The sequence below is a fragment of the Paenarthrobacter aromaticivorans genome (assembly GCF_019038615.1).
Classification (GTDB): Bacteria; Actinomycetota; Actinomycetes; order Actinomycetales; family Micrococcaceae; genus Arthrobacter; species Arthrobacter aromaticivorans.
Window position 1 is genome coordinate 512,220 of sequence record NZ_JAHOPC010000001.1, and the last position, 226,798, is coordinate 739,017.

Below are 226,798 nucleotides of genomic sequence, written 5' to 3' on the forward strand. Positions count from 1 at the left end.
GTGCCCCGGCGATGCCCGTCCTGCTGGCCTTTGTTGCCATCTCTGCCCTGGCCGCGCAACTGATCGCCCACTGGATTCATGGGCCCATCCTGTTGCTGCTGCTGTCCGGCATAGCCCAGCAGTTGCTGTTCTTCGGCTTCGAAGCCTTGGGTGGCTCATTTTCCGGCGTCGGATTCCTTGACCATCTGCACGGGCAGCCCCAGCAACCAGTTGCCGTTCCTGCGGACAGCCAGCCGGGTTCAGGGGAAGTGCATGCTGCTGACCTGATGCTCTACACCCACGCAGCGGCCGCCATTCTCACCCTGTTGGTGGCTGCGGGGGTTTCGAGGCTGGCCCGGCGGGGGCGTCACCAAGGGCAACGTTCCGCAGCTCTTCCGTAGTCGGTCCTCCGCGAGACGGCAGTTAATGGCAATGTTTTGCTCCGACAGTGTCAGCAACTGCCATCTCGCGGGAGTGCCATCCCGCGGCCTTTAAGCGATCATGAAATGAGGCGCATGGACTTTGCCGACCGCAGCAGCACGGCCGCTCCTTTGCGCAGCGGAGGCGCAGCGACATGGCACCAATTACGGAGCCGGCGGACGGATTCCTGACCGACTACTACGAGCACGTCACGGACGACGACGTCCGCAGCTACACGCCCGAAACCTTGTTGGAACGGGCACGCTATCACCGCTCGTTGGCAGAACGCCGCGAACCTGGACAAGCAGTCATCGGGGTCCTCAACGAAACAGATACCAGCTTGGTGGCAATCGTCACCGATGACATGCCCTACCTCCTTCCCTCCGTAACAGCCGAGATCTCTCGTGACACCGCTTCCATCCGGCTTTTGGTGCACCCCACTTTCAGCATCACGCGGGACCCCGCCACCCACCGCCTGATCGATATCCGCAGGGGGCCTCACCGCGCGGGGCTGCCCACTGGCGTCGAACGTTCCGAGGATCATGCGCGGGCGACGGCGGCACCTGGCCTTTCGGCGGACGGGCACGACGACGGGCCACTCACGGAGGCGTGGATAGCGATCGAGATCCCCCGGATTCCGGACAACGCGAGCGCGGAGCTACTGGTGGGCAGGTTGAACAAGGTCTTGGGTGATGTCCGGGCCGCGGCCGAGGACGCCGATGCCATCCACGAGGAACTGGTAAACGAAATCGGTGTGCTGGAGGGGCCAGCCACAAAAGACCCGACGGCGCGTGAAGCGCAGGAGCTGCTGCGGTGGCTGGACGACGGGAACTTTGTGTTTCTGGGATTTCGCGGGCGTCGCGGGCTCGGGCTCCTCCGTGATGGGGCCGGTCCTGCGGCGCCAGACGAAGTTCCCGGCAAGGTGCTCACGCTCACCAAATCCGCGCTTCGTTCAACGGTCCTTCGCCGTGCCTACCTCGATGAGATCAGCATTGCCACAGCGGACGGGAGCGGCACCAGCACCAATGGGTGCACTTTTGTTGGGCTCTTCTCCCCCAGTTCAACAGCCCGCTTGGCGCAGCAGATTCCGGTCATCCGGGACACGGTGGAGGAAGTGCTGCGGGCCTTCGGCTACCCGGCATCGTCGCATCATGCCAAAGAGCTTCTTGCGGTTTTGGAGGCTTATCCGCGGGACGAACTGTTCCACATTGATGCCGAGCAGCTGGCCATCCGTGCGCGCGAGATCCTCCGGCTCCAGGAACGCCACAGCACCCGGCTCTTTCTACGTCCGGACTCCTTCGGCCGGTTCATGACAGCACTGGTTTTCCTCCCCAGGTACAGGTACAGCACGGCCGTCAGGCTCAACATCGAGCGCGAGTTGCGCGAGGCGTTCGGCTCGGACGCCATAGAGTTCGAGCTTCGGTTGGGAGAATCCGCCATGGCCCGGGTGTTCTTCCGGATCCTCTTGCCACAGGAACCCTCGCGGCACCAAGGTGCTCCGGCGGTGGTGGACGCAGCAGCCCTTGAGCAGAGGATCATCGCCGCTACAAGGTCCTGGGCGCAAGGCCTGGACGAGGCCCTCCAAACGAGGTACCCACGGGAGGAATCGGCGAGGTTGTCCAGGCAGTGGGCGACCGCGTTTCCGGCCAGCTACAAGGCCGATTATGAGGTGGAGGACGCAGTTGAGGACATTGCCAGGTTCGAAAGCTTTCCGGGAGTTCCAGCCGAGCCGGGTTCCGCAGGTGAAGCGGATCCCCTCCTCACTGTTTACCAACGTCCCGGCACGGCAGTCCTCAGTGAGGATGCCCGGATCCGGCTTTACTTAACGCGCCCGCAGAGCCTGACTGAGATCCTCCCGTTCTTCCATAACCTGGGCTTGAAGGTCCTGGACCAGCGGCCTTTCGACGTTCAGCGTGCCGACGGGCGGCAGTTCTTCCTGTATGACCTCGGCCTGAAGTATCCGCGAGGGGTTGACCCTGTGGGCACGGGCGATCTGCTGGCCGGTGCGTTCTGTGCCGCGATGCGCGGTGACGCCGAGTCGGACGCTTTGGACGCGTTGGTCATCAAGGAGGGCATCGACTGGCGGCGGGTTGCCATCCTGCGCGCGTATGCCAAGTACCTGCGGCAGCTCGGGAGCACCAACTCCTATGGCTTCATCGCTGACACACTCCGCGGGAACGCCATGGCCACCCATGCCCTGCTTGAATTGTTCGAAGCGAAATTCAATCCTGACCGTTTCGCTCCGGACTTGTTTGATCCGGAACTCCTCAATTCCGGTCACGGGGAGCCGAGCCTGGCCAGGGGCGATCTGTTCGAAGAGGGAAGCAGCGAACTGAGCCACAGGACGCAGGCCGTTCATAGAGCCCGGACGAACCTGATGGAAGCCATCGACGCCGTCCCTGTCCTGGACGCCGACAGGTTGCTGCGTTCCCTGGCAAGCCTGGTAGACGCCACGCTGCGCACGAACTTCTATCTCAACAAGCCCTTCATCAGCTTCAAGCTCAACCCTGCCAGCATCCCGGCTGCCCCTGCACCCCGCCCGAAATTTGAGATCTGGGTCTATTCGCCGCGCGTTGAAGGCGTGCATCTGCGTTTCGGTCCGATAGCCCGCGGTGGCCTTCGGTGGTCGGACAGGCGGGAAGACTTCCGGACGGAAATCCTGGGACTCGTGAAAGCCCAGACGGTCAAGAATGCCGTGATTGTTCCCACCGGAGCAAAGGGCGGGTTCTTCCCCAAACGACTCCCCGACCCCGCAGAGGACCGTGCGGCCTGGCTCGCGGAAGGCCAGGAAAGCTACCGGACATTCATCCGCGGATTGCTGGATATCACGGACAACCTGGTACCGGATCCCGACGGCGGAAGCAGCGGCCGCGTACTCGCGCCGCCCCGGGTGGTGCGGCACGATGGCGACGACTACTACCTCGTTGTGGCCGCCGACAAGGGAACGGCAACCTTCTCGGACATCGCCAATGCCGTTGCCGGAGAGTACGGCTTCTGGTTGGGCGACGCCTTCGCTTCCGGGGGCTCAGTGGGTTATGACCACAAGCAGATGGGGATCACGGCCCGGGGTGCCTGGGAATCCGTGCGGCACCACTTCAGTGAACTCCTGATCGATTGCCGTGTTGAGGATTTCACGGTAGTTGGCATCGGAGACATGAGCGGAGATGTCTTTGGCAACGGCATGCTCCTCTCCCACCACATCAAGCTCGTGGCCGCCTTCGATCACCGGCACATTTTCCTGGACCCTACGCCCGACCCCGAGGTCTCTTACGCCGAGCGGGAACGGCTCTTCAAACTGCCGCGCTCCTCCTGGGCCGATTATGACCGCACCAAACTGAGCGAGGGCGGCGGCGTCTTTGCCCGGACGGAAAAATCCATCCTGCTCACGGAACAAATCCGCCTCGCTTTGGGGTTGGATGAAGGCACTGATGCGAATGGCCAGCTGGCAATGAGCCCTCATGAGCTTCTCCGCGCAGTTCTCACTGCCCCGGTGGACCTCCTGTACAACGGGGGAATCGGCACCTATGTCAAGGCATCCACGGAGTCCCATGCCGATGTGGGAGACAAATCAAACGACGCCATCCGGGTCAATGCCGAGGATCTGCGCGCGCACATCATCGCCGAGGGCGGCAATCTTGGAGTAACGCAGCGCGGCCGGATCGAAGCAGCTTTGGCAGGCGTGCTGGTCAATACCGACGCGATCGATAATTCAGCTGGCGTGGATTGTTCGGACCACGAAGTGAATATCAAGATCTTCCTTGACCGGATGATCTCCGCAGGCAGGATGTCTACGGCAGAAAGAACCGGATTCCTGCACTCACTCCAAGACGAGGTTGGACGGCTCGTCCTCAAAACCAACGATGACCAGAACGTCCTGCTCCTCAATGACAAGCAATTGGCGCTGAAATGGAGTCCCAGCTTTGAACGGACCATGGATTGGCTCGAGTCAGTCACAGATCTGGACAGGGAACTCGAATGCCTTCCCAGCAACGCCGAACTTCAGGCGCGGGTCCTGACCGGCAAGGGACTGACCACGCCGGAACTCGCCGTGTTGGCCGCCTACGCCAAGATCGAACTCGCCCGCGAACTCACAGAGGGCGGTTTGGCCGATGATCCCTGGTTTTCTCAAACCCTTCGAGCCTATTTCCCCAAGCAAGTCTCACAGCGGTTCGGCGAACACCTCTCCACGCATCCCCTGCGCAGGGAGATCGTAGCCACCGTGGTGGCCAACGACATGATCAACATGGGCGGCATAGCCTTCGCCTTCCGCGCGATGGAGGAAACCACGGTTTCTGCCTCCGCAGTTGCCCGCGGGTTCGTGGTGATGCGGAAAATCTGGGACTTTGACGCCGTCACGGGCGCCATCGCCCAATTGCCGCCGAGCACTCCCCGTGAGCATGGGGCCGCCGTTGCCCTGGACATGCGGCGACTGCTGGACCGGTCAGTCCGCTGGTACGTGACCCACGATTTCCGCGACAAGCCCATTGCCGATGCCTTGGCCCGGCTTGAGCAGCCTATGTCCTTGATGCGGGCGAACTTCACGAGCTTCCTTCATGGAATCAACCTTGCCCACTCGCAGAAACGAATAGCCCATACGGACTCGGTGGGCCTGCCCCACGATCTGGGCATAAGGGCCTCCGAACTCTTGGTCAGCTACGGCTTGCTCGACATTTCCGCTATCGCAGAAGAACTTCAAGAGCCAGTGGAGGCAGTGGCTGAGGTGTACTTCGCAGTCTTCGAACGGATCTCGGCCATCCCCCTGTTGGAACACATCACCATGCTCCCGAGGGACACCCACTGGGAGTCGCTGGCACGTGCGGCTTTGCGTGATGACATGTACCTTGTGCTCGCGGACATGACCAAAGCGGTAGTGCGGCATACCCCCCGGATCTCTGGTGCCGTGACTGCCACTACGTCCGATCCAGTGGAGCGAATCATGGACTGGGAACGTGGAAACATCGAACAACTGGCCCGCGTCCAAGAGACCATCAAGGAGGCCATAAGGCCAGGTCCGGTGGACATTGCAGCGCTCTCTGTGGCCGTAAAACTGCTTCGCGCCATGGTGCGGAGATGAGTCGCCGGTCACCAGTACTGCCGGTCATCTTACAAATTTAGCGTCAAACGTCCTATGATTGACGGGTCGCCCTCGCATGCGGCAAGTAATAGGAGGCACCCAAATGACCGCTGCAATGACTGCAGAACGCGAAATTCGCCTGTCCTTTTCCAAGGCAGACGAGATCCACGACGGACTTGAGCGCGCCGTGGATGCTTTGATCAAGAATGCAGCAGCAGATGCCAATTGCGGCATTCTGGTGACCCGGCACGAGCCCGGCACCTACACAGTGGCCCTGGACGAATCCGTTCCCTTCGGTCAGACCCACGAAGTGCTCGCTGCCTGATTGCCACTGCTGGCAGCATCCAGGCCAGCGCACAAAAAACCGGGGCCCGTTCCTCTTCCGCATCTACTACCCGCGGAAAGGGAACGAGCCCCGGTTCTGTTTAAGCTGCACTCACCCAAGGCTGCGCTCACCCAAGTAGGTCGCAATTGTGCGCGTCTTGAGCGGTCTAAACGCGCACTAATGCGACTCAGTTGGGTGGGGTTACGCGCGGCGGAGAGTCACGCCGTCGGACTTCATGAACAGTTCCTTGCCTTCCTCGGTGACGCCGGGCCCCGAGTGTTCAAGCCACACCACATTTCCGCTGCCGGAGACTTCCTCGATCAGCCCGGCGGCGATCACGTGGGCGTACTTGACTACCTCCACGCGCTCGCCAACCTTGAGTTGCCTCCAGTCCGAAACCGTAACTGAGTGTGCGTTTCGTCTGGAGAGGACTGCTCCACGTGCCTTCATTGAACTTCTACCCCTTTGTGGATGTTCGCTGTTGTGTATTGAGTTATGAACGGTTGACCGTCAAGCCCACAACACCGTTGTTGTGGACGTGACGTACACCATAAGTTCTACTACATTTGCCGCGCCCCGGCCCCTGCGTTGCGAACAAAGACCGGGGCGTGACAAATATGCCCATCAAATGAGCGTTTTATTCGACGTCAGGCCAAAATCCCGACGGCGGATTCGGCAGCCGCACGGACCGCACCGGAGCCTACCAGGCGGTCAGCCGCTTCGAGTTCGGGCGACAGGAACCGATCGGTTCCCGGTCCCTGGACCACTTCGCGAAGCACCTCGAGCACAGCTGTACCGGCCGGGCCCGGGGTCAGTTCGCCGTCGGACATCTGCGTGCGCATGTCGATAGCGCGGGCGCTGGTGACCAGCTCCACGGCCAGGACACGGCGGAGATTCTCCACGGCCTTGCGAAGCTTCCGGGCAGCATGCCAACCCATGGACACGTGGTCTTCCTGCATGGCGGAGCTCGGGATGGAGTCCACCGATGCCGGCACGGCCAGGCGCTTGTTGTCCGAAACCAGACCGGCCTGCGTGTACTGGGCGATCATGAGGCCGGAGTCGACGCCGGGGTCCCCTGCGAGGAAGGCCGGGAGACCGTGCGAGCGGGCCGGGTCCAGCATGCGGTCCGTACGGCGCTCGGCGATGGAGCTGAGGTCCGCGACGGCGATCGCAAGGAAGTCCAGGACATAAGCCACGGGCGCACCGTGGAAGTTGCCGTTGGACGTGACGCGGCCGTCCGGCAGGACAACGGGGTTGTCGATCGCGGCGGCCAGTTCGCGGGAAGCGACCAGTGCAGCGTGGTCCACCGTGTCGCGGACAGCGCCGGCAACCTGAGGGGCGCAACGCAGCGAGTAGGCGTCCTGGACCTTGGTGTCGTTGATCCGGTGGGAAGCGACGATGGGCGAGTTGGACAGCACGCGCAGCATGTTGTCCGCGCTGGCAGCCTGCCCGGGGTGCGGACGCAGGGCAGCGTGGAGTTCCGGAAGGAACACCTGGTCGGTGCCAAGCAGGGCCTCGACGCTGAGCGCCGCGGTGACGTCCGCCGTCGCGAGCAACAAACGGATGTCGGCGATGGCCATCAGCAGCATGCCGAGCATGCCTTCGGTGCCGTTGACGAGGGCCAGGCCCTCCTTTTCCGCCAGCGTGACCGGCTCGATGCCGTGCTGTGCGAGCAGCTCAGCGACCGTCTGCTTACCGGGCACACCGTAGAGTTCGCCGTCGGGACCGGTTGCTTCGCCTTCGCCCATCAGCACCAGGGCGCAGTGGGACAGCGGCGCGAGGTCGCCGGAGCAGCCGAGGGAACCGAACTCGCGGACCAGCGGGGTAATGCCTGCATTGAGGACATCCACCATGGTCTGCAGGACCACGGGACGGACACCCGTGCGGCCGGAGGCGAGGGTCTTGGCGCGGAGGAACATAATGCCGCGGACCACTTCGCGTTCCACCGCCGGACCCATGCCCGCTGCGTGGCTGCGGATCAGCGACTTCTGCAGCTGCGTACGGAGGTCATTGGGGATGTGGCGGTTGGCCAACGCCCCGAATCCCGTGGAAATACCGTAGGCGGGGATGTCGCTGGTGGCGAGGCTATCGATGTGTGCGCGGACCTTGGCGACGTTGTCCAGGGCGTCCTGGGAAATGGTCACCTTGGCATCGTGGCGTGCGACGGCGACGACGTCTTCCGGCGTCACACCACTGGAGCCGAGGGTAACGGTGAGGGGTTCGTGGGTTGTAAGAGTCACTTGTGTTGCCTACTTCTCGTTCATGGGGATGCGGACGCCGCGTTCGTTGGCGACTTCGACGGCGCGGTCGTAGCCGGCGTCGACGTGGCGGATGACGCCCATTCCGGGGTCGTTGGTCAGGAGCCGTTCGAGTTTCTCCGCGGCGAGGTCGGTGCCATCGGCGACGGAAACCTGCCCGGCGTGCAGGGACCGGCCGATCCCGACACCGCCGCCGTGGTGGATCGACACCCAGGTAGCGCCTGAGGAGGTGTTGATCAGGGCGTTCAGCAGCGGCCAGTCAGCAATCGCGTCCGACCCGTCGGCCATGGCCTCGGTCTCCCGGTACGGAGACGCCACGGAACCGGAATCCAGGTGGTCACGGCCGATCACGATCGGGGCCTTGACCTTGCCCTCGGCGACGAGCTGGTTGAACAACAGCCCGGCCTTGGCCCGTTCGCCGTACCCGAGCCAGCAAATACGTGCCGGCAGGCCCTCGAACTCCACCCGGTCCGCAGCAGCGTCAAGCCACTTGTGCAGGTGCGTGTTCTCCGGGAACAGTTCCTTGATCGCCGCATCCGTCACGGCGATGTCTTCCGGGTCCCCGGACAGGGCAACCCAACGGAACGGGCCCAGACCCTCGCAGAACAGCGGACGGATATACGCCGGGACAAAGCCGGGGAACTCGAACGCCCGCTCGTACCCGCCCTTGCGTGCCTCATCACGGATCGAGTTGCCGTAATCGAACACCTCGGCACCGGCGTCCTGGAACTCCACCATCGCCTGGACGTGGCGGGCCATGGACGCCTGGGCCTTCTTGGTGAACCCTTCCGGATCCGCCTCAGCCTCCGTGTGCCACTCGGCCACGGTGATGCCCTCCGGCAGGTAGGACAGCGGATCATGCGCGCTGGTCTGGTCGGTGACGACGTCGATCGTCAATTCGCCGGCCTTGTGGCGGCGGAGCAGTTCCGGGAACACCTCCGCGGCGTTGCCGACATAGCCCACGGACCAGCCGCGGCGCTCGGCCTTGGCCTTCTGGACCTTCGCGATCGCAGCATCCAGATCCGTTTCCACCTCGTCAAGGTAGCGCTTGCCCGCGCGGCGCCGCAGACGGGTCTCATCGACGTCGATGATCAGGCAGGCACCGTCGTTCAACGTCACGGCCAGCGGCTGGGCACCGCCCATGCCGCCACAACCACCGGTCAGGGTCAGGGTGCCGGCCAACGGACCTTCGGTGGAGCCTTCCGCGGCGGGTGCCGGATGCCTGCCCTCCGCAGCGAGCTTGTTCCCAACCGCAGCGAACGTCTCATACGTGCCCTGCAGGATGCCCTGCGTGCCGATGTAGATCCAGGACCCTGCAGTCATCTGCCCGTACATCATCAGGCCCTCGGCCTCGAGACGGCGGAACTCAGGCCACGTCGCCCAGTCCCCCACCAGGTTCGAGTTCGCCAACAACACACGCGGAGCCCACTCGTGGGTGCGGAACACACCCACCGGCTTGCCCGACTGCACCAGCAGCGTCTCGTCCTTCTCCATGGTCTCCAGCGTGCGGGTGATCGCATCGAACGCAGCCCAGGAACGCACGGCACGGCCCGTGCCGCCGTAAACCACCAAATCATCCGGGCGCTCAGCGACCTCGGGATCCAGGTTGTTCATCAACATGCGCAACGGCGCCTCGGTCTGCCACGACTTGGCAGTAAGCTCAGTACCCCGCGCGGCCTTAACCGGACGGGCACCAGTAGTGAAATCAGCGGGTGCCATGATGACTCCTTCGTCTTTGGGAAGTGTGTAGTGGAAAGTTCTTCTGCTTCTACTAAAGCCCCTTTGCAAGGCCCCAGGAATGGCTTTTCAGCTGGTGCTGTCCGGGATTACAGACGCACGCCACCCTTCGTCGCTCCTCCGCTCGGGCGTCGTGGTGAAGCCAGGAAACTCCCTCGCATTCGTGCGGGAAGGAGCGCATGCTGGACCCATGGCAACGTTCCGAGTAACTACCCTTGTTGCGGCTCCGCCGGAGCGCGTTTTCGCGACCTGGACCGATCCGGACCGGTTCCCGGAATGGATCGGCGGAGTCACCCGCGTGACCGATCGCACTGGCTCGATAGACCAGGCCGGCAGCCGCTACACGGTGTGGTTCGGACGGATGGCAAGCCCCACAGAGATCCTCGCCGTCGAGCGGCCTTGGCACATCCGCACACGGTTCGGCAACGCGATCCTGAAGGGCGAATCAGACGTGAGGTTTGCTGCCGAGGGAGGCGGTACGCGCATCCATCAGGAGTTCATGACCCGAGGATTCGTTTCAGCGGTCTTCGGGCGGATTTTCTCCACGGGATCCTACCGGGGCAGCTTCCGAGGCGAGCTGGAGACCTTCCGGAGACTCGTCGAGCGCGAAACCACGGAGCCGGGCAGGCTGAAGCCCGGCGAACCCAAGCCGCGTAGCGACTAGGGCGAGATGACTATGCCAACGGCCTAGCCAGCCGGGCGTCCGTGAATGCGTACCGACAATTCGTCGGCAGCCTTGCGGATGCGCGCAGCCAGTACCGGCCATTGCTCAGCCGGCACTTTGTCCTCCAGAAACGTGACAGCGACTGCCGCCGTCGGCCATCCCACGTGGTCAGTCACAGCGGCGGCTATTGAGCCGAATCCAGGCGTGATCTCGCCGTTTTCCGTGGCATAGCCGCGCTGCCGCACCTGGTCCAGATGGGAGGACAAGGCGGAGTACTTCATGATCGGGAACTCCACTTCGTGGCGCGATGTGAAGGCGGCGGCATTCGGGTACAGAGCGCGAACCTGTGACTTCGGCAGCGCGGCCAGGATCGCGCGGCCCGACGCAGTGAGGTGGCTGGGCAGGCGGACTCCGACGTCGGTCACCAGGCTTGGGCGGTTCTTGGCGCGTTCCTCCACAATGTAGAGGACGTCGCGGCCGTGAAGCACGGCCAGGTGCGCGCTTTCGCCGATCACGTCCACGAGCGAGGCAAGCATGGGCCGCCCGAGACGCGACAAGGGCTCCTGCCGCGAATAGGCCGAGCTGAGTTCGAAGGCGCTGATGCCGAGTCCATAGCGCTGTTCTTCGTGCAGGTGCAACACGAAGCCGTTAGCCTCCATGACGCCGAGCAGGTGGTAGACGCTGGAGCGGGGCAAGCCGAGCGCCGTAGCAATGTTCGACGCCGCCATCGGCCCTCTCCGCGAGGCCAGCAGTTTCAGGATGCGCAGCGTATTTTCGGCGGCAGGGACCTTGGACGTGGCCTTGCCTGGTGCCAGTGGCGTGGTTGTCATGGTTCCTCACTGCTCAAGACTGCTGAAGCGGACACCGTCCAGCCTTTCCCAGCCCGCTGTGTCCGGTATCCCGTACTCAAGCGTGCCCTCTTACGCGGGGCAGCGCCAGCCCATTCCCTCCATACGGTGTCTGAAATGCCAGACTTAACTGCTGTCCTTTGTTGTTAGCTCGGACAGGCGCTAGCGGCGGCTGTTCCAGATCAGCGGGGCCCGGCGGATCCAGGCGTTGTTCTCGACGGTGTCGAGGAGGAAGCGAGCCACCTCGGATCGGCTGACGGTGGGGCCGTGCTTGTCCTGCCCGGCTTCTGCGGCGTGGAGTGGGCCCGCAGGGGGCTTGTTGGTCAGGGCGGTGGCGCGGACGAGGGTCCAGTCGACGTCGGAGTCACGGACGAGCCGTTCGACGCCGTTGTGGTCGTCATACCCGTTCTTGATGCTGGACACGTTCACCAAGGTCTTGAAGATCGGGTTCACCACACGCCATGAGTCCCCCACCCCGAGCGCGGAGGTGATCACGATCCGGCGCAGACCGTGGTCTGCCATTACGGTGAGGGTGTCGCGGACTGCGTCAGTCATGAAGGACGGCGGGCTGACGGGCTTGGCCCAAGGGTTGTCCGAGGCGCGCGCGTTGTTGAGTGCGACAACGACGGCGTCGGTTCCCCCGGCCGCGGCGCGAATGTCGTCGATGTTTGCCGGCGTCCCGGGGACGAGCTCAACGCCCGGGAGCGCGGGTATGACATCGGGATTGCGCACGAGTGCGCGGACCCGGACGCCCCGTTGGGAGGCCTGTTCGAGGATGTGCTGGCCGAGGCGGCCGCTGCCGCCGAGCACGAGCAGTCTGGACATGGGTTCCTTTCGATGGTTACCGTGAGTGCGGTAACGGTTTCTTCGTTGGGTATAGGGGTTGGTCATCGTGGCTGAGCGGACGCTCGCGGGGCCTTGCACGGCGTGGCCTCAGGACAGTGCCTTCATTCGTGAGGTGCTCGACCGCATCGGCGATAAGTGGACGGTGCTGGTGATCAGTACGCTGGGTGCCGGGCCGCTGCGCTACTCCGACCTGCAGGCCAGCGTCCCTGGCATCTCGCAGCGGATGCTTACCCTGACCTTGAAGGAGTTGGAGAGGGACGGCTTGCTGACGCGGACCGCCTTCCCTGAGGTCCCGCCACGGGTGGTCTACGAGCTCACCGATCTGGGCAGGTCACTTCACGAGGCGGTCTTGTCATTGGCCGGGTGGGCGGCTGGTCATCACGGCGAGATCGCCGCGCACCGCCGCGCCCATGAAGAAAGCGGTGTTGGCCGCGCCAAGACCAACCAGCTTCTCAGGAAGCACTGACCTGGTCGTCGACCGGGGCGCTCGCCAGCCCGGTGTCTTCAGGCAGATGACACACACCGGTTTCGGGATCGCACCACCCTGCCGGTTCTGAGGCAACGACCTGCAGGGGCAGGGACGGTGTGGTCATCGCGCACCCATGGGCGTAGTCAGTGGGGCCACCTGCTCAAGGATCTGTTCGTAGACCTCCACGGACTGCGCCCCCGGCGCTGCGACTCGCCTGTCGAACACCACGAAGGGGACGCCGCTCAGGCCCAGTTCCTGGCCTTCGCGCCGATCTGAGTGTGCGGCCTCGGCGTAATCCTGGCCCGTGAGTACCTCAAGCACGCGATCGACGGCCAGGCCTACCGTGCCGGCGGCCCGGGTGAGCGCATTGGGGTCGAACGGGTTCAACTCGCCGGCGAAGAAGCGGTCCTGGACGTTGGAGAAGAACTCCAGGCCGCGTCCTTGCTCGTTGGCGTGCTGCAGGATGCGGTGGAAGTCGAACGTGTTGGCGTTCAACCGATCCAGCGAGAAAGCGAGCCCCTCACGCTGGGCGATCCCTTGGATCCTCCGTTCGGCTGACAGCACTGCCTCGGCGTTGCCTCCATGGGACCGGGTGAAGGCGCTCTCGATAGACTCCGGCTCACGCGGCGCGTCCGGGTTTAGCTCGAAGGAGCGCAGCTTGATCTGGAACCGGTCTGCGTCGGGTCGCCGGTCGATCGCCCGCTGCAGCCGGTGCTTGCCGACGTAGCACCATGGGCAGCCCAGATCGGTCCACAGTTCGATCACCACCGGCGCACCACGGCTTTGCGAGCCCCTCGCCCGAATGCTTGTATCGATCCGAAGCAACGACATGAACCTCTCCTTCCGGTATACGAACAATTTGTTCGTAACACCATGATGAATGCGTTGGAGAGGGCTTACAAAAGGCACTTTGCTGTTCGCAGCACCCCCGAGATCCTCCGCCCGCGCAACGCCCCACAACAGCACTGGGCGACGCACTTGGGGGCGGTGATGTCTCCGTTGAAGGGGTCCGGTGCCGAGCGCGAAAGGATGTGGTGCCGGTGTTCAGACGGTGCCAACCTCCCGGCGGCGTAAGGCAAGGAACGCGAACGTCACAAGCGCCGCTCCAATCCCGAGCATCCAAAAGCCGCCGCTCCAATCGGTTCCTGTATTGGTAACTACTGGCGTGTGCGTGAATGGCGAGAGGTCCCTGAGTGACTTGTCGAAGCCCAACATTCCCCCATAGATACCCAGCACGACGCCCAGGGCCAGCAACGCCCAGCCGATTGGAACAGTGGCGCGGGGAACGGTAACAAAAACGGCAGCAGGCGCAGCCAGGTAGAGCAGCGCAGCCGGGATTTGAGCCCCTGCGGTTTCCCATACGTTGCCCACTTCAACGGCTGATTCACCGGAGATCAACAAGGAATACCAAGCACCGAAGGCCGCGAAGACCATAACGAGCACCACCGAGGCCGCACCGAGGCCGAGAAAGCTGCCAAACCAACGAATGCGGCCGAGCGGTTGCGAGAGCACAAGTTCTGCAGTGCCCGCCACTTCTTCCTGCCGCAATCGCAGAACGGCCTGGAGTCCGCAGGCCGCCGCCAGGATGCCACCGATTTCAAATAAGACAGCGATGACCAGCTGCGTCATGGATGTCCCTTGCGCCTCGATCATGGCCCTAAGGATCGCTGTGACCGAGGAATTCGCGATGCTGACCTGCTGGATGGCAGCGCCGAGGGCGCCGGTGAGCAGGCCTGCAATAAACCCGCCAATGCACCAGCTGACAATCGCGCCCTGCTGGAGTCGTAGCGCCAGGGCGAAGGGCCCGCGGAGCGAGGGGCGGGCATCCGTCCGGCCTCGTCGTCCGGCCAGCACGCTCGCGCCTACATCGCGATTGGACATGATGACGGCCGTCAGTGAGACGCAGATGATGCCAAGACCCAGCGGAAGCAGCAGGGGCCACAATCGGTTTCCCGTGTAGGCAAAAGTCTGCTGGCCCCAACCGATGGGCGAAACCCAGCTCGGCCATGCTGCCGTGACAGTGAGGCCGTCCTGACTGACCTCGCCGGTCGCGTCCCCGAAGCCCCGTAGAAGATAGGCGGCGACCACTACCCCTGCCGCCGCTCCGTTTGCCCCACGCGAGGTACTCATGAACTCGGACGCGAGCAATCCCATCGTGAGAAACGCCAATCCAGTGGCTCCGACCGCAAGACCTGCAACCAGCGAACCGGCGGCGTCGAGCCCACCGGCGATAAAGCCGAACGTGACTGCCGCTGCCACGAGTACGTTTCCAACGAGCCCATGAGTCACGGTCGCCGCCAGCGGCATCCAACGGCCCGCGGCCGTGGAGGCTACGAGTTCAGCCCGGCCGGCTTCCTCTTCGGCGCGCGTATGCCGCACTGCCAGGAAGGTGTTCATCAGCCCGGCAAGGACACCCAAGAAGGCGAAGATCTGGAAAAACGTAAATGCATCCAGAGCGGGGCCCCTGACCAGTCCGCGGAGGATCAAAATGGCAGGCGTCGCCGTGGCAACATGCAGGATTTCCGTGCGGGAAGCATCGTCGCCGTACGCCGAAGCCACTGCTGTTGTGGCGAAAAAGGCGAGTGCACCGATGGAAGCAACCCAGCTCAGGAGTTGCCAACGGTCGCGGCGGAGTCGCTGCCAATACAAGTCAAGAAAGCGGCTCATCTCAAGCGCCCGTCCCCGCGGACGGGCGGCTCCGCCCACGGTGAGTACCGCCGTCGGGCTTCGCTTCTTCTGATTGCGGCGGAAGGGCATCGCCATAGTGCCGGAGGAACAACTCTTCCAGCGATGGTGGAGCGACCAGCAGGCCCTGTACGCCCAGACGGCCAAGAATCGGCAGGATCTCGTGGACACGGTCGGAATCGGCGTTGAACTTGATCCGGCCTGCGGCCACGGTGAGGTCGTGGACTTGGGAAAGGCCTTGGAGGGCTTGGACGTCCACCTGGTCCTGCGCGAAAGAGATCCCTGTACGGGTCAGGTGGCGCAGGGAGTCCAGTGTCCCGCCGTCAACGATCCGACCTGCCCGGATAATGCTGACACTATCGGCGAGCTGTTCCACCTCGGAGAGAATGTGGCTGGAAAGAAGGACAGTGGCCCCTTTCTCACTGACGAGCCTCCGGATCTCGCGAGTAAAGACGGCCTCCATGAGTGGATCCAGACCGCTTGTCGGCTCGTCCAGAAGGTAGACCTCACAGTCGGCAACCAGGGCTGCGATAAGCGCGACTTTCTGGCGGTTTCCCTTCGAGTAGGCACGGCCCTTCTTGGTGGGGTCAAAGTCGAAGAGCTGGCACAAACGCTCCTTGTTGCGTCGATACCCAGCGCGATCTGTCCCGCCGTCCCGAAGCCGCGAGAGGAAATCAATGGCTTCTCCGCCTGACAGATTCGGCCAAATGCTGACATCGCCCGGGACGCTGGCAACACGCCGGTGGAGTTCAACGGCGTCGGTCCATGGGTGCAATCCAAGGACTCTTGCAGTGCCCGACGACGCCCGTGCCAGGCCCAGCAGGATGCGCAGCGTGGTGGACTTCCCTGCACCGTTCGGGCCGAGGAAGCCGTGGACTTGCCCCGCCGTGACTTCGAGGTCGAGGCCGTCCAGTGCCTTGACCCGGCCGAAATTCTTATGGAGATCGACGGTCTGGATGACAGGGTCCATGGAGCCGAGGTTACGCAGGATCAGCGGCCCTGTGAAGGAATGGAGCTGGTCCGGCCCGGAGCGAGGCTGTGACTCCTGTCGCACTGTCTGCGATCAAAGACACCAAACCCCCGTGAGGCCAATCACAAGGCGGCCAAAAGTGATCTGCTGGATAGCGATCCCCTCCCAAAGACGAGAAGGTTTTACCATGCAACAAACCACGCTGGCTTCGAAGGACACCGTCCTCCAAGCCGCCGGTACGGCACTCAGCCGTGGCCTCAACGTCCGTCACATCCGCTTTATGGCACTCGGATCCGCGATCGGCACGGGACTGTTTTACGGTTCTGCGTCCGCCATACAGAAAGCCGGCCCGGCAGTCCTCCTGGCCTACATCATCGGCGGCGCAGCCGTCTTCATGGTGATGCGCGCCCTTGGCGAAATGGCCGTCCGACACCCCGTGTCCGGCTCATTCGGCCAGTACGCGAGCAAGTACCTTGGACCGTTCGCCGGCTTCGTTACCGGCTGGACATACGTGTTTGAGATGGCGATTGTCGCCATTGCGGACGTCACAGCCTTCAGCATCTATATGGGCTTCTGGTTCCCACAGGTGGACCGCTGGATCTGGGTCCTCGCGATCATCCTGTTCCTGGGCGCCATGAACCTGTTGAGCGTTAAGGTCTTCGGTGAACTGGAGTTCTGGTTCTCGCTGATCAAGGTGGTGGCCATCATCGCCATGATCGTCGGAGGCGCAGCAATCGTCGTGTTCGGCTTCCAAACGGGCGACGGCGGCGGCGTGGCACCGGGGTTGGGGAACCTGGTTAACCACGGCGGTTTGTTCCCGAATGGCTTCGAAGGGCTCCTGGCCGCGTTCGCCGTCGTGATGTTTGCTTTCGGTGGGATCGAAACAATCGGCATTACCGCTGGCGAAGCCGCCGATCCCAAAAAGGTCATCCCGCAGGCAGTTAATACTGTGCCAGTCCGCGTCCTGCTGTTCTACGTCCTGACCTTGGGCGTGTTGATGAGCATCTTCCCGTGGAATGAAATCGGCAGCAGCGGCAGCCCCTTCGTGCAGATCTTCGACGGCTTGGGCATTCCTGCTGCGCCGCACATCCTCAACGCCGTGGTAATCACTGCAGCCCTTTCCGCTATCAACAGCGACATCTTTGGTGCTGGCCGCATTCTGTTCGGACTTGCCCAGCAGGGTCATGCTCCGAAGAGCTTCGGCAAAATCTCCAGGCATGGCGTCCCTTGGATGACCGTGGTGATGATGGGCGGCATCCTGCTTGTGGGCGTTGTGCTGAACGCTGTGATCCCGGAGGACGTGTTCGTGCTGATCGCCTCGATAGCCACGTTTGCCACAGTGTGGGTGTGGGTGATGATCCTTGCTTCGCATGTTGCCATGAAGCGGGAGATCAAGCGCAAGGGCCTTCCGGCGTCGGAATTCGGTTCACCCCTGTGGCCGGCAGCATCCATTCTCACCATGGCGTTCATGGCCCTGGTGATCGTGATCCTCGGGGTCTTCGAGGACACGCGGGTAGCCCTGTATGTCGGCGGTACCTGGCTGATCCTTCTGTTCGTCGCCTACAAGCTATGGGTTCGCGGTGGTGGCCTGCGTCGTGCAGAGCTCGTGGACGAGACCGCGTCGATCCCCTTGGTGAAGGTTCCGTAGCTCCGCCGTCCAAGTGACAGTTAATGCCAATGTTCACGCAGAACGTTGGCATTAACTGTCACCTCGCGGACCAGCTACCTGGCCGACCACCCGCCGTCCATTGTGTAGCTCGCTCCGGTGACCATACCGGCGTCGTCCGAGGCCATCCAGGCTGCCAACGACGCGACTTCCTCAACCTCCACCAGCCGCTTTACCGCCGACTCCGTCAGCATTACTTTCGCCAGGACCTCTGCCTCGGGGATGCCGTGGAGCCGGGCTTGATCGGCGATCTGTCGCTCCACCAAGGGCGTGCGGACGTATCCGGGGTTGATGCAGTTGGACGTCACTCCGCGCTCACCGCCTTCCAGGGCAGTGACTTTGCTGAGCCCTTCGAGGCCATGCTTCGCCGAGACGTACGCACTCTTGTAGGCCGAAGCCCGGAGCCCGTGAACCGAGGAGATGTTGATGATCCGCCCGAACCCATTGGCGTACATGTGTGGGAGCGCAGCCCGGATGAGGAGGAACGGGGCCTCCAGCATCAGGGTCAGGATCCGCCTGAATTCCGCAGGTTCGAACTCCTCGATCGGCGCTACTTTCTGGATGCCGGCGTTGTTGACCAGGATGTCGCAGTCGAGGCTGAGGGCGGCCAGGGCATCGACGTCCAACAGGTCCACGGTCCACGCCGTGCCGCCCAGCTCGTCTGCGAGTGCCGCAGCTCCGGAGGCATCGACGTCGGCCACTACAACTTTCGCACCGCGGGCGGCGAGCGCGCGGGCGCAGGCTGCCCCGATTCCGCTCGCACCGCCGGTGACCAGTGCTTTGCGCCCGTTCAAGGAGTTGTCCATGGAATCAGCCCTTCGCTGCGGTGCCGGCAGATGAAGTAGCGAGTCCATGCCGCAAAGCGTCGGCTTCGTCCACGTCCTGCAGCGCGATGCCCTTGGTTTCCTTCAGCGAAACGACGGCGACGACCGTGATCGCGCAGGCGATCACCAGGTAGATCGCCGTGGGGAGCCAGGAACCGGTGTCCTTGAGCCACTGCGTCGCCAGCAGCGGAGCGAGTGACCCTGCGAAGATCGACGTAACCTGTGAGCCGAGCGAGACGCCGGAATAGCGCATGCGGGTGGGGAAGAGCTCGGACATGATGGCCGGCTGGCCCGCGTACATGAATGCGTGCAGGCACAGGCCGATGGTCACGGCGAGCACGATCACCGCGGCGTTCTTCGTATCGAACATGGGGAAGGCGAAGAACGGCCATGTGGCGCCGGCGATTGCTCCCACCAGGTACACGGGCTTGCGACCCCAGGCGTCAACAAGACGTCCAACCTGCGGGATGACGAGGAAGTGGATGACGTGCGCAATGAGCAATGCCAGCAACAGCGATGACGTGTCGTACTTGTGGACGCTCTTGAGGTAGACGATCGCGAAGCTGACCACGAGGTAGTACATGATGTTCTCGGCGAAGCGGAGGCCCATGGCCTGCAGGATGCCCTTGGGGTATTTGCGGATGACTTCGCCAACGCCGTAGCTGACGGCCTTCGACTCCTCCACCTGCGCCTTGGCCTCGAGGAAGATGGGTGCCTCGGTGACGTGGGTGCGGATGTAGTAGCCGACGAAGACGATCACTGCGGACAGCCAGAATGCTACCCGCCAGCCCCAGCCGAGGAATGCCTCGCTGCTCAGGGTGGTGGACATGATGAACAGGACCAGCGTGGCCAGGAGGTTGCCCACCGGAACTGCTGCCTGCGGCCAGGATGACCAGAAGCCGCGCGACTTGTTGGGACTGTGTTCAGCTACCAGAAGCACAGCGCCGCCCCACTCGCCTCCGAGCGCGAAGCCCTGGATGAAGCGGAGCGCCACCAGCATGGCCGGCGCCCAATAGCCGATGTTCGCGAAGCCGGGGAGGCAGCCCATGAGGAATGTCGAGACGCCCACGATCACAATGGTCAGCTGGAGCGTGGGCTTGCGGCCCAGTTTGTCACCGATCTGGCCGAAGACGATTCCGCCGAGCGGGCGGGCTACGAAGCCAACCGCGTACGTCAAGAAGGCCTGGATGATGCCGTCCAATTCGTTGCCGGTGCTCGGGAAGAAGTACTTGCCGAAAACCAACGTCGCGGCGGTGGCGTAGAGAAAGAACTCGTACCACTCCACCACTGTGCCCACCATGGACGCAGCGACGATCTTCTTAAGGCCGGAGCCCTTGCCGGATTCGTTCCCGGCCCTTGATGTGGAGCGCTGCTCTACGCTCATATCCATCTCCTCAGTGTCCTCGTTGACCCTTTTGACAGTGCCCTGATGCATGCTGTGATCCACAACACGAAATGCTCCACTGAGTATTACTGCAGATTCATCCCGCCTCAATGACCAAAAGGGCACTAAGTGTGTGCAGAATTGCAGATATGAAGCCTAACCCGGATGATCTCCTCATCCTCCTCGCCGTCTCACGCTCAGGAAAATTCACGACGGCGGCACAAGCCTTGGGCTTGAACCACACCACCGTTTCGCGCAGGATCGCGGCGCTGGAAAAGGCGCTGGGAGGCCGCGTCCTCGCACGGGCTGCCGGTGGCTGGGAAGTCACGGAGTTGGGGGCTGAGGCGGTACTGGTCGCCGAACGCATTGAAACTGCGGTGGGCGCACTGGGACCCAGCGACGGCGCACCCGACCCCATTACCGGCGTCGTACGCATGACCGCGACCGATGGTTTCAGCGCCTACATCGCCGCCCCGGCAGTAGCTCGACTTCGGCGCGACCACCCAGGGCTCAGCGTCGAGATTGTCACCGTGACGCGGCGGGCGCTTCAGCAACGCTCCGGCCTGGACATCGAGGTGGTGGTGGGGACGCCACAGGTCCACCGGGCAGAGGCAATCCGCCTGGGCGAGTACCGGCTGGGAATGTACGCCTCGCGCGCGTACCTCGCGGACAACGGGACACCCGGCAGCATCGAGGAACTGACGCAGCATCAGTTGGTCTACTTCGTGGACTCCATGCTCCAGGTGGACGATCTGGACGCGCCAAGGAGGCTCGTCCCGTCCATGCGCGATGGGCTGAGCTCCACCAACGTGTTCGTGCATGTAGAGGCGACGAGAGCGGGTGCAGGCGTGGGATTCCTGCCTTGCTTCATGGCTGATCGCCACGCAGATTTGGTGCGGCTCCTGCCATCCGACTTCGCGGAGCTCCTCCCCTACTGGATGGTCCTGCGCCCGGACTCGATGCGCCGCCCAGCGGTGGCCGCCGTCGTGCAGGCCCTGCGCGAAGAGACGGAAGATCGGCGCGAGGAGCTATTGGGCTGAAGCCGCCGGCGGATCGTGCCGGACCGGGGTTCCGGCGGCGAAGGCCCGCACTTGGGCGTCGTTCCAGATGTGTGCAGGGACGGCCCCGCCCAGGAGCTTGCGGGCCAGCGTCGGGTCGTCGCCGAATGGCACGTGGCTGCCGGCCATGATCATGTTCCCGTAGCGGCGGCCCTTGAGCATGGCGGGGTCGGCGATGATCATGGTGTGCTCAAAAGTATCGGCGATGGTTGCCGCATCAGCGCGTGCATTCTTCAGGTCCGGGGCGTCACCCGAGTTGACCACGTACAAGCCATCGGGGGCCAGGACGGCGTCGGCGTGGGCGTTGAACTCGCGGGTGGTGAGGGCGCGCGGCGTGAAGGCTCCCGCGAAGACGTCCCTGATGATGAGGTCCCGCGTATCAGGGGTCAGTGATTCGGTCACTTCCCGGGCCTCGCCGACGCGGATCCGCAGCAAGGGCGCCTTTGGGAGTTCGAACCAGCCCCGGACGTAGTCGGCGAGCTTCCCATCGAGCTCCACTACCACTTGCCGCGCATCCGGGTACGCCGCGTTGAAGTATCGCGCCATGGAACAGGCTCCCCCGCCCAGGTGCAGGGCCCGAAGCTTTGGCTTGTCCTCCCGCGGCCATCTCGATTCCACCAGCGCAGCAATCCAGCGCATGTATTCGAAGTCGAGGAACAGCGGGTCAGCGAGGTCAATGTGCGAGCTCAGCACGCCGTTGATCTTCAGGAGCCAGCCGTTGTTGTTGTCAGGATCCGGAAGCAGTTCGCAGTCGCCGGTGTCGATGTAATAGACGCCTGCTACCGGACCGGCAGGCCGGGTGCCTTGAGGCACCTCGATGACTCCCGCCGTCGACCTTCCCGCCCGGCCGGACTTGCTTGCTTTGCTGGATTTACCGGGTTTGGCCACTAAAACCGCCCTGCCTGAGTCATGGCTCCAGCCTAGTGGAGGAGCGCATCATCGCGTTCCATCCGAGCATTTCATAAGGATGCTTACCATTTGGTGTCGTTGGGCCATAAGATCTCTTCATGGAAGCTTTGGGATCGGTTTGGGTGGAGGTGTTTACAGTCGCGTTCGCGTGGTTGACCGTGGTCTGCCTGCTGATTGCCAGGGTGCCCAAACCGCCCAGCATCCTGGAGGAACCCCCCGAGGCCGAACGAACCGGCAACACGGTGCCGGCACCAGGAGCCCGCCAAGGACGGCTACGGCATCTCCTGCCCAAGCCACACGCAGCCAGGCGTCCCAGGCCACGCCACCGTCAGCGGGCAACGCCCAACGCGTGACAGCTGGGCCTTCAGAGAAATTAAAGCCCGACGCCGGGCCGCACCATCCGGTGTTCCGGAAGTGAGTACCACGAGGGGTCGCAAAGCTGCCGCTTGCCGTCGGGCACGAAGCCGTTGCGGCGGTAAAAGGCCTGGGCGCGCGGATTATCATCGAGGACCCACAGGTAGGCCGGACCATCACCCAGGAGCGCGTCCAACAGCGCCTGACCCACGCCGCGGCCATGAATCCGTTGGAGGGTGTAGAGCATAAACAGCTCCAAGTCGCAGGGGCTGTCCTCGTCCCTTCCCGGTCCTGAAGCCGCGATTCCTACCAATTCACCATCGGGATCATGGGCCAGCATCCGCGGATGGCCTGCCGAGATCGACGCCCTATACCGCTCGATCCTGTCCGGCAGGGCAGCTTCCTGCTTCGCGAAGAATTCCGGCGGCAGCAAATGCCCATAACTCTCCCGCCACGCCTGGACATGCATGACGGTCATAGCTTCGGCGTCGTCAACCGTTGCAGGGCGCAGCGTCAAATCCATCGGCTACCGCACCCTGGCGATAGCGAAACCATCCCAGCCCTTACTGCCCACAGTCTGGATTGCGGTGGCATCAAGACGCGGGTCCTGGCCCAGCATTTCCAGGGCCTTGACGATGCCCGGCGCGTTTACCTCGTCCCGTGAAGGCTCCAGGATGGAACCGTCCCAGATGACGTTGTCGATCACGATCACCGTTCCCGGGCGGCCAAGACGGATGGCCCAGTCAAGGTAGTTGGCGTCGTTCTCCTTATCCGCGTCGATGAACACAAAATCGAACGATTCCTCGCCCACCAACGTGGGAAGCGTGTCCAAAGCGGCGCCCACCCTGATGTCCACCTTGTGCCCCACTCCCGCAGCGTCCACATTCGCCCGCGCGACGTCAGCATGCTTTTGGAGGTACTCGCACGTCACCAGCCTGCCGTCGTCGGGAAGTCCCTGGGCCATCCAGATACTGCTGAATCCAGCCAACGTACCAATTTCCAGGACATGCTTGGCTCCGGACAACTGCACGAGCATCTTGAGCAACTTGCCGGCGTTCGGCGCCACTTCGATCTGCGGCATGCCCGCCTCGGCTGCAGATGTCAGGGCGCGCTTGTGGGCCGGATCAGGACGCACGACGACGTCAGTCAGGTAATGCTCGACGTCAATCCAACCGGGTTCAGCCACGTGTTCAATCATGGCCCCCAGTCTTGCACTGGTCACTGACGGGGGAAAGAGCTAGTCCGTGGTGGAGATAGCCTCTTCCAGACGCTCCACCTTGCCGGTCAGCTCACCGCTGTATCCGGGCCGGATGTCCGCTTTGATCACCAAGGAGACGCGGCTGCCGAAGCGGCCCACGGCCTCCGTGGCCCGCTTAACGACGTCAAACACTTCATCCCATTCGCCTTCGATGGTGGTGAACATGGAGTCCGTCTGGTTCGGCAATCCGGACTCCCGGACGATCTTGACCGCGGCGGCAACGGCGTCGTGCACGGAGGCATCGGGGGTGGGTCCGCCGTTGGTGGCGGCTGCGGGCTGGCCTGAAGGGGCGACTGAGAATGCAAGCAACATGAAATCCAGTGTTTCACGTACTGGTTTGTCACATAACGCCCTACTCCAGCGTAACAAGGGGTCAACCGCGGTCCGTTGCTACCCTGACAAGCATGGAACAGCCCTCTGAACGCAAGCCCCTCAGGGCCGACGCTGCACGAAATGTGGACAAAATCATCACCGCAGCACGGCAGTGCTTCCGGGAACACGGCCCCGAAGTTCCCCTGCAGACCATCGCCGCCACGGCAGGAGTTGGTCCGGCTACGCTGTTCCGCAACTTCTCCGATAAAGAACAATTGGTACTTGCGGCACTCTCCCGCCAACTCCGCCAGCACGTGGATCCTGTTGCGGACGCATCCCTCGAAGGCATGGATGCCGCCGAGGGTCTCATCAACATCATCGATGCCGTCATGCGGGTGGCGAGCGAAGACGCCAACCTGCTTGACGCCGTCGCAGGCCGACGCGGACTCCTCATGGGCATTACCGGCGGCCTCATCGGCTCCATGGCCACGCTCCTCGAGCGCGGCCAGGGTCAGGGTTCGCTGCGTCGCGATATCACCATCGAGGACATGGTCCGTCTCGTTGCCATGCTGATCGGTGCCGTGGACACCATGGAACCTGGCTCCGAAGCCTGGAAGCGTCCCGTGGCGCTCATTGAAGACGCCATCCGGACCGAGCGTCCGTCCCGCCCACTCCCGGAACAATCGCCTATCCCAGGCGTGACGTTGACCGAGGACGTCTAACTTCTAGCCCCAGCCGAGCAGCCTCAGCAGTGCCGCTACGGCAGCACCGGAAATAACCACCACCAGGAACGGCGCGCGTAGCCAAAGAGCGACGGCGGCCGCCGCCAGTGCGCCGATTCGGGCGTCCAACACCAGACCTTGTCCGGACGCGAGGGCATTCACCACGGTGAGGGACGCCAACAACCCAATGGTCATAGTGCCTGCGATGTGCATGATCCTGGGGCTCTGCAGCAGCTTGGCCGGGACAAAGTAGCCCACCAGTTTGGTGAGGTAGGCAAGCGCGCAGGCGATGAGTATCCAGAGCCAGAGGTTCACTGGTCTCCCCCGTTCCCGCTGCGGCTGTGTCCATGCCCGTGCTCTCGCTTTTCTGCGTATGGATCTACGTCCGGCTCGAGTCCTTCATCCATCCGTGCGTGGCTGAACCAACCGATCACACCGGCCACCAGAGCAGCCACCAGAATGGGAACTCCGGAAGGAACAAACGGCACGGCGAGGATGGTCGCAAGAGCGCAGGCAGCGGCTATGGCCCAGGGTTCGCGTCCCTTCAGCCTCGGCCACAGCAACGCCAGGAACGCAGCAACCGCGGCGCCGTCCAGGCCCCACTGCTTGGGATCACCCATCGCATCACCGGCCAAGGCGCCGATGGCAGTGAAGATATTCCAAAGAATGAATATTCCGATGCCGGCAGTCCAAAACCCGCGGCGTTGCTCGTCGGGGTCCGACTGTCCGGACGCCGTCGCAGTTGACTCATCGATGGTGACATGGGCTGAGATGTAGCGACGCCATCCACGTGGACGCAGCATTGCATTGATCTGCATGCCATATATGCCGTTACGCAGTCCGAGCAAAGCGCTGGCCGTCATGGCTGCCACGCCGGATCCGCCACCGGCCACTACTCCGATGAACGCGAACTGTGAGCCCCCACTGAACAGCAAGAGGCTCAGCACCATTGTTTGCCAGAAATCGAAGCCTGACGCCACGGAAAGGGCGCCGAAGGACACCCCATAAAGGCCCGTGGCAATGCTCAGCGACAGGGCAATCTTGAAAGCTGGCGAATCCCTGAGTTTCAAGGGAACTGCTGGACCTCCACTCACTTCCGCAGGCTCCAGGACCACAGGATGAGCGGAACCTGAAGCGGCAATCTCAGCGTGTGGACGCGTCGTTGGCTGGGCGTGCCGTCGGGACCGTATGCACGGCGGAGAGCATCAATATGCCCTGCAAGGAATACGGTAAACATGGCTGTAGTGGCGTCCGCAGCCACTTTTCGGGTGGCGGGGATGAGGAGCCCGACGGCGGCAGTCGCCTCGAGCAGGCCGCTGGAAGCGACCCATTCCTCACGGGACATAAGAGCTAGGGGACCATTTGGCTGGCTCCCCGGCTCGTCGCTGCGGCACAAGTATTCAGGCACAACCGGGTAGTAGAACCCAGGTGTGCGGAAATGCTTCATGGCACTGGCCAGGAGAAGTGCGCTCAGACCGATTGCAGAAGTGGTTTGGGTGGCACGGGCTGACCAGCGGAATGACATGAGACCACTCAATCACAAGCGCGGTGGGGCCCAAAGTTCGGTGTTATCTGCTTGGGACCTGAAGCTGGGCCAAGACCTGCGCGGGTTTGTTCGTGGTGATCTCATGGATGCCCAACCCCTGGCAAAGAGCTACGTCGTTCTCCGAGTCCACGGTCCAGACCCTGAACACCCTGCCGGATTCCAACCACCGTTGGACGTTGCTGGCGTGTTCCCGCACGTAGTCGATGCCCGGTCCGGCGATTCCTACCTCACCGAGATCCAAAACGCGTTCGGCGTCCAGCTGCGTTGCCTTCATGACGTTGGCCACCGCACCTGCCGTGATCGGCCCCAGGCCTAGTTCTTGCCGAAGCTCCTGCACCGAGAAATTGTCCACCAATTGGCAAACGTGCTGGGGTGGGACCTTGGTCAACAGGTGCTGGATCGAGTCGGAATCGAAGCTCATGAAGGAAACGTGGATGTTCTCCAGGCGGGACTCCCCGGGCGTCCATCCCTCACTGAGCAGCAGCTCGATAACCCGGTCCTCAAGGTTGAGCTGGTAGGGGCTGGGGTGCTTGAGCTCAATCGCCAAACCAATCTCGCGCCCGGCGCCACGCAGAATGTCCAGGAGTTCCGGCAAGGTAAGGAATTGGTCAGCGATTCCGCCGTACGCGTCGGGTATCCGGGCGCCCTTCCAGGAGGAGAAGTCCAAGGCCCGGAGTTCCTCGAGCGTCTTCTCCGAGACCGGTCCGGTGCCGGTGGAAGTGCGGTCCAGGTTGGCATCATGCAGAAGGACGACGTGCTGGTCCCGGGTCAAGTGAACGTCGCACTCAACGCCGTCAGCTCCGTCCGCAATCGCCTTAAGGTATGCCGCACGTGTGTGTTCCGCGAATGCAGCACTGGCACCGCGGTGTGCATAGACCTTGGGCCGGCGAGGGAGGGAGTCGTCGCTAGTCATGCAGCCACCGTAGCCCACGCGGCTGCACGCACGGGGCTACGCTGGGCTAATGCAGGTGAACTCTGAACAAATCCCAGCCGAAGACGTCACCAACCACGCCCAGCCAGCCCCAGCGACAGCTTCCGGAGCCGCTCAACCGGGGCCCGCCGTCGTCGGCCGTTCTGCCGGAGACGAGGAAAAGGCAGCCGCCCTACGCCGCATGAAACGGCTGGCCCTGGCGCTGTTGATAGGCATGGCCATTGTGTTCATGGTGGCGTTCGCTTTCCAGAAGCAGTACCCGTGGCTTGAGTATGTGAGGGCTGCGGCCGAGGGTGGCATGGTGGGCGCTTTGGCTGACTGGTTCGCGGTCACGGCGCTGTTCAAGTACCCCATGGGCTTGAAGATCCCGCATACAGCCATCATTCCGCGCCGCAAGGACCAGATCGGCGAATCACTGAGTGAGTTCGTGGAGAGCAATTTCCTGTCCCAGGAGGTTGTGCAGGACAAGTTGGCGAGCATTGACGTTGCCCGTAAGGCGGGCCGTTGGCTGTCCGGGCCCGGAGGTGCCGAACGCGTGGCCAAGGAAGGCGGCGCGATGATCCGGGGCGCGTTCACCGTGCTGAATGACGACGACGTGCAGGCGGTCATCGAAGGCATGGTCCGCAAGCACCTGCTCACTCCGCCGTGGGGACCGCCCGTGGGTCGGATGGCCGAACGCATCTTTGCAGATGGCCACCACCACAAGCTGGTGGACCTGCTGGTTGACCGTGCCGCCGATTGGATGGATGCCAACCATGCAACCGTCAACCGGCTGGTTTCGGACCGTTCACCGGTGTGGGTGCCGACGTTCGTGGACGGGCTGGTGAGCGACAAGGTCTACGTAGAGCTCCTGAAGTTCGTACGCGCGGTGCAAAATGACCAGAACCATCAAGTGCGCAAATCGATCGACGCTTACCTGACGGACCTGGCGCAGGACCTGCAGCATGATCCGGCCATGATCGAGCGCGCCGAGACCATCAAGGCCCAGATCCTTGGTGATCCTGAAGTCCGGGAACTGGCCTCGCGCACCTGGGGAACAGTGAAGAATGCGCTGCTCACCGCCGTCGACGATCCGGACAGCGAACTCAGCCAGCGGTTCAAGAGCGCCGTCCGGGACTTCGGTTCGCGGCTGGTCAACGACGACGAACTCGCCGGGAAAATCAACGCGTGGATCGGTGACGCCGCGGGCTACCTCGTGAACACCTACCGATCGGACATTGCCGGCGTCATCTCGGACACGGTTGCCCGATGGGATGCCGAGGAAACGTCCCAGAAAATCGAGCTGCAGGTTGGCAAGGACCTCCAGTACATCCGCATCAACGGAACTGTTGTGGGTGCCTTGGCCGGCCTCGCGATCTTCACCGTGGCGCACCTGCTGTTTGGCTAGGAAAGGCGGCTCACCCCAGCAAATGAACCATCTGTCCAGGACGCGCTTGGCCCAGCAGGTCCAGATCTTCGTCGCGAACAACTGCGATCACGGGGGACTTGCTCGTCGGCGGGTGCCCAGCCAGTGCAATGACGGGAAAGCCCGACGCCGGCAGCAGGACTGAGCCTGACAGCAACGGTTGCGCTTGGGATGCTGGAGTCGTGGCCGGCTCCGCGCTGCCAGCCCGCCGAGCGGCCTCAAGTGGGCGACCCACCAACCGGGCACCTACCCGGTCCGATTCCGGCGAGAGGATCCAAGGTTCGCTGGTCAGCCGAAGCCAGGTACCGGCGTCGTAATTTTGGGCTTCCGGACCGCGCTTTACTCGGGCCACCACCGGACGTTCGGGATCCAAGGCTCGACGCGGGGCGTGGTTCTCGATCGGAATATTGTTGCCGTGGGAGCGCCCGAAAGTCAGTGTGCCGCTGGCGCGAAGGGGTTCCGCTTGGGGTTCGATGCCGCCCTGAACGGCCAGGTAGTACCGGATCCCGAACATCGCCGGCCCAAACTCCAACACCGCCCCGGGGCTGACGCGAATAGCCTTGTTGAAGGGTAGTTCGGAGCCGTTGAGCTTGACCACGCCTTCCGCGCCGGTGACGGACAGAGCCGAGGCCGTGACGAACCGGAGCCGGAGACCACCCAGAAGTATTTCCAAGCCGGCCGCAGAGTCAGGGTTGCCCAGCAGTGCGTTGGCAAGGTGCAGGGAAGCGCGGTCCAGTGCCTGGTCAGGTGCAACGGCCAGGGTCAAGGGGCCCGGGTCAACAGCAACGGCACCCACTTAGAACCTCCTCTTCAAGGTGCGTTCCAGACCAAACTAGGCGAACGCATCAATCTCCACCCCAGCCTCCTCCAAGCCTGCCCGAACGGCCGCGGCCATGTTCACAGCGCCCGGGGTATCACCATGGATGCAGAGGGAATCGGCACTTACCGGGACAACCGTTCCGTCCACGGCCACCACTTCTTTCCGCGTCGCGAGGCGAACAGCCTGGGTAACCACCGCGGCGGGATCGTGCAGCACTGCGCCTTCCTCGGATCGCGGGACCAGCGTGCCGTCCGGAAGGTACGCCCTGTCCACGAATGCTTCCCGGAAGACCGGGTGTCCGGATTCCTCGGCCAGCTTCAGCCACGCCGAGCCCGGCAATCCCAGCACCGGCAGCCCGGGATCGTAGGCGTGGACTGCAGCAACCACGGCCTCAGCTTGGTCGGGATCGTGGACGATCCTGTTGTACAGCGCTCCGTGCGGTTTGACGTAGTCCACTGAAGCCCCCACTGCATGGGCCATCCCGTCCAGGGCGCCGAGTTGGTAGAGGACATCGCCGAACAGTTCGTCGAAGGTCATGTCCAGCGAGCGCCGTCCAAAGCCGGCCAGGTCCCGATACCCCACATGCGCGCCAACGCGGACGTCCAGTTCGAACGCGGCACGGCAGCTGTCCAGCATGGTCAGGGGATCTCCTGCGTGGAAACCGCAGGCCACGTTGGCGCTGCTCACGATGCGGAACATCGAAGCGTCGTCGCCCATGGTCCAGGAGCCGAACGACTCCCCCAGATCAGCGTTGAGGTCCACTGTTACCGCCTTCCAGCGTCAGGTTGTTGTTGGTCTCGTTGGTGGATGCGAGCAGTTCGCCGGGAATCGTATCGGGCAGCGGCCCAAAGGCTTCCTTGGCAGTTGCGATGACGGCGCGGCCCATCATCAGATTGCCGGCACCACCCACCACGGCACCCACGCCAAACGGCAGGGCCCGCCCGAGGAAGGCAGAGCCTTGCCGCTTCAAGAGGTTCTTCAGGAACGCGCGCTGGATGGCATCGCGGATAACGCCGAAACCGCTGCCCGGAATCTTCTTGGTGAGCGTCTTGCCCCAGGCATTGGTCACGCCCTTGCCCCGTCCGAGGGACTGGCCGCTGAGGGCGCCCAGCAGCGATGTGCCTTCCTCGCCGAGCATGATGGCCATGACCATCGTTCTTGCCCGTTCCGGATCCGTCAGCCGGATACCGTGGAGCTCCGCCAGCGTTGATGCATAGAGCGCGGTCGTCTCCAGAAACCCGACCGTGGCAAGGGCGGAGAGACCCAGCGAAGCTGCAGTTCCGATACCGGGTACGACGGCGGTGGCCCCCACGGCAGCTCCCCCGCCGGTGATGGCGGCCAGGTAGTCGCGCTCCAACTTTGCAGCAAGCTGTATCGGTGTTGCTTTTGGATGCCTGCGCTGCATTCTGCGCAGATTTGCCAGGACAAGTGGCCGCTGGATTTCAACGGCGCGCAGCAAGACATTGTGTACGCCCGGCTTGGTGTTGCCTTGGGCGTCGAATACTGCGTTATGGGCTGTCTCTTGGGCGATTTTCACCGCCGGGTTGGGTCGCTTGGGCATCTTCACCTCTGCTTGGCAGTTAGTCGTTTCGCGGAGAACTACTGCGTTCAGCCTATGCCACAGCCAGCTTTGTATGTGCCCGTTAAGAGGCTTGTTCTGCGCGTTTCCGGGCGAGGATTCAGCGCAGAGCGGACCTCTCAAGAGAGCCCACCCGGCGTAGACTTGGGTGCACTCACGGAAGCAGTCCAAGCAAGGACAGGGAGTATCCGTAATGAACGCAAACAACAAGGCAGAACACATCATCCGGCACCACACCGACGCTCCTGCAGAGGGAGAAACGGAAGGCTGGGTTTCGCACGATACGGGCATCCACAGCCAGGATGCTGCCGAGGGTCCCGACTTCGACGACGACGCCCCGGCGTCGGGCGCTTCATAACTCCGCCTCCTCCCGCACTTACCGCTGGTCGCCTTCTGGGGCTGACCGGCCTTTGGGGTGCGCGAATGTGCGTGGCTTCCTGACCTTCATTGAGACAAAAAGGGGTCCAGATCGCCGGAAAAGTGCATTTTTGGCCCGCAAACAAGGTCAGGAAGCCACCGAGCCAACCGCGCGGCTCACTTCGGGGCAGGCCCTGTGGTGTTGCGGATGACCAAGTGCGGTGTCCGTACAAGGTGGGCAGGCGGCGTCGAGCCTTCCAGACGATCGATGGCACGGTCGACGGCGGCCCGCGCCAGGAGCGGGGCGTCCTGGCTGACGGAGGACAACTGGACGTAGCTAAGGCGGGCGAACTGGCTATCGTCGTAACCCAGGACGGACACATCCTCAGGGACCCTGAGCCCAGCGGCCCGGAAGCTTTCCCAGATGCCGAGTGCGCAGCGATCGTTGAAGGCAAGGACGGCGGTGGGCAGGTCCTCCAGAAGCTCTCGACCGGCCCGGAGCCCGTCTTCTTCAGTGGCGCCACCGGGAACCACCCGGGATTCGAGCCCCCGGCCAGCCATCCCTGCCCGGAATGCTTCGCGGCGTTGGGGACTCGAGACAGCGTCCCCACCGTCCACGTGGGCAATTCTCTGATGCCCCAGCGAAGTGAGATATTCCAGCGCGATGCGGATACCGGCGTCGTCATCGCTGCTGACCGAGTCCAGGGAGTCGCCGACGTCGTCGCGGAGCAGGCTGACCACTGGAAGCCTTGCGGCATAACCAGCCAACTCGTCCTCCCCAAGCTCTGGAGAAATCATGATCAGGGCTTCACAGCCCAGATCCAGGAGAGATTCGACCGCACGCGATTCCGGCCGGCCGTTGGCCACTGCGCTCAGCGCGATATCGTAGCCGCGGACAGTTGCTCCGGCGTAAGCGGCGTCGACGATTTCGGCGTGGAACGGGTGAGACGTGGAAAAGCTGACGCCCAGGAGCCTCGTCCGGCTGCTGCGGAGAAGCCGTGCACGGCTATCGGGACGGTAGCCGAGTTCCTTGGCCGCCTGCTGGACTTTAAGCCGCGTGGCTTCAGAGGCTCCAGGAGCGTCCCGCATCACGATGGAAACGAGCGCACGGGAAACCCCGGCCGCTTCAGCCACATCCATCAGTGTGGGACGTTTTCCCATCATGGCCCTCCTTTGCCCGCAGCCAGTCTATAGAACGATCTAAGACGCCCACGGCATAATAGGCTCCTGCCCCAGACGTGCGGCCGGCCGCGACTCAGACGACCGACCGCACTAGCCCGGTTTTCGCAGTGACGGCGCCCCGGGTGGGCCCCAGAACCCACCACATCCATCACTGCCAACTCAGCGTTGTCCGCGGACATGTACCGAAAAGGGCAACGGCACATTACGCGCTACAACGACTTGGGCACTGGATATGTGCTCTGACCTGCGTAAACGTGACGCGGGCTTTTCGAATAATCTTCAACACCCCGAAAGCGTTGCCGTAACGGTGACATTTTTCTTCGCCCCGGCTCACTTAACAGGTGTTGGAACGAGCAACTGACTGATGCGCGGCAGGAGCCACCTATGAACACCCTCAACCAGGTATCGGCATTATCGGCTGCCCTACCGCTTGCCGATGCGCCTGACATCCACCTCCTGTTCATGGCCGGCCTGGTTTTCCTTGCCGGCATTGTTGGCGTTGGCAGCGTCCTGCTGCTCCTGTTGCTGACCCCGCTCATCAGGCTGGCCTTCGGGCGTCATCTTCCTCCTGCACGTGCCCGACGGAACGACGACACCTAGCCGGAGTACAGCAAGACACGGAGCTAGAACGATCTAGACATCAGCGGACCCAGCGTGCGAGCATTGCTTCACTAGATCGTTCTAGAAGTCTGAATCGAGGAACACAATGACGTACCTTCAGCACCCGGTCATCGAGGACCGGCCTGTCCGCATCGCCGTGATCGGCGCCGGATGGATCGGCGCATTCCACGCCGGGTCCATCGCCCGGAGGATCCCGAATGCACGGTTGGAAGCCATCGCTGATCCAGTCCTACCCGCTCTGGAAGCCCTCGCAAGCCGCCTCGGCGTCACCAAAATCAGCACCGATGTTGCCGACGTCCTCGCCGATCCCGACGTGGACGCAGTACTTATCGCTACTCCCCTGAGGTTCCATTCCGAGCTGATCGCCGCTGCCGCCAAAGCCGGGAAGGACGTGTTCTGCGAGAAGCCCGGCGGACGGACTATCGCCGAACTCGACTCCGCCATTGAAGCGGCGGAGAGTGCCGGCGTCGTGCTCCGTTTCGGTTTCAACCGCCGCTACTCCAACGATTTCGCCGCGGCCCGGAAGCTGATCGACGACGGCGTAGTCGGAGTCCCGCAGCTGCTCCGCTCCCTCACTCGCGATCCCGGTACCGAAGAGGGCATCAGCAACCCGGAGAGGATTGCCCCGGGCACCATCTTCCTGGAAACCCTCATTCACGATTTCGACACCCTGAACTGGTTGAATCCGGGCGCGGTCCCCGTGAAAGTCCATGCAGTCGCGGATGCTTTGGTTGCTCCCGAAGCCAAGGCTGGCGGCCTCCTGGACACTGCGGTTGTCACTGTCACTTACAGCAACGGTGCCATCGCTGTAGCAGAAGCCAACTTCAACGCCCTCTACGGTTACGACGTCCGCGGCGAGGTGTTCGGCTCCGCCGGCATGGTCACCGCCGGCAGTCCACAGGCCACCAACGCCACCAGCTACACAGCCGCCGGCATCGGGTCAGACACCACCCGCCTGAACATCGATCTTTTCCACGACGCCTATACGGCAGAGCTGGCCCACTTCGCGGACGATGTCGCCGCACGCCGGGGCAGAGTCAATCAACGCACGACGCCGGCAAACCCGCCCGCCGCTGTCGCTGCTCCCGGGGGCGTGGATGCACGCAACGCCCTGGCGGTTGCCTTGGCCGCTTTCACGTCAGCGCAGACGGGGCTTCCCGTTGATGTTTCCTCGATTGCCGATCTTAGTCCAGCCGAAACGCCTTCAACAGCACAGCTTCAGGCCGCGGGGCAGGGAGCATGAGCTTCCGCTTGGCGGTCTGCGCCGAGATGGTCTACGGCGAGCTGCCATTGATCGATCGCGTGCGCCGCATTCACGATCAAGGTTTTGAGGTGGAGCTTTGGGACACCCGTGGCCGGGACATCGCAGCCCTCGCAGCAACCGGAGCCAGGTTCTCCTCCATGAGTGGCTACTTCGGCGGCAGCGTCATCGATTCCAGTACTGCGCATGAAGTACTGGCCTCTGCCGAAAAGTTGATCCCCACAGCACTTGAGCTGGGCGTCGAACGCATGGTGGTTCACCCAAGCGAACTCGGCGAAGGCGGGCGGGCTGTCCGTCCCGCCCACCGGTCCACCGGCGGGATGTGGTTGACAGGCCTCCGAACTCTGGAACAGCTGGCTGAGCTGGGCCAAAAGCACGGCATCGTGTTTGCCTTGGAAAATCTGAATACGATCCTGGACCACCCCGGCATTCCCTTGGCGCGCGCCAAGGACACACTGGAAATGGTCAGGGCTGTGAACCACCCCAACGTGAAGATGATGCTGGATCTCTACCACGCCCAGATCGGCGAGGGGAACCTTATTGAGCTCGTGCGCTCTGCCCAACCCTTTACGGGCGAGATCCAGGTTGCCGACGTGCCGGGCCGCTTCGAACCAGGGACAGGCGAGATCAACTACCCGGCCATCGCCAAAGCGCTCCGCGACGCCGGGTACACCGGAGTGATCGGCATGGAGGCCAGTGCGATCGGGGGTCAGGGCATCCAAGCGGGCGACGCAGCGTTGTCAGCCTTCCGCGCCGCGTTCTCTCCCAACTGAGTCGCAGCTGAGCGCGTTTAGACGGCTCTAAACGCGCTCTAATGCGACTCAGTTGGGTTGTGCTCCCGCAGCAGCAACACCCCGGCATTGGCGGCGACGATCAGTCCGATGCCCACCCACTGCCCCGCGGCCAGGTCCTGATGCAGGACCACGGCACCGATGACTGCAGCAAACACAGGGTTGATGCTCATGAGCACGCCGAACATGTTCGCGGGGACCCGTCGAAGCGCGATCAGATCGGCCACGTAAGGCAGCACGGATGCGAAGATTCCGGCCGCCACGGCGCAGAGAACAGCCAAGCCGTCCACTGGCTGACTGATGAAAACCACGACGGCGACCGGCAGGAACAGCGTGGCCGACACTCCTGTTGCGGCTGCTGTGCCCTGAATTCCCTGCACTCTTTTACCGACGGTCCGGTTCAGGAGGATGTAGGCGGCCCAACTGCAAGCGGCGATGAGCCCCAAGCCGATCCCGACAAGGTCCATGGATGCTTCGGGCCGGGTGATGGCCAGGACGCCGAATGCAGCGACTACAGCGCAGAGCGCACTGCTCTTTCGTCGCGAGCTGATCAAAGCCACGGCTAGGGGCCCAAGGAACTCAAGGGTGACGGCAAGTCCAAGGCCGATCCGTTGGATAGACCCATACAGGCCAAGATTCATGGTGCCGAACGAAACGGCGAGCAGAAGGACGGGCCACCATTGCCGCCAGCTCAATTCCCTCAACCGGGGCCGGACGATAGGCAAGAGAACGGCCGCCGCCACGAGCTGTCGCACCGCCACCACACCTACGGGTCCCATGACAGGAAAGGCGAATGATGCCGTGGCGGCGCCAAGCTGGTTGGAAAGTGCGCTGGCCAGGAGGGTCGCCGCGCCACCGGCCTTCCGGGACGGCTTCACTCCCACTGCCCTCGTATCGATCATGGGGAAATTCTGCGCTTGGACCGTCTATCCGCTAAATGCATGGACGAGGCTATTTATGCGGTGGGCGTATGAATAAGATGGACGGTATGGACGTCGAGGTGAGGCAACTACGGTGCCTCCTGGCTGTAGTCGAGGAGGGCACCTTCACCGATGCCGCCATTGGCCTGGGAATGTCCCAAGCGGCCGTTTCACGCAACATCTCCGGGCTGGAACAGGTTCTCGGGGTGCGGCTCCTGGAACGGACCACCCGCAGCGTGGGCCTGACTCCCTCCGGTGAGCGCGTCGTAGCCAAGGCACGGCGGGTCCTCTCACTTCTGGGCGATCTCGAAAGGGAGGCCCGGTCCGGTACTGGAAAGATCCGGATCGGCTATGCGTGGTCCGCTTTAGGCGAGCACACCATGGAGTTCCAGCGCCGATGGGCGGTCGCAATCCCGGGCGTGGAACTGCAGCTGCTGCACTCCAACTCCCCTACCGGCGGCCTCGCCGAGGGAACCACCGACTTCGCTATCCTTCGACGCCTTCCGGATGCGGCCGGCGTCGAGCACGTCCGGATTGGCGAGGAGAAGCGGTACTGTGCCATGTCCTCGGACGATCCCCTGGCAGCGCGACGTTCCGTAACCATGGCGCAGGTGGCCCAACGGCCCGTGGCCATGGACCTGCGGACGGGAAGCACGACTCTTGAGCTGTGGGCGCAGGAGGAGCGGCCGGACATCGTACCCATTAACGATGTGGATGATTGGTTGACGACGATTGGCAGCGGGGCGGCGCGCGGCATGACTGCCGCGTCCACGGCCCACCAATATCGACGCCGGGGCATCATCTACCGTCCGGTACGCGACGCCCCGTCGGTGTCCGTCTACCTCGCGTGGTCCACGAAGGATCCGCCGCAGGAGCGCGGCCGGATCGTGGAGTTACTGATCGGGCTGTACTCGGGATGACGGCCAGCTCCCCGCGCGGATCTTCTTCTAGCTCGCCGCGCGCATTTTCTTAAGATGCAGTCCCCGGCAGGGAATCGCTGCTGACACCAGATCCCTGCTGTGCTCGTGCTGGGGCTCGGCGAAGAACTTGTGGGTGTCGGTGAGTTCCACCAGGCGGCCCTGGAAGAGTACGGCTACGCGTTGGCACATGTGCCGCACCACGTCCATGTCGTGGGTGATGATCATCAGCGACAATCCCCTGTCCCGGTGCAGCCGCTGCAGCAGGTCAAGAATGGTTCGCTGGGTAAGGGCGTCCAGGGCCGACGTCGCTTCGTCGCAGATGAGGACCTCGGGTTCCAACAGGAGTGCCCGTGCAATCGTGACGCGCTGCAGTTGGCCACCGGAGCATTGTCCCGGGCGCCTGTCCAGCAGGCACGGGTCCAGTTCTACTTCCTTCATGGCGTCCTGAAGCCGCTGCGACCTTTCGGCGGACGAAAGCCCAGCGTGCTGGCGGAGGGGAGCCTCAAGGCTGGCGCGAAGCGTCATGCGGGGGTCGAAGGAATCGTGGGGTTCCTGGAAGACCAACTGCACAGCGGTGGGCGGGCTGGTCTCTCCTGCCGCCAGGGTGCGGGTGATACTGCCGCCGCTGATTCCTTCCAGCCCGACCATTGCCCTGGCGAGCGTGCTTTTCCCGGACCCGGATTGGCCGAGGACACCAAGGATCTCGCCCTGCTTGAGGGCTAGCGAAACCGAGTTCAACGCGGGCCGGTCAGCATTTCCCATCCCAAAGCGCTTACCCAGCCCAAAACGCTTACCCATCCCCAAGCTCTTACCAGGCCCGAAGTGTTTGACGACGTTCGTAAGGGTCAGCACGTTACGCCCCTGCGGCGTGACGTCCGTGATGCTGGTGGGCAACAGGTTTGATGCGTCCAGGAGCTTCCGCGTGTAGGCGGTTTTGGGGCTGCCCAAAACCGCCTCCGTGGTGCCGGACTCCACGATCTTCCCGGCGTCCATCACCAGGACCCTGTCCGCGAAGGCTGCCACAGACGCCAGGTTGTGGGTGATGTAGAGGATGCCGAGCCCACGCTGCCTGCGCTCACGGTCCAGCAATTCAAGGATCTGGCTTTCCAGCACTTTGTCCAGGGCGGAGGTGGGCTCGTCTGCCAGCAGGATTTCGGGTTGGCCAGCCAACGCCATGGCTGTCATTGCCCGTTGAGCCATTCCACCGGAAAGCTGGTGCGGGTAGGCCTGCGCGCCCCATTCCGGATCTTCGAAGCCAACCTCTGCGAGCAGTTCAAGCACCTTCGTATCCGCGGGCTTGCCTGCGAGGCCTGCGTGGAGTTTCAGGGGTTCCTTCAGGTGCTTGCGGATGGTCTTGTTCGGATTGAACATCCTCTTGGGCTGCTGGAACAGCATCCCCAGCCGGCCACCTCGGATGCGATTCAACTCTGTTTCCGGCGCATTGGTCACGTCCAGTGGGCCGAGTCGGATGGACCCGGACTCAATCCGCAGTGGCTGCGGCAGTAACTGCAGGACGGACTTGGCAGTCATGGTCTTTCCGGAGCCCGAGCCTCCCACGAGGGCCACAAACTCACCCGGCCGGACCGTCAAGCTGACTCTGGACAGGATCGGGGGCTCGGTGGCCGTGCTGCGGACGGTCAGGTCCTCGATGACGAGCTCAGGCATGCTGGCCCTCCACCACGAGGACATCTACGGGGTCCGCTGCCCTGCGGGACGCCCGCTGGCCGATCAGGGTGACGCAGAGAGCCACCAGGAAGATGGCAAGTCCCGGGGCGATGATCCCCCACGGAGCCCGCTCAGCGTAGGGTTGGGCCGCTGCCACCATGGAGCCCCAGTCAGATTGCGGCGGTTGGACACCCAGCCCAAGGTAGGACAGCGCTCCGACGCTGATCAGGAGCTGTCCGAACCGCAACGTCGCCTGTCCCAGCATCGGCGCTGCCAGGTGCGGAAGGATGTGGCGGAAAACAATGAACGACGGCGAACAGCCCACCACGCGCGCCGCTTCAACGAATCCGCGTGCAGACACGTCATAGGCAAGCGTGCGCGCGAGCCTTGCAAACGGGGTCCATCCCGTAACCGTGAGCGCCACGAGCAACGACGAGAATCCGGTGCCCATCGCAGCCACGATAAACAGCGCCACCACCATCTCCGGCAAGGCGAGCAGGACATCATTCGTGCGCGTAAAGAACTCGTCCAGCCAGCCCTTGCGACGCGCACTGAGCACGCCGATCACCAGGCCGACGAGTCCAGTCAGCACCGTGGCCAGTGCAGCCACCACCAAAGAGAAGCGACCGCCGTCGAGCAATCTGCTGAGCGTGTCCCGCCCAAGGTGGTCCGTTCCCAGCCAATGAGTGGCGCTTGGCGATGCAAGGCGCGCGGCGAGGTTCTGGTCGTCCGGCGGGAACGGCGTCAGCCAGGGCGCGGCCGCTACAGCGGCTACCACCATAGCGAGGACGACGACGGCGGCCTTGTCTACCGCTGAGAGGTTACGCAAGGGCGCCACTCACCTTAGGGCTGAGGATCCGATGGAGGAAGTCCGCGAGGGTGGTGATCGCTACGGCCAATGCAACCACGACGACAACACCGCCCTGCGCCAGGGGAATGTCGCTGTTCACCACCGCGTCATACAGGAGCCGTCCCATGCCCGGAATCGCGAAAATGACCTCCACAATGACCGAACCTCCCAGGAGACCCGCGAACCATACGGCGAAAAGAGTGGACAACGGGACCAGCCCGTTGGGAATGACATGCCGCATGATGGTCTGGACGTGACTGAGACCGCGGGCCCTGGCGGCTTGAATGTGCTCTGCTTCCAAAGCATCGATCATGCCGGAGCGCACCGCTGAGGTGAAGAAGCTGATGGGTCGCAGGGCGAGGGTTACCGCTGGCAGGACTATGGATGATGTGGTGTTCCAGCCAGCTGACGGCAGCAAGGACAGTTTGAGGGCGAAAACCAAGACCAGGAGCGGCGCCAGCCAGTATTCGGGCATAGCGATGAAGGACTGGGTAATGGTGGTGATCAGTTTGTCCGCTTTTCCACCTTGCTTCAGTCCTGCGACGATCCCCAACGGCAGCGAAACCAGTACCGCTATACCCAGAGCCACGATCACCAGGCTGAGGGTGATGCCAAGAGCGGGCATTACCTGGTCAACAACGGGTGTCCGGCTGATATGCGACAACCCCATGTCGCCGCTGAAGAAAGCTCCGAGCCACCGGAAGTACTGTACAGGGAGTGGATCGTGGAGACCCAGGCTTTGGCCGAGCGCCTGGACAGTGGAATCGTCCACGACATCCCCGGCCACCCGCGAACGGATGATCTTGCGGACCGGATCGCCCGGGGTGACATAGGGGATAAGGAAAACGGCGAAAGACGACAGCAGGACGGCGGCCACGAGGGTCGCCGTCCGCTTCGCAAGGAACGTGATCATGCGGGTTTGGTTCGTTGGTCCCAGCTCGCTGCTAGGAGCCGGACTTTGCGGTCTGAGCTGTCAGGACGTAACGGGACAATGGATCCTGAACGTAGGAGAGGACGTTGCTGCGGATGGCGTCTGTTGCCTGTTCATTGACCAGCCAGAGGTTCACGGCCTGGTCATCCAGGATCTCGCCGGCCTTGGCGTACAGCTTGTAGCGTTCCTCGGTGTTGGACGTCTTGGCCGCTTCAGCGATGGTGGCGTCATACTCCTCGTTGCAGACGTGGCTGAGGTTGTAGGTGCCCTTGCACGTATAGTCCGCGGTGAGGAAGCCGATCGGATCAGCGATATCGATCAGCCTGTTTCGCTGGCTGAGGATCATGTCGTAATTGCCGGCCAGAACGTCCGGTTCAGCTGAGGCGTATTCCTTGGCCTGGATAGTTACCGGGACGCCAATGCTCTTGAGGTTGTCCTGGATCACGGTGGCGACGTCGGCGAATTCTGACCGTTCCACGATCGCAATGATCTCCAGGGGCCTGTCAGCGGTGTATCCAGCTTCGGCGAGGAGCTTCTTTGCTTCCTCAATGTTTTGCTTGGGTGGGCTTGCCTTGCCTGAAGCCCACGGTTCGGAGGGTGCGAACGGTCCCGCTGCCGGGAGGGCTGCGCCCTCGTAGACGCTGGCCGCCAAGGCATCAAGATCCAGTGCGGAACGCAGGGCCTTGCGGAAGTCGACGTTGTTGAAGGGAGCACGTCCGTTGTTCATGTAGAGCGTCGCCGTGCGGGGTGAGTTGGCTTTGAGAACAGAAACTTCGGGGGCGTTCTTAAGCGTGGAGAGGCCGGAGGCAGGGATTGAAAGGGAGATGTCAGCTTCCCCGGTTTGGACCTGGGCTGCGCGGGTGGCGCCGTTGGTGATGAAGCGGACTTCGGCTCCCGCGAGTTGCACCTCGCCGCCCCAGTAGTTCTTGTTGCGATCCAGTGTCAGGGACTGCTTGGCTTTCTCGGACACGGGAACGAACGGCCCGGTGCAGTGACCGAAGGGGTCCACGGTGGCGCCTTGGTAGGCAGCCGGTGACAGGATGCCGGTGTTGACGCTGGCAAGCCGGAAGGGAACCAGCGGGCTCTCCGCAGGAGTTGTCACACGAACTGTCTTGGCGTCAATGGCCTTGACACCGCTGACAATGCCCGGGTTGAACGCCCGGGCAGGGACCTTGGCCTTGAGGACGGTGTTAAGGGCCGCAGCCACCGACTCGGCAGTGAGGTCGGTTCCGTCCTGGAACTTGACGCCCTGGCGAAGGGTGAAGTCCCACTCAAGCGGTGAGACCTGCTTCCATTCGGTTGCCAGGAACGGAACCACCTTGCCCTCGGCGGAGTCGTACTTGGTCAGCGTCTCCAGGCACCCGGACAGCGACAGGATGTACGCGGAGTCGGATTCCAGCGCCCAGTTGGCAACGGGTGCACGGAAGTTGTCCACCACAATGCGCTGGTTGGTATCCGCGGCCTTCCCGGCGGTACCAGTCTGGGCCCCACTCAGACCACAACCCGTTAGGGCAAGGAGGGCCGCAAGACCTAGGGCTGCGAATCGGCTGAGTTTGCGCAATGGAACCGCCTGTTAAGTGTGCCCGGGGAAGCACGTGGGAAATCGAAGACTATTTAGGTTAGCCTTACCTCTGTATTTCCGCGAAATGGCGTTCTTGGCGTTCGTAATAATTTGCCCTTCAGCAGGAGTGCCTCAGAACGTTGTAGCGTCGATGACGAAGCGGTAGCGGACATCGCTGGCGAGTACCCGTTCGAATGCTTCGTTGATCTGGCTTGCGTGAATGACTTCTACGTCTGCTCCCAGTCCGTGGGTGGCGCAGAAGTCCAGCATTTCTTGTGTTTGGCGGATCCCGCCCATCCTTGACCCGCTGAGGTTGCGTCGGAATTCCACCAGCGACCAAGCGCGCTGGCTCAGGGGCTTGGAGGGCAGCCCCACGAGGACCATGGTGCCGTCCAAGGCAAGCAAGGACAGATAGGCATCCACATCGATGTCCGCGGAGACGGTGTTGATGATCAGATCCAGCTGGCCCTTCAGATATTCGAAGGTCGCGGGCTCAGATGTTGCGTAGTAGCTGTTGGCGCCGAGCCTGACGGCGTCCTCCTGCTTCTTTAGCGATTGGCTGAGCACAGTGACTTCGGCTCCCAAAGCCGCAGCGATCTTCACCCCCATATGACCAAGTCCGCCCATTCCTATGATGGCGACGCGCTTGCCTGGCCCGGCTTTCCAGTTACGCAGCGGGGCGTACATAGTGATTCCCGCACACAACAGCGGGGCCGCATCTGGGAGGGGTATGCCATCGGGAATCCGAACGACGTAATTCTCATCCACCACGATGCTTGTGCTGTAACCGCCCGCGGTGGGCAACCCGTCACGGCCGAAAGAGTTGTACGTGCTCGTTGCACCTTGCAGGCAATACTGTTCCTCGCCTGCCCGGCAATTGACGCATTCCCTGCAGGAGTCGACGAAACAGCCCACGCCCACCCGGTCCCCCACCGAATGACGGGTGACTTTTGGACCGACAGCTTCCACCACTCCGACGATTTCGTGGCCAACCACCAGGGGGTAGTTACTGGCCCAGTCTCCGCGTGCGGCGTGGATGTCGGAGTGGCAGATTCCGGTGTACTTGATGGAAATCTGCACATCGAAATCGCCGGGATCGCGCCGCTCCACAGTGCCAGGAGTGAGTTCCGAGGTGGGAGAAGAGGCCACATAGGCCTTCACGGTAGTAGGCATGTCATCCTTCTTTCGGCAGTTGGCACCAAAACGCCAGGACTAGTTGGAGGGGAAGTTGTAGGAGGCGCCGGAGGCGTGGGTGGGTTCGGGCCAGCGGGAGGTGATGACTTTGCCGCGGGTGTAGAAGGACACGCCTTCGGGGCCGTAGATGTGTTTGTCGCCGAAGAGGGAGTTCTTCCAGCCGCCGAAGGAGTGGTAAGCCACCGGAACGGGCAGGGGCACGTTGATGCCGACCATGCCCACGGTCACGGAGCGCTGGAACGTCCGGGCCGCGGCGCCGGAGGAGGTGAAGATCGCGGTGCCGTTGCCGTACGGGTTGGCATTGATCAGCGCGATGCCCTCCTCGAGGGTGTCCACGCGGACCACCACCAGCACGGGCCCGAAGATCTCCTCCGTGTACGCGCTCATTTCGGTGCTGACCTGATCGATCACGGTCGGGCCCACCCAGAAGCCCTCCTCGTGGCCGGGGATCACGAGGTCGCGGCCGTCCACCACCATCGCAGCACCAGCCTGCTCTGCTTCGGTGACGATCCGTTCGATGCGTTCCTTCGAGGCCGGGGTGATGACCGGACCCATCTCCGCACCGGGCACTGTGCCGTTGTCGACCTTCACAGCCAGGGCACGTTCCTGGACCTTCTTCACCAGCAAATCAGCCGCGTCCCCGACAGCGACAGCAACGGAGATCGCCATGCACCGCTCCCCCGCGGAACCAAACGCCGCGGCGGCAAGGTGGTCCGCTGCGTTGTCCAGGTCAGCGTCCGGAAGGACGATCGCGTGGTTCTTCGCCCCGCCCAAGGCCTGGACCCGTTTGCCGTGCTTCGTGGCGGTTTCGTGCACGTACTGCGCAATCGGGGTCGACCCAACAAAGGAGATACCGTCCACGTCCGGGTGCGTCAGCAGCCCGTCAACGGTTTCCTTCCCGCCGTGCAGGACCTGGAACACCCCATCAGGCAAACCGGCGACCTTCCACAACTTCGCGAGCAACATCGGTGCGGACGGGTCCCGCTCGGAGGGTTTGAGGATGAACGCGTTACCGGTCGCGATCGCCATCGGAGCCATCCACAACGGCACCATCACCGGGAAGTTGAACGGGGTAATACCAGCCACCACGCCCAGGGGTTCACGGAAGGAAAACACATCAATGCCGGTAGAGACCTGGTCCGAGTAGTCACCCTTGAGCAGGGACGGGATGCCGCAGGCGAACTCGATCACTTCCAGACCACGGCCGATCTCACCCTTCGCGTCGGAGAGGACCTTGCCGTGCTCGGCCGTGATCAACTCGGCCAGCTCGTCCACGTGCGCGGCGACCAACTCACGGAACTTGAACAACACGCCCGTGCGCTTGGCCAGGGAAATATCACCCCAGGAATCAGCTGCCTTCTTCGCCGCTGCAACAGCAGTGTCCAAGTCGGCCTCGCTCGCCAGGCGCAACTCCGCCGTGACCTGCCCAGTAGCAGGGTTGTACACGGGCCGGGTCTGTTCCCCCACCCCCGTGGACTCGGCTCCATTGATGAAGTGGTTGATCCGGGTGAGCGTCGTCGTTGAGGTGCTCATGGCAAAGTTCCTTAGGTAAAGAAGGCTGGGAAACGCGAAACAGGATCAGGAGACCGGGACGAACCCAAGGTTCTTGTCCACGATGTTCTGCAGGGGTTTGCCCTGGCTGAACCGTCGTAGGTTGTCCACGAACAATTGCCCAAGATCGTCTAGGTAGTCCTCGGTGTCCCCGCTCATGTGGGGTGTGATGATGACGTTGTCCATGCTCCATAAAGGATGTCCGGCGGGAAGCGGTTCGGGATGGACTACGTCCAGTGCTGCACCGGCAATGGATCCGGAGGACAGGGCTTCCACCAGCGCGTCTGTCCGAACCAGTTCCCCGCGGCCCACGTTGATGAGGTGTGCGGTGGATTTCATGGCGGAAAGGACGTCAGCATCCACGAGTCCCTTGGTGTCCTCGGTCAGTGGCGCTGCCAGGATGAGGTAGTCGACGTCTCCGACGATCCCGGCCAAGTCCTGGGAAGAATGGATGTGGTCGAACAGTTCATCTCCCGGACGGCTGCTTCGCCCGGCACCACTGACCTGCAGGCCTACCGCACGGAACAGGGACGCAATTTCCCGCCCGATGGAACCGGTGCCCACCACCAGGGCGCGTTGACCTTGGATCTTCCGCGTGACCCTGTGCTGCCAGCGCTGCTGCTGCTGAAGCTTGAACGAGCCCTGGGAGTCTTTGGCGATGTCCAGGACGAAGCCCAGCGTGAATTCGGCTATTGCACGGCTCAGGACTCCGCGGGAGTTGGTGTAGACCACATCGCTGTGGATGAGTTCGTCGAACAGGAGCTGGCTGACGCCCGCAGCTGTTACGTGGACCCACTTCAGCGATGACGCGGCGTCCCAGTTCTCGCGCAGGGCGGGGGAAAACGAATGCCACTGGTACAGGACATCTGCACCGTCCATCGCTTCAGCCAGTCCCTCCGCCTTGGTCAGCCGGACCTCGGCCAGGGCTTCGATCTCCTCCAACCGAGGCGGCAAGGCCTCCCGGTACAACGCCGCGACAACAGGCCTCTTGCCTCCAGGGGTAACGGTCATGACGACGCCGGCGCTCCCGCAGGCTTGGTTGCCGTGCCGGCCTCGATCGAGCCAACCACGCCAATGACATCGATGGCGGCCAAAACAGCGGCTGTGAATTCCGACGTCGACGACGGGCCTCCCACATCGCGGGTTCCGAGGCCCTCGCGCAACACTGCCTCGAACGCCAGCTGGAGGTGTTCAGCAGCTTCCGGGTGGCCCAGGTGCTGCAGCATCATCGCGCCGGACCACATCTGGCCCACCGGGTTTGCCAGTCCCTTCCCTGCGATGTCCGGGGCAGATCCGTGCACAGGCTCAAAGAGGGATGGAAAATCACCGTCGGGATTCAGATTCGCACTGGGAGCCACACCGATGGAACCGGTGACGGAACTGCCCAGGTCCGAGAGGATGTCGCCCAGAAGGTTCGAGGCGACAATTACGTCAAAAGTCCAGGGTTTGAGGACCAGGTGCGCAGCCAAGGCATCCACCAGTTCGCTGGTGAGCGTTACGTCAGGGTAGAGGCGAGTGGTTTCTTCCACTACTTCGTCCCAGAAGGGCATGGTGTGGATGATGCCGTTGCTCTTGGTGGCCGAGGTCAGGTGTCCCCTGCGGGAGGACGCGAGCGACGCGGCATAGTGCGCGGCCCGGGATACTCCCAAGCGGGTGAAGATGGTTTCCTGGACAGCGGTTTCGTGCGGCAGTCCGCGGTACATGCGTCCACCGACCTCCGAGTATTCCCCTTCGTTGTTTTCACGCACGATGAGGATATCGATCGGTTCCTTATTCGCCAGGGGCGACTTCACGCCGTCGAGCGTTTTTACCGGCCGCAGGTTGATGTACTGCTGGAATTCGCGGCGGATGGGGATCAACAACCCCCACAGCGATTCAGCATCGGAGACCTCCGGGGAGCCCACGGCACCCAGGAAAATGGCCTCATGCTGCGCCAGCTGTTCCAGGCCGTCCACGGGCATCATGCGGCCGTGCTCCGCGTAGTAGTCAGATCCCCAGTCGAAGTGCGTGAACTTCAGATCGATGGAGTGGATCTCAGCGATCCGTTCAAGGGTTTGGATGGCCGCAGGGACCACTTCCTTGCCGATACCGTCGCCGGCGATGACCGCGATTTTGTGGGTAGTCATGATGCATTCCGTTCTGAGGTGCCCGTCAGCTGCTGCCAGCGGGTGGCGGGCTCCGCCAGTTTGATAATGGTGCTCTTGGGTTCGGTCATTTCGCGGACTGCGTGTTTGACGCCTTCACGGCCGACGCCGGACTTCTTGAACCCGCCAAACGGCATGGAATCGATCCGGACGTCGCTTGTCTCGTTGATGACCACCGCCCCCACGTGCAGCTTGTCGGCAATTGCCAGGGCCAGGTCGATGGACTCGGTGAAGACACCGGCCTGGAGCCCGTATTCGGAGGCGTTGGCCGCATGGATGGCGTCAGAGATCTGGATAAAGGGCATGATGCTGACCACCGGGCCAAACACTTCCTCGATGATGACGCGGGCGTCTGCCGGCACATCGGCGAGTACGGTTGGCTGGTAGAAAGCGCCGTGGCGCTGACCGCCCACACGGACAGTGGCGCCAGCCGCTTTGGCTTCCTCCACCCATGCCTCCACCCGCCGGGCTTCCGCTTCGCTGATGAGCGGACCGATATCGGTGGTTCGGTCCATCTTCGCCCCGACGCGAAGTGCACGGGTCCCCGCGACGACCTTTTCAAGGACTTCGTCGAACAGCGAAATGTGGACGTAAACCCGCTGGACCGACAGGCAATTCTGGCCTGCCACACCGAATGCCCCGGCGACGATCGCCTCAGCAGCAGTTGCCGCTTCAGCGTCGGCGCAGACGATCGTAGCGTTGTTGCCGCCCAGTTCCGAAAGGATCTTCTTCGCTCCTGCGGCGGCAGCAATGCGGTCGGCCGTCGCTGGCCCGCCGGTGAAGGAGATCAGGTCCACCTGGGGGTCGGTCACGATCGCTTCGGACACCCCGGGTCCCGACACGATCGCGGCAATGCGACCTGTCGGGACGCCGGCCTCAAGCAACAGTTGAACGAAAGCCAGCCCGGTCAGCGGGGTGCGGCCTGAGGGTTTAAGTACGACGCCGTTGCCTCCGATCAGGGCCGGGCCCAGCTTGTGTGCCACGAGGTTCAGCGGATCGTTGAAGGGCGTGATGGCGGCGATGATGCCAACAGGCTTCCGGCTGTACCAGCCGATCTTGTTGGCTCCCGCCATGCTGTCCTCAAAGCCGAGAGTTTCCCCTACGAGTTCGCTCGACGCTGCCGCCGAAAGCCGCAACGTCTCGATGCACCGGCGTACTTCACGCTCGGCCTCGTTGATGGTCTTGCTGCTCTCGGCGGCAATGATCTCCGAAAACCGGACCGACTGCTCAGCCAGGAGCACTGCAGCCCGGTCCAAAGCCTCGCGGCGTTCCCGGAGGGGCCATTCATCGTCCAGGAGGTGGCGGTGAATGTGGGCAACCGCCCGGCGGACATCCTGAGGGGTTGAAGAACACACAGTGCCCAACAGCACGCCGTCTTCAGGGTCACGTACCTCCAGGGTCCTGTCGGAGGTCTCCCAAAGGCCTTCGAGGAACGCGCCACCGGGAAGCGCCGCAACGCTTGCCCGCCTGTAGGCCGTTTCCCCAGCTGTTTTTAGGCGCGCTCCAGCGACGGTTGTTGATGAACTCATGGGAACCTTTACCTTGCCTGGCTAGCGGAATGTCTACTTGATACGGTCGATGATCTTCGCGGCTCCGCCAATGAACGGCAGGAACCATGGCGGGCCGAAGTGGCCGGGAACCGGCGGATTCTTCAGGTCTTCCCACACGTTTGCCGACTTGTCGCCGGCCATGTAGTGGGCCATCCGCTTACCCATGTGGGCCGCCATTTGAACACCATGGCCGCTGTAGCAGAGGGAGTAGAAAAGGCCGTCATGCTGGCCGGCGTGGACCATCTGGTCCATCGAGAGATCCACCAGACCGCCCCAGATGTAGTCCACCTTGGCCTTGGAGAGGTACGGGAAGAGTTCAGTCATGGCCTTGTGCAGGATTTCGGCGCTCTTGACGTCCGAATCCGGGCTGGACAAAGCGAATCGGGCCCGGCCACCAAACAGCAGCCTGTTGTCCGGCGTGATCCTGAAGTAGTACGTCAGCATCTTGCTGTCGGAGGCCTGGCGCCTGTTCGGCAGGATGCGGTTCACCACCTCTTCGGACAGAGGCTCCGTGCAGATGATGAAACTACCCACGGGGATCACGCGACGCTGCAGCCACGGGGTGACGTTGCCGGTGTAACCGCTGGTGGCTACCAGGACCTGCTTGGCCCGGGTAATTCCACGGGTGGTGTGCACATCGTGCACTGTCCCCGAGACCTTGTTCAGTTCGGTAACCGATGCGTTCTCACAGATGGCTGCGCCGTTGTCGGCTGCCACCTTTGCCAGACCGTGCACGAACTTCCCTACGTGGAGACCCGCACCCAGCGGATCCATCATGGCACCCTGGTAGAAGTCCGTGCCGATTTCGCTGTGGATCTCTGACTTGGGGATGACCTTTACGTGGTGATCGACCAGGTTTGCGAGCAGCTCCTGGGACTTCAGGAAGCCGTCGTAGTGGGACTTGTGGAACGCGAGGGAGAGCTTGCCGAAACGCTTGAAGTCGCAGTCGATGCCGTTGTCGTGCACCAGCTTCTCGATGGTCTCGATGGCATCGTTGTATTCGCGGAACATCTCCACTGCACGGGGAGCCCCGTAGCGCTTGACGGCCGTGCTGAAGCCAATGGCCAAACCGGTCGTAGCCATTCCCCCGTTACGGCCCGAAGCACCCCAGCCAACGGTGTGGCGTTCGAAAACGGCCACAGTGGCGCCCTGCTTGGCGAATTCAAGGGCTGCTGACAGCCCGGTAAAACCGGCACCGATAATCGCAACATCAACGTTCTCCGGGACCGGAGTGCGGCGGTAATCGCCGGAGGGCTCTGCAGTATCGAGCCAGTAGGGAACAAGTTTCACGGTATGACCTTTCGCTTGGAAGTCGGTTTAGAGACCGAGGTGCTTGTTGAGCTCGTCCAAGGACTTAACAGTATTGAGGTCGTAGCCCTCGCCAATGGGGTCATAGCCACGGTCCAGCATCCAGAGGTTACGGAAGCCCATGTCATGCATCGGGTGCATGTCGTACCGGGTGTGCGAGGAGACGTGCAGGAAGTCCTCCGGCTTGGCGTTCAGGGTATCGAGCATGTACTCAAAAGCCTGGTAGCGCGGCTTATAGGCCTGTGCCTGTTCGGCCGTCAGCACGGCGTGGAAGTCAGCACCCAGCTTCGGGATGCTGATATCCAGGAAACTGGTATCCGCGTTGGACAACGCCACCAGCTGGTAGTTGTCGCCCATGAGCTTCAGCGGGGCCGGCACGTCCTCGTGGGCAACCCAACCGCGGACAGCGTCAGCGAACGCAGCGCCGGCACCTTCGGTCGGTCCGATGCCCCAGCGCTTGCACACCCGGTCAAAGGAATCCTGCAGGATCGCCTCATACGGCTTGTAGTCGCCAAGGACCTCGTCGAAGCGGTAGCCACGGAACTGCTTTTTGAACGTAGGCCACTGCTCTTCGGAGATGCGTCCATCAAGCAGCCGCCGGGTGGTGGGATCGATGTCGAAGTTGATCAGCGTGCCGTAGACATCGAAGGAGATGTACTTCGGCCGGAAGTTGGTCTCTGCCATGGGGTTTCCGTTCTTTTCGGGAGATGGAAGGGGGCTGGCCCCGAGTATGTGGAGGTATCGAAAGAGGCGAACCGAACCGCGGAATCGTAGTTGGCGGACTGGAAATTTCTTGCCCGATGATTCGACTCTAGGGGGCAAAATTGTAAATTGTCAACAGTTTCTATAGCCGTAATTAGAACCGTTCTCATATAGGGAGTGCATGAAAAAAGTTTCTGTCAATTGTTGACAATCTACTGTTGAGGGGGTTGCATTGCATTAGATGACGGAGAGATCCGGATCACATTGCAACCTAGAACTTCTCCCTCCCCAGTGACCGACTCCCTCGAAGGGAAGCACCATGAAGATTCGTAACAAGGCCCAGACTGCAGCCGCAGGACTTGCCGTACTACTCGCCCTGAGCGCTTGCGGTGGAACCGCCAACAGCAGCGATTCGCCGGACAGCAGCAAGACCAACAACACCACGGACATCTCCGAGGGCGTGCAGCCTGACGCAAAGGCTGTGAGCCTGCTGCCGGCATCCTATAAGGACAAGGGCGAACTGACAGTCGCGATGGACCTGCACTACCCGCCGACAACGTTCCTCGCCGAGGACAATTCGACGGCGATCGGCCTGAACCCGGACATCGCCCGCCTGGTGGCAAAGAAGCTCGGCCTGAAGCTGAAGTTCCAGGACACAAAGTTTGACACGATCGTCCCCGGCCTCGATGGCGGCCGCTACGACTTCACCGCCACCACCATGTCCAAGACCGATGAGCGACTCAAGGTCCTGGACATGATCGACTACTTCAAGGCCGGCAACTCAGTGGCCGTGGCCGCGGGTAATCCCATGAAGCTCACCAACGAGACACTGTGCGGCAAGAACATTGCCGTCACCCAGGGCTCGACGGGCCAGCTCAAGCGCCTCCCGGCCCTTTCGGAGCAGACCTGCACCTCCAAGGGACAGCCCGCGATCAACGCCGTGACCCTGCCGAACGTCCAGGAGGCCCTGACGCAGCTGGCATCCAAGCGCATCGATGGCATCCTCTATGACACAACTTCCCTCGCCTGGGCCGAGAAGCAGCAGCCCAAATCGTTCACCATCCTGACCCCTCAGATCAACGTTGGATCCAGCGACCTCACCGCTATCGGCGTCAAAAAGGGATCTGCACTGACTCCCGCCCTTCAGGCCGCCGTCCAGTCGGTCCTGAACAGCCCGGAATACAAGAAGTCCCTCTCCACCTGGGGCCTCGACGCCGGAGCCATCACGGACGCGAAACTCAACTAGGAGAGGTGCTCCCATGGTGCAAACCATCAGTAACGGAAGCAAACCGACAATGAACGGAATTGATCCGGCACTCAAGCCCCGCCTTCGCCGCAGAAGCAGTTTTGAATACGTCGCCTGGGTGGTTTCCATCCTGTTTGGCGCAGGCATCCTCTTCTCGGTCTCCACCAACCCCAACTTCAAGTGGGACGTGGTGGCGAAGTACTTCACCCACGAATCCATCCTCCGCGGGCTGATGCTCACCATCTTCCTTACGGTGGCAAGCATGGTCCTGGGCACCCTCCTGGGCCTGGTCATTGCGATTATGAGGTCCTCGAGCATCAAGCCGATCGCGGCCACGGCAGGCGCGTTCATCACCCTGTTCCGCGGTACCCCGGTCCTGGTCCAGTTGATCTTCTGGTTCAACATCTCGGCCTTGTACCCGAACCTGACCATCGGGGTCCCGTTTACCGACATCGGCACCGCAATCGACACGAATGCACTCATGGGTCCGATCACCGCAGCTCTGGTCGGCTTGACGTTGAATGAAGCCGCGTACATGGCAGAAATCATCCGCGGAGGTTTCTCCTCGGTGGGCAAGGGCCAGATCGAAGCCGCTGACTCCCTGGGAATGAGCGCCGCTACGAAGATGCGCAAGATCATCATTCCCCAAGCCATGCCCTCCATCATTCCGGCCACCGGCAACCAGGTCATCGGAATGTTCAAGGAAACATCCTTGGTCAGCGTCCTGGGTGTCGCGGAACTTCTCCAGAGCGCCCAGCTCATCTACGCACGTACCTACGAGACCATCCCGCTGCTGATCGTGGCGAGCCTGTGGTACCTCGTGATGACGCTGGTGCTCAGCTACCCGCAGTCCAAGCTCGAACAGAAATACTCCCATACCTCCGCGCGGGTCCCCCGCAAGTCCAGGAAGGTTGTATTGACCGCACCGGAAGGCATCGCACGATGAGCAACGACGGCACGATCCTCGCCCGCCGAATTCGTAAGTCCTTTGGGCACAAGACCGTTCTCCACGATATCGACCTCGACATCGCCAGCGGTGAAATCTGCTGCATCATCGGACCCAGCGGCTCCGGCAAGTCCACCCTCCTGCGTTGCATCAACGGCCTGGAGACCGTGGACTCCGGAATCCTGAAAGTCAACGGTGACGATTTCGGGTACTACGAGACCGACAATGCCTACCACGCGCTGCCCCCGAAGAAGCTTGCCCAGCAACGTACACGGGTAGGCATGGTCTTCCAGCAGTTCAACCTGTTCCCGAACATGACCGCCCGCGAGAACGTCATGTCCGGCCCCGTGCTCGTCAAGGGTGCCGACAAGAAGGAATCCTCCAAGCGCGCCCAGGAACTCCTCACCAGCGTGGGCCTCGGCGCCTTCGGTGACCGCTACCCGGCCGAGCTTTCCGGTGGGCAGCAGCAGCGCGTTGCCATCGCCCGGTCTTTGGCCATGGATCCGGAAATCATCCTGTTCGACGAACCCACCAGCGCCCTCGACCCCGAAAAGGTAGGGGAAGTCCTCGGCGTCATGCAGGACCTCGCCAAGAAGGGCATGACCATGGTGGTAGTCACCCACGAGATGGGCTTCGCCCGCGAAGTGTCAGATTCCCTGATCTTCATGGATGAGGGCTACGTGGTGGAACGTGGAGATGCCCGGGAGATCCTGAAGAACCCCAAGGAAGCACGCACCCAGGCATTCCTGAAGCAGGTGCTGTAGTCGATGGATGGAAAACTCGCTGTCATCGGCCTGGGGAGCATCGGAAGCATGGCACTCTGGCAGGCCTCACGACTGTCCGATTCCGTGGTCGGCTTCGAAGCACACGCCCCGGGCCATGGCAGAAGTGCCGTGGGTGGCGACACCCGGCTTTTCCGGATGCTTTACAGGGGAAGGCCGGACTACTACCCCATCCTGGAACGCTCACGGGATCTCTGGGCCGAGCTCGAAGCAGAAACGGGACAGGACATCCTCACCCGCTGTGGCGGACTCTCCATCGGCACTGCTGATGGACCGTACATTCCCAAACTGCTGGAAACTACCCGGATCAATGGGGCTGCCCACCAGATCCTCAGCCGCGAGGAGATGGCCGAACGCTACCCGCAGCACAATCTCCGGGCTGACGATGTCGCCGTTTACGATCCCTTCGGAGGCGCACTCCGCACGGACCGGGCAGTTACCGCGGCGGTTGCAGCGGCACAGGCCAACGGGGCAACGGTCCTTGGCAATACTCCGGTCAGCAGCATCACCGAAACCAACGACGGCGTTGTCGTCACCTCCGGCGAACAGTCCTGGACCTTCGAACGGGTAATCATCGCCTCCGGTGGATGGTCCCAACAGCTCATGCCCGATTACCTGAAGGCGCACACGGAAACCCGCAGGATTTTCCTGAGCTGGTTCGTCGCCCGTGACGCAACCCAGTTCACCCCGGAAAAGTTTCCCATCTTCATCAGGATTTCTGGCGATCGCTCCATGTATGGGGCACCCGCGGTGGACAGCGTCACTGTGAAAGCCACCCTGGACGGCCGCGGGGCACCAACCCCCGCCGCGGACTCGGTGCCCAGGGAGCTGACCGAAGCGGAGATTGCGGAAACCACTGAGACGGTGACCGAATTCTTCCCCGGCCTGGTTCCCAGCATCGTCCGCTCAGATGCCTTCCCGGACCTGTTCACCTCGGATTCGCAGCCCCTCCTGGGTTTCTTTACAGAGTCAGGCAGGATCTACTCCGCCACCGGCTTCTCCGGCGCCGGCTTCAAGATGGCTTCCGGCTACGGCCAGATTGCTGCCAACGAAGCACTTGGCAAGGGCGGCTTTGACGGCTTGGACTTCGTTCGTCCACAGAGGTTCAAAAACTAGGCACCACAACACGATTCGCGGGCTAACGGCCCGCGAATCGTGTATTGTTGACAATCTACACTTACTAAGAAAGTATGAAGCCATGGCAACACTTAGCCCCATCCTGAAGCAAGCCACTCCAGTGGTCGTGGACTATGCGTCCGGAAGTTGGATCCACGCCACAGACGGCAAGAAGTACCTGGATTTCACCACCGGAATCGGCGTCACCAGCACCGGACACTGCCACCCTGATGTTGTGGCCGCAGCCCGCGAGCAGGTGGGCAAGATTGTCCATGCCCAGTACACCACCGTGATGCACAAGCCCCTTTTGGAACTCACGGAACTCCTGGGCGGCGTCCTGCCCCAGGGCTTGGACAGCGTCTTCTACGCAACCTCCGGCTCCGAAGCAGTGGAGGCCTCCATCCGATTGGCCCGCATGGCAACGGGACGGCCGAACATCATCTCCTTCCAGGGTGGTTTCCACGGGCGCACCGTAGCGGCCGCCTCCTTGACTACCGCGGGAACCAAATTCCGCTCAGGGTTCTCCCCCATCATGGGCGGCGTGCACGTTGCCCCCTTCCCGCACTGGTACCGCTACGGCTGGGACGAAGCCACCGCCGTCGACTTTGCCTTGAAGGAACTCGACCACCTTCTGATGACCATCAGCGCCCCCAGCGATACAGCCGGCTTCATCATCGAACCGGTTCTGGGTGATGGCGGGTACATCCCCACCCCGGTCGCTTTCCTCCAAGGCCTGCGTGAGCGCGCCGACAAGCACGGCATCGTGCTGATCCTGGACGAGGTCCAGGCCGGAGTCGGCCGCACCGGCAAGTTCTGGGGACACGACTGGGCCGGAATCAGCCCCGACGTCGTGATCACCGCCAAGGGACTAGCCAGTGGGTTCCCCATCTCCGCAATCGCCGCCTCCGCCGATTTGATGGGCAGGGCGTGGCCAGGTTCCCAGGGCGGAACCTATGGCGGAAACGCAGTCGCGGCAGCAGCCGGCGTCGCAACTTTGGGTGTGATCCGGCGGGAGAACCTCGTGGAGAACGCCTTGCTGCGCGGTGACGAACTGCGGGCAGGACTGGACAATCTGCAAACGGAATTCGCGGGAATCGGCAATGTGCGTGGCCGCGGCCTGATGCAGGGCGTCGAGTTCACCGCTGCCGACAACACCCCGGACGCGGCAACTGCCCTCGCCGTCCAACAGGCCGCCATCAAGGAAGAGCTCCTGCTCCTCACATGCGGTCCGCACGGCAACGTCATTCGCCTCATCCCCGCCCTGAATGTCAGCAGCGATGAAATTCAGCAAGGCCTGTCCAAGTTCACGCAAGCGCTCAAGACGGCCACCTCCTAGTCACCCCGATCATTACTCCCCCTGATCACCGAAAGAGCGACCATGACCACCTCCTTTGATCCCACCACCATCCCAACGGACCTGTTCATTGACGGAACATGGCAGAAGGCAGCCAGTGGTGCCACCTTCGCCGTTGAGAACCCTGCTACGAACGAAGTGATTGCCCACGTTGCCGACGGCGGTCCTGAAGACGCCGCCTTGGCCATCCAGGCAGCGGGTCGCGCTCAGGGGGAGTGGAGCAAATCCACCGCCCGCGAACGAAGTGACATTCTCCGACGCGCCTTTGATCTGGTGATCGCCAACACGGACAGGCTCGCAGCCATCATGACGGCGGAGATGGGCAAGCCACTGGCAGAGGCAAGGGGCGAGGTGGCCTACGGCGCCGAAATGCTCCGTTGGTTCTCGGAAGAAGCAGTCCGCATTGGCGGTGACAGTGCCTCCTCCGTTGATGGAAACACCCGTATCCTCATCACCAAGGAACCGGTGGGCCCTTCAGTCCTGGTCACTCCGTGGAACTTCCCGCTTGCCATGGGTGCCCGCAAGATCGCGCCCGCCGTCGCTGCAGGCTGCACCATGGTGTTCAAGCCTGCCGAGCTGACACCGTTGACGTCACTGGCCTTGGTGGCCCTGTTCAAGGAAGCCGGTCTTCCCGACGGCGTGCTGAACGTTGTGACAACCTCCACCGCCTCCACGGTGGTCCGGGCCTGGACTGACAGTGGCATCGCGCGCAAGATCAGCTTCACCGGTTCAACCGGAGTGGGCAAGGTCCTGCTGAAGCAGGCGGCCGACAACGTGATGCGCTCCTCCATGGAACTCGGCGGTAACGCCCCGTTCATCGTCCTGGCCGATGCAGACATCGAAAAGGCCGTGGACGGTGCCATGAAGGCCAAGATGCGGAACATGGGCGAGGCTTGCACGGCAGCAAACCGCTTCTTCGTCCACCGCTCGGTCGTAGAGGAATTTGGCGAGAAGTTCTCCAAAAAGATGTCAGAATTGCAGGTAGGCGACGGCGCTGTTGCTGGCACCGACGTCGGGCCCCTCATTGAACAGAAGGGCCTGGAAAAGGTCGAAAGCCTCGTTGCGGATGCGGTCTCCAAGGGAGCACGTGTGCTCACCGGTGGAAGCCGTCCCGAAGGTCCCGGCTACTTCTACACCCCCACCGTCCTGGTGGACGTGCCCAAGGACGCCGCACTGATGAGCACGGAAATCTTCGGCCCGGTCGCCGCGATCACCGCGTTCGATAGTGAGGACGAAGTCCTCCGCCTGGCCAACGATACTGAGTGGGGCCTGGTGGGGTACGTATTCACAGAGAGCATGGACAAGGCCCTGCGGTTCTCCGCGGAACTGGAAGTGGGCATGGTCGGTCTGAACACCGGCCTGGTTTCCAACCCCGCAGCACCGTTCGGCGGCGTCAAGCAATCCGGGCTCGGACGCGAGGGCGGAAAAATTGGAATCGACGAATTCCTGGAGTACAAGTACACAGCAATAGCGGTCTAACAGTTTCAAATTGCCGAAGCATGGAATGAGGGGATGTCAATGGCGGCACCAGAGGGAATGTTCGTATTGGAAGGCCGGCCCACGGCACAGCTGATCGCTGATCAGCTGCGTGAGCTTATTGTCCAAGGGGCCTTCAGCCCTGGACAGCAGGTCAACGAATCCGCCTTGGCCAGCCAGCTGAGCACTTCACGGGGTCCGCTCCGCGAGGCTCTCCAGCGGCTGTGCCAGGAGGGGATCCTGGTGAGCAAGCGCAACCGCGGCGTCTTCGTACTGGAACTTTCCACGCAGGATGTCAAGGAGATCTACGCCGTTCGTGAAGCCGTGGAGCTGGCCGCGGCAAACACGCTCTTGGACTCGGACCCGGAGCAGGTGGCAGACACCTGCCGCGAGCTCAAGGGCATCATTCGGAACATGGCCAAGCAGGTTGCGGCCTCGGACTGGCAGGCCATTGCCCGTCTCGACATGCAATTCCACACCGCCTTCGTTTCAGGCACTGGAAACACGCGGCTGATACGGATCTATGAGACTCTCGCGGCCGAATCCAGGATGTGTATTTTGAGTCTGGAGGTGGCATACCCCCGCATTGATGTTCTTGTGCAGGAGCACCAGCAGATCCTGGAGTTCCTTGAAGCCCGGGACCGCAGCGGACTTCAGCAGGCCATCAAACGCCATATGCAGAAGGCAGTGGAGGACCTCACCGCCAGCCCCGAAGCAACGGGAATTACTGCTTAGGAAAGTCTCAATACAGGAAGGGCCCGGTTCAATTGAACCGGGCCCTTCCTGCAGTTAGCTTGCCTGTGCAGCTACTTTGCTTGTGCAGTTAGTTCGTGGGAACGTCCGTGACAACCCACATCTTCCGCAGTGTCTTGTGGATGGTCCAGGTGCCCGTCCATCCTGCCGGAGTAACGAACAACGTTCCGGGACCGATGTCGAAGCTGGTTCCGTCTTCTTCAGTGATGGTCCCCTTGCCACTGAGGATCTGGCAGATCTCGTCGTAACCCGGGCGGGTGCTCTTGAAGACACCGGGCGTGACCTCCCAGATGCCTGTCTTGTGGTTGTCGCGGGCCCACAAACGGAACGAGACCTCAGTCTGGCCCGGCGTGCTGGTGGTTGCTTTGGGGATGCGCTCCCCCGGGTCCTGCGTTGTTGCGTCGCTCATGACAGTGGCCTTGATCATGGATTCTCCTTCTGGGGCTGCGCCCTTTTGAACGTGCCCGCCGTCTTTGGAAAGCACAGTTTCCATCCTAGCAATTGTCAACAATCGACGATAGACTTGAAGGAGAAAATATTCGCGGGACGCCCTGGCACCGATGCCAGCCCCGTCACCAAGGAGAACATTTCCCATGAAACTCATCTGGAAAAACAGCCTGGAAAGTACCCCTGCCGCGTGCAGCGCGCAAAGCCGGAGGACATCGCTCTGGAACTCCCTGGAAGCTGGAGACGTAGTCTCCCTCAGCCTGCGCGGCTATGAGTACCACAGGGGCACCGTCGAGGATCGGACTGCGGACGGACAAACGATCTGGGTAATAGACCGCATCGGCGACCGGCGGCTTTTCCACATCGATGATGACTACGATCTGCTGGTCGCCTCCCAAGGCTGACAGCCCCCTCCAGACTCACAGCGCCCCGGACCCACAGCCCTCCGGACTCACAGCCCTCCGGACTGACAGCGCAAGGCAAGCAACAGCTACCAAGGCTCTAGCCCCGGCCGGCCGGCAAGAGTACGGTCGAGGTGACGATGTAGCAGGACAGCCGGGAGCCCGGGACGGGGACTGGCCGTCCTTGGTTCTTAGAGGAGCCTCACAGTGGCTGGATGGAATGCAGATACAGCAGCCGGACCTCTCGGCGCCGGGACTGTCACCTTGGTTGAAGGCACGTCCTTCTGCATCTCCCTGCCCAATGGGGACATTCACCCTGATCATCCCCACGGCATGTTTTTCCAGGACACACGGGTCCTGTCCTATTGGGTCCTCACCATCAACGGCCAGCCGCTTGAGCCACTGACCGCCCAGACAAAAGAGCCCTACAGGGCAGCCTTCGCCGGCCGCATCACACGGTCTGACGGATATGCGGATACGCCGCTCATCGTGGAGCGCTTACGGGAAGTAGGCGTGGGAATGGTGGAGCATGTCACCGTCAGCAACCATTCGATGGAACCCGTGGAATGTTTGGTCGAATTCGCAGTGGGCTCGGACTTCGCAGACGTTTTCGAAGTCAAGGAAGCACGGGTCCAGAGGCAGTGGGAGGAATCCCGCGAGTACCACCACAACACGCTGACCATCCGCTCCCGCTGGCAGGATGTCCGGAAGTCCGTCGTCGTAAGTTCCGATGTTGCCGAGGCGACCCGCGAGGGCCTCAGATACCGGACCACCATCCCTCCACGGGGGCATTGGAGCACCGTGGTCACCATTACTCCCGGAACCGAGGGAGGGGCGCCGGTGGCTCCTGTGGTGCGTCCCGCCGTCGGCGAGTTGTCCCGCAGCGATCTGCGTCGCCAGGAATGGGTGGCCAAAATTCCCGTGCTGCACATGGGCAACCACTCCATCGAGAGGACGCTGCGGCGCAGCTATGACGATCTTGGCGCCCTCCGCATTGAAGACCCCACACACCCGGACAGGGTGGTTGTGGCGGCCGGAGCGCCATGGTTCATGACGCTTTTCGGCCGCGACTCCCTCTGGGCTTCGGAGATGGCGATGCCCGTTGATCCGTCCCTCGCGCTGGGCACCCTGCAAACGCTTGCTGACCGGCAGGGCAAGGTGGTGGATCCCATCAGTGAGGAAGAGCCCGGGAAAATCCTGCATGAGGTCAGGCTGGACGTCTCCAGCGGTCTGTCGCTCGGCGGCAAATCCGTTTACTACGGCAGCATCGATGCCACTCCGCTGTTCGTGGTGTTACTGGGTTCGGTCAGCCGGTGGGGGTTCGCCAAAGACACCATTGCGGCCCTGCTGCCCAACGCGGACCGTGCCCTGGACTGGATCCGGGACTATGGCGACAGGGACGGCGATGGATTCGTCGAGTATCAGCGGCTCAATGACCGCGGACTGATCAACCAGGGCTGGAAGGACTCGTGGGACGGCATCAACTTTGCGGACGGGCGCCTCGCGGAGCCGCCTATCGCCCTCTGCGAAGTTCAGGCGTACGTGTATGACGCGTACATGGCACGGGCGTGGATAGCTTACGACGCCGGAGACGCACCTTTGGCGCGGGAACTCGCCGACCGGGCAGCGGAGCTAAAAGTCCGGTTCAACGAGCAATTCTGGATGCCGGACCGCGGCTATTACGCCATCGCCCTGGACGGCAGGAAACGGCAGGTTGACGCGTGCGCCTCCAACATGGGGCACTGCCTGTGGGTGGGGTTGGTGGACGAGGACAAGGCGCCGCTGGTGGCCGAACGGCTGATGTCTCCCGAGATGTTCAGCGGGTGGGGGGTGCGTACCCTCGGAACCGATATGGGCGCCTACAACCCGGCCAGCTACCACAACGGTTCGGTGTGGCCGCACGATAATGCCGTGATTGCCGCCGGCCTGATGCGCTACGGATTCGTGGAAGAGGCCCAGCGCATTTCGACAGCCCTGCTCGAGGCTGCCGATTACTCCGAGGGTCGCCTCCCGGAGCTGTTCTGTGGCTTCAGCAGGGAGCAATACAGCGAGCCCGTTCCGTATCCCACCGCGTGCTCACCACAAGCATGGGCAGCCACCTCGCCCATCCAACTGGTCACCAGCCTGATGAGATACGACACCCATGTGTCCCGTGGGGGGTTCTGGATGGATCCCCAGCTGCCGGCGTCCTACGGGGACCTGCATATCACCAATGCGCCCATGGGTGGAGGCCGGGTAACCATCGATATCGCGGATTCCGTTCCCACGGTGCAGGGGCTTCCGGAAGGGATGGTCTTCCATAAAGGACACCGGCCCTGGTTGACCGAACTTGTGCAGCAGGCCGGCCTCCGGAAGGAGGTCTGACAGTTATGAGGTTGTCAGCAAATCGGCTGCGGGACGGGCGGCTGTTTCGCCCACGATACCGGCGGCTTCGCGCATGATCCAGAGAGCTGGCGTGCCGTGCAGGGCGGGCATCACCTCACCCTTCGTGATGAGACGCGTGGCCCGTGGATCTCCCGCGACAGACCACCATCCGGTCTTGGGGCAGTGGTGCCCGGTGCGCGATGTTTCAACGAGCTCTGGAGTCGGGGTAGCGGGGCGTCGCTTCTTCATGGCAGGTCCTTCACGCAAGGGGCTTTTTGGCGGATGCAAAGCCCGGTTTGAGGTAATGAATCCAGCGTAGCAATTGTCAACAATTGACGATAGTACCTAGCGAAGGGAATTTCGGGCGTGGCCCAGCGAACGGTTTCGGATCTCATCGTCGAACGCCTTCAAGCGTGGGGCGTGGACAGGGTGTTCGGATACAGCGGGGACGGCATCAACGGTTTCATGGGCGCGCTCCGCAGAGCTCAGGATACGGTGGAATTCGTGCAGGCAAGGCACGAAGAAGCAGCCGCCTTCATGGCCGTAGGGCACGGAAAATACACTGGCGGCGTCGGGGTGGTGACTTCGACGCAAGGCCCGGGCGCTATCCACCTGCTCAACGGACTCTACGACGCCAAAATGGACGGCGTTCCAGTGGTGGCGATCATTGGCCAGCAAAGCACCACCGTCCTGGGCTCCGGGTACATGCAGGAAATCGACCTGTTGACAGTGTTTAAGGACGTTGCGGCACAATTTGCACAGCTCGCCAGCTCCCCGGAACAGGTACCCATGCTCCTGGATCGCGCGTTCCGTACGGCGCTGGAGACGAAGTCCCCGTGCGTCGTGATCATCCCCCACGACATCCAATCGGCCGAGGCACCCGAACTCGAACATGAGCACGGAATCGTTGTCACCGCCCCTATATGGCACCCCGCACGGGTGATGCCGCGTGAGGAAGACCTGGATGCCGCCGTCGAGATCCTTTCCAAAGGTGAGCGAGTCGCGTTCCTGGTGGGTCAGGGAGCGCGGGGTGCCCGGACCGAGGTCCAAGCGCTGGCCGAAAAGCTGCGGGCCGGCATCACCACCAGCCTGCTGGGAAAGCCCTACGTCGACGAGACGCTGGCCTTCGCTTCCGGCACCATGGGCCACCTCGGCACTTCTGCCAGCGCCTACGTCCTGAACAACTGCGACACACTGCTGATTATCGGCTCCAACGATCCCTGGACGGAGTTCTACCCGAAACCTGGAACTGCCAAAGCTGTCCAGATCGACATTGATGGCCGGAAGGTTGCCAACCGTTATCCAGTGGAGGTTGGAGTGGTGGGTGATGCGGCCGCGTCGTTGGCCGAACTCACCCGGCGGCTCGATCAGCAGCCCAACCAGCCGGAAAGCGCACGTGCCCAGTGGCGTTCCGACGTCGAAAGCCAGATCCGCGCCTGGCGTCATCTTTCAGAGGAACGCGCCAACATCCCCGCAGATCCCGTGAACCCGGAACTCGTGGTCCGCGAACTCAACGGCAGGCTTCCGGACAACGCACAGTTGAGCATCGACGTCGGCAGTTGCGTTTACTGGTACGCCCGCCAACTGACCCTTCCGCCCGGCGTCCCGGCCCATCTGAGCGGCACGCTCGCCAGCATGGGCTGCGCGATTCCCTATGGCCTGGCTGCCAAGCTTGCTTACCCGGACCGGCCCCTGGTGGCTCTTGCAGGCGATGGCGGGATGCAGATGCTGGGCATTGCGGAGCTGATCACCGTGGCGCATCGGTGGCGCAACTGGGCCGATCCCCGGTTCGTGGTGTGCGTTTTCAACAACCGCGACCTTGCCGAGGTCTCCTGGGAGCAGCGCGAAAACGAGGCCGAACCGCGGTTCAATGCCAGCCAGGAGATCCCGGACTTTCCTTATGCCGCCTATGCGGAGCTGCTGGGCCTGGCCGGAATACGCGTGGAGGACCCGGCCAAGCTCGGCGACGCGTGGGATTACGCTTTCTCGCTGGACCGCCCTGCAGTCCTGGAGGTCCTGACAGACCCGGACATCCCACTGCTTCCGCCCTTCCCTGCCGGAGAAAGGAAGCTGGAAGACATGCGGTCCGCGCTGGCCGATGAAGGCGGCGACGGCGAGCGCGCCCGGAAGCTGCTGGATAGCTATGCGGAGGCCGAGTCCCGTCTCCGGGACCCGGCCTGAACGTAGCCTAGAGGTTCTCCACCAAAGAAACGTCGCGCACGGCTCCCTTGTCCGCCGAGAGCGCCATGGCGGCGTAGGCACGGAGCGCGGGAGACACGTGGCGTTCGCGGTCCTTCGGCTTGTACCCCCCGTTGACTTCCAGTTTTTCGCGGCGTTCGGCGAGGATCTCGTCGGAAACCTGCAACTGGAGGGAGCGCTGGGTGATATCGATGCTGATGATGTCGCCGTTCTCCACCAAGGCAATCGCGCCACCCGAGGCAGCTTCCGGGGAGATGTGCCCGATCGAGAGGCCTGAGGTACCGCCGGAGAAACGGCCGTCCGTGATAAGCGCGCACTTCTTGCCCAGGCCGCGGCCCTTGAGGAACGAGGTGGGGTAGAGCATTTCCTGCATGCCTGGTCCACCTCGGGGGCCTTCGTAGCGGATGACCACCACGTCGCCTTCCTTGATGGTCTTGTTCAGGATCTTCTCCACGGCTTCGTCCTGTGACTCGCACACAACAGCGGGTCCTTCGAAGATCCAGATGGACTCGTCCACGCCGGCCGTCTTCACAACCGCACCGTCCACGGCGACGTTGCCCCGCAGCACAGCCAGGCCGCCGTCCTTGGAGTAGGCGTGCTCCACGGAGCGGATGCAGCCACCCTCCGCGTCGGTGTCCAGGGAGGTCCACTCGTTCGACTGCGAGAACGCAGTGGAGGAGCGGACGCCACCGGGAGCCGCGTGCCACAGCGCCTTGGCTTCTTCGGTGGCCTTGCCGCCGCGGATGTCCCAGTCGTCCAGCCACCCGTCCAAATCGTTGGAGTGCACGGAGTGGACGTTCTTGTGCAGGAGGCCGCCGCGGTTCAGTTCACCCAGCAGGGCGGGGATGCCACCGGCGCGGTGCACGTCTTCCATGTAATAGGTCTTGTCTCCGGCCACGTTCGGGGCCACCTTGGCCAGGCAGGGCACCTGACGGGACTTGGCGTCCATTTCGGCCAGGCCGTAATCCACGCCCGCTTCCTGGGCCGCGGCGAGCAGGTGCAGGATCGTGTTGGTGGAGCCGCCCATGGAAATATCCAGGGCCATGGCGTTGTCAAAAGCCTCGGCAGTGGCGATGTTGCGAGGCAGGACCGAGTCGTCGTCGCCGTCGTAATAGCGCTTCACGAGTTCGACGATCGTGGCGCCCGCCTTCTCGTACAGCGCCTTGCGGGCGGTGTGGGTCGCAAGCACGGAGCCGTTGCCGGGCAGGGCCAGGCCAATGGCCTCGGCGAGGCAGTTCATGGAGTTGGCGGTGAACATGCCCGAGCAGGAACCGCATGTCGGGCAGGCGTTCTCTTCGATGAGGTTGATGTCTTCATCGGAGATGGACTCGTCCACGGCGTCGGCAATTGCGTTCACCAGGTCCAGGGAGCGCACGGACCCGTCTGTCAGGGTCACGCGGCCGGCCTCCATGGGACCGCCGGAAACGAATACAACAGGGATGTTCAGGCGCAGGGCCGCCATGAGCATACCGGGGGTGATCTTGTCGCAGTTGGAGATACAGACCAATGCGTCGGCGCAGTGGGCGTTGACCATGTACTCAACGGAGTCCGCGATCAGGTCGCGGGACGGCAAGGAGTAGAGCATGCCCGAGTGGCCCATGGCGATGCCGTCGTCCACTGCGATGGTGTTGAATTCGCGCGGCACTGCACCGGCGGCGAGGATCGCATCGGAGACGATCCGGCCCACGGGAGCAAGGTGGGTGTGGCCGGGTACGAACTCGGTGAAACTGTTGGCGACAGCGATGATCGGCTTACCGATGTCCGTGTTGGCGACGCCGGAGGCGCGCAGCAGTGCGCGGGCGCCGGCCATGTTGCGGCCGTGGGTGACTGTTCTAGAGCGAAGTGCAGGCATGTATACCATCCTGCTGGTGTTCCGCGTCGCGTGGAAGACGGCCCTGCTACTAGTAGTGAAAGTAACAGAGTAATAGTGTTGACTCCGTGAACGATGAGAGACGCAAAGAACTGGGACTATTCCTCAGGACCCGCCGTACCCAGGCCCTGCGTTCCGACTACGGTCTTCCTCCAGTAGGGCGCAGCCGGGAGCGGGGCCTCCGTCGGGAAGAGATCGCGTTCCTGTCCGGAGTCAGCGTCACCTGGTACACCTGGCTTGAGCAAGGCCGGGATATCAGCCCTTCCCGGCAGGTGCTCGAAGCCGTAGCCCGCACGCTGCATCTATCCGACACCGGGCTCAGCTACGTCCTGTCGTTAGGCGGATATTCGTCCGCCATGCCAAAGGGGCCCGTTGCAGCTGATGCTCCCCCACACGTGCAACGGCTGCTCGACGCCTTGGACCCCAACCCGGCCTACGCACTCTCGCCGGACTGGGGCGTCGCAGGCTGGAACCAGGCCTACCAAGCCCTGTACCCGAACATCGCGACCTTCGACGCCTCGGACAGGAACCTGTTATGGCTGGTGTTCACCGATCCTTATGTCCGTGACCTGCTCCCGGATTGGGACGTCACCAGCAAGCGGTTCCTTGCCGAGTTCAGGGCCGAAACGGGTCAGAGACTTGGCGATCCCGATGTTGAGTTCCAGGTTGAACGGCTCAAGCAAGCCAGCCCGGAGTTCCAGGAAAGCTGGGACCGCTACGACATCCTGGGCTTCGAGTCCCGGGAACGGCTTTTCCATCACCCCGCGGTGGGCGTGCTGCAGCTGGAGCACCACCAGGTCTCGCCGTCGGACAGGCCCGATCTCCACATTGTGGTCTACACACCGGCGCCCGGGAGCGACGCAGCCGAGCAGATGCAGCGGCTGATGGGCAGTAGCTAACGCCCTGGCCAGGCAGTTTCATCCGGAGTAGCCAGCGTGAGCACAGCCTCCTCCACGGTCTCATGGTCCTCAAGCTCACGCTCGATCCGGCGCAAGGCAACTGCTACTTGGTGTTCCGGGTGGTCACCCTGGAGGTCGACGGCGGCCACGACGTACAGTTTGCGCGGACCGACGAACTCCACATGGAGGTAGGTGAGCCGGGCAATGTCCCTATGTTCGAGCACACGGCGGGCGATGGAACGTTCAATGTCCGGCGTGACGCCCTGGCCTACCAGGAAGCGCCGGTTCCGGTCGATCAGCACCACGGCAACAACCGCCAGCAGAACACCGACGATGATCGAGCCGACGGCGTCCAGCACGGCCGAACCCGTGACTTGGTGCAGGAACACACCGGCAAACGCGACCACCAGGCCGATCAGTGCAGCAGCATCCTCTGCGAATACGGCCCGCAAGGTGGGATCCGAGCTGATAAGGACCTGCTTCAGGGTGTTCCGTTCCAGCTGTTGCGCCATCTTCCTGGTCTGGCGGAAGGCCTGGACAAACGAAACTCCTTCCAGGACAAAGGCCACGGCCAGGACCACGTACGCCACCAGGAAGTCCGAGGCGGGCTCCGGCGTGATGATCTGCTGGATGCCGTGCATTATGGACACCACTGCGCCCGCGGTGAACAGCCCGAAAGCGGCAAACATGGACCAGACGTATGCTTCCCTGCCATAACCCATGGGATGGCTGTCATCCCGAGGGCGCCGGGAGCGTCGTTCCGCCACGAAGAGGAATACCTGGTTACCGGTGTCCGCCCAGGAATGCGCGGCTTCGGCGGTCATGGAAGCAGATCCGGTGATGACGGCAGCCACCGATTTGGCCGCCGCAACGAGGGCGTTAGCCGCAAAGGCAATGGCAACGGTCAACAGCGTGGAGCTGGGCTTATCACGCTTCTCGGATGCCGCCATGGAGATACCGTACCCAACCGGAGGCCCGTCAAGCAGCAGTGGAGGTCGGGATAGCAGCGCAACTCCCTGCGTAACAAGTTGCCCCACTCTGTGAGCCATGCCATATTCATTCCATGATCAGCCTGTTGGACAGCTGGACTGCTGGACAAACCAAAGTCGTAAGGGTCGGTGCCGCCGAGGCAGTGCTTGCCACCCTGAGGGCTGCCATTGAAGACGGCAGCCTTCCAGTAGGTTCGCGCCTGGATTCGGAAGCCACGTTGGCGCAGCAGTTCGGCGTCAGCAGGACCATGGTGCGCGAGGCCCTGAAGTCTTCAAACGCCTTGGGCCTGACCGTAACCCGGACGGGCAAGGGCACTTTCGTCATCGCCGACAAAGTTGGCCAGGACCTGAAACTGGGCAAATACTCGGCGCGCGAACTCCTGCAGGCACGGCCTCACATTGAAGTGCCGGCCGCCAGCTTGGCCGCGGAACACCGCAGCCAGCAGGATGTGGAATCACTCCGGGAAATCCTGCGGGCCATGGATGAAGAAGATGATCTGGAACAGTGGGTCATCCTCAACTCCGAGTTCCACGCGATCATCGCCCGCAGCAGTGGCAATGGCGTCTTCGCGTCGATGCTTTCAGACATCGAGGAGGCCATGGCCAACCAGTCCAGCACCTTGAACCAGGTTGTGGACCGGAGGAAGGAATCCGGACTCGAGCACGCGGCCATTTTTGAAGCCATCGAAAATGGCTCGGCTCAAGATGCCGGGATCGCCATGATGCGGCACCTTCATGGCGTAGAAGGATCGCTTGGGGCTGTCCTACCGGTCTCGGCGCCCTAAAGCCCTGGATCGAACAACGCAGCCCACCACACCATTCGGACGGGTTCAACGACGAATCCGCCCCGTCTCATTGCGCCCCGCGGGGTGCCTGACCATAGGAAATGATGACAAAAAAGTCGACCGCTTGGACACGGCCATGACAACGACTTCCATCAAAGCCCCCACCCGAACCACGAGCCAGACCCGAACCCAACTCACCAGAAGCCAAATCCTCAACTACCTTGCTCGCAATGGCGCAAGCAAAGTATCAGATATCACCCACGGCGTCACAGCCTGCAAAGATACCGTCAAGGCCCGCCTCTCCGAACTGGAGGAAGAAGGATCCATCCGGGCAAACGTTCCCGCCGATATCCGCGGAAGAACCACGCCCTACTACTCGCTCACCACAGCTGACCTTCCGCCGGAGCCACCGAAAACAATCATCACTGTGCACATCAAGCACGCTGCTGACGGCCGGCTGACGTTGGCATTCGACGACTACCCGGGGCTCACAACTACAGCCCGGAGCTTCGTCGACATACCGGCGGCTGCCCGCAACGCCGCGTCCCGTTACACCGGCCACCCCGAGGCCAGCTTCGCAGTCCACATCCGCTTTTGAAACAACGACGGCGGTACGCGCCATAGCTGCGTACCGCCGTCGTTCTTCTGCACCCCGAATTTTTTGACCCAGGCCCGTCAACCCCCCGGCATTTCCTCAACCCCCAGTGCGATGGATCGTGAATGCGGTGAGGAAGCCTACGGCTGCAGTCAACCCGGTCAGGTTGTGGTGTTCCTCGAAGGCCTCAGGAATCATCGTGTCCGCGAGCATGGCCAGTATGCCGCCTGCGGCAATGGCGGTAATGAAGGCGATAAGGGCCTCGGGTGCATTTTCCAGGGCCGTGTATCCCAGCAGGGAGGCAAGCCCACTGAAGACGGCTATCCCGGTCCACGTTCCAAAAACGTAGGCCCGGCTGCGTCCCGCCTTCTTCATCCCCGCTGTGCTGGACAGCCCCTCAGGCACATTGGAAATGAAAACTGCAGCGAGCATGGCAGGACTGACGGTGCCTGAAGCGAGAAGCCCAAGCCCGAGGACCACCGATTCGGGCACGCCATCGATGAGTGCACCCACCGCGATGGCTGTGCCGCTGCCGGGCGACTCCTTCTCGGAGGGCTGCCGTCCGCCGGAACGCTTCCGGTGCTTAGCGCCTGCCCGGTTCAGGAGAACGTTCGAACCGACAAAGATCACAGCCCCCGCAAGGAATCCGCCGATCGTCGGCAACAGGCCACCGCCCTCCACCGCTTCGTCGACGAGCTCGAATGCGAGTGCCGAGATCAGCACGCCTGCGCCGAAGGCCATGATGGTTGATACGACTTTTGGCGGGACTTTCCATAGCCAGGCAATTCCGGATCCAAGGACCAACGCCCCTCCGGCAACGGTTCCCCACATCAGCGCCTGCAGCCACATCGGCATGATTCCTTGCCCTTCCACGCAACCGGCCCGAACCTGCATGGTAAGCACACTTACTACTAATCCGCACAACCCATGGCGTTGCTCCGCGGGAGAGCGCAATATGGGGGAATGAACGCGCCCAGCGCCGACGGTCGTGGCGGGAATGGAAGTCCGGCGCCGGGTCCCACCGGATCCGGGAACCGCCTGCACCCGTGGAGCCGCTATGTGGCGATGGGCGATTCCTTTACCGAGGGGGTGGGCGATCCGGAGCCCGGCAGCCCCGGCGGACTCAGGGGCTGGGCTGACAGGGTCGCGGAAGAACTGAGCGCCGGCCACGAGGACTTCGCGTACGCCAACCTTGCAGTGCGCGGACGGCTGCTCCACCAGATCCTGGAGGAGCAGGTGGCCCCGGCCCTTGAGCTGCAGCCGGATCTCATTACGCTCAACGCCGGTGGAAATGACCTGCTGTTCCACAGGAGCGATCCCGACAAACTCGCCCTCGAACTTGATTCAGGTGTGAAAGTCCTGGCGGCCACCGGCGCAACAATCCTGCTGTTCGCCGGCCCCGACTGGGGTGCAACCCCGGTACTCGGACACACCCGTGGCAAAGTAGCCATCTTCAACGAAAACATGCGCATCATCGCCGCCCGCCACGACGCCGTGATCGCCGACCTCTGGGCGTTGCGCCAGCTCACCAACCCGCAAATGTGGGATCCGGATCGGCTGCATTTCTCCCCGCTAGGCCAGCACACCATCGCCTCGATGGTGCTGGATACACTCAATGTCCCGCACACTTTGGAGCCGATGGTTCCCAAGGCCCTTCCTCCACGCACGTGGCGGGAGGCGAGGGCAGACGACATCGTCTGGGCACGGGAACACCTGGTTCCCTGGGTACTTCAACGCCTCACGCAAAGGCTGGCCGACGACAACCGACACCCCAAGCGGCCGGATCCCGGGCCCGTTTTTGGCGCCCGGATGCCGCCGGGGACGTACGTGGGAACGGATCCGCACAACGTGCACAGTGAGCGGGAACCCTGAAGAAACTAGCCCGTCGGCTGGGCCTCAGCTTGCGCGCGAATGCTCCAGGCGGACCAATCCAGGGGGTGAACCGAGGGGCGTCCGAGTAAATATCCTTGGGCGGCAGTCACCTTTAATGCCGTGACTTCCTTGAGTTCGGCCGGAGTTTCGATGCCCTCCGCGACCACCGCAGCTCCAACTTCCCGGGCGAGCTCCACCACTGCCCTGGCCCGGATCCGTTGTCCCTCGCTGCCTTCGATGCCTTCAATGAGATGGCGGTCGAGTTTGATGATGTCCGGGCTCAGCTCGCTCAACAGGTCCATGGAAACGAAACCGGCCCCGGAAGCACTGACAGCAACACGCAAGCCGAGCGAGCGCAACTGGCCGAGTCCGTCGTCGCGCGTTTGGCCTTCCAAGGCTTCCAGGCTGCCGGTTAGTTCAACGATGATCCGGTCCGGGGCCAGTGAGGCTGCAGCGAGCAGGTTCCGCACCCTCGGGTCACGGGACGTCGCCGGAGTGAGGTTCAACGCAACATACATGTCGTGGGGGACGTCTTTGGCCGCAGTCAGCGCGCAGTGAAGGGCTGCGATCTCCAATTCAGTTCCCAGGCCTGCTTCCGCGGCCTCACGGAACCAGACATCCGCGCCCGCACCGTCCGCACCTACGAACCGGGTCAACGCTTCGACGCCCACTACGTTTCCGTCAGGCAGCGCGTGGACCGGCTGGAAGGCCGTCAACAAAAGCTTGTCCGCAAGTATTGTCTGGATGTCTTCCCGAACCTCCTGGCTGACGGGAACGGTCACCGTGCGCGCTGCATCGGAGGACTCAAGGTGGACACTGGAAACTTCCTGCAGAACCGGAACCGCCGGCTCTGAGGCCGACGCCTTCCGGGTTTCCAGCAGGTGCTCCAGCAAGGCGCCCTCGGGATCGTCCGGACGAGCCTCAATGAGCTGGCGAAGTTTGTTCCTGGCCTCTTCACTCTTCGGATCAGAATCAGTGAGGATGGCATCGATGATGTCCAACACCTGTTCGCGCATGGTCATGTCCTGGGCAAAGGTGGACGCGTCGACGTCCTCCGCTGATGCGTGATCGGCACCGGCGCCCGGTGGAAAAGAGCCCGCTTCTTGAGCCATTGAATATTCCTTTATGAGTATCCCCCGCTGGCTAAGCCAGACATGACCTGACCCGGAAAAGCATGGGCCTTGCCACGAATCTTACAGAGAAGTGCCGCGTTCCAGCTATGGGCCTCGGCCAGTATGGGAAAACCGTGTCGTCCGGCAGCCAGCACTGGGATGCTGGAGGTGTGATGTCGACTTCCACGGAATCCCGGACCGCGCTCACCTGGAAGCTTTTGCCAGCGGGCCTGCTATCCCTGTCCGGGGTGCCGCTTTTCGCCCTGGGCAATGATTTTCTCGGCTACGCACTCGTGACGGCCAGCATTGTCACGGCTGTGTTTATCGACCCCCGCTTGATGCGGCACCTGGCATTGATAGCAGCCGGAATGGTCACCATCAGTCTTGTGCCCCTGAACGCAGATCTCAGCATCGAACACATGGCACTCATGGGTGGCGCCTTGGCTTTGGCCGTGCTGGTTCCGTGGCTTGTATCCCGCTACCTGTACGACGAAAAGATCATCAAATTTCCGGTCAATACTGGCCGTCCATGGCCGCTCGCCGCGAAGCTATACCTGGCGGGCGTCGTAGCGCTTGGATACTTCATCCTCCCGGCCTACCTGATCCGGACAGGCGTCTACCACAATTGGCCGGACGCCTCCGATCCCAGCATCTTCTGGCGCCTTTTCCTCGGAGTGAACTCCGTGGGCATTTGGGACGAACTGTTCTTCATCTGCACCACTTTCACGCTGTTGCGCCAACACTTCCCCGACTGGTTGGCCAACCTCCTGCAAGCCGTGGTCTTCTCATCCTTCCTGTGGGAGATCGGCTACCAAGCCTGGGGTCCCCTGCTGACCTTCCCGTTCGCGCTGCTGCAGGGATATACGTTCAAGCTGACGAAGTCCTTTACCTACGTTGTGTCAGTTCATCTGCTCTTCGATTTCGTCCTGTTCCTGGCCTTGGTCCATGCGCACAACCGCGACTGGTTGCCCATCTTCCTGTACTGAGACCTCTTGTACGAGGCCCTTCTTGTAATGGGCGCGCATGCGAGTTGACCCATGACGCGGGGCGAACCGACGGAGCGCTATCGCCACCGAACTCCGGCGCAGGCCGCCGAACGTGAGCCGAGAGATCCGCCAGTTACGTGAGAAACCCCCGGACACCGCATTGAACAAGCAGTCCCCGGCGCCGTCCTGCAGGAACTTCCGTGGCCCGGTTAGGAGCCCGCGCGTGTGTCGAAAGCGGCGGCTGATTCCCGGAATAGGCGCGCCACCGTGTCCAAGGGCAGGCTCGTTGGTCTCCGACGCTCATACCGCCGGAGGGCAATGTGCCTGGTCCCCAGGCCAGGTACGTCCAGGACGTCCACATGATCCTGGAGCACGCCGGTGAGGGCCAGAGTGGGTACGATCGCAACCCCCTCGCCGGCGGCCACGAGTGCCAAGGCGGTGAGCGTGTCCTGGTACTGATGTACCGTGTCCACGCGGGCTCCGGTGGAGTGGCGGAGGCGCCCCAGAACAGCAATGTTGGCAGCCGTCGGTTCCACCCCCAACCAGGGAAGGTGCAAGCGGCTGAGGTCGATGTTGTCCGCGGCCAGCAGTGATCCGGCGGGCACCACCAACTTCCAAGGTTCATCCAGCAAGGGCTCCTCAACCATGCCGGCGGCAAGTGGATGCTGCCCAGCAGCTGTCGAATCCTGTTCAACCACCACGGCATCGAGCTGTCGCTGGCGGAAGAGGCGCATCAGAGCCGGGAAGCTGTCCTCCACAATCTGGATCTGCAGCTCGGGGTACTGGCTGCGCCATTCGGGCAGCCGTGGAATCACCACTGTCCGCATGAAACTGGTGAATCCGCCAACCCGGACCACCCCGGCGATTTGGGCTTCGCCTTGCATCCGGGCACGTGCAACGTTGAGTGCTCGCTCTATCTCTTCCCCCGCCTCAGCCACCGCCAATCCAGCGGGCGTCAGGACAGAACCTTTGGGAGTCCGCATGACCAGAGCCTGGCCCGCCTCGCTCTCCAGTTTGTTGAGCTGTTGTGACACCGCCGAGGGAGTAATCCGCAACTCGTCCGCCGCGGCCAGGACACCTCCTGTGCGTGCAACGGCAAGAAGAACCAGCAATCTCCGTGGGTCCATCTCCATGTTAAGAAATCCTAAATACGGGATTCAGAGGAATGCAATTGAACTAAATGAGAATCTGCACCAATATCTATCTCAGAGCTGCTGTTCGATCCCGTAAAGGTCAGACCCAAGACAGCCCTACTCCTGAAAACACCTGTAACCGGCTGGCCTGCCGGGCGCTTCGTCCTGAAAGGAATCCAATGGAACTGCTGTGGGAAATGACCGGCTGGGCTGGCGCTGTGGCGATGCTCGGTTCTTACATGTCTGTCTCCATGGGTTGGTTGAAGCCGGGTGTCAGTTTCCAGACCGTGAACCTGTTTGGTTCTTGCGCCTTCATCGTCAACGGCACAATGCACGCTGCCTGGCCGTCGGTGGCCACCAACGTGGCGTGGTTCCTCATCTCCGCGGTAGCACTGATTCGCCTCCGCGCCACGCGACGGCCTGTCCATGTGGAAGTCCAGGAGCAAAGGCCCCAGAACAACCCAGGCACCGGCGCCCACCTGATCATCCCGGTTCCCCAAACGGTGGCCAACTGCCCCTAGGGCTGTTTTCTAAATCCCTGCTCCTTAGCCGCGATGCTCCTGCGACACAGGAGGAACGGGGTCCCACGCGCTGATCGTGCGTTCACTCAGCCCGGTTAGCCGGGCGTTCTCGCTTCGGTTTCGCAAGACAGCAGATGGCCGAGGACGACGTCGCCCCTTTTTGGGCAAGGTGCCGTCCCAGCTCGACGTTGTGTAAATCGGCGTTCATTTCGTGAACGACGGTGAATCATTCACGCTCACTAGCGGAAACTAAGGCACGGGAACCCGCCCCAAACGGCGTAACTGCGGGACCCGGTAACCGTTCGACGGCGTCGTTTGTCGTCGCCGCGGCATCGGAGCTACCACGAGGCATCACCAGCTGCGGTCGGCCGCCTGTTCCGGGGACGGCTTCCTAAATCGGCGGTACGATGCCCGATTACTTAGGCGTGCAATGGCGTATGGCCCACGGCAAAATCCAATGGGCGCCACCTGCGTGCTTCTGCTGCTGCGGATGTCTGGTGGTCCGACGAAGATCCGCGCCTTGCCCATTAGTTCGTCGTCCCCCAACAGGCCGACCTTTCCTCATTCCCGTCGACGCAAGAGAGGCCGACCAGTCGTAGCCTGGTCGGCCTCCGTTAAAGGGAGACAGTCGCGGTCCCCTTTATCCAGATAACTCCCATGAGCTTCAGGAAAACCGAGTATCAATGCCTGAGGCTCCATCGAGTCGGACATGTTCCCAAGGCGCGCTCCGAGTTGAACAACGACGCAGAGCGCACCAAAACGGAGTGCCTACAAACTCGTTTTCGGTACGCCTAACTTTCGGCTATCCTCAAAAGAGAATTCCGCGATGATGAGGATGAACCGATGACCGCCCCCAGCCTGCTAAGACGACCTGCACCGGCGAAAGTCTGGTCGCGGCTGCTCCTGCTTGGCCCTGCTTTCGTGGCGGCGATCGCCTACGTCGATCCCGGCAATGTGGCCGCAAACCTGACGGCCGGAGCCAACTACGGATATTTGCTGGTGTGGGTGCTGGTTGCAGCCAACGCCATGGCAGTCCTTGTGCAGTACCAATCAGCGAAGCTCGGCCTGGCAACCGGCCTGAGCCTTCCGGAGATTCTCGGCAAGCGGCTTGGCACCAAGCGTCGGCGCCTTTACTGGGTGCAGGCCGAGATCGTTGCCGGCGCCACGGACATGGCCGAGGTGATTGGCGGTGCTGTTGCGCTCAATCTCTTGTTCGGGCTACCGCTGCTGGCCGGTGGTCTCATCGTGGGTGTCGCATCGATGATGCTGTTGGCGTTGCAGTCCCAGCGGGGCCAACGCTCCTTTGAGTACGCGATCCTGGTGTTGCTGGGAATCATTGCCGTCGGGTTTGTGTCCGGCTTGTTCGTCAACCCTCCGGACGCGGGAAGTGCACTGGGCGGCTTGCTGCCACGCTTTGAGGGCACGGATACGGTCCTGTTGGCAGCCAGCATGCTTGGTGCCACCGTGATGCCGCATGCGATTTACCTGCACTCGGCCTTGGCGCGGGACCGCCACGGCTTTTCTGAAAACCCGGCTGTGCGGACGCGGCTGATCCGCGCAACCCGCGTTGATGTTGTGGGCGCTCTTTTGCTCGCCGGTGTGGTGAACATTTCGATGCTCCTGCTGGCTGCCACCAGCCTCCGGGGAATCGAGGGAACGGATACGATTGCCGGCGCCCACGCGGCCGTGACGTCGGCACTTGGTCCGGCTATCGGCGTCGTCTTCGCAATTGGCTTGCTCGCCTCCGGCCTCGCGTCGACGTCGGTAGGCTGCTATGCGGGTGCAACCATCATGGGTGGCCTCTTGAAAGTGCGCATCCCACTGCTGACCCGCCGCGTGATCACCCTCATTCCGGCATTGATCGTTCTGGGTGCCGGCGTTGAGCCCACCCTGGCGTTGGTGCTGAGCCAGGTCCTGCTGAGCTTTGGTATTCCCTTCGCGCTGATCCCGCTCATCAGGCTCACTGGTAAGCGCGAGGTCATGGGCATCCATACTGACAGCACGGCGTTGAAGATCGCGGGCTGGACGAGTGTCACCTTGATCGTGGGGCTGAACATAGTGCTCATTACGTTGACTGTTAGCGGCAATTCCTAAGGCACTAATCCGCCCCCTACCCCGCAGAAAGCTCCCTGGCCAAGTCATCCAGGAAGCGCCTCACCGTTTCACGCTCCTCAGGAGTCAGGCGGGCGGCGGCCAGAAAACGCCTGGCTTGCTGGCGCCCTACGGTCCGCATGGCCGTCTCGTGGGTTTCAGGGGTGATCGCGATAGCAAGGGCCCTCCTGTCCGTGGGGTGCGCTTGTCTTTCGATGTGCCCCGCGCGTTCCAGCCGGTCGAGAAGTTTGGTGGTGGACGCCGTCGAAATGCCCAGGTGCGCAGCAATGGCCCCGGGGGTGGCAATGACTCCGCTATTCGCGCTAACGATCAGATAGTGGAGGGCCCGCATGTCCGAGTGGTTGAGTTTCATGAATTTCAGCGATGTTTCAGAGAGCCACTGTTCGGAATCACGCAACCTTTCAAGCGAGGCCATCAGTTGACTGATCTGTTGGACGTCTTCCCGGGATAGGCCCTCACGGTCTACGAGCTCGTGCTGGGGGTCGTTCACGTCCATGTCATACATGCCAGGGGAAACGGAGGCTTCGATTTCATCCGGGCTGTTCATTCTGAGTATGTTACACGTAACTGGATACATGGTAGCCTTCTAGCTAGCTTGTCTAGCAATATCTGAATGGATCTCCACGTTCCATGGGCCAGAGGAAGGCAAAGAATGAACGCGACAGAAATGGTCGTCCTTCTCGACGACGCCGGTAGGCCCATCGGCGAAACCCCCAAAGAAGCAGTCCACACCCAAGAGACGCCACTGCATCTTGCCTTTTCCTGCTACCTGCTCAATGACCTTGGCGAACTCCTCCTCACACGCCGCTCCCCTGAGAAGAAGACGTGGCCAGGTGTGTGGACCAACAGCTTTTGCGGCCATCCGGCTCCCGGCGAGGACGCCGAGGATGCTGTTCTCCGTCGCGCGCATTATGAACTGGGAGTGGACGTGCGGCGAGTCGAGCTGGTCCTCCCTGACTTCCGTTATCGCGCCGTCGACCCTTCGGGAATCGTCGAGAATGAGCTTTGCCCTGTCTACGTGGCCCGGGTGCTGGGATCGCTCAGGCCAAATCCACTCGAAGTGTCTGACTACGCATGGATGTCGCCAGGACTCCTTGCAGAAGCCCTGGAGAGGACTCCTGACGCGTTCAGCCCATGGCTGGCACTGCAATTTCCCCAGCTCGTCGAAGCTCAAGCGCTGGGCCTCGGAGCACGAGCATGACTCTCACGTCCAGTGCCACGCGCGTCAAGACTGATCGCCGTAGGTCCGATCTCTGCTCCGCCATCGAGGACGAATTGGGTGGAATCATGTCCGGGAGAGCCCTTGCAGCGGCCCCGTACGGTCCCGGTTTTGCCCGGCTTTGGGCGCTTGCCGGTGAGAACGTGCTCGGCGGGAAATTTGTTCGTCCGCTACTCCTCATGGAAATGTACGACGCCCTGCAAGAGCCCGGCATGCGCACGGACCGTCATCATTCAAACCGGCAGACCGCCATCAGCATCGCGGCCGCCGTCGAGCTCCTTCACTACGCCTTCCTCCTGCATGATGACGTGATCGACGGCGACCTTGTCCGCCGCGGCAGGCCAAACCTGATCGGGTCCCTCCTGACGGAAGCCGGACTCCCCCGCGCCGGTAGCCAGCCCGGGCAACAGGCAATTCTGCATTGGGCCCGCACGGGCGGGATCCTGATGGGCGATATGTTGTTGGCCGCCACCCATCAGGCGTTCGCAAGGGCGGACCTACCCCACCCGCTGCGTCTCCGGCTCCTCGATCTCCTGGAACACACGATTATCGAGACAGTGGCCGGAGAGCAACTCGACGTGGGGCTGGGCGACGGCGTCATCGCCCCCGAACTTGAGACAATCCTCATGATGTGCGGATACAAGACCGCCACCTATACCTTCGAACTTCCGCTTCGCGCGGCCGCCGCCCTGGCCGGTGCTGAACCTTCCACGGAATCGGTCCTCGCCACGGCGGGCCGACATCTTGGGCTGGCCTTCCAACTCCAGGACGACTTCTTGTCAACGTTCGGGGATCCCCGCCAGCACGGCAAGGATCCCTTTTCCGATCTGCGTGAAGGCAAACAAACGGCCATCATCGCGTATGCGCGGATGACCAGCGCGTGGCCAGCGATTGAGCCCTGGTTCGGTAGGTCCGAACTCAGCGGCCTGCAGGCGGAGCACGTACGCCGACAGCTTAGCGACTGCGGGGCCGAGGCCTTCGTCCAAGGCTTGATCCGGGAGCAACTGGCAGACTTCCACGAAATCCTACGGAGTCACGCAGCAAACATTCCGGAAACCGCACGCAACGTCCTGATCGATCTCGCCGCGCAACTGAAAGGACGCCAATCATGAGCATCGATATCGATACGTCCTTTACGCATTTCACGCGGACGGCCGAACGCGCCGCAAACCAGGTCATTGCCGCCTATTCCACCTCCTTCGGGCTCGCAACCCGGATCCTCGGACCCCGCCACCGCCAGCACGTACGCAACATTTACGCTTTGGTGCGCGTGGCCGATGAACTCGTTGACGGCGTCACTGCCGAAGCCGGCCTGAGTCACCAACAGCAAAACGACGCCTTGGACCACTTCATCGACGAAACCCATCGCGCGCTCCGGATCGGCTACAGCAGCGATCTCATCATCCACGCCTTCGCCCAGACGGCACGTGTGGCGGGGATAGATGAGTCCCTGATCGACCCCTTTTTCGCCTCAATGCGCACGGACCTCGGCGAGCGCACGGGAACGCGCGCCGTTCCTCTCCGCTTTGATGCCGAGGCTCATCAAGGGTACGTGTACGGTTCGGCCGAGGTAGTTGGACTGATGTGCCTTCGCGTCTTCATGCGCGGGGAGAACGTCGACGACGGCGATGCCTCGGCTTTGCGGTATGGCGCCAGCAGGTTGGGCGCTGCTTTCCAAAACATCAACTTCCTGCGCGACCTCTCCGATGACACGGCCCGGCTGGGCCGCAACTATCTGGGTATGGCAGACCACCTCGAGGACCGGGATCGTTTGGAATGGGTGAAGACGATCCGTGCCCAGTTGGACGATGCCAACTCGGTCATTCCCCTCCTTCCGCGCGACGCCCGGGCCGCAGTCAGAAGTGCGCTGGCGTTGTTCGCCGCCCTGACGCGCCGCATAGAAAAAACCAACATTGACCAGCTCTACCGTTCCCGTGTGCGCGTCCCTGACGCTTTCAAGGCAGGACTCGCCGCCCGGGCAGTCGCAGCAACCTGGCTGGAGCACCGCTGATGATGCGGCCGCGAATCACCCGGACAGTCGTGATTGGTGGTGGCATCGCTGGGCTTGCCACCGCCGCCCTCCTGGCGAAGGAAGGGCATGAGGTGCAACTTCTGGAGCGGCTCGAGCACGTGGGAGGCCGGGCCGGAACGTTGGAGCGGAACGGTTTTCGCTTCGACACGGGACCGTCGTGGTACTTGATGCCTGGCGTCTTTGACCACTTTTTTGAACTGTTGGGAACCAGCACCGCGGAACAGCTCGATCTCCGCACACTCAATCCCGCCTACCGCGTTTTCAGTGAACCAAACCACGACGGCGGGCGGCCGGATCCCCTCACAGTCCCGCTGGGCAGAGACCAAGTCATGCGGACGTTCGAGCGGGTTGAACCTGGGAGCGCACAGCGCCTTGCAGCCTACCTGGCTTCGGCAAAGCAAACCTCGGACATGGCTGAACGCTTCTTCCTCTACAACCCCTTCACCCAGCTGCAATCGCTACTGCAGCCCGAGATCCTGCGCGGTTTGCCGGAGCTGGCCCGCCTCCTGCTCACTCCGCTGGAGAAGTTTGTTTCCCAGCGTTTTCACCACCCTGTGCTGCGTCAGGTCCTGGGCTACCCGGCCGTCTTCCTGGGCACCAGTCCGGCTGAGGCGCCAGCCATGTACCACTTGATGAGCGCATTGGATCTTGGCGATGGCGTCCAGTACCCCATGGGTGGCTTCACACACCTCGTGGAGCGCCTCGAAGCGTTGGCACGTGAAGCCGGTGTACGCATCCAAACCGGGGCCGAGGTCGTCCAGATCACCACCCGCGAAGCAGCCCGGGCTGGAGGCAAGGGGCATCTGGGCGGTTTGGACCGCCGTCGTCGATTGCCTGGAACCGCCAAACGCGAGGTGACCGGCGTCCGGTGGCGGGAGAAGCAGGGCAGCGAGCATTTCAGCGTTGCGGACATCGTGGTTTCCGGTGCGGATTTGCACCATACAGAAACCGCCCTGTTGGCCGCTGAGGACCAGAGTTATCCGGCCACATGGTGGCGGCGCCGAACCAGCGGTCCCGGTGCTGTACTGGTGATGCTCGGCGTGAAGGGGCGGTTGCCTGAACTCCCGCACCATTCGTTGTTCTTCATCAAGGACTGGCAGGCAAACTTCGAGTCGATCTTCGGCAATCAGCCCAGTATCCCGGACCCCGCTTCCATCTATGTTTGCAAACCCAGTACCACAGACCCAGGCGTTGCCCCACGCGAGCACGAGAACCTCTTTGTGCTGATTCCCATACCCGCGGACCCGGGAATCGGATCAGGCGGGCCGGACGGTGCAGGCGACTCCCTCATCGAGAGGACTGCCGACGCCGCCATCGACCAGATCGCGGGATGGGCCAACATTCCTGATCTCCGTGAACGCATCGTGGTCCGGCAGACCATTGGACCCGGTGATTTCTCCCGCGACTACAACTCCTGGCGCGGGGGCATGCTCGGCCCGGCGCACACCCTGGGACAGAGCGCGATGTTCCGTGCCCAGAATGCTTCCAAGCGCGTGACGGGGCTGTTCTATGCCGGTGCCACCACCGCACCAGGCGTAGGCGTGCCCATGTGCCTCATCAGTGCGGAACTGGTGCTGAAAAGGATTCGCGGCGACCACAGCGCCGGGCCCACCGTTATCGACCCCAGCCACCTGAAACGTACCGCCAGCAGGATGCGCTGATGGGCATCGTCTATCTGGCCGCGCTGCTGACCGGCACTGTGTGCATGCTGATGCTGGATCACCGATTCCGGTTGTTCTTCTGGCGCGACGCCAGAGCGGCGGCGATCGTGACCGGCGTCGGGATTCTGTTCCTAATGGGCTGGGACCTGGCCGGTATCGGTCTGGGAATCTTCCTGCGTGGAGAGGGTGCAATCGCAACCGGGGTGATGCTCGGACCGCAATTGCCCCTTGAAGAGCCTGTCTTCCTGCTCTTCCTGGTGCTGTGCACGATGGTGCTTTACACAGGAGCGCGGCGGATTCTTGGCCGCAGTTCCAGGCTGCCGCGTGAGAGCGCCCGGCGACTTGAGGATCGGCGACTGGAGGATCGGCGACTGGAGGGTCGGCCACCCGACGATCAGCGACTTGAGAAGAAGAGCGTATGACGTACTTGTGGCTCTCACTCGTGTTCGTTGCGCTAGCGGCCGTGGTGGGCGTGGCTTGCGTCCGGAAGGGCGCCAGTTCCAGCGAAGCCAGGCAGCACTGGAAGGCGGCCGGCCTTGCCTTCGGGGCTCTGGCGGTGCTGACAGCGGCTTTCGACTCCATGATGATCGGGATGGAACTCTTCCGCTACGACGCCTCACATATTCTGGGCCTGAAGATCGGGCTCGCACCCGTGGAGGACTTCGCCTACCCCCTGGCGGGCGTGCTGGTTCTTCCCGGGCTCTGGGTATGGTTGACGCGGGGGCGGCAGCCAATACAGCGCAGGAACCTCAAAGGCCTCATCCCCCAAGCCCTACTGGCGTCACGCCCCATTAGTTGGATCAACACGGCATATCCGTTCGCTGCGGCGATGTTTCTGACTACTCGAGAGGTCGACTGGGTGCTGGTGGTCGGCACGCTGTATTTCCTCATCCCCTACAACCTGGCGATGTACGGCATCAACGATGTGTTCGACTACGCCTCGGACCTGCAGAACCCGCGAAAAGGCGGCATTGAAGGCGCCCTGCTTCAACCGAGGCTGCACCGGCCAATGCTGTGGCTCGCCGCCATCACCAATGTGCCATTCCTTGTTGTGCTGGCGCTTGCGGGTGGCCCTGCTGCATGGCTGAGCATCGCCGTGAGCGCCTTCGCCGTGGTCGCCTATTCCGTGGCGGGACTGCGTTTCAAGGAACGTCCTGTCCTGGACTCGCTGACGTCCAGTACGCACTTCGTAAGTCCCGCCGTCGTAGCTTTGACGTTGGCGGGCGCCGAGATGACGCCGGGACTGCTGATCCTGCTCGCCGCATTCTTCTTGTGGGGCATGGCGGCGCACGCCTTTGGAGCCGTCCAGGACATCGAACCGGACCGGCAGGCAAATATCGCTTCCATAGCGACAGTCTTCGGTGCCCGGCGAACGGTGCGGCTCGCCGTCGTGCTCTGGCTTGTTGCGGGTCTCGCCATGCTGGCCACGCCGTGGCCCGGGCCGCTCGCAGCAGCCATCGCCGTCCCGTATATCGCCAATTGCGCTCCCTGGTGGAACGTCACGGATACGACGGCGGCACGCACCAACACTGCGTGGCGCCGTTTCATCTGGCTCAACTACGGATCGGGATTCCTGCTCACGCTGATACTGATCCTGCAATGGAACCTGACGTCATGAAGCGGTAGATCCCGGGTCCTGTGGTTGTTCATCGGTTGGGTCGTCGTCGATCGCGTCCACGGCCTCGCGCATGTGCTCAAGAAAGTCCATGACCACCCGCGCTTCTTCCGGACTCAGCGCGCTTGCAACGTCCAGAATCCGGCGATGCATGCCACCCAGCGTGTGCCGGACTTCCTGGTCCGAACCTGCAGTAGGCCGCAGGATCAAGGCCCGACGATCCGAAGGATGCGCTTCTCGCCGGATGCGTCCGGACTCCACCAAACGATCGATCAGCGTGGTCATTGACGCTGACGTTATGCCCAAGCGGTCGCCCAGGTCCTTGGGTTTCATCACCTTGCCCGCAGCTTCAGCTTCGAAAAGGTACCGCAAGGCCAAGAGGTCCTTTTCACCCATGCCCATGGCCGACCGGGTGCGTCGACGCATGGCCTGTTCCGAGACACGATAATCCCGGAGGGCATTGAGGACGTCAACAGCAAGGGCTTTCTGTCCGGGGTCCTTGCCGTACCAATAGCCCTTAGCGTGGCCGATTGCGTCCATCCCATGATCCTTCGATAAGCGTGAAGCTTGCTTCCCTAGCATCTGATCCTAATTCACGGTGCTGGGTGAACACAGGGAGGGATGATTTGGATGGTTTTCCACATAGGCGCTTTGGCCCGTCCCTAACGCAGATGGCTGCTGGAAGAGTATGGGTATGGAGCCAGACCGAGAGGGCCAAGCAGCTAAGGCGGCTTCCGCTGTGCCTGGTTCTGTACCTGTGGCTACTGGCTCTCGGGGCTCTGATGTCGCGGATTTGCTTGCGACGCTGGGCTCCTTCCAGGTCGGCGTAGCTAGCAATGAGCTGATCGACCAGATACGTGGCCTGGAAGACGTGAAGTCAGCGATCGCGGCTTTGCAGGCGCGAACGTCGGTCGCGTTCGACCTTGCCCAACGCCGCGAACAAGCCGCCACTGGCGTCCCCTCCGCTGAGCAGGGTCAGGGTGTGGGTGCGCAGATCGCCCTTGCACGGCGTGAATCGCCCAACAAGGGCTCCCGGCTCCTCGGACTGGCCAAGGCCTTGGTCTCGGAAATGCCCCGCACCATGACCGCCCTGGAAACCGGGCAACTGAACGAATGGCGGGCCACCCTGCTGGTGAAGGAAACAGCCTGCCTCTCCGTCGAAGACCGGGCAGCCGTTGACGAAGAACTCGCCCCGGATACCGGGACGTTCGACGGCGCCGGGGACAAAACCATCATCGCCGTCGCACGGGCCGCAGCCTACCGGCGTGACCCACGCTCCGTCACCCAACGCGCAGAGGACGCCGCATCCGAACGGCACGTCAGCCTCCGGCCCGCCCCGGACACCATGACCATCCTTACCGCGCTGCTCCCCGCCGCCCAAGGCGTCGCCGCCTACGCCGCGCTCAGCCGCCATGCCGGCTCCGCCCGCTCCGGCGGGGACACCCGGACCCGGGCACAGGTCATGGCCGACACCCTCGTCGAACGCCTCACCGGCACCCCAAGCGGCATCAGCGGCATCAATGTGCAGCTCGTCATGACCGACCGCGCCCTCTTCCAAAGCGACAGCGAACCAGCACGGCTCCAAGGCTACGGAATCGTCCCCGCCGGATGGGCAAGAAACCTCGTCACCGGAGGGCAGGCCGCTGGGAGCCCGGAGTCCAAGGAAAGTAAGGGTTTCAAAGTCTTGCTCCGCCGGCTCTACACCTCACCTGCCAGCGGTGAACTGCTGGCCATGGACTCCAAAGCCAGGCTCTTTCCACCCGGGATGCGCCGCTTCATCCAAACCCGCGACGACACTTGCCGCACACCCTACTGTGACGCGCCCATCCGCCACATCGACCACATCGTCCCCTGGCACAATGGCGGCGCCACCAACCTGAGCAACGGCGCTGGACTCTGCGAAGCCTGCAACCACACCAAAGAAAACCCCGGCTGGACCGCCAAAACAATGCCCGGTGGGCGGCATCAACTGGAAATCAACACCCCCACCGGACACAAATACCAGTCCAAAGCCCCACCCCTCGGATCCCGATACGAGGAAGATTACCCCCGTTCGAGGACTAGGCCGACATCATGTGACCGTTGCAGATCACGTAATGATTGACATGACATAACTCACATTCTGTAAGCTGGATTGAAAGTCACGCAGCCGGCTTCCCTCGTTCTATTTCGGGAGGTCCGCATGGCCCCCAATTCCCTTAAATCCGAGATCCTCCTCGCACATGGAGTCGCGTCTTCCGCGGCTGCTGTCGCTCGAAGAAGAGCAGCAGGACACCATGTCGCACCCAATAAACCCGACGCCCTCCTCGGGGCGATAGCCGTACGGCAACTGTTTCACCGGTGGCCTTTGGTTCCATCGCGCGAGCTTGAACGCATCCGCCACGTCCTCATCCACTGCGATCAGCTGGGCTCGGCTGATACCCATCATTTGTCCGAGCCGGCCCAAGCGCTTCTGGAGCTCATCAACACCGAGTTGGATCGGCGTCGTTCATCGGACAATTCGCACGCGGCCGAAGCAATGCAGCGGGGTGCCGCTTAATGGCGGGGCATTTCGAAGTCGTTGACGCCACTGACGGTGACTGCAGGGTACGCCTCGTCGATGATGACGGGATCGAACTCGCGCTCACCGTCACTTATAGGGACAAAGGCGCAGCAGCCAAGGCTATTTACACGCTGAGGGAAATCGCAGCGAGTGGCCTCGTTGAGGACCACACGTCTTCGTTTTCCTTCCCCAACTGAGGCGCATTAGCGGTTGTTCCCATGGCGGGGAACAACCGCTAATGCTGCGACCAGCCCAAAGAGCCGTGCCGGTCTATGCCCGAACGATCGGCAGTCCTGCGGTCGGGAAGACGCTGGGAAAGATCGACGGCGGCGGGACGGGTACCGTGTCCAGCGGCACCGTGATGGTGTCCGCGCTGACGGTGACGTCGTGATCCCGAACCCGAATCAGCAGCGGCTCATCGCTGTAACCGGAACCGGTAACGAGCGCGAGCGCGATGGATCCCTGAACGAGTTCCACAGACAGCAAACGGCCACGGACCTTGAGCCTGAAGGAGAGGCCTTCCCACTCCACGGGCAGCCGCGGATCGAAGCGCAGTACCTCGCCCTGATCACGCATTCCGGCGAAACCGCAGACCAAGGAGCTCCAAATTCCGCCGGTGGAGGCGATGTGGACGCCGTCGATTGTGTTGCCGTGTGAGTTGTCCAGGTCAATGAACAACGCTTCGGTGAAGTGCTTCAGCGCGACGTCGCCATACCCAACTTCGGCAGCCATGATGCCCTGCACGCAGGCGGAGAGGGTGGAGTCGCCGGTGGTGATGGGGTCATAGAAGTCGAAGGCGCGCTGCTTTTCCTCGGCTGAGAAGTCCTGCCACTGGAGGAACATGGCCAACACTGTATCGGCCTGCTTAAGGACCTGGTGCCGGTAGATCACCAAGGGGTGGAAGTTCAGCAGGAGGGGGTACTTGGACTTGGGCGTATTCCAATCCCACGGCTCCAAGGTCATGAAGTCGTTGTCCTGGCTGAAGACCTCCAGGTGGGGATCGTAGGGCAGGGACATGCGCTCGGCAGCTTGGCGCCACACCAAACGTTCCGTGTCAGCGATGCCTTCGTGTTCCAAGGCAGCCGCGGCACGGAGGTTAAACCGCGCCATAACGTTGGTGTAGAGGTTGTCGTTGACCACGGCGGTGTATTCATCCGGCCCGGTGACGCCGTGAATGTGGAAGAGGCCATCCTTTCCGAAGAAGCCCAGGGAGACCCACATGCGTGCTGTCTCAATCAGCAGGTCGGCACCGATGTCGGCGCGGAAGCTGGCGTCGCCGCTGGCCCACTCGTACCGGTTGGCGGCAAAAGCGATGGCCGCTGCGATGTGGAATTGGGCTGTTCCGGCCGCGTAGTAGGCACTCGCTTCCAGCCCGTTGATGGTGCGCCATGGGAACAGAGCTCCGTCCACGCTGAGTTCCTTGGCGCGGACACGCGCGTCCGGAAGCATGGCGTGCCGTGATTCGAGCACCTTCCGGGCACCGTCAGGATTGGTGTACGTCAGGTAAGGAAGCAGGTAGACCTCTTGGTCCCAGAAGTAGTGGCCTTCATACCCGGAGCCACTGACGCCCTTCGCAGGAATGCCGGCGACCCCGGCGCGGGCTGTTGCCTGCGCAAGCTGGAAGAGGGCCCACCGCACGGCTTGCTGGAGTTCGGGCTGGCCGCCGATGGCCACATCCGCGGTGGTCCAGTACTGGCTGTAGTGGGCCTGGCTCTGCGCGAGGATTTCGGAGAACGGCACCAGGTTGGCCTCGGCGTCCGCCGCCAGGCTCTCGCCGCCGTCGTCGTCGTCCGCCAGTGTGCGCCCTGCCACAACGTAGCTGACGGTTTTCTCCAGACGGAACGCTTCGCCGCTGTTGATGGCCAGGACGTAGCGAACGGATGATTCGTCCTCTGCCACGGCAGTCTCGAAGGGCTGGCCTTCCGCGGAGATCCAGTGATCCACGGCCATGGCGATGCGCTGGCGGGATTCCGAGGTCTCCCACGCCAGGCGCAATGAGCCATCGGCGCCCTGGAGGTGCAGCGGCAACAGAACACGGCCGGCGTGCCGGCCGGATCTCCTGGGGTCATGGACCGAGTGGTCCTCCACAGGCTGGTCCTGGCGGTTTACGACGCCGGAAACGATGTCCGCGGACACGTCGCGGTCAGCGCTCACGGACAGTTCCAGGCCAAGACATCCGCGCGAGTCGAACCCGACGGCGCGGCGCTCCACCGTGGTGACGGTAGCGCCGGAGCGGCAAGCCCACGTGGTGGTTTCCTCATAGACGCCTGTGGAGAAGTCCACACTTCGGTGGTAGTCCAGCACCGTGGATTCGGCCAGACTCAGGGGCTCACCATCGATTGATACCGTGAAATTATTGGCGTCCGGGACGTACACAATCCGCTGGCCGGTACGCGCAAAACCGTATGCGTTCTCGGCGTGCTTGATGTCCCAGATCTCGTGGAAGCCGTTGATGAACGTTCCGGGAAGCTCGCCGTCGCCCCGCGTGGAATGGGCCCCACGGACGCCAAGGTGGCCGTTGCCAAGGGCGAACAGCGTTTCCAGGGTTCCCTCGTCCCCGGGGACGTGGATACTTTCCACGAGCTTCCAAGGCTCGCAGGGAAAGCGCAGCCGATCAGAGCTGATGAGTGCCATGGGCTAAAGAGGTCCTTCGAAAAGTAGGGTCAGAGAAGATCGTTGAGGTCATCGACCACAAGGGTGGCGCCGGCGTCGAGCAGTGTTTGGCGGCCGGCGCCGCGGTCCACGCCGATGACGGCTTGGAAGTTGCCGGCACTGCCGGCCTGCACGCCGGAAACGGCGTCTTCCACCACGATGCATTCCTGTGTGGGGACGTCCAGCAGGGAAGCTGCGTAGGTGAACGTGGCCGGATCCGGCTTGCCCGGAAGCCCGACGGCGGCGGCTACCTGACCATCGACGACCACCGTGAAGTGGTGGTCAAGTCCGGCTGCCTTCAGTACGGCGGGGGCGTTCCGTGACGAGGACACGACGGCGACCTTGAGTCCCAGCTCGAGCGCGGCGTTGATGAACTTTACCGAGCCTGGGAAAGGCTCGACGCCGCGCGTGTCCACGATCTCGTTGAAGATTGCGTTCTTGCGGTTTCCCAGGCCCTGCACGGTTTCATTCGTGGTGGCGTCATCCAGCGGCCCTTCCGGCAGCGTGATGCCGCGCGAGGTCAGGAAGTCCCGGACGCCGTCGAAGCGTGGCTTGCCGTCGATGTGATCGAAGTAGTCGCTTTCCTGGTATCCCTGCGGGTGGCCTGCCTCGGCAAGGTAGCCATCGAAGAGTTCCTGCCATGCTTGCTCGTGCACCACGGCAGTGGGCGTCAGCACGCCGTCGAGGTCGAACAAGAGCGCCGAAGCGCCAGTCCAGGCATTACGAAGATCAGTCATGTGCATAGTTCCGTTCAGCGCTTGTGGCGCGTGGTTTTGCGTTCGATGAGCTTGGTATCGAGCAAGTGATTGGAGGGTTGGTTGGGGGGATCTGTATTCAGGAGTCGTTCACACAGCAGGTTCGCGGCGAAGGCACCTTGGTCGGCAACGGGTTGTGCCACGGTGCTGAGCCCAAGAAACCAGCTCATGGGATGGTCATCGATTCCGATCACGGACACATTTTTGGGGACGGAGAGGCCATGCTCACGCAACGCCATCAGCGCTCCGAACGCTGCTTCGTCGCAATGGGCGAACACCGCCGTGGGCCGTGCGCCGCGGGTGATGAGTTCGGTCATTGCCCGGCGGCCGTCGTCGATGCTTGGCCCAGCAGCCACCACAAGGTCCGGGTGGACGGTGAGGTGGTGTTCATCCAGTGCACGCCTGAAGCCGCGGAACCGCGGGGTCTCAGTCACAACGGAGTGTTCATTGCTCGAGAGAACGGCCAAGTCCCAATGGCCCAGTCCCAGCAGGTGTTGGGTGGCCTGCCAAGCTGCGTGCTCGTCATCGATACCAACATTGTCCCACGGAACATTCCGCATGCCCACGCTGGCAACTGCCAGCCCGGAAGCCTCCAAAGCTTCCACTTCCTGCGGGTCGAGGTCAACGTTGAGCAGCAGCAACCCGTCCACCCTTTGCGCCAGCCGCTCAAGGTCGCCGAAGACTTGCTTACGGACGCTGGCCTTGTTGCGAAGGCTGATCAGGACGGTGTCGTAGCCGCTGTCGCCGAAGACCTCCTCTGCCGCTTCCACGGCCTGCGCAAAGAACCACGCTGTGGCGGTGGGGGCGATGATGGCCACGGAACCCGTGCTGCCACCGGCCAGTCTTGACGCTGCTGCCGAGGCTTTGTAGCCGAGCTTGTTTGCGGCTTCCGCCACTTGCCGTTGGGCCTTTTCGGAAACGTTGGGGAGATTCCTCAGAGCCCTGGACACCGTACAAATGGACAATCCGGAGAGGACTGCAACGTCCTGGATTGTCACCCTGTGAGTCCTAACCATGCAACACGGCCTCAACCCTTTCCATACTCGAAGACACGTTATGAGAACGGCGCGGCACGCAAGGGAAAGTCCTGTTGGGGCGAGCCGCAAGCCAAAAGTGTAAGCGCTTACAATTTTGTCATTCAATAGTGTGTGGCCGAATGCGAATTTGTGACGCGAATCTCACGGAAAGGTTGATTCTGGCGGGCCGATGCCGTCTAATCCAGAGGCCTGCTTCAGGGCCCTACAGCCCGTTTAGCACGTAGTACCGAAGGAACGCACTGACATCCACCAACTCCGCAGGCTCAATCCTGTGCCCCATCCCCGGGTAGGTACGCGCCGTCAGGGCTACATTCGCGTGCAACCACTCTTCGGTGTGGGCGATGGCGTCTTCGTTGATCACGGGGTCTGCCTTGTCACGGCCCCAAAAGAACGGCGGAGGTGAATCAAAGGATTCACTCAGTGCCAAGAGGTCGTTGTCCAGGACGAAACCAGACAAGCCCACCGTTGCCTTGAAAGCGTGGGGCCTCAGCCGCAGCAGCGTGCTGGCCATGGCCATTCCCTGCGAGTAGCCGAGCAGGCTGACGCTGCTGTGGTTCTCTTTCACGGTGTTGATCCAGTTGAAAACGGAGTTGGTGGAAGTGATGACATCGGCGAAGTCGTTTGTGAGGAAGTAGTCCAGGAGGAACCAACCGTAGTGGTCGCCGATTTCCTTCGGGCCGCGCAGGGCCGCGCAGGTGAATTCCGCGGGAAGTGCTGGAAACAGATCCACCATGCGCTGCTCGCTGGTGCCGTAGCCATGCATCATCACCAGCAACGGCGTACCCCCACGCTGGTTTTCGGGCTTCGACCAGACCACTGAATCCATGGGACGAGCCTAGTAGACTGGCCCCATGACACCGCAGGAACTGGCCAACCTGGCCCATCTGCGGCGCGCCCGCGATTTCATCGATCGGGAGTACGCGCGGCCTTTGGATGTGCCCACCATGGCCGCCGGCGCCCTCATGTCCCCCGCGCATTTCTCCCGCCAGTTCAAGGCCGCATACGGTGAATCGCCTTACAACTACCTCATGACCCGGCGCATCGAACGGGCCATGGCCCTGCTGCGGGCCGGAACCAGCGTTACCGATGCCTGCATGGAGGTGGGCTGTACCTCCTTGGGCTCCTTCAGTTCACGCTTCACTGAGATCGTCGGCGTGACGCCCAGCGAATATCGCTCACGCGAGCACCATGCGGTGAAGGCGATGCCCACCTGCATCGCGAAGCAGCAAACGCGCCCTGAAAGAAACGGCACTAAGAACCTGAGCAGGATTGAAGAAGCGCCCGCCTCGCAGCTGCAATAGCGTGTGAGACATGAACATTTCATTGAAGTACGCACACGTTACTGTCAACGATGTCGATGAGTCGCTCGCCTTCTACCGCGACGCACTCGGCTTGGAAGTCCGGAACGACGTCGGCTCGGACGGCCAGCGCTGGGTTACCCTCGGCAGCGATGCCCAGCCGGACCTCGAACTCGTTCTGTCCCCTCCGCACGCCGGCCGCTCGCAGGCTGACGGTGACGCCATCCAGGAGCTGCTCACCAAGGGCGTCATGCCCATGCTCGTCTTCAACACGGACGATCTCGACGCCACGTTTGAAAAGCTGCGCGCGTCGGGCGCCGAAGTGCTCCAGGAGCCGATTGTTCAGCCGTGGGGTCCCCGCGACTGCGCCTTCCGCGATCCGTCCGGGAACATGATCCGCATCAATCAGGGCTAACACCCAAGTATCAGTACGACGACGGCAGGTGACTGGCGCACTTACCGGCCTGCCGCCGTCGTGCTTTCCACGGAATGTGAGTACCTCAGCCACCAATTAGTGGCTCAACAGGCCAGCGCTTGAGCGTTCGCCGTACTCATGGGTCGAGGCGATGGCAGCAGAAACGACATCGGAGAGCCTAAGCCGCCGGCTGTAAGCCTGACGTTGGAGACGTTCACCCGTGCCACGACGCAGGATCTTCGCCACGCCGGACCGTGCGAGTGCCAGGTCCCCGGACTGAGTCAGCGCCCCGCGAACGTGCCTCAACAAGGCCCCCGCCACATCCGCAGCAGGATATGGCCGGTGGTCCATTGGGTGAATCAGTTGATCGTTGATGCCAAAGCGGCTGGACCGCCAGTTGGCCATGCGCAACAGGCTCGTCAAAGCGTCTGACGGCGGCTCCCCCTGCCGCCATTGTGTCGCCGCAGTCTCCACCAAAGCCCGGGCAATCACGGCGATGGTGAGTGCGTCTTCGGCGTACAGGCAGACGTCGGCGATGCGGAGTTCAACGGTGGGATGGCCTCTGGAAAGGCGGGCATCGAAGTAAATCATGCCCTCGTCCAAGGGGACGCCAGTGCCTAGAAGATGCCCCAGCACCTCACGATAGCCCTCCGCCGAGCCGAAGACATCCATAGGCCCGGCCGTGGGCCACCTGTTCCAAATTTGGGTCCGGTAACTGGCAAAGCCTGTGTCGGAGCCCATCCAAAATGGAGAATTGGCACTCAAGGCAAGGAGCACAGGCAGCCATTGGCGCATCCTGTCCAGGACGCCCGCGCCTTCATCCGGCGATTCGATGGCCACGTGCACGTGGAATCCGCACGTGAGCTGCTCGCGCGAGATAAGGCCAAACTCGGTTCCCATGGTTGCATAGCGTTGATTGCCCAGGGTGGGCGTCGCGTGGAATTCCGGGGGCGTGGCCAAGGCTGCCACCCTGGCTCCCAAGGTCCGCGCAGCCGAGTCGGCCAATGCCCGTCCAAGGCGGATCTCGTCGCGAAGCTCCGCTGCCGTCCGGCAAGGCCGGGAATTCACCTCAATCTGTTCCTGTTTGAACTCGGACTTGAGGGAATCCCCGGCTTCCGGATAACTTGCCGTGTTCATGTGGGGTTGGGCAGCCAGGTCCAGAATGCCGGCCGCAAGCGGAAGCGGCATCCCGTCAACAGGATCTGCGATCAGCAACTCTTCTTCGACGCCAAACGTGCGCATAGCTACCCTCCCCCGCAGTAATGAAATTAGAGGCCGTGGTTACCCCACGTGGCGCGGAACCTCCATCTGGAAACCGCAGCGGCAATGAAGCACCTGCGTTTGCAGGTAGACCTCGAACAGGCTCGGGCCGCCCAAGTCGTCGGTGCTCCGGGGTGGCTCGATGATGCTCTCCGAGGGGCGTCCCAACGTCATGGGCTCGCCACAGTGCGTGCAGCTGAACCACAGTCCGGCTGCGGACGTAGACAGGAATTCGGTTTGGATCTCCGGTACTAGTTCAGCAAGGGGCACGGGGTGGGCGTAAAACGTATCGCACTCACTGCAGGTGTAGCTGACTTCAACGATTTCGGACTGGTTCGGCTCTGCTTCTACAACGGTCTCAACGAAAATGTACGAGTCAGTATCGCAAACTGTGCACCAAGGCCGTGTGGCGGTGTCAAAAGTTGCGGGTTTCGCCCCAACCATGGGTTTAGGGGCGGGAATAGGGGATCCAAGCGTCATTGCCATTCTCCTTTATGCACGTATCCACCGCGAGGTGGGTTCCGACAACATATTGAATCGCGTCGGGAGAAGCTGATTGCTCCTCGAGGAGGCCTGCATGGATGCACGCGGCGAGCCGGCCGATTGTGGCCACAGCTTGAGGTGCAGTTCTTGTACCATCTTGGATGGCTTCAGGTCATGAGTCTCCAAGGGCTATCTGCTTAACCCACCTATGAATGTAGTTCATTAGTGGCGGGCGTCACAAGTGTGCAAGGTCCGCCGCAGCCTCCTACGGCTCAAAGTGGGCCACCGGAGCTTGCTCCGCCACAGCCTTGATGAGCTGCTCAGCCACATCCCTAAGTTTTTGGTTGCGGCCATTGGAAGCCTTGGTAAGGATCTTGAAGGCCTCATCCTGGCTACAGCGGTTTTGGCCCATAATGATGCCGCAGGCCAAGTCAATCACTGTCCTCGACTGCATTGCCGTCTGGAGGTCGTCAGCATGCTGCTGCTTAACGCCAATCCTCACGGCCAGCCTCAGCGAACGCTCGGCCTGGCTGGCGTACAGCTCACAATTCCGGATTGTCTCTTCGTCGTAGACATGGGCCTTCGGGGCAAAGAAGTTCAGGGCTGCAGTTGCCCCCTCATCCAACTCCAGCGGGACGCAAAGGGCTGAAAGGTGCCCGCGTTCCGCGATGACGGTGCAGTACTCGGACCATCTTTCCTCGGTGGAAGTATCGGGTACATGCACTGTGGTATGGCTGCGCATGGCCTCCAGGCACGGGCCATCACCGTAAGCTTGCTGAACTTCATCGATCAGCCTCGCTTCATGGGTACTTCCGGCCACAGTGGCAGAGCGGCGTCGCCTGCTCAAAGTGATGCCGCACAGGACGTCCAGGCCTACAGTTTCGGAAACGGAGGCCGCGGAGAAGACGGCAAGATCGTGCAGGAATCCCGCTACATCATCGCTGTCGATCACCAAGTCCTGAAGTTGTTCAGGCACCGAAACGTCGTCAGGCGATGGGGCAATATCCGGCGCCGTTGGGACATCGTCCGGCACCGCAAAATCAACGCGCATTTCGTCCATGATTCAGTTTACGATCGTCCGGAGCCAACTCGTCACCCCCTGAAGAACAAGCACCGAAAACCTTGCATCTGCGGTGCTCCTATGTGCACAATCTAGCTAGAGTCCGCATCGTCGGACAGGCTTTACAGCTCATGCAGACGGGCACCCCGCATTAACAATGCAGAGGTAAATCCCATGTCGGCCCAGCCCGAGTCCAGAGTTCCCGACGAAGCCCACCAACCAGACGAACCCCTATGGTGTACACGCTGCAATACCGACCAACATTTGGTGGTGGATTCGATCCAATCGCATTACCCTCCCACCCCGAACACGGTAGATGTGGCCTACGAATGCCACGCCTGCAACTACTCCTATGACCAGACCGCCACGGTACAAAGGGTGGCCGTCGTCCTGAACCGCCCCGGGGTTTCCCAGGGAATACTGCAGTTCGGGGGCCAGTACTTGCACTGCGGGGAACCCATGAGGACCAGTAGCTGCGAGCTACGGCGGATCCAGGCCCCGCTTGTCCTGAAGCCTGGGGGCCAACTACGCATGTACGAGGTCATCATCAATACCCGCATCCTCCGCTGCCCGTGCGGCTTCCGCATGGAAATCCCGGACTAGATGCAGTAATCACGCGCCATCAGCAACGAAGCAAGTTTTAACAGAGGTAGAGGAACAGGAAGGGAAAACATGCAGACCGATTCAAAGAAGGACGAGTCTCCAGTTACCGGGACTGATCACAGGCCGGTTAGAAAGCACAAGCTTCCGGATCCGCCGGACCCAGACAATCTTCCGATCGATTACCCCGCCTCCGGGTGGGATATCAACAGGTACTCCCCGAGTGTCGCGCGCGAGCTTCATCGGCGTGCCACCCACCTACGGGGCGTTTGACCTTGAGTGACTTCCCGCCGGACCCTTCACATCCCGATCCCACCAGGGAACCGGGACCCACACCGGAGCCCGTTCCCCTTCCGGAACCAGGGCCTCCCCCGGTCCCAGACCCAACGCCGGGGCCAACCGTGCCGTCACCCCCGGCGCCGCCGGGTCCTGGACAACCGTCTGGACAACCGCCTCTTTAGGAGGTTTCCACCCCCATAGACCGGATCCCGGCAAATCCCCCAGTCAGGATCCGATGCAAGGGCATGTCGCACTACAGGGAGTGCGGCATGCCCTTTGGCGCGCCCCGAAGGCACCCGCGAGCCGAGCATCCCACCACATGCAATCTTTGTTTATGTTGATTTCTATTGACTTGCCAACACAAACAAAGATAGAGTCAAGCAATTCCACATCGTTGTGACAGCAGTCACTGATGCGGCTGCACTAACAAATGGCTTTACCGCAATGGAGGGTAAGTGTTCGCTGAAGAGCGCCAACAACTGATCTCCGCACTCGTCGCCGAGCGCGGACGGGTGAGCGTCACCGACCTCGCCGACCGTTTCAGCATCACCACGGAGACCATCCGCCGTGATCTCGCAGCTCTCGAAGTTTCGGGGAGCCTGCGCCGCGTTCATGGTGGGGCCGTCCCTTCGGACCGCTTGAGCACCCGCGAGGAAAGCATCCTTGAGCGCGCCATCCAGCGCCAATCGGAGAAACACCGCATCGCAACTGCCGCACTCGCCCTGATTCCGGAACTCACCACGGGGAGCATCCTGCTGGACGCCGGCTCCACAACGGAAACCCTGGCAGACCTGCTCGCCCAGCGCACACCCGCAGCCAACGGCAACGAAGAGCTCGTGGTCATCACCCACGCCATTCCCATCGCGGGCAAACTCTCCTCCACAGCCGGCATCGCCCTCCAAATCCTGGGGGGCCGCGTCCGCGGTCTGACCCAGGCCGCGGTGGGACAGTCCACGGTGGAGGCCGCCTTCAAGCTTCGTCCGGACATCGCCTTCGTCGGCGCAAACGGCATCCACCCCACCTTCGGGCTAAGCACGCCCGATCCTGAAGAAGCCGCGGTAAAAGCCGCCTTCGTCAAGTCAGCCCGCCGCGTTGTGGCATTGGCCGATTCTTCCAAGCTGGACGCCGAGACATTGGTCCAGTTCGCCACCCTGAAGGATGTTGACACTTTGATTACAGACAGTGAACCCTCCGCTGAACTCAGCGCAGCCTTGGCCGACGCCGGCGTTGACGTGGTGATCGCATGATCGTCACACTGACGGCCAATCCAAGCCTGGACCGCACAGTCGAACTTACGGCACCTCTCGCCCGCGGCGGGGTACAGCGCGCTGTCGCCGTCCACCAGGAGTCGGGCGGAAAAGGCGTCAACGTTTCCCGCGCCCTGGTGGCCTCGGGCCTGGAAACACTAGCCGTCCTTCCGGGCGCTGACTCGGATCCGGTACTTTCCGGACTGCACGACGCCGGTGTGCCGTTCGCTGCCCTACCCATCGGTCAGGCGCTACGCAGCAACGTCACCCTCACCGAACCGGATGGCGTCACGACCAAGATCAACGAACCCGGCCCGGAGCTGAGCGACGAACAGCAGGAAGCCCTGATCGGGCTGTTGCTGGAGCGCTCCCGTGGCGCCAGCTGGGTGGTTCTCGCCGGTTCGCTCCCACCAGGAGTGCCTGCGGATTTCTACGCCACAATCGCTCGTCGCCTCCGGTCGAACACTGATGGGTCGGCCATCCCCGGCATCGCCATCGACTCTTCCGGGGCTCCGCTTGCGGCAGCTTTGAAAGGCGATGCTGCAGGAAAACCCGATCTCCTCAAGCCCAACGCGGAAGAGCTCGCAGAGCTCGCTGCCGCTGCCGGTTTCACCATCGTCTCAACCGCTGACGAACTGGAAGCAGACCCGGCAAGAGCCGCCCAAGCTGCTGCCGCCGTCGTCGAAAGCGGTGTGGGCGCCGTTCTGGCAACACTCGGATCCAAGGGCGCAATCCTGGTGACGGCTGATGGGGCGTGGCTTGCCACGCATCCTCCCATCCAGGCCGTCAGCACGGTGGGTGCCGGGGATTCTGCACTGGCCGGCTACTTGCTGGCTGCTATCCAAGGCGGTTCCGCCCAGGACTGCCTTCGTCAGGCCGTGGCACATGGTGCCGCTGCTGCTTCGCTGCCGGGCTCCACTGTCCCTGCAGTCCACCAGACAACCCCCAACGCCGTAACCATCACGGCCCTCCAGAAGGACTAACAGTGACTCAGCTGATAACACCCCAATTGGTCACCCTCGACCAGAACCTGGGCGACTCCCCTGCCGACGTCATCCGCGTCCTGGCCGGCAAAGTCGCCGCTGCTGGCCGTGCTTCCGAGGTTGAAGGGCTCTTCACGGATGCCTTCGCCCGCGAGCAGAAGACCGCTACCGGCGTCCCCGGCGGCATAGCGATTCCGCACTGCCGCTCGGCCGCAGTCACCGAGCCCGCCCTTGCCATGGCCCGTCTGTCCCACAAGGTGGACTTCGGCGCCAAGGACGGCCCGGCTGACCTCATCTTCTTCATCGCAGCCCCGGACGGCGCTGACCAGGAGCACCTGAAGCTGCTCTCCAAGCTGGCCCGCTCCCTCATCAAAAAGGACTTCACGGCAGCGCTGCGCGCCGCAGCCACTGAGCAGGACATCGTGGACCTCGTGGATGGAGCCTTGGCTGACAAGCCGGCCGCCGCGGCCGCCGAACCTGCAGCGGCACCCGCTGCCGCTGGAGCTACTGCCGCATCGACCACGACGGCGGCTGCCGGACCCAAGCGCATCGTCGCTGTGACCGCGTGCCCCACTGGCATCGCCCATACCTACATGGCGGCTGACTCGCTGGTTGCCGCAGCCCAGGAAATGGGCGTCGACCTCCAGGTTGAGACCCAGGGTTCCTCCGGCGCCAAGCCGCTGGATCCGGCCATCATCGCCGCTGCCGACGCAGTGATTTTCGCTGTCGACGTGGACGTCCGTGGCAAGGAGCGCTTCGCCGGAAAGCCGGTCATCAACGCTCCGGTCAAGCGAGGCATTGATGAACCCACCAAGATGGTCCAGGAAGCGTTGGCTGCTGCGGATGACCCGCACGCACGCCGCGTCCCGCACTTTGGTGCCGAAGAGCAGGCCGAGCGTGCTGCTGAGGAAAAGGGTGAGCACATCGGCCAGAAGCTGAAGCGCGCACTCCTCACGGGTGTTTCGTACATGATCCCGTTCGTAGCCGGTGGCGGCCTGTTGATTGCCATTGGCTTCCTGCTTGGCGGTTACGAGATCACGGGCTTCGCCGACAAGATGCTGGTTGAGAACAACATCTTCAACCTGCCCACCGAGTTCCCGAACAACGCCTGGGGTCCGCTGGGCGCCTACATCGGTGCCGTGCTGTTCAAGATCGGCGCGCTGTCCCTCGGATTCCTGGTTCCCGCTCTGGCCGGCTACATCGCCTACGCCATCGCTGACCGTCCCGGCATTGCCCCCGGCTTTGTTGCCGGCGCTGTATCCGGGTTCATGGGTGCAGGCTTCCTGGGAGCCATTGTTGGTGGTCTGCTGGCCGGCTACATCGCCTTCCAGATCGGCAAGCTCGATGTTCCCCGCTGGCTGCGTGGCCTGATGCCTGTGGTCATTATTCCGTTGCTCGCCTCCCTGGTGGCCTCCGGCCTGATGTTCCTGATCCTCGGCGCACCGATCGTGGCACTGACCAAGGCACTCAACACCGGCCTTTCGGGCCTGACCGGCGCTGGCGCAATCGTCCTCGGCGTCATCCTTGGCCTGATGATGTGCTTCGACCTCGGTGGCCCTGTCAACAAGGTTGCCTACTCGTTCGCAGTTGCCGGTCTCGGTACCGCCACCGTGGCAAACCAGGCACCGTGGCAGATCATGGCCGCAGTGATGGCAGCGGGCATGGTTCCGCCCCTCGCCATGGCTCTGGCGACTGTGCTGGACAAGAAGCTGTTCTCCTTGGCTGAACGTGAAAACGGAAAGGCCGCATGGCTTCTGGGTGCATCGTTCATTTCCGAGGGCGCCATCCCGTTCGCCGCTGCTGACCCGCTCCGCGTCATCCCTGCCAGCATGGTGGGCGGTGCCGTAACCGGTGCCCTGTCCATGGCATTTGCGGTCACGTCCAAGGCTCCGCATGGTGGCATCTTCGTGTTCTTCGCAATCGACAATTTCCTGCTGTTCTTCCTGTCGATCGCTGTCGGTGTGGTCATCACCGCCCTCCTGGTGATTGCCCTCAAGCGCTGGGCTGTCCGCAAGCCGGTTGAGGCCGAGGCAGTTCCCGTCCCAGCAGGCGTGTAAGTCCCAGCAGGCGTATAAGCGCCGGCAGATACCCGTCAGCCCAACAGCACCCAAGCAATCAGAGGACCAGATACATGCAGACCTTCTCAGGCGTAGGCGTAGCTCCCGGGCGCGTCCTGGCACCGGTAAAGCAGATGCCGAAACCGGTCCAGGAACCGCACGCGAACGTCAACATTCCTGCCGACGTCACGGTTGAATCGCAGGGGCAGCGCATCAAGGACGCTGCCAAAGCGGTCCAGGCGGAACTGAGGGCCCGTGCGGCTACGGCCAACGGAGAAGGCAAGGAAGTCCTGGAAGCAACGGCTTTGATGGCCGCCGACCCCATGCTGGTGAAATCGGCCATCAAGCTGTTGTCTCCCGAGGCTCCAGGCGGTGCACGGACTGCTGAACGTGCAATCTGGGAGGCTGGCGGAACGGTGGCTGAGACCCTCAAAGGCCTGGGCGGGTACATGGCCGAGCGCGTGGCGGACGTCCTCGATGTCCGGGCACGCATCGTGTCTGAGCTTAGGGGCCTGCCCGCACCTGGGATTCCCGCCTCTGATGTCCCCTTCATCCTGGCGGCTGAGGACCTGGCGCCTGCTGATACTGCAACGCTGGACCCCTCCAAGGTGGTCGCGCTGATTACCTCCAGCGGCGGACCTCAGTCGCACACAGCCATCCTTGCCCGCGCTCTTGGCCTGCCCGCCGTAGTCGCTGCTCCAGGCGTAGACGAGATTGCGGACGGCACTGAGGTTTATGTGGATGGCGCCGCAGGCACCATCACCGTTGAGCCCGATGAAGACCTGCGGTTGGCTGCCAAAGCGTGGGCCACACAGGCTTCCACGCTGACGGCCTTCAGCGGGAACAACACCATGGCAGACGGTTTCCGGGTGCCGTTGTTGGCAAACGTTGGCACTGGCGCGGATGCGGTCAAAGCGGCCGACGCCGGCGCCGAGGGCGTTGGACTTCTGCGCACGGAATTCTGCTTCCTGGATCGGGACGACGAACCCTCGGTGGAGGAACAGATCGCGGCCTACGGGGCGGTCTTTGCAGCCTTCCCGGGTAAGAAAGTTGTGGTCAGGACCCTGGACGCGGGCGCGGACAAGCCCCTGCCGTTCCTCACCAATGCCGACGAACCGAACCCCGCTCTCGGTGTCCGCGGCTACCGCACGGACCTCACGTCCCCCGGTGTCCTCGAACGGCAGCTCGAGGCCATTGCCGCCGCCGAAGCAGCCAACAACGCCGAGGTCTGGGTCATGGCGCCCATGATCTCGACGGCGGACGAGGCCGCGCGGTTTGCCACACTTTGCGCCGCCGCCGGGCTCAAAACCCCGGGCGTCATGGTGGAAGTCCCGTCGGCAGCGCTCACCGCCGCCACAGTTTTGCGCGAAGTCAGTTTCGCCTCCCTGGGCACCAATGACCTCACCCAGTACGCCATGGCAGCAGACCGCCAGCTTGGGCCGCTGGCCACCCTGAACGATCCGTGGCAGCCGGCAGTTCTGCAGCTGGTCAAGCTAACGGCCGACGGCGCCGCCCAGGTCAGCGGCGAAACCGGCACCGCAAAGCCGGTAGGCGTCTGCGGTGAGGCAGCAGCGGACCCGGCCCTCGCCGTCGTACTCGTTGGACTTGGCGTGGCAACGCTGTCAATGAGCGCCCGGGCGCTTGCCGCCGTCGCCACCGTACTTGCCACGGTGACTGTTGCCCAGGCGCAACAACTCGCAGCGACCGCCCTGGCGGCCCCCAACGCAGCCGCGGCACGCAGCGCGGTCCGGGCCCAGCTACCCATCCTGAACGAGCTCGGCCTCTAGACTTCCCCACAACCACCCACATCAAAGGAGCACCAATGCCTGAACGTACCGCCACCATCGCAAGCCGCGTCGGCCTCCACGCCCGTCCGGCAGCCATCTTCGCTGAAGCCGCAGGAGACCTTGACCTCGAGGTCACGATCGCCCGTGAAGGCGAGCCGGCCAATGACGCCATGGACGCAGCGAGCATCCTGTCCCTCATGAGCCTGGGCGCCTCCCACGGCGACGTCGTAGTGCTGCGCGCCGAAGGCGAAGGCGCAGAAGCAGCCCTGGACAGCCTGGTGAAGATCCTCGAAACGGACCACGACGCCGAGTAAGACCATTTGAAGGGAGCGCTCTTAGCCGCTCTCGCGGGGCTAGCTGTAGACGAGACGTGCAGATACCGTTACATGTGTAACTATTAGCGTATTGACACTATTAGTTACACATGTAACGGTTAGTCCATGAGGAAGAGGCGTGAGCTGACGGTTGCTGAGGCTGCCGAACGCCTGGGTCGAAGCAAGATGTCCATCCACCGACTGATTGATTCGGGCCAGCTGATGCCTGCGGGAACGGCAGGCAAGACTATCCTGATCGAGCCCTCATCGGTCGAACGTCTGGCTATCACGGGTACCCGCAGGGGTAGGCCCTGGACAGCGAAAACAGCATGGGCGGCGTTAGCACTGCTCTCCGGCCAAGACCCCAACTGGGTATCCGCGTCCGAGAAGTCCCGCCTCAAAAGCCGTCTCCGTACACTGGACGCAAACGCCGTCTGTTCCCTCGCGCGGCACAAAGACCACACCATCCGGTACCGCGCCACGCGGGAGGACGTGGACCGGCTGAACGATCACCTTATTGCCAGCGGCGCCTCTGCCATGCGGGACAGATCCACCGCGGAAACCTTCGGCCTGTCAGGAGGTAGCGGGATCGCGGAAGGCTATGTTATGAGTGGGGATGCCCGGTCCCTCGCCAATGCCTTCGGACTGGTTGAAGACGCAGACGGCAACGCCATAATCCACGAAGTCGGGTTGGAGGAACCGTTCACTGAAGGACGCGTACCCGTGGCCGCCATCGCTGTGGACCTCATGGGCTCCCTGGCCACCCGGGAACGCACCGCTGGCCAGCGCGTCATCGACAAGCTGCTCCATGGCTGAACCTGACCTGACGGAAGTGGTCATGGCCTCTGGCCGGCCAGTCTGGGACATCCCCGTTCCACCTGGGTGGCTGGGGCACGCCGTGGCCGCAGTGTGTTGAACTGGCCAGGGCACTACCCTCCACTCAATGGACACTCGTAGGTGGTCTCATGGTCCAGCTTCACTCCGCCGCAGCTGGGCTGGCCGCCTCCCGACCCACCGCGGACGTTGACATTGTGCTGCACGTTGAAACCGGGGCGGCAACGACGGCGTCGGTAATCGCCGTCCTGTCGACACTCGGCTATACGCTACAGAAATCCATCGACCATGACGCCCCGGCCCACCGCTTTGTCCGCGACAAGGAGCAGATCGACGTCATGATTGCCGACCAAATGCCTACAGAAAAAGTGCCGACGATCGGCGGCCGCAAACCGTTCCAGGTATCCGGCGGCACGCAGGCGCTGCAGCGCACGGTCAACTGTCGGCTGAACGTCGACGACGACGATCCCGTCCTCATCAGCATCCCCAACGTGCTGGGCGCCCTGGTCATGAAAGGCGCGGCTTACCGGGAGGACTCCCGCGACAAGGACCGGCATTTGGATGACGCCGTCGTCCTGTGCGCCAGCATCAACAACCCGTTGGCCACCGCCAAGGAAATGAAGGGCAGCGACAAGTCCCGGGTTCTGGCGCTGCATAAAGTCCTGGAAGACCCGGGCCACCGGTCCTGGCAATTGCTGGAGCCCTCAGTCCAAACCCTGGCGCAAGACGCGCTGCGTATCCTGTCCGCAAACCTTCAAGTGCCGCCGGCAAACCGATTCAACAGACGTTGATCAACACGCGCCAGGGAGGCAAAAACCACTCAAGGCGGGCCGCCTTCAGTGGCCGACCCCCGGCTTCCAGTTCTCCCAGGTAGGCTCTGAACGTACCGCCACCATCGCAAGCCGCGTCGGCTCCGCGCCCGCCCGGCAGCCATCTTCATGAGCCTGGTGAAGATCTAGCTCTGCTTCCCAATGAGGAAGGCTGCAAGCGAGGCCTCGGTGGGATTCACGGCCTGCAATTCCCCGGACAGGTAGGCCTCCACGATCCTGGGGTCCACATAGGAGGTACGCGCCACGGTGGGGGTGTTGCCCAGCAGTTGGGCGGCGTCCTTCATGGCCTTCACCAAAGCCTGGGGCCGCGTCATGGAGCCTTCGGACTTCAACAAGGACAGGGCCGCCGCCGAGGTCCCCTTCCAGGTACGGAAATCCTTGGAGGTGTAGGCGGCTCCGGCGATTCCGCGCAGATACTCGTTGATCATGGCAGCATCTATCGAAACCCATGAACCATCGGATTGGTAGGCCAGCAGCCGTTCCTTGCCTGGCCGGCGCGCCAGCGGCCCCAGGAAAGCTGCCAGCGCGGGATCCTGGATGGAGATGTCCCACCACTGCCCGCTCTTGCCAGGGAACTTCAGGCCTACGGCGTTGTCCTTGATTCGCGCGTGCCGGCACCTGAGCGTGGTGAGTCCATAGGAGCCGTTCTGACGCATATAGCTTTCAGAGCCCACGCGGAGAGCGCCGAGATCCATGAGACGCACGGCTGCGGCCAGGGTCTGCTGCCGGGGATCCGAGGTGTCTTTCAAGTGCAGCGTGACAGCCCTGCGAACGGCAGGGAGCACCGAGCCCAATTCCGCGGCCCGCTGGAACTTCTCGGTGTCTTTACGTTCGCGCCATCGGGGGTGGTACATGTATTGGCTTCGACCCGCAGCGTCCACCCCCGTGGCCTGAATGTGCCCATTGCTGTCGGGACTGATCCACACCTCGGTCCACGCAGGCGGGATCGCCAGCGCATTAATGCGCTGGCGATCCTCTTGGCCTACCAGGCTCCCGTCGGGATACCTGTAGCTGAAGCCTTTACCTGACCTGCGCCGTTCAATGCCGGGCTTGGAAAGGTCGCTTCGCCGAAGCCTTGGCATTTTCAGTAATCGAGTCCAGGGCTAGGCTTCGTCGGGATCCGTGACCGCGGCTCCCGCGCCCATGATTTCGGCGTTGATCATCCATACGAGCTGCTCCAGGCGGGCGATGAATTCGTGCAGAAGATCCGCTGTTGTGGGGTCTTCTTCGTCCACCTCGTCATGGACATCCCGCATCGTCTGGACGGCCCTCTCCACACGCTCGGTCACCAGCTTGACGGCGTTCTTGGTGTTGACCAGACCGCCCGGGAATTCTTCAAGGCGCGTGCCAGCCGAGATGGTCCCGCTCCGGCCATCGGGGAGCGCGTGAAGGGCCCTCATCCGCTCCGCGGTGTCGTCCGCGAATTTACGGGTGGCGGCAACGAGTTCGTCCAACTGGAGGTGAAGGTCACGGAAATTCGGACCGACGATGTTCCAGTGCGCCTGCTTGCCCTGGAGCTGTAGCTCGATCAGGTCAGTCAGGACGATTTGAAGGTTGTCTGCAAGCTGTTGTGACGCTTTCATGTTTTCCTCTCCTTGGACGGTCGGTGCAAGCGAAAAACCCTGGTGTCGAATTCCTTCGATGTGGGTCAATCATCAAGTGGCGACTTCAATAACTCTTTCATAAGGATGCTTAGTAGTACAATGAAGAGTGTTGCTGTTCACATCTGGCGAACTCCACCCCATGGTGGGGACCGGAAGTGGTAGCGATAAAAGGTACTCGGAGGCGGTGGAACGCTCCCAAGTACCCGTAGAAGTAAATAGGAATGCATAGTCAGGAATCCAAAAGATTCTTTGCGGATTCCCCCAGAAAGGAATGTGCTGACCATGAACACGCTTCTGATCATTGCTGGTGTAGTTGCAATTGTCCTTCTGTTGGTGGGCGGCTTCTCGCAGGCCCTGAACTGGCTGCTGTGGGTAGGCGTGGTCCTCCTCGTTATCGCAGCTATCGGCTGGTTGCTCAGCTTCATGTCCGGCCGCAGGGGACATACGGTATAGGGCACGCACCGCGACAATGACCCGCACCGGCCAAGTACTATGGTCGGCCTGCCGATGAATACCGCGGAACGTGAGGACTGTCCCACCGCAGTGGAACTGTAGGCAGGGGCAGTCCTCCGGCGCATCCGGCACCCGGACAGCCACATCCGGCACCGGATACCCCCGCCCAAACAGGCGCTTTAGTCGCCAGTCGTGGGAGGAGGTGCCGCGTCAGGATCCCGCGGAGTAGGGAATTCGTCCGGCGATTCCGGAACGGGAGAAGTATCCGGGTCCTCCGGAGTGGGGCTGCCCTCAGGTGGTTCCCCCGGTCCGGCAGGCGTTCCCGGCGATGGCCGTTCGGGTGTTTCTCGCTCCGATCCCTGTCCGGGCAGTTCCTGCTCCGGCGTTGGTGTGCCATAGCCGCCGGCAGCGTCTTCCGGGTCAACGCGGTGTTCGTCCTGACTCACTTCTTCCTCCTTGGAAATCCTTTGAGGCCCCGAAAATTGTTCGAGGAATGCTGACAGTTCGACCGTAGTCCGGTGTAGTGTCAGCGTCCACCAATAGCTATCTGGAGGTGTACGGATGATAGAGCCGGAGCAGGTTCCCAGGACCGGCAGGAACGAATCCGTTGAAGAACGGATGGACCGCAACTGGATGGAGCTGATCCAGGAACTGCGGGTGCTCCAGACCGGCGTGCAGATCCTGGGCGGCTTCCTGCTGACCCTGCCCTTCCAGGCGCGCTTTGAGCACTTGGACGATTGGCAGCGCGGCCTCTACCTCTTCAATGTCATGGCAGCGGCCCTGACAACCGCTTTGATCCTTCTTCCGGTCAGCGTGCATCGCCGCCTTTTCCGTCGGGGGCTCAAAGCCACTCTCGTCTCCAGCGCCGACGCCATCACCAAATGGGCTTTGGGAGGCGTAGCCATCCTGATTGTGGGTTCGGCCACCCTGGTCTTCGATGTCACCGCCGGCCGAACAGCAGCCGTGATTGCCGGTAGTTTCATCATCCTGGTCCTGCTGCTCCTCGTTGTGGGCATGCCCATCTGGCTGCAACGGCGGGCCCTGCAAAACGGGAACGGCAAGAGTGGAAATGCACCGTGAGCAAAACTGACATCAATACGAGAAAGGAAGCGCGCCATGCCTGGAAAGAAGAATTCGAGTCTGAAGGACCCGAAGCTATATGAAGAACTCCGCGACGAAGGGGCCTCCAAGGAGAAAGCGGCCCGCATTTCAAATGCTGCGGCCAAGCAGGGGCGCAAGGAAGTAGGCCGCAAGGGAGGCAAGTCCGGAGACTACGACGACTGGACTGTGGACAAACTGAAGTCCCGCGCCAAGGAACTCGGAATCAAGGGCTACTCCGGCAAGAAGAAGTCCGAGATCATTTCGATGTTGCGGAACCACTGATATTCATAAAGAAAACCGCGTCGGCCGTTCATCATCACCGGCCGACGCCGCTTCGCTAATTAGCCGCTGAGCCGCATTAGTCGGTGAGCCGCGGGACGGGCCTTAACCTTTTGAGCCAGGTTTCAGTCTGCGCAATGTGTGCCGCCATCGCAGTCGCAGCCAAAGTGGGGTTTCGCTGGGCAATCGCCTCCACAATCGCAGCGTGGCCGGCCGTGCTCCCTTCACGCACAGTGGTGCCCTCGTCGCCGTCGAAAATATGGAAGTGGCCACCACGCGAACGGAAAAGGCGCACCAAGCCGGCCAGAGTGGCGTTACCGCTTGCCCTGCAGATTTCCTCGTGGAACTGCGAATCCAGTTCAGAATATTCGGAAGGGTCGTCCGTGCCTTCCATGCCGGCCACCAGCGCCTTCATGGTAGCCAAGGCGGCAGGTGTTGCATTTGCGGCAGCTGCGGACGCGGCGTGCGACTCCATCAATCGTCGGATTTCGAAGAGCTCCAAAAGGCCATCCAAGGGAAGCAAGTCCACCAGCAGCGCGAAGTTCTGAAGGATGACGGTGGGTTCCAAAGAGGAGATATAGGTCCCCGAACCGTGCCGCGACTCCATGATTCCAAGTGCTGACATGGCGCGGACAGCCTCCCGCAGAGAGCTCCTTGAGACTCCAAGCTGGGCGCACAGCTCCGCTTCGGGAGGGCATTTCTGCCCGGGCAGCAGTTCGCCGGAGGCGATCTTGTTTCGCAGGCCCTGCATGGCCGTTTCAACTGCACTCAATTAGCCGCCTCCTCCAGACTCGGTACACGCTACAGCACCTTTGCAAGTGGGTAGTGGTATGACATCTTGTCAGACTTCGTATCGCAAGACATCTTATCTCTTGCGAGGTATAGCGGCTAGTTTGCTCGAATTCTCGCCAATCTTGGAAAAGTCATCTTATGACTTTGGAAAGTTGTCTGTTGTCTTGACGCCACGTGTGAGGTAACTTACAGACAGTCCCGCCTCTCCGAGCAAGAAGGCCCCTGTGTACACAGCCAGCAACCTCACCGCTCCCCGTCCCATGATGACCCCGGACGGCGAGCCTTCCTCCTCCGACTGGAGCCTCACTCCCACCAAGGTCCACCTGAATCACGGCTCATACGGCTCCGTTCCCCGTGCGGCGCAGGAATTCCAACTGGAGCTCAAGGTCCGCATGGAATCAAACCCTTGTACGTGGTTCATGGGGCAGTACAACGCGGTGGCGGCAGCGCGTACGGAAGTTGCCGCGTTCCTCGGAGTCGACGCCGCGCATGTGGCACTCGTCCAGAACGCCAGCGCCGGGGTCAGTGCCGTGTACAACTCACTGGAGTTTGCACCTGGCTCGGAAATCGTGATGACGAACCACGCCTACGGAGCCGTACTGCACGGGGCTTACCGGGTGGCCGGAAGATACGGCGGTCGGGTCCGAATCGCGGAAGTGCCGCTGGATGCGGATGCAGTGACCGCAATCGCCCTTGTCATGGCAGAAGTCAGCAACAAGACGGCCCTCATCGTGGTGGACCAAATCACCTCGGCAACGGCTCGGGCTTTTCCCGTAGAGGCCATCGCCGAGGCAGCATCGGCCAAGGGCATTCCCGTGCTCGTGGACGGAGCGCATGCGCCAGGGATCCTGGAATCGCCCGTTCCCGACTTTGACGGGTTCTGGGTTGGCAATCTCCACAAGTTTGCTTGCGCTCCGAGGGGTACGGCCGCCCTCGTCGCCCGGGGTCCACACGCCAACAAGCTAACCCCGCTCATTGACTCGTGGGGCTTTCCCCACAGCTTCCCGGAGAACTTCGATCACGTCGGAACCCAGGACGTTACCTCCTGGATGGCCGCCGGCACGTCGTTCGACACCATCGCGCAACGGTACAGCTGGGGAACTTTCCGCAGCTATGCCAACGCACTCTGCGACTATGGCGAGTCCCTCATTGGCAGCGCCTTTGCGGACTTCACAGGGCAGGACCACACAGTAGACGTCGGCATGCCCGTGGGGCCGCTGCGCTTGGTCCGCTTGCCGCAGGGCCTTGCCACGACGCACGAGGATTCGCACAACGTTCGGGCTTTCATCTCGGACGAGCTGGACATCGAAACAGCGGTGACCACCCATAACGGTGAGGGCTTCCTGCGACTTTCCGCCCACCTCTATAACTCGCCCACGGACTTCGAGGTTTTCGCCGCGAAGGCCGTACCTGAACTTGTGCGGCTCGCCCGATCCCTCTAGACACCACCACCTGCGCCGCGCTGCCGACGCAGGGATTGCCCACCTCAACCAAATCAACGGAGGACCCACGTGAAATCCAGAATAATGGCGTCTGCGGCAGCAGGCCTGGCGGCTGTTCTTGCACTTGCCGGATGCGGCGGCGGCCAGAATGCTGCCGATGGCAAAGTCACCTTGAAGATGGTGGAAAGCCTGACCAACCCAACCAGGACAGAAACGCTGAAGAAGCTGATTTCGGGCTTCGAGCACGAAAACCCGGGCATCAAAGTCGATCTCATTTCGCCTCCCACAGATCAGGCTGATCAGAAGATCCAACAGATGCTCCAGTCCGGCAAGGGGATCGACGTCGTGGAAGCGCGTGACATCACGGTGGGATCCTTCGGCGCCAACAATTGGCTCTATGACATGACCAAGGACCTGGACGGCTGGGATGGCTGGAACAACCTGACGGAAAACGCGGTCACGTACTCAAAGCAGAACGGCAAGACCTACTACATCCCTTACGGTTTCTACGGCCTTTCCCTGTTCTACCGCTCCGACCTCGTCAAGAACGCCGGGTTCGACGGTCCGCCCAACAGCTGGTCAGAGATGGCGGAACAGGCCGAAGCCCTGAACAAGCCATCGGAGAACAAGTTCGGATATGCGTTCCGCGGGGGAACCAATGCAAACTCCAACGCCGTGGCCATCATTGAGGCCTACGTAGCTGACGAGATCGACCGTGAGAACGCCTTCAAGCTCACCAGTGGCAAAACTATCTTCTCCTCCCCCAAAGCTCAGGAGGCGATGGACCTTTACATCGACCTCTTCAAGAAGGGATCGCCACCGTCGTCCGTGGCGTGGGGCTACCCGGAGATGGTCCAGGGCTTCAGCAACGGCTCCACGGCCTTCTTGCTGCAGGACCCGGAGGTCATCGCCACGGTCAAGGAATCGCAGTCCATCAAGGAAGACCAGTGGAACGTTGCTCCCCTGCTGGTGGGCCCGGGCGGCAAAGCAGTGCAGCCGGTGGCCTCCGCTGGCTGGGGTATCGCGGAGTCGTCAAAATCCAAGCCGGAGGCAGTCAAGCTCATCAAATACTTGGCGCAGGGAGACGCCGCCACCACCTTCAGCAAGGACAACAGTCTGGTCCCCATCCTCAAATCCGCAGCACAGGACAGCTTCTACAGCACCGGTCCCTGGGCGGCCTACGTCAAGATGACCGAGAACCCGGATACGTACGTTTCCGCAATCCAGCCGCGCAGTGTCTCTTGGTGGACGGAGTGGATCAAGAAGTCCGACGGCGAACTGCAGCGGGTGCTCACGGGGCAGATGTCCACGGCCGAGCTGCTGGCAAGCTGGGACACGTATTGGACCGAAAAGATGAAGGGATAGCTTCCGGTGAGTCTCGACGTCAAGCGGGCCGCACCCCCGCCAGCGGGCCGGAAGACCATCCGGCCGGATCCGGGCAGTGCCACCCTGTCCAAGCGACGGTTCAGCGCCCGGACAGCTTTTACCTTGCTGGCCTTCCTGGCACCGGCCGCCTTGTTTGTAGGGGTATTCACGTACTACCCCATGATCTCCGGCAGCCAGATGGCGTTCCGGAACTGGAACCTGAACGACCTTTCGGACACATCCTGGGTTGGTTTAGCCAATTTCCAGAGCCTGTTCGATGCCCCTGAATTCGGGACAATCGTCCGCAACACGGTCGTGTGGGTGATCGGCTCGCTTGTTCCGCAAGTGGTGATCGGTTTCGCGGTGGCGCTGTTCTTGAAGCGGCGGTTCAGGATGCGTGGAGCCTACCAGGCCATGATCTTCTTCCCATGGGCCGTGTCCGGCTTTCTCATTGGCATGCTTTTCCGGTGGATGTTCAATGCCGAATTTGGCGTGGTCAACGACCTGTTGATGAAGGCGGGGCTCATCAGCTCGCCCATTCCGTGGCTGTCCGATCCCGGCTTCGCCATGACGGCCATCATCGTTGCCAACATCTGGTACGGCGTAACGTTCTTTGCCATCATGATCCTCGCCGCCCTGCAGTCGGTGTCCGACGAAATGTACGAGGCCGCTGCCTTGGATGGTGCCGGAAAGGTACGGACGTTCATCAGTATCACGCTGCCGAGCATCGCCACTACTTTGGCACTTACCATCCTTTTGCGAGTGATCTGGATCTTCAACTTTCCGGACATCATCTTTGCCATGACCGGCGGTGGACCGGCCGATCAAACCCACATAATCACCACGTACATGATCAAGATTACGCAGGAGGGTGACTACGGAAAGGCGTCCGCGCTCGGCTTGATCGTTGTGCTCACCCTGATGCTGTTCGCTGCCTTCTATCTCATGGCTGTCCGCTTTCGAAAGGGAGCCCAATGATCAACAGTCCGACGCTCGCAGGCAGGATTTCCAAGGTTATTTTCCTGGGGTTGTGCCTGGTCGCCACCGTGTTCCCGTTGTACTGGATCGTGGTGACGTCCCTAAAGGAGCCGGGGGCGATCTATTCGCTGCCACTGGATTACTGGCCGCGGCAATTGTCCCTGGACAACTACATCGGGCTCTTCACGAAGTCCGACTTCGGCCAGTACATGCTCAACAGCCTGGTGGTGGCGCTGGTGGCCGCCTCGGTGGCAACACTGATTTCGCTGCTCTCCGCCTACGTTCTGGCGCGGTTCCATTTCTCCGGACGCGGTGCCGTGCTGGGGGCATTCCTTGTGACGCAGATGATTCCCGGATTTATTGCCCTGGGTCCCCTCTACCTCATGATGACCGACTTCGGACTGGTGGATTCCAAGACAGGGCTGATCCTGATCTATATCGCGATCTGCATTCCGTTCTGCACCATCATGCTCCGTGGCTTTTTCGAGAATGTTCCTGACGCGTTGGAGGAAGCCGCCATGATTGACGGCTGCTCCAGGCTGAGTGCACTCTTCAAGGTCATTGTTCCCGTGATGCTGCCCGGCATTGCAGCGAGTTTCGTCTTCAACTTCGTCAATTGCTGGAACGAGCTGTTCTTGTCCGTGACCCTGATGAACAGCGACAGCAATAAGACCATTCCGACGGCGTTGGCCGGCTTTATCTCGAGCTTCAACATTGACTGGGGTTCCATGTCTGCTGCTGCGGTTCTGACGGTGGTTCCAACACTGGTGATCTTCGCCTTCGCCAGTAAGTTCATCGTCCAGGGACTCACGGCGGGTTCAGTCAAAGGCTGAGGCTCACGCACACAACTGGGTCGCATTTGTGCGCGTTTAGGGCGCCCTGAACGCGCACAAATGCGACCCAGTTGGGAGCCCGACGCCGGGTCACGCCTTTTTCTTGGCCCGCGCCTTTGGCTTGCTGGTAGTTTTGCTGGCGGCAGCGTCGTCGTCGGCCGCTTTTTCCTTGCCGCGTTTCTTGTCCAGACTTCGTTTCAAAGCCTCCATGAGGTCGATGACGTCGCCGCCTTCCCCTTCGCCTTCCACGGCACCGAACGTCGCTTCCGTGTCCAGCGCCTCCCCCTTTTCCAGCTTGGCCTCGATCAACGTGCGCAGCTGCACCTGGTAATCGTCGGTGTATTCGTCGGGGTCGAAATCGTGGGCCATGGATTCCACCAGCGCGGAGGACATTTCGAGTTCCTTATCGGAGATCTTGATGTCCGTCTCAAGCGAGGGGAACTTGGCCTCCCGGACTTCATCGCCCCAGAGAAGTGCCTGCAAAAGGAGTACGTCCCCACGTACTCGCAGGGCTCCGAGCCGCGTCTTCTGCCGCAGCGCGTACTGGACAATAGCAATTCTGTCCGTATCCTCAAGTGTCTGCCGCAGCAGCATATAGGCTTTGGGGGATTTGGAATCCGGCTCCAGGAAATAGCTGCGCTCGTACATGATCGGGTCCAGTTGCTCGGCAGGGATGAATTCCACTACCTCTATTTCGCGGCTGTTCTCTTCCGGCAAGGACTTCAATTCGGCCGCCGTGAGGACCACTGTGCGGCCTTCCTCTTCGTAGGCCTTGTCGATATCTTCGTAAGCAACAACATCGCCGCAAATTTCACATTTCCGCTGGTACCGGATGCGTCCGCCGTCCTTATTGTGGACTTGGTGAAGGCCAATATCGTGGTCTTCCGTGGCGCTGTAAAGCTTCACTGGTACGTTGACCAGACCGAACGCGATAGATCCCTTCCATATGGCCCTCATGCACCCAGTCAACAGCACAAGACAGCAGAGGAGAAGAGGTGGCAGGCAAGCAACAGGAGCGGGTGAATGTGGAAGGCCACGAGCTGACCCTCACCAACCTGGGCAAGATCATCTACCCCGAGACCGGGACAACCAAGGCCGAAGTCCTGGAGTACTACGCCGCGGTAGCGCCTTTCCTCATTCCTGCCGCCGCCAACAGGCCCGTCACACGCAAGCGCTGGGTCAACGGAGTGGGCACTGCCGAGCACCCGGGACAGGTGTTCTTCCAGAAGAACCTCGAAGACTCCGCACCCAAGTGGATCCCCCGCACAGCCATCCAGCACTCGGACCACACCAACGTCTACCCCATGGTCAACAACCTCGCCACGCTCACATGGATGGCACAGATAGCTTCCCTTGAGATCCACGTCCCCCAATGGCAGGTGGACGCTGAGGGTAATCCGCTCCGGCCGGACCGCTTCGTCCTGGATCTTGACCCCGGTCCGGGTGCAGGCCTGCCTGAATGCGTTGAAGTGGCCAAACTTGCCCGCTCCATCCTGCAGGACATGGGCATGGAACCGGTCCCGGTGACCAGTGGCAGCAAAGGCATACACCTCTACACCGGACTGGAGGGGACGCTGAAGTCCGAGCAGGTATCAGCCTTCGCCCATGAACTGGCGCGTGCCCTTGAGTCCGACCATCCCGAGCTGGTAGTCAGCGACATGAAGAAGTCCCTCCGCCACGGCAAAGTGTTGGTGGACTGGAGCCAGAACAGCGGCAACAAGACCACCATCGTCCCTTACTCACTCCGGGGCAAAGCCCACCCCACGGTCGCGGCGCCCCGCACGTGGCGCGAACTCTCCTCGAGCACCCTGGACCATCTTGATTACACAGCGGTGATGAAGCGGGTCAAGACCGGCAAAGACCACTTCGCCCCTATCTCGTCACGGCACCTCCCGCCGCACGGGGAGTATACGGATGACGACGACGGCGCTGGAGCCCGAAGCGGTTCGGCCACCCGCGAGCGCGTGGTGACTGTAGAGAACCGTCTCGCGAAATATGTGGGGATGCGCGATCCGGAGAAGACCCCGGAGCCGTTCCCGGCGTCGTCGGCTGCTTTTGCCTCGCCGACGTCCAAGGGCTCCTCCTCAGACCAGCCGAAGCCGGGCGACCCCGCGCAGCCGGGGGGAATTTTCGTCATCCAGGAGCATCACGCCCGGCGCTACCACCTGGACCTGCGTTTGGAGCGCAACGGCGTCCTTGCGTCCTGGGCTTTGCCGCGTGGTATCCCGGAGTCGCCGGACCGGAACAACCTTGCCGTTCACACGGAAGACCATCCGATGGAATACGCGGACTTCGCTGGCGTCATTCCCAAAGGTGAATACGGAGCAGGGACCATGACCATTTGGGACCATGGCGAGTACACGTGCGAGAAATGGCGGGACGGCAAGGAAGTGATCGCAACGCTAACCGGCCAGCCAGGTGGTGGACTGCACGGGACCAAGCGTTTAGCACTGATCAATACCGGTGACCGTTGGCTGATCCACTTGATGAAGGAACAGCCCGGCGGACGGCTTCGCAAGGGCGCTGCCAGCCCTCCCGGCAAGGTCGCACCCGTTGGGGCATCAAAGCCAGCTGTACCCGAGCCAATGCCGAACTACACTCCCATGCTTGCCACGTCCGGCACCGTCGCCGACCTTCGCGGCGACGACTGGCTGTACGAACTGAAATGGGACGGAATCCGGGCCATCATCACCGGCACCGATGGCAGGATCCGCCTGATGAGTCGCAACGGCAACGATCTCACCGCCACCTACCCCGAACTAACGGACCGATCATGCTGGCCCGACGGCGATTTCGTGGCCGACGGTGAAATCGTGGCGCTTGGCAAGGGTTCACGGCCTGATTTTGGCCGCCTGCAGCTGCGGATGAACCTGGTGAAAACCGCAGACATTGAACGAGCCCGTGCGTCCGTTCCGGTGCAGCTCATGCTGTTCGACCTCCTGTACGACGGCGGCAGGGACTTGGGCGGCCTGCCTTTCCGTGAGCGTCGGGAACGGCTTTCGGCGTTTGCCGGACGCCTTCGCGCGGGCTGCCCCCTTCACCTTTCAGCCGTGTTGGACCACGACGTCGAAGACCTCATGACAAGCGCGGCTGAGCTCGGCTTGGAAGGCGTGATGGCGAAGAAAGCAGATAGCCGCTACGTGATCGGCCGGCGTAGCCGCTCGTGGATCAAACTCAAGCTGGAGCAGAGCCAGGAAGTGGTTGTGGGCGGCTGGCGTCCCGGGGCTGGTGCCCGGAACGGGACCTTTGGCTCGTTGCTGTTGGGCATTCCGGAGGGCGGGAAGTTGCACTACGTGGGTCGGGTGGGCACCGGGTTCAAAGAGTGGCAGCTGAGGGATGTCATGGAGAAACTGGAGCCCCGCCTGACTGCTGACTCCCCCTTCGCCGATATCCCCCGCGAGGACGCCGCAGGTGCCCGCTGGGTGGATCCGGAGCTGGTAGCAGAAGTGACCTTCGGAGAATGGACGGGCCCTGGCAGGCTACGGCATCCGGTGTGGCGTGGGTGGCGTCCTGACAAGTCCCCGGAAGACGTCAGCCAGCCCAACTAGGTCGCACTTGAGCGCGTTTTGAGAGCTCTAAACGCGCTGTGCTGCTACCTAGTTGGGCTGGCTACGGTAGGTGACGCGCTCAGGAGGAGTGCGGCATCTGCGGCCGGCTGGTCCGGTGGACCGCCGTCACGGCTGCGCCCTGGCCCATTCGCCCGTGGGCTTGATCGCGGTCCTTCGGGTGCCGGCGTTTACCGCTGCCGTCGGGCCAGTGCTGCTCCTGGTCCAAACCCAGAGATACGTCAATGTTTGCCGGTTCAGGCATGGGAGCCATGTCCATGGCCTCCGCCAAGTGGCTGGCCACCTCGGGATCGATATTTTCGGCTTGATTGTTTGCAGTCATGGTTCTTCCTTTCCCTATGGAACGAAGGAATTTCAATACTAGGTGGGCCGAAGATGGTTGTCTGCAGGACTTAGCTGCCTCCAGGAATCACCAACGTACCTTCTTCTCCGTCTTGGCCAGCTTGCCGCTGGCGGACGTAGGTTTGTGGCCCTTGCCCGTGCTTTGCCAGCCAGCGGGGGCGCCGCCGCCGGACTTGCTGGCGAGCATCGCTTTCTGGGCATCAGTCAGTTTGGACTTGATGCCGCCGGAGGCGGACTTTGGACTTCCCGACGCAGCGGGCTCCGGGGTGTTGTTTTCGGAAGGATTGGCAGTCATAAATTGGACTCCTCAGAGGTGTGAGTCCTGAAGAAGCACCAAAACCATGGCGTTTGCGGTTCGAGAAAAATGGCGTCGACAACGGGAACGGCATGGAGGCAGGGCCTCAACAGGCGTGGATTTTTGTCAGGTTAAACTCGGCTGTTCCGCTAAAGCAGAGGCCGGTCTACTCAAAAATCAGTGTTCCCATGCGTCATACCCTAACCAAGAATCGCCGCTTTTGTGAACCCCTCGGCTAGCATGGCACCCGTGACCTGGAGAATGTCCGTCGCCACCACCCTCCGCGATGCCGGATGCGTCTTCGCGGAAGACGAAGCGCAACTCCTCATCGAGGCCGCCACGAGTCCAGACCATTTGGACTTCATGGTGGATCAGCGCGTCAACGGGCTGCCCTTGGAACACATCCTCGGTTGGGTGGATTTCTGCGGGAGCCGCATGGTTGTTGAACCCGGCGTATTCGTTCCACGGCGTCGCACGGAGTTCCTGGTGCGTCAGGCGGCGACAATCGTACGGCCGGGTGGCGTCGTCGTCGATCTTTGCTGTGGCTCGGGGGCGATCGGTGCGGCACTCAGCGATCTTCTAGGGAGCTGCGAGCTCTACGCCGCTGACATCGATCCGGTCGCGGTAAGCTGCGCGCGCAAGAACGTCGAGCCCCGTGGAGGGCGCGTCTTCGAGGGCGATCTATACGCCGCGCTCCCCCTTGAGCTTCGTGGACGGGTGGACGTGGTGCTCGCCAATGCCCCGTACGTACCTACGGGTTCCATCGGCATGATGCCGCCTGAGGCGCGCCTGCATGAACCGATGGTGGCGCTCGACGGCGGCACTGACGGTTTGGATGTCCAACGCCGGGTTGCAGTTGGGGCCGGTGAGTGGCTGGCGCCCGGTGGGTGGGTTTTGGTCGAGACCTCCCGGCAGCAGGCTCCGGAGACGGCGGCGCTCCTGACTGGGGCGGGGCTGATGGCCCGCGTGCTGACCGATGAGGATCACGATGCCACCTTGGTGGTGGGGGCCGCAAGGAGCCACTGAACCGCGGCTTCGGGGCTGAACACCCGCTCGTCAGTCCGATGCTCCTACCCTAAACACACATCTGCGCGGGTTCTTTTGGCCGTAGAGGTCAGATTTCGCGGACACACAGAGACAGTGAAGGCGGCACCTTTTCGGGTGCAGGGCTTCACTATTTCAGGGAGTGTCGGCCACTCTTTTGCTGCTAATGGCAGCTTCCAGGATCTGTGGTGGAAGCAGTACATTCAGCCGCTCCCCGCAAAGCCGCGTCACTTAACGTCCCACGCTGCAGTCTTCGCCGCCTCCAACTCGGCAAATTCGGCAGTCATTGTTCGGTGCGCGATGACGTCAGGGCAAAACTCCGTTCCTCGATCAAGAGGCTCCTGGTTCGTTTCGGATACCCGCCGGACAAGCAGCCGGAAGCGATCAAGCTGGTGATGGAGCAGATGGAGTCTATGGCACCCCGGTTTGCGGAGGCTCGGCTTTAGCTCGAAGCCGAGTCCTAAGACTGCACAATAAAACGGCTGCCCGGCTTGACGGGGGCGTTGTCCATGCCTCCCTCAGCCGCTCTGGTGATTTCCTCGTCCGAAACCACGCCAGCGTGTGCGTTGCGATGTCTCCTGGCCGATACGCTGGAATCATCAGGCAAGAGCCTGCTGTGCCGTTAATGAACAAAAGACCCGAGTGCAATCGGGTCTTTGTTCAGCGCGGTGCGCTCATTGGTGCGGTCAGAGGGTCATATCCTCAAATCCGAACACTTTGAGTGTATGGCCCTATACACGTAGGGCGCAACGTTGTTGTGCCCATAGACACGTGCAGGCCGTGCCCTTTTCCTCTGGGAGGAGGTGCCGGCGTGGAATCCAAACGGAAACGTGAAGAACCATGGGGCGCCTGGAATCTGGCGGTCAACATCATCCGACTAGTCGTTGATGTCGTTCGCCTGTTCTGGCACAACATCCCCTAACCGGGAGCGGTGGCCATCGGCGCAATGCTGGTGGCCGCCGTCAATGCTCTTCGCGGCAGCTCCCAAACCATCAGCTTTTAGGCCTCAATCAGCCTCGTTAAGTGGCCTTAGCTAAACAATTTGGTAACAACGTGCTCCACGGGGCAAGATTCCGCGCCATTGCAGGGCAAGACCGGGCAAAAAGATGTAAGACAACTAGGCAAATTGCCCCCTTCCACACCCCATAAATCGGATCTCAACTGGGGTTTGAGGGGCAAACCGCGTAAAATTGAACACCTGCCCGGAGCGGGGCAGCCAGAAGTCGCAAGCAAATGACCTCCCTAGGAGAAGCCCAAATGCCCATAGACCAAAGCAACACCGTCTCTCCGCCAGGCGCAAGGAACGCCAATGGAAACCCGGCTACAACGGCCGCTGCCAACACTGTAAAGAACCCCAAGAAAACGAAGCTCCTCACCAAGCGCCGGTTGAAAGAATCCGACGTCAATGTTGTGGACCAGCCGATGCTGAAGAAAGCGCTCGGCGGCACGATCGTCGGCAACACCATGGAATGGTACGACGTCGGCGTGTTCGGCTACCTCATCACCACCATGGGCCCGGTCTTCCTCCCGGAAGCGGACAAGTCCGTCCAGACACTCTTCCTTCTCGGCACCTTCGCCGCTACCTTTATCGCCCGCCCGCTTGGCGGCGTGGTCTTCGGTTGGCTCGGCGACAAAGTGGGCCGCCAGAAGGTGCTCGCAGCAACGCTGATGCTGATGGCGGCAAGCACGTTCGCCGTCGGGCTTTTGCCCGGTTACGCACAGATCGGCATCTGGGCCGCCGCCCTGCTGGTGATCCTCAAGCTCGTCCAAGGCTTCTCCACCGGTGGTGAATACGCCGGTGCTACAACCTTCGTGAGTGAATATGCCCCGGACAAGCGCCGCGGCTTCTTCGCCAGCTTCCTGGACATGGGCAGCTACATCGGTTTCGCCCTCGGCGCTGCACTGGTTTCGGTCCTGCAGCTCACGCTCGGCCAGGCAGCCATGGAGGAATGGGGCTGGAGGCTTCCGTTCCTGATCGCCGGTCCCCTGGGCCTCATCGCCGTGTACTTCCGTAGCAAGATCGAGGAATCCCCGCAGTTCCAGGCCACCCTGGACGCCCAGGAAGCCATCGCCAAGGACGCCGCGGCACAAGACGCCAACGTCGCCAAGGGCCCGGTTGGCATTATCAAGGCCTACTGGCGCCAGATCGTGCTGGCCATGATTCTCGCCGCCGCAGCCAACACTGTGGGCTACGCGCTGACCTCCTACATGCCTACGTACCTCACGGATTCCAAGGGCTACGACCCCGTTCATGGCACCCTGCTGACCATTCCGGTCCTGGTGATAATGGCCGTGTGTATTCCGCTCACAGGTAAGCTGTCCGACCGCATCGGCCGCCGCCCAGTGCTGTGGATCGGCGCAGGCAGCACCATCGTGTTCTCCGTTCCTGCCTTCATGCTGATCGGCATCGGCGATATCTGGTCCACCCTTGCTGGCCTTGCGCTGATCGCGTTCCCGGTGACGTTCTACATTGCCAACCTGGCCTCGGCCCTCCCGGCACTGTTCCCGACGTCCAGCCGCTACGGCGGAATGGGCATCGCCTACAACTTCTCGGTGGCCATCTTCGGCGGAACCACGCCGTTCATCGTGCAGGGCCTCATTGAGGGCACCGGCGATGACATGATGCCTGCGTACTACCTGATGGCTACATCCATCGTGGGTGCCATTGCCATCTACTTCCTGCGTGAATCCGCCCAGCGTCCCCTGCCCGGCTCCATGCCCAGCGTGGACACTGCCGCCGAGGCCCGTGAACTCGTTGCCACCCAGGACACCAACCCGCTCATCAATCTGGACGAAATGCCTTTCGACGGCCAGCCCATTGACGATGACGTGTTCGGCCGGCGTGACAAGGACCTGACTCCGGCCTAGGAATCAGGTGCCTGCAACTTCTGCGCAGCGCTTTTCGATAGTTCGCGGCCACCCGCCGCCCACCGTAGCCACCAATCCCCAGGCGCTCTCCTTCGGATTGGTGGCTACGGCTGTTAAGACGCGATCCTGCCGCTAACCCCGTTCCCAGACCGCACCCGCGTTGTTGCCCAACAACTTAATAGCGGCCTGGCAACGGGGTTAGCGGCCTGGCAACGGGAATCCGAATCGGTCAGGATCCCAGCAAACCCTTGACCGCCTCGCCAATAATCCGCGCGCCCTCGGGAAATCCTCCCGGATTGGGGCCGGCGTAGTTGAGCCTTATGTACGGGCCTTCAGGTTCCGCGGGGAACCACTCCGTACCTGCGGCAATGAGGACCCCGGCTGCCTCGCAATCCTTGGTGAGCTGATCGACGTCGAACCCGTCCGGCATCCGCAGCCACAGGTTCAAGCCGCCTTTGGGCAGGTGGCTGAGGTGCGCCTCTGGAACGTGCTCGCGGATGCTGGTGACCAACAAGTCACGGCGCGACTGCAGCTGATGGCCCAGGCCCCGAAGGTGCGTCTGCCAGCCAGGCTGAGTGACGACGTCGAGCGCTGCAGCCTGGAGCAGTCCGCTGACGTACATCGATTCCGCAGCCTGTGCGCCCATGATCCGTTCCCGCGCGGGACCACGGGCGATAATCGCTGCCACACGGATGGACGGCGAGACGCTTTTGGTCAACGAGCGGATGTACACCACGTGGCCGGAATCGTCCTTCGCGGCGAGCGGAACGGACTGCGCCGTGATACCAAAATCATGGGCCCAGTCGTCCTCCACAAGGAACGCTCCGTGCTGGCGGACAATCCGGAGGACCTCCTCGGCCCGTTCGGGAGACCATTGGGCACCCGTGGGGTTGGCAAAGTTGGGCTGGGCGTAGAACATCCGGGCCCCCGATTCCTCAAAAGCCCTCGCCAGCTCGTCAGGATCCGGCCCGTCGGGGCCGGACGGCACAGGAATGACGCGAACGCCGGCCTGGCCAGCGGCCAGCAGTGCACCCCAGTAGCTGGGCGACTCCACCAGCAGTGGCCGCCCATGCCCCACCAAGCCGCGAAAGATCGAGCTAAGTCCGCTCTGGCTGCCGGGAAGTACGACGACGTCGCTCGGCTGGGGCGGCGTGACGCCAACCGGCGTCGAGGTGCTGAGCTCGTGCGCGAACCAGGATTGCAGTTCGGGAAGGCCCTGGGCCGGTGGCCGCGACAGCGCAGCGTCTCCGCGGGCAGCCCTGGTAAGCGCAGCCCGGACGAGCCGCTCGGGCAGGAGTTCCCGGTCTGGGTAGCCGGAGTGGAATGCGATGACGTCGTTCGAAGCGCTGCGCATGGCGCCAGAGTTCAGCAGGCGCGGCGTTGGGGCGGCCCGGAGTGCGGCTGTCTGCCAGCCGTAATCGGACGGCCGGGCGGTTCGGTATGCCCGGACGAAGGTGCCAACGCCGGGGCGGCTTTCTATGAGGCCTTGGGCAGTGAGGGTTCTCAAGGCCTTCTGCACCGTCACCGGGCTTGCCTGGTATTCGGCCACGAGTTGACGGGTGGATGGCAGCTTGGCTCCCGGCGCGGCCGCTGCGATCCACTCTTTTAGTCGCGAGACAATCCGGGAACTGCTATCGTTATTCATGAGTCACAATAGTAGCGCTACTACACTTTCCCGGCCAGTGGTATCCAAGCGGACGTCGACAGGCGTTTGGTGGGGCCTTCTTGGCGTTGTCGCATTCTCGTTCACGGTTCCCTTCACCCGCGTGGCCGTTGAAGGCTTATCCCCCCTGTTCATCGGCGCAGGCAGGGCCGTTGTTGCGGCCGTTCTCGCAGCACTGGCTTTGGGCCTGACCCGACAACGCTTTCCGCAGGGCTGTCAATGGGTTCGATTGGCTGTGGTAGCCAGTGGCATCGTTGCGGGCTTCCCCTTGCTGACAACGTTCGCGCTGACGTCCACCACCGCAAGCCATGGAGCCATTGTGATCGCGCTACTGCCTGCGGCCACTGCAACGGTAGCGGTGATCCGGGGCCGTGAGCGTCCGCGGCTCCTGTTCTGGGTCCTGACTGCCGTAGGCGTTATTGCCGCGCTGGTCTTCGCTTTGGTTCAGTCCGGCGGTTTCGGTCAGCTTCATTGGGCTGATCTTCTGCTTCTCGGCGCCGTGATTGCGGCAGCCATAGGCTACGCGGAAGGAGGTCTGCTGGCGCGGGAACTCGGCCCCTGGCAGACAATCTCGTGGGCTCTGGTTGTTGCCTCCCCCGCCATGCTGCTATTGACGTTACTTTCACTGGGTTCGGGAGCGCCCTCGGCTACACCGGTTCAGTGGTTGTCCTTCGCTTACCTGGGCGTCGTGAGCATGTTCCTCGGGTTCTTCGCCTGGTACCACGGCCTGGCAATCGGACCCATGGCACAAGTCAGCCAGATCCAACTGGTCCAACCGATCATGACCATCGCGTGGGCAAGCCTGCTGTTGGGAGAGTCGATGACGTGGACCACCGCAATTGGCGGGCTTGCCGTGATCCTCTGCGCAGGGGCCGCTGTCCGCGTAAGGCTCAACCCGCCGTCGAATCCCTGACGCTCCCACGCCACCGCCCTGATCTCGTAGACTCGGCCCATGCCTGACGCAACTGTGGGTTCGATCCATCACCTTGAGATCTGGGTGCCGCACCTTGAACGGGCCCGGGAGGAGTGGGGCTGGCTCCTGGGCGAGCTTGGTTACAAGCCCTTCCAGGACTGGCCCACGGGCTGCAGTTGGAAGCTCAATGGCACGTACGTGGTGGTGGAAGGCACCGATGCCATCACCGGGACGGCCCACCGGCGCACGGATCCCGGGCTCAATCATGTCGCCTTCCATGCCGGCACCCGGGAAAATGTGGACCGGATTCGCGCGCTCGGGGCCGACGCCGGCTGGTACGAGATGTTCGAGTCGAAGTACCCGCACGCGGGCGGTCCGGATCACTACGCCGCGTATTTGATCAACACAGACAGCTACGAAGTTGAGCTGGTGGCTGAGTAGTAGCTACGTCGGCGGAACCACCGGACGCCACATGACCACTCGAGGCCAACGCGTCAGCCCCAACTCAGCTTCGTGCTCCATGAGCCTGGCCAGCTCCGGACCCCAACTGCCGGCGTCGAGCGTTTGGAACCCCAGCCGCCGGTAGTACGGCGCGTTCCACGGCACGTCGCGGAACGTGCTCAGCGTCTGGCGCTGCATGCCGTGCCCCCTGGCCCACACCCGTGCAGCATGCAACAGTTCGCGGCCGAGTCCTTGGTGCGCTTGATCCGGGTCCACGGTTACTTGCTCCACGTGCGCGTTGCCATCAACAATGTCCGTCAATAGATACGCCACGGGGTAGTCCAGTCCATCCGCCCACACCCAGGCACGCCCGGCAGCCACGTAGGTATTCATCTCGTCCAGGGAGAAGGGTTCGTCGTCCGCGATCTGATCCATGCCCAGATCCCGGAAAGCTTCCCCTGCTGCCCGCTCAATGTCCTGCAAACGCGGCAGATCGTCTGTTCGAGCTAGCCGGATCACCGTTTATCCAGTGCGGGAGGTGCCTGTCCGACGAGGAATCCATTGCGCGTTTCGATCAAGTCCTGCAGGTATCTGGCCAGAACCAGCTTCTCGAGCAGGCGGCCCAGCGGGCCGAACGGGGCAGCGAATTCCACGGTGTCCACCATCAGCGTCCCGCTGCCGTCCTGCCGGAACTCGTGCGTGTGGCGGAGGTACTTGAAAGGACCGCGCACTTGCTCATCAGTGAACGACGCCGGTGCCTCCATGCGCGTGATGCGGCTGGTCATGCGGAAACGGACTCCGAGGTGCCACGCCTGCCATGTGACCTGCTCGCCTTCGGAAATCAGACCCGTGGTGACGCCGTCTATGGCCTTTTCCCTGCTTTTAGTCATTGACCCCACGTGGGCATCGATGTTTCGGGAAAGGTCGAACAGCTCCTGTGGCGACATGGCGGAGCGGGTTCGGCAGACAAAAGCTACGGGCATACCTTGATCTTCCCAGACTCTGCCGGGCAGCGCTCTCCTCGACCTCATGTGGGAGGTACTAATGGAGGGTACTACCAGTGCCTTGCTACGGGTTGTGACCCGGCTTATGGCGGCCACCCCTGCGCTCCTGATAATTTCCGATATTGAACCCTTCGCACGCGGCCTGAATGATTGGTGGTGTCTTCCCTGTCCCCCTTCATGGCGCATGCCCGGGAGCTCCACAAATTGGGGCCGGCTAACAACGACCGTCTCTCGGCAGTTCGGGTGGCCCTCAGTGTCGCAGTTCCGGGGCTGGTCCTGATTCTCCTAGGCCGTCCGGACCTGATGATGTATGCGGTGTTCGGCGCCCTCACTGGAATGTACGGACGCAACGAAACCCACCAACTGCGGCTCAAACACCAAGTCCAAGCTGCGCTTGTCCTGGTTGGCGGACTGAGCATTGGCACGTTTCTTTCCGTTAACCACATCCACTCCTGGTGGCTGGTGTTGGTGGCGACTCTCTTTGCCGGTGCGGGTTCCTTATATGCAGACGCGGTGCGTCTTAAACCGATAGGGCCGTTCTTCGGCATCCTCGCTCTGGGGGCCTGTGCGTCGGTCCACACCAGCGTTCCGTTCCTGACGGCGGTGCTGATCGGTACTGCTTCAGCGGCCTTTTCGATTCTGGTCGGATTCGCTGGCTGGCTTCGGCATCGAAAGTGGGAGCCGGGCGCTGCGCGCGATGTCCCCGTCCTCCGCGGACCCTTACGGCAATCCGCCTTCGTTCATGCGGCCCGCTACACTCTCGCTGTCGGTGCTGCCGGCGTGTGTGGAGTTCTGAGCGGGAGCGGCCATCCGCATTGGGCCATGGCCGCGGCCGCCGTGCCGTTGGCAGGTGCGGACCTCCCGAGCCGCGTCCACCGAGGCATCCACCGCATCGTGGGGACGTTCCTGGGGTTGGCGGTAGTCGCCGTCGTACTTTTCCCAAGTCCGTTGTCACCGCTGCAGTATTTCCCCGGCCACGCTGCAATCGTCCTGGCCATTGTGGTGGTCCTTTGCCAGTTCCCTACTGAGCTGTTCATGGCGCGGCACTACGGCTGGGCCATGGTGTTCTTCACGCCCGTGGTCCTGCTGATCGCCCAACTGGCGTCGCCCATGGATCCGGGCGTGCTGGTGATGGAGCGGGCGGTTGAGACGTTCGTTGGTGCGGTGATTGGAATCGCAGTAGCGGTGCTGGTCAGGGCACCTGTCATTGCGGTTCCTAGGGCTGCAGGGGCCGGCGCGGCGGACCGGAAGTAAGCTTCGCCGGCAAGATACGCGCAAAGAAGCTAACCACCTTGTATCGACGCGTCGGGATGGAAACAGCTTTGCCCTTGGCGTTGTCCTCCAGCCCTTCCCGCACCACGCGCTCGGCGGTGAGCCACAGGAATCGCGGCGCCACGGACTTATCCATGCCCATGCGGTCGTGGAATTCGGTGTGCGTGAAGCCAGGGCACACCGCTGTGACCTGCACGCCCGACTTCCCATAGGCAATGTTCGCCCAACGACTGAATGTCACCTGCCAGGCTTTGGCGGCCGAGTAGGTGCCCCTGTTGGCGAAGGCTGCGACGCTGGCAACGTTGATGATCCGGCCCTTCCCGCGAGGCAGCATGGCTTCCAGCGCCGCATGGCACAGCTCCATCGGTGTCTGTACGTGTAGGCGTAGATGCCGCTTTTCTTCCTCCAACTCGTTCTGCTCGAACGACTTCAAGAGCCCAATTCCGGCGTTGTTGACCAGGACATCCACAGGTCGTGCAGCATCCCGCAAGCGGTTGGCCACCAAGGAAACCCCGACGTCGGTGGTCAGGTCGGCCGATAGAACCTCCGCCGAGATACTAAAGTCGCGTTCGAATTCCTCAGCCTTTTCCTTGAGGCGTTCTTCATCGCGGGCTACCAGGACGAGGTGGTGCCCGGCTTCGGCGAGCTGGCGCGCGAATTCCGCACCGAGCCCAGCCGTGGCACCGGTGACCAGGGCGGTGAGTTCATTGGCTCGAGTCGTCATGCGCCTAGACTATGCGCTGAATGCTCTTGGCGCCCCTGTCTGTTCGTCAGAGGTCGCGTGCTCTTCGTCAGAGGGTCGCGTGCGTGGCTTGGTGGCAATGACGGCCAGCACTATCGATCCGGTGATGCCGAGGATCCACCAGGGGAATCCGGGATCTGTTGTAGTTGACGGCAGCGTGCGGGGTCCGTCAGCGCTGGTGGGTGCAGTGGTCCGTTCACCGCGGACCAGGAGTCGGTGGCTGTTGATGCCTTTGGGTGTGCAGGTAATGAGGGTGAGGTAATCCTTGCCCTCAACTTTGCGCAAAGCCTCAGTTTGGTCGGGCAGGACCGTAAGGATTTGGTCCACCTTGTAATAGAGGGTTTCATCAAGCACGTTGATGCTGAAGACGTCGCCGTCATGGACTTTGTCCAGGTCGTCGAAAAGAGTGGCGTTGACGAATCCTGAGTGGGCACTCAAGACACTGTGAGTGCCTTTGCCGCCCACCGGAAGCGCCGACCCGAAGAGGTGGCCCGCGCCTTTGGAGAGGGTGTCCTCGTCCGTGCCATGGAAAATGGGCAAATCCGCATGGATGGAGGGAATGCTGATGCGGCCCATCATTCCTCCAGGCCCGACAGCCAGCATCTTCTTGTACGCCTCGGAGCCGGCGCCGATGGTGGTTTGTTCGCCTGCTTCGTTCAAGGAGTAAGGGTCCCTGAGGGGGCCTGAGGGCAGTTCTTCATTGAACTCCCGTGCCTGGTCCAGTAGGGACTTCTTCGCGGAGGGGTTCATGGTCTGGACAGAATCCACGTAGCCGCTGATCTCGGTGGCATGGACCCGATCCGAGAACCAGGCTGCGGCCGTGGGATAAAGCAGGATTCCGACGCCGATGACCGCCACCAACACGATCAGGAGCCGTTGCCGACTCCAGGGTCCGGTCAGATGCCGGAGTCGACGGGTTCGCGTTGGTGCCTGTGTCATCAAAATCCTGTGGCTGGGGTGAGTCGGTTGCGACGTGTCTAAAGGCGAATGCAAGTGGGGAAGAGCGCGTGGTTGGCGTTCTTCCCCACTTGGGGTTGCTGCGGGGGCCGCGGGTAGTGGCCCCCGTAGTGTTGTGTACCGGTTGGTGGTGTTTACCGGTGGTAGTGCTGGTTGTTGCTGGTGTTAGTTGTTGCTGGTGCGGCGGTTGCGGAGGAACATCAGGGCTGCGCCGGCGACGAGGAGGGCACCGGCTGCGTAGAGGATGCCGGTTCCGACGCCACCGGTCAGCGGCAGTTCGAAGCCGCTGTTGGAGGGGATGTTCTTCACTTCCAGGTCGATCCCGACCGTGGTGGTGGTGCTGTTGATCAGGAAGGACACCGGCTCGGCGAGCAGTTCATAGCCTGCCGGGGCGGTGGTCTCCACGAGGTAGTACGTGCGGTAGTCGGGGCTTCCGGGTGCCACGGCGGCGCCGTTGGCCCAGTCGGAGTACCGCAGTCCCGAGATCGTCAGGGTGCCGTCGGCGGCGACGGTGAAGACCGTCTGGCCGTTGAGGTCTACGGGGTTGGTGCCGGCCTGTGCGTCGGCTTCGTTGGTGTAGACGGAGAACGCGGCACCGGCCAGGGCTGCACCGTTTTCGTTGACTTTCTGCAGGGTCATTTCGCCCCACTTGGTCACGACCGGGGGCGTGACGATCGGGCCGCCGGGCTGGCCCGGTGCGATGGTGAAGCTGGCAGCGTTCGGGTAGACGAGGGCTTCGTTTTCGATTTCACCGATGGTGTTGACCTTGGTGTTCACGATGACCTGCACGCGGGTGTCGGTGTGTGCTGCCAGTTTGGTGCGACCGGCGTCGGTGAAGATGACCGAGACGGTGTTGGTCGCGGCGTCGAAGTTCACGGTGTAGTCCGTGCCTGCCGTGAGGGGGGTGCCGTCAACGAGGGTCGCGGACGCGCCGATGTAGGTCAGTTTCTGGTCCAGGACGTCCACGATCTTGTAACCATCGATGGTGGTTTCGTTGGGGATGTCACCGGTGATGGTGAAGTCGATCTGGTCCCCGAGCTTGACGTCCGGGGCGTCCGTGACGGTCTTTTCAGCACCCGTGATGGAGTTCTTCGGGTAGACGTGGACGTCGTAGATCCAGTTGTCCTTGTTATCCGGGTCCGTCAACGGCACGGAGACCAGGAACGGGGCCGAGGGTGTCACACCGGCGGGGTAGTTCGTTTCCGTCACCAGGTACAGGCCCACGGGCAGTCCGGTGAACCCGGCGGTCCCGGCAGTATCGGTGGTCTTCGCCTGGGCGGTGCCCAGGGCGTAGCCGGCGCCGGTGATCGAGGCTTCGGGGTTGGCCGGGTCGAAGATGCTGGAGAGGTTGTGCGCCGCGTCCCAGCCTGCGTTGGTGGACAGGTCAATGGTGTTGACCTGCTCGATGGTGAACTCGACACCGGCCAACGCTGTCAGGTCGGTGGTGTCCACGGACGTGCCGTTGTTCGGCAGGCCCGTGGGGGTGGCGGGGCGTTCGAACTTGTGGACCGTGATGGAACCGAGCTGGTCCCCGTCAACCAGGGGCGCGGCCGAAGCCGGGGCCACGGAGAAGGACATCGCCAACACCGCCCCGGCGATCGTAGCGGCGGCGGTCTTCCAAAGCCGCCCGGAATTATGATGACTCACTGTTTTTCCTCTTTCATAGTGATGGTGCTGATGCTCGGAAATGAACATGTGGTACCGCGGCCGCGCAGGAGCGCTGTGACCGCGGAGATCTGGATGGACTGCCCTAGATGGACTGTTGCCTCCGGCGGCCCTGTATTGCCACGGCAAGGGCGCCCAGCAGCAGGGCTGATCCTGCGGTGGTGAACGGCCACCAGCCAATGCCGCCGGACTCCGGAAGCTTCAGGGCCGGCACGTCCCGGACCGTCAGGAGGTAGATCCCGTCACCATCTGCATCCGTGGAGGTCACTACCCCGCCCCCGGAGCCCTGCCCCAGTGAGCCCTGTCCCAGGGTCACGGCGCCGTTGGGGGCGATGGTGAACTGGACCGGCTCGGCAAGGAGGCTGAAACCAGCCGGCGCCATGGTTTCTTCGAGCCAGTACGTTCCGGGCTGGATTCCTTCAATCTGGAACCGGCCTGTTTGTCCCGTCACTGCGGTAACGGCCGGGCTGGCCAGGACAGCTCCCGGCGCGCCGCCGCTGTCGGCGTGCACTGCCCAGGCGGAGCCGGCCATCGGGACCCAGGTACCGCCGGAGGACTCGCCGGTCTTCTCGATCAGCACTTTCGCCGGCGTCCGGTGGGTGGTGGTGCAATCAGGACCCGGCGCCCCGCCGGAGCTTGGTGCACAGGTCAGCGGTGGCGTCGTGGTGGAAGTGCCCGTCACCACGTTCACCAGCTGCGCGTTCCACGCACCGGCCTTGACCACCACGCTGTACGTCAACGTGGCCGTCTGCCCGGCCGGCAAGGTAAACGGCGCAGTGCTCAACATGGTGGACGGCGCCGCCGGATTCGCCACAACAACCGGTGATCCCGTTCCAATTGTCAGAGTCGCGGAACCAGGCACGAACGTCGCATCATCCAGCACGTTGCCCAGGTCATCCTTCAGGACCACACTGTCGATTTGTCCGCGTGTGCTGGTTGCGGTGACGGTGTATACGATGGTCTGCCCCGGGCTCACGGACTGGTTGGCGGGAACTGTCCCGTTGACCGTGGCAGTCTTCTTGATGGTCCACTCAGGCGATACGGGGGTGGAGACGCTGGCTGAACATCCGGCACCCGGCGAAGGCGGGCAACCAGGATCGACGGTGGGCACGGAAGTGGTGGAACCGGGAACCGGGTTGGGCCCGCCGCCGGGCATGTTCGGTACCGAAGTTTGCGCCGCGGGCACGATCTTCGCGGTGTTCACGATGGTCCCGGTAGTGCCCAGGGCGACCGTTCCCGTGACGGTGTACTTGATCGTTCCGCCGGTGTTGATCCGAACGGTATCCGACACACTTCCCGAGCCCGTGGCGCTGCAGGCCGTGGGTCCGGTGGGCGGCAATGTCGCCGTACCGGGAACCGTGACGGCACAGGTCCATGTGGCGCCTTGAATGGAAGATGGCAACGGGTCTGTGAAAGCGGCATTGATGGCGTCGCTGGGCCCGTTGTTGTGCACCGTTACCGTGTAGGTGATGGGCTGGCCTGGGATGTAGGCGTCCAGGTTGTCGTCCTTGGCGATGGAAAGGTCAACCAAGGGCCGAACCGTCAACGGCGCAGTTCCCGGAGGGTTCAGGCCGGTGATCGTGGGGAAGTTGTTGGTGCAGTCGGCAATGGCCGTTCCGTTGTTGGCTACGCAGCCGGAGTTGTTGTAGACACCCGGGGTGTTGCTGGTCACGGATACGGTGATTGTGCAGGAAGCGCTGCCTGCAGCCAGGTTCCCCGTGACGTCGACGGTGCCTGCGGTGACGCTGGAGGCCGTGCGGACACAGGTGCCTCCCAGCGGACCGGAAGCCGTAAGGCCAGCCGGGATGTTGTCCACAAAGTGCCAACCGTTCTTTGCCAGCAGGTCGCTGGTGTTGGTCACCGTGTACGTCAGAGTGGTGCTCTGTCCTTGGACGATGCTGGCCGGACTGAAGGCTTTGTCCAGCTGCGGAGTCACGTCCAGAAGCTTGATGTTGTCAAAACCGCCATCGTTGCCATTGGTGACACCGGACGCGTTGAACATCTTGATGCCGAGCGTTGAGCTGTTGTACTGGAAGGGCGCATTGGCCACCAGAGAACTGGTGTAAGCCGTCATGGTGGTGTTGGGGCCAACAGCCAGCGGGCGGTTCACGGTGAACTGTTGCCGCGAGGAACTGGGACGGCATCCGTTCAGGACGCCGCCGACGTTGGTGGCTGTTCCTGCTGCGTTGACGAGCTGGAACTGGTACTGCGGATCGCTGGCCTGGGTGGCCGTGTTTGCCGGGTCCGCACAGTTGCCATACACGGTGTCAACGCCAAAGGTGTAGAAGTGCCCGGCTGTAACCGGGATCTGCGCAGTGGTCTGGAACATGACTCCATTGGTGGGTCCGCTGCCAATCACGTCACAGCTCGAGGTATTGCCCAGAGCATCAAGAACGCACTCGGTGTACCCGGAGACGATGTGTTCGTTATCTCCCGCACCCGTATACATGCCCATGCCACGAGCCAGGGTTCGAATACCGTTGTAGCTTTGGACGCCGGCCACCGTGCTGCACTTGTTCGTCAACGCCGGAGTCGACGCCCACGCGGGAGCCAAGGAATTGTTGTAACTTAAGATGACGCCGTTGCAGCGCTCACCGTTGATCCACTGAGGCGATCCCGTGTACGTCCGTCCGCCGACTCCGATGTACTGGGCAGCCCCGTTCGTGGTGGTATAGGACTTTGCCCCAGTAGCAAGGTTGGTCATCCCGTTCTCAAAATTCTCAAGGAAGACGACAGCTGGAGCTTGGGTAACACCTGGCGTTCCCGGCGCAGCTGCAACCGGTGTCGATGCACCGACAATGCAGAGCGTGGTGACGTTGGCGAGCACGAGCAGTACAGATGCCAGCAGCCCAACCATTGAACGTCGGCGCGCGAGTCCGGAGGGCCGGTGGGACTGCGGCGGCGGTTGCCTCAATCCCTTCACCCTCCTTCTAAATGCTGTGGTCATAGCTTTCCCAGTGAGTAATGTGCAGTATCCGCTGCAGATATGAATCCCCCGACGCTTGGTGGCCGCTTCCGAACGTGGGGCCTTCCGCATTCAAAATGCATCGGCATGCGGTTCCCCTTCCTGGATGGCTGAGTCGCCACAGCCTCCAACATTCACGCGAGCTCTTTTCGGCCCCGCAGATTTGGTAGCGGAAAGGCGAAGAACATGTCGCTAACCGAAAAGTGACGCTCATCACATCATGGGTACGGACATTGCTTGGACGCGCTAAAGAGCGAAGCGCATAAAGAATTAGTGCCTGTCCAAGCCGGATCGTGTCGCGAAAATTCCGAGAAATTTGCCTCTTTAGTCCTAAGTACCCTGCGATTCAAGTCATCGCGGAATTTGCTGTCACACTGGGCCTATGGGGAGCGATTTTGATACGGGTTCCAGCGGCGGAACCATCACCGCTGGACCAGTCAGCGATCAGGAAATCATTGGGGCGGTCCGGGGAGGAGACACCGATGCCTTTGACTCGTTGTACCGACGGCATCTGGCTGCTGCGCAATACGTTGCGCGGGCGAATACCGATAACCCCAGTGACGCCGACGACATCGTTGCCGAGGCATTCGCGTCAGTGTTCCAGGCCCTTAGCAGCGGCAAAGGACCACGGGAATTCTTTCGCGCCTACCTGCTGACAGTCGTGCAGCGGACAGCGCATGCGCGGAACCGAAAAGCAAGGCTCACCCAGTCTGCCCCTGACGAGGCGATCCTGGATACCGCCGTCGTCGACGCCGACCCCGTCTTGAGGGAATTCGAATCCTCGGCCGTGGCGGCCGCGTTCAATTCCCTTCCCGAGCGCTGGCAAGCGGTGCTCTGGCATGTGGACATTGAGGGCATGAAGCCGGCTGCTGCTGCGCCGTTCATAGGTATCAGCCCCAATGGAGTGTCATCTTTGCTCATCCGGGCACGGGAGGGACTCCGTCAGGCGTATTTGCAAAACCACGTGGTGCTGGCTCCTGGCGATGAGTGTTCGGAGTATTCCGGCCAGCTGGGTAAATATGCGCGGAATGCGCTGAAACGGACCTCACGCGAAAAGATCAGCGCGCATCTGGAGACGTGCTCAAAATGCACTGCACTGCTGTTTGAACTCAACCACATCCAAGGTGCCATGAGGGCCGCTCTCTTCCCTTTGGTGACCGGCATCGTGTTGACCCCTGGCGCAGCTGCGGGACTGCTTTCAGCATCGAACCCGTCCGGCCACACCGGGCAAGACCCTGCGATCCTCCGATCCGCCGGCAACGTGTGGAAGGTTGCCGTTGCTGCGGCTGTTGCTGCAGGCGTGGCGATTTTTGGACTGGTCACGTGGTTCGGGCAGCCCGGTGCCGAGGTCAGTAAGGCCGGCGATGCTCCGTCTTCGGCGTCACCCTCGGCGTCCAGTGCCGTGTCGGACGTGCCCGCCGTCTCCTCCCCAGCTCCGACTGCGGCGCAGTTGCAGCAACCTTTTGCACCGGTGGAGGTTCGGCCCCATCCTGTATCCGAGGAAATTGACAGGCAGCGGGCAGCCGTTGTCACGAACTCCGGGACGGTATCCTCAACCACCGAGGCCATGCCTTCAACGGCTGCCCCGTTACAGATGGTCGACGCTGTTTTTGGCATGGAAGCCGGCAGCGGGCGACTCGAGCGCGATATCAGTGTGGGCTTTTCACTGCTTGGAGGCCCGGTACCAAGCTCCGGTGAAACAATCTTCAGCCTGCCGGAGAATGCCACGTTCATCCCCGGAAAATTCTCGGCACCGTCCGGATGGTCGTGCTCGGATCCAGCGGAGGGCAGTCGGTTGATCCGTTGCAGCACGGCGTCCTTCAAGCCAGCCAGCCTGGCATTCAAGCTGGGCGTTTCCCTTCGCAATCCAGAAGTAGGCAGCACACTGAACTATCAGTTCGGCGGCCAGCATGTCCTTAGCAAGTCCTTCGCCAGCAGTTTTCACTAGCGCGAGCCGCTGGCCATTCGCACGCCGGTCCGAGCGCCGAGCCTGCTCGGAAAGAGCCTGAATCTTTTTCCGTTTTCTCCGTCACGATTCGGCTTTAGCCAACACTAAGAGGCTGACAATATCTGTGCGCATCGGCTTCCTTGGAAGCGGAAGCACCAAGCGCAACTGCCTGGGACTTGAGTCAGGGGCGCTTGGGGACGATGGAAAGATAAGCAACAGCCGTGAAGAATTCTCTCCTGGCCAGAACTTTCGTGATACTTCTGTCCACCCTTACCGCTGCCTCGGCGCTGGGCGGCCTTCAGCTTTCTCCTGCGCAGGCAACAACGCCGTCAATGCCACCTACGCCTTCAACATCCTGGACGCCCGACGCTACCCAGCCTGGCACTGTGGTGTTCTCGGAGAATTTCGAGCACGGCAGCCCCAACTCCGCCCTTGGCGCGCAGTCTTACTCCGCTCCCGGGTCAAAGCAATACGTTGGCAAGGGTGGTCAGACGTACACAGGTTCCCCAGGTTGGATCGACGCCGCCAGGTGCAATGGCGTCATCCTGAGCTACCGGAATTCGAATACCCCCACATGGGCGCAGTCCGGAACTGCGGCAGAAGGCAAAAACAACAGATGTGCCGAGCTCCCGGATATTCGCAGCTATCAGTACATGCGCATGCTGGCCTTGGCCATGGGTCAGCAGTTCACGCCAGGGTCCGCCAGCACGAATCACGTGAACAGCTCCTACACTGAGTGCCCGTCCACCAGTTCCAGCGGATCGGCGTGTGATTTCATCCCTTCAGGGCCCACTGATGGAGTGATGTTCAAGACGGCAGAGCCGATCCCTGTTACTGCAGGCCACTATTACACCTTCGGCGTCAACACGGCGTACATGAATTGCGGCGTGGCCTCGGGCGATCCGTCGTATCAGTTCGCAACGGTTGACGCCGCCGGGTCGGTCACTCCCATCGGGAACCCACTCAACGGGTGCCGAACCTCGGACGACCCCAACGTGGACTCATTCCAGCAACAAGTCACCAGCGACGTCGGCGGAACCCCGGGAGCCGTCACCAGGACCGTCAACATCAACTCGATGACGTCAAACACGGCAATCCAAGCCACCGGCAATTCCTTGGGCTTGGAAATGTGGAACAACAACGGCGCAACCAACGGGAACGATGGCGCCTTTGACGACGTGCGCCTGGTTGACGTCACTCCAGGATTGAAGCAATCCTTCACGCCCGCGGTGGTGGGCCCCGACGGGATTTCCACCCTCACCCTCACCGTCACTAATACCAGTGAGCTCAACGCGAAGCATGACTGGTACATCAACCAGGTGCTTCCCTCCGGACTGAGGATCGCCCGGGATCCGAACATCGGGGGAACATGCGCTCAGGTTCTCGGAACCGGCCCCTTCCTTCGCTCGGCAGATGCCGGCAGCGGAACTCTTTCGATTTCCGGCGGCGACCTCCGTCGGGGCCAGGCCTCGTGCACCATCGTGGTGGATGTGACAGTTTCGGCCGAGGGCACGTATTCCAGCGCATCCACGGACATTGCAACCAACTTGAACCCTCCTGCAGCGGCTTCCCTTGTGGTCCGGGCACACCGGATTACGCTGGGCAAGGCGCTGACCACGGCCCGCGCTGCGGTCTCCGACCAATTCACTATGGAGATCCGTGCGGGGTCTCCTACCGGTCCCGTGGTAAACGCCATTAATCACTCCACTACCGCAGGATCTGTGGCAGCCATCGCTGCGGGAACTGGTGACACAGGTCAGACTACTGCCGACGCAGGCACTACCTACTACCTCACGGAATCGGGCGGCATCCCGTCCAATTACCACCGGAACATCACCTGTACGGACGCCGCTGGCCTGCAGCCGAATTTGCCGGTAGGAGCAGCGGTTGACCGGCCGTTTGCGCTTACACCCGTCGCTGGCGCAGACATCAAGTGCATTTTGACTGGCACCGCTGCGCCCCTTCCCGGCCTCGGGTTTACTCACAGCGCTGATGCTTCCGCCGTCCACTCGCCAGCGCAGGTAGGGGATGTGATTCGCTACAGCTTTAGGGCAACGAACAGTGGAAACGTGCCACTGACGGATGTGGTCATCAACAACACGCTTACCGGGCTCCCCGAGTTGGCATATTCGTGGCCCGGAATCGCCGGCCAGCTACTCCCGGGTCAAGCGCTAACCGCGACTGCGGCGTACACAGTCACCCGAGCAGACCTCGACGCCGGCCATGTGGCCAACTCCGCTACGCTCGCTGGCAGTCCGGGAATGGGGCGCCTGGTGGCATCGTTGCCGGTGGCTACGGATACGCCGTTGTCGCCGGATGCGCGTCTTGAGTTCTCGCCCACTGCAGACGCTTCTGCAGTGGGCGATCCTGCTCAGGTGGGCGAGGTCATCACCTATCACTTCACTGCGAAGAACGCCGGAAACGCCGCCCTCAAGGACGTCGCCATTGAGGACCCCGCGCCGGGACTCGGACCACTGGTCTACGTGTGGCCCGGCGTCCCGGGTGAGCTGCTGCCCGGTGAAAGTGTGACGGCTTCGGCAAGCTACGAACTCACGTGGTGGGACGTCAAAGCCGGCAACATCACTAACGCGGCAACAGCCCGGGGGGCGTCATCGGCAGGTGGGCTGGTAAAAACGCATCCTGCCACAACCGCAGTGGCATTCCCGCGGACAGGGCAGAAGGAGGCGGAAGAGGCATTCCTGCGGATAGCGCCGCAATCTGGACAAGAGGCCTCCTCGCGGTCCGTTCCGAATCGGCCAGCTCCCGATCAGCCCAGCAAGTCCGTAACCGCTACAAATTCGTCAGCCGGAGCATTGGCCAACACGGGAGCCGCGTTTTCCATCCTGCCGGTTGCTGTCATCATCCTTTCCGGCCTCGTCCTGTTCCTGATGGGACGCCGCAAAGGTGTCCGGAGTCAGCGGCAGGCCTAGGTCGTGGCCCGCTTCTTCTGCCACTGGAAGGCGTGCCAGAACAGCAGGGCGGCTGTGACCAGAATGGTGCCTGGAAGGACGTAAGGCACGGACTGCAGGACCATGAAATTCACTTGGGCCGAGGGACTTTGCGCCGTGGGACTGGCCATTGCCGCTACGGCGTCGAACGCCCAGAAGCAAAACCACACCAACCCAGCGTCCAGCACCCAGAGGGCCACGACGAACGGGTTCACGAGTACTCGCCTCCGTCCCCGTTCAGGGTCTTCAGGGGCATGCGGATTCACTGCCCGCACCGCATTCCCGTGTTCATCGATCTCGCGGAAACCGATCCGTTCGTGTGTCTCGTCAGCCACTGGTCCCCCAACCGTAGAGTTTTCTGTGCCGTTGACTCTACAGCCCCCTGCTAAGGCCCGGGGTATTTTCCACGGCGTCAGCTTCGAATAAAAGTCAATGACGCTTCCTCTTCTCGAAAAACGGCGAGAATACGCTCCTCAGGGGAAATAGGTCACAAAAGTTTGACGAAAAGGCAAGCCTAAGTAAGGCTTGCCTTTGCTAACTAGCGCCCAATGATGGAAGGAAGCTGACGTGACGTCACCAAGTGTCGAAGAGCGGATTGCTCAGGAGCAGGACTTTGGCTCCAAGGTGGAACTGGCCCTCGCTGCCACAAACCAGCTGTTCAACGCACGAAATTCGCCCAGCTATGTGGCGCAGGTTCTTCAGGGAGTCAACGCGGTCTCCACCAAAGTCCAGAGAACCGCCCAGCCGTTCACCGGCGTCGCGCACGCAGAATTGAAGGCCCGCGTTGGTGCCGTCGATCTCGAACGTCCGTTGCCGGATACGGCTGCAGCCCTTGAGGAGCTGGACGGGCTCTACCTCAAGGACGCGATCTACTTCCACGATGCCCGTTACGCGGCACACCTGAACTGCCCGGTGGTCATTCCCGCCCTGGTTGGTGAAGCCGTGCTCTCGGCCGTGAATTCCTCTATGGACACGTGGGACCAGAGCGCCGGTGCCACCATGATTGAACGCCGCCTCATCGATTGGACTGCGGAACGCATCGGCTTCATGGAAGAAGCCGACGGTGTCTTCACTTCGGGTGGGAGCCAGTCCAACTTCCAGGCGCTGCTGATAGCCCGCAACCACGCCGTGGCCAAGCTCCGTGCCACGAATGGCGACGCGCGCCTGCCGCACCTCCTGGACCGCCTCCGGATTTTCACGTCCGTAGACAGCCACTTCAGTATCCAGAAGTCCGCTTCCATGCTCGGACTCGGCTTCGATGCCGTCATCGCCGTGCCCACCGCTGCTGATCACCGCATGGATCCCACCGCACTTGCGGCTGCCCTGGCGGAAGTGCACGACGCCGGCCTGGTACCAATGGCGGTCGTGGCCACCGCCGGGACCACCGACTTCGGCTCGGTGGATCCTCTCTCCGAGCTGGCGGCCTTGGTGCGGGCCTATGATTCCTGGCTGCACGTCGACGCAGCATACGGCGGAGGCCTCATCGTCTCTGGCCGTTACCGCCACCTCCTGAACGGGATCCATCTGGCCGACTCCGTCACCATCGACTTCCATAAGACCTTCTTCCAGCCCGTCAGCTCCAGCGCAGTCCTGGTCCGCAACGGCGACATGATGCGCCACGTCACCTACTACGCGGACTACCTGAACCCGGAGAGCGCCGCGAAAGCTGAAATTCCCAACCAGGTGGACAAGAGCATCCAGACCACCCGCCGCTTCGACGCTCTCAAGCTTTGGCTCACTCTGCGCATCATGGGCGCCGACGCGGTTGGTGCACTGTTCGACGAAGCGATCGACCTGACGGGCCGCGTGGGGGCGGTGCTGGCAGACGATGCGGAATTTGAACTCGCCGCCGAGCCCCAGCTGAGCACTCTGGTCTTCCGCTATCGGCCACAAGTGGCGGGAGTGGCCCTCGATGAGGACGCCGCCGACGTCCTCAACCCGGCCATCCGCGCAGCGATCTTTGCTTCAGGCGAAGCCGTGGTTGCCGGCACCAAGGTGACTGGCCGCCACTACCTCAAATTCACCCTCCTCAATGCCGAGGCCTCCCTGAGGGATATTCAGGAAATCATCGAACTTATCCGACGGACGGGCGCCAGCCTGCTCGCGACCACCACGGAGGCCGCCGCATGAGCACCCCAGGCAACACCAGGATCTACGACGTGGCGGGAATCGGCGTCGGGCCCTTCAACCTAGGCCTGGCCGCGCTGAGCGCGCCCGTGGAAGACCTGGACTGCGTCTTCCTTGACCGTCGCGAGTCCTTCGACTGGCACCCCGGCATGATGCTGGAGCCCGCGCACCTGCAGGTGCCATTCATGGCGGACCTTGTCACTCTGGCCGATCCGACGTCGCCGTATTCGTTCCTGAACTTCCTCAAGCAGACCGGACGGTTGTACCGCTTCTACATCCGGGAAAACTTCTACCCGCTGCGCGCCGAATACAACCAGTACTGCCAGTGGGTGGCCGGCCAACTGGAGTCGGTCCGTTTTAGCACAGATGTGCTGGATGTGGCGTACGACTACGGCGTGTACCGCCTTTCGGTGCAGGGTCCGGATGGCGCTGCGGTGCTTCACGCCCGCAAGCTGGTTCTGGGAACCGGCACCTCGCCGCACGTTCCGGCCTCCTGTGCAGGGATCGTGGAGAGCGGCGGACTTGTCCTCCACAACGCCGACTACCTGTCGAGGAAGAGTGAGCTACAGTCCAAGCGCAGCATCACCATTGTGGGCAGCGGGCAGAGCGCCGCGGAGCTGTACTACGAACTTCTTCAGGAAGTCGACGTGTACGGCTACCAGCTCAACTGGGTGACGCGTTCCGGACGCTTCTTCCCCTTGGAGTACACCAAGCTGACACTGGAGATGACTTCGCCCGAGTACGTGGACTACTTCTACTCGCTGCCGGGGGAGCAGCGCGATTCCCTCATCAAGAGCCAGAAGAACCTGTACAAGGGCATCAACTCGGATTTGATCGATGACATCTACGATCTCCTGTACACCAAGAGTCTTTCCGGCATGGTGGATACCCAGCTCCACACGCACTCATCGCTGACTGCTGCTGAATGGGATGCGGCCACCGGGATCCACACGCTCCAGTTGCACCATGAAGAGCATGGACGCGATTACAGCCTGGAGTCCGAAGCCGTGGTTCTCGCCACCGGCTACTCCTACAAGGAGCCCGCCTTCCTGGCCGGCATCCAGGACCGGATCCGCCGCGACGCCCAGGGCCGCTTCGACGTCGAACGCAATTACGGGACGGGTGTGGAACCTGGCGAAATCTTCGTCCAGAACGCAGAGCTTCACACCCACGGTTTCGTCACGCCGGACCTCGGCATGGCCGCCTACCGCAACTCCTGCATCCTGCGCGAAATCACCGGACACGAGGTCTATCCGATCGAGCGCAGCATCGCGTTCCAGCAGTTCGGCGCGCCAGCCGCAGTTGCTTCAACAGCTCCGAACACCGTGGGGGCCGCTGTATGAGCTTCACATTCCGGCCAGTCGACCCCAAAGCGGACGCACCTATCCTCCACAGCTGGGTAACTCGGGAGTATGCACGGTTCTGGGGGATGGTGTCGGCCACCGAGCAGGACGTTGTGGAGGAGTACTCAGGCATCGCAGCCTCCGGACACCATCAGGCATTCCTGGGGCTCGACGACGGCGTCCCCGCCTTCCTGATGGAGCGGTACCGTCCCGGGTCATCGCCGTTGGCGGACGTTTACGAGGTCCAAGCCGGCGATGTTGGAATGCACCTCCTGGTGTCCCCGCCTTCCGGCAACCCGCAGCCCGGCTACACCACGGCCGTCATGCAGTCGGTGATGACGGAACTATTCGCTGACCCTGCAACCCAACGGGTCGTCGTCGAGCCTGACGCACGAAACCACAAGATCCACGTGCTGAACCAGAAGGTGGGCTTCCGTCCGCACGGCGTGGTGACTCTTCCCGCCGTCGACCCCTCCGAAGACCACAAGCAAGGCCTGCTGAGCTTCTGCACCCGCGAGGACTTCTTCGCCACCCTGACCCCGATTCTGGCCGCGCCTGCCGCGGCGATCAGAGGAGATTTCCTGTGACCACTACTGCCGAAGCCGCCCTCCACGAGGCAGCCGAACCTGTATCCCACTTGACCCCGGAGCGCTGGGCCGTTGCCAACAGGCACTTGATACGGAAAGCCATTGCCGAGTTCTCGCACGAGCGGATCCTGGTGCCGGAGCTGATCCGGGAGAAGGGCGCCGGCGTCGGACTGTACAAGGTTGTCAGCGACGACGCCACCGTTGAGTACCGCTTCCGTGCGCGCCTCTTGGTGCTTGAACACTGGTCCGTCTTCCCGGAATCCATTGCTCGAATCCGCGATGGTGCGGAGCTGCCGCTGGATGCCTTGGACTTCATCACCGAGTTCCACGAGGCACTGGCCATTCGCGAGGAGATGCTGCCGGTCTACCTTGAGGAAATCAGCAGCACACTGGCCAGCCACGCCTACAAGCAGGGCAAGCCGTTCAGCTCAGCCCAGTTGGCTGCAGGCATCACCGGCGGGGCTGATCGGGCTGCCGACTTCCAGGCCATAGAGCACAGCATGACCGAGGGTCACCCGTGCTTCGTTGCCAACAACGGACGGTTGGGTTTCGGGATCGCGGACTACCACGCATTCGCGCCGGAAACAGGTGCCGTGGTGAAGCTTCAGTGGATCGCTGTGCATCGCAGCAAGGCCGTCTTTACCTCCAGCGCAGCTTTGGATTACAGGACGCACTTCGAGGCCGAGCTGGGACCGGCAACTCTGGCATGGTTCAACGCGGAACTGTCCGCTTCAGGCCTTGATCCTGAGGACTACCTGCTCATGCCGGTACATCCGTGGCAGTGGGATAACAAGCTCACGGTGACGTTCGCGGCAGAAATCGCCCAGCGTCATATCGTGAACCTGGGCACAGGTGAAGACGCCTATCAGGCCCAGCAGTCCATCCGGACGTTCTTCAACACCACCTCGCCGGAGAAGGCCTATGTGAAGACGGCGATGTCCGTGTTGAACATGGGCTTCATGCGGGGGCTGTCGCCGCAATACATGAAGGCAACACCGGCCATCAACGACTGGCTGCAAGAACTGATCGACAACGACCAGGAGCTCCAGAACCGGGGCCTGGCCATGATCCGTGAAACTGCGGCTATCGGCTATCACAACCACTACTACGAGGCTGCTTCGGCCAAGGGTTCGCCGTACAGGAAAATGCTGTCTGCCCTGTGGAGGGAAAGTCCCCTGCCTTTGCTTGAGGACGGCCAGCAGCTGGCAACCATGGCATCGCTGCTGCACGTCGATGCCTCCGGCACCTCCATGGTTTCTTCACTGATTGCGCGCTCCGGCCTGGCTCCAATGCGATGGCTGCGCCGCTACTTCGAGGCGTACCTCGTGCCGCTGGTGCACTGCCTCTACGAATACGAGCTCGCGTTCATGCCCCACGGCGAAAACGTCATCCTGATCCTCGAAGACGGCGTTCCCGTCCGCGCCATCATGAAGGACCTGGCGGAGGAAATCGTGGTGATGGGGGACAGGCTGGAGCTGCCCGAGGAGGTTTCCCGGGTCAAGGCAGAGATACCGGTGGATGAGATGGTGTTGGCGATCTTTACGGACGTCTTCGACTGCATCTTCCGCTTCCTCTCCGCGATCCTCGTTGAGGACGGGACGGTGCGCGAGGACGAGTTCTGGGGGACTGCCGCATCGGTGCTGCGGGAGTACCAGGCACGGCACCCCGAACTCGCCGATCAGTTCGCGATGCACGACCTCTTCGCTCCGGACTTCGAATTGTCCTGCCTCAACCGGCTGCAATTGCGGAACAACCAACAGATGCTCGATATCTCGGATCCGTCCGGTGGTTTGCAGATGGCCGGACGGCTGACCAACCCCCTGGCAAAGTTCGCTTAAGCGGAAAAATGGCGGAGGCGCCGCCGGGAAAAGTTACTTCATCCGGTGGCGCCCCCTCGTGACTGGCTGCCTGATCCGACCCCAGGCAGCTGCCACGCCTAAGTAGTACGAGTTGCTGCTTAATCGTGTTGCGAAAATCGGAGGCCACTGATGACCCGATCGCACTCTGCTGGCGAGGTGGGAAAATCCAAAAATTCCACGAGCGTTCGCCGTCCAACGCCCTGGTGTAGCCCGTCGATGAGTTGCAGACAGCGAAACAACGCCTCGTAGCTCTCCCGCTTGCGGGTCAGCATGGTATGAATACTTCCGCGATGATAGGCCGCAGTGGCTTCCACTGCCGCGAGTTCCCCTCGGCATATCTGTCCCATTTCGGCCAACGTTTCCCAGCTAAGCAGCTTGCCGCCTTCAGACCATCCCAGGTGAAGGCTCGCTATCGTGTGGCTTCTACCCCGGGCGCTGGGGCGGAGCGACATCTCATGGATGAGCCGTTCAAAGTGCGCCATAGTTGCTAGCCCTGTATAGACGTCGGTGCAGGAGAACGGCTCAACACGTTCGTTTTCCTGCGCCCATCCCTCGACGAGATCCCGCATAGAGCCATCATCAGCAGGTACGCCTGCCGCTTCGAAAAAGGCACTGAGATCCTGCATTGTTTCGCGGACTCCAACGCCGTGATAGGCGCGGGACGCCCCCAGGTTCTTGGCGGACATTTGCAGCTCACCGCCCTCCGCTTGGGCCTTGAGCATGTCCTCGACTTCTGGAACCAGCCAGTCACCCGGAAACAGCCATCCGGCCTGCTCACTACGTTGTCGCCAGCGCCCACGTAGCTGTAAGGACCTGCTTTCGATTTTCAGATGAGCGCGTTGATCTTTCATGTCCAATGAGTGCCATTGAGCGCCCAGTCATGACGCAATTTCGTCCAAATAATGGACAAGTGGGAAGCCTTGCTCGCACTAAGGACGCTGAGATAAGTGTTCCGGGATGGCGTGAAACCCTACTCGTTGTCCGGTTCGCCCACGGGTTTCTCGGCGGGCCAGTCAACGTCCTGCCCGTAGCCCTCATGCTTCTGCAGGTATGCCGCGATGTAAGGGCAATGCGGAATGATGCGCTTGCCGGATGCCACCACATCGTCCAAGGCAAAATGCGCCAGCACCTTGGCCAGCCCCTGGCCTTTGAACTGCGACCTTGTCTCGGTGTGGGTGAAATCGATGTGACCGGGCCTATCGATGAATTGGGAAATCACCGCCAACTCCCCGTCTACGCGGAGTTCATAGCGATGGAATTTGTCGTTTCGAACTGTGGTGACGCCAGCTCGGAACGAGTCTGCCAATGATTCAGTGTGCTCGGTCATGATTCGAGATTGGCACGTAAACCCTGCGCTGGCAATGTGGGCCTTTTTCCCCCGCGGCTTGGCGTCCCGTCCCGCCCGGACTGCGGCAGCACCGGCGTCGGGACCCTGCCAAGCAGCAGGACGGCGAGCGCAAAGCATGCAGCTCCCCCGCCCAGGAGCGCCAGCATCAGGCCATTTAGCGCGGCATCCGCGACGGGGATAAGGACCACGACGGCGGCGGTCGTCACAGCGGTGCGCGAGGGACCACGCGCGTGGCTGGCCGCCGTCGGACGGTTTTCAAGGCGGCCAAGGAGCAGCACGACCGGCACGAGCAGGGCTACGACGGCGAAGAAGACGGGGATGCGTGCCCACCACCATTCCGCTGTGCCGTCGGTCGGTTTGGGGAAGTCGGTGAGCAAGAGGAGTCCGGACATGCCCACAAGGAGAGGAAGATGCCAGAGGTAAATGGTCATGGACCGGCGGCCCGCCACCGCGATAATCGTCTGGACCCAGCGGACAGAGGCGATCCAGCGTATGCCTTTGCCCAGAAGTTGGAGCGTGGCACTCTGTGAGATAGCAAGCAGAAGCAGGCAAAGGTTGGGTGGGTTGATGTTCACCACCATGTTGCCCGGATATACGCCCACGCCGGTCACCAGCCCCAGCAGCAGGTTGCTGACTATGATCGCCCCTACCAGCCAGGTTCTGCTGCGATGCTCAAAAAAGCCGTCGGCCATGAGGAAGCCCAGCTGCTGGACTGCGCACCAGACAAACACCATGTTGACGAAGGCAAGAACCGGGACAGCGCCGCGGAGGGAGTCCACGGTAATGATCAGCGCCACGAGGACGCCCAACGTTGGCAGCGGAGCACGTTGGTGAAGCCTGGCCATGAGCGGGATGCTGACCTGTGCTGTGAGGTACGCGGCCAGGAACCAGAGGGGCATCGCGGCACCGGTAGTCATCAACTGGATCACTTGTGGATCTACGCCGCTGAGCAGGGCCAGCCAGAGCCCCGCCCACATGATGGCGAGCAGGGCCATGGCCGGACGGACCAGGCGCAGAAGTCGCAACTGGGCGAAGTCGAAGCCGCTGCCGCCGCGCTCTTTCAGGCGTCGCCACGACTGCAATCCTGTGACGCCGCCCAGGACGAAGAACAACGGGACGATCATGAGCACCCAAACCACCGGCGTGAACCAGCTTTGCTCCATGAGCGTGTTTTGCGTGGTGACTTTCCCGTCCCTGTGAAGAACGGGACTGACCATCATGCAGTGGGCCGCGACCACCAGGAGCAGGCAGATGAATCGGACAAGGTCGATTGCTGGATCACGCCGCACAGCCGAAACGCCCTGCACAGCCGGTTCCGGCTGCGCATTCAAAGCTCCCGGCACAGCCGTGCTCCGGCTGGCGGGAGGATGAACCGGCTTTGCCCGCTGCATGTCACTCCCTACGACTACACGCGCCTGCGTGCTGACTCCATTGTCCGCCCCGGGTGCCGTGCGGACCAGCAGGGCTGGCGCTGGCAGCTGCTATTGGCGTGTCTTGCCCAGTAACCGCCTCCGTTCGGCAGGATCCAAAGCCGCAGCGCACGCGGCGGCGGCCAGGCCAAACGATCCGTCAATGATTGCTTGGTCAGCGCCCGCCGAAGCGCCAAAGGCCGCGAACTCGGCTGTGTGATGGGCGGCGCCACGAACGTCGTAGCCAACCATCGGGTGGATGCTTGGCACCAGTTGGGAGACGTTGCCCATGTCCGTTGAGGCCACTGGCTCGGCATTGAAGACAACGTCCCGTCCGATGGCCGTCATGGCTGCCCGGTAGGCATCCGACAGGAACGGGTCTTGTCGGAGTTCGGCGTAGTCATTGCCGGTTGGCGTGACATCCAGGGTGCAACCGCTGGCGTGGGCGCCTGCTTCGAGGCAGCGCCGGACCTTGTCCTGGATGATTCGCAGCTTCTCGATGCTCGGAGCCCGCATCTCAACGCTCGCCCGTGCACGCTCCGGGATGACGTTGACGGCACTTCCCCCTTCGGTGACGATCAGCGAGATGATCGATCCGACAGGGAGCTGTTGCCTGGCAAGCGCAATCGCGGTCTGCGCCACCACAAGGGCGTCCAGGGCGTTTACTCCTTCCATCGGGGCAGCAGCGGCGTGTGCCGGCCTGCCCTCGAACAATACGTCCCACATGGACATCGCCAACGACGAACCTCCTACTACGTCCTTTGCCGCGGCGTGCGCCATCATTGCCAGCGAGACATCCTCGAAAAAGCCTTCTGCGATCAGGTCCGCTTTGCCGCCGGTGGTCTCCTCCGCCGGAGTTCCGAGCACCTTGACAGTGATGCCGAGTTCGTCGGCCACTGCCGCAAGCGCCAGCGCCGCCCCCACGGCGCTGGCAGCATTGACGTTATGCCCGCAGGCGTGGCCGATGTCCGGCAGGGCGTCATACTCAACGCAGAGAGCCACCACCAGGTCGCCGCTTCCGTAGCTCGCACTCAACGCGGTGGCCTGCAGTGGCTGGCGATCAGCGAAGCGGAAGCCAGCCGTATGGAGCAGCCGCCTGATGCGCTTGGCGGCGCGAAACTCCTGGCCGCCGAGCTCCGGGTCCGCGTGGATGGCGTGGCTGAGGTCCAGCAGGTCCGGCTTCCACCGCTCGGTGGCGGTCTTCAGCGCGGCTTCGATGTCGCGTTGGGATACGCGTACGACGGCGGCCCCGCGGCTCATGCTGTTAAGGCCAGTGGCGATCATACGGACACCTCGGCGTTCTCGCGCTTGGGGTAGCGGGCGCTTGCGGCAGCCGCGATCAGTGCGGCCACAGCCAGAGCTCCCCAGATGGACAGGAGCCCGGCCTCGGTGATGCGGCCGGACTCAACGGAGGCTGAGGACAGCAGCTTCACCACGGCCGCACCCACGGCGATCCCAACGGACAACGCAAGCTCATTCAGCCCCGCCGCCGTCGACGTTTCTTGCAGGGGAACACCTTCCACGGACAGCGACCGTGTCCCCGCCTGGTACATCCCCAGGCTCAGGTTGAACATGGCGAAGCCCACGCAGTAACCGGACAAAGTCCCGTGGGCCAGGATCATCACCAGGAATCCGCCTGCGAGCAGCAGCCCAGCGAATACCAAGGTGGCGCGTTCGCCGAATCGGCGCAGGACCCGCGCCGTCAACAGCGAGGAAACCAGTGAGAGTACGGAAGCCAAGGCCAGGACAATGGCGATCATCAGGGGGCTCAGGCCAAACCCATAACCCGTCTTGTCCGGATTGGAATGCAGGAATATCCCATTTGTGCCGAAGTAGCTGATGGAGGCGAAACCGAAGAAGAATGTAGCCACTGAGATGGAGCGGATCCGGGGAATGGCCAGCATCCGCAGGTCCATGAAGCGTCTACGCTGCGTTGCGCTGAAATCACGCCTCGCCCAATAGGCCAGTAGGGATACGCCCAGCAGGCCAGCAATCAAAGTCCGGGCATCCAGCCAACCCCATTCAGGCGCCATGGAGAGCGCCACAACGAAACCAATCAGCCCGAGCGAGCAAGCTAGCAACGGCGCAAGGGCGATGCCCTCACGTGTGGGCACACCGGCGTCGGGCAGTAAGAAGGAAGAAATGAAGGCGACCACCGCGAAAGGCACCGCTACCCAGAAACCGAGCGTCGGATTGGTGACCCCGGCGATTCCGGCGAAGAGTCCGCCTGCTCCCACCATGATCATGAGCATCCCGATCATGACGCTCACGCCAGTGCGCGTGTGTCCAGGGCTGCTGACACGCAGGATGCCCATCATGAGGGGGATAAAGCCCACCACGCAGGTCAGCATGACCACGCCAATCGTCACGGTCCACAGCGAGGGCCACAACGCCATCTGAAGCACGCCCAGCGTCACCACTCCTGTGGACCAGCGCAGCACCAGCCTGTACCCGTAACTGTCTCCGAGCCTTGAAATGATCGGAGTGAGGACTGCAAAGCTCACGTTGGAGATCAGGAAGATGCCGTTGATGGTGGGGTCGTCAATGTCGAAGACGGGTCCGAGCGCGGGAAGGATGGGGTTCAGGTACCCCTGCGTGACTCCGCTCAATGATTCAATCAATGCCATCGCGAGAATCATTCCCGCAATGGCCCGGCGAGTGGTTCCTGACGCCGCCGCTGGTGCTGTCTTGCTTGCCATGTGCTTCCTTGTGCTCTTGGGGCCGTTGGGCCGTCCTGCCGATTAGTGATGCGAGTCACGACGATATGGCTGTCACCTAAACTGAGCTTCAGATTGTTTGAAATACACATCAGGTGGGCAAAAATGAACGAATCAGCCATGATTTCCGAGATTGACCTCGAAATTGTGAATGCACTCCAGATCAATCCACGGGCCGAGTGGAGCCGGATTGCCGACGCTCTTGGCCTGTCCGCGCCCACCGTTGCCAGGCGATGGAACGTCCTCGCCAGCCAGGGCCAGGCTTGGATCACGCCCGCACCTGGCCAGCGCTATCTCAGCGCCGGGTGGTCTGCGTTCATCCATCTGTCATCCCTGCCCAGCGAGAGCGAGGCCCTGATCGAACGGCTGTGCGCTGAGCCTGCGTTCGGCACCGTTTCCTTGGTGACGGGCGGACACGACCTCTTCATGGACTGCTTTGCATCAAGCCATGAAGAGCTGATGGATATCGTCACCGGCGCCTTTCCCAAGCTGCCCGGCGTCACGCACCGTGAGGTCGTCTTCGTCACCAAGCTGTATCGACAGGCCTCGGAGTGGCGCAGCGGCACACTGGAACCGGCACGCGCCAGACTCGTGACAGCGGAGCCCCTGCCCGAGCATCCCGGCTACGCCCCGGACAGGCTCGATGCTGCGTTATTGGAAGAGTTGGCCAAGGATGGCAGGGCAAGTTGGGCCGAATTGGGTGCCGCCTGCCGGGTCTCTCCTCAAACAGCACGACGGCGGGTTGAACGGTTCCTTGCGACCGGTTACATCACGCTGAGGTGCGATTCGTCCACCTCCACGCAACAGGGGCTGCGGGAAGTGACGCTTGTCCTGAACGTTCCAGCCGAGTACGTTGACGGCGTCGGACGCTTCTTCGCCGCCTTGCCCAACTGCCGGCTTAGTGCCCAAGTCCTTGGCGCACAGAATCTGCTGGTCACCCTGTGGGTCCGTGACTATCTGGAAGTCCAAGCCTACGAACGCGAACTGGCCCAGCGGGCTCCGGGAAGTGCAGTCATCTCCAGGCAGGCGGTAGTCCGGACATACAAGCGGCTCGGCCATGTCCTTGACCAAGCAGGTTGCAGCCGCAGCGTGGTGCCCCTTCCTCTCTGGAGGGAACCTTCCTGAACGTTATCCACAGCGGCCTATTGTGCTCTGGACGGAATGACCTCGGTTTCATGTACAGCAGGGCGTTCCGCGACCTCGAGGGCCACCACTGGGAAGTTGTGTGGATGGACCAAACCGCGGCACAGAGCGGCCCGCCGGAGCACTAAGGCGCGTCGGCGCCGCTGGCTCTAGCCCAGCGCCAACGCCAGCACGCCTAGCACGACGGCGAGCAGCGGCGTTGTCCCCTGGAGAACCGCAGGGCGGAGGTACTTTTTGCCACTCGCTGCGAGCACCAGCGCCGCAAGGAGCATGGAACCGCAGCAGCTGAATACGAGGGTCCAGCCAACCTGGGGTGCACCCATGGCCACTGCGATGATGCCTATCAGCGCACCAATGGCCAGGAACAGATTGTAGAAGCCCTGGTTGTAGGCGAGCGGCTTGGTGGTTTCGGCGTCAGCCTGCGATGTGACGCTGAACCGCTTCCATGTGGCTGGCTTGGTCCACGTGATGGACTCCATCGTGAAGATGTACACGTGGAGCAACGCCGCAAGCAGGGCAAAAATCAGGGAGGCCAGGATCATGGTCTGATCCTAGCCTCCCCGTGTTACGAAGCCTGTGAGGGCGGGGTTGTGTCAGTCACTGAGCATCGCCAGCGTCGCCCCGGCGAAGGACCACGCGGAACCATTCCATCGGGCCAGCAGGCCTTGGAGGTTCTCACCATCGGCCCGGTGCGCGGCGGTCTCCGCTTCGAGGGTGGCCAGGATTCCGGTGCGCAGCTCCGTGTTGAAGTTCACCTTGCCAACCTGCAGGGAAGGAGCTTTTGCGAGTTGGTCAGCCGGGATTCCTGAGGCGCCGTGCAGCACCAGAGGGACGTCCGTCCGCGCAGCAACTTCCTGGAGTACGTCCCAGCGGATGTTGGGCTCACCCTTGTACTTTCCGTGGACGTTACCCACGGCGATCGCCAGGAGTTGCGCACCGGCGCGGCACACGAAGTCAGCCACCTGCTCAGGGTCAGTCAGTCCGGCGACGGAAGTCCCGGCGTCGGGCGCTGGATCTTCAGTACCGAAGGCCTTGTCCTCGTCGCCAGCGAGGCCGCCAAGTTCTGCTTCGATCACGACGTCGAACTCACCCTGGGCATCCAATGCGGCTCGGACTTCGCGGACCAAGGCGATGTTGTCCTCGTAGGACAACGACGACCCGTCGGCCAGCACAGCATCAGCCCCGGCGGCCACGGAATCCTTGATGACCTGCAGGTCCGAGGCGTGATCCAGCTGGACGGATACCGGAACGCTGGCGTCGTCGGCCAAGCCACGAAGAGCTGCGATGAGCCGGAGCCCGTTGGGCGTTGATGCCGTCTTGGGCGCTACCAGCAGGATCAAACCCAGCCGGGCTTCCTCCGCCGCCGAAACAACGGCCAGCGCAGTGGTGAAGTCGTAGCAGGTGAAAGCCGGAACAGCGGAGCCGTGGGCGAGGGCGGTGGAGACGAGCCCATCGAGTTTGGCGCGCATTAGTGGGCCAAACCTCCCACCAGGATCCAGGCGACGTACGTCAGCGCGAAGCCAGCCAGGCCGAGGATGGTGGTGAGGACGGTCCAGGTCTTGAGACCATCGGTGACAGTGAGCCCGTAGTACCGAATCACGGTCCAGAAGCCTGCGTCCGTTACGTGGGACAACCCCAACGCGCCGAATCCGATGGCGATCACGATCACGGCGATCTGGGCCGGCGTGTAGCCGCCTTCCATCACTGCGGAGGTGAGCAGGCCCGTCGTCGTGACAATGGCAACGGTGGCCGAACCCTGGGCCGCCCGGAGTGCCAGGGAGATGATGAAGCCGAGCACGATCACCGGCAAGCCCAGGCTGTCCAGGGTGTGGGAAAGGGCGGCTCCGATGCCGGAGGTGCGGAGGACTTCACCGAACACGCCGCCCGCTGCGACAACCATGAGGATGGACGCAATGGGAGGAAGGGCGCCTTCGAAGATCTCACCGGTTTCCTTGAGTGACCAGTTGCGGCGGACCGCCAGCAGGAAGAAGGAGAGGGCTACCGCCACGAGGAGCGCGAAGAACGGGTTGCCGATGAACGCGGCCACGCCGTACCAGTAGTTGTCCTTGGAAATGGTCAGCGTTCCCAGGGTGCCCACCAGGATCTGGACGATCGGAGCAGCGATCAGGAACATGATCAGGCCCGGACGGGGAGGGGCGATGGCGCGGGCGCCGGGGCCCTCGTGGCCAACGTGCACGAGCGAGTCCGCAGAACCGAACTCGTCCACCTGCGCCTTGACGCCAGGGAGCAGCTCGTAGTTTTTGCGGTTCATGATGCTGGCAACCCAGTAGGACAGGAAGCCGAGCGGCACGCAGATGATCAGCGAGATAAGGGTGATGAGCCCAATATCGGCGCCAAAGACACCGGCGCCCGCAACGATTCCCGGGTGCGGCGGCACAGCCACGTGGATGGACAGCATGATGCCGGCCATGGGCAGGCCGAACTTGATCGGGTGAACGTTCGCGATCTTGGCGAAGGCGTAGACAATCGGGACGAGGACGATGACGCCCACCTCGAAGAACACCGGAATCGCCACGAGGAAGCCCACGGCCGTCAAAGCGATGGCAACGCGCTTCGCTCCAAGCTTCTCGGTGAAGTGTGTAGCCAACGACTGCACGCCGCCGGATACCTCGATCATGCGGCCAAGAATGGCACCGAGGGCAATCAACAAAGCAACCTTGCCCATGGTGCTGCCAACGCCGTTGGCCACCACGGTGAAGATGTCCTTGAGCGGAATCTGAGCCGCTACACCTACCAGGATGCTGACAGCCAACAGGGCAACGAAGGCCTGGATCTTGAAACGGATGATCAGTACCAGCAGCAAGGCAATGCCCGCAGCAGCAATAGTCAGCAACAGGGGTGTTCCCAGTTCCACTGCCGGTTTGATGGCGGGGGCATCGGCAGCCCGGACCACCAAGGAGTTGATGAGGGGATTCATTGGGGGGTGTCTCCTTTGACAAACCAGTCTAAAAGACTGGCGGGAGGTGGCGACGACGACGAAGGGGGGACCGCCGCCGTCGCGGGTTTTTGGTGGGTTAGGCGGTGCGCTTTGTGGGCGCTACAACCTTGATGACGGCGGAGTCGTCGGCTGCGGCGAGGCCCTGGGCCTGGCCGAGAAGGTAAAGCTGTTCTGCAGCAGCTGCAACGGGCGCGGCAAGGCCGGCAGCGCGGGTGGCTTTGCCGACGATGCCCATGTCCTTGACGAAGATGTCGAGGCGGCTGAGGACCTCGGCCCCGTCCTCGGTATAGGCCTCCAGGATGCGCGGGCCCCGGTTGGAGAGCATGAAGGAGCCTGCGGCACCGGCTTCGAGGGCGGCGAGGGTCTTCGCCTGATCCAGGCCCAGGGCATCAGCCAAGGCCATCGCCTCGGCCGCAGCGGCGATATGCACACCGCACAAAAGCTGGTTGACGGTCTTGAGCGCCTGGCCATCGCCGGGCTTGTCGCCAACAATGCTCAGGGTGGAAGCCAACAGCTCCAGGGCAGGACGGGCCTTTTCAAGGGCCTTCGGTTCGGCTCCAACAACAATGAGCAGGTCGCCTTCACCCGCGCGCTTAGGTCCGCCTGACAGCGGAGCATCCACCAGCGCGACGCCGTACCCGGCCAGCTTTTCGACCGTGGCCGGAATGGCCTCGGTCCCAACTGTGCTGCCGAGGATGACAACGGCGCCCGGCTTCAGAACCGAGGCAACGCCGTTCTCACCGAACAGGACCTCGTTGAGCTGCTCCCCATTGCGAACGGCCAGGAGCAGCGCGTCGGCATCCTGCGAGGCTTCACGGGCAGATGCGAAAGTCTTGATACCGGCTGCGGCAGCGAGCTCCAAACGGGGCTCGGCGATGTCAAAACCGTGGACCGTCAACTCTGACGCGAGGCGCGTGGCCATGGGCAGGCCCATGGCGCCGAGGCCCAGAACGGTGACGGTGTAGTTGCTGCTGGTCATGGTGTTCTCCATTGAATGCGGGGTTGGGTGTGGAGTCTGCTAGAAAGTGGCGCTGAGTTTGCGGGTGACCTGGGCGAGGGACTGGTCATCGCCCACATTGCCGGCGAACACGATGTACGGGATCCCTTTCGCGGGGCCATCCACCGGTTCCCATAGCGAGACGATGCCCGGCAGCATCGGTCCGCGGACGATCGCGTGGCGGATTTCCAGTCCGTGCGCCGCGACATCCGAGGACGTGATGCCACCCTTGGCGATGACGAACCGCGGCGGGAATGTTTTCAGCGTCCGGTTCACGACATTGACGACGGCGGCCGAGACCGTGCGGGCGATCTTCAGGCTCGCTGCGGCGTCGTCGGTCTTGATGAGCAGGCGGCTGGTGTGGACGATCACGTCGCCTTGGTGGAGGGCCTCGACGACGTCGGACACCACCGTGGCGATATAACCGTCAGCTTGGGGAACCAGCAGCTTCTCAACATCGATCTCGATAATGCGCGCGGAGCTGTGTGCGGCCGTAAGGGCGGTGAGCTGCCGGGTGGTCACACCGACGTGGGAGCCGACCACGATCAGGCCACCGGATGTGGAGGGAGTGTTGCCCGCGTACGACTCTTCGGAGGTCAGTGCTGTGCGGATTTCCTGACCGATCCGGCCGCGGACGAACGGGGGGCCTACGCGGTAAAGGAGTTTCTTGCCGCGGCGTTCGGCTTCTTCCAGGCCAAGGGCGAGTGCACGCAGATCGTTCTCGGTGACGATATCGGCCACGATCGGAGTCGAGTTCGAGGCTGGCTCAAGGGCATCGGCGATTGCTTTGGCGGAAATAGCGGGATCCTGGGCGGAGGCCCCTGCACGGATAATGTTCAGGTCCAGGACGATCACCTCGCTGGCCGGGAACCTGCCCTGCGACTTCTCCTCCACATACTTGGCCATCTCGGAGTTGGCGAATCCGAAGCTGGCGTCCTTGGCGAATTCCGTCTTTGCCACGGGGGTGAGCTTGCCGGCTTCTTCCCCGGTACCGCGCATGTAGTGGACACCGCCGATGGTTACCCTGCCAGCGTCCGGGAATGCGGGGACGATTACTACGCCGTGGGTGGTTTCACCGGTCTCGGCGGCAACCGTGGCGGCGATGACATCAGGCTCCAACGGGTAGTGGCCACGCAGGGTGGAGTCGCTGCGGCTAACAAAACCAAGCTGGAGCCTTGGACCCGCGGAGCCTGCCGCCGCCGCTAGTGCGTTGCGGACGATCTCCTCATTACGCGCTGCAGCCTCGGCAGGATCCAGGCTGCGGGTGTTGGTCAGGACGTACACGGCGGGCTTGGTTTGGTTCTCCCGGATGTAGGCGAAAGCCCATGCAAAGTCAGCGACTTCCCAGCGGGTGAGGACGGCGAGATCCGAAACGGACTGGGTTCCGGTGGGGTCGTCGTCAAGGACAACCAGGATGCGTGGGGCCTCAGCCGAGGACGCGGCAACAGCGTCCGCAACCAACTGGGCAGGAATGTGGACTTCCGCCGGGAAAGCGGCCAGAACGTCGGATTCAAGGGTCACTGTGCACTCCATCGTGGGAAAGCTTTGTAGCGGATTTATGAATGTAAGATGTCAGACATCTAACATTTCATAGCCAGTGTGACACAGCGCTCTTCACCGCGCAAGATGCCGTACGTCACTAGGCTGGAGACATGGCCGGCACCGCACTTCCACTCCCCTTCGTGGATGCTCGAACCTCCTCGCCTTCCCCCGCCGGGCAGGTCCCCGTTGTGCTGATCCACGGCTGGGCTTCAGGCTCCGTCTACTGGGAGCCGCTCGCGAAACTACTGCTCGACGCCGGGCGCGAAGTTTGGATCCTCGACCTCCCGGGCTATCACCGGGGTCAGGACCTGCCCGCCGACTTCACGTGGACGTTGGAAAGCGCCGCCGCGTCGGTCGGAGCAGCGATCCGCGCCCGCACAGATGGGCCCGTTCACCTTGTGGGACATTCGATGGGCGGCAGCGTCTCACTGACCTTGGCGGCAAAGCATCCAGAACTCGTGGCAACGCTGGCCTTGGTAGGAATGGTTCCGGCGCCTCAAAACGAGGCGTTCAAGAACCTCTTGGTATCGCAGCTGGAGCAGGGATTTTTCGACGCCGCTACCAAGCTGAAGCTCATGAACGCCTGGTACGGGGAGCTCTCCGCAGAAGACATGGAGCTGCTCAGCAAAGGATTCGATACGCCGTTTCGGATTCTGTCCGCCAGCGCCTGGGCGGCCATGACCGGCGTCGAACCTTCAGTGCCTAGCCGCGTTCAGGCGCCGTTGCTGGTGATCGCTGGAACGGGCGACCGCGTGCGGTCAATCGAGCAGATGGCTGCGTTCGTGGCGGCAAGCCCGACGCGCACGCTGAAGGCAATTCCCGACGCGGGCCACACCGTCCATTGGGAGCAGCCGGAAGAATGTGCCAGGACTTTGTGTGAATTTTGGAAAACGAGCTGGCCACCGCCAGCGTAAGATGTCTGACAACCGCCGCGCCTGGAGGAAAACAACCATGAGGCGCCGGACGGTCTGAATTACAGGAAATGGGGATACATGGCACGCAAGTCGCTGGTGGGCGTCGTTGCTGATGAGCTGCTGGACCGGATCATCGCGGGCGAGTTTCCGCCCGGGACACTTGTCCCTGGCGAACTGGAGCTCAGCGCCCGGCACGAGGTGAGCCGCATGACCGTGCGCGAAGCTATGAAGACCCTCGAGGCGCAGCGAATCCTCAGCGTGGAACGTGGCCGCGGTACGTTCGTCAATCCGCTGAACCAGTGGGCATCCTTGGAGGCCGTCCTGCGCGCCGCTTCCGAAGGCACCAAAGACGCGGCCGCGGCCGTCCAGCTCATTGAGCTACGCCGGATGCTGGAGACCGGCGCCTGCGAACTCGCTGCGGAACGTATTTCCGACGACGAGCTGACCACCCTGACAGAGCACGTTGAAAAAATGCAGTCGGCACACGAGGTCAATGACGTGGCCGCCTTCGTGGAAGCCGATCTCGCGTTCCACGATGTCATCCTCCACGCCTCGGGCAACGTGTTCGTGGCTGTTCTGTTCGAGCCATTGCATCGTGTACTCGAAGCACGGCGGACGCAGACTTCAGCTTTCGCTGACATCCAGGCGCACGCGATCGGCCATCACCGGAAAATTGCGGCGGCCCTGGAGTCGCGGAATCCGCATGAGGCCCGGCTGGCCATGGACGCCCACATGCAGCAAACATTGGACGATCTGAAGACGTACGTCCTGGAGGCGTAAGCCTTATAGACCCATAACCAAGGGACAGCACTTGTCGCAGCACATGCTCAGAGCGACAAGTGCTGTCCTACTTGGTAAGGGCTAGGCGTCCACCTCCGTGTTCACGATGTAGACGTCGCACGGAGCGCCGTGTGCCACGCTGTTGGCGATGCTGCCAAGGACACGTCCAAGGCCCTTCATCCGCTTGTTTCCCACCACGATCAGCGAGGCGTTGTTGGTCTCTGCGTAGTTGATGAGCGCGTTGGCCGGCGTACCGCGTGCTGCGAAGTACTTGACGTTGCCACTGGGGACCTCAAGCTCCTCAGAGACCTTGCGGGCCACGTATTCTGCGGAGTCGGCCGAAGAAACCGTGATCCTGTCGCTGCCGCTGCCAAATTCTTCAATGCGGTCATCGGAGAACCCGCTGATGACATGCAACTCGGCGCCAAGGGCTGTGGCAAGCTTCGCCGCTGCCACTGCTGCGCGTTTGGCCGTTTCGCTGCTGTCAACGCCGACGACAATAACTTCAGACATGAGTACTCCTGGTTGTGGGAATTCACTGGTGGTGCTGCTAAAAATCTACACTCCATCACCATCCGCCGCCGGGATCCGGGAAGAACCGGCATCTTCCAGCCTCCGTGTTTACGATCCTGCGCGTCCGGGTAGGGATAAGTCATCGGAACCATCACGCGACCGAAAGGCAAGGACATGAGCGAGGCATCATTTTCCCCTCAAACCGCCATCGTCACCGGATCTGACTCAGGGATAGGACGTGCCACGGCGGTTGCGCTGGCCAAGGCAGGCATGGATGTCGGCATCACCTGGCACACGGACCAGCAGGGTGCCGAGGACACCGCAGAAGAGGTCCGCGGGCTGGGCCGCAAAGCAGTGGTGCACCACCTGGACACCACGAACGTCTCCGAAACCGCTGCCAGCATTGACAAGCTGGCCGAGGAACTCGGCGGCGTGGACGTGTTCGTGAACAACTCCGGAACGGGAGATGGCACCAAGTTCCTGGAGCTGGACTACGACACCTGGATGTCCACCTTGGACACCAACCTCAACGGCGCTTTCGTGGCCATGCAAGCAGCTGCCAAACGCATGGTCAATGCGGGCCGCGGCGGACGCATCATCGCCGTGACCAGCGTGCACGAGTTCCAGCCGCGGGTGGGAGCCTCCGCCTACGATGCCTCCAAGCACGGCCTTGGCGGGCTCATCAAGACCATGGCACTGGAACTCGCAGAGTTCGGGATCACCGCCAACAACGTGGCTCCCGGTGAGATCGCAACACCCATGACCGGGCAAACGGACGAGGACCCACGGCAGAAGGAGCGGCCGGGGGTACCGCTGGGACGCCCCGGCGACGCACGGGAAATTGCGGCCGTCATCGCCTTCCTGGCCTCCCCGGATTCCAGCTACGTCACTGGCGCCTCGTGGCCCGTGGACGGCGGAATGCTCCAAATGGGACCGCACGCAGGATCGCACATCACGGGCAATGACTGGCGCGAAGGCTGAGCCCGCCAGACCTCTGGCCCGCACGGACGTCCGTGGGCTAGTCTGCAGGAACGGCCTGCCCAGCGGGCCAGCATTTTCAAAGATTCAGGGACGATGATGAGGAGCACCATGGCTGACCACACATATAGCGTTTCCGAAATTGTTGGCACTTCTTCCGAGGGCGTCGACGCGGCCGTCAGGAATGGCATCGCCGCCGCCGCCCAGACGCTGCGTAACCTGGACTGGTTCGAGGTGAAAGAGATCCGCGGTCATCTGGAGGACGGCGCAATTGCCGATTGGCAGGTAACCATCAAGCTCGGTTTCCGCTTGGAGCGCTGATCCCCCATCGCGAGATGACAGTTAATGCCAATGTTTCAGAAGAACATTGGCATTAACTGTCGTCTCGGCGAGCTGGCTCGGGTTGGGGCGCCTGAACGCCCACCTCGCCAAAGCTGCTGAGCAGCGTCAGGGCGTCCGACGACGGCGAGCCCACCTTCGCGGAATGGACCCTTAGGAGTTGGTCGGGATCGTCCGGGAGGCTTAGCGTTTCAAAGTTCAGTTCAAGGTCGCCAACCACGGTGTGGTGCAATCTCACCGTGCCGGCAGAGCGTGAGGCCACCCGGTGCCCTGCCCACCATTGACGGAAATGCTCGCTGTGCACCGCAAGTTCGCCTACGAGCTGGTTGGTTTGGGGATCGTTGGGGTGCCTGCCGACGTCCATCCGCAAGGCGCCCACTGCCTCGGCGGCCACGGTTTTCCAGTCCCTGAACAGCTCCTTGGCCGCAGGATCCAGAATGATCCAGCGGGTCAGGTTCCGCTCAGCCGCGGGCAGTGCTGTGAAATCCGTGAACAGCAGATGCGCCATCCGGTTTCCGGCCAGTACATCCGCACGCCGCCCAAGGACCATCGCGGGAACATCCCCGACGGCGTCCAGCAGCTGCCGCAACGCGGGGCGCACCTTTTGGGCGGGGCCGGGATTGCCGGCTGAACTGGCGCAATGCTCCAGCAGGTCCAACATGTGCGCATGCTCCCCCGCGTCCAGGCGCAGCGCCCTGGCAACAGAGTCGAGGACTGCCTTGGAGGGGTGGATGTTCCGGCCCTGCTCCAGGCGTGTGTAGTAGTCGGTACTCACCCCGGAGAGCCTCGCCACCTCTTCGCGGCGGAGACCGGGCACCCTGCGTGAGCCGGTGGACTCCTGGGCCCCGGCGTCCTCCGGCGAAAGGCGGGCACGCATGACTTTGAGGAATTTTCCGAACTCGGCGCTTTGACCCATCCGTCCATTCTGCCGTTATCGCGGCTGGCAAGACCAGAGCAGGACCACCGATTTGGGTAGGACTGCCAGACCTAGGAAAAACAGGATCAGGCTGGATTGCTGACTCGACGACGAAAACTGAATAGGCTCAGTACAGAGCCTCCCGAAAACGCTTTCTGGAAACCCGGCTTCCCCAGCCGCACCCACAGGAACCAACGGGCTGGCTTGGAAATATCTACCTCGAAGGAGACCTCATGCCAGAGCTGACCCTAAACAACGGCGTCACCATTCCCCAGCTCGGATTCGGTGTTTTCCAGGTGCCTCCGGAAGAAACACAGAAGGTGGTGGAAGACGCCTTGGAGGCAGGCTACCGACACATCGACACCGCCGCCGCCTACCGCAACGAGGCTGGCGTTGGCGCCGCCATCGCAGCCTCAGGCCTTCCCAGGGAAGACCTTTTCATCACCACCAAGCTCCGCAATGGCGAGCAGGGTGAGGCGTACGACGCCTTCCAACGCAGCCGCGACGCCCTCGGCCTGGAGGTGGTTGACCTCTACCTGATCCACTGGCCCGTCCCTTCGCAGGGCCTGTACACCCAGGCTTGGAAGGAGATGGAGAAGCTCTACCAGGACAAGCAGATCCGGTCCATCGGCATCTCCAACTTCCTCTCGGACCACGTGGACACGCTGCTGCGCGATGCAGACGTAGTGCCGGCCGTGAACCAGATCGAACTGCACCCCACGTTCCAGCAGGCCGATCTTGCAAACAAGTGCCGTGACCTCAGCATCGCCGTTGAAGCGTACAGCCCATTGGGACAAGGCAAGGACCTGAACGCCGAGGTAGTGGCCCTGGTGGCTGCCGCACACGAAACAACGCCAGCACAGGTAATCCTGGCCTGGCACCTCGCGCAGGGAACCATCGTGATCCCAAAATCCGCGGACTCCGCCAGGATGCGCGAGAACCTAGGCGCCGCCGATCTCACCCTCACCCAATCCGAACTGGCTGCCGTCACCGCCCTGGAGGCCGGCGCCCGCATAGGTTCCGATCCCGGCGTCGCGGCTTTTACCCAGCTCTAAACAAACCAAAAAGGAAACAACAGCATGCAGCACACCCACCTTGGCCGTTCCGGCCTGAAAGTTTCACGCCTCTGCCTGGGCACCATGAACTTCGGCCCCCAGACGGACGAAGCAACGGCGCACTCCATCATGGATTCCGCATTGGATTCCGGCATCAACTTCTTCGATACCGCCAACGTTTACGGTGGTACGGGCCACCGGGGATGGACCGAGGAAATCATCGGGCGCTGGTTCGCGAAGGGCGGCGAGCGCCGGGAACGGACAGTGCTGGCCACCAAGCTTTACGGCACCATGACGGATCGTCCCAATGAATCAAAGCTCTCCGCACTGAACATCCGCCGCGCCCTGGATGCCAGCCTGAAGCGCCTGCAGACGGACTACATCGATATCTACCAGTTCCATCACATCGATCGTCAAACACCGTGGGATGAGATCTGGCAGGCAATCGAAGTAGCCGTCCAGCAGGGCAAGATCGTGTATTCGGGCAGCAGCAACTTTGCTGGCTGGCACATTGCCCAGGCCCAGGAAGCCGCTCGCAGGCGGAATTACACCGGCCTGGTCAGCGAGCAGTCCATCTACAACCTCTTCCGGCGTGAGCTGGAGCTTGAGGTCATCCCCGCCGCGCAGCATTATGGCCTTGGCCTGATCCCGTGGTCGCCTTTGCAGGGCGGCTTGTTGGGTGGGGTGCTGAAGAAAGAAGAGCAGGGCGTCCGCCGCGCTGAGGGCCGGGCACTGGAAACCCTCAAGAAGCATGAGGACCAGATCCGTCAGTACGAGGATTTTGCCGATGAGCTGGGCCAGAAGCCCGGCGATGTCGCCCTGGCTTGGCTGCTTCATCAGCCTGCCGTGACGGCGCCGATCGTGGGACCGCGCACCCAGGAGCAACTGGACGCCGCAATCCGCGCCCTGGACGTGACCCTCAACGAGGATGCGCTCAAGCGCCTCGATGACATCTTCCCTGGCCACCGCACCGCCCCGGAGGACTACGCCTGGTGAGCAGCCTCCTCCCACAAGCGGACACCGTCCGGCCGCGGAACATCCTGTTCATCGGCGGGACCGGCGTCATCAGTGCGGCTGCGGCTGACCGCGCCGTCGCGCTGGGCCACCGGCTGACCATCCTCAACAGGGGACGGTCAGCCGGGCGGCCGGTTCCCGAAGGCGCCGAGGTGCTCCACGCGGACATCCGGGACACCGAGGCTGTGCGGGAGGTTCTTCGCGGAAGGGAGTACGACGCCGTGGCCGACTTCATCTCGTTCACACCGGCTCATGCGCGGGCCGGCTTGGAGATGTTCCGGGGGAAGACTGGTCAGTACGTTTTCATCAGTTCCGCCTCGGCTTACCAAAAGCCGCCCAGCACCCTGCCCATCAGGGAATCCACTCCCCTGAAGAACCCGTTTTGGAAGTACTCGCAGGACAAGATTGCGTGTGAGGAGTTGTTGTTTGAGGCCTACCGCGAGCAGGACTTCCCTGTCACTGTGGTCCGGCCATCGCACACCTATGACCGGACCAAGATCGCGCTGGTGGGTGGTTGGACTGACATTCACCGCATGCGCGCGGGAATGCCGGTGTTGGTCCATGGGGACGGGACCTCCCTGGGGACGCTGACCCACAGCCGTGATTTCGCCAAGGCCTTCGTTGGGCTCTTGGGAAGGCCGCAGGCTGTCGGTGAAAGCTACACCATTACTTCAGACGAGTTCTTGCCGTGGAACCAGATCTATCGTCTCTTCGCCCGGGCAGGCGGGGTTGAAGAACCCGAGCTGTTTCATGTTTCCTCCGAGACCATCGCCGCGCATAGCAAAGAGCTTGGCCCCAACCTCTTGGGTGACCGCTCGCACTCGGTGGTGTTCGATAACTCCAAGATCAAAGCACTCGTGCCGGATTACCACGCAACCATCCCTTTCGCGGACGGTGCGAGGGAGATCATCGACTGGCACGATCAGCATCCCGGGCTGCAGGTAGTTGCGGAAGACTTCATGGAGCTGAGCGATCGGCTCTATGAGTGGTCTCGGCGGTAGCTGTTGCCAAGCAGCCATTGGCCAGCGTAGAACAGCAAAGAGACCCGCCGGTGGAGATTCAAGCAGTAGAGGAGATCATGCTCATGACACTTGCCCCGCTCATTGAACTCAACGACGGCTACAAGATCCCGCAGTTGGGGTTGGGTACATGGCCCTTGGATGATGCCCAGGTTGCTGACGCCGTAGTGGAAGCTGTTTCCTGCGGCTATCGACACATTGATACGGCGGTTAAATACGGCAACGAGACGGGAGTGGGCAACGGCATTCGCGCCTCCGGCGTGGCCCGGGGCGAACTCTTCGTCACCACCAAACTGGACGGTGGGTTTCAAGGCTCGGGCAAGGCAGCGGCTGGGCTCGATGGCTCGCTGGAACGCCTGGGTCTGGACTACGTTGACTTGCTGCTGATCCATTGGCCGCTCCCCCGCCGAGACGAGTTCGTCTCAACGTGGAAGACCTTCGAGGAACTTCAGGCATCGGGCAAGGTGCGTTCCATCGGTGTTTCCAATTTCAAGCCCTCGCACCTTGACCGGCTGTTCCGGGAAACGGATGTTGTTCCAGCGGTCAACCAGATTCAGGTCAATCCCGCCATCCCGCGTCCTGTTGCCATCGCGTTCAACGAGCAGCACGGGATTGTCACGGAATCGTACAGTCCACTAGGCGCCAGCAGCGACCTCCTGAATGCCCCGGTTCTGGCAAGCATTGGCAACAAGCATGGAAGGACGCCGGGCCAGGTGGTTCTCCGTTGGCACGTCCAGCAGGGCCTGGTTGCCATCCCCAAGACCGCCAATCCCCAGAGGATGCGGGAGAACCTTGACGTCTTCGGCTTCGAGCTGGACCAGGATGACCTTAGAAGGCTACAAACCCTGGACGCCGGTCCTGATGCCGGCGTCGACTCGGATGTGCAGGGACACTAGGGAGCAGGGACACTAAGGGACTGGGACACTAAGGGACTGGGACACTAAGCGTGGGGGAACTCAACATGGAAACAGCAGGCACAGAAACACTCATCTGGACCGGGTCCTACACCGCGGACCGGAATGGAAATGGCGAAGGAATCGGCGCCATCACGCTGGATACAGACGGGAAACTCACTTGGCTTGGCCTGGCTGTGCCAGCGAACTCGCCGTCCTTCCTCGCCATTCACCCAACCCTCCCTGTGCTCTATGCCGTGGCCGAGGAAGGCAAGATGGTACGGGCCTACCGCCGTACCGGCACCGCTGAACTGGAGCCAATGGGCGAGCCGTGGCTGGCGGGCGAGGCTGCTTGCCACGTCGCGGCTGATCCACAGGGCCGGTTCGTTGTGGTTACCTGCTGGGGCGACGGCCAGGTCATTCTTTACGAACTGGACCACGACGGCGCCATCACCTCGCGAACTAGCGCGGAAGCCGCCGTCGACCCCCATCAGACCGGACCCACCGACGAGCCGCGGCCCAGCCGCGCACACTCAAGCCTCATGCTTCCCGATGGTCGAGTCATGACCACGGACCTCGGGCACGATCTTGCGAGGGTTTGGGGATATGAGCCAGGCCGGGGTCTGTTGCCCGATCACCACGTGATCCTGCCCAAGGGCTCCGGCCCGCGTCACATGGTGCGGCATCCCAGCGGTACGGTTTTCATCGACACGGAGTACTCGATTGAGGTTGCAGCCCTCAGGGCCGAACCCCAAGGAGTCTACGAACTCACGGCCGTGGTTCCCGCCAGCGTCAACAAAGCGTTCGACGGCGACTCCGCCGCCGAGATTGCAATGTCCACTGACGGTCGGTTCGTCTACGTGGGAGTCCGCGGCTCCAACCGGATCTGTGTCCTGAAGGTGGGCGCACAGGGCACGGACGTGACACCCCTGGCCGATGTACCAAGCGGGGGCGATTGGCCGCGGCACCACCTGGTCCACAACGGCTGGCTCTTGGTGGCCCATGAAGGTTCCAACGATGTCCTGAGTTTCAGGCTCGACCCCGAAACCGGCCTGCCCGACGGGCCCCTGGGCAGGATCGAGACGGGGTCCCCGAGCGTGCTGGTTCCGGCGGCTTAGGCCGCCCAGACCTGGACGTCGTCCGTTCCGCAGAACAGCTTACGGCCAGTCGGTTCAAGGACCACCCACAGCAGTTCCTGATGGTGGGAAACGTCGTCAACACGGCCCGTACCTGCACCCCAGGCGACATCGTAGATCCAGACGCGATCCCCGGCGCCCAGTTCAGTCCACTGGGCGGCCGGCACGTGCCGGTAGTCGGCGGGCCTGTTCAGAATGGAGCTGGTCATGCTTGGACTTCGCCGGCGGTCCGAAGCCGCCAGACTGTGGGCAATCCGTTATGCGCGGGGAGGACGTGACCTTCGGCAAACACCAGGACGGCGTCGGGCTCAGCGTCCGGGCTCCACAAACCCGAGGCCGGGCAGTGGGAACCGGTGGGCATGACTCGGGTGGCTCGTTCGCGCAGGAGGGCGATGCTCTTCATCGTTGAAACTCATCCTTGGGTAGTTCAGGGCGCTGCATGCTGTGAAGCAGTGCCTGGTGTGAAGCAGATCTCCTCAACCCTATGCAAGTCATAGACGCTTCGTTATAGGCAATTGCATAGCATTTCCGCATGGTGTCATGCAGGCGAACAACAGGATTTGGGCTCGTCCTCGGCTACGAGCACTGCAAACGCTTCCAGTATTGGCCGCGTAATAGCTCTTCAAATGCAGAAAATCATCTAATTCTCTGGATCAAGGCACCGCAAGCGCTTACAGTTGTGAGTTGCCACACAACAGAGTCGTTTAGCGGAAGGTTCCATCACTTGCTATCTCGCAGCTATAGATCCATTGTTCCCGCCGTCGTACTCGCCACCGCAGTGGTGACGGCTTCCACCGTTCTCCCCGCGAGCGCCGCCACCACCAAGAAACCAAGCCCCGATCCCGCCGCCCAACACTCGATCCGCGGCGGCGTCAGCAATCAGAACTTCTACTTCGTCATGGCTGACCGCTTCAACAACGGCACGAAAGCCAACGACGACGGCGGACTGGGCCCCGACCCGATGGTGTCCGGCTACGACCCCACCCGCAAGGGCTTCTACAACGGTGGTGACCTGAAGGGCCTCCAGGACCGTTTGGACTACATCCAGGGTTTGGGAACCAACGCCCTCTGGCTCACGCCAAGCTTCAAGAACAAGGCAGTCCAGGGCGGTGGCGAGTTGGACAACAGCTCAGCTGGCTACCACGGGTACTGGGTTACGGACTTCACGCAGATCGACCCCCACCTGGGCACGAACGCTGAACTTAAGACACTCATCGAAGCGGCCCATGCCCGCGGCATAAAGGTCTACTTCGACATCATCACCAACCACACTGCGGACGTGATCCAGTATCAGGAGTCTGAGTCAGCGCTGTACGTTTCCAAGGAAAGCGAACCGTACCGCACGGCGGCCGGTGAGGCTTTCGATGACCACGACTACGCCGGCACGCAGGACTTTCCAGCGCTGGATCCAGCCACTTCCTTCCCCTACACGCCGGTGGTCCCTGAAACCGAGAAGGACGTCAAAGTTCCCGCCTGGCTCAACGATCCCACGCTCTATCACAACCGGGGAAACACGACCTTTTCCGGCGAGGACGCGCTCTACGGCGACTTCTTCGGCTTGGACGATCTGTTCACGGAGAATCCCCGCGTGGTCAACGGCTTCGTTGATGTCTACAAGAGCTGGATCCGTGACTTCGGCATCGACGGCTTCCGCATCGACACCATGAAGCACGTCAACGATGAATTCTGGCAGCAGTTCGGCCCCCAGGTCCTGAGCTACGCCAAGGAGCAGGGCAAGGACGAATTCTTCATGTTTGGCGAGGTCTTCGACACCTCAAAGAGCGTCACGTCCAAATTCACCACCAGGAACAAAATGCAGGCCGTGCTCGACTTCGGTTTTCAGGGAGCTGCCCGCAGCTTCGCTTCCCAGAGCAGCAAGGCCAGTGGTTTGGCCGAGTTCTTCAACGGAGATGACTGGTACACGGATGCGGATTCCAACGCCTACCAGCTGCCCACCTTCCTGGGAAACCACGACATGGGCCGTATCGGCACGTTCATCGCCCAGGACAACGCCGGGGCCTCCGACGCCGAACTCGTCGAGCGCCATGAACTCGCCCACGAGCTGATGTATTTCTCCCGGGGTAACCCCGTTGTCTACTACGGAGACGAGCAAGGATTCACGGGGGCAGGTGGGGACCAGGACTCGCGCCAATCGATGTTTGCCAGCAAGGTTCAGGAATATCTTGACGACGACCTTCTGGGCACCAGCGCTACGCATGCAACAGACAACTTCGATACCGGGCACCCGCTGTACAAGAAGATCAGCGAACTTGCTGCACTCACCGCCGAGCACCCCACCCTCCGCAGCGGCGCACAGCAGAACCGGTACGCCGCCGACGGCCCCGGGATTTACGCCTTCTCGCGCATCGATGCCAAAGAGCAACGTGAGTACGTGGTTGCCGTGAACAACAGCGAGAGCGCGCAGACAGCCGAGATCCCGACGTACGAGGCGAAGCAGCCGTTCAACCTCGTTTATGGCGACGCTGCGGCCGACGCAAAGACTGACACGCAGGCGAAACTGACCGTCACAGTGCCTCCGCTTTCAACCGTGGTGTACCAAGCAGCGGGGCGACTCGCGCAATCCAAGGCGGCACCCGGCGTCGTACTCAAGAAGCCGGTTACGGCTGCTGGTGACCCTTCCCGCCTGAAGGTGGCGGCCGACGTCGACGGTAAATCGTTCTACGAAGTCACTTTCCAGGCGCGGACGGCGGGCGGCGAATGGCAGTCGATTGGCACGGATGACAACGCGCCGTACCAGGTGTTCCACGACGTATCTTCCCTGGAGTCGGGCGCGTCAGTGGAGTATCGCGCGGTGGTGCTGGACAACAGGGGACAGACCTCCGCGAGCGAGCCGCGGAGTGGCGTGGTGGGTGAGCCTGTGCAGCCCGAAACCGTGACCGTTGCAGACAGCCTCAACACCGAGCTTGGCTGCACGGAGGATTGGCAGCCGTCGTGTGAGCAGGCGTCGATGACTTACGAACCAACGCACCGTCTGTGGCAGCTGAACGTCCCGAACCTCCCGGCAGGAACGTATGAGTTCAAGGCCGCGATCAACGGTTCGTGGGACGAGAACTACGGAGCGGGTGGCGTTCTGAACGGACCGAATGTGGTGTTCACGCACAGTGGCGGCGCTGTCACGTTCCTCTACGACCACGCAACGAACCTGATTACCGCGGCGGTTGCCGGTCAGCAACCCGCTGCCGTATCCGTTCCCGGTAGCCTGAACTCCGAGCTCGGTTGTGCCGGCGACTGGATGCCTGATTGCCCACAGGCCCAGCTTGCGTTGGATCCTGCCGATGGCATCTGGAAGCTCGCAGTGCCGGACCTCCCTGCAGGGAACTACGAGTTCAAAGCCGCGATCAACGGCTCGTGGGCTGAGAACTACGGTTTGGGCGGCGCCGCGAACGGCAGCAACATAGCCCTTAAGCACGACGGCGGCGCGGTCACCTTCCGGTACGACCCCGCCAGCCATCTGCTGACCACCCGCTAGCCCAACTACGTAGCAGCTGATGCCCTTTTGAACGCTCAAAAGGGCATCAGCTGCTACTCAGATGGGGTTCCTAGTTGTAGCTCACGCTCAGGAGCATCGCCTTCAACTGGGCGTACTGCGTGCTTCCCATCCAGGCCTTCGCTGCTTCAGGGGTGGCGAAGGTGGGCTGCTTGTCGAAATCGAACACGACGTATGCGTTCATGAATCCGTTGGGCATTCTGATCTGGTTGGTGCCGGAGGTAGTCTGCCCCGGTTGAAGCTCAGAGGACAGCCGGACATCCATGACGTAAAACGGAGGCGAGTCGGAGGGCCCCTTGGCGGTGGGCATCCCCCCGTTAGCGGCGTCGTAGTCGATGTTCATTATTTGATTCAAAGAGAAACCGAATTCCACCTGGTTTCCGGCTGTATCCGTCACTCCCGGAACCACTGCCCGGTCGAGGACTGTCCGATCCACCAGGCCTCCCGTGCCATCTCCGTAGAAGCCGCTATTGATGCGGGCCACCTCGGCGCCCGCGCTGTCCAGGAGCGTGGCCCCTTGGGATGCGGCCTTCGTTTCCTCCGAAAGGTAGGGCCCCTGCTCCGTCTGGACAGTCCAACCGCTCGGGTAGTTGAAGGAGATGTGTCCATCCGGGAAGGTGAACTTTTGCAATGCTGCAACTGGCGGCACGGTTGGCGTTGGCTCAGGTGTGGTGACGGTGACTGCCGGAGCCGGCGTCGAGCTGATTGGCCCAAAGTTGGCCGCCACGAGGACACCGGCAGTGACAGCGGCCGCTCCCAGCAACAGCGCTCCGGCAATCCGGACTTTTCGGTTCCTGCGATCTTGGAGCGAGCTCACGCCAGCCGGCACAGTGTCACTGAACACCCGAGGGCCTGTCAGCATCCGGGCCAAGGCTTCTTCGCCGTTGATTTCGGCCTCTGGTTCCTGGGCAAGAGGGTCGATCGAGGAAATCTGGCTCTTGATCTGGTCCATCTCAGACTCCCATCTTGTGTGTAGTCGTTTCGACACCTGCAGGCATCTGTTTCCGGAAAGCACCACGTGCGCGGTGCAAGCGGACCTTCGCTGCGGATTCACTGCAGTTCAGAACCCGCGCGATTTCGGCGCAGCCCAAGCCATCCCAATACGCCAGCTGGAGGATGTCCCGGTCCTGTTCGCGGAGCCGGGCCATGGCATCCTGTACCACGACGTTCTCGGAGTCGTCCCCGAAACGCTCCACCGCCGTCGTGCGTAGCTTTTCCTGCAGCGCCTGTTGGCGATCACGACTCCGGTAGGCATTCCCCACGAGATTGCGGGCGACAGTGAGCAGATACGGGAGGTCGGGTTGGGAGTCGTCGTCCCATTTTTGCCAGATGACCCGGAAAACGTCCGCCGCGATTTCTTCGGCAATTTCCGCCGATTCCACCCTGCGGCGGACAAATCTGAAAACGGACGGATAGCTGTTTTTGTGAATGGCGATAAACGCCAGTTCGCGCTCGGAAAGCACGATTTTCCCCCTGAAAGTAGTGTCCTGAACTGCAGGATACTTCTATAGTTTCCGGCCGGGGTCTTGTGGTTACATGCGCTGGGAGAATTTACGCCAGCCAGAAAGCGCCCACGCGATCAGGAACAGGCACACCAGGACCAGGCCTGCGTCGCCAAGCTCGATCCCTCCCAGCCACGTAGTCAGCGGGTCCTCGAGTTCAAACGCCGCGTTGACGAATCCCCCGAGCGTGATCAAGGAGATGAACAGGGCCGAGACAGCCGAAATGCCGGTGATCACCACATTGAAGCCAAGCTTGCGCTGGGGGTCCTTGATGGCCGAGCTGTACATTTTCATCATGGCCACGCCGTTGATGGAATCGCACAACGTCATGGCCGCGGCGAACGCGAACGGGAGCGCCATCAAGGCAAAGGGCGAGACTCCGGCGATTGACGCCGTCGTGGTGATAACAAGTAGTCCGATGGTGGTGGCCGTATCGAAGCCGAGCCCGAAGAGGAAACCGATCACGTAGATGTTCCGCGGCCGCTCCACCTTTGACAGCGGCTTGGCCAGCAACCGGGCAACGAATCCTTTGGCCTCAAGGTCTTCTTCACTGATCGCTGCACCCGCCTGGACGCGCCAGTACACCTGCGTGGCACGCATGAATGCAGAGCCGTTGAAGAGGCCCATTCCCAGCAGGAACAAACCCGACACTCCGCTACCGATCAAGCCCAGCACCTTGTTGCCCGCCGTGCCGTCCTCCATGAATTGGCCTATCAACGTTGCGCCCGCCACCACGAGGAGCCCCGCCAGGATGACCACGGAACTGTGGCCCAGGCTGAAAGCGAAGCCGACGCTCACTGGATCCTTGCGCTGCGCGACGAACTTGCGCGTGGAGTTATCGATCGCAGCGATGTGGTCCCAGTCGTAGCTGTGCTTGATTCCGGCCACGTAGGCGGTGATCACCAAGCCGAGCGCCAAAGGCTGCGCCGCCCCTGCCGAACCCAGCAGCAAAAGCACGACGGCGGCAACGTGCAGGGCGCCGACCGCCCCGAACGTGAAAAGTAGCCGCGTGCGCAGTGGCAACTTCTCCCGATCCCGGTACATGGCGGCGAACTCCATCAGCGCAGGCATCAATACTTCCTCAAGTTCACGGATCCCTGACCATACCAACGTTCACGGAGAACGCTAGTGAGAGAGCCCAGCAAATTTTGGAGTTCATCGGTGCTGTTGGACAACGATCTCAGCACAAGCCCCGTGGTCCCTCCAACACTATTGGTCAGCGACACGCCCGTGTAAGCATCGTGCTCCCGCGTCACGTGGTACAGCTCGTCCGCAAGCTGCTGGTCCACCCTCGGATCAACAACCACCAACGATCCCAGGTGGCTGAAACCCTCCATGAACCCCAAGCCAGTTACATCACCCAGCGGCGGCCGTATCAGGAGGTTATCGAGGGCCAATAGCCGGGATTCCTCCCCGGTTTCCACATGAATCTCATTACGCAGCCGCAACTCCTCATACCGGAACACCCCGCCGTCCGGCGACCATCCCGGCGTGACCACCTCGGCCATGACAAGGCTCGACGTCGGGTGGAGACTGATACGCGAATTCTGCCGATAGCTCGCCTCCCGGTAGGCGATCAACTGGTCGGGCAACAACTCCAACCGCGCCCCCTCCCCCAGCCGCACATGCATCCGTTGTTCAGCAAACGACCCCGGAGTCCGATAAACCTTCGTAGCCGACTGCGTAGTCAACAAAAGATCCGCCCCAGCCTCGACCTCCACGTCAACAACAAACAAATCCGCCCCCAAATACGCCCCGCCAGAATTCACCATGACGTAACAAACCTGCCCACTCTGATCCAGGTAGTGCGGCCGCAACACTCTCAAAGCGCCCTCATGAAACTGCCGAGAAGCAACAGACCTCCCGCCACGCACACTGACGCAAAGCTCAAGCCGCCCCCGCACGGGGCGATCAGCGGACGCGGATGAAGGGGGCCGCGGCGTGGCGGGCATCGCGAAGCGGGCACGGCCCCCTTCATCCGCGGGCGCCGCCCCTGGTGAGATGAGAGTGGACTTGGGCGTGGTCATACGGCCAAGTCGAGCATCAGGACGTCCCGGCGGATCCAGTTCAGGACGGCGTCCAAGCCTTCGTCGGTCTTCAGGTTCGTGAAGCAGAAGGGCTTGTTGCCGCGGAATTCCTTGGAGTCCCGCTCCATCACTGAGAGGTCCGCTCCAACGTGGGGCGCAAGGTCCGTTTTGTTGATGATGAAGAGGTCGGATTTGATCATCCCTTGGCCGGCTTTGCGGGGGATTTTTTCGCCTTGGGCTACGTCGATGATGTAGATGGAGAAGTCGACGAGTTCGGGGCTGAAGGTGGCTGAGAGGTTGTCGCCGCCGGATTCGACGAAGATCACTTGGAGGTCGGGGTGCCGGGTTTTGAGTTCTTCGATGGCTGCCGTGTTCATGGAGGTGTCTTCGCGGATTGCGGTGTGGGGGCAGCCGCCGGTTTCGACGCCGATGATGCGGTCTTCGGGGAGGATGCCGTTGGCCGCGAGGATTTTGGCGTCTTCGATGGTGTAGATGTCGTTGGTGATGGCGGCCATGGAAATGTCGCCGCTCATGTGCCGGGTGATCCGCTCGACGAGTTGTGTCTTGCCGGCTCCGACCGGTCCCCCGACGCCGATTTTGATGGGTTCAGACATGTGTCCTCCTGTTAGCTCATGAAAATGCGGGCGCGTTGCCGCTCGTGCCGCATTTGTGAAATTTCAAGTCCGGGACTCACGGCCCCAAAGTCGTCCCAGCACAGTTGTGCTACAACCTCGACGGCGGCAGCAACGGCGTCGTGCGCATGCCGAAGTACCCGTTGCCCGGCGTTCTGTCCGAGCGGAATGGCGCGCACGGCGTTCTGCGTCAAGGAAGTAACCGTGGCAAACAGATACGCAGCAAGCGCCTCTTCAAAGGGAACACCCAATGACCGCGCAATCACGCCAAAGGCCAAGGGCTGATGCCCCACAGCATCCCCCTCACGAACCAGATCCCGATAATGATCCAACTCCGCCGACGGAAACACCTCCCCACCAATCTCCAGCAGCCGTCCCCCCATTTTCAAAGAAGCCTCCCGCACCTCCCGGGCCAACAACTGCGAAGAAAGAACAGAATCCAACAAACCAACATCCACCCCCTCATACAAGAACCGCACAGCCAACCCATCCGAATAGGTCAACTGCTGCGCAAGGAAGGCATGGAGCCAAGTGCCGAACGTAACCTCATCCCCCACAAGCCCACGCTCGATGTAGCCCTCAAACCCCAAAGAATGAGCAAACGCCCCCGTAGGCAACGCAGAGTCCGTCAACTGTTGAAGAGCCAGCTGATATGTCGCACTCAAAGCGCACCGCCGGGGATGCCGACTGCGCGCTGGAGCGGAGCTGGGAAGGGGGCCGCGGCGTGGCGGGCCACGCGGGGGGCCCACTGCCGCGAGGGCCCCGACTTGAGCTTGCGAAAGTTGGGAGCGGCTGGGGACGGGCACGGCCCAAAATCCGGAGCGGCGCCCCAGCCGCAACCGCTTTCGGACACACGCTTAGTGCGAATGCTCAGCATGGCGGAATGGCACCGGCATGACCCGCTCTTGCCTGTCGTAGGGGGCGCCGACGCTCTTCAGATAGTCCTCGACGGTGTGGTCATACTGGCACACCATGACGTCGGCCCCGTACTCAGACAGGGAGTCGAAGAACTGTGCCTGCAGATGCCGGTTGCCGAGGGAGTGCGCGACGACCCCCATTTCGTGGATGCTCCGAGGGGCAATGACGAGGACATCGGTGGGCAGCACGGAGATGACGATGAGGTTGGTGTCGTCGACGGCGAGGATGTCGCCGTCGCGCAGGTCGCCGGATCCGGTGGGGAGCCGTATGCCGAGTTCTTTGCCGTGGTCGGTGGTGACGCGTTGGATGCGTTTGACGAGCAGCGCGCTGGGGAGGACGACTTTTTCTTTGTGGTGGCCGGCATAGGCGTCGGGGTGTTCGTGGAGGTTGCCGAGGATTTTTTCGATGATCACGGGGTCGCCTATGGGTTTAGAAGAGGTGGTAGCGCTGCGCCATGGGCAGCACGTCGGAGGGTTCGCAGGTGGCTTCGACGCCGTCCACTGTCACCTTGTAGGTTTCGGGGTCGACGACGATGTCCGGGGTTTCGCCGTTGAACTTCAGGTCGGCTTTGCGCAGGTTCCTGATGCCGGTGACGGGCCGGATGATCCGTTCGAGGCCAAGCTCGGCCGGCACCCCGGCGTCGATCGCTGCCTTGGAGAGGAAGGTGATGGATGTCTGTTGGAGTGCCTTGCCGTAGGTTGCGAACATGGGCCGCATGGTGCGGGGCTGGGGCGTCGGAATGGAAGCGTTGGAGTCGCCCATGAGCGCGTAGGCGATCTGTCCGCCTTTGATGACGAGTTCGGGTTTCACTCCAAAGAAGGCGGGGTCCCACAACACCAGGTCGGCGAATTTCCCTTCTTCCACGGAGCCGATGACGTCGGCCATGCCCTGGGCGATGGCGGGGTTGATGGTGTATTTGGCGACGTAGCGCTTGAGGCGGAAGTTGTCCGAATCTGCAGCACCATGCACAGCGCCGGACGGATCCTGAAGTACCCCGCGTTGCCGTTTCATGGCATCAGCCACTTGCCAGGTCCTGATGATCACTTCTCCCACACGGCCCATTGCCTGGGAGTCCGAGGACGTGATGGCGAAGACGCCAAGATCGTGCAGGACGTCCTCGGCTGCGATGGTTTCCGCACGGATGCGGGAGTCTGCGAAGGCCACGTCTTCCGGGATGTCCGGGTTGAGGTGGTGGCAGACCATGAGCATGTCCAAGTGCTCTTCAATGGTGTTCTTGGTGTACGGCAACGTCGGGTTGGTGGACGCGGGTAATACGTTGGGCAGCCCGGCAATCTTGATGATGTCCGGCGCGTGGCCGCCGCCGGCGCCCTCGGTGTGGAAGGTGTGGATCACACGGCCGTCGATCGCGTTGATGGTGTCTTCCACGAAACCGCACTCGTTGAGGGTGTCCGTGTGGATCGCCACCTGGACGTCGTATTCGTCGGCCACGCGCAGGGACATGTCGATGGAGGACGTGGTGGAGCCCCAATCCTCATGGACTTTCAGGCCTACGGCACCCGCGCGGATCTGCTCCGCAAGGGGCTCCACGGCGGATGCGTGGCCTTTGCCCAACAGGCCGATGTTGATGGGGAGCCCTTCGGCAGCCTGGAGCATCCGCGAGATATGCCAGGATCCGGGCGTGATGGTGGTGGCTTTGGTTCCTTCCGCAGGCCCGGTGCCGCCGCCCACCATCGTGGTGACGCCGCTGCAGAGTGCGGTGGGAACCTGTTCGGGGGAAATGAAGTGGATGTGGGTGTCGATGCCGCCAGCTGTGAGGATTTTCCGTTCGCCGGCGATGATCTCCGTGCTGGCACCGATCACGATGTCCACGCCGTCCATGATCTGGGGGTTGCCCGCTTTGCCGATCTTGAAAATGTGGCCGTCCTTCAGGGCGACATCGGCTTTATAGATTCCTGAGTAGTCCAGGACGATGACGTTGGTGATGACGGTATCCGGGATGTCCTCCGAGCGCGTCGCCTGGCCGTTTTGGCCCATGCCATCGCGGATTACTTTGCCGCCGCCGAAGACTACTTCTTCCCCGTAGACCGTGTAGTCCTTCTCGATTTCGAGGAAGAGTTCGGTGTCTGCCAGACGGATGGCGTCACCTGTCGTTGGGCCGTACAGCTCGGCGTATTGCCGGCGGGGAAGTTCGAAGCTCACTCGGCGTCTCCTTCCATGGCTACGCCCGGGCGAGCGGTCCCGCCAAGGCGTGTTCCGCCGTCGAGCTTTCCGTTGACAGCGTTGCTCAAGCCGAAAACTTCGCGGAAACCTGCCAACTCCACCAGGTTAATGGTCTTCTTGTCGCCGGGTTCGAAACGGGCCGCGGTACCGGCGGGGATGTCCAGACGCCGGCCATAAGCCGCTTCACGGTCAAACTCCAGGGCACGGTTGGCCTCGGCGAAGTGGTAGTGCGAGCCGATCTGGACGGGCCGGTCACCTCGATTGACAACTTCGACGGCAATCGCCTCACGGCCGCTGTTGCAGGCGACCGGCTCGGGGCGGAGCCTGTATTCACCGGGGATCATGGGGGCTCCTATCGAATGGGGTTGTGGACAGTGACGAGCTTGGTGCCGTCGGGGAATGTGGCCTCGATTTGGACGTCGTGGATCATCTCCGGCACGCCTTCCATGACGTCTTCGCGACGCAGCAGCGTGGTTCCGTAGCTCATGAGTTCCGCAACGGATTTGCCGTCCCGCGCGCCCTCGATGAGCTCGTAGCTGATGATCGCGATGGCTTCGGGATAATTCAGCTTCAATCCGCGCGCCTGCCTTCGCCTGGCCAGGTCAGCAGCCACCACGATCATGAGTTTTTCCTGCTCACGGGGCAAAAGATGCATTGATTCTCCTCCAAGCTGCAACCGGGGTGCACACGTAGGGACAGTTTGTGATCAGCGTAAGGACTGGAAGTTTCGGCTACGTTTCCAGAGGGTCTCAGTCAGCTGTGGGTTTGGCTGCCGCTCGATGTTTTCGGAACTGCCACACGCCCAGGATGACAACCACGACGACGCCCACCACCACTGCGGCACCCCGCCCCACGGCATGGGCCAATTCCTCGTACGAGTTGCCCGCAACGAATCCCAGGGTCACGAACAAGGCGCCCCAGATGATGCCGCCGGTGAAGTTCCAGATTGCGAAGCGGCGGTATGGCATTCGGCTCAGCCCGGCGAGCGCGGGCATCACCGCGCGGAAAAAGGCTGTGAAGCGGCCAAGGAACACGGCGAGGCCGCCGCGGCGGGCAAGGAAATCTTCGGCCTTTTGGAGCTGCGCCCTTCTCTTGTCCAAGAGTTTCAGGGCCATGATCCGTGGACCGAGGTGCTTGCCGATCTCGTAGCCGACTGTGTCACCGAGGATGGCTGCGGAGATGACCACCGGGATCATTCCCCATAAGGGAAGATCGCCCCGGCTGGCGAAGACTCCCCCTACCACCGCGGCGGTTTCGCCTGGGATTACGAAGCCGATAAACAAGGCATCCTCGGCGAAGACCAACGCGAAGACTATGCAGATCACCACCAGTGGGCTGGCGTGAAGGAGTCCGTCGAACAACGACTGCATAGGGCTGAGTGTGGCAGATCAGCGGGTCTGATGGGAGTCGCTTCGGGCTGTGTTTTAGTGCGGCTTATCCATAGACAAGCCTAATACATCACTAATATACTAGTTGAGTACTTCACGTTACACCGTGATCAGCTCGATGAGGAGTTAAACAGCTCATGCAGAAACTCGCACACCGGCTCGAACGCCTGGGCACCGAAACTGCGTTCAGCGTGGCGCAGGCCGCTGCCGCTTGGAAGGCCAAAGGGAACCTGGTGTACCCCTTCCACCTTGGCGACATCAATATCCCAACGGCCCCTCACATCGTTGAGGCCATGAACAAGGCAATCACCGATGGCTACACGGGCTACTGCCCCGGTCCCGGTATCCCCCAGCTTCGGGAAGCCCTCGCCGAAGAGCTCGGCGCACGGCGCGGGATGGAATTCTCCCCCGACAACGTGGTGGTGATGACCGGCGGTAAGCCCGTTATCACCAAGTTCCTGCAGGCCGTCATGAACCCCGGCCAGGAGGTGCTCTACCCCAACCCCGGGTTCCCGATCTACGAATCCCAGATCGAATACCTCGGCGGCACCGCTGTGCCCTACCGTTACGTGCCCACAAGTGACGGTTTCGCGATCGACCTCGACCAGGTGCGGGCATCAATCACCCCGAACACGGCCGCGATCATCTACAACGACCTGCAGAACCCCATCTCTGCCGAATCGACGGCCTCCGAACGCGAGGCCATCGCACAGATCGCGCAGGAGCACGATCTCTGGGTGCTTTCCGATGAGGCCTACTTCGAGACACGCTATGAAGGAGTCTCGAGCTCGATTGCCTCCCTTCCGGGTATGGCCGAGCGCACCGTCATTCTCTACACGTTCAGCAAGAAGTTCGCCATGACGGGCTCCCGGCTCGGCTGCGCCGTTGCCCCGCTTGAAATCGCGAAGGTGCTCAGCACGCTCAACACCAACGATGAATCATGCACCACCCACTACGTGCAGTGGGCCGGCATCGAAGCCCTTCGTGGCCCTCAGGAACCAGTGCAGCAGATGCTGGACATCCTGAAGGAACGCCGGGATACCGCATGCGGGATCGTCAATGCCATCCCGGGAATGAGCGTGGCAGTTCCGCAGTCCACGTTCTACCTGTTCCCCGACGTCACCGAAGCCATGGCTCGTTTGGGGTACTCGGCAGTGGGCGACTTCGCCAGCGACGCGCTGTACAAGACCGGGGTTTCGTTCTGCACGCGTGAACACTTCGGCCGGCGCCTGCCGGGCGAGGAGCGGCAGTACATCCGGCTCGCGTACTCGGGCATCGAAGTGCCAGACATCCGCGATGGCCTGGGCCGCCTGCGTGAATGGATCGAGACGGCATGAGCCGCATAGTCGTCACCGGACGTGTACCCGAACCCGCGCTCCAGAAGCTCCGCGCCGAACACGAGGTGGATGCTTGGGAGGGCTCGGACTCCATCAGCCGCCAGGAACTTCTGCGGCGGGTGGCAGGAGCCGATGCCATCGTGAGCCTGCTGACTGAGCGCATTGACCCTGAACTGCTGGACGCCGCCGGCCCGCAGCTCAAAGTGGTTGCGAACGTAGCTGTTGGCTATGACAACATCGATGTCCCCGCCTGCACCGAACGGGGCGTAGTTGCCACGAACACGCCTGGCGTGCTCATTGACGCCACGGCCGACATCGCCCTCGGCCTCATCCTCATGGCCACGCGGCGGCTCGGCGAGGGGGAACGGCTCATCCGTTCCGGCCAGGCCTGGAAGTGGGGAATGTTCTTCCTGCTTGGCAGCAGCCTGCAGGGCAAGACGCTGGGCATCGTCGGCATGGGTGGCATTGGACAAGCCACCGCACGCCGGGCAAAGGCCTTCGGGATGGAAATCGTCTACCAGTCCCGCAGTGAGATCGACCCCGCCATCGCCGCGGAACTCGGTGCACGGCGGGTGGAACTGGATGAATTGCTGACCATTTCCGACGTCGTGTCGCTGCACTGTCCGTACGGGCCGGCCACGCATCACCTGATTGGGGCCGAGCAACTTTCGCTGATGAAGGACTCCGCATACTTGGTCAACACCGCGCGGGGTCCAATCGTCGACGAAGCAGCACTGGCCCTTGCGCTTCGCGAAGGACAGATCGCGGGCGCAGGCCTGGATGTCTTCGAACAGGAGCCCAAGGTGCATCCGTGGTTGCTGGAGTTGGAAAACGTGACGCTCGTACCTCACCTCGGCTCCGCCACGGTGGAAACACGCACTGCCATGGCAGTACTCGCGGCGGACAACACACTCGCTGTACTCAAAGGTGAACAACCGCCTACTCCCATCAGCTAAGGGAACTGCAGTTGCTGTGGCGGCGGGGTAAATCAACCCGCCGCCACAGTCTTAAGCCCGATGAACTAATTGTTCCGCCCGCGCGCGGCGACCCTCCACGTGTCCACCACTGCGCCCTCACGAACCACAGTGACCTCGTCCACGAGGTTCATGGCCAGGCAAACGTGGTTCGGGATCAGCCTGAGCCGCGTGCCCAGTGCCGGCAGCTCCTCAGAGTCCGGCCAAACAACGGTGGCATGATGTTCAGAAAGCGCTGTAATCCGGGCCTCCCGGTATTCGGGCAGGCGCCCATATCCGGTGGCCCAGTCCGGACGGTCGCTGCCCAGGATCTTGCTGCCCGCGTCCACAACCACCCGCCGGATATTCCCGCCGTCGGACTCGTGGCGGCTGACAACAGTCGCAGCGACGGTCAGCGCGATGTCATCCCACGTGCACCGTTCCAGTTCAAGCTGTTGGGCATCACCGAAAACATAGACGCCCGGGCGCAATTCCGTGGCCAGGGTTTCGGCGTCGAGCAATGCGGTCGGGGTGGAGCCGCCGCTGATGGTGCGGACCTCAAAGCCGGCGCGTTCCAGTGCGGCGGAAGCACGGCCGAGGGCGTCGTTCTCGTTACCCGCTGCATCCCTTGGCATTCCCGGTTTGTAACTGTGTCCGGGGAATGTGAAGACGCCCGCAATGTTCAGGCCGCTTGCTGCGGCCGCGCGGGCAACGTCCACCACCTCTCCGGGCAACACCCCGCTGCGGTGATGCCCGCTGTCCACTTCGATCAGGACATCAATACTCCTGGCATCGGCACCCAACTGGCGGCCCATCGCCGTCGCGCTTTCCGCTGAATCGGTGCCCACAGTGATGGCACAAGTGCTGGCGAGCTTCCGCAGCCGCTCAGCGTGGTGCGCTTCAACCCACAGCGGGTAGGCGATGAAAATATCCGTGGCGCCCCCGGCCGCAAAGACCTCGGCCTCCCCGATCGTCGCCACCGTGAGCCCAACCGCTCCGGCCGCAAGCTGCTTGGCTGCGATCTCCAGCGTCTTGTGTGTCTTCACATGGGGACGGAGCCTCAGTCCCCTGCTCAGCATGCTCGATGCCATGCGTTGGATATTGCGGTCGAGGACATCGACGTCGATCATGATGGCTGGCGTGAGAATTCCGTCGGGGACTGCGTGGTTCATTCTTAGAACAGTAACGTCCTACGGCGCGGACTGCCTGACGCGCAGCGAGAACTCCGCTTCCGGCTGCTCCACTTTGTCAGCAGAACCTTTGCCTTCGATCCTGTTGATGAGGAGTTCGACTGCGCGCTCCGCAATTTCCGCGCGGCCAGGCTCCACTGTGGTCAACGACGGCGATGCGAAGCGCGCTTCGTCGATGTCGTCGAACCCCGCAACCGCTATTTCGTCCGGAACCCGCTTGCCGCGGACAAGGAGCTCGTGCAACGCCCCCAAGGCAACGACGTCGTTCAAACCGAACACGGCGTCGAATCCAACCCCGCTGTCCAGCAGCCTGGCGATCGCGTCCGCCCCGCCGTCGCGCCGCCACTCGCAGTCGATCACGAGGGTCGGGTCATACTCCACAGCAGCGGCAGCGAGCGCAGCTTTGTAGCCGCTAAGGCGTAGGCCGTTGCTGCCGGTTGTGTCGCCGTCGCGCGCGCCCAAAACGGCTATACGACGGCGACCTCCCGCCAGCAGGTGTGCGGTGACAGCCGCTGCTGCCTCGAGATTTTGAATGAGGACCATGTCCAGCCGCGGGTCCTGCACGAATTCGCCCAGCAGGACCAAGGGTTTCTTGCCGGCGGCCTGGATGATTTGACCGGCGTCCAGCGACAGCGGGATGAAGAGGAGTCCGTCGGTGAGGCTGCGGAACTGGCCTTGCAGTGCAGATTTTTCGTGGTCGGCCTCGTTGCCGGACTGCTCGACGAGGACCCGGTAACCGCGCGCCCACGCCGCCTTCATGATGTCCGAGGCGAGCTCGGCATAGTACGGAACCGAGAGGTCGGCAAGCACCAGCCCGAGCATGCTGGTCTTGCCGGAACGAAGGCTGCGGGCCGTCAGGTTGGTTTCGTATCCGAGTTCTTCGATCGCATCCAGGACGCGTTGCTTGGTAGCAGGCCGGATGAACTCGTAATCGTTGATGACGTTGGAAACCGTCTTCAACGAGACCCCGGCGGCCCGCGCGACGTCGTTCATGGTGACGGCCATTAATCTGCCCCTTCAATACCTTTGCCCCCGGATCCGAGCACCGGGCTGCTGGGATACATCGTTGCAGATCACGTGGCTCTGTTGTGTTGCAGTGCTCAGGCGTAGTGTCGGTAGTAGGAGATTTCGGGTGTGGCGAAAAGGTCCGGAGTTGAATATCCGGGCTGTGCGCGAACTCGAGCGCACTGCCGCCAGCTGGAGTCAACCGCTCTGGCGTTGCCTGGAATGAGGCCGAAATGGCCCAGAGCGATGTAGTACCCACAGCGGAGCAATTGCAGGACCTGCTGCTGGAGAGCCCGGGCTTCACGGAATTCCTCTTGGGCTTGACCACCATTTCGGCATCCTTGTTGGGCGGGGATGTCCCCATGCTCTGCGCCATCACAGTCGAGCGGAACGGGGGCCCGGCCACTGTCGCGAGCAGCACAGAGGCGGCCCAGCGCCTGGACGAGAAACAGTACGAGTTCGACGACGGGCCGTGCCTTACCGCGCTCCGGCAGCAACAGACCGTTTTGGTTGATGATCTTCAGGCCGACGTCCGCTGGCACCATTACGCTGACGCTGTCTCACAGGAAGGTATCAAGACCATGTTGGCGGTACCGATCACCACCGACGATGACTCACGCGCCGCATTGAATTGCTACTCAACCGAAGCAGGCACGTTCGACCCTGAGACGGTGGCATCCATAGGAAAGCACGCGGAATCCTTATCCAGGATCCTGCGGCTGGCCCTTCGCCTGCACACCCCGGACCCATATCCTGTTCATTTGCGCTCAGCTTTTGAGTCGCGGGCGATAGTCGATGCGGCTATCTCCCTCATCATGATCCTGAACCGTTGCAGCAGGGACTCCGCGCTCAGGCTCATCCAGTTGGCCTCCCGCAACAGCGATAAGCGGCTGCATGAAATAGCAGAAGACATCCTCCAGCGGGCAGGTAGCGAAGATAAGGGGAACTCACATCAGAGGGGCCGGATAGAACCGGCGGGGCAGTAGGGCTCAGGAATAGTAAGGAAAGATAATGACTGAAACACAGGCGTCGCGCCACATCGCCAGCCCTCCCAGTTTTCTTGGTCCCTATGAGGACAAACTGGATCTGACGGACTTCGTTGAGCATCTGCAGGATCTCTTGGTGGAGAATGCCGATATCCGTGAATTCCTCCAGGACCTGGCTGAGTTGACTGCGCAGAAGCTCACTAGAAACGGAAATACAATTGCCTGCGGAGTAACAGTCATCCGGCAGAAGAAACCCGTGGCCGTGGCCGATAGCGATCCACTGGCCCGGAAGTTGGACGAAATCCAGAACAGCTTCGGCGATGGCCCTTGCCTTTCTGCCCTTCGTACACGAACGATCAGCCACGTCCCGAACGTTTACGAGGAAGATCGCTGGCCTGAGTACATGCGGGCCGCAGCGGCCTCCAACGTGGGCTCCGTGCTGGCCCTCCCGATGGAATTGAACAGCACGGCGGAGGCTGTGGTGAATCTCTACTCCACTCGCCCCCATGGCTTCACCCACGAGGACCTCTTGTCGGCAGAGCGCGTCACGGCCACAGGCGCAAAAGCTCTCCACCTGGCCTTGAAGATCGCCCAGCTGCGGGACGCACGCGAGAACCTCACAACCGCTCTCGAATCCCGCACGACCATCGACACCGCCGTCGGAATCATCATGGCGCAGAACCGCTGCAGCCGGGACGCGGCCTTCCAAATCCTCGTCAGCGCGTCCAGCCACCGCAACATCAAACTCCGGGTAGTGGCACAGGGGATCATCGCCCATATTGCCGGCGACCGAAGGATCTCCGCAGCTTTCGAAGAATAGCAAGGAACCTGTCTACATGCGGTTTTTCTGGTCAAAAACCCATTAGGCTGGACTTGGAACACGGGAGTCCAGCGATTTCAAAGAATGTTTCAGTCGGCCAGCCGACCTGAACGGCCGGGAAGAAGGTCATGACCAAGAAGCAGCTTCCTCTGGACGAACTCTCGGGCGCCATCGGCCGGATCCTGGGCCTCCTGTTGACCGAGGAAAAGGTTGACCAAGCCGTTCAAAGCCTGTCGCAGGCCATCAAGGAATCCGTACCCGGAACCCTTGGCGCAGGAGTCTCCATCCTCGATTCGCAGGCACGGAGGACCAGCACCGGCTTCACTGACAGCATCGTGGAACAGGCAGACTTCCTGCAATACGAGTTGGGCCAAGGGCCTTGCCTTACGGCTTGGGCTTCGGAAGAACCCGTGCTTATCGAGGACCTAAGCACGGACCCACGGTGGCCTGAATGGCGCACAGCCGTCAGCTCCCTTCCCATCAAATCGGCGGTCAGCGCACCCTTGATCGCGAACGGGCACAGCATCGGGGCTATTAAGGTCTACGCGCTGGAACCTTCGGTCTTTGACGGAGGCACAGTCACGCTAATGGAGCTCTTCGCTTCCCCGGCCGCCACTCTTCTTTCCCACATTCAAAGCAGCGAGACCCCCAAGCGCATCAGTGAGGGCCTGCAGGCCGCGCTGTACAGCCGCGACCTGGTCAACCGGGCCTGCGGAATATTGATGGAACGCCACAAGATCAACCATGAACGGGCCCTGCAGCAACTGATAGGGAACGCCCGCGACCAAAGCATAACCCTGCAGGAAGTCAGCGCCGAGCTTGTAGCCGGGATCCCGGCAGACCACAACTAAGGCCGCAGGATATGGGCTTCGAACGTAAAGAACCCGAGCAACGCCGAAGGCTACTGGAAGCCCTCACCGCGGCACGGATCAGCACGGGCACACTGTGGCTGCAGTACTTCAGCATCGGCGGGTCCGTGGGTGAGTACGAAGTGGAGGCGTACCTGCAGGGAATGCTGTCCGTCCCGGAATTGGAAAGGGACCTCCTGGCAATGGCGGCAAACGAGCTCCTGAACAACCAAGCCGGTCCCCACGCTCCATACGCTGACGAGGTTCCCTCCTCGGATTCCAACGGTTCCGACGCCGGTCCTGCTGATTCCGAGCCTGATCTTCCAAGCGACGAAGCAGATCCCGCCTAGCCGGCAATTGGTCGTGTCAGGCCTTGGCTAAGGCGCGGGGAGCGCTCCCAACGGCTGGCCTATTTCCAAGGAAGGGGACTACTTACTATGACAGTTGTCATTGCCGGCCGTGACAAGGCGGCACTTCCGCGCTTGTTGTTGGGTTGATTGGCTGGTTGGACACCACGGGAGCCGGCTCTGAGCTCCTCCGATATGAGACGAGTGTCCATGCGTAAGTTTTTCCGAATCTCCGCCATCATTCTGGGGATTCTGGTGGCGGCCCCGGTGATCTTTCTGGCGACGACGGCCACTGTTAATGCGGTCGCGACAAGTTCGGAAGCGTCGAAGATCGCCTCGTACGGCCAGCTTGTTCCTGTCGACGGGAAGAAAATGAACGTGGTTGTCGGCGGCGAGGGCAAAGAGACAATCGTTTTGCTGCCTGGCCTGGGCACCGCGGCTCCCGGACTGGATTTCCAACCCCTGATCAACGAACTGTCCACCAGCTACCGTGTGGTCGCCGTCGAGCCCTTCGGCACCGGTCTTAGCGACCAGACCGACACTGAACGTTCCGCCGCGAATGTCACCAGGGAGCTGCATGAGGCGCTTCAATACCTGGGGATCGATCGCTACGTGCTGATGGGGCATTCCATGGCGGGCATCTACGCCCTCACCTACAGCGCCGCCTACTCCAGTGAACTTATCGCGTTTGTCGGTCTCGACAGCAGTGTGCCGGATCAGCCGGGCTGGGATGACCCGATAGCGACGGCGGGGATGGTGGCTTTGAAAGATCTTGGGGTCACACGGTTGCTCACCTCAGTAACCGAAGACCCGTACACAGCGGGTCCTTACGACGAGAACACCAGAGACCAGCTGAAGCTGCTGAGTACAAAGAATGCTGCGGCCCCGACTATGGTGAACGAGATGGACAACGCCTCTGCAAACTTTGCTTCGGTCAGCGGCGAGACGTTCCCGACGGATCTGCCGGTGCTTCTTTTCGTTCGGACACGGGATATCGACGTGCAGGGCTGGGTTGAGATTCACGAGAAGCAGGCGGAGAGCGTACGCGAGGGCCGGATGATCACCCTCGACGGCGGACACTATTTGCATCGCACTTTCTCACCCGAAATCGCTCGAGACACCAAGGCGTTTCTAACGGCACTGCCGTTACGCTGAGCGGATGATCGACACCGAGCGGACACTGCGCCTGGGGACTGCCGACCTCACCGTCATGCGCCTGACGACGACGGCGACACTGGCCCTGATGATACTCATTGGTGGGTTCCTGCAGCTGGCACTGGGGCTCAACGGTAACCTCGACGGTCGGATGCTCATTCTCACCGTTTTGACGGGCGTATCGGTTCTGCTCGCCCTGGCCGTGATGCCCTTGTTGACGAAGTCCCCAGGCGACTTTGGTCCCGGGCATCCTTTGATGGTGGCGCTGCTCCTGCTGACAGCGTCGGTGTGGGTCATTGCTGCTGTTTCGCCGTTCGCGGGTTGGAGCTGGGCGTTTACCTTGGCGGTGGCTGGCGGGATGCTTACGTGTCTGGCTCCTGGATGGTGGAGAGCCGCGGCGATTCTTGGCACGTACGCCGTGATCGGTGTGGTTGGTGCCGTGACGTCATCAGGCAGCGTGGATACAGTCCCGGGGGCTGCCGGAGCGGTTCCGGATGCCATCGTCTTCGGCCAGCTCGCCTTGTTTCCCGTCATGCCGTTAAGCGCAGTCTGGGTACTGCAACTTGTTTTGCGGCTGGATCATGCGCGACAGGTGTCTTCGGAGCTGGCCGTAGCAAGGGAGCGCCTCAGGTTCGCGACCGATCTGCATGACATCCAAGGCCACCACCTGCAGGTCATCGCACTCAAAAGCGAGCTTGCCGGCCGGCTCCTGGGTGACAGCCCTGAGGCCGCAGCGGTAGAGATGGAAGACGTTCGGGCGATCGCGCAGACCGCCTTGGAAGACACCCGTGCCGTGGTGAACGATTACCGCACTGTCACTGTCGCGGTGGAGGTGCGGAACGCCGCAGCTGTCCTGCGCTCGGCGGGTATCAGGTGTGACGCGCACATCGACACCAAGGGCATGCCTGAGGACGTCGGCGCCCTCTTCGCGGTGGCGATCAGGGAGGCGGCGACGAATATACTTCGGCACAGCAGAGCGTCAGAAGCCAGGATAGAAATTGTTTGGGACGGGACCGCTGAGTATCGGCTGGCCGTCACTAACGACGCACCACGTCCAGCGCATCGGGGCGGCACCGGGCTGGCCGGCCTCGCCGAACGCGTCGCGGTCAGGCAGGGGACGGTCGAGAGCACTCGCTCGGATAACAAATTCACCCTGATCGTACGGGTACCTGCGGGAGGAAAAACATGATTCGTCTCGTGATCGCCGACGATGAGGAACTGATACGGGGCGCCCTTGTTACGCTGCTGTCGTTGGAGCCCGACATCGAGGTTGTCGCCGATGTTCCCGACGGAGAAGCAGCTGTTGCCGCGGCAGTAGCCCATCTGCCCGATCTCGTGTTGTTGGACCTCGAGATGCCCGGGATCGACGGGATCGACGCCGCACGTGAACTGCAACCTTTGACCACATCACAGGTGGTGATAGTCACCCGGCACGCCCGACCCGGAACACTCAAACGCGCCCTAAGCGCCCAGGCCCGGGGCTTCGTTCCGAAGTCGACACCGGCGTCCGAGCTCGCCAACATTATCCGGATAGTCGCCAAAGGTGAGCGCTACGTCGATGCGCGCCTCGCGGCCGCTGCCCTGACCGAGGAGGAGAGCCCCTTGACCTCGAGGGAAACGGACGTGCTGAGACTGACCCAGGAAGGCCTGCCCACCAAACACATCGCAAGGGAGCTCGGCCTGGCCCACGGCACCGTCCGCAACCACATCTCATCAGCAATGGCGAAGCTGCACGCCGACTCCAGGCATACAGCGGCGGCAATTGCGCGGGAACAAGGCTGGGTCTAAAAAGAGAACTTAGGACGCGATCACGCAGCCGAACTATTGGCTGATGGCGCTCACCGCAATAGCTGTCACACAGCGCTCATCCGCCTGCAACGCCCCTGCAACATGTATGCGGAAGGCTGGAGCCACAAGGCCATTCGGCCAAAGATGGGCAGCAGCCGGCTGAGGGGAGCAAACATGAGCACGGCAAACAGGGATCTTTTCCAGGCGCTGAAGACGCAGGCCAGCTTGGCGCAGGCCTTTGGGACGTTGCCGGGCAGCCAGGAGGAGCCACACGCTCTCAGCCCCGGCGAATACATAGAGGCGTGGCACAACGGCCGCCTTTACCACCGGGGCACGGTGCTCAAGACAGTCGCAGGTACCGATTTGTTCTGGCTCCAGGATGCAGAAACCGGGAGCCGACGACTGCTGGATATGGAATCCCTGGAAATCGTCGCGGCCGGGCAACCAGCTCCGACGCCCGCACTTCAGGCGCCGGAGCCCTTCCAGGACGCTCCGTCAGAAGCGAAGGTCACACCCATTTCGCTGTATCCGATCTTCCAGGACGGATCGCAAGCGATCGCCTAGGAATCCACCGACAACCGGATCATGCTCCAGCTCACGGCCGGAAGCGCCGCGGTGAGTCGGCCGCCGTCGAGCGTTACACTGACGTTCTCTGAGGGCAGGACGGACGTCGAATCATCCGCAGTTGCCTGCCAGTACGGGTCCTTGTTCGTGTAGGTGACGGCCTCAATGAGGCTGGTGGTCCCCAAACCCCCGACGGCGGCGTCGAGCGTGAGTGCGTCCGTCGCCGAACGGTTCACGGCGAAAACAACAACCTCCTTGGCTTCGGCGTCGTAGGTAGCCACGGCAGACAGCGCGTTGAAGCTTGCCGTCTTTTCGCTGTCCAGCTCCGGTGACTCGACAGCAAGATTCAGCACCGTGCCCGAGGCATGCTGGGAGGTGAGTGCGAACGGGTGGAACGTGGTCTGCTTCCAGGAGCGCCCGCCCGGCTCGGTCATGATCGGTGCAATGACGTTGACCAGCTGCGCGAGGCTGGCGGAGTGGACGCGATCCGTGTTGCGAAGCAATGCGATGAGCAGGTCCCCCACCACAACGGCGTCCGCCACCGTATAGCGATCCTCCAGCAGAACCGGCGCAACAGGCCAATCATCACCCGTGGGCACTTTGGACTCGTCGCGGGAACCGTGCCACACATTCCATTCATCGAAGGAGATGTTGATCTGCTTTTCCGATTTGGTTGCGGACTTCACGTGATCGATGTGGGCGACGAGGTCCTTGATGAAGGCCTCCATCCGGTGCCCGGCAGACAGGTGCTCCTGCAGGTCACCGAAGTCCTCGAAGTACTGGTGCGCGGAGATCAGGTCCACTAGCTCATACGTCTCGGTGAGGACAACGCGCTCCCATTCTCCGAAGGTGGGCATAGTCGGGCCGGAACTTCCGCATGCCACCAGCTCCAGGTCCGGGTTGACCATGCGCATGGCCCGGGCAGTTTCGGCGGCGAGGCGAGCATACTCGCCGGCCTCCTTGTGGCCGATCTGCCAGAAGCCATCCATCTCGTTCCCGAGGCACCACATAGTGATGTTGTGGGGCTCGACGGCGCCATTCTCCTTGCGCTGTTCGGATAGGGCCGTGCCGCCTTTGATATTGCAGTACTCCAGGATGTCCAGTGCTTCCTGCGTCCCGCGGGTGCCCAGGTTGACCGCCATCATGGGTTCAACACCGGCTTTCCGGGACCACTTGGCAAACTCGTCCACACCCACCAGGTTTGGGTCGCTTGAGTGCCAGGCAAGGTCAAGCCTCGTTGGGCGGTCCTTCTTTGGCCCCACTCCGTCTTCCCAGCGGTAGCCGGAGACGAAGTTACCTCCGGGATACCGGACCGTGGAGACACCCAACTCCTTCGTAAGTTCCAGGACATCGGTACGGAAACCGTCTTCGTCCGCCTTTGGGTGTTCGGGTTCGAAGATGCCTGTGTAGACGCATCTGCCCAGGTGCTCGACGAAGGCACCGAAGGTCTTCCGCCTGACGGGACCCACGGTGAATGCGGGATCGATGGTGATTTTGGCGGTCGGGGTTTCCGGGTTCTGGGTTCCCAAGGGGCGTCCTTGTCTGCTTGCTGTGGATTGAGTCAATTTACAACGTTATAGAAACCATGTTGGTGGGGGCTGGGTGTGCGAGTCAAGAAGTTTTTCCGGGAAACCTGGATTGTTCGGTTGATGCTTGTGGGGTTCGCCGCACGGCGGAAACAAAAACAGGCCGGAGACTCAACGTCTCCGGCCTGCAGAAAGGGTGGGCCCTGTGGGGATCGAACCCACGACCCACGGATTAAAAGTCCGATGCTCTACCAACTGAGCTAAAGGCCCCTCCAGCTGTTGAAACAGCCATGAATACTGTACCTCAACGTCAAGCAAGTAGAGGAACGGAGGCGGCAACGCGGCGTCGTGACCCATTTTGAGCAAACAGCCGACGACGGCGCGCGGCGGCAGCGGCGTGTCGGCCCTCCTCCGGCGGCAAAGTAGGTCGGGAAGGCGCGCGGGTAGCAAGAAAGTAGCCAAAAAACCGTTACTCGACCCCATCAGGGGCACAGGAGTACGGTGAACTCATGAGCGAACAGCCAGGATCACGTGCTTACGGCGGAGCGAACAGGCACCACAAGCCCAAGCCCTTCGCGCCCATCGATTTCGAACCGTTCGCTGGTGGAGCAGATCCCGCCCGCGTCTCCGAGGCTGCCCACCTGGCCGCCCAGGCGCTCGTAAAACGTGGCCGTGACAGCGACGACCCCAAAGTCACCCGTCGCCTGGTGAAGCTTGCCGACGAGCAGGGCCTGGAAGCCATCGCCGAGATGTGGGCCGAAAGCCCCGCCCGTTCCCTGCCCGGCGCTTTGTGGAGGCTCTACGCCCTCCGCGCCGCCACCATCCAGAACCCCGAGCGCATTTCCGTGTACTTCCGGGCAGGCCGCGACACCGCCCAGGTATCCAACGTGGTTGCAGGGGCAGCGGAGCCACCGGGAGCCGACGAAATGAAGACCATGGCTGACGCCATTTTGTCTGGCGCCTTCGACGGCGATTTCGACGTCGCGCTGGAACGTTCCGCTGCATTTTGTCGGGTTGTTGCGCTCGGCCAGGCGACCCTGGCGGACGGGGCGGAGCACAGCAATGAAAGTCATGCAAGCAAGCTCACGCGCAACTCACACCAGCTGGTAAAGACGGCCGAGGACCTCGAACACGCCGCCAACGCATGGCGATTGGGAGAGCTGGATTAGGGGCGAAAAACCTCGAAATTTACCCACGTCTGGCCCCGCCTGTCAATGTTGACTTAGCCCCACTGACGTAGAACACTGAAACTGGTGCCGAACCGCGAAACCCCCGGGCTTCAACTTATAGCCGCTTCGAGCGGCCTACCGCCGAGAGGCGTATCCGGTTCGGCACCATTTTTATGCCCGGAAGCAGTTCAGGGCTAGCCACTTTGAATATGAGCCTGCGACCACACCCGCCGACTTACCGGTGGCCGTCGTCGTACCGGTAAAGTTGGGGCCGAAGCGGGAAGCGTCAAGTCAAGCAGCCCGCAGCCCATCCGTCCCCGGCCCGGAAGCGATATGAAGCTGCGCCTTTTCCCCCAGGAACCTGCCGGGCTGGTACTGCTCGCGCAGATGGCCAGCGTCATTGTGGCCGCCACCGGAACACTCTCAGAGATCCTCGGCGCCCAGGCCAGTGAGCACGAACGCCTGACTGAGGAACTTCACGAGCATGAGTCGAAGTCCCTGGACCTGCACTTTGCACTCCTGACGCACATGCGCACCAGCTTTGTGAACCCGCTCCCCCGCGAGGACATGTACGCTCTGTCCCGCCACCTCAACGAGGCAATGGAGAAGCTCGACGCCGCGGGCGAGTTGGTTGCCCTCTACAAGCTTGAGCGCCTTCCGAAGCGCGCGGCCGATCAACTGGAGATCATCAGCCGCCAGGCCGAGCTGACGGTGGACGCCATGCGAAAGCTTGAGGACCTCGATGAACTTGAGGACTACTGGATTGAGATTCTCAAGCTGGCGAAACGTGCAGAGCGAACCCACCGCACGTGGGTGGCCGAAATGCTGAAGGATATGAAGTCCACCCAGTATGCGCGGCACCGGGACATCGCCAACCAGTTGGTGGAAGTGACCAAGGATATGCGGAAGATCGCCACACAGGTAGGCAGCATCATCGTCAAGGAATCATGACGTGATCGTTGCATTCCTGGTCCTCGTGGTGGGTTTGGCTTCAGGGTTCGCGTTTCTCAACGGCTTCCGTGACGTCTCCAATGCCGTGGCACTATCCACGAGGACACGAGCCCTAACGCCATCCGTAGCGGTTCTCCTGGCAGCTGTTTTCAACTTCATCGGCGCCATGCTCAGCGGCAGCTTCGTGCTCGCGTTCACGCAGTCCTGGATCACACTTCCCAATGGCATTGGCGGGCTCTCGATGCTGACCTCTGCCCTCGCCGCCTCCATCATCTGGGGCGTGTACGCGTGGTGGCGGGGCATCCCTTTGTCTTCCACCAACTCACTTGTGGGCGGCCTGATCGGCGCAGGCGCTGCGAGCGCGCTGGTGGGCGGGAACTCGATCAACGGTGTGGACAACGTCCTCCTTACCCAGGTGGCCCTGCCTTTGGTCCTGTCCCCTTTGATCGCTTTCGTTGCCGCATACCTGCTCGTATGGCCGGTGACTTGGGCGGCACGCTACACGCAGCCGAATGTCATCAACAGGCGTTTCCGCCGCGCGCAGGCTGTGTCTGCTGCGGCTGTTGCGTTCGGCCATGGGCTTCAGGACGGTCAGCGTACCGCCGCCGTTCTCCTGCTGGCCCTCGTAGCGGCCGGGCTGTCCAGCGGAGGTGAACTCCCCCTGTGGATCCTCCTTCTGACTGCGATCATGCTGACAGCTGGCACCATGTTTGGTGGCTGGAGGATCTCGCACACCCTGGGTCACAAGTTGATCCGCGTGGACCCTCTTCGAGGCTTTGTGGCTCAAACGCTGACGTCCGTGATGCTCTTCGTCGGGGCCATCGGTTTGCAATTGCCACTGTCCACCACGCACACCCTGACGGCGTCCGTGCTGGGAGCAGGCACCAACCAGCGCTTCGCCACCACCAACAGGCGTCTTGTGCGCAGGATTCTCCTGTTCTGGGTGGCCACACCGCTAGTCACGGCCGCCGCGGCATTCGTCCTGGAGCTTGCGTTCTCACCCCTGGCGGACCTCCGACCCAACTGAGTCGCATTTGTGCGCGTTTTGAGGGCTCAAAACGCGCACAAATGCGACTTAGTTGGGTGCAAAAAAGTGACGGCGGCCGTACCCCCAAGGCGACGGCCGCCGTCGTTCTTTGCCGGCTCTCCCAAGAAAGCCGGAACCTGCAAACCCCTTATCCGAAGCGGCCGGAGACGTAGTCTTCCGTGGCCTTCTGGGAAGGGTTGTTGAAGATGGTGGTGGTGTCCGCGAACTCGATGAGCTTGCCGGGCTTGCCTGTGCCGGCGATGTTGAAGAACGCGGTCTTGTCGGACACGCGGGCAGCCTGCTGCATGTTGTGGGTAACGATCACCACGGTGTACTGGTCCTTGAGCTCGTTGATGAGGTCCTCAACGGCCAGGGTGGAGATCGGGTCAAGGGCGGAGCAGGGCTCGTCCATGAGGATCACCTGGGGTTCAACAGCGATCGCGCGTGCGATGCAGAGGCGCTGCTGCTGGCCGCCCGAAAGGCCGGAACCTGGCTTGTCCAGGCGGTCCTTGACCTCGTTCCAGAGGTTGGCGCCAACCAAGGACTTCTCCACGAGGGCATCGGCTTCGCCCTTGGAGATCTTCTTGTTGTTCAGTTTCACGCCAGCCAGAACATTGTCCCGGATGGACATGGTGGGGAACGGGTTGGGGCGCTGGAAGACCATGCCAACCTGCGTGCGAACGGTAACGGGGTCAACGCCGGCGTCGTACAGGTTATCGCCGTCGAGCAGGACCTCGCCCTCGACGCGGGCACCGGGAAGGACCTCGTGCATGCGGTTCAGCGTGCGGAGGAAGGTGGACTTGCCACAGCCGGACGGGCCGATGAAGGCCGTGACGGACTTGGCTTCAATGTTGATGTTGACGTCTTCAACAGCCAGGAAGCTGCCGTAGTAGACATTCAAGTCTTTGACGTCGATGCGCTTGGACATGGTGTTCCTTATTCCTTGGGGGTTTCTGGAAGTTTGAATGGCGGGTAACCGGGCGGCCCGAAAAAACTGGTGGCCGACCCGGCTAGCGGCCCGTCTTGGGAGCGAACAGACGGGCGATGAGGCGGGCTCCGAGGTTCAGGAGCATCACCAGGATGATCAGCACCAAGGCCGCGCCCCATGCCCGCTGGTCCGAGGGGCCAGGGTTGGACGGCGACGTCGGGTTCAGGATCTGGGTGTAAATGAAGGTCGGCAGCGAGGCCATCCAACCGCCAAAGACGTTGTTGTTGATGGTGGTCGCGAAGCCTGCGGTGACAAGGATGGGAGCGGTCTCGCCGATAACCCGGGCGATTGCCAAAGTGACGCCGGACGCGATGCCGGAGATCGCCGTCGGGATGACCACTTTGGTGATGGTTCGCCACTTACGCACCCCCAACGCGTAGGACGCTTCGCGGAGCTCGTTCGGGACGATCTTCAGCATTTCCTCGCTGGAGCGGACAACTACCGGGATCATGAGGACTGAAAGCGCGACGGCGGCTACCGCACCGGTCTTGGTGCCGGGGCCAACAACCGCGAAGAAAAACGCTGCCGCGAAGAGACCGGCCACGATGGACGGGATGCCGGTCATGACATCCACGAAGAACGTGATGGCACGGGCCAGGGGGCGGTCGTTGCCGTATTCCACCAGGTAGATCGCGGTGAGCAGTCCAACTGGAACGGAGATGACGGTGGCAAGGAGCGTGATCTGCAGGGTGCCCAGCAACGCGTGGTAGATGCCGCCGAGGACCTTGCCGCCTTCTTCCACGGCTTTGTTGTCGAACGCGCCGGTGACGCCGTTCATGGACGTACCAAGGAAGCCGGGAGTCACGAGTCCGGGGATGCCGTTCACCAGCACAGTCCAGATGACCGAGACCAGCGGGAGGAGTGCAATGAGGAAGGACCCCACAATGAGGCAGGTGGCCAGTTTGTCCTTGGCCTTGCGCGCACCTTCAACAGCACCGCTCCAGCCGACCAGGCCGATCGTGAACAGGGCAGCGGAGACGACGCCCCAGCCGAAGGCGTTGAAGCCGATGAGCGCGAGGATCGCCGCACCGACGATCACGGCGACGGCCAGGACAATGTAGGGCGCGAATTTGGGCAGCTGGCCCTTGGTGAGCGCCGAGCGCTTTCGGACTACGGTGGCGGTCATTTAGTTGGCTCCCGAGAATTCTTTGTGCTTGGTGATGATCCAGCGGGCAATCATGTTCACGCCGAGGGTGATCACGAACAGCACCAGGCCTGCGGCAATCAACGTGTTGACCTTCAGACCGCTGGCTTCCGGGAAGTTCAGGGCGATCTCGGCGGCGATGGTCTGGTTTCCGGATTGGATCAGGCTCGCCGTCAAGACTCCTGAGGACAACACCAGCGCAACCGCCATGGTCTCGCCAAGAGCACGGCCCAAGCCAAGCATGATGGCGCTGACGATGCCCGGACGACCAAACGGAAGGACGGCCATGCGGATCATTTCCCAGCGGGTGGCTCCCAATGCGAGCGCTGCTTCCTCGTGCAGCTTGGGGGTCTGCAGGAAGATTTCGCGGGACAGGGAGGTGATGATGGGCAGGACCATGACGGACAGGACGATGCCGGCGGTCAGGATGGTCTTGCCGGTGGCGGACGCCGGGCCCTGGAAGATAGGGATCCAGCCCAGGTTGTTGGCGAGCCAGTCGTAGGCCGGGGAGATTTCCTTGGCGAGGAACGCCGCACCCCAGGCACCGTAGACAACGGACGGGATGGCGGCCAGCAGGTCCACAACGTACCCAAGCCCCGAAGCCAGTCGGCGCGGGGCGTAGTGGGAGATGAACAGGGCCACTCCGATTGCCACGGGGGTTGCGATGACGAGCGCAATCACGGCGGCGATGAGCGTGCCCACCACGATCGGGGCGATGTAGGCGAAGAAGCCGTGGCCGCCTTGGATATCCGCGGGCGGTGCTGCGAGCGCAGGGATTGCCTGCACTACAAGGAAGAGTGCGACTCCGAAGAGAACCGCCAGAATCAGGCACCCCGCGGCCATGGCGGCCCCGGAGAAAACCTTGTCCCCGGCGCGTCCTGCGCCTTGGGAGGTTGTCAGGGAGTTGGTGGTCACTTCACGATCCTTCAGTCTCAGTGAACTGGTCTTACATGGCTAAGTTCCCTGCCCTTCGCGGGCGGCTCAAGCCACTCCGCGCGGAGCAGGGAACTTCAATGTTTAGCCGGGTTCAGGCAAACCCGCCGGGAAACCTTTAGGCCTTGGCCTTGATGGTTTCGATGGCAGCCTTTGCCTTGTCCTGCAGGGTCTTGGACAGCGGCGCGGACTTTGCGGCGTCAGCGGCGGTCTTCTGTCCTTCGTCGGACACTACGTAGCTTTCGAATGCCTTGACCAGGTCAGCAACTGCCTTGGTCTCGTACGTGGTGCAGACTACGTGGTACGAAACGAGCACTACCGGGTAGGCGCCCGAGACAGTGGTCTTGCGGTCCAGCTTGATGGCGACGTCGTTGGCGGCGCGGCCATCGACAGGCTTGCCGGCTTCGACGGCCTTGGAAGCAGCATCAGCGGAGATCTTGACGAAATCCTCGCCGACCTTGATGGACGCGGTGCCCAGCTTGCCGGAGACAGCGGAGTCATCGGCGTAGGTCACGGCACCGGGGGTGTCGGTAACGGTCTTGACGACGCCGGAGGTGCCCTTGGCGTTTTCGCCCTTCAGGGTTGCCGGCCAGACGCCTGCAGCTTTGTCTGTCCATACCTCGGGAGCAGCGGCTGCGAGGTAGTCGGTGAAGTTGGTGGTGGTTCCGGAGTCGTCAGAACGGTTCACGGGGGTGACCTTGAGGTCCGGCAGGGTAACGCCGGCGTTCAGGGCTGCGATTGCGGGGTCATTCCAATTGGCGATTTCGCCGCGGAAGATTTTGGCGACTGTAGCGGCGTCGAGCTTCAGGTCCGTGACACCGGGGACGTTGAAGGCGACGGCGATCGGGGAGATGTATACCGGGATGTTGATGGCGCCTTCAGGGCCACACTTGGCCTTGGAGCTCTCGAGCTCTTCGTCCTTAAGGTAGGCATCCGAGCCTGCGAACTGTGCCGAGCCATCAATGATGGCCTTGCGGCCTGCGCCGGAACCGTCCGGGGAGTACTGCACGGTTGCGCCCTGGTTTGCACTGGCGAAGCCAGCCTTCCAGGCGTCCATGGCTGCGCCAGTGGAGGACGCACCGATACCGGTGAGGGTGCCGGTGACCTTCATGCCGGATGCTGCTGGCTGCGTGCCAGCGGCGGTGCCCGTTGCGTTGTCTGAACCGCAAGCGGTGAGCGCGAGAGCGCCAGCTGCGATGACCGCGATTGCCGCGTTGCGGCCGAAGCGAGTTGCCTTCACTTGGATGTACCCCTTCCAGGGATTCTCTGATGCTGGCCGAACGGAGATTTCGGCGCGCGTGAGCTATGGACCTTTTGTGCCTTTACTGAAGGTAAGCAGCGCAGGTAACGGGATCTGACGTTGAAGGTGAACGCAAAGTGAACGACGGCGGACCATTGGGTTATGTGGCGCGCGCCACCTTGAGCAGGGCTCCCCCCGGCGTCCGACGCGTCATCGTTGCCCGGCTTCGGCAAATAGACTTGAGGACATGGCTGCCGCGAAGGGATTTTCTGCAAGCAAGAGGTTCCTGCGTGCCAGAGTCCGGACTGGCTTGGTCCGTAGCCGGAATTCCCTGACGCCGGCTATTCAAATGACGGTGTGTGCCGTGGGCGCCTATGCTTTCGCGGAATACATCCTGGGCCACCAAGGGCCATTGTTCGCGGCTACTTCTTCGTTGATCGCGCTCGGCTTCTCGCGTGATCCGCGCTTGCGACGGGTTATTGAGGTTGGACTGGGCTGCACCCTCGGCATTGTGGTGGGTGACCTCCTGCTCCACTGGCTGGGCGCTGGAATCCTGCAGGCCGCCGTCGTGCTTCTTTTCTCTATCCTGCTGGCCAGGTTCCTGGACAGCGGGACCATTTTCACCACCCAGCTGGGGCTCCAGTCGTTGCTGGTGGTGCTGCTGCCGGCGCCGGCTGGCGGGCCTTTCACGCGGAGCCTGGATGCGGTAGTGGGGGGTGTGTTCGCCCTGCTGGTGACTATTTTGGTGCCGAAGGATCCGCGGCGGGAGCCGCGGAAGGACGTCCAGAAAATCCTGCACGAGCTTGCCGAAGTGCTGCGCGAGTGCGGCAAGGCCATGGTCGAAAGCGACTCCACCATTGCCTGGCACGCGCTGATTCGCGGCCGTAACTGCCAGCCACTGGTGGACCGGATGCGGCAGACCCTGCGCGCCTCGGGCGAGGTAGCCACTCTGGCTCCGGCCCATCGCAGGCATCGCGACGAGCTAGCCAGCCTGGAACATTCGCTGGAATACATCGATCTTGCACTCCGTAACAGCCGCGTTTTTGCCCGCAGGCTCACCAGTGCGATCAACCACGCCGCGTTATCTGACGAAGCAATTGACAGCATCTCCGAGGTACTGCAGGAAACTGCCGCCGCAATCGATGAACTGACCATTGGCCTGGCGGAGCAAAGCGAGGGAACCCGACGCGTCCATTTGCGTCACGCCCGCAACGAGCTGACCGACATCGCCTCGCGCCTGCACCCCAAGATGCTCGACGTTCAGAAGCTTGAGGGCGAAACCGTGGTGATGCTGTTCCGGCCGCTCATGGTGGACCTTTTGGAGGCCAGCGGTCTGGAATCCGACGAGGCCCGGGACGTGCTGCCGGCTCTGTAATGTTGCGGCTCTCCAACTTCCAGGCAGCTTCCTCCCAGCAAAGTCCCATGCCCATTGCGGATAATGAGCGGATGTTCCCTGCATTGTCCGTCACTCCCCAAGCGGCCCCAGAGCTGCGCGTTCGCCAGCGCCCATTGTTTCTTTGGGCTGGCGCACTGTTCGTCGCTGGCGACGTCATTTTCTGGCTGATGTTCGCGGCCGTTCTTTCGGACAGCGGACTAGCCACCCTGGACAGCACAGTGCACAGCGCCCTGGTTGATTCCCGCAGCGCAGTTGCCACCGCTCTCCTCGCGGCCGTTTCAACGGTGACGTCGCCGACCGCCATGACGGCCATCGGCGCTGTCCTGGCAGGCGCATGGGCCATCTGGAAGAGGGAGTTGTGGCGGCCGGCCGTTCTCATGGGTGGCATGGTGCTTGCCTTGGTGCTGTGCACCGTCATCAAGTTCGAAGTCAGCCGCTCCCGCCCGCCGTCGTCGGATTTTCTGCTCGGCCCCGACGACGCCTTATCCTTCCCCTCCGGTCACACCCTTGGGGCTGGGATCTTCGCTTTGGTCCTCACCTACCTTCTCGTCTCGCGATCGGGAACCCGCACGACGGCGGTACTTGCCTATATGGGTGCTGCGCTGTTCGCGCTTTTGGTCGCCTTCAGCCGTTTGTATCTGGGCTACCACTGGCTCACGGATGTGGTTGCGTCCCTGGGCTTGGCGCTTGGCGTCACAGGGCTAGCCATTTTCGTTGACGCGGCGCGGCATGGGACACCCGGCGCCAATACTGTCAGCCCCCGCGACTAACCTTGAACCCATGGCTTCAAAGACCTCCCGCGCATCCAAGACACCCGCTTACAAATGCGCCGAATGCGGCTGGACGGCCATCAAATGGGTGGGCCGGTGCGGTGAGTGCCAAGCCTGGGGAACCGTTGAGGAGTACGGCGCCACGGTAGCCCGTACGACGCCGGCCGCCACGGTTTTGGAGCCGGCCCGCCGTATCGCTGAGGTAGATGGGACAACGGCGGCATTCCTGCCCACAGGTGTGGACGAGTTGGACCGCGTCCTTGGAGGAGGGCTCGTCCCCGGGGCCGTCATCCTGTTGGCTGGGGAACCCGGCGTCGGGAAATCCACACTGCTGCTGGACGTAGCAGCGAAGTTCGCGCGGACTGGCCAGGACGTCCTGTACATCACGGGTGAGGAGTCCGCAGCCCAGGTCAAGCTACGCGCGGAGCGGATTGACGCCGTCGCGCATACTCTGTACCTGTCCGCCGAGACCGATCTTGGACAGGCGCTGGGCCAAGTGGAGAAGCTTGAGCCGAAGCTGCTGATCGTGGACTCCGTGCAGACGCTGAGCAGTGCGGATGTGGAAGGCAGCGCCGGTGGCGTGTCGCAGGTCCGCGAGGTTGCCGCATCCATCATCGCCGCGGCCAAGCGGCGGAACATGACCACGCTCCTGGTGGGCCACGTGACCAAGGACGGCACCATCGCGGGGCCGCGGCTGCTGGAACATTTGGTGGATGTCGTGTGCCAGTTTGAAGGCGAGCGCCATTCCCGGCTGCGGCTGCTCCGGGCGGTCAAGAACCGATATGGCGCCACGGACGACGTCGGCTGCTTTGACCTGAACGAGGCCGGCATTGAGGGACTCGCTGATCCCAGTGGTCTTTTTGTGTCGCGAACCCGCGAACCTGTCTCAGGCACCTGCATCACGGTGACCATGGAGGGCCGCCGCCCGTTGCTCGCAGAGGTCCAATCGCTGCTGGCAGAGAGCGCAAATACCCAACCCAGGCGGGCTACCAGCGGGCTGGAGAGCTCTCGCGTGGCCATGCTGCTTGCCGTACTCCAGCAACGCGCCGGGTGCATGCTGCACAAGGACGACTCCTATGTGGCCACTGTTGGCGGAGTAAAGCTCAGCGAACCTGCCACGGACCTTGCCGTGGCTCTGGCCGTCGCGTCAGCCAAATCCCGCAAAGCACTCCCCCAACGGCTCATTGCCTTTGGTGAAGTCGGGCTGGCAGGCGAAGTCCGCCCTGTTCCCGGAATCAACCAGCGCATTCAAGAGGCACACCGACTGGGCTTCACGCACGCCATTGTCCCGGCCAGCCCTGCGGGCGCGGGCGTCATCCCGGAAGGTTTCTCCGTGCGCGAAGTAGGGCATCTGGCCGAGGCGTTGGAGCTGTTGATCACTTAGCGCCGGCCCTTGCGGTTTCCCCGGCGCGGAAGGGCTTACACCAATGGCCGGACTGATAACTGTCCCGAAAGACAGCTACTAGCGTCGCAGGCAGTTTGGCGGAATATCTACACCAATTTGTTATATACGCCCACGTCAGCGAGCGATCGGCCCAAATCGCCTTCAACAGAGACACCAGAAAAGGGACCTTCCGGCCTTCCCCGTACATAACGAAATGACCCACTTTGGGGCTTGCTGGTGCGGTTAACGGTGCCCGGAAGCCATATCATGGTGCTAGTCGTCATCAGGGCATTTTTCCAAGTGCCCGCGGATGCCGGATTCAGCTTGTCTGTGAGCCATGGCTTGCACCTTCGAAGGGAAACCCTATGGCCCGGAGCCCGGAAGAGTCGCTCAAGGCGACTCTGGCCAGAGTCGCACCCGGAACTCCTTTACGGGACGGCTTGGAGCGCATCCTCCGTGGACGAACCGGCGCTTTGATTGTGTTGGGCTCGGACCGCACCATCGACTCCATCTGTTCCGGCGGATTCGATATCGGCATCGAGTTCTCGCCCACACGCCTCCGTGAACTCGCGAAGATGGACGGCGCCATCATCTGCGATAAGGACGCCAGCAACATCGTCCGCGCCGCAGTGCAGCTCGTTCCGGACTCCAGCATCGAGACCCAGGAATCCGGGACCCGGCACCGCACAGCTGAGCGCGTCGCCATCCAAACCGGCGTTCCGGTTATCTCTGTCAGCCAGTCGATGCAGATCATTGCCCTGTACGTGAATGGCTTGCGCCACGTCCTGGAGGGCTCGGAGAAAGTCCTAGCCCGCGCAAACCAGGCCCTCGCAACGCTGGAGCGGTACAGCGCCAGGCTGGATCAAGTCACCAGCTCCCTTTCAGCACTTGAGATTGAGGCCCTGGTCACCGTCAGGGACGTCGCGGTCACCCTGCAACGCCAGGAAATGGTCAGGCGGATTTCCGAGGAAATTGCCCAATACGTGCTGGAACTCGGCGAAGATGGCCGCCTGCTATCGCTGCAGGTGGAGGAACTGACCATGGGTCGTGGCCCGGGCAGCGATGTCATCATCCGCGACTACGCAGACCCCGATGCCACTCCTGAGGATATTGAAGAAGCAGTCCAAGCGCTCCTCAACCTCGGCCCCACTGAACTCATTGACCTGAGCAGGATTGCCGGAATCATCGGTTTCGCGGGTGGTGTTGAGCAGCTGGATGCTGTGGTCCAGCCCCGCGGCTACCGCCTCCTGTCCGGCCTCAAGTCCGTGCCGAAGGCTGTCGCAGATCGGCTGGTGGACTACTTCGGCGGCTTGCAGAACCTCATGGCAGCCACCATCGATGACCTCATGACCGTTGACGGCATCGGCGATCAACGCGCACGCACGGTCCGTGAAGGTTTGAGCCGCATGGCCGAGGCAAGCCTGCTGGACCGCTTCCTCTAGTTCAGCTGGAAGACGGCCTTGGTGCTGGATTTGTTTCCCAGCCGCGCTTCGAACGTGTAATAGGCGCCGCCTGCACCGGGCTTGGCGCTGATCGCAGCGCAGCCCTCAAGCGTTCGGTTGCGCTGCCAGGGGAAATTGGCGGTCTCGCTCTTGCCGGGCTGGATGGTCTTGATCAGGTCTTCACTTCCGGCCTGGCAATCCTTGGAGGAGAAGATCCTGTCCGAGCCGCTCATCACGACGTACTCCATTTGGGACGTGCCAACATTCACTTCACAGGGGGCCGTCCCGCCATTGGTGATGGTCATGGTGAGCAGCGGCTTCTCCTCAGCCCCGTAGGCTGGCTTGTCCGTAGCTGCGGCCACGGTCACCAGGCTCAGGTCGCACACAGGCGTGGGCGTTGCCGACGGTGAGGCAGTGCCTGCTGTTGGCGCGTTCCCTTGCGTGGGCACCTGGGACGCTTCAGGCGTACTGACCGATTGGGGCTCGGACTTACCTGCGAGCGCTCCACTGATTGCCACCACGCCAGCCACAACGAGGGCGATCACCAGCAGCAGGGCACCGAAGACAAACTGCCGACGACGGCGGTAAACGGCGGGGCTTGGACGTCGCCTGGACGTCGGGGTGCCGGGGCGGCGCGCACCACCTGAATTAGGGGCAGCACCCTTGCCCGGCGCTGAAGTGCGCGCGGACGACTGGTTCTTACCCTGATTGGCCATGTTTCTAGGCTAGGCGGGCCCACTCCGCAGCACGCCACCACCACGCCGCCGGACGCCAAACCCGCCGTGTGTGACGTGCACCGCAGGAGCGTTGCCGTCCCGGTTTCCACTACAGTAGAGGGCAGAATTCGGGCGCCGCGGCGCCGGCCAAACCTCAACAGTCCGGGGGATCTGACGCATGGCACTTCCCGGTACCGGCCAACTCGCCAGACTCCACCAATCCTTGGACCAGTGGTTTGCCGAGACCGCCAGGGACCTTCCGTGGCGCGAGCTTGATTGCAGCCCTTGGGGCATCCTGGTCAGCGAAGTCATGCTCCAACAAACTCCCGTGGTCCGGGTCCTCCCGGTCTGGCGGGACTGGATGGAACGCTGGCCAACCCCCGCGCACCTGGCAGATGAGCCCTCCGGTGAGGCCGTTCGTCACTGGGGCCGCCTCGGCTATCCCCGCAGGGCACTTCGACTGCACGCAGCCGCAGTGGCCATCCGCGACGAGCACGATGGCGACGTTCCGGACAGTTATCCCGAGCTCCTGACCCTGCCCGGGGTTGGCACCTACACCGCTGCCGCCGTCGCCTCCTTTGCTTTTGGCCGCCGAGAAACAGTGGTGGACACCAACATTCGCCGCGTTCATGCGCGCCTCATCTCCGGGCACGCCCTGCCCGCTCCGGCGCTCACAGCGGCCGAGATGCGCCTCGCCGATGCCCTGCTGCCCGAAGACCGCCCTCTGTCGGTGCGCTGGAACGCCTCGGTCATGGAACTGGGTGCCGTGGTGTGCACGGCCCGCAGCCCCAAGTGCACCGACTGTCCCGTGCGCTCCAGCTGCGCCTGGCTCGCGGCAGGTGAGCCACCGCCGTCGTACACCCCCAAGGGGCAGTCCTGGCACGGTACGGACCGGCAGGTCCGCGGAGCTGTGATGGCCGTCCTCCGCGAAGCTGCTACCCCGGTTCCGCGCGAGATGTTCGAGCAGCCGCCGGCGGACCTCGGCTTCGCGCCGTCCGGCGTCGGGATTCCGCTGACAGCATTGCACCGGCTCAACTCAGCGCCCGAGCAGCTGGAACGGGCACTCGATGGCCTGGTCAGCGACGGTTTGGCGGAAATCCACGACGGCGGTTTGCGGCTTCCCGCCTAAGCGGCAATCATGCGCGGTGTCGGTTCAGCAACGGGCCTGTGTGAGCCGTAACGATGGGGTGCCGATTCCATCCGATGCTGCGCCTCCTGCTGAATCCAGTCCTACCCTGAAGCATGGGCAAGATTGGTTTGGCTTTCACCCTGATGGGTACCTCGGCACTTCTTCCCAGCTGCTTCGCTGAACCCGCACCTTGCCCGGCGATCGCCCAGGCGTCTGGAGTCTCGATCACGGTCGCTGCCGACTATGTGGACTCAGTTGCTTCATTGCGGATGAAAGCGTGCCAGGATGGCACCTGCACCGAAGCCGACGTGGCTTTGCACCCAGGCTCAATCGCCGTGGATCAGGGCTGCTCCCCCGAGGGCGTGTGCTCCGCAACGTCCTCACCCGATGGCACAATGACCGGGTTCCTGGGACTGCCCGCGCTCTCAGAAAGTCCGCTTGAAGCGACCGTGTCCGGCACCTCTCCATCCGGCACTGCGTTGCCTGTTCGGACGCTGACGTTCACGCCCAAGGGCGACTACCCGTTTGGTGAGCAGTGCGGACGGTTCATTACCGCCAATCTGGTGCTCGATGCGACAGGGCTAAGGCAGGGATAACCAGGCGGTTCCTCTAGCGATTTGATTTTTGGACGGGTATTCTCGTCTCACTGCCTGATGGTCAAGTCCTTGGGGGTGTTGTGCACCGGTCTGAGCAGCCCATCCGTGACACGTTTTTTGTTACGGCTCCCACCCCTGCGGCCGTCGAGGCCCCGGCGCCTACCGCAGCAGAGGGAAACTTGGTCATGGATCTCAGCGCGAGGATCCGCAACAAACATGGCACCGAACTAAACGCACTTCGCGAGGCGCTCAGCGGGTCTTCACAACGCGACTCACGCCACAGCGGCCGACGCCATTATCGAATGAGCCCCACCTCGTCAATCGAAGACGAGAACATCAATGTGACGATCGTTGTCGAGACCGTGGAATGGGGATGGTTCGCCGCGGGCCCAGCACCAGCAGGAACCTGCGTCACCGTGTCCGTTGCTGCTCATCGCAAGGACAGTGGAATCCAGGCCACGCTCTCGCTGACCGAGTGCGATTCGTGGCTTCGAGCACTCTTGCCGGGCCCTTGGATGACGCACGTTTACCGATGCTGCTGCTCCACGGGGTCCACAAGTGCGGGAGTCGTCTCCTATAGGTTGTTTCTTGATGCGCTCCATAAGCCGACTCCAAAGCCGGCGGAGGTCCTCGCGGAAGGCTGCCAACCCCTTCAACTTCAAGAGATTTCGCATCGTGCTGTGTAGCCAGCAGCCTGGGTGCCCAGGCTAACTGCCAACAGCACGGCGATACGTGCTCGGCGTGAAACCCAGGTACTTCTGGAAGTCGTTCGTCAAATGTGCGTGATCTGCATAGCCAAGTTCGGCGGCGATGCCCGCAAGATCAGCGGAAGGGTCCAGCCGTGCCCTTTCTGCAGCATCCTGCAGGCGACGCCGACGGATGAGCGCCGACGGGCTGAGTCCGATGTATTTCCTGGCAATTCGTTGAAGCGACCGGCCCGAAACAGCCAGCCGGGCCGCCACATCGTCAATCCGGACCACGTCCGGGTCGGAGGCAATAATGTCCATCATCCGGTTGGCCAGCAAAGCTTCTTCGGAAGGTACGTAGTCCAGGGAAGCCAGCCACGACTTAAAGGCGTCCACTGCCAGCTCGCGGCGCGCGCCGCCGTCGGGGGCGTTCATTGCCCGTGCAACGGAACGGTGGAGGTCCTTCAACGGCAACACCACCTCGGCGTCACGCAGGCTGCCGGGATCCTCGGTGAAGACCGGGGCAGCAGCCGGGCGCAACAGCGCTCCCACTGCCCAGCCGTGGCCATTCAAGTCGCGATAGGCGGCCCGGGTTGTGGGACCCGAGAAGACCACGTCATCCAACTGCACAACGAGATTGGATGCGGGGTAGGCGATCAAATGCTGACGGGAGGTCCGGCCTGGCTCAATATCCCATTCGGGAATCCAGAACCACTGGACGAGCTCCGCAACAGACTCCGGTGCCGCCAAACGGTTGAAAGTGGGAAGCCGTGCCGGGTACAGAATGCCCTTGAACGAGCTATCCACAGGCCTCCCCCCCAACAAAGTCTGTCGCGAATTTCCAAGCGCCACAGCCAGCCCGGCCCGTAGCGTCTTGGACATGACAGATACTACAAGCACTGAGGCAACCACAGCCGCCAACGGCAAGTACACAACCCACGGAGTCCCCAACGGGCTGACCAGCCTGACACCCTTCCTCGCCGTACCCGATGCCAAGAATGCGATCGCGTTCTACCGGGACGTTTTCGGGGCACGGATTGTTGGCACCACTGAGATGGGCGGAGTTGTGGTCCACGCCGAACTCGACCTCGGGAACGGTCATCTTCAACTGGGCGAGCCCAATCCGGAATACCACCTGGTCCCCGCGCCCGACGGGGATGATGACTGCTACTCCCTGGGCTTCTACTGCCCGGACGCAGACGCACTCGTGCAACGAGCAGAACAAGCCGGCGCCATCATCCGCGAACCACTCACCACGTTCGTTTCAGGGGACCGGTATGCCAGCATCCGCGATCCCTTCGGCGTCCGCTGGTCCATCATGACCCGCGTGGAAGATCTCTCCGAGGAGGAGAGCAACCGTCGCGTCGAGGAGTGGGCGGCCCAGCAGGGTTAGGCACGCACCCCGGTCAGGAAAGGCAGAGTCAGGAAAGGCACAGGCAGAACGGATGGCCGGCCGGGTCAAGGAACACCCTGAAGGTGGTCCCCGGCTGGTGCTCCGCCTTGCTTGCCCCCAGAGAAAGGGCCACCTCCTCGCCCTTGTCCAGGTCCTCCACCATCAGGTCAAGGTGCATCTGTTGGGGAACCGTTTGCCCCGGCCATTCCGGCGCGTGATACGACTCGACCTGTTGGAAAGCAATGCAATTGTTCCCATCGCTGGGACGAATCTCGAACCAATCGGTTTCGCCCTTCACGTCCCAGCCCAGCAGTTCGCCATAGAATGCGGCAAGGGCGGGCGCATTCGGACAATCAATAACAACACTCGGGTATCGGGCAATTGCCATGTCTACTACACCTCGTCTGCCGTTTTCTTCATTCGGGCCAGCGCACTCTTGGTGCCCCTCTGGGTAAGAACGTGAACCACGGCGCCAACGCCCGCGGAAACTACAGCGAACACGAGCACTCCCGGCAAGGAATCGTTCAGGTCAGTTCCGTCCTTGGGGGCAGGTTTTCCTGTCTTGTTCTCCCAGAGCCCTTCGAGTGTCTTGTTTGCCAGCACGCCAGCTCCAAGACTGACTGCCAGACCGAACAACTTCACCAGCAAATTCACGAAAGAATCCTCCATCCGATCCCGGGGCTTATGCCCTATCAAACACAAAGGAAGGCGGGGCCGCTGCAACCGCAACGGCCCCGCCTGAATTCCTAGTCGTTCTTGAAAGCGTCCTTTACCTTTTCGCCAGCGCCCTTGAGGTCACTCTTGACCTGCTCGCCCTTGCCTTCGGCTTCCAGGCGCTCGTTGTCGGTAAGCTTTCCGGCAGCTTCTTTAGCCTTGCCTGCCATCTTCTCGCCAGCATTCTCCATCTTGTCGTCAGCACCCATGTTGCACCTCTTCCTAGTAGTGAATCTGTACCTCTAGAACATCACTAATCAGCATACTTAGCAATATTTGCTCCTGACGAAGGCTAGTTAGATCTCCCCGAACCCCTCGCCCACCAACCGCCCGACATACTGAACTGCCTTTCCGGCGTCCTTGCCCCGGGCCTCCACGCGCAGGGTTGCACCCTGCGCGGCGGCGAGCGTCATAAGCGCCATCATGGACGTCCCGTCGACGTCGTTGATTGTCACCTCAGCGTCAAGGCCGGACAGTCCACCGGCTATCTTTGCCGCAGGCCGCGCGTGGATGCCCATGGGATTAATGAGCTCAAAATCGCCAGCAGCATCCGGTTCCCGGGGTTCGCGAGGACTGCCCGGCGCCTCAGTACCGGCGGAAGCCCCGAATCCAACCGCTTCGGCAGCCTTACGCACGTCCTCGACGCCAGCCCCGCCCTGTGCCGCGACGGCCGCGGCCACCAGCCCTTCAACCAAAGGCGCATCGGCAAGCAAAATAGCGTCGGGATCGCTGGCGAACTCGATCGCAGACTCAGCTGTCATTACTGCCGAGCCCAGATCCGCCAGCACCACCACGCCATCCCCTCCGGCATCAATCAGTGACTGCTCGACGGCGGCAAGCACTTTCTCGAGGCTGGTGCCAATCCGTTCGTCGTCAGTGCCCCCGGCGGCGACGAGTTCGACGTCGGGCGCCATCTGGGCGGCGAGTTCCACAGCGCCTTCAGCGATCTTGCTGCTGTGGGAGACAACCACAATCCCAACTGTCATACGGCGTCGGTTCCTGTGTTTCCTGCGGAGGTTCCCGTGTTTCCCACCGAGCCAGCCGCCGCTGCTGCCGCGGCGCGCAAGAGCAACGCCGTGGACGCAGCCCCTGGATCGCGATGCCCTGCACTTCGCTCCCCGAGGTAACTTGCGCGGCCCTTGCGAGCCACCAGCGGATCGGTAGCCACAGCCCCCACTTCGGCCGCCTCTGCAGCAGCCTGCAAGACAGCATGTACATCACCGCCATCGGACGCCGCGTTCCGGGCTGCCTCAACGGCGGGCGTCCACGCATCAATCATGGTCTTGTCCCCCGTCTCGGCTTTGCCGCGGGCAACCACTCCGTCCCGGGCAGCCGCGAGCGCGGAAGCCAAGGCATCGGCGTCGATGTCAGTGGAATCGCCGAGGGACGTGGCCGCCCGAAGATATGCCGTGCCATACAGCGGCCCGGCAGCTCCGCCCACCTTGGACATCAGTGCCATCGCCGCCGCCTTAAGCGCAGCTCCCGCGGTCTCCGGCGGCGTCTCGTCCAGCTTCTGCAACACGGCCTGGAATCCACGGTCCATATTCTCGCCGTGGTCCGAGTCGCCGATTGCCCGGTCCAGCTCAATCAATTCCGTTCGGTGTTCTGCCATGGCCTTCGCCGAAAGCTTCAGCCAGTCCACGGCCCAATCAACGCCCAAGCCCATGCTCACACTCCCCAACGCAGGGCGGCCGTGTGAACGGGAGCATCCCACAAGCGCACGAATTCGTCGTCGAGGCGCAGCACGGACACCGAGCACCCCTGCATTTCGAGGGAGGTCACGTAGTTCCCCACCAGCGAGCGCTCCACTGATGCCCCGCGCTCTGCGAGTACCTGGGCGGCCCGGCGGTAGACGATGTAAAGCTCACTCTGAGGTGTGCCGCCCATGCCGTTCACGAACAGCAGCACCCTGTCTCCGGACGAGATGGAGAGATCCTCAAGCACGGGTTCCAATAGACGGTCGGTGATCGCGTCGGCGCTTTCCATGGCGATCCTGTGCCGTCCGGGTTCACCATGGATGCCGATTCCGATCTCGATTTCGTCCTCCGCCAGCTCGAAGCTCGGCGTACCCGCGTGCGGAACTGTGCAGCCAGAGAGTGCGACTCCCATGGTCCGCACGTTGGCCGCGACCCGCTCCGCGATGGCTGCAACGGCTTCAAGACCGTCTCCACGCTCGGCGGCAGCACCAGCAATCTTCTCCACGAGGACCGTCCCGCCCACTCCACGGCGGCCCGCCGTGTACAGCGAGTCCTCCACGGCGACGTCGTCGTTGACCAACACCGAACGCACGTGTACGCCTTCGGCTTGTGCCATCTCCGCCGCAGTCTCAAAGTTCAGGACGTCCCCTGTGTAGTTCTTGACGATATGCACGACGCCGGCACCTGAGTCGACAGCGACGGTCGCCGGTATGATCTGGTCCGGCGTAGGCGAGGTGAAGACGGCGCCGGGCACCGCGGCGTCGAGCATGCCGAGGCCGACGAAACCAGCGTGCAGTGGCTCATGACCGCTGCCACCGCCCGATACCAGGGCAACCTTTCCCGCTACAGGTGCGCCTTTCCGGATGACGTACTTGGGCTCGGGATGGACGTCCACGATGTCGGCATGGGCCATGCCGAAGCCTTCGACGGACTCGTCCACCACGGCGCGTGGATCATTGATGAGCTTTTTCATGGGATGCTCCTGGACGTGCTGTGGCTGGTGCTCTGACCCTACTACCGGCGCCCGTGCACAGGGTAGGCCTTGCCGGCGCAGAGGGCGCCGAGGCCCATAACGTCATGGCCATTAAAGGCCGGCAGGGACGGCCTAAAGGCCCGTGTCTGCCGGAATACACAGTTAGTCTTCGTGGTTCGCGGGTTCGGCGGGGGCGCCGGCGCCGGCGCCGGGAGGACTGAAATCCGGTTCACTCCGGCCATGGAAATCGAGCCAAAATGCGGAGTACAGGTCCGGGTTGGAGTGGGCGGTCCCTGGCCAGAAGGATTCGTTCGGCCAGGATCCGTGGGGGATGTCTATCTGGAAAGCTGAAAAGTCCGGGAACGTGACACGATTTTGCATGGTCCGCCCCTTAACTGTTCAGCACGGCGTCGCCGCCGGCAGTGACCACGTCTTCGAGCAGCACGGCCTGATTCATAACAACCGGCTGTTCCGGGGCAGGAAGGCCCACTACCTGCCCAAAGCTGAACATGTTCTTCGGATCCAGCTCCGCTTTCGCCTTCTTAAGCCGCTCCCGCGCGCTGGGGCCCCAAGGGCGCTCCCTGTCCTCGGCATCCACAAAGTGCCCATGGAGGTTCACAAATGTACCGCGATTGGCAGCCGGACGAAGGTCTGTATGCACGGAATCGAAAACTGCCGGCAGCAGCTCAACCACAGGAGGCGCAGCGATGGCAACCATGTAGAAGCTGAACGCCGCGTCACGGCCGCCCACAATGTCCTCACCCTGCGCGCTCTTGGCCAGGGCGCCGCCCAGCAGCCGGACTTCGGCCAGCAGCACTGGACTTTCGACGCCCGGACCGAAGTGCCGCAGGATTACCTCGGATGCCTCTTCATCCAAACGATCAAGCAGCAAACCACGCTCGCGGACAGGGACAGGCTGGTCCGGATCCTGATGGATCGTGTCGAATTGGCTTGCCTCCAAAGGACCGGTGGCGTCCATCATGAACGGGGCGCTTCGGCGCATGGGTTCCAGCAGCTCCGCCGCTGCAGCCAAGTCGCCTTGGTAGGCGTAGCGGAGGTGGATCACAAACTTTCCCCGCAACGGCTCCGGAATCATCTCCATGTCGGGAAGGCGCAAGAACGCCAACGACGCCGATGCCTCCACGGGTAGCGACGGCACCCATTCCCTGAACGCCCTCAGGACTTCCGGGGCGTGCCCGCCGTCGAAGTACACGCCACCTGCGTAGAGATCGGCGGCTGGGAAGAGGTGGAATTCCATGGCCGTCACGATGCCCAGATTGCCCTTGCCGCCTCGCAGGAGGAAGAACAAGTCAGGGTTCTCATCCTTGGTGACCCTTTTTTGGGTGCCATCTGCTGTAACCAGCTCGAAGGCGATGACATGGTCCGAGGCGAAGCCATACTTCCGGCCCAGGATTGGCAGCCCGCCGCCCAGCGTGTATCCCACCACGCCTACGTCAGAGGTTGAACCACAGAGGCCCATTAAGCCGAAGGTTGCAGCGAGCTCAACCACAGCCTTCCACCGAACACCGGCCCCGACTCTGGCAGTTTTCTCAAGGGGGTCGATGCTGAGCTCAAGCATTCGGCGGGTGCTGATGAGCAGGCCGCCTTCGATCGCGTTTGTTGCACCATGACCCGTGGACTGGACGGCTACGGGCATTTCCCGTTCCGCCGCCCATCTAATAGCCGCCGAAACGTCCTCGGCGTCGAGGGCGCCGAAGGCAAGATCCGGCTGGTGTTGAGTAGAGAGGTTGAAAGCCGAAATCTCGGATTGGAATCCGGGATCGGCAGGCGTGAACACGGGACCGCGCACACTGAGTTGGAGTTCAGAAATACCCGAAAAGGACGCGTGGGACTGCATGATCTTCTCTCGATTGACCGAATGGCGGAAGCTCCCCAGCAAGCCTCGATCAGTTTATCCATCAACTTTAGATAAGAGAAGGGGTTTAAATCACGCATAATCGGGGCAGGGTTGAAACCCGCACCATTCAGCTCTTGTTGTGGGTTCTCAGAGGTGCTTGATCATACGGGTATTGCCCAAGGTGTTGGGCTTTACCCGGGCCAGATCCAGGAATTCCGCGACGCCTTCGTCATGCGACCGCAGCAACTCCGAGTACACCTGCGGGTCCACGGCCGACTGGTCCTCCATGACGTCGAAGCCATGGCGCTTGAAGAAGTCAACCTCAAACGTCAGGCAGAACACCCGGCTGACACCGAGCTCCTTGGCCTTTTCAAGGAGATCCTCCACCAACACATGCCCCACACCCCGCCCCCGCCACGCGTCCGCAGCCGCGAGGGTGCGGATCTCGGCCAGGTCCTCCCACATGACATGCAGGGCACCGCAACCAATCACGTCGCCGTCCTGGGATTCGGCAATCCGGAATTCCTGGAGGCTCTCGTAATAGGCCACAGTTTCCTTGGCCATCAAAATCCGCTGCTCCGCCAAGGGCGCAACCAGCCTCTTAATCGCCGCCACATCACCAGTACGGGCAGGACGAAGGCTAAAGGTCGAATTCACTCCCCCATCCTAACGAGACAAAACTCCGCCATACCAACGACGCAAAGAGCTGCTGGACCCCGCATGACGTACGCCCGAGCATGACGCGGGGCCGGCGGAACCGCCGGGCGGGCACGAGGGCGACGGCCGGGACATTTACGTAGCGTGCGTCTAAGCGACGCAGGAGCGAGCACGCGGTAAATGTCCCGGTCGTCGGCCGGACCGACCGGGACCAGCGTCGGAACCTACAGCCCCAGCTCCTCAGGCAAAGCAACGTCCTCGCCCAGCACCTGCTTTGCCAGGAAGTGCTCTACGACTCCGTACCAAACCTTCGCATGCTGCGGCTGCAGGACCCAGTGGTTTTCGTCGGGGAAGTAGAGGAACCGGTGCGGGCTCTGGCCGTTGTCGTCCGCGGGCAACTGCGACGAGGACAGTAGTTCGTACCAAAGCCGCAGGCCCTCGCCGATCGGGACGCGATAATCCTTGTCGCCGTGGATCACGAGCATTGGCGTCCTGATGTTGCGTACGTTGAGGTGTGGCGAGTTCTCCATCGCCATCTCCACCGTCATTTCCTTCAGCCAGTATTGTGCGGCGTCGGTGGTGGGGCCGAACTGGTCCAGGGCCCACAAACTGGCGTGGGTCACGATCGCTTTGAAGCGGTCCGTCTGGCCTGCCAGCCAGTTGGCCATGTAGCCTCCGAAGGACCCGCCCATCGCCGCAGTGCGTGTCTCGTCGATGTCCGCACGCTCAACTACGGCATCGGTGATGGCCATGAGGTCCGAGAAGGGCTTCTTGCCCCATTCACCCCAGCCGCGCTGGATGAACTCCTGGCCGTAACCTGTGGAGAGCGCAGGGTCGGGCAGCAGCACGGCATAGCCCTTTGCCACCAGCAGCCAAGGATTCCAACGCCAGGTCCAGGCGTTCCATGAGCCCAGCGGTCCACCGTGGATCCACAGCAGGAGGGGAGCTGGGTTGTTATCGGAAGCCTCTTCAGGGAGCGCCAGGTACGCTGGCACCCGGGAGCCGTCCTCCGCCGTCGTTTCCACGCGTTCGAGGCGCCCCTTGTACCTTGGCCGTTCAGCGGGCGCCTGCAACCTCACCACATCTCCGGAAGCGAGGTCGATCCGTACTGCTTCAGGGGGAAACTCGTAGGAGCTCCGCAGCGCGTATGCCGCGGTTCCGTCCGGCGAGACCACGACGTCGGAATACGCTGCGGCGTCTTTCGTCACCCGTGTTACCCGCCCGTCGGCAACGTCGATCCGGAAAAGCGGCGACGCGCCGTCGTCGTCCGCTTTCACCAGGATGGCATTGCCTTGCGGGAGCCACGCCAAGACAGTAGCCCAGCGGTCCCATTGGTGCGCGAGCGGCTCCAGGTCAGTCGTTTCGCTGCCTGATACGTCCAGTAGGTGCAGCTTGACCTGCGGCGCTTGCGTGGGCGTGGTGTCACTCTCACTCTCCACCACCAGCGTGCGGTTGTCCGGGCTGACGGGACCAGGGAAGTAGCTCATTCCCTCGCGGTCCAGAAGCACCTTGACGGTTCCCGTGGCGACGTCGACGGCGGCCAGCACCTCACGACTGTCGGCCTTGGCGAGCGCTTTGGTGAGGCTCGTGTAGATGGTCTTGCCGTCCGGACTCACCACAGTTTTGGCTTCCCGCAGCGAGCCTCCGACGCCGGGTGTCAGGTTTCGCAGCTTAAGCGGCGTTGGCGAGTCAACGGTGGTTGGTTTGCCGGCCTCCTTCTCCTCGCCCTGCTCAACCGCGAACAAGCGCGGCTCACCCGGGCCAAGGTCCGCGTCCCAATAGCGGATCGGGTAGCCACTGTGCAGGATGGCGGACACTTTGTTGTCTTTGCGGGCCTTGCGGCGCTCCTCGTCGTTCTCCTCATTGCTGGAGCCCGCCAAAACCTCGGCGTTGACGAAGATGGCATCCGCGTTCTTTGCCGCCATGACGGAACTGATCCCGCCGGCGCGCGAGTGCACAACCCTGGCCTCGCCCCCATCGGCAGGAAGCAACCACAGGGCGTTCACCGGATCGGCGTCGGGATCTGCGCTCTCGGGGTCGGGGCGGGAGGACGTGAAGTAGAGATCGCCGTTGGCGGCAAAGGCGGCACCGGCTTCACCTTTGGAACTTCGGGTGATCCGTCGGGCGTGGCCCTGGCCTGTGGGGTCGATTTCCCACAGTGCAGTGACGAACTCGGTGCCCTTGCCGTTCAGGGTCGAAACGGTAGTCACCAGGCGCTTGCCGTCCGGGCTAAGCGTGAGACCACTGACCCTGGGAATGGCGAGGTAGTGGTCGATGTCGTGGAAAGGAGTTGCGGGTGGCGTGCCCGGGCTTGGGGTGTCAGTCGAATCCATGCTCCGATTCAACACGCATTGTGTCCCCGATCACAGAGTGGTTCACTTACAGTGAAACACTACTTTCAGATATTCGCCCGCCGCACCCAACTGAGTCGCAGTTAAGCGCGTTTAGGCGGCTCATAACGCGCTTAACTGCGACCCAGTTGGGAGGTTGCGGAGCGTCCGGAGCACGGCGGAGGCCCCGTCTTCGTTCCCGATCCGCGCTGCGAGGATTCTTGCCCGGGCTGCGTAGGACGGGGTGCTGACGGCTTCCCGGATGGCGCACGCCAATCGCTCAACAGTGAGCCCCTTGTAGGGAACCGGCCGGGGCCCTGCGCCGAGGGCAGCAACCCGGGCAGCCCACAGCGGTTGGTCCGTATACACCGGGACGCAGACCGTGGGCACACCAGCGCGGAGGCTGGCAGCGGTGGTGCCAGAGCCCGCATGGTGCGCGACTACCGCCATCCTCGGAAACAGCCACTCGTGCGGGACTGCGCCGATGCCGATCGCATCATCGTCCGAGAGGTCCCCCGCACCCTGCAGCACCGCCCTGACGCCCGCCCGCCTGATGGCCTCAAGAACGAAACCCGCCTCCAGCGCAGCGCTGCTTCCAAACCCGACAAACACCGGCGGCGGCCCTGCGGACAGAAAGTCCTCCAGTTCCGCGGACGGACTCCATTCCGGCTCGGGCACCGGCCACCAGTACCCCGCCATGACCAACCCAGGGCGCCAGTCCGCCGGTCGCCGTAGAACTGTGGGGCTGATCCCATGGAGGACCGTGCTGTTCGCCCTGGCTCGACGTCGCTCGGCAGCTTGGCGTGACAGCTTCGGCAGGCCCAACTCGTGGCGAAGCCTTGCAGTCGGGGCGTCGTAGGGGGCAGGTCCGGCCAGGACCCGCTCGCCAATAATCCGGTTGCCCAGCCTACCCAGGTTCCGGGCGGACCCCAGCAGCACAGGAGGGTAGTCTGCGCTGGGTTCCACCGGCTGCAGATGCGTGCCCACCGCTGGAATTCCAACCGCTTCAGCGACGTCGTAGGCATATGGCGCCACGGAATTGGCCAGGATGACATCCGCACCCGCTTCAACCGCAGCCAGGGTCCCGGTGGCCGCTTGATCCATGTACTCGCTGAGCTCCCGCCAAGTGGTGAGCATGCCGCCGGACGACTTCGCTCCACCCGGTGTGACACGCTTGATGATCCTGCCAAGGTCGCCGGGAAGAGGACGATACTCACACCCGGACCTGACCACGAGGTGTGCGTACGCGGGGTTGGCAGCGATGGACACCTCGTAGCCCAGCTTTTGCAGACGACTGCCGAGCCCTGCCATGGGGGCGACATCTCCCCGCGTCCCCGGACAAATCATCAATACTCGCACGCACCCCTCCTTTGCAGTTCTTGTGCCCATACTCTCCATAGCCACCCTATGGGCACACCAGCACACAAAACTCGGGGCACCAACGCACTCGGGGGGACCAACACAAATGCCCCGCCCACTCCTTGCGGAATGGACGGGGCAGTTGGCTTACGTTGCGCACGCCTTATGCGGTAGGAGCAATCTCCGGGATCCGCGGCTTGGCGTTGCCTGCAAACGTGAACTTGGCGTCGTCGCCTTCGCCGTCCACATCCACCACAACGATGTCACCGGAGTGCAATTCGCCGAAGAGGATCTTCTCGGAGAGCTGGTCCTCGATCTCGCGCTGGATGGTACGGCGCAGCGGCCGGGCACCCATTGCGGGATCGTAGCCACGAGTGGCCAGAAGAACCTTTGCTGCCGTGGTGAGTTCGATGCCCATGTCCTTGTCCTTGAGGCGACGCTCCAGGCGGGTAACGAACATGTCCACGATCTCGATGATCTCGTCCTGGGTGAGCTGCGGGAACACCACGACGTCGTCAACACGGTTGAGGAACTCGGGGCGGAAGTGCTGCTTGAGCTCCTCCGTGACCCGGGCGCGCATCCGGTTGTAACCGGTCTGGGTATCGGTGCCGGACTGGAAGCCGGTAGCGACGCTCTTTGAGATGTCGCGGGTACCCAGGTTGGTGGTCATGATGATCACGGTGTTCTTGAAGTCCACCACGCGGCCCTGGGAGTCGGTCAGTCGGCCATCTTCCAGGATCTGCAGGAGCGAGTTGAAGAGGTCCGCGTGGGCCTTCTCAACTTCGTCGAACAGGACCACGGAGAACGGACGCCTGCGGACCTTCTCGGTCAGCTGGCCGCCTTCTTCGTAGCCGACATAGCCCGGAGGTGCACCGAAGAGTCGCGAAACCGTGTGCTTCTCGGAGTACTCGGACATGTCCAGCGTGATGAGGGCATCCTCTTCCCCGAACAGGAACTCGGCAAGGGCCTTGGCGAGCTCGGTCTTGCCGACACCCGTAGGCCCGGCGAAGATGAACGAGCCACCGGGACGCTTGGGGTCCTTCAGGCCTGCACGCGTGCGGCGGATAGCCTGCGACAGGGCCTTGATGGCCTCATCCTGGCCGACGACGCGCTTGTGCAGTTCGTCTTCCATCTTGAGGAGCCGCGAAGACTCTTCTTCGGTGAGCTTGAAGACGGGGATGCCGGTGGAGTTCGCGAGAACCTCGGCGATCAGGTCTTCATCAACCTCGGAGATGTCATCCATGCCGCCGGACTTCCAGTTGCGTTCCTTCTCAGCGCGTTCGGCAATGAGCTTCTGCTCTTTGTCGCGCAGCGAAGCGGCACCCTCAAAGTCCTGGGCGTCGATGGCGGATTCCTTCTCCATCTTGACGTCGGCAATGCGCTCGTCCATGGCCTTGAGCTCCGGCGGAGCGGTCATGCGGCGGATACGCAGGCGTGCACCGGCTTCATCGATGAGGTCGATTGCCTTGTCCGGCAGGAAGCGGTCCGAAATGTAGCGTTCGGCCAGCTGCGCGGCTGAGGCGAGGGCGCCGTCGGTAATCGTTACGCGGTGGTGTGCCTCGTAGCGGTCCCGGAGGCCCTTCAGGATCTCGATCGCGTGAGCCACGGAAGGCTCCTTGACCTGGATCGGCTGGAAGCGGCGCTCAAGAGCGGCATCCTTCTCAATGTGCTTGCGGTACTCATCCAGGGTGGTGGCACCAATGGTCTGGAGTTCACCGCGGGCAAGCATCGGCTTCAGGATGGATGCGGCATCGATGGCGCCTTCAGCAGCACCTGCACCAACGAGGGTGTGGATCTCGTCAATGAAGAGGATGATGTCGCCGCGTGTGCGGATCTCCTTGAGGACCTTCTTCAGGCGCTCTTCGAAGTCGCCACGGTAGCGTGAGCCGGCAACCAGTGAACCAAGGTCCAGCGTGTACAGCTGCTTGTCCTTGATGGTCTCCGGGACGTCGCCGCGGACAATCGCCTGGGCGAGGCCCTCGACGACGGCAGTCTTACCGACGCCGGGCTCACCGATGAGCACTGGGTTGTTCTTGGTACGGCGGGAGAGGACCTGCATGACGCGTTCCATCTCCTGCTCGCGGCCGATCACGGGATCGAGCTTGTTCTCGCGGGCAGCCTGGGTGAGGTTGCGTCCGAACTGGTCCAGCACCACCGAACCGGCGGGGGTTCCCTCCGGCTGGCCCTGGCTGGAGCCCGAACCGGCAGCTTCCTTGCCCTGGTAACCGGAGAGCAGCTGGATGACCTGCTGACGGACGCGGTTAAGGTCCGCGCCGAGTTTGACCAGCACCTGGGCAGCAACGCCTTCGCCCTCACGGATGAGGCCGAGCAGGATGTGCTCGGTTCCGATGTAATTGTGGCCGAGCTGCAGTGCTTCGCGGAGCGAAAGCTCAAGCACCTTCTTGGCGCGCGGGGTGAAGGGGATGTGTCCGGACGGAGCCTGCTGGCCCTGGCCGATGATCTCCTGCACCTGTTCGCGGACGCCATCGAGCGAAATGCTCAGGGATTCAAGCGCCTTGGCGGCAACGCCTTCACCCTCGTGGATCAGACCCAAGAGGATGTGCTCGGTACCAATGTAATTGTGGTTGAGCATCCTTGCCTCTTCTTGGGCAAGGACAACCACGCGACGGGCACGGTCCGTAAATCTCTCAAACATTTCGCCACACTCCTAGCTACGACGTACTTTGATGCTACGTGCCGAAGCCCGACTTTTGGAGCGTGTTCGCCACAGGGGAAACATGACGCCCAGCGGAATAAACCTGGCACCCCCTTCGCGGTTGGGGGGCCCGCCTGCGGAACGCCCGTCCCACGCCCGTTGCGGCCTCCGGAAGGTCGTGGTCAGCCACCCAGAACAGGGGTAGGGCGACGAACGCAGCCGCCGGCTTTGAGCACGCGCTTTGACCAGTAGTTTTGACCAGTTCCAAAAGGCCGGATAATCCCCACTGTAGGCGCCGGAACGATTCACGGAATATTCCTAGGCCTTGTCCAGGCACCCCCTCGGAAGACCCGGCAACAAACCATGGGCTTAAAAACCTAATGCCCCGGCAGAAGCTGCCGGGGCATTGAAGGCGGGTGAATCAGGAATTGGCCTTCTGGTACGCTTCCTGAATTTCAGCCTGAATGCGTCCGCGACTGTTTACGGTGTAACCGTTGTCACGAGCCCATTGACGGATCTGCGCTGAATCCTGGTTTCGCGTGGCGGTTGCACGGCCACGTGTTGCACGGCCCGAGGAGGTCTTCCTGGCTTTGGCTACGTAAGGCTCCAGTGCTTTGCGCAAAGATTCTGCGTTAGCCGTGGACAAGTCCATCTCGTAGCTAACACCGTCCAGCCCGAAACGGACAGTTTCGTCCGCTGCCCCTTCATCCAGGTCATCGACGAGGATGATTTTAACTTTCTGTGCCATGAGTAGCCTCTCTTTTGGAGGGTTGGATAATCAGAAATTTGAGGGTTCCTATTCCTGATTATCGTTCACGTCAAGCACACACGTCAAAGGCACATTTGGGTTTCCTGCTAAGGCCACCCAATTTGCAGGCTATTTAGCTGCCGGGCCTTCACCCTCGGGGCCGGAATTCCGCAAATTGGCCTCCGCTTGGGCGCGGGCTTCCGCCTGCCGCTCGGATTTGTCCGCATTGAAGATGGACTTCATGGCAAACCAGAAGATCAAACCAACAACGATCGATGGCGCCAGGACTGCGATGTATTCCATGATCAGTGTCCTTCGGGCTTGAGCAAGGGGAACAGAATGGTTTCGCGGATACCTGCGCCGGTGAACAACATGACGAGGCGATCGATGCCGAGCCCGATACCACCCATGGGCGGGGCACCGTATTCAAGGGCGCGAAGGAAGTCTTCGTCGAGTTGCATGGCCTCTACGTCGCCAGCAGCAGACCGGCGTGACTGCTCCGTAAGCCGTTCGCGCTGGATAACGGGGTCAATGAGTTCGGAGAAGGCCGTGCCGCGCTCCATGCCCCCGATAATCAGGTCCCATGCCTCGATGAGCCGGCCGTCTTCGCGGTGCGGACGCGCAAGCGGCTGAGCGGACGGCGGGTAGTTGTAAACGAAAGTCGGGTTCAGCAGTGTGGGTTCCACGATCTCGCCAAAGAGCTCAACCACGATCTTCTCCGCGTCCCACTGCGGGTCCACCTTGATCTCGTGCTTGGCAGCAATGGCCAGCAGTTCCTCCACTGTGGTGTCGGGAGTGACTTCAACGCCAACCGCTTCAGAAAGCCCGGGGTATACCGCAACCCAAGCCCATTCGCCGTCGAGGTTGATCTCGCCTGCATCCGTCTGGATGGTACGGGCGCCAACCACGTCCGCCACGTTCAGGATGATTTCCTTCATGCGCTCGGCCATGACGAACTGGTCAGCCCAGGCTTCGTAGCACTCAAGGGTGGTGAATTCGGGGCTGTGCGTGGAATCGACGCCTTCGTTACGGAAAACGCGGCCCATGTCGTAGACGCGGTCGATGCCACCCACTACCGCGCGCTTCAGGAAGAGTTCCGTGGCGATGCGCAGGGTCATCTTCTGATCGAACGCGTTCATGTGCGTCTCGAACGGACGGGCCGTAGCACCACCGTGGACCAGCTGCAGGATGGGGGTCTCCACCTCGACGTAGCCGTGGCGGTCAAGGGTGTCGCGGACAGACCGCGTGATGGCAGCACGCTTATAGACCATCTCGCGCGCTTCATCGCGGACAATGAGGTCCACATAGCGCTGGCGGACACGGGTTTCTTCGTTAAGCTCCGCGTGCAGGACCGGGAGCGGGCGCAGTGCCTTGGAGGCCATGGACCAGGAATCGGCCATGACGGAGAGTTCACCGCGGCGGGAGGAAATGACCTCGCCCTTGATGAATACGTGGTCTCCAAGGTCAACCAGGGCCTTCCAATCGGCCAGCGCTTCCTCGCCCACATTGGCCAGGCTCAGCATTGCCTGGAGACGAACGCCCTTGCCGTCTGCCCCACCTTCCTGGAGGGTAGCAAAGCAGAGCTTGCCCGTGTTTCGTACGAACACGACGCGGCCCGTGACGCCCACGATGTCACCAGTGGTTTCGTCGGCTTCCAGGTGCGCATACTTTTCGCGGATCTCACTCAAGGAATGCGTCCGCTCAACGCCCACAGGATAGGCCTCTGTGCCACGTTCGATCAGCTTGGAGCGCTTGTCCATACGGATACGCATCTGCTCGCTGGCGTCGGTGGGCTCTGCGGAGGTGTTAAGGGCTGGGGTGTTTGCGGAAGTCACAGTCCTTAAGTTTACCGCTCATTATGGGCGTCTATTTCCGGGACATAGACTCGGGCTGTGGAGACGTGGACAGTTGAAACGGACGACGGCGGCGGCCAGCTTGAAGTGCACACGTTCCGGCCGGCGTCGAAAGCCTCGATTCCCGGTTCGCACGCACCTGCGGAACCGTCCGGCGTCGTCGTGGTCCATGGGACTTTGGTGACCGATTCTTTGTACTGGCCCTTCGCGCGGACCTTGAGCCTCATGCTGCGGCGACCAGTCCATTGCTACAACCGGCGAGGCCGCGGCCGTTCGGCGCCACAGCCGCCGGGTTACTCCGCCGGCACCGAGATCGCGGACCTCCAGGCGGTGATGCGGAGCACCGGTTCAACGGATGTCGTGGCGCACAGCTATGGCGGTTTCGTGGCACTGCAGGCTGCTCGCAGCACGGAGATCAACCGCTTGGTCACCTACGATGCTGCTGTCTCGTTATCAGGAAATCTCCATGGCCGGTGGCGTCCGGAATTGGAAGCCGCAGTTAGCGCAGGCCAGCTGGACCACGCGTGGGCCCATCTGGTGCAGGGTTTGGGAACTGCCGGTCCCATCTCATACCTGCCCATGGGGGCATTACGGATGCTGAGCGTCCTCTCAGCACAGACCCGGCTGGGTTCGGAGATGCGCTCCCTGTTGCCCACCGCCGTCGCCGAAATGCGGGCGGTCCTCGACGCCGACGCGCATCTTCACGATTTCACCTCGCTCGCAACCCCAACACTCATGCTGAGCGGAGGTTGGAGCCCGTCCTACTTCGCCGAAACAGGCCGCACCCTTGCCGGAGCGGTCCCCGTCATCGACTTCGCCACTGTGCCCCTGCAATTCCATGAAGGGCCCCTTCGGCCAGGCAGGCGGCTTGCAGCCCGAATCGCCCGCTTCCTTTCGGCCGACCCGGCACCCGCTGACGGCGCGCCCTAGGATGAACCGGTGAGGGAACGCGACATCAGAACGCACGACGGCGGAAAACTCGCCTTGTACAGCTACGGCGCGGAAGACGCACCCGGGGAGCGCCGTGTGGTCCTGATCGGCGGCGCATTCCTCACAGCCCTGATCTATCGGCCCTTTTCCGTCGCCCTCGCGAAGGGCCTCGGCGATGGGTGGGCCGTGGACGTCTACGACCGCAGGGGCCGCGGCAACTCCAGCGATCAACCACACAACTACTCCATGGTCACGGAAATTGCGGACGTGCGAACCATCTTGGATGCCACCGATGCGAGGAACATCCTCGGGCACAGCCTGGGCGGGTCGGTGGCCCTCAACGCTGCGCAGGCGTTTGCCGGCACGCACCACCAACCGGACAGGCTTGCCGTGTACGACGCCGCCGTGAACATCGATGGAAGCATGGATACGGATTGGATGGCCGGCTTCGAGGACTCCGTGAACAAGGGCAATATCAACCTCGCCCTTGCCCGCATGAAGCGGGGCATGCATCCGGGAAGTGCCTTGGCCCGGATCCCTGAACCCGTGCTGGTGGGCCTCATGGCCGTGGTTTCGCGGACCAAAGTCAACACGATGTTCCGTGAACTCCTGCCATCCGGCGTCGGAGAACTCAAAGCTGCCTTCGACGCCACGGAAACTCCGCGCGATTTCTCCGTTCTACCTCCCAGCACCCACTTCATGGTGGGCAAGAAGAGCCCGCAGTACTACAAGGTAACCGCGGCTCGCTTGCACGCCGCTGTTCCCGGAAGCACCCTTGAGATATCGCCAAAAGGCTTCCATGGCTCCGTTCCAGCCGCCGTGAAGGAACTCGTGATGGACATCTCGGATTACTTCAAAAGCTGATTGTTGTCCACATAGCGTCCAGCATGCTGCCGGCGCTCAGGTGGCTCGGTTAGGCTCAAGACATGACGCGCGAGATCATCACCACAACGGACGGCGGACACCTCGAAGTATTGACTACGGGCGGTGGCCTGGCAGCTGCAGGCTCCGGCATCGTGGTCGTGCCTGCCTCAATGGTGACAGCCTCCGATTACACACGTTTCGCACAGAAACTGAGTGAGTCCCTTGGCCGGCCTGTCCATACGTTTAACCGCCGTGGACGCGGTGAATCCTCTCCGCAGCCCGAGGACTACACCCTCGAAGCCGACATCCGGGATCTTGACTCTGTCATGAAACACACGTCCAGCACGGACGTTTTCGGTCACAGTTTCGGCGGCGCCGTCGCGCTGCATGCGGCGCGGACCTTACCGGTTGAGCGACTCGCCGTTTACGATCCCGCCGTCTCGGTCAACCACAGCGTCAAAGCCGACTGGACGCCGGAATATGAACGCGCGACGGCGGCAGGAGACTACGATCGCGGCCTCGCCGTACTCATCAAGGGAGTAGAGACCGGTGGGGCCTTCGCGCGCATGCCCCTATCCATGTTGACACTCGCCAACAAGCTGACCGCAGGAACACCCATGGGCAAGCAGATGCGGGAACTGATGACGTGCGGAGTCCGCGAAATCAAGGCTGTGATAGCTGCGGATATGCCCGCAGAGCCATTCCTGGAGCTGCCCCTTGAAACGCTGATCGTGGTCGGCGAGAAAAGCCCCGCATACTTCGGTGTGGCATGCGGCCAGATCCACGACGTCCTATCCGGCTCGAGTTACACCATCCTCCCTGGGTTCGGGCACGATGGCCCCAACAAGGCGCCCGACAAGCTCATCGCAGAATTGTCTGAGTTCTTCTCGGGCTAAGGAGTTTCACACCAGCGTGGGCTTGCTCACGTTGGTCGTGTTTGACGGTGGTTTAAATGTGGGAGACCCCCCGACCCGGTGTGGGTTGGGGGGTCTCGACCTAATGTGTGTCCGGCGGTGTCCTACTCTCCCACACCCTCCCGGGTGCAGTACCATCGGCGCTGTGGGTCTTAGCTTCCGGGTTCGGAATGGGACCGGGCGTTTCCCCCACGCTATGACCGCCGTAACCTTGTTACCCGACCCCGCCTGTGCCGGTTTGTGGTTCCGGTTGGGGGTGGGAAGACTGTGTGTGGTTACAACTGTGTGGTGTTGTTATTCAGTTGTGGTTTGGTTCCTGGAACGGTTGTTGTTCGGGAACCACATAGTGGACGCGTGCAGTGTTGTGTGTGGTGTAAGTTGTTGGCCTATTAGTACCGGTCAGCTTCACGAGTCTTTGGTCCTCGCTTCCACATCCGGCCTATCAACCCAGTGGTCTGGCTGGGGGCCTCTCACACAAATTGTGTATGGAAATCTCATCTTGAAGCGAGCTTCCCGCTTAGATGCTTTCAGCGGTTATCCCATCCGAACGTAGCTAATCAGCGGTGCACTTGGCAGTACAACTGACACACCAGAGGTTCGTCCGTCCCGGTCCTCTCGTACTAAGGACAGCCCTTCTCAAATTTCCTGCGCGCGCAGCGGATAGGGACCGAACTGTCTCACGACGTTCTAAACCCAGCTCGCGTACCGCTTTAATGGGCGAACAGCCCAACCCTTGGGACCTACTCCAGCCCCAGGATGCGACGAGCCGACATCGAGGTGCCAAACCATGCCGTCGATATGGACTCTTGGGCAAGATCAGCCTGTTATCCCCGAGGTACCTTTTATCCGTTGAGCGACGGCCATTCCACAATGTACCGCCGGATCACTAGTCCCGACTTTCGTCCCTGCTTGAGATGTCTCTCTCACAGTCAAGCTCCCTTGTGCACTTACACTCGACACCTGATTGCCAACCAGGCTGAGGGAACCTTTGGGCGCCTCCGTTACTTTTTAGGAGGCAACCGCCCCAGTTAAACTACCCATCAGGCACTGTCCCTGACCCGGATCACGGGCCGAAGTTAGATGTCCAAAGTGACCAGAGTGGTATTTCAACGATGACTCCACCCGAACTGGCGTCCGGGTTTCAACGTCTCCCACCTATCCTACACAAGCCACTCCGAACACCAATACCAAACTATAGTAAAGGTCTCGGGGTCTTTCCGTCCTGCTGCGCGTAACGAGCATCTTTACTCGTACTGCAATTTCGCCGAGTTTATGGTTGAGACAGCGGGGAAGTCGTTACTCCATTCGTGCAGGTCGGAACTTACCCGACAAGGAATTTCGCTACCTTAGGATGGTTATAGTTACCACCGCCGTTTACTGGGGCTTAAATTCTCAGCTTCGCCCGCAAGGGGCTAACCGGTCCTCTTAACCTTCCAGCACCGGGCAGGAGTCAGTCCGTATACATCGTCTTGCGACTTCGCACGGACCTGTGTTTTTAGTAAACAGTCGCTTCCCCCTGGTCTCTGCGGCCCACACCCGCTCACGGAGAGCACGTCTCCATCACGGGGCAGGCCCCCCTTCTCCCGAAGTTACGGGGGCATTTTGCCGAGTTCCTTAACCATAATTCTCTCGATCGCCTTGGTATTCTCTACCTGATCACCTGTGTCGGTTTGGGGTACGGGCGGCTAAAACCTCGCGTCGATGCTTTTCTTGGCAGCATAGGATCACCGGATCCCCCCAAACGGGAGTCCCATCAGATCTCAGGATCGTGCTCGAAGCACACAGGAACGGATTTGCCTATCCCTGACCCTACATCCTTGGACCGGGGCAACCATCGCCCGGCCCGGCTACCTTCCTGCGTCACACCTGTTAATACGCTTACCTCCCGGGATCAGGTCCCGCGCTCGGCCAAAACCCACACACCACAAGGGTGGGCGGGCAGGCTCCGGGCGGTTAGTATCCCCCGCTTGGCATGGGCGGTTTTTCGCCGGTACGGGAATATCAACCCGTTGTCCATCGACTACGCCTGTCGGCCTCGCCTTAGGTCCCGACTTACCCAGGGCAGATTAGCTTGACCCTGGAACCCTTGATCATTCGGCGGACGGGTTTCTCACCCGTCTTTCGCTACTCATGCCTGCATTCTCACTCGTGTAGGCTCCACCGCTGGTTTCCACCGCGACTTCACTGCCCACACGACGCTCCCCTACCACTCCACACCCCTGAACCACGAAGGCTAGGGTACCGTGTGAAATCCACAACTTCGGCGGTGTACTTGAGCCCCGCTACATTGTCGGCGCGGAATCACTTGACCAGTGAGCTATTACGCACTCTTTCAAGGATGGCTGCTTCTAAGCCAACCTCCTGGTTGTCTTCGCAACTCCACATCCTTTCCCACTTAGCACACGCTTAGGGGCCTTAGTTGGTGGTCTGGGCTGTTTCCCTCTCGACTATGAAGCTTATCCCCCACAGTCTCACTGCTGCGCTCTCACTTACCGGCATTCGGAGTTTGGCTGACGTCAGTAACCTTGTAGGGCCCATCGGCCATCCAGTAGCTCTACCTCCGGCAAGAAACACGCAACGCTGCACCTAAATGCATTTCGGGGAGAACCAGCTATCACGGAGTTTGATTGGCCTTTCACCCCTACCCACAGCTCATCCCCTCCATTTTCAACTGAAGTGGGTTCGGTCCTCCACGACGTCTTACCGTCGCTTCAACCTGGCCATGGGTAGATCACTCCGCTTCGGGTCTAGATCACGCCACTACACTCGCCCTGTTCAGACTCGCTTTCGCTACGGCTACCCCACACGGGTTAACCTCGCGACGTAACACTAACTCGCAGGCTCATTCTTCAAAAGGCACGCCGTCACCAGAATCAGACTGGCTCCGACGGATTGTAAGCACACGGTTTCAGGTACTGTTTCACTCCCCTCCCGGGGTACTTTTCACCTTTCCCTCACGGTACTGGTCCGCTATCGGTCATTAGGAAGTATTTAGGCTTATCAGGTGGTCCTGACAGATTCGCACGGGATTTCTCGGGCCCCGTGCTACTTGGGATCCTCTCCAGGCGG

Annotated in this window: 218 protein-coding genes, 1 tRNA gene, 1 rRNA gene, 2 pseudogenes and 2 other annotated features (1 of these 224 running past the window's edge); of the genes and pseudogenes, 106 read left to right on the forward strand and 116 right to left on the reverse strand. The window is 62.2% G+C overall.

Annotation, left to right across the window (positions count from 1 at the left end; translation table 11 throughout):
- The 3 genes from KSW38_RS02450 to KSW38_RS02460 form a co-directional block, all read left to right on the forward strand.
- Positions 1-380: the 3' portion of a hypothetical protein gene (locus tag KSW38_RS02450; RefSeq protein ID WP_216922347.1), read on the forward strand. Its footprint begins 94 nt before the window's first position; only the last 380 of its 474 coding nucleotides appear in the window; its start codon lies off the left edge, out of view; the stop codon is at positions 378-380.
- A gap of 173 nt (positions 381-553) precedes the next feature.
- On the forward strand, positions 554-5,473 hold the full coding sequence (locus KSW38_RS02455; protein WP_216922349.1) for an NAD-glutamate dehydrogenase: 4,920 nt from the start codon (positions 554-556) through the stop codon (positions 5,471-5,473).
- A gap of 103 nt (positions 5,474-5,576) precedes the next feature.
- Entirely contained in the window at positions 5,577-5,798 is a 222-nt protein-coding gene (locus tag KSW38_RS02460; RefSeq protein ID WP_216922352.1) for a hypothetical protein, read from the forward strand.
- 201 nt (positions 5,799-5,999) lie between these two features.
- Here KSW38_RS02460 and KSW38_RS02465 read toward each other — a convergent pair whose 3' ends face one another.
- From KSW38_RS02465 to hutU, 3 genes are all read right to left on the reverse strand, one after another.
- Entirely contained in the window at positions 6,000-6,248 is a 249-nt protein-coding gene (locus KSW38_RS02465; protein ID WP_216922354.1) for a hypothetical protein, read from the reverse strand.
- Positions 6,249-6,445: 197 nt separating this feature from the next.
- The gene (gene hutH, locus KSW38_RS02470) at positions 6,446-8,038 is read right to left on the reverse strand and encodes a histidine ammonia-lyase (protein WP_216922356.1); all 1,593 of its coding nucleotides are present in this window, start codon (positions 8,036-8,038) and stop codon (positions 6,446-6,448) included.
- Positions 8,039-8,047: 9 nt separating this feature from the next.
- On the reverse strand, positions 8,048-9,775 hold the full coding sequence (gene hutU / locus KSW38_RS02475) for a urocanate hydratase (RefSeq protein ID WP_216922358.1): 1,728 nt from the start codon (positions 9,773-9,775) through the stop codon (positions 8,048-8,050).
- A 79-nt stretch (positions 9,776-9,854) separates the two neighbouring features.
- Between hutU and KSW38_RS02480 the strand changes: the two genes are divergently transcribed.
- The gene (locus KSW38_RS02480; protein ID WP_254185963.1) at positions 9,855-10,457 is read left to right on the forward strand and encodes an SRPBCC family protein; all 603 of its coding nucleotides are present in this window, start codon (positions 9,855-9,857) and stop codon (positions 10,455-10,457) included.
- Between the two features lie 23 nt (positions 10,458-10,480).
- Here the strand turns inward: KSW38_RS02480 and KSW38_RS02485 are convergent, their stop codons facing one another.
- Positions 10,481-11,287, reverse strand: a complete 807-nt coding sequence (locus KSW38_RS02485; RefSeq protein ID WP_216922359.1) for an IclR family transcriptional regulator — start codon at positions 11,285-11,287, stop codon at positions 10,481-10,483.
- 180 nt (positions 11,288-11,467) lie between these two features.
- Entirely contained in the window at positions 11,468-12,130 is a 663-nt protein-coding gene (locus KSW38_RS02490) for an NAD(P)-dependent oxidoreductase (RefSeq protein ID WP_216922361.1), read from the reverse strand.
- A 67-nt stretch (positions 12,131-12,197) separates the two neighbouring features.
- On the opposite strand from KSW38_RS02490, the gene KSW38_RS02495 reads away from it, so the two are divergent.
- Positions 12,198-12,617 carry a winged helix-turn-helix transcriptional regulator gene (locus tag KSW38_RS02495; RefSeq protein WP_377654907.1) on the forward strand — a complete coding sequence of 140 codons (420 nt, stop codon included), beginning with the start codon at positions 12,198-12,200 and terminating at the stop codon, positions 12,615-12,617.
- A gap of 123 nt (positions 12,618-12,740) precedes the next feature.
- On the opposite strand, the gene KSW38_RS02500 is transcribed toward KSW38_RS02495, so the two are convergent.
- From KSW38_RS02500 to KSW38_RS02510, 3 genes are all read right to left on the reverse strand, one after another.
- Positions 12,741-13,451 (reverse strand): DsbA family oxidoreductase, encoded by a 711-nt coding sequence (locus tag KSW38_RS02500; protein WP_216922364.1) that lies wholly within the window; start codon positions 13,449-13,451, stop codon positions 12,741-12,743.
- A 213-nt stretch (positions 13,452-13,664) separates the two neighbouring features.
- Complete coding sequence (locus tag KSW38_RS02505; RefSeq protein ID WP_254185965.1) at positions 13,665-15,287, reverse strand: ABC transporter permease; 1,623 nt, start codon at positions 15,285-15,287, stop codon at positions 13,665-13,667.
- Position 15,288: 1 nt separating this feature from the next.
- On the reverse strand, positions 15,289-16,275 hold the full coding sequence (locus tag KSW38_RS02510; protein WP_216922366.1) for an ABC transporter ATP-binding protein: 987 nt from the start codon (positions 16,273-16,275) through the stop codon (positions 15,289-15,291).
- Between the two features lie 187 nt (positions 16,276-16,462).
- Between KSW38_RS02510 and KSW38_RS02515 the strand changes: the two genes are divergently transcribed.
- Positions 16,463-17,923 carry an amino acid permease gene (locus KSW38_RS02515; RefSeq protein ID WP_216922368.1) on the forward strand — a complete coding sequence of 487 codons (1,461 nt, stop codon included), beginning with the start codon at positions 16,463-16,465 and terminating at the stop codon, positions 17,921-17,923.
- Positions 17,924-17,997: 74 nt separating this feature from the next.
- On the opposite strand, the gene KSW38_RS02520 is transcribed toward KSW38_RS02515, so the two are convergent.
- Both KSW38_RS02520 and KSW38_RS02525 read right to left on the reverse strand, forming a co-directional pair.
- Entirely contained in the window at positions 17,998-18,747 is a 750-nt protein-coding gene (locus KSW38_RS02520) for a 3-hydroxybutyrate dehydrogenase (RefSeq protein ID WP_216922370.1), read from the reverse strand.
- A 4-nt stretch (positions 18,748-18,751) separates the two neighbouring features.
- Positions 18,752-20,149, reverse strand: coding sequence for an MFS transporter (locus tag KSW38_RS02525; protein WP_216922372.1), 1,398 nt, complete (start codon positions 20,147-20,149; stop codon positions 18,752-18,754).
- A gap of 149 nt (positions 20,150-20,298) precedes the next feature.
- On the opposite strand from KSW38_RS02525, the gene KSW38_RS02530 reads away from it, so the two are divergent.
- Entirely contained in the window at positions 20,299-21,189 is an 891-nt protein-coding gene (locus KSW38_RS02530; RefSeq protein WP_216922374.1) for a LysR family transcriptional regulator, read from the forward strand.
- Here the strand turns inward: KSW38_RS02530 and KSW38_RS02535 are convergent.
- On the reverse strand, positions 21,178-22,095 hold the full coding sequence (locus KSW38_RS02535; RefSeq protein ID WP_428982344.1) for a spermidine synthase: 918 nt from the start codon (positions 22,093-22,095) through the stop codon (positions 21,178-21,180). The genes KSW38_RS02530 and KSW38_RS02535 overlap by 12 nt on opposite strands.
- 119 nt (positions 22,096-22,214) lie before the next feature.
- Here KSW38_RS02535 and KSW38_RS02540 point away from each other — a divergent pair, with 119 nt between their 5' ends.
- Positions 22,215-22,469 carry a hypothetical protein gene (locus KSW38_RS02540; protein ID WP_216922867.1) on the forward strand — a complete coding sequence of 85 codons (255 nt, stop codon included), beginning with the start codon at positions 22,215-22,217 and terminating at the stop codon, positions 22,467-22,469.
- Positions 22,470-22,489: 20 nt separating this feature from the next.
- On the opposite strand, the gene KSW38_RS02545 is transcribed toward KSW38_RS02540, so the two are convergent.
- The 3 genes from KSW38_RS02545 to KSW38_RS02555 are packed head-to-tail and all read right to left on the reverse strand — an operon-like array spanning position 22,490 to position 24,040.
- Entirely contained in the window at positions 22,490-22,993 is a 504-nt protein-coding gene (locus KSW38_RS02545) for a GNAT family N-acetyltransferase (RefSeq protein ID WP_216922376.1), read from the reverse strand.
- A 3-nt stretch (positions 22,994-22,996) separates the two neighbouring features.
- The gene (locus tag KSW38_RS02550; RefSeq protein WP_216922379.1) at positions 22,997-23,668 is read right to left on the reverse strand and encodes an O-methyltransferase; all 672 of its coding nucleotides are present in this window, start codon (positions 23,666-23,668) and stop codon (positions 22,997-22,999) included.
- Between the two features lie 39 nt (positions 23,669-23,707).
- On the reverse strand, positions 23,708-24,040 hold the full coding sequence (locus KSW38_RS02555; protein WP_216922381.1) for a thiamine-binding protein: 333 nt from the start codon (positions 24,038-24,040) through the stop codon (positions 23,708-23,710).
- A gap of 92 nt (positions 24,041-24,132) precedes the next feature.
- Here KSW38_RS02555 and KSW38_RS02560 point away from each other — a divergent pair, with 92 nt between their 5' ends.
- Positions 24,133-24,762: a TetR/AcrR family transcriptional regulator gene (locus KSW38_RS02560; RefSeq protein WP_216922383.1), complete on the forward strand. Its 630-nt coding sequence runs from the start codon at positions 24,133-24,135 to the stop codon at positions 24,760-24,762.
- Between the two features lie 3 nt (positions 24,763-24,765).
- Here KSW38_RS02560 and KSW38_RS02565 read toward each other — a convergent pair whose 3' ends face one another.
- From KSW38_RS02565 to KSW38_RS02580, 4 genes are read right to left on the reverse strand one after another with little or no spacing between them, the layout of a single operon-like run.
- On the reverse strand, positions 24,766-25,077 hold the full coding sequence (locus tag KSW38_RS02565) for an AzlD domain-containing protein (RefSeq protein WP_216922385.1): 312 nt from the start codon (positions 25,075-25,077) through the stop codon (positions 24,766-24,768).
- The gene (locus tag KSW38_RS02570) at positions 25,074-25,856 is read right to left on the reverse strand and encodes an AzlC family ABC transporter permease (protein ID WP_216922387.1); all 783 of its coding nucleotides are present in this window, start codon (positions 25,854-25,856) and stop codon (positions 25,074-25,076) included. Before KSW38_RS02570 ends, KSW38_RS02565 begins: the two co-directional genes overlap by 4 nt.
- On the reverse strand, positions 25,853-26,287 hold the full coding sequence (locus KSW38_RS02575) for a DoxX family protein (protein ID WP_216922389.1): 435 nt from the start codon (positions 26,285-26,287) through the stop codon (positions 25,853-25,855). The genes KSW38_RS02570 and KSW38_RS02575 overlap by 4 nt, the downstream gene beginning before the upstream one ends.
- Before the next feature lie 43 nt (positions 26,288-26,330).
- On the reverse strand, positions 26,331-27,221 hold the full coding sequence (locus KSW38_RS02580) for a glycerophosphodiester phosphodiesterase (protein WP_216922390.1): 891 nt from the start codon (positions 27,219-27,221) through the stop codon (positions 26,331-26,333).
- A gap of 49 nt (positions 27,222-27,270) precedes the next feature.
- Between KSW38_RS02580 and KSW38_RS02585 the strand changes: the two genes are divergently transcribed.
- On the forward strand, positions 27,271-28,626 hold the full coding sequence (locus KSW38_RS02585) for a DUF445 domain-containing protein (protein ID WP_216922392.1): 1,356 nt from the start codon (positions 27,271-27,273) through the stop codon (positions 28,624-28,626).
- A gap of 10 nt (positions 28,627-28,636) precedes the next feature.
- On the opposite strand, the gene KSW38_RS02590 is transcribed toward KSW38_RS02585, so the two are convergent.
- From KSW38_RS02590 to KSW38_RS02600, 3 genes are read right to left on the reverse strand one after another with little or no spacing between them, the layout of a single operon-like run.
- Entirely contained in the window at positions 28,637-29,440 is an 804-nt protein-coding gene (locus KSW38_RS02590) for a biotin-dependent carboxyltransferase family protein (RefSeq protein ID WP_216922395.1), read from the reverse strand.
- Between the two features lie 36 nt (positions 29,441-29,476).
- Positions 29,477-30,226 carry a LamB/YcsF family protein gene (locus KSW38_RS02595; RefSeq protein ID WP_216922397.1) on the reverse strand — a complete coding sequence of 250 codons (750 nt, stop codon included), beginning with the start codon at positions 30,224-30,226 and terminating at the stop codon, positions 29,477-29,479.
- Complete coding sequence (locus KSW38_RS02600) at positions 30,210-31,025, reverse strand: hypothetical protein (protein ID WP_216922399.1); 816 nt, start codon at positions 31,023-31,025, stop codon at positions 30,210-30,212. The genes KSW38_RS02595 and KSW38_RS02600 overlap by 17 nt, the downstream gene beginning before the upstream one ends.
- A gap of 211 nt (positions 31,026-31,236) precedes the next feature.
- Here KSW38_RS02600 and KSW38_RS02605 point away from each other — a divergent pair, with 211 nt between their 5' ends.
- A complete protein-coding gene (locus KSW38_RS02605) occupies positions 31,237-31,401 on the forward strand; it encodes a hypothetical protein (RefSeq protein WP_216922401.1) in 165 nt (54 codons plus the stop codon).
- A 176-nt stretch (positions 31,402-31,577) separates the two neighbouring features.
- On the opposite strand, the gene KSW38_RS02610 is transcribed toward KSW38_RS02605, so the two are convergent.
- A complete protein-coding gene (locus KSW38_RS02610) occupies positions 31,578-32,564 on the reverse strand; it encodes a LacI family DNA-binding transcriptional regulator (protein ID WP_216922403.1) in 987 nt (328 codons plus the stop codon).
- A 402-nt stretch (positions 32,565-32,966) separates the two neighbouring features.
- Between KSW38_RS02610 and KSW38_RS02615 the strand changes: the two genes are divergently transcribed.
- From KSW38_RS02615 to KSW38_RS02625, 3 genes are all read left to right on the forward strand, one after another.
- Positions 32,967-33,182: a hypothetical protein gene (locus KSW38_RS02615; protein WP_216922405.1), complete on the forward strand. Its 216-nt coding sequence runs from the start codon at positions 32,967-32,969 to the stop codon at positions 33,180-33,182.
- Between the two features lie 106 nt (positions 33,183-33,288).
- Positions 33,289-34,446 (forward strand): Gfo/Idh/MocA family oxidoreductase, encoded by a 1,158-nt coding sequence (locus KSW38_RS02620; protein WP_216922407.1) that lies wholly within the window; start codon positions 33,289-33,291, stop codon positions 34,444-34,446.
- Positions 34,443-35,237 carry a TIM barrel protein gene (locus KSW38_RS02625; RefSeq protein WP_216922409.1) on the forward strand — a complete coding sequence of 265 codons (795 nt, stop codon included), beginning with the start codon at positions 34,443-34,445 and terminating at the stop codon, positions 35,235-35,237. The genes KSW38_RS02620 and KSW38_RS02625 overlap by 4 nt, the downstream gene beginning before the upstream one ends.
- Before the next feature lie 38 nt (positions 35,238-35,275).
- Here KSW38_RS02625 and KSW38_RS02630 read toward each other — a convergent pair whose 3' ends face one another.
- Positions 35,276-36,157 carry an EamA family transporter gene (locus KSW38_RS02630; RefSeq protein WP_216922411.1) on the reverse strand — a complete coding sequence of 294 codons (882 nt, stop codon included), beginning with the start codon at positions 36,155-36,157 and terminating at the stop codon, positions 35,276-35,278.
- Between the two features lie 68 nt (positions 36,158-36,225).
- Between KSW38_RS02630 and KSW38_RS02635 the strand changes: the two genes are divergently transcribed.
- Positions 36,226-37,095 (forward strand): LysR family transcriptional regulator, encoded by an 870-nt coding sequence (locus KSW38_RS02635; RefSeq protein WP_254185966.1) that lies wholly within the window; start codon positions 36,226-36,228, stop codon positions 37,093-37,095.
- A 27-nt stretch (positions 37,096-37,122) separates the two neighbouring features.
- Here the strand turns inward: KSW38_RS02635 and KSW38_RS02640 are convergent, their stop codons facing one another.
- The 11 genes from KSW38_RS02640 to KSW38_RS02690 all read right to left on the reverse strand — a co-directional run bounded on the left by KSW38_RS02640 (position 37,123) and on the right by KSW38_RS02690 (position 50,533).
- Positions 37,123-38,760 carry an ATP-binding cassette domain-containing protein gene (locus tag KSW38_RS02640; protein ID WP_216922414.1) on the reverse strand — a complete coding sequence of 546 codons (1,638 nt, stop codon included), beginning with the start codon at positions 38,758-38,760 and terminating at the stop codon, positions 37,123-37,125.
- Positions 38,753-39,598: an ABC transporter permease gene (locus KSW38_RS02645; RefSeq protein WP_216922415.1), complete on the reverse strand. Its 846-nt coding sequence runs from the start codon at positions 39,596-39,598 to the stop codon at positions 38,753-38,755. Before KSW38_RS02645 ends, KSW38_RS02640 begins: the two co-directional genes overlap by 8 nt.
- Positions 39,582-40,523, reverse strand: a complete 942-nt coding sequence (locus tag KSW38_RS02650) for an ABC transporter permease (RefSeq protein WP_216922417.1) — start codon at positions 40,521-40,523, stop codon at positions 39,582-39,584. Before KSW38_RS02650 ends, KSW38_RS02645 begins: the two co-directional genes overlap by 17 nt.
- 31 nt (positions 40,524-40,554) lie before the next feature.
- Entirely contained in the window at positions 40,555-42,102 is a 1,548-nt protein-coding gene (locus KSW38_RS02655; protein WP_216922420.1) for an ABC transporter substrate-binding protein, read from the reverse strand.
- 132 nt (positions 42,103-42,234) lie between these two features.
- Positions 42,235-43,275 carry an NAD(P)-dependent alcohol dehydrogenase gene (locus KSW38_RS02660; protein WP_216922422.1) on the reverse strand — a complete coding sequence of 347 codons (1,041 nt, stop codon included), beginning with the start codon at positions 43,273-43,275 and terminating at the stop codon, positions 42,235-42,237.
- Between the two features lie 39 nt (positions 43,276-43,314).
- Complete coding sequence (locus KSW38_RS02665; protein WP_216922423.1) at positions 43,315-44,829, reverse strand: CoA-acylating methylmalonate-semialdehyde dehydrogenase; 1,515 nt, start codon at positions 44,827-44,829, stop codon at positions 43,315-43,317.
- A 45-nt stretch (positions 44,830-44,874) separates the two neighbouring features.
- Positions 44,875-45,858: a D-2-hydroxyacid dehydrogenase gene (locus KSW38_RS02670; protein WP_216922424.1), complete on the reverse strand. Its 984-nt coding sequence runs from the start codon at positions 45,856-45,858 to the stop codon at positions 44,875-44,877.
- Positions 45,855-46,973: a tartrate dehydrogenase gene (locus KSW38_RS02675; RefSeq protein WP_216922425.1), complete on the reverse strand. Its 1,119-nt coding sequence runs from the start codon at positions 46,971-46,973 to the stop codon at positions 45,855-45,857. The genes KSW38_RS02670 and KSW38_RS02675 overlap by 4 nt, the downstream gene beginning before the upstream one ends.
- Positions 46,970-48,520: an aldehyde dehydrogenase family protein gene (locus KSW38_RS02680; RefSeq protein WP_216922426.1), complete on the reverse strand. Its 1,551-nt coding sequence runs from the start codon at positions 48,518-48,520 to the stop codon at positions 46,970-46,972. The genes KSW38_RS02675 and KSW38_RS02680 overlap by 4 nt, the downstream gene beginning before the upstream one ends.
- 33 nt (positions 48,521-48,553) lie before the next feature.
- Positions 48,554-49,831: an NAD(P)/FAD-dependent oxidoreductase gene (locus KSW38_RS02685; RefSeq protein WP_216922430.1), complete on the reverse strand. Its 1,278-nt coding sequence runs from the start codon at positions 49,829-49,831 to the stop codon at positions 48,554-48,556.
- A gap of 27 nt (positions 49,832-49,858) precedes the next feature.
- Positions 49,859-50,533: a haloacid dehalogenase type II gene (locus tag KSW38_RS02690; protein ID WP_216922432.1), complete on the reverse strand. Its 675-nt coding sequence runs from the start codon at positions 50,531-50,533 to the stop codon at positions 49,859-49,861.
- 337 nt (positions 50,534-50,870) lie between these two features.
- Between KSW38_RS02690 and KSW38_RS02695 the strand changes: the two genes are divergently transcribed.
- The 7 genes from KSW38_RS02695 to KSW38_RS02725 all read left to right on the forward strand — a co-directional run bounded on the left by KSW38_RS02695 (position 50,871) and on the right by KSW38_RS02725 (position 58,206).
- Positions 50,871-51,797 carry an ABC transporter substrate-binding protein gene (locus KSW38_RS02695; protein WP_216922434.1) on the forward strand — a complete coding sequence of 309 codons (927 nt, stop codon included), beginning with the start codon at positions 50,871-50,873 and terminating at the stop codon, positions 51,795-51,797.
- Positions 51,798-51,846: 49 nt separating this feature from the next.
- A complete protein-coding gene (locus KSW38_RS02700; protein WP_216922436.1) occupies positions 51,847-52,743 on the forward strand; it encodes an amino acid ABC transporter permease in 897 nt (298 codons plus the stop codon).
- A complete protein-coding gene (locus KSW38_RS02705; protein ID WP_216922438.1) occupies positions 52,740-53,507 on the forward strand; it encodes an amino acid ABC transporter ATP-binding protein in 768 nt (255 codons plus the stop codon). The genes KSW38_RS02700 and KSW38_RS02705 overlap by 4 nt, the downstream gene beginning before the upstream one ends.
- A gap of 3 nt (positions 53,508-53,510) precedes the next feature.
- The gene (locus tag KSW38_RS02710; RefSeq protein ID WP_216922440.1) at positions 53,511-54,641 is read left to right on the forward strand and encodes an FAD-dependent oxidoreductase; all 1,131 of its coding nucleotides are present in this window, start codon (positions 53,511-53,513) and stop codon (positions 54,639-54,641) included.
- Positions 54,642-54,723: 82 nt separating this feature from the next.
- Positions 54,724-55,977, forward strand: coding sequence for an aspartate aminotransferase family protein (locus KSW38_RS02715; protein ID WP_216922442.1), 1,254 nt, complete (start codon positions 54,724-54,726; stop codon positions 55,975-55,977).
- 42 nt (positions 55,978-56,019) lie between these two features.
- The gene (locus KSW38_RS02720) at positions 56,020-57,474 is read left to right on the forward strand and encodes an NAD-dependent succinate-semialdehyde dehydrogenase (RefSeq protein WP_216922444.1); all 1,455 of its coding nucleotides are present in this window, start codon (positions 56,020-56,022) and stop codon (positions 57,472-57,474) included.
- 39 nt (positions 57,475-57,513) lie between these two features.
- Positions 57,514-58,206, forward strand: coding sequence for a GntR family transcriptional regulator (locus KSW38_RS02725; RefSeq protein WP_254185968.1), 693 nt, complete (start codon positions 57,514-57,516; stop codon positions 58,204-58,206).
- Positions 58,207-58,294: 88 nt separating this feature from the next.
- Here the strand turns inward: KSW38_RS02725 and KSW38_RS02730 are convergent, their stop codons facing one another.
- The gene (locus KSW38_RS02730) at positions 58,295-58,651 is read right to left on the reverse strand and encodes a cupin domain-containing protein (RefSeq protein WP_216922448.1); all 357 of its coding nucleotides are present in this window, start codon (positions 58,649-58,651) and stop codon (positions 58,295-58,297) included.
- Positions 58,652-58,817: 166 nt separating this feature from the next.
- Here KSW38_RS02730 and KSW38_RS02735 point away from each other — a divergent pair, with 166 nt between their 5' ends.
- Both KSW38_RS02735 and KSW38_RS02740 read left to right on the forward strand, forming a co-directional pair.
- Complete coding sequence (locus tag KSW38_RS02735; RefSeq protein WP_254185969.1) at positions 58,818-59,075, forward strand: hypothetical protein; 258 nt, start codon at positions 58,818-58,820, stop codon at positions 59,073-59,075.
- Positions 59,076-59,279: 204 nt separating this feature from the next.
- Positions 59,280-61,436, forward strand: coding sequence for an amylo-alpha-1,6-glucosidase (locus KSW38_RS02740; protein WP_216922450.1), 2,157 nt, complete (start codon positions 59,280-59,282; stop codon positions 61,434-61,436).
- A gap of 3 nt (positions 61,437-61,439) precedes the next feature.
- Here KSW38_RS02740 and KSW38_RS02745 read toward each other — a convergent pair whose 3' ends face one another.
- Positions 61,440-61,685: a hypothetical protein gene (locus KSW38_RS02745; protein ID WP_216922452.1), complete on the reverse strand. Its 246-nt coding sequence runs from the start codon at positions 61,683-61,685 to the stop codon at positions 61,440-61,442.
- 117 nt (positions 61,686-61,802) lie between these two features.
- Between KSW38_RS02745 and KSW38_RS02750 the strand changes: the two genes are divergently transcribed.
- Positions 61,803-63,617 carry a thiamine pyrophosphate-requiring protein gene (locus KSW38_RS02750; RefSeq protein WP_216922454.1) on the forward strand — a complete coding sequence of 605 codons (1,815 nt, stop codon included), beginning with the start codon at positions 61,803-61,805 and terminating at the stop codon, positions 63,615-63,617.
- 7 nt (positions 63,618-63,624) lie between these two features.
- On the opposite strand, the gene ilvD is transcribed toward KSW38_RS02750, so the two are convergent.
- Positions 63,625-65,487 carry a dihydroxy-acid dehydratase gene (gene ilvD, locus KSW38_RS02755; protein WP_216922455.1) on the reverse strand — a complete coding sequence of 621 codons (1,863 nt, stop codon included), beginning with the start codon at positions 65,485-65,487 and terminating at the stop codon, positions 63,625-63,627.
- Between the two features lie 86 nt (positions 65,488-65,573).
- Here ilvD and KSW38_RS02760 point away from each other — a divergent pair, with 86 nt between their 5' ends.
- Positions 65,574-66,404 carry a helix-turn-helix transcriptional regulator gene (locus KSW38_RS02760; protein WP_216922457.1) on the forward strand — a complete coding sequence of 277 codons (831 nt, stop codon included), beginning with the start codon at positions 65,574-65,576 and terminating at the stop codon, positions 66,402-66,404.
- Here KSW38_RS02760 and KSW38_RS02765 read toward each other — a convergent pair.
- Complete coding sequence (locus tag KSW38_RS02765; RefSeq protein WP_216922459.1) at positions 66,401-67,354, reverse strand: cation diffusion facilitator family transporter; 954 nt, start codon at positions 67,352-67,354, stop codon at positions 66,401-66,403. The genes KSW38_RS02760 and KSW38_RS02765 overlap by 4 nt on opposite strands.
- 116 nt (positions 67,355-67,470) lie before the next feature.
- On the opposite strand from KSW38_RS02765, the gene KSW38_RS02770 reads away from it, so the two are divergent.
- Positions 67,471-68,178: a FadR/GntR family transcriptional regulator gene (locus KSW38_RS02770; protein WP_216922849.1), complete on the forward strand. Its 708-nt coding sequence runs from the start codon at positions 67,471-67,473 to the stop codon at positions 68,176-68,178.
- Positions 68,179-68,314: 136 nt separating this feature from the next.
- The gene (locus tag KSW38_RS02775; protein ID WP_216922461.1) at positions 68,315-68,776 is read left to right on the forward strand and encodes a hypothetical protein; all 462 of its coding nucleotides are present in this window, start codon (positions 68,315-68,317) and stop codon (positions 68,774-68,776) included.
- A 96-nt stretch (positions 68,777-68,872) separates the two neighbouring features.
- Here the strand turns inward: KSW38_RS02775 and KSW38_RS02780 are convergent, their stop codons facing one another.
- Positions 68,873-69,628, reverse strand: coding sequence for a ZIP family metal transporter (locus KSW38_RS02780; protein WP_216922463.1), 756 nt, complete (start codon positions 69,626-69,628; stop codon positions 68,873-68,875).
- A gap of 108 nt (positions 69,629-69,736) precedes the next feature.
- On the opposite strand from KSW38_RS02780, the gene KSW38_RS02785 reads away from it, so the two are divergent.
- Positions 69,737-70,645: an SGNH/GDSL hydrolase family protein gene (locus KSW38_RS02785; protein ID WP_216922465.1), complete on the forward strand. Its 909-nt coding sequence runs from the start codon at positions 69,737-69,739 to the stop codon at positions 70,643-70,645.
- 5 nt (positions 70,646-70,650) lie between these two features.
- Here the strand turns inward: KSW38_RS02785 and KSW38_RS02790 are convergent, their stop codons facing one another.
- A complete protein-coding gene (locus KSW38_RS02790) occupies positions 70,651-71,757 on the reverse strand; it encodes an EAL domain-containing protein (protein ID WP_216922466.1) in 1,107 nt (368 codons plus the stop codon).
- Positions 71,758-71,927: 170 nt separating this feature from the next.
- On the opposite strand from KSW38_RS02790, the gene KSW38_RS02795 reads away from it, so the two are divergent.
- On the forward strand, positions 71,928-72,743 hold the full coding sequence (locus KSW38_RS02795; protein WP_216922468.1) for a CPBP family intramembrane glutamic endopeptidase: 816 nt from the start codon (positions 71,928-71,930) through the stop codon (positions 72,741-72,743).
- Positions 72,744-72,952: 209 nt separating this feature from the next.
- Here the strand turns inward: KSW38_RS02795 and KSW38_RS02800 are convergent, their stop codons facing one another.
- Complete coding sequence (locus KSW38_RS02800) at positions 72,953-73,876, reverse strand: LysR family transcriptional regulator (RefSeq protein ID WP_216922470.1); 924 nt, start codon at positions 73,874-73,876, stop codon at positions 72,953-72,955.
- A gap of 179 nt (positions 73,877-74,055) precedes the next feature.
- Here KSW38_RS02800 and KSW38_RS02805 point away from each other — a divergent pair, with 179 nt between their 5' ends.
- Together KSW38_RS02805 and KSW38_RS02810 are read left to right on the forward strand one after the other, a co-directional pair.
- Positions 74,056-74,397, forward strand: coding sequence for a CBU_0592 family membrane protein (locus KSW38_RS02805; protein ID WP_216922472.1), 342 nt, complete (start codon positions 74,056-74,058; stop codon positions 74,395-74,397).
- Positions 74,398-75,240: 843 nt separating this feature from the next.
- Positions 75,241-76,491 (forward strand): Nramp family divalent metal transporter, encoded by a 1,251-nt coding sequence (locus KSW38_RS02810; protein ID WP_216922474.1) that lies wholly within the window; start codon positions 75,241-75,243, stop codon positions 76,489-76,491.
- Between the two features lie 16 nt (positions 76,492-76,507).
- On the opposite strand, the gene KSW38_RS02815 is transcribed toward KSW38_RS02810, so the two are convergent.
- Complete coding sequence (locus KSW38_RS02815) at positions 76,508-77,056, reverse strand: MarR family winged helix-turn-helix transcriptional regulator (protein WP_216922475.1); 549 nt, start codon at positions 77,054-77,056, stop codon at positions 76,508-76,510.
- Positions 77,057-77,161: 105 nt separating this feature from the next.
- On the opposite strand from KSW38_RS02815, the gene idi reads away from it, so the two are divergent.
- From idi to KSW38_RS02845, 6 genes and pseudogenes are all read left to right on the forward strand, one after another.
- Positions 77,162-77,710, forward strand: a complete 549-nt coding sequence (idi, locus tag KSW38_RS02820) for an isopentenyl-diphosphate Delta-isomerase (protein ID WP_216922476.1) — start codon at positions 77,162-77,164, stop codon at positions 77,708-77,710.
- The gene (locus KSW38_RS02825; RefSeq protein ID WP_216922477.1) at positions 77,707-78,840 is read left to right on the forward strand and encodes a polyprenyl synthetase family protein; all 1,134 of its coding nucleotides are present in this window, start codon (positions 77,707-77,709) and stop codon (positions 78,838-78,840) included. The genes idi and KSW38_RS02825 overlap by 4 nt, the downstream gene beginning before the upstream one ends.
- Positions 78,837-79,739 (forward strand): phytoene/squalene synthase family protein, encoded by a 903-nt coding sequence (locus KSW38_RS02830; RefSeq protein WP_216922479.1) that lies wholly within the window; start codon positions 78,837-78,839, stop codon positions 79,737-79,739. Before KSW38_RS02825 ends, KSW38_RS02830 begins: the two co-directional genes overlap by 4 nt.
- Positions 79,740-79,753: 14 nt before the next feature.
- Positions 79,754-81,421 carry a phytoene desaturase family protein gene (crtI, locus tag KSW38_RS02835; RefSeq protein ID WP_216922851.1) on the forward strand — a complete coding sequence of 556 codons (1,668 nt, stop codon included), beginning with the start codon at positions 79,754-79,756 and terminating at the stop codon, positions 81,419-81,421.
- Positions 81,421-81,738, forward strand: a pseudogene (locus KSW38_RS02840) (lycopene cyclase domain-containing protein); the annotation flags it as partial. The gene crtI and the pseudogene KSW38_RS02840, both read left to right, overlap by 1 nt.
- A 101-nt stretch (positions 81,739-81,839) precedes the next feature.
- Entirely contained in the window at positions 81,840-83,039 is a 1,200-nt protein-coding gene (locus tag KSW38_RS02845) for a prenyltransferase (protein WP_216922483.1), read from the forward strand.
- Here the strand turns inward: KSW38_RS02845 and KSW38_RS02850 are convergent.
- Positions 83,034-83,576: a MarR family winged helix-turn-helix transcriptional regulator gene (locus KSW38_RS02850; RefSeq protein ID WP_216922485.1), complete on the reverse strand. Its 543-nt coding sequence runs from the start codon at positions 83,574-83,576 to the stop codon at positions 83,034-83,036. The genes KSW38_RS02845 and KSW38_RS02850 overlap by 6 nt on opposite strands.
- A 154-nt stretch (positions 83,577-83,730) precedes the next feature.
- On the opposite strand from KSW38_RS02850, the gene KSW38_RS02855 reads away from it, so the two are divergent.
- The 3 genes from KSW38_RS02855 (at position 83,731) to KSW38_RS02865 (ending at position 85,775) form a co-directional block, all read left to right on the forward strand.
- Entirely contained in the window at positions 83,731-85,140 is a 1,410-nt protein-coding gene (locus KSW38_RS02855) for an HNH endonuclease (protein ID WP_428982346.1), read from the forward strand.
- Positions 85,141-85,218: 78 nt separating this feature from the next.
- Positions 85,219-85,575, forward strand: a complete 357-nt coding sequence (locus KSW38_RS02860) for a hypothetical protein (protein WP_216922490.1) — start codon at positions 85,219-85,221, stop codon at positions 85,573-85,575.
- Positions 85,575-85,775, forward strand: a complete 201-nt coding sequence (locus KSW38_RS02865) for a YegP family protein (RefSeq protein WP_216922491.1) — start codon at positions 85,575-85,577, stop codon at positions 85,773-85,775. Before KSW38_RS02860 ends, KSW38_RS02865 begins: the two co-directional genes overlap by 1 nt.
- Before the next feature lie 73 nt (positions 85,776-85,848).
- On the opposite strand, the gene KSW38_RS02870 is transcribed toward KSW38_RS02865, so the two are convergent.
- From KSW38_RS02870 to KSW38_RS02885, 4 genes are all read right to left on the reverse strand, one after another.
- Entirely contained in the window at positions 85,849-88,212 is a 2,364-nt protein-coding gene (locus tag KSW38_RS02870) for a glycoside hydrolase family 65 protein (protein ID WP_216922492.1), read from the reverse strand.
- A gap of 29 nt (positions 88,213-88,241) precedes the next feature.
- A complete protein-coding gene (locus KSW38_RS02875; protein WP_216922493.1) occupies positions 88,242-88,973 on the reverse strand; it encodes an HAD family hydrolase in 732 nt (243 codons plus the stop codon).
- A gap of 8 nt (positions 88,974-88,981) precedes the next feature.
- Positions 88,982-89,983, reverse strand: a complete 1,002-nt coding sequence (locus tag KSW38_RS02880; RefSeq protein ID WP_308169275.1) for a LacI family DNA-binding transcriptional regulator — start codon at positions 89,981-89,983, stop codon at positions 88,982-88,984.
- A gap of 241 nt (positions 89,984-90,224) precedes the next feature.
- On the reverse strand, positions 90,225-90,848 hold the full coding sequence (locus tag KSW38_RS02885) for an alpha/beta hydrolase (RefSeq protein ID WP_216922495.1): 624 nt from the start codon (positions 90,846-90,848) through the stop codon (positions 90,225-90,227).
- Between the two features lie 25 nt (positions 90,849-90,873).
- Between KSW38_RS02885 and KSW38_RS02890 the strand changes: the two genes are divergently transcribed.
- Positions 90,874-91,323 carry a helix-turn-helix transcriptional regulator gene (locus KSW38_RS02890; RefSeq protein ID WP_216922496.1) on the forward strand — a complete coding sequence of 150 codons (450 nt, stop codon included), beginning with the start codon at positions 90,874-90,876 and terminating at the stop codon, positions 91,321-91,323.
- Positions 91,324-91,333: 10 nt separating this feature from the next.
- Positions 91,334-91,735, forward strand: coding sequence for a VOC family protein (locus KSW38_RS02895; protein ID WP_216922497.1), 402 nt, complete (start codon positions 91,334-91,336; stop codon positions 91,733-91,735).
- A 96-nt stretch (positions 91,736-91,831) separates the two neighbouring features.
- Here KSW38_RS02895 and KSW38_RS02900 read toward each other — a convergent pair whose 3' ends face one another.
- From KSW38_RS02900 to KSW38_RS02910, 3 genes are all read right to left on the reverse strand, one after another.
- Positions 91,832-92,977, reverse strand: a complete 1,146-nt coding sequence (locus tag KSW38_RS02900; protein WP_216922499.1) for a glutamate--cysteine ligase 2 — start codon at positions 92,975-92,977, stop codon at positions 91,832-91,834.
- A gap of 39 nt (positions 92,978-93,016) precedes the next feature.
- Entirely contained in the window at positions 93,017-93,475 is a 459-nt protein-coding gene (locus KSW38_RS02905; RefSeq protein ID WP_216922500.1) for a hypothetical protein, read from the reverse strand.
- Between the two features lie 268 nt (positions 93,476-93,743).
- Positions 93,744-94,538 carry a GAF and ANTAR domain-containing protein gene (locus KSW38_RS02910; protein WP_216922502.1) on the reverse strand — a complete coding sequence of 265 codons (795 nt, stop codon included), beginning with the start codon at positions 94,536-94,538 and terminating at the stop codon, positions 93,744-93,746.
- 270 nt (positions 94,539-94,808) lie between these two features.
- Here KSW38_RS02910 and KSW38_RS02915 point away from each other — a divergent pair, with 270 nt between their 5' ends.
- The 8 genes from KSW38_RS02915 to KSW38_RS02950 all read left to right on the forward strand — a co-directional run bounded on the left by KSW38_RS02915 (position 94,809) and on the right by KSW38_RS02950 (position 103,430).
- Positions 94,809-95,141, forward strand: coding sequence for a hypothetical protein (locus tag KSW38_RS02915; RefSeq protein ID WP_223947614.1), 333 nt, complete (start codon positions 94,809-94,811; stop codon positions 95,139-95,141).
- Between the two features lie 731 nt (positions 95,142-95,872).
- Positions 95,873-96,664, forward strand: a complete 792-nt coding sequence (locus tag KSW38_RS02920) for a DeoR/GlpR family DNA-binding transcription regulator (RefSeq protein WP_216922506.1) — start codon at positions 95,873-95,875, stop codon at positions 96,662-96,664.
- The gene (locus KSW38_RS02925) at positions 96,661-97,647 is read left to right on the forward strand and encodes a 1-phosphofructokinase family hexose kinase (protein WP_216922508.1); all 987 of its coding nucleotides are present in this window, start codon (positions 96,661-96,663) and stop codon (positions 97,645-97,647) included. The genes KSW38_RS02920 and KSW38_RS02925 overlap by 4 nt, the downstream gene beginning before the upstream one ends.
- 2 nt (positions 97,648-97,649) lie before the next feature.
- The gene (locus tag KSW38_RS02930; RefSeq protein ID WP_216922510.1) at positions 97,650-99,704 is read left to right on the forward strand and encodes a PTS fructose transporter subunit IIABC; all 2,055 of its coding nucleotides are present in this window, start codon (positions 97,650-97,652) and stop codon (positions 99,702-99,704) included.
- Between the two features lie 74 nt (positions 99,705-99,778).
- A complete protein-coding gene (ptsP, locus tag KSW38_RS02935; RefSeq protein ID WP_216922513.1) occupies positions 99,779-101,491 on the forward strand; it encodes a phosphoenolpyruvate--protein phosphotransferase in 1,713 nt (570 codons plus the stop codon).
- A 35-nt stretch (positions 101,492-101,526) separates the two neighbouring features.
- The gene (locus KSW38_RS02940; protein WP_216922514.1) at positions 101,527-101,805 is read left to right on the forward strand and encodes an HPr family phosphocarrier protein; all 279 of its coding nucleotides are present in this window, start codon (positions 101,527-101,529) and stop codon (positions 101,803-101,805) included.
- Positions 101,806-101,931: 126 nt separating this feature from the next.
- Positions 101,932-102,621: a helix-turn-helix domain-containing protein gene (locus KSW38_RS02945; RefSeq protein WP_216922516.1), complete on the forward strand. Its 690-nt coding sequence runs from the start codon at positions 101,932-101,934 to the stop codon at positions 102,619-102,621.
- Between the two features lie 149 nt (positions 102,622-102,770).
- Positions 102,771-103,430: a hypothetical protein gene (locus KSW38_RS02950; RefSeq protein WP_254185973.1), complete on the forward strand. Its 660-nt coding sequence runs from the start codon at positions 102,771-102,773 to the stop codon at positions 103,428-103,430.
- 164 nt (positions 103,431-103,594) lie between these two features.
- Here KSW38_RS02950 and KSW38_RS02955 read toward each other — a convergent pair whose 3' ends face one another.
- Together KSW38_RS02955 and KSW38_RS02960 are read right to left on the reverse strand one after the other, a co-directional pair.
- Complete coding sequence (locus KSW38_RS02955; RefSeq protein ID WP_216922518.1) at positions 103,595-104,551, reverse strand: DNA topoisomerase IB; 957 nt, start codon at positions 104,549-104,551, stop codon at positions 103,595-103,597.
- Between the two features lie 21 nt (positions 104,552-104,572).
- Positions 104,573-105,052: a Dps family protein gene (locus tag KSW38_RS02960; protein WP_216922520.1), complete on the reverse strand. Its 480-nt coding sequence runs from the start codon at positions 105,050-105,052 to the stop codon at positions 104,573-104,575.
- Positions 105,053-105,355: 303 nt separating this feature from the next.
- Between KSW38_RS02960 and KSW38_RS02965 the strand changes: the two genes are divergently transcribed.
- Positions 105,356-105,526, forward strand: coding sequence for a hypothetical protein (locus KSW38_RS02965; protein WP_018778938.1), 171 nt, complete (start codon positions 105,356-105,358; stop codon positions 105,524-105,526).
- Positions 105,527-105,705: 179 nt separating this feature from the next.
- On the opposite strand, the gene KSW38_RS02970 is transcribed toward KSW38_RS02965, so the two are convergent.
- Positions 105,706-105,972, reverse strand: a complete 267-nt coding sequence (locus KSW38_RS02970; RefSeq protein ID WP_216922522.1) for a hypothetical protein — start codon at positions 105,970-105,972, stop codon at positions 105,706-105,708.
- A gap of 115 nt (positions 105,973-106,087) precedes the next feature.
- On the opposite strand from KSW38_RS02970, the gene KSW38_RS02975 reads away from it, so the two are divergent.
- Positions 106,088-106,606, forward strand: a complete 519-nt coding sequence (locus tag KSW38_RS02975) for a DUF6328 family protein (RefSeq protein ID WP_216922530.1) — start codon at positions 106,088-106,090, stop codon at positions 106,604-106,606.
- Positions 106,607-106,642: 36 nt separating this feature from the next.
- Positions 106,643-106,909: a DUF7218 family protein gene (locus tag KSW38_RS02980; RefSeq protein ID WP_216922532.1), complete on the forward strand. Its 267-nt coding sequence runs from the start codon at positions 106,643-106,645 to the stop codon at positions 106,907-106,909.
- Positions 106,910-106,985: 76 nt separating this feature from the next.
- Here the strand turns inward: KSW38_RS02980 and KSW38_RS02985 are convergent, their stop codons facing one another.
- Complete coding sequence (locus KSW38_RS02985; protein WP_254185974.1) at positions 106,986-107,678, reverse strand: FadR/GntR family transcriptional regulator; 693 nt, start codon at positions 107,676-107,678, stop codon at positions 106,986-106,988.
- 244 nt (positions 107,679-107,922) lie between these two features.
- Here KSW38_RS02985 and KSW38_RS02990 point away from each other — a divergent pair, with 244 nt between their 5' ends.
- The 4 genes from KSW38_RS02990 (at position 107,923) to KSW38_RS03005 (ending at position 112,316) form a co-directional block, all read left to right on the forward strand.
- On the forward strand, positions 107,923-109,140 hold the full coding sequence (locus KSW38_RS02990; protein WP_308169276.1) for an aminotransferase class V-fold PLP-dependent enzyme: 1,218 nt from the start codon (positions 107,923-107,925) through the stop codon (positions 109,138-109,140).
- Positions 109,141-109,209: 69 nt separating this feature from the next.
- Positions 109,210-110,505, forward strand: a complete 1,296-nt coding sequence (locus tag KSW38_RS02995; protein WP_308169277.1) for an ABC transporter substrate-binding protein — start codon at positions 109,210-109,212, stop codon at positions 110,503-110,505.
- Positions 110,506-110,511: 6 nt separating this feature from the next.
- Positions 110,512-111,483: a carbohydrate ABC transporter permease gene (locus KSW38_RS03000; RefSeq protein WP_216922540.1), complete on the forward strand. Its 972-nt coding sequence runs from the start codon at positions 110,512-110,514 to the stop codon at positions 111,481-111,483.
- Positions 111,480-112,316, forward strand: a complete 837-nt coding sequence (locus tag KSW38_RS03005) for a carbohydrate ABC transporter permease (RefSeq protein WP_216922542.1) — start codon at positions 111,480-111,482, stop codon at positions 112,314-112,316. Before KSW38_RS03000 ends, KSW38_RS03005 begins: the two co-directional genes overlap by 4 nt.
- 90 nt (positions 112,317-112,406) lie before the next feature.
- On the opposite strand, the gene ku is transcribed toward KSW38_RS03005, so the two are convergent.
- Positions 112,407-113,273: a non-homologous end joining protein Ku gene (gene ku, locus KSW38_RS03010; protein WP_216922544.1), complete on the reverse strand. Its 867-nt coding sequence runs from the start codon at positions 113,271-113,273 to the stop codon at positions 112,407-112,409.
- Between the two features lie 38 nt (positions 113,274-113,311).
- Between ku and KSW38_RS03015 the strand changes: the two genes are divergently transcribed.
- Positions 113,312-115,864 (forward strand): ATP-dependent DNA ligase, encoded by a 2,553-nt coding sequence (locus KSW38_RS03015; protein ID WP_216922546.1) that lies wholly within the window; start codon positions 113,312-113,314, stop codon positions 115,862-115,864.
- 79 nt (positions 115,865-115,943) lie between these two features.
- On the opposite strand, the gene KSW38_RS03020 is transcribed toward KSW38_RS03015, so the two are convergent.
- Entirely contained in the window at positions 115,944-116,204 is a 261-nt protein-coding gene (locus KSW38_RS03020; protein WP_216922549.1) for a hypothetical protein, read from the reverse strand.
- 87 nt (positions 116,205-116,291) lie between these two features.
- Positions 116,292-116,519, reverse strand: a complete 228-nt coding sequence (locus KSW38_RS03025; protein WP_216922551.1) for a hypothetical protein — start codon at positions 116,517-116,519, stop codon at positions 116,292-116,294.
- A gap of 240 nt (positions 116,520-116,759) precedes the next feature.
- On the opposite strand from KSW38_RS03025, the gene KSW38_RS03030 reads away from it, so the two are divergent.
- From KSW38_RS03030 to KSW38_RS03040, 3 genes and pseudogenes are all read left to right on the forward strand, one after another.
- On the forward strand, positions 116,760-117,545 hold the full coding sequence (locus tag KSW38_RS03030) for a putative protein N(5)-glutamine methyltransferase (RefSeq protein WP_216922859.1): 786 nt from the start codon (positions 116,760-116,762) through the stop codon (positions 117,543-117,545).
- Between the two features lie 308 nt (positions 117,546-117,853).
- A pseudogene (locus KSW38_RS23775) lies at positions 117,854-118,009 on the forward strand (type I restriction enzyme endonuclease domain-containing protein); the annotation flags it as partial.
- Between the two features lie 811 nt (positions 118,010-118,820).
- Positions 118,821-120,431 (forward strand): MFS transporter, encoded by a 1,611-nt coding sequence (locus KSW38_RS03040; protein ID WP_216922555.1) that lies wholly within the window; start codon positions 118,821-118,823, stop codon positions 120,429-120,431.
- 229 nt (positions 120,432-120,660) lie between these two features.
- On the opposite strand, the gene KSW38_RS03045 is transcribed toward KSW38_RS03040, so the two are convergent.
- On the reverse strand, positions 120,661-122,076 hold the full coding sequence (locus KSW38_RS03045) for an aminotransferase-like domain-containing protein (protein WP_216922557.1): 1,416 nt from the start codon (positions 122,074-122,076) through the stop codon (positions 120,661-120,663).
- Between KSW38_RS03045 and KSW38_RS03050 the strand changes: the two genes are divergently transcribed.
- Positions 122,075-123,007 carry a DMT family transporter gene (locus KSW38_RS03050; protein WP_216922559.1) on the forward strand — a complete coding sequence of 311 codons (933 nt, stop codon included), beginning with the start codon at positions 122,075-122,077 and terminating at the stop codon, positions 123,005-123,007. The two genes, KSW38_RS03045 and KSW38_RS03050, sit on opposite strands and share 2 nt — an antisense overlap.
- A gap of 39 nt (positions 123,008-123,046) precedes the next feature.
- Positions 123,047-123,448: a VOC family protein gene (locus KSW38_RS03055; protein ID WP_216922561.1), complete on the forward strand. Its 402-nt coding sequence runs from the start codon at positions 123,047-123,049 to the stop codon at positions 123,446-123,448.
- A gap of 3 nt (positions 123,449-123,451) precedes the next feature.
- Here the strand turns inward: KSW38_RS03055 and KSW38_RS03060 are convergent, their stop codons facing one another.
- Both KSW38_RS03060 and KSW38_RS03065 read right to left on the reverse strand, forming a co-directional pair.
- Positions 123,452-123,883, reverse strand: a complete 432-nt coding sequence (locus KSW38_RS03060; protein ID WP_223947589.1) for a GNAT family N-acetyltransferase — start codon at positions 123,881-123,883, stop codon at positions 123,452-123,454.
- Positions 123,884-123,963: 80 nt separating this feature from the next.
- The gene (locus tag KSW38_RS03065) at positions 123,964-124,431 is read right to left on the reverse strand and encodes an SRPBCC family protein (RefSeq protein ID WP_216922564.1); all 468 of its coding nucleotides are present in this window, start codon (positions 124,429-124,431) and stop codon (positions 123,964-123,966) included.
- Positions 124,432-124,608: 177 nt separating this feature from the next.
- Here KSW38_RS03065 and KSW38_RS03070 point away from each other — a divergent pair, with 177 nt between their 5' ends.
- Positions 124,609-125,706 (forward strand): FUSC family protein, encoded by a 1,098-nt coding sequence (locus KSW38_RS03070; protein ID WP_428982349.1) that lies wholly within the window; start codon positions 124,609-124,611, stop codon positions 125,704-125,706.
- Here KSW38_RS03070 and KSW38_RS03075 read toward each other — a convergent pair.
- The 4 genes from KSW38_RS03075 to KSW38_RS03090 all read right to left on the reverse strand — a co-directional run bounded on the left by KSW38_RS03075 (position 125,669) and on the right by KSW38_RS03090 (position 132,011).
- Positions 125,669-126,448 (reverse strand): SDR family NAD(P)-dependent oxidoreductase, encoded by a 780-nt coding sequence (locus KSW38_RS03075; protein WP_216922566.1) that lies wholly within the window; start codon positions 126,446-126,448, stop codon positions 125,669-125,671. The two genes, KSW38_RS03070 and KSW38_RS03075, sit on opposite strands and share 38 nt — an antisense overlap.
- A 9-nt stretch (positions 126,449-126,457) precedes the next feature.
- Positions 126,458-127,405, reverse strand: coding sequence for a class C sortase (locus KSW38_RS03080; protein ID WP_216922568.1), 948 nt, complete (start codon positions 127,403-127,405; stop codon positions 126,458-126,460).
- 183 nt (positions 127,406-127,588) lie between these two features.
- The gene (locus tag KSW38_RS03085; protein ID WP_216922570.1) at positions 127,589-129,070 is read right to left on the reverse strand and encodes a SpaH/EbpB family LPXTG-anchored major pilin; all 1,482 of its coding nucleotides are present in this window, start codon (positions 129,068-129,070) and stop codon (positions 127,589-127,591) included.
- Between the two features lie 103 nt (positions 129,071-129,173).
- Positions 129,174-132,011 carry a DUF7927 domain-containing protein gene (locus tag KSW38_RS03090; RefSeq protein ID WP_216922572.1) on the reverse strand — a complete coding sequence of 946 codons (2,838 nt, stop codon included), beginning with the start codon at positions 132,009-132,011 and terminating at the stop codon, positions 129,174-129,176.
- 424 nt (positions 132,012-132,435) lie between these two features.
- Between KSW38_RS03090 and KSW38_RS03095 the strand changes: the two genes are divergently transcribed.
- Both KSW38_RS03095 and KSW38_RS23695 read left to right on the forward strand, forming a co-directional pair.
- Positions 132,436-134,001, forward strand: a complete 1,566-nt coding sequence (locus tag KSW38_RS03095) for a sigma-70 family RNA polymerase sigma factor (protein ID WP_216922574.1) — start codon at positions 132,436-132,438, stop codon at positions 133,999-134,001.
- 221 nt (positions 134,002-134,222) lie between these two features.
- Positions 134,223-136,931, forward strand: coding sequence for a DUF7507 domain-containing protein (locus KSW38_RS23695; protein WP_216922576.1), 2,709 nt, complete (start codon positions 134,223-134,225; stop codon positions 136,929-136,931).
- Here KSW38_RS23695 and KSW38_RS03105 read toward each other — a convergent pair.
- A complete protein-coding gene (locus KSW38_RS03105) occupies positions 136,928-137,284 on the reverse strand; it encodes a hypothetical protein (RefSeq protein WP_216922579.1) in 357 nt (118 codons plus the stop codon). The two genes, KSW38_RS23695 and KSW38_RS03105, sit on opposite strands and share 4 nt — an antisense overlap.
- A gap of 232 nt (positions 137,285-137,516) precedes the next feature.
- Between KSW38_RS03105 and KSW38_RS03110 the strand changes: the two genes are divergently transcribed.
- From KSW38_RS03110 to KSW38_RS03125, 4 genes are read left to right on the forward strand one after another with little or no spacing between them, the layout of a single operon-like run.
- Positions 137,517-139,079 (forward strand): pyridoxal phosphate-dependent decarboxylase family protein, encoded by a 1,563-nt coding sequence (locus tag KSW38_RS03110; RefSeq protein ID WP_308169278.1) that lies wholly within the window; start codon positions 137,517-137,519, stop codon positions 139,077-139,079.
- Complete coding sequence (locus KSW38_RS03115; protein ID WP_216922581.1) at positions 139,076-140,419, forward strand: lysine N(6)-hydroxylase/L-ornithine N(5)-oxygenase family protein; 1,344 nt, start codon at positions 139,076-139,078, stop codon at positions 140,417-140,419. Before KSW38_RS03110 ends, KSW38_RS03115 begins: the two co-directional genes overlap by 4 nt.
- Entirely contained in the window at positions 140,416-141,006 is a 591-nt protein-coding gene (locus KSW38_RS03120; RefSeq protein WP_216922583.1) for a GNAT family N-acetyltransferase, read from the forward strand. The genes KSW38_RS03115 and KSW38_RS03120 overlap by 4 nt, the downstream gene beginning before the upstream one ends.
- A complete protein-coding gene (locus KSW38_RS03125; protein ID WP_216922585.1) occupies positions 141,003-142,844 on the forward strand; it encodes an IucA/IucC family protein in 1,842 nt (613 codons plus the stop codon). The genes KSW38_RS03120 and KSW38_RS03125 overlap by 4 nt, the downstream gene beginning before the upstream one ends.
- A 119-nt stretch (positions 142,845-142,963) precedes the next feature.
- Here KSW38_RS03125 and KSW38_RS03130 read toward each other — a convergent pair whose 3' ends face one another.
- The 5 genes from KSW38_RS03130 to KSW38_RS03150 form a co-directional block, all read right to left on the reverse strand.
- A complete protein-coding gene (locus tag KSW38_RS03130; protein WP_216922587.1) occupies positions 142,964-143,716 on the reverse strand; it encodes a hypothetical protein in 753 nt (250 codons plus the stop codon).
- 119 nt (positions 143,717-143,835) lie between these two features.
- Positions 143,836-144,192 (reverse strand): GNAT family N-acetyltransferase, encoded by a 357-nt coding sequence (locus KSW38_RS03135; protein WP_216922589.1) that lies wholly within the window; start codon positions 144,190-144,192, stop codon positions 143,836-143,838.
- On the reverse strand, positions 144,189-145,604 hold the full coding sequence (locus KSW38_RS03140) for an acyltransferase family protein (RefSeq protein ID WP_216922591.1): 1,416 nt from the start codon (positions 145,602-145,604) through the stop codon (positions 144,189-144,191). The genes KSW38_RS03135 and KSW38_RS03140 overlap by 4 nt, the downstream gene beginning before the upstream one ends.
- A gap of 90 nt (positions 145,605-145,694) precedes the next feature.
- Complete coding sequence (locus KSW38_RS03145) at positions 145,695-146,906, reverse strand: M20 family metallopeptidase (RefSeq protein ID WP_216922593.1); 1,212 nt, start codon at positions 146,904-146,906, stop codon at positions 145,695-145,697.
- Positions 146,903-148,321, reverse strand: a complete 1,419-nt coding sequence (locus KSW38_RS03150) for an MFS transporter (protein ID WP_216922595.1) — start codon at positions 148,319-148,321, stop codon at positions 146,903-146,905. Before KSW38_RS03150 ends, KSW38_RS03145 begins: the two co-directional genes overlap by 4 nt.
- A gap of 123 nt (positions 148,322-148,444) precedes the next feature.
- On the opposite strand from KSW38_RS03150, the gene KSW38_RS03155 reads away from it, so the two are divergent.
- Entirely contained in the window at positions 148,445-149,464 is a 1,020-nt protein-coding gene (locus KSW38_RS03155; RefSeq protein ID WP_216922596.1) for an Lrp/AsnC family transcriptional regulator, read from the forward strand.
- 167 nt (positions 149,465-149,631) lie between these two features.
- Here the strand turns inward: KSW38_RS03155 and KSW38_RS03160 are convergent, their stop codons facing one another.
- The 5 genes from KSW38_RS03160 to KSW38_RS03180 all read right to left on the reverse strand — a co-directional run bounded on the left by KSW38_RS03160 (position 149,632) and on the right by KSW38_RS03180 (position 154,959).
- On the reverse strand, positions 149,632-150,024 hold the full coding sequence (locus KSW38_RS03160; protein WP_216922597.1) for a DUF1304 domain-containing protein: 393 nt from the start codon (positions 150,022-150,024) through the stop codon (positions 149,632-149,634).
- Between the two features lie 51 nt (positions 150,025-150,075).
- Positions 150,076-150,951: a class II fructose-bisphosphate aldolase gene (locus KSW38_RS03165; protein WP_216922598.1), complete on the reverse strand. Its 876-nt coding sequence runs from the start codon at positions 150,949-150,951 to the stop codon at positions 150,076-150,078.
- Positions 150,951-152,420, reverse strand: a complete 1,470-nt coding sequence (locus KSW38_RS03170; RefSeq protein ID WP_216922599.1) for a GntP family transporter — start codon at positions 152,418-152,420, stop codon at positions 150,951-150,953. Before KSW38_RS03170 ends, KSW38_RS03165 begins: the two co-directional genes overlap by 1 nt.
- A 97-nt stretch (positions 152,421-152,517) precedes the next feature.
- Positions 152,518-153,420 (reverse strand): NAD(P)-dependent oxidoreductase, encoded by a 903-nt coding sequence (locus KSW38_RS03175; protein ID WP_216922600.1) that lies wholly within the window; start codon positions 153,418-153,420, stop codon positions 152,518-152,520.
- 39 nt (positions 153,421-153,459) lie between these two features.
- Positions 153,460-154,959, reverse strand: a complete 1,500-nt coding sequence (locus KSW38_RS03180) for a four-carbon acid sugar kinase family protein (RefSeq protein WP_216922601.1) — start codon at positions 154,957-154,959, stop codon at positions 153,460-153,462.
- A gap of 131 nt (positions 154,960-155,090) precedes the next feature.
- Between KSW38_RS03180 and KSW38_RS03185 the strand changes: the two genes are divergently transcribed.
- Positions 155,091-155,894: an alpha/beta fold hydrolase gene (locus KSW38_RS03185; protein ID WP_216922603.1), complete on the forward strand. Its 804-nt coding sequence runs from the start codon at positions 155,091-155,093 to the stop codon at positions 155,892-155,894.
- Positions 155,895-155,972: 78 nt separating this feature from the next.
- Entirely contained in the window at positions 155,973-156,674 is a 702-nt protein-coding gene (locus tag KSW38_RS03190; RefSeq protein WP_216922605.1) for a FadR/GntR family transcriptional regulator, read from the forward strand.
- 81 nt (positions 156,675-156,755) lie between these two features.
- Here KSW38_RS03190 and KSW38_RS03195 read toward each other — a convergent pair whose 3' ends face one another.
- Positions 156,756-157,187, reverse strand: coding sequence for a universal stress protein (locus KSW38_RS03195; protein WP_216922607.1), 432 nt, complete (start codon positions 157,185-157,187; stop codon positions 156,756-156,758).
- Between the two features lie 174 nt (positions 157,188-157,361).
- Here KSW38_RS03195 and KSW38_RS03200 point away from each other — a divergent pair, with 174 nt between their 5' ends.
- Positions 157,362-158,168 carry an SDR family oxidoreductase gene (locus KSW38_RS03200; protein WP_216922609.1) on the forward strand — a complete coding sequence of 269 codons (807 nt, stop codon included), beginning with the start codon at positions 157,362-157,364 and terminating at the stop codon, positions 158,166-158,168.
- Positions 158,169-158,276: 108 nt separating this feature from the next.
- Positions 158,277-158,486: a dodecin gene (locus KSW38_RS03205; RefSeq protein WP_216922612.1), complete on the forward strand. Its 210-nt coding sequence runs from the start codon at positions 158,277-158,279 to the stop codon at positions 158,484-158,486.
- A 52-nt stretch (positions 158,487-158,538) separates the two neighbouring features.
- Here KSW38_RS03205 and KSW38_RS03210 read toward each other — a convergent pair whose 3' ends face one another.
- Complete coding sequence (locus tag KSW38_RS03210) at positions 158,539-159,420, reverse strand: helix-turn-helix transcriptional regulator (protein WP_216922614.1); 882 nt, start codon at positions 159,418-159,420, stop codon at positions 158,539-158,541.
- A 233-nt stretch (positions 159,421-159,653) separates the two neighbouring features.
- Between KSW38_RS03210 and KSW38_RS03215 the strand changes: the two genes are divergently transcribed.
- The 5 genes from KSW38_RS03215 to KSW38_RS03235 all read left to right on the forward strand — a co-directional run bounded on the left by KSW38_RS03215 (position 159,654) and on the right by KSW38_RS03235 (position 164,519).
- On the forward strand, positions 159,654-160,475 hold the full coding sequence (locus KSW38_RS03215) for an aldo/keto reductase (RefSeq protein WP_216922615.1): 822 nt from the start codon (positions 159,654-159,656) through the stop codon (positions 160,473-160,475).
- A gap of 24 nt (positions 160,476-160,499) precedes the next feature.
- On the forward strand, positions 160,500-161,471 hold the full coding sequence (locus tag KSW38_RS03220) for an aldo/keto reductase (RefSeq protein WP_216922617.1): 972 nt from the start codon (positions 160,500-160,502) through the stop codon (positions 161,469-161,471).
- Positions 161,468-162,490: an NAD-dependent epimerase/dehydratase family protein gene (locus KSW38_RS03225; RefSeq protein WP_216922619.1), complete on the forward strand. Its 1,023-nt coding sequence runs from the start codon at positions 161,468-161,470 to the stop codon at positions 162,488-162,490. The genes KSW38_RS03220 and KSW38_RS03225 overlap by 4 nt, the downstream gene beginning before the upstream one ends.
- Positions 162,491-162,573: 83 nt before the next feature.
- Complete coding sequence (locus KSW38_RS03230) at positions 162,574-163,404, forward strand: aldo/keto reductase (RefSeq protein WP_216922621.1); 831 nt, start codon at positions 162,574-162,576, stop codon at positions 163,402-163,404.
- A gap of 65 nt (positions 163,405-163,469) precedes the next feature.
- A complete protein-coding gene (locus KSW38_RS03235; RefSeq protein WP_216922623.1) occupies positions 163,470-164,519 on the forward strand; it encodes a lactonase family protein in 1,050 nt (349 codons plus the stop codon).
- On the opposite strand, the gene KSW38_RS03240 is transcribed toward KSW38_RS03235, so the two are convergent.
- On the reverse strand, positions 164,516-164,746 hold the full coding sequence (locus KSW38_RS03240; protein ID WP_216922625.1) for a hypothetical protein: 231 nt from the start codon (positions 164,744-164,746) through the stop codon (positions 164,516-164,518). The genes KSW38_RS03235 and KSW38_RS03240 overlap by 4 nt on opposite strands.
- The gene (locus tag KSW38_RS03245; protein ID WP_216922627.1) at positions 164,743-164,940 is read right to left on the reverse strand and encodes a hypothetical protein; all 198 of its coding nucleotides are present in this window, start codon (positions 164,938-164,940) and stop codon (positions 164,743-164,745) included. The genes KSW38_RS03240 and KSW38_RS03245 overlap by 4 nt, the downstream gene beginning before the upstream one ends.
- 321 nt (positions 164,941-165,261) lie before the next feature.
- Between KSW38_RS03245 and KSW38_RS03250 the strand changes: the two genes are divergently transcribed.
- A complete protein-coding gene (locus KSW38_RS03250; protein ID WP_216922629.1) occupies positions 165,262-168,027 on the forward strand; it encodes an alpha-amylase family glycosyl hydrolase in 2,766 nt (921 codons plus the stop codon).
- A 70-nt stretch (positions 168,028-168,097) separates the two neighbouring features.
- Here KSW38_RS03250 and KSW38_RS03255 read toward each other — a convergent pair whose 3' ends face one another.
- The 11 genes from KSW38_RS03255 to KSW38_RS03305 all read right to left on the reverse strand — a co-directional run bounded on the left by KSW38_RS03255 (position 168,098) and on the right by KSW38_RS03305 (position 176,675).
- Entirely contained in the window at positions 168,098-168,997 is a 900-nt protein-coding gene (locus tag KSW38_RS03255; protein WP_216922631.1) for a hypothetical protein, read from the reverse strand.
- Position 168,998: 1 nt separating this feature from the next.
- Positions 168,999-169,508 carry an RNA polymerase sigma factor gene (locus KSW38_RS03260; protein ID WP_216922633.1) on the reverse strand — a complete coding sequence of 170 codons (510 nt, stop codon included), beginning with the start codon at positions 169,506-169,508 and terminating at the stop codon, positions 168,999-169,001.
- Positions 169,509-169,577: 69 nt separating this feature from the next.
- Entirely contained in the window at positions 169,578-170,618 is a 1,041-nt protein-coding gene (locus KSW38_RS03265; protein ID WP_216922635.1) for a HoxN/HupN/NixA family nickel/cobalt transporter, read from the reverse strand.
- Positions 170,618-171,499 (reverse strand): urease accessory protein UreD, encoded by an 882-nt coding sequence (locus KSW38_RS03270; protein WP_216922865.1) that lies wholly within the window; start codon positions 171,497-171,499, stop codon positions 170,618-170,620. The genes KSW38_RS03265 and KSW38_RS03270 overlap by 1 nt, the downstream gene beginning before the upstream one ends.
- A 71-nt stretch (positions 171,500-171,570) precedes the next feature.
- Positions 171,571-172,188, reverse strand: coding sequence for an urease accessory protein UreG (ureG, locus tag KSW38_RS03275; protein WP_216922637.1), 618 nt, complete (start codon positions 172,186-172,188; stop codon positions 171,571-171,573).
- A gap of 11 nt (positions 172,189-172,199) precedes the next feature.
- Positions 172,200-172,871 (reverse strand): urease accessory protein UreF, encoded by a 672-nt coding sequence (locus KSW38_RS03280; protein WP_216922639.1) that lies wholly within the window; start codon positions 172,869-172,871, stop codon positions 172,200-172,202.
- Positions 172,872-173,063: 192 nt separating this feature from the next.
- Complete coding sequence (gene ureE / locus KSW38_RS03285) at positions 173,064-173,537, reverse strand: urease accessory protein UreE (protein WP_216922641.1); 474 nt, start codon at positions 173,535-173,537, stop codon at positions 173,064-173,066.
- A gap of 16 nt (positions 173,538-173,553) precedes the next feature.
- A complete protein-coding gene (ureC, locus tag KSW38_RS03290; RefSeq protein ID WP_216922643.1) occupies positions 173,554-175,284 on the reverse strand; it encodes an urease subunit alpha in 1,731 nt (576 codons plus the stop codon).
- Positions 175,281-175,649 (reverse strand): urease subunit beta, encoded by a 369-nt coding sequence (locus KSW38_RS03295; RefSeq protein ID WP_216922651.1) that lies wholly within the window; start codon positions 175,647-175,649, stop codon positions 175,281-175,283. The genes ureC and KSW38_RS03295 overlap by 4 nt, the downstream gene beginning before the upstream one ends.
- Positions 175,650-175,657: 8 nt before the next feature.
- Complete coding sequence (locus tag KSW38_RS03300) at positions 175,658-175,960, reverse strand: urease subunit gamma (RefSeq protein ID WP_216922653.1); 303 nt, start codon at positions 175,958-175,960, stop codon at positions 175,658-175,660.
- A 94-nt stretch (positions 175,961-176,054) separates the two neighbouring features.
- Entirely contained in the window at positions 176,055-176,675 is a 621-nt protein-coding gene (locus KSW38_RS03305; protein WP_216922655.1) for a DedA family protein, read from the reverse strand.
- Between the two features lie 155 nt (positions 176,676-176,830).
- Between KSW38_RS03305 and KSW38_RS03310 the strand changes: the two genes are divergently transcribed.
- Together KSW38_RS03310 and KSW38_RS03315 are read left to right on the forward strand one after the other, a co-directional pair.
- Positions 176,831-178,030 (forward strand): pyridoxal phosphate-dependent aminotransferase, encoded by a 1,200-nt coding sequence (locus KSW38_RS03310; RefSeq protein ID WP_216922656.1) that lies wholly within the window; start codon positions 176,831-176,833, stop codon positions 178,028-178,030.
- Positions 178,027-178,986, forward strand: coding sequence for a 2-hydroxyacid dehydrogenase (locus tag KSW38_RS03315; RefSeq protein WP_216922658.1), 960 nt, complete (start codon positions 178,027-178,029; stop codon positions 178,984-178,986). Before KSW38_RS03310 ends, KSW38_RS03315 begins: the two co-directional genes overlap by 4 nt.
- Before the next feature lie 65 nt (positions 178,987-179,051).
- Here KSW38_RS03315 and KSW38_RS03320 read toward each other — a convergent pair whose 3' ends face one another.
- The gene (locus KSW38_RS03320; protein ID WP_216922659.1) at positions 179,052-180,155 is read right to left on the reverse strand and encodes a D-TA family PLP-dependent enzyme; all 1,104 of its coding nucleotides are present in this window, start codon (positions 180,153-180,155) and stop codon (positions 179,052-179,054) included.
- A gap of 18 nt (positions 180,156-180,173) precedes the next feature.
- Positions 180,174-181,178 carry a LacI family DNA-binding transcriptional regulator gene (locus KSW38_RS03325; RefSeq protein ID WP_216922660.1) on the reverse strand — a complete coding sequence of 335 codons (1,005 nt, stop codon included), beginning with the start codon at positions 181,176-181,178 and terminating at the stop codon, positions 180,174-180,176.
- Positions 181,179-181,411: 233 nt separating this feature from the next.
- On the opposite strand from KSW38_RS03325, the gene KSW38_RS03330 reads away from it, so the two are divergent.
- From KSW38_RS03330 to KSW38_RS03365, 8 genes are all read left to right on the forward strand, one after another.
- Complete coding sequence (locus tag KSW38_RS03330; protein ID WP_216922661.1) at positions 181,412-182,164, forward strand: GAF and ANTAR domain-containing protein; 753 nt, start codon at positions 181,412-181,414, stop codon at positions 182,162-182,164.
- A gap of 25 nt (positions 182,165-182,189) precedes the next feature.
- Positions 182,190-182,984 carry a GAF and ANTAR domain-containing protein gene (locus KSW38_RS03335; protein ID WP_216922662.1) on the forward strand — a complete coding sequence of 265 codons (795 nt, stop codon included), beginning with the start codon at positions 182,190-182,192 and terminating at the stop codon, positions 182,982-182,984.
- Positions 182,985-183,112: 128 nt separating this feature from the next.
- Positions 183,113-183,835: a GAF and ANTAR domain-containing protein gene (locus KSW38_RS03340; protein ID WP_216922663.1), complete on the forward strand. Its 723-nt coding sequence runs from the start codon at positions 183,113-183,115 to the stop codon at positions 183,833-183,835.
- An 11-nt stretch (positions 183,836-183,846) separates the two neighbouring features.
- Positions 183,847-184,182: a hypothetical protein gene (locus KSW38_RS03345; RefSeq protein WP_254185976.1), complete on the forward strand. Its 336-nt coding sequence runs from the start codon at positions 183,847-183,849 to the stop codon at positions 184,180-184,182.
- A 207-nt stretch (positions 184,183-184,389) separates the two neighbouring features.
- A complete protein-coding gene (locus KSW38_RS03350; RefSeq protein ID WP_216922664.1) occupies positions 184,390-185,334 on the forward strand; it encodes an alpha/beta fold hydrolase in 945 nt (314 codons plus the stop codon).
- 4 nt (positions 185,335-185,338) lie between these two features.
- Positions 185,339-186,523, forward strand: coding sequence for a sensor histidine kinase (locus KSW38_RS03355; protein WP_216922673.1), 1,185 nt, complete (start codon positions 185,339-185,341; stop codon positions 186,521-186,523).
- On the forward strand, positions 186,520-187,122 hold the full coding sequence (locus KSW38_RS03360) for a response regulator transcription factor (RefSeq protein WP_216922675.1): 603 nt from the start codon (positions 186,520-186,522) through the stop codon (positions 187,120-187,122). The genes KSW38_RS03355 and KSW38_RS03360 overlap by 4 nt, the downstream gene beginning before the upstream one ends.
- A 174-nt stretch (positions 187,123-187,296) precedes the next feature.
- Complete coding sequence (locus KSW38_RS03365) at positions 187,297-187,686, forward strand: hypothetical protein (RefSeq protein WP_216922677.1); 390 nt, start codon at positions 187,297-187,299, stop codon at positions 187,684-187,686.
- Here the strand turns inward: KSW38_RS03365 and arfA are convergent.
- Positions 187,683-189,215, reverse strand: a complete 1,533-nt coding sequence (arfA, locus tag KSW38_RS03370; protein WP_216922679.1) for an arabinosylfuranosidase ArfA — start codon at positions 189,213-189,215, stop codon at positions 187,683-187,685. The genes KSW38_RS03365 and arfA overlap by 4 nt on opposite strands.
- A 194-nt stretch (positions 189,216-189,409) precedes the next feature.
- Positions 189,410-189,482 (reverse strand) — tRNA-Lys (locus KSW38_RS03375).
- 239 nt (positions 189,483-189,721) lie between these two features.
- Here KSW38_RS03375 and KSW38_RS03380 point away from each other — a divergent pair.
- The 3 genes from KSW38_RS03380 to KSW38_RS03390 all read left to right on the forward strand — a co-directional run bounded on the left by KSW38_RS03380 (position 189,722) and on the right by KSW38_RS03390 (position 192,359).
- Positions 189,722-190,381, forward strand: a complete 660-nt coding sequence (locus tag KSW38_RS03380) for a hypothetical protein (RefSeq protein ID WP_216922681.1) — start codon at positions 189,722-189,724, stop codon at positions 190,379-190,381.
- Positions 190,382-190,714: 333 nt separating this feature from the next.
- On the forward strand, positions 190,715-191,332 hold the full coding sequence (locus KSW38_RS03385; RefSeq protein ID WP_216922682.1) for a DUF47 domain-containing protein: 618 nt from the start codon (positions 190,715-190,717) through the stop codon (positions 191,330-191,332).
- A gap of 1 nt (position 191,333) precedes the next feature.
- Positions 191,334-192,359: an inorganic phosphate transporter gene (locus KSW38_RS03390; RefSeq protein ID WP_216922683.1), complete on the forward strand. Its 1,026-nt coding sequence runs from the start codon at positions 191,334-191,336 to the stop codon at positions 192,357-192,359.
- A 148-nt stretch (positions 192,360-192,507) separates the two neighbouring features.
- Here the strand turns inward: KSW38_RS03390 and pstB are convergent, their stop codons facing one another.
- The 4 genes from pstB to pstS form a co-directional block, all read right to left on the reverse strand.
- Complete coding sequence (pstB, locus tag KSW38_RS03395) at positions 192,508-193,287, reverse strand: phosphate ABC transporter ATP-binding protein PstB (protein ID WP_216922684.1); 780 nt, start codon at positions 193,285-193,287, stop codon at positions 192,508-192,510.
- Between the two features lie 82 nt (positions 193,288-193,369).
- Complete coding sequence (gene pstA, locus KSW38_RS03400; RefSeq protein WP_216922685.1) at positions 193,370-194,473, reverse strand: phosphate ABC transporter permease PstA; 1,104 nt, start codon at positions 194,471-194,473, stop codon at positions 193,370-193,372.
- Complete coding sequence (gene pstC, locus KSW38_RS03405) at positions 194,474-195,406, reverse strand: phosphate ABC transporter permease subunit PstC (RefSeq protein ID WP_216922686.1); 933 nt, start codon at positions 195,404-195,406, stop codon at positions 194,474-194,476.
- A gap of 136 nt (positions 195,407-195,542) precedes the next feature.
- Positions 195,543-196,664: a phosphate ABC transporter substrate-binding protein PstS gene (gene pstS / locus KSW38_RS03410; RefSeq protein ID WP_216922687.1), complete on the reverse strand. Its 1,122-nt coding sequence runs from the start codon at positions 196,662-196,664 to the stop codon at positions 195,543-195,545.
- Positions 196,665-196,911: 247 nt separating this feature from the next.
- On the opposite strand from pstS, the gene KSW38_RS03415 reads away from it, so the two are divergent.
- The 4 genes from KSW38_RS03415 (at position 196,912) to disA (ending at position 201,656) form a co-directional block, all read left to right on the forward strand.
- A complete protein-coding gene (locus KSW38_RS03415; RefSeq protein WP_216922690.1) occupies positions 196,912-198,039 on the forward strand; it encodes an FUSC family protein in 1,128 nt (375 codons plus the stop codon).
- Positions 198,040-198,086: 47 nt separating this feature from the next.
- On the forward strand, positions 198,087-198,830 hold the full coding sequence (locus KSW38_RS03420) for a phosphatase PAP2 family protein (RefSeq protein WP_216922692.1): 744 nt from the start codon (positions 198,087-198,089) through the stop codon (positions 198,828-198,830).
- 10 nt (positions 198,831-198,840) lie between these two features.
- Positions 198,841-200,214 carry a DNA repair protein RadA gene (radA, locus tag KSW38_RS03425; RefSeq protein WP_216922702.1) on the forward strand — a complete coding sequence of 458 codons (1,374 nt, stop codon included), beginning with the start codon at positions 198,841-198,843 and terminating at the stop codon, positions 200,212-200,214.
- A 365-nt stretch (positions 200,215-200,579) separates the two neighbouring features.
- Positions 200,580-201,656, forward strand: coding sequence for a DNA integrity scanning diadenylate cyclase DisA (gene disA, locus KSW38_RS03430; protein WP_216922711.1), 1,077 nt, complete (start codon positions 200,580-200,582; stop codon positions 201,654-201,656).
- Here the strand turns inward: disA and KSW38_RS03435 are convergent.
- Positions 201,653-202,372: a hypothetical protein gene (locus tag KSW38_RS03435; RefSeq protein ID WP_216922713.1), complete on the reverse strand. Its 720-nt coding sequence runs from the start codon at positions 202,370-202,372 to the stop codon at positions 201,653-201,655. The genes disA and KSW38_RS03435 overlap by 4 nt on opposite strands.
- 178 nt (positions 202,373-202,550) lie before the next feature.
- On the opposite strand from KSW38_RS03435, the gene KSW38_RS03440 reads away from it, so the two are divergent.
- The 3 genes from KSW38_RS03440 (at position 202,551) to KSW38_RS03450 (ending at position 204,783) form a co-directional block, all read left to right on the forward strand.
- The gene (locus KSW38_RS03440; protein ID WP_216922715.1) at positions 202,551-203,501 is read left to right on the forward strand and encodes an HhH-GPD family protein; all 951 of its coding nucleotides are present in this window, start codon (positions 202,551-202,553) and stop codon (positions 203,499-203,501) included.
- 113 nt (positions 203,502-203,614) lie between these two features.
- The gene (locus KSW38_RS03445; protein WP_216922717.1) at positions 203,615-204,097 is read left to right on the forward strand and encodes a hypothetical protein; all 483 of its coding nucleotides are present in this window, start codon (positions 203,615-203,617) and stop codon (positions 204,095-204,097) included.
- A 185-nt stretch (positions 204,098-204,282) separates the two neighbouring features.
- Positions 204,283-204,783 carry a hypothetical protein gene (locus KSW38_RS03450; RefSeq protein WP_216922719.1) on the forward strand — a complete coding sequence of 167 codons (501 nt, stop codon included), beginning with the start codon at positions 204,283-204,285 and terminating at the stop codon, positions 204,781-204,783.
- A 21-nt stretch (positions 204,784-204,804) separates the two neighbouring features.
- Here KSW38_RS03450 and KSW38_RS03455 read toward each other — a convergent pair whose 3' ends face one another.
- Positions 204,805-205,590 carry an AraC family transcriptional regulator gene (locus KSW38_RS03455; protein ID WP_216922721.1) on the reverse strand — a complete coding sequence of 262 codons (786 nt, stop codon included), beginning with the start codon at positions 205,588-205,590 and terminating at the stop codon, positions 204,805-204,807.
- 73 nt (positions 205,591-205,663) lie between these two features.
- Between KSW38_RS03455 and KSW38_RS03460 the strand changes: the two genes are divergently transcribed.
- Positions 205,664-206,176, forward strand: coding sequence for a VOC family protein (locus KSW38_RS03460; protein WP_216922723.1), 513 nt, complete (start codon positions 205,664-205,666; stop codon positions 206,174-206,176).
- Positions 206,177-206,204: 28 nt separating this feature from the next.
- Here KSW38_RS03460 and KSW38_RS03465 read toward each other — a convergent pair whose 3' ends face one another.
- The 15 genes from KSW38_RS03465 to lysS form a co-directional block, all read right to left on the reverse strand.
- Positions 206,205-206,564: a VOC family protein gene (locus KSW38_RS03465; protein WP_216922725.1), complete on the reverse strand. Its 360-nt coding sequence runs from the start codon at positions 206,562-206,564 to the stop codon at positions 206,205-206,207.
- A 5-nt stretch (positions 206,565-206,569) separates the two neighbouring features.
- Complete coding sequence (locus tag KSW38_RS03470) at positions 206,570-206,830, reverse strand: DUF4235 domain-containing protein (protein ID WP_216922727.1); 261 nt, start codon at positions 206,828-206,830, stop codon at positions 206,570-206,572.
- 92 nt (positions 206,831-206,922) lie between these two features.
- Complete coding sequence (locus KSW38_RS03475) at positions 206,923-207,099, reverse strand: CsbD family protein (protein WP_216922729.1); 177 nt, start codon at positions 207,097-207,099, stop codon at positions 206,923-206,925.
- Positions 207,100-207,186: 87 nt separating this feature from the next.
- Positions 207,187-207,876, reverse strand: a complete 690-nt coding sequence (gene dhaM / locus KSW38_RS03480) for a dihydroxyacetone kinase phosphoryl donor subunit DhaM (RefSeq protein WP_216922731.1) — start codon at positions 207,874-207,876, stop codon at positions 207,187-207,189.
- Entirely contained in the window at positions 207,873-208,556 is a 684-nt protein-coding gene (gene dhaL / locus KSW38_RS03485) for a dihydroxyacetone kinase subunit DhaL (RefSeq protein ID WP_216922733.1), read from the reverse strand. Before dhaL ends, dhaM begins: the two co-directional genes overlap by 4 nt.
- Positions 208,557-208,558: 2 nt before the next feature.
- A complete protein-coding gene (gene dhaK, locus KSW38_RS03490; protein WP_216922736.1) occupies positions 208,559-209,560 on the reverse strand; it encodes a dihydroxyacetone kinase subunit DhaK in 1,002 nt (333 codons plus the stop codon).
- A gap of 162 nt (positions 209,561-209,722) precedes the next feature.
- Positions 209,723-209,941 carry a hypothetical protein gene (locus KSW38_RS03495; protein WP_216922738.1) on the reverse strand — a complete coding sequence of 73 codons (219 nt, stop codon included), beginning with the start codon at positions 209,939-209,941 and terminating at the stop codon, positions 209,723-209,725.
- Between the two features lie 10 nt (positions 209,942-209,951).
- A complete protein-coding gene (locus tag KSW38_RS03500; protein ID WP_216922740.1) occupies positions 209,952-211,418 on the reverse strand; it encodes an FAD-binding oxidoreductase in 1,467 nt (488 codons plus the stop codon).
- A 147-nt stretch (positions 211,419-211,565) separates the two neighbouring features.
- Positions 211,566-212,075: an amino-acid N-acetyltransferase gene (locus KSW38_RS03505; RefSeq protein WP_216922742.1), complete on the reverse strand. Its 510-nt coding sequence runs from the start codon at positions 212,073-212,075 to the stop codon at positions 211,566-211,568.
- 224 nt (positions 212,076-212,299) lie between these two features.
- On the reverse strand, positions 212,300-214,408 hold the full coding sequence (locus tag KSW38_RS03510) for a S9 family peptidase (protein WP_216922744.1): 2,109 nt from the start codon (positions 214,406-214,408) through the stop codon (positions 212,300-212,302).
- Between the two features lie 120 nt (positions 214,409-214,528).
- Entirely contained in the window at positions 214,529-215,764 is a 1,236-nt protein-coding gene (locus KSW38_RS03515; protein WP_216922747.1) for a glycosyltransferase, read from the reverse strand.
- 163 nt (positions 215,765-215,927) lie between these two features.
- Positions 215,928-218,420, reverse strand: a complete 2,493-nt coding sequence (locus KSW38_RS03520) for an ATP-dependent Clp protease ATP-binding subunit (protein ID WP_216922749.1) — start codon at positions 218,418-218,420, stop codon at positions 215,928-215,930.
- Between the two features lie 421 nt (positions 218,421-218,841).
- Complete coding sequence (locus KSW38_RS03525; RefSeq protein WP_216922751.1) at positions 218,842-219,168, reverse strand: histone-like nucleoid-structuring protein Lsr2; 327 nt, start codon at positions 219,166-219,168, stop codon at positions 218,842-218,844.
- Between the two features lie 129 nt (positions 219,169-219,297).
- Positions 219,298-219,471, reverse strand: coding sequence for a hypothetical protein (locus KSW38_RS03530; protein ID WP_216922753.1), 174 nt, complete (start codon positions 219,469-219,471; stop codon positions 219,298-219,300).
- 2 nt (positions 219,472-219,473) lie between these two features.
- A complete protein-coding gene (gene lysS, locus KSW38_RS03535; RefSeq protein WP_216922755.1) occupies positions 219,474-221,003 on the reverse strand; it encodes a lysine--tRNA ligase in 1,530 nt (509 codons plus the stop codon).
- Positions 221,004-221,060: 57 nt separating this feature from the next.
- On the opposite strand from lysS, the gene KSW38_RS03540 reads away from it, so the two are divergent.
- From KSW38_RS03540 to KSW38_RS03550, 3 genes are all read left to right on the forward strand, one after another.
- On the forward strand, positions 221,061-221,951 hold the full coding sequence (locus KSW38_RS03540; RefSeq protein WP_216922757.1) for an alpha/beta fold hydrolase: 891 nt from the start codon (positions 221,061-221,063) through the stop codon (positions 221,949-221,951).
- A gap of 9 nt (positions 221,952-221,960) precedes the next feature.
- Positions 221,961-222,815, forward strand: a complete 855-nt coding sequence (locus KSW38_RS03545; RefSeq protein ID WP_216922759.1) for an alpha/beta fold hydrolase — start codon at positions 221,961-221,963, stop codon at positions 222,813-222,815.
- A 62-nt stretch (positions 222,816-222,877) separates the two neighbouring features.
- Positions 222,878-223,711 carry an alpha/beta fold hydrolase gene (locus tag KSW38_RS03550; protein WP_216922761.1) on the forward strand — a complete coding sequence of 278 codons (834 nt, stop codon included), beginning with the start codon at positions 222,878-222,880 and terminating at the stop codon, positions 223,709-223,711.
- A 109-nt stretch (positions 223,712-223,820) separates the two neighbouring features.
- On the opposite strand, the gene rrf is transcribed toward KSW38_RS03550, so the two are convergent.
- A 5S ribosomal RNA gene (gene rrf / locus KSW38_RS03555) occupies positions 223,821-223,937 on the reverse strand.
- Between the two features lie 173 nt (positions 223,938-224,110).
- Positions 224,111-224,984: a sequence feature (23S ribosomal RNA rRNA prediction is too short), on the reverse strand.
- 1 nt (position 224,985) lies between these two features.
- Positions 224,986-226,625, reverse strand: a sequence feature (23S ribosomal RNA rRNA prediction is too short).
- Positions 226,626-226,798: the final 173 nt, after the last annotated feature.

Coding starts and splice junctions, on each gene's coding strand:
- KSW38_RS02945 (WP_216922516.1), top strand. CDS start 101,932: ATGAGGAAGAGGCGTGAGCTGACGGTTGCTGAGGCTGCCGAACGCCTG.
- KSW38_RS03155 (WP_216922596.1), top strand. CDS start 148,445: ATGAACGAATCAGCCATGATTTCCGAGATTGACCTCGAAATTGTGAAT.
- KSW38_RS03510 (WP_216922744.1), bottom strand. CDS start 214,408: ATGGATTCGACTGACACCCCAAGCCCGGGCACGCCACCCGCAACTCCT.
- KSW38_RS03020 (WP_216922549.1), bottom strand. CDS start 116,204: ATGACTGCAAACAATCAAGCCGAAAATATCGATCCCGAGGTGGCCAGC.
- KSW38_RS03095 (WP_216922574.1), top strand. CDS start 132,436: ATGGGGAGCGATTTTGATACGGGTTCCAGCGGCGGAACCATCACCGCT.
- KSW38_RS02790 (WP_216922466.1), bottom strand. CDS start 71,757: ATGGCTCAAGAAGCGGGCTCTTTTCCACCGGGCGCCGGTGCCGATCAC.
- KSW38_RS02490 (WP_216922361.1), bottom strand. CDS start 12,130: ATGTCCAGACTGCTCGTGCTCGGCGGCAGCGGCCGCCTCGGCCAGCAC.
- KSW38_RS02665 (WP_216922423.1), bottom strand. CDS start 44,829: ATGAGCACCTCAACGACGACGCTCACCCGGATCAACCACTTCATCAAT.
- KSW38_RS03055 (WP_216922561.1), top strand. CDS start 123,047: ATGCCTGACGCAACTGTGGGTTCGATCCATCACCTTGAGATCTGGGTG.
- KSW38_RS02510 (WP_216922366.1), bottom strand. CDS start 16,275: ATGGACCCTGTCATCCAGACCGTCGATCTCCATAAGAATTTCGGCCGG.
- KSW38_RS03350 (WP_216922664.1), top strand. CDS start 184,390: ATGCGTAAGTTTTTCCGAATCTCCGCCATCATTCTGGGGATTCTGGTG.
- KSW38_RS03415 (WP_216922690.1), top strand. CDS start 196,912: ATGGCTGCCGCGAAGGGATTTTCTGCAAGCAAGAGGTTCCTGCGTGCC.
- KSW38_RS02765 (WP_216922459.1), bottom strand. CDS start 67,354: ATGGCGGCATCCGAGAAGCGTGATAAGCCCAGCTCCACGCTGTTGACC.
- KSW38_RS02625 (WP_216922409.1), top strand. CDS start 34,443: ATGAGCTTCCGCTTGGCGGTCTGCGCCGAGATGGTCTACGGCGAGCTG.
- KSW38_RS02500 (WP_216922364.1), bottom strand. CDS start 13,451: ATGTCGTTGCTTCGGATCGATACAAGCATTCGGGCGAGGGGCTCGCAA.
- KSW38_RS03305 (WP_216922655.1), bottom strand. CDS start 176,675: ATGCAGTCGTTGTTCGACGGACTCCTTCACGCCAGCCCACTGGTGGTG.
- KSW38_RS02875 (WP_216922493.1), bottom strand. CDS start 88,973: ATGCACATGACTGATCTTCGTAATGCCTGGACTGGCGCTTCGGCGCTC.
- KSW38_RS03295 (WP_216922651.1), bottom strand. CDS start 175,649: ATGATCCCCGGTGAATACAGGCTCCGCCCCGAGCCGGTCGCCTGCAAC.
- KSW38_RS02485 (WP_216922359.1), bottom strand. CDS start 11,287: ATGACAACCACGCCACTGGCACCAGGCAAGGCCACGTCCAAGGTCCCT.
- KSW38_RS02960 (WP_216922520.1), bottom strand. CDS start 105,052: ATGAAAGCGTCACAACAGCTTGCAGACAACCTTCAAATCGTCCTGACT.
- KSW38_RS02895 (WP_216922497.1), top strand. CDS start 91,334: ATGAACATTTCATTGAAGTACGCACACGTTACTGTCAACGATGTCGAT.
- KSW38_RS03450 (WP_216922719.1), top strand. CDS start 204,283: ATGGATCTCAGCGCGAGGATCCGCAACAAACATGGCACCGAACTAAAC.
- KSW38_RS03150 (WP_216922595.1), bottom strand. CDS start 148,321: ATGGCAAGCAAGACAGCACCAGCGGCGGCGTCAGGAACCACTCGCCGG.
- KSW38_RS03215 (WP_216922615.1), top strand. CDS start 159,654: ATGCCAGAGCTGACCCTAAACAACGGCGTCACCATTCCCCAGCTCGGA.
- KSW38_RS02730 (WP_216922448.1), bottom strand. CDS start 58,651: ATGATCAAGGCCACTGTCATGAGCGACGCAACAACGCAGGACCCGGGG.
- KSW38_RS02600 (WP_216922399.1), bottom strand. CDS start 31,025: ATGCCCAAGCGACCCAACCCGGCGGTGAAAATCGCCCAAGAGACAGCC.
- KSW38_RS03045 (WP_216922557.1), bottom strand. CDS start 122,076: ATGAATAACGATAGCAGTTCCCGGATTGTCTCGCGACTAAAAGAGTGG.
- KSW38_RS03500 (WP_216922740.1), bottom strand. CDS start 211,418: ATGCAGTCCCACGCGTCCTTTTCGGGTATTTCTGAACTCCAACTCAGT.
- KSW38_RS02505 (WP_254185965.1), bottom strand. CDS start 15,287: ATGAGCCGCTTTCTTGACTTGTATTGGCAGCGACTCCGCCGCGACCGT.
- KSW38_RS03465 (WP_216922725.1), bottom strand. CDS start 206,564: ATGGCAATTGCCCGATACCCGAGTGTTGTTATTGATTGTCCGAATGCG.
- KSW38_RS02635 (WP_254185966.1), top strand. CDS start 36,226: ATGAATAAGATGGACGGTATGGACGTCGAGGTGAGGCAACTACGGTGC.
- KSW38_RS03270 (WP_216922865.1), bottom strand. CDS start 171,499: ATGCCCGCCACGCCGCGGCCCCCTTCATCCGCGTCCGCTGATCGCCCC.
- KSW38_RS02615 (WP_216922405.1), top strand. CDS start 32,967: ATGAACACCCTCAACCAGGTATCGGCATTATCGGCTGCCCTACCGCTT.
- KSW38_RS03435 (WP_216922713.1), bottom strand. CDS start 202,372: ATGGCCAATCAGGGTAAGAACCAGTCGTCCGCGCGCACTTCAGCGCCG.
- KSW38_RS03475 (WP_216922729.1), bottom strand. CDS start 207,099: ATGGGTGCTGACGACAAGATGGAGAATGCTGGCGAGAAGATGGCAGGC.
- KSW38_RS02700 (WP_216922436.1), top strand. CDS start 51,847: ATGAACGGAATTGATCCGGCACTCAAGCCCCGCCTTCGCCGCAGAAGC.
- KSW38_RS02905 (WP_216922500.1), bottom strand. CDS start 93,475: ATGACGCTTGGATCCCCTATTCCCGCCCCTAAACCCATGGTTGGGGCG.
- KSW38_RS02900 (WP_216922499.1), bottom strand. CDS start 92,977: ATGCGCACGTTTGGCGTCGAAGAAGAGTTGCTGATCGCAGATCCTGTT.
- KSW38_RS03200 (WP_216922609.1), top strand. CDS start 157,362: ATGAGCGAGGCATCATTTTCCCCTCAAACCGCCATCGTCACCGGATCT.
- KSW38_RS03165 (WP_216922598.1), bottom strand. CDS start 150,951: ATGCGCGCCAAACTCGATGGGCTCGTCTCCACCGCCCTCGCCCACGGC.
- KSW38_RS03420 (WP_216922692.1), top strand. CDS start 198,087: ATGCCCATTGCGGATAATGAGCGGATGTTCCCTGCATTGTCCGTCACT.
- KSW38_RS03355 (WP_216922673.1), top strand. CDS start 185,339: ATGATCGACACCGAGCGGACACTGCGCCTGGGGACTGCCGACCTCACC.
- KSW38_RS02695 (WP_216922434.1), top strand. CDS start 50,871: ATGAAGATTCGTAACAAGGCCCAGACTGCAGCCGCAGGACTTGCCGTA.
- KSW38_RS03345 (WP_254185976.1), top strand. CDS start 183,847: ATGGGCTTCGAACGTAAAGAACCCGAGCAACGCCGAAGGCTACTGGAA.
- KSW38_RS03195 (WP_216922607.1), bottom strand. CDS start 157,187: ATGTCTGAAGTTATTGTCGTCGGCGTTGACAGCAGCGAAACGGCCAAA.
- KSW38_RS02690 (WP_216922432.1), bottom strand. CDS start 50,533: ATGGCAGAGACCAACTTCCGGCCGAAGTACATCTCCTTCGATGTCTAC.
- KSW38_RS02910 (WP_216922502.1), bottom strand. CDS start 94,538: ATGGACGAAATGCGCGTTGATTTTGCGGTGCCGGACGATGTCCCAACG.
- KSW38_RS02480 (WP_254185963.1), top strand. CDS start 9,855: ATGGCTTTTCAGCTGGTGCTGTCCGGGATTACAGACGCACGCCACCCT.
- KSW38_RS03460 (WP_216922723.1), top strand. CDS start 205,664: ATGACAGATACTACAAGCACTGAGGCAACCACAGCCGCCAACGGCAAG.
- KSW38_RS02815 (WP_216922475.1), bottom strand. CDS start 77,056: ATGAACAGCCCGGATGAAATCGAAGCCTCCGTTTCCCCTGGCATGTAT.
- KSW38_RS03245 (WP_216922627.1), bottom strand. CDS start 164,940: ATGAAGAGCATCGCCCTCCTGCGCGAACGAGCCACCCGAGTCATGCCC.
- KSW38_RS02775 (WP_216922461.1), top strand. CDS start 68,315: ATGACAACGACTTCCATCAAAGCCCCCACCCGAACCACGAGCCAGACC.
- KSW38_RS03175 (WP_216922600.1), bottom strand. CDS start 153,420: ATGACCAGCAGCAACTACACCGTCACCGTTCTGGGCCTCGGCGCCATG.
- KSW38_RS02940 (WP_216922514.1), top strand. CDS start 101,527: ATGCCTGAACGTACCGCCACCATCGCAAGCCGCGTCGGCCTCCACGCC.
- KSW38_RS02530 (WP_216922374.1), top strand. CDS start 20,299: ATGAAGCCTAACCCGGATGATCTCCTCATCCTCCTCGCCGTCTCACGC.
- idi (WP_216922476.1), top strand. CDS start 77,162: ATGAACGCGACAGAAATGGTCGTCCTTCTCGACGACGCCGGTAGGCCC.
- KSW38_RS03170 (WP_216922599.1), bottom strand. CDS start 152,420: ATGAATCCCCTCATCAACTCCTTGGTGGTCCGGGCTGCCGATGCCCCC.
- KSW38_RS02860 (WP_216922490.1), top strand. CDS start 85,219: ATGGCCCCCAATTCCCTTAAATCCGAGATCCTCCTCGCACATGGAGTC.
- hutU (WP_216922358.1), bottom strand. CDS start 9,775: ATGGCACCCGCTGATTTCACTACTGGTGCCCGTCCGGTTAAGGCCGCG.
- KSW38_RS03300 (WP_216922653.1), bottom strand. CDS start 175,960: ATGCATCTTTTGCCCCGTGAGCAGGAAAAACTCATGATCGTGGTGGCT.
- KSW38_RS02610 (WP_216922403.1), bottom strand. CDS start 32,564: ATGATGGGAAAACGTCCCACACTGATGGATGTGGCTGAAGCGGCCGGG.
- KSW38_RS03550 (WP_216922761.1), top strand. CDS start 222,878: ATGACGCGCGAGATCATCACCACAACGGACGGCGGACACCTCGAAGTA.
- KSW38_RS03080 (WP_216922568.1), bottom strand. CDS start 127,405: ATGACACAGGCACCAACGCGAACCCGTCGACTCCGGCATCTGACCGGA.
- KSW38_RS03385 (WP_216922682.1), top strand. CDS start 190,715: ATGAAGCTGCGCCTTTTCCCCCAGGAACCTGCCGGGCTGGTACTGCTC.
- KSW38_RS02660 (WP_216922422.1), bottom strand. CDS start 43,275: ATGCCTACTACCGTGAAGGCCTATGTGGCCTCTTCTCCCACCTCGGAA.
- KSW38_RS03445 (WP_216922717.1), top strand. CDS start 203,615: ATGGGCAAGATTGGTTTGGCTTTCACCCTGATGGGTACCTCGGCACTT.
- KSW38_RS03520 (WP_216922749.1), bottom strand. CDS start 218,420: ATGTTTGAGAGATTTACGGACCGTGCCCGTCGCGTGGTTGTCCTTGCC.
- KSW38_RS03140 (WP_216922591.1), bottom strand. CDS start 145,604: ATGCAGCGGGCAAAGCCGGTTCATCCTCCCGCCAGCCGGAGCACGGCT.
- pstA (WP_216922685.1), bottom strand. CDS start 194,473: ATGACCGCCACCGTAGTCCGAAAGCGCTCGGCGCTCACCAAGGGCCAG.
- KSW38_RS02680 (WP_216922426.1), bottom strand. CDS start 48,520: ATGAGTTCATCAACAACCGTCGCTGGAGCGCGCCTAAAAACAGCTGGG.
- ku (WP_216922544.1), bottom strand. CDS start 113,273: ATGAGGGCCATATGGAAGGGATCTATCGCGTTCGGTCTGGTCAACGTA.
- KSW38_RS02745 (WP_216922452.1), bottom strand. CDS start 61,685: ATGAAGAAGCGACGCCCCGCTACCCCGACTCCAGAGCTCGTTGAAACA.
- KSW38_RS02845 (WP_216922483.1), top strand. CDS start 81,840: ATGACGTACTTGTGGCTCTCACTCGTGTTCGTTGCGCTAGCGGCCGTG.
- ilvD (WP_216922455.1), bottom strand. CDS start 65,487: ATGCCTGCACTTCGCTCTAGAACAGTCACCCACGGCCGCAACATGGCC.
- KSW38_RS03210 (WP_216922614.1), bottom strand. CDS start 159,420: ATGGGTCAAAGCGCCGAGTTCGGAAAATTCCTCAAAGTCATGCGTGCC.
- KSW38_RS02980 (WP_216922532.1), top strand. CDS start 106,643: ATGCCTGGAAAGAAGAATTCGAGTCTGAAGGACCCGAAGCTATATGAA.
- disA (WP_216922711.1), top strand. CDS start 200,580: ATGGCCCGGAGCCCGGAAGAGTCGCTCAAGGCGACTCTGGCCAGAGTC.
- KSW38_RS03220 (WP_216922617.1), top strand. CDS start 160,500: ATGCAGCACACCCACCTTGGCCGTTCCGGCCTGAAAGTTTCACGCCTC.
- KSW38_RS03530 (WP_216922753.1), bottom strand. CDS start 219,471: ATGGAATACATCGCAGTCCTGGCGCCATCGATCGTTGTTGGTTTGATC.
- KSW38_RS03360 (WP_216922675.1), top strand. CDS start 186,520: ATGATTCGTCTCGTGATCGCCGACGATGAGGAACTGATACGGGGCGCC.
- KSW38_RS02785 (WP_216922465.1), top strand. CDS start 69,737: ATGAACGCGCCCAGCGCCGACGGTCGTGGCGGGAATGGAAGTCCGGCG.
- KSW38_RS02825 (WP_216922477.1), top strand. CDS start 77,707: ATGACTCTCACGTCCAGTGCCACGCGCGTCAAGACTGATCGCCGTAGG.
- KSW38_RS03185 (WP_216922603.1), top strand. CDS start 155,091: ATGGCCGGCACCGCACTTCCACTCCCCTTCGTGGATGCTCGAACCTCC.
- KSW38_RS02850 (WP_216922485.1), bottom strand. CDS start 83,576: ATGGACGCAATCGGCCACGCTAAGGGCTATTGGTACGGCAAGGACCCC.
- KSW38_RS03060 (WP_223947589.1), bottom strand. CDS start 123,883: ATGGATCAGATCGCGGACGACGAACCCTTCTCCCTGGACGAGATGAAT.
- KSW38_RS03230 (WP_216922621.1), top strand. CDS start 162,574: ATGACACTTGCCCCGCTCATTGAACTCAACGACGGCTACAAGATCCCG.
- KSW38_RS02725 (WP_254185968.1), top strand. CDS start 57,514: ATGGCGGCACCAGAGGGAATGTTCGTATTGGAAGGCCGGCCCACGGCA.
- KSW38_RS03115 (WP_216922581.1), top strand. CDS start 139,076: ATGAGCACCCCAGGCAACACCAGGATCTACGACGTGGCGGGAATCGGC.
- KSW38_RS03065 (WP_216922564.1), bottom strand. CDS start 124,431: ATGCCCGTAGCTTTTGTCTGCCGAACCCGCTCCGCCATGTCGCCACAG.
- KSW38_RS02605 (WP_216922401.1), top strand. CDS start 31,237: ATGAACGCAAACAACAAGGCAGAACACATCATCCGGCACCACACCGAC.
- KSW38_RS02720 (WP_216922444.1), top strand. CDS start 56,020: ATGACCACCTCCTTTGATCCCACCACCATCCCAACGGACCTGTTCATT.
- KSW38_RS03310 (WP_216922656.1), top strand. CDS start 176,831: ATGCAGAAACTCGCACACCGGCTCGAACGCCTGGGCACCGAAACTGCG.
- ptsP (WP_216922513.1), top strand. CDS start 99,779: ATGCAGACCTTCTCAGGCGTAGGCGTAGCTCCCGGGCGCGTCCTGGCA.
- KSW38_RS03160 (WP_216922597.1), bottom strand. CDS start 150,024: ATGATCCTGGCCTCCCTGATTTTTGCCCTGCTTGCGGCGTTGCTCCAC.
- KSW38_RS02545 (WP_216922376.1), bottom strand. CDS start 22,993: ATGGATTTGACGCTGCGCCCTGCAACGGTTGACGACGCCGAAGCTATG.
- KSW38_RS03255 (WP_216922631.1), bottom strand. CDS start 168,997: ATGGACCAGATCAAGAGCCAGATTTCCTCGATCGACCCTCTTGCCCAG.
- KSW38_RS02675 (WP_216922425.1), bottom strand. CDS start 46,973: ATGACTACCCACAAAATCGCGGTCATCGCCGGCGACGGTATCGGCAAG.
- KSW38_RS03365 (WP_216922677.1), top strand. CDS start 187,297: ATGAGCACGGCAAACAGGGATCTTTTCCAGGCGCTGAAGACGCAGGCC.
- KSW38_RS02735 (WP_254185969.1), top strand. CDS start 58,818: ATGAAACTCATCTGGAAAAACAGCCTGGAAAGTACCCCTGCCGCGTGC.
- KSW38_RS03525 (WP_216922751.1), bottom strand. CDS start 219,168: ATGGCACAGAAAGTTAAAATCATCCTCGTCGATGACCTGGATGAAGGG.
- KSW38_RS03190 (WP_216922605.1), top strand. CDS start 155,973: ATGGCACGCAAGTCGCTGGTGGGCGTCGTTGCTGATGAGCTGCTGGAC.
- KSW38_RS02830 (WP_216922479.1), top strand. CDS start 78,837: ATGAGCATCGATATCGATACGTCCTTTACGCATTTCACGCGGACGGCC.
- KSW38_RS02640 (WP_216922414.1), bottom strand. CDS start 38,760: ATGCCTGAGCTCGTCATCGAGGACCTGACCGTCCGCAGCACGGCCACC.
- KSW38_RS02780 (WP_216922463.1), bottom strand. CDS start 69,628: ATGCCGATGTGGCTGCAGGCGCTGATGTGGGGAACCGTTGCCGGAGGG.
- KSW38_RS02975 (WP_216922530.1), top strand. CDS start 106,088: ATGATAGAGCCGGAGCAGGTTCCCAGGACCGGCAGGAACGAATCCGTT.
- KSW38_RS03075 (WP_216922566.1), bottom strand. CDS start 126,448: ATGACGACTCGAGCCAATGAACTCACCGCCCTGGTCACCGGTGCCACG.
- KSW38_RS02710 (WP_216922440.1), top strand. CDS start 53,511: ATGGATGGAAAACTCGCTGTCATCGGCCTGGGGAGCATCGGAAGCATG.
- KSW38_RS02870 (WP_216922492.1), bottom strand. CDS start 88,212: ATGGCACTCATCAGCTCTGATCGGCTGCGCTTTCCCTGCGAGCCTTGG.
- KSW38_RS02855 (WP_428982346.1), top strand. CDS start 83,731: ATGGAGCCAGACCGAGAGGGCCAAGCAGCTAAGGCGGCTTCCGCTGTG.
- KSW38_RS03335 (WP_216922662.1), top strand. CDS start 182,190: ATGACTGAAACACAGGCGTCGCGCCACATCGCCAGCCCTCCCAGTTTT.
- KSW38_RS02555 (WP_216922381.1), bottom strand. CDS start 24,040: ATGTTGCTTGCATTCTCAGTCGCCCCTTCAGGCCAGCCCGCAGCCGCC.
- KSW38_RS03145 (WP_216922593.1), bottom strand. CDS start 146,906: ATGATCGCCACTGGCCTTAACAGCATGAGCCGCGGGGCCGCCGTCGTA.
- KSW38_RS02585 (WP_216922392.1), top strand. CDS start 27,271: ATGCAGGTGAACTCTGAACAAATCCCAGCCGAAGACGTCACCAACCAC.
- KSW38_RS03005 (WP_216922542.1), top strand. CDS start 111,480: ATGATCAACAGTCCGACGCTCGCAGGCAGGATTTCCAAGGTTATTTTC.
- KSW38_RS02620 (WP_216922407.1), top strand. CDS start 33,289: ATGACGTACCTTCAGCACCCGGTCATCGAGGACCGGCCTGTCCGCATC.
- radA (WP_216922702.1), top strand. CDS start 198,841: ATGGCTTCAAAGACCTCCCGCGCATCCAAGACACCCGCTTACAAATGC.
- KSW38_RS03440 (WP_216922715.1), top strand. CDS start 202,551: ATGGCACTTCCCGGTACCGGCCAACTCGCCAGACTCCACCAATCCTTG.
- KSW38_RS02800 (WP_216922470.1), bottom strand. CDS start 73,876: ATGGAGATGGACCCACGGAGATTGCTGGTTCTTCTTGCCGTTGCACGC.
- KSW38_RS03030 (WP_216922859.1), top strand. CDS start 116,760: ATGGCACCCGTGACCTGGAGAATGTCCGTCGCCACCACCCTCCGCGAT.
- KSW38_RS03265 (WP_216922635.1), bottom strand. CDS start 170,618: ATGCCTGCGCTGATGGAGTTCGCCGCCATGTACCGGGATCGGGAGAAG.
- dhaK (WP_216922736.1), bottom strand. CDS start 209,560: ATGAAAAAGCTCATCAATGATCCACGCGCCGTGGTGGACGAGTCCGTC.
- KSW38_RS02520 (WP_216922370.1), bottom strand. CDS start 18,747: ATGGACAACTCCTTGAACGGGCGCAAAGCACTGGTCACCGGCGGTGCG.
- KSW38_RS02550 (WP_216922379.1), bottom strand. CDS start 23,668: ATGATTGAACACGTGGCTGAACCCGGTTGGATTGACGTCGAGCATTAC.
- KSW38_RS03130 (WP_216922587.1), bottom strand. CDS start 143,716: ATGAAAGATCAACGCGCTCATCTGAAAATCGAAAGCAGGTCCTTACAG.
- KSW38_RS03240 (WP_216922625.1), bottom strand. CDS start 164,746: ATGACCAGCTCCATTCTGAACAGGCCCGCCGACTACCGGCACGTGCCG.
- KSW38_RS03235 (WP_216922623.1), top strand. CDS start 163,470: ATGGAAACAGCAGGCACAGAAACACTCATCTGGACCGGGTCCTACACC.
- KSW38_RS02630 (WP_216922411.1), bottom strand. CDS start 36,157: ATGATCGATACGAGGGCAGTGGGAGTGAAGCCGTCCCGGAAGGCCGGT.
- KSW38_RS02885 (WP_216922495.1), bottom strand. CDS start 90,848: ATGGATTCAGTGGTCTGGTCGAAGCCCGAAAACCAGCGTGGGGGTACG.
- KSW38_RS02925 (WP_216922508.1), top strand. CDS start 96,661: ATGATCGTCACACTGACGGCCAATCCAAGCCTGGACCGCACAGTCGAA.
- KSW38_RS02465 (WP_216922354.1), bottom strand. CDS start 6,248: ATGAAGGCACGTGGAGCAGTCCTCTCCAGACGAAACGCACACTCAGTT.
- KSW38_RS02810 (WP_216922474.1), top strand. CDS start 75,241: ATGACCGCCCCCAGCCTGCTAAGACGACCTGCACCGGCGAAAGTCTGG.
- KSW38_RS03315 (WP_216922658.1), top strand. CDS start 178,027: ATGAGCCGCATAGTCGTCACCGGACGTGTACCCGAACCCGCGCTCCAG.
- KSW38_RS03330 (WP_216922661.1), top strand. CDS start 181,412: ATGGCCCAGAGCGATGTAGTACCCACAGCGGAGCAATTGCAGGACCTG.
- KSW38_RS02540 (WP_216922867.1), top strand. CDS start 22,215: ATGGAAGCTTTGGGATCGGTTTGGGTGGAGGTGTTTACAGTCGCGTTC.
- KSW38_RS02650 (WP_216922417.1), bottom strand. CDS start 40,523: ATGATCACGTTCCTTGCGAAGCGGACGGCGACCCTCGTGGCCGCCGTC.
- KSW38_RS02670 (WP_216922424.1), bottom strand. CDS start 45,858: ATGACCGTTACCCCTGGAGGCAAGAGGCCTGTTGTCGCGGCGTTGTAC.
- ureG (WP_216922637.1), bottom strand. CDS start 172,188: ATGTCTGAACCCATCAAAATCGGCGTCGGGGGACCGGTCGGAGCCGGC.
- KSW38_RS02580 (WP_216922390.1), bottom strand. CDS start 27,221: ATGACTAGCGACGACTCCCTCCCTCGCCGGCCCAAGGTCTATGCACAC.
- KSW38_RS02560 (WP_216922383.1), top strand. CDS start 24,133: ATGGAACAGCCCTCTGAACGCAAGCCCCTCAGGGCCGACGCTGCACGA.
- KSW38_RS03040 (WP_216922555.1), top strand. CDS start 118,821: ATGCCCATAGACCAAAGCAACACCGTCTCTCCGCCAGGCGCAAGGAAC.
- KSW38_RS02865 (WP_216922491.1), top strand. CDS start 85,575: ATGGCGGGGCATTTCGAAGTCGTTGACGCCACTGACGGTGACTGCAGG.
- KSW38_RS02455 (WP_216922349.1), top strand. CDS start 554: ATGGCACCAATTACGGAGCCGGCGGACGGATTCCTGACCGACTACTAC.
- KSW38_RS02715 (WP_216922442.1), top strand. CDS start 54,724: ATGGCAACACTTAGCCCCATCCTGAAGCAAGCCACTCCAGTGGTCGTG.
- KSW38_RS03135 (WP_216922589.1), bottom strand. CDS start 144,192: ATGACCGAGCACACTGAATCATTGGCAGACTCGTTCCGAGCTGGCGTC.
- dhaL (WP_216922733.1), bottom strand. CDS start 208,556: ATGGGCTTGGGCGTTGATTGGGCCGTGGACTGGCTGAAGCTTTCGGCG.
- KSW38_RS02950 (WP_254185973.1), top strand. CDS start 102,771: ATGGTCCAGCTTCACTCCGCCGCAGCTGGGCTGGCCGCCTCCCGACCC.
- KSW38_RS02965 (WP_018778938.1), top strand. CDS start 105,356: ATGAACACGCTTCTGATCATTGCTGGTGTAGTTGCAATTGTCCTTCTG.
- KSW38_RS02525 (WP_216922372.1), bottom strand. CDS start 20,149: ATGAGCGTAGAGCAGCGCTCCACATCAAGGGCCGGGAACGAATCCGGC.
- KSW38_RS03320 (WP_216922659.1), bottom strand. CDS start 180,155: ATGAACCACGCAGTCCCCGACGGAATTCTCACGCCAGCCATCATGATC.
- KSW38_RS03325 (WP_216922660.1), bottom strand. CDS start 181,178: ATGGCCGTCACCATGAACGACGTCGCGCGGGCCGCCGGGGTCTCGTTG.
- KSW38_RS03025 (WP_216922551.1), bottom strand. CDS start 116,519: ATGACTGCCAATCCTTCCGAAAACAACACCCCGGAGCCCGCTGCGTCG.
- KSW38_RS02805 (WP_216922472.1), top strand. CDS start 74,056: ATGGAACTGCTGTGGGAAATGACCGGCTGGGCTGGCGCTGTGGCGATG.
- pstB (WP_216922684.1), bottom strand. CDS start 193,287: ATGTCCAAGCGCATCGACGTCAAAGACTTGAATGTCTACTACGGCAGC.
- KSW38_RS02575 (WP_216922389.1), bottom strand. CDS start 26,287: ATGTCATTCCGCTGGTCAGCCCGTGCCACCCAAACCACTTCTGCAATC.
- dhaM (WP_216922731.1), bottom strand. CDS start 207,876: ATGACAGTTGGGATTGTGGTTGTCTCCCACAGCAGCAAGATCGCTGAA.
- KSW38_RS02515 (WP_216922368.1), top strand. CDS start 16,463: ATGCAACAAACCACGCTGGCTTCGAAGGACACCGTCCTCCAAGCCGCC.
- KSW38_RS03495 (WP_216922738.1), bottom strand. CDS start 209,941: ATGCAAAATCGTGTCACGTTCCCGGACTTTTCAGCTTTCCAGATAGAC.
- KSW38_RS03050 (WP_216922559.1), top strand. CDS start 122,075: ATGAGTCACAATAGTAGCGCTACTACACTTTCCCGGCCAGTGGTATCC.
- KSW38_RS03380 (WP_216922681.1), top strand. CDS start 189,722: ATGAGCGAACAGCCAGGATCACGTGCTTACGGCGGAGCGAACAGGCAC.
- KSW38_RS02705 (WP_216922438.1), top strand. CDS start 52,740: ATGAGCAACGACGGCACGATCCTCGCCCGCCGAATTCGTAAGTCCTTT.
- KSW38_RS03205 (WP_216922612.1), top strand. CDS start 158,277: ATGGCTGACCACACATATAGCGTTTCCGAAATTGTTGGCACTTCTTCC.
- KSW38_RS02955 (WP_216922518.1), bottom strand. CDS start 104,551: ATGCCAAGGCTTCGGCGAAGCGACCTTTCCAAGCCCGGCATTGAACGG.
- KSW38_RS03120 (WP_216922583.1), top strand. CDS start 140,416: ATGAGCTTCACATTCCGGCCAGTCGACCCCAAAGCGGACGCACCTATC.
- KSW38_RS02890 (WP_216922496.1), top strand. CDS start 90,874: ATGACACCGCAGGAACTGGCCAACCTGGCCCATCTGCGGCGCGCCCGC.
- KSW38_RS03340 (WP_216922663.1), top strand. CDS start 183,113: ATGACCAAGAAGCAGCTTCCTCTGGACGAACTCTCGGGCGCCATCGGC.
- KSW38_RS02460 (WP_216922352.1), top strand. CDS start 5,577: ATGACCGCTGCAATGACTGCAGAACGCGAAATTCGCCTGTCCTTTTCC.